The sequence below is a fragment of the Clostridium swellfunianum genome, assembly GCF_023656515.1.
Taxonomy (GTDB): Bacteria; Bacillota; Clostridia; order Clostridiales; family Clostridiaceae; genus Clostridium_AT; species Clostridium_AT swellfunianum.
In genome coordinates this window covers 350,343-581,028 of the sequence record NZ_JAMOFV010000006.1, presented here as the reverse complement: position 1 = coordinate 581,028, position 230,686 = coordinate 350,343, and the positions used below count along the sequence as shown (strand labels likewise).

Annotated in this window: 207 protein-coding genes, 4 pseudogenes, 3 riboswitches and 2 other annotated features (2 of these 216 only partly in view); of the genes and pseudogenes, 63 read left to right on the top strand and 148 right to left on the bottom strand. The window is 33.7% G+C overall.

Annotation, left to right across the window (positions count from 1 at the left end; translation table 11 throughout):
- The 4 genes from NBE98_RS02815 to NBE98_RS02800 all read right to left on the bottom strand — a co-directional run.
- A protein-coding gene (locus NBE98_RS02815) for a carbohydrate ABC transporter permease (protein ID WP_250812368.1) crosses the window boundary here: on the bottom strand, positions 1–834 show its 5' portion. The gene continues 63 nt to the left of window position 1, outside the view; only the first 834 of its 897 coding nucleotides appear in the window; the start codon lies at positions 832–834; its stop codon lies off the left edge, out of view.
- Positions 835–1,072: 238 nt separating this feature from the next.
- Positions 1,073–2,839: a class I mannose-6-phosphate isomerase gene (locus NBE98_RS02810; protein WP_250812367.1), complete on the bottom strand. Its 1,767-nt coding sequence runs from the start codon at positions 2,837–2,839 to the stop codon at positions 1,073–1,075.
- A 26-nt stretch (positions 2,840–2,865) separates the two neighbouring features.
- Positions 2,866–4,773, bottom strand: a complete 1,908-nt coding sequence (locus tag NBE98_RS02805; RefSeq protein ID WP_250812366.1) for a DUF5005 domain-containing protein — start codon at positions 4,771–4,773, stop codon at positions 2,866–2,868.
- Between the two features lie 161 nt (positions 4,774–4,934).
- Entirely contained in the window at positions 4,935–5,759 is an 825-nt protein-coding gene (locus NBE98_RS02800; protein WP_250812365.1) for an LPXTG cell wall anchor domain-containing protein, read from the bottom strand.
- A 342-nt stretch (positions 5,760–6,101) separates the two neighbouring features.
- On the opposite strand from NBE98_RS02800, the gene NBE98_RS02795 reads away from it, so the two are divergent.
- A complete protein-coding gene (locus tag NBE98_RS02795) occupies positions 6,102–7,064 on the top strand; it encodes an N-acetylglucosamine kinase (RefSeq protein WP_250812363.1) in 963 nt (320 codons plus the stop codon).
- The gene (gene srtB / locus NBE98_RS02790; protein WP_250812359.1) at positions 7,057–7,929 is read left to right on the top strand and encodes a class B sortase; all 873 of its coding nucleotides are present in this window, start codon (positions 7,057–7,059) and stop codon (positions 7,927–7,929) included. Before NBE98_RS02795 ends, srtB begins: the two co-directional genes overlap by 8 nt.
- Before the next feature lie 141 nt (positions 7,930–8,070).
- On the opposite strand, the gene nadE is transcribed toward srtB, so the two are convergent.
- The 18 genes from nadE to NBE98_RS02695 all read right to left on the bottom strand — a co-directional run bounded on the left by nadE (position 8,071) and on the right by NBE98_RS02695 (position 24,294).
- Positions 8,071–8,805: an NAD(+) synthase gene (nadE, locus tag NBE98_RS02785; RefSeq protein ID WP_250812356.1), complete on the bottom strand. Its 735-nt coding sequence runs from the start codon at positions 8,803–8,805 to the stop codon at positions 8,071–8,073.
- 14 nt (positions 8,806–8,819) lie between these two features.
- Positions 8,820–10,289: a nicotinate phosphoribosyltransferase gene (locus NBE98_RS02780; RefSeq protein WP_250812354.1), complete on the bottom strand. Its 1,470-nt coding sequence runs from the start codon at positions 10,287–10,289 to the stop codon at positions 8,820–8,822.
- 19 nt (positions 10,290–10,308) lie between these two features.
- Positions 10,309–10,854 carry a cysteine hydrolase family protein gene (locus tag NBE98_RS02775; RefSeq protein ID WP_250812352.1) on the bottom strand — a complete coding sequence of 182 codons (546 nt, stop codon included), beginning with the start codon at positions 10,852–10,854 and terminating at the stop codon, positions 10,309–10,311.
- On the bottom strand, positions 10,851–11,660 hold the full coding sequence (locus tag NBE98_RS02770) for a ribose-phosphate diphosphokinase (protein ID WP_250812351.1): 810 nt from the start codon (positions 11,658–11,660) through the stop codon (positions 10,851–10,853). The genes NBE98_RS02775 and NBE98_RS02770 overlap by 4 nt, the downstream gene beginning before the upstream one ends.
- A gap of 57 nt (positions 11,661–11,717) precedes the next feature.
- Positions 11,718–12,614, bottom strand: coding sequence for an NUDIX hydrolase (locus NBE98_RS02765; RefSeq protein WP_250812350.1), 897 nt, complete (start codon positions 12,612–12,614; stop codon positions 11,718–11,720).
- A gap of 171 nt (positions 12,615–12,785) precedes the next feature.
- The gene (locus NBE98_RS02760; protein WP_250812349.1) at positions 12,786–14,756 is read right to left on the bottom strand and encodes a hypothetical protein; all 1,971 of its coding nucleotides are present in this window, start codon (positions 14,754–14,756) and stop codon (positions 12,786–12,788) included.
- A 383-nt stretch (positions 14,757–15,139) separates the two neighbouring features.
- Positions 15,140–15,451 carry a hypothetical protein gene (locus NBE98_RS02755; RefSeq protein WP_250812348.1) on the bottom strand — a complete coding sequence of 104 codons (312 nt, stop codon included), beginning with the start codon at positions 15,449–15,451 and terminating at the stop codon, positions 15,140–15,142.
- Positions 15,452–15,757: 306 nt separating this feature from the next.
- Complete coding sequence (locus NBE98_RS02750; protein ID WP_250812347.1) at positions 15,758–15,985, bottom strand: thioredoxin family protein; 228 nt, start codon at positions 15,983–15,985, stop codon at positions 15,758–15,760.
- Positions 15,986–16,004: 19 nt separating this feature from the next.
- Positions 16,005–17,021 carry a permease gene (locus tag NBE98_RS02745; RefSeq protein ID WP_250812346.1) on the bottom strand — a complete coding sequence of 339 codons (1,017 nt, stop codon included), beginning with the start codon at positions 17,019–17,021 and terminating at the stop codon, positions 16,005–16,007.
- Between the two features lie 51 nt (positions 17,022–17,072).
- Complete coding sequence (locus tag NBE98_RS02740; protein WP_250812345.1) at positions 17,073–17,414, bottom strand: ArsR/SmtB family transcription factor; 342 nt, start codon at positions 17,412–17,414, stop codon at positions 17,073–17,075.
- A 362-nt stretch (positions 17,415–17,776) separates the two neighbouring features.
- The gene (gene arsB / locus NBE98_RS02735; RefSeq protein WP_250812344.1) at positions 17,777–18,850 is read right to left on the bottom strand and encodes an ACR3 family arsenite efflux transporter; all 1,074 of its coding nucleotides are present in this window, start codon (positions 18,848–18,850) and stop codon (positions 17,777–17,779) included.
- A gap of 24 nt (positions 18,851–18,874) precedes the next feature.
- Positions 18,875–19,306 carry an arsenate reductase/protein-tyrosine-phosphatase family protein gene (locus NBE98_RS02730; RefSeq protein WP_250812343.1) on the bottom strand — a complete coding sequence of 144 codons (432 nt, stop codon included), beginning with the start codon at positions 19,304–19,306 and terminating at the stop codon, positions 18,875–18,877.
- 416 nt (positions 19,307–19,722) lie between these two features.
- Entirely contained in the window at positions 19,723–21,468 is a 1,746-nt protein-coding gene (gene arsA / locus NBE98_RS02720; RefSeq protein WP_284703592.1) for an arsenical pump-driving ATPase, read from the bottom strand.
- 65 nt (positions 21,469–21,533) lie between these two features.
- Positions 21,534–21,905 (bottom strand): arsenite efflux transporter metallochaperone ArsD, encoded by a 372-nt coding sequence (gene arsD, locus NBE98_RS02715; RefSeq protein WP_250812342.1) that lies wholly within the window; start codon positions 21,903–21,905, stop codon positions 21,534–21,536.
- A 13-nt stretch (positions 21,906–21,918) separates the two neighbouring features.
- Complete coding sequence (locus NBE98_RS02710) at positions 21,919–22,248, bottom strand: ArsR/SmtB family transcription factor (RefSeq protein WP_250812341.1); 330 nt, start codon at positions 22,246–22,248, stop codon at positions 21,919–21,921.
- A gap of 267 nt (positions 22,249–22,515) precedes the next feature.
- Positions 22,516–23,010, bottom strand: a complete 495-nt coding sequence (locus NBE98_RS02705) for an arsinothricin resistance N-acetyltransferase ArsN1 family A (RefSeq protein WP_250812340.1) — start codon at positions 23,008–23,010, stop codon at positions 22,516–22,518.
- 12 nt (positions 23,011–23,022) lie between these two features.
- Positions 23,023–23,838: an arsenite methyltransferase gene (gene arsM, locus NBE98_RS02700; protein ID WP_250812339.1), complete on the bottom strand. Its 816-nt coding sequence runs from the start codon at positions 23,836–23,838 to the stop codon at positions 23,023–23,025.
- Between the two features lie 15 nt (positions 23,839–23,853).
- Complete coding sequence (locus NBE98_RS02695; protein ID WP_250812338.1) at positions 23,854–24,294, bottom strand: MarR family winged helix-turn-helix transcriptional regulator; 441 nt, start codon at positions 24,292–24,294, stop codon at positions 23,854–23,856.
- A 335-nt stretch (positions 24,295–24,629) separates the two neighbouring features.
- Between NBE98_RS02695 and NBE98_RS02690 the strand changes: the two genes are divergently transcribed.
- The 3 genes from NBE98_RS02690 (at position 24,630) to NBE98_RS02680 (ending at position 27,080) form a co-directional block, all read left to right on the top strand.
- Positions 24,630–24,881: an SHOCT domain-containing protein gene (locus tag NBE98_RS02690; RefSeq protein WP_250812337.1), complete on the top strand. Its 252-nt coding sequence runs from the start codon at positions 24,630–24,632 to the stop codon at positions 24,879–24,881.
- A gap of 75 nt (positions 24,882–24,956) precedes the next feature.
- Entirely contained in the window at positions 24,957–25,655 is a 699-nt protein-coding gene (locus tag NBE98_RS02685; RefSeq protein ID WP_250817444.1) for a response regulator transcription factor, read from the top strand.
- 33 nt (positions 25,656–25,688) lie between these two features.
- A complete protein-coding gene (locus NBE98_RS02680) occupies positions 25,689–27,080 on the top strand; it encodes a sensor histidine kinase (RefSeq protein ID WP_250812333.1) in 1,392 nt (463 codons plus the stop codon).
- 191 nt (positions 27,081–27,271) lie between these two features.
- Here NBE98_RS02680 and NBE98_RS02675 read toward each other — a convergent pair whose 3' ends face one another.
- The gene (locus tag NBE98_RS02675; RefSeq protein WP_250812331.1) at positions 27,272–27,484 is read right to left on the bottom strand and encodes an SHOCT domain-containing protein; all 213 of its coding nucleotides are present in this window, start codon (positions 27,482–27,484) and stop codon (positions 27,272–27,274) included.
- A gap of 48 nt (positions 27,485–27,532) precedes the next feature.
- On the opposite strand from NBE98_RS02675, the gene NBE98_RS22510 reads away from it, so the two are divergent.
- Complete coding sequence (locus NBE98_RS22510; protein ID WP_349305976.1) at positions 27,533–27,619, top strand: hypothetical protein; 87 nt, start codon at positions 27,533–27,535, stop codon at positions 27,617–27,619.
- A 43-nt stretch (positions 27,620–27,662) separates the two neighbouring features.
- On the opposite strand, the gene NBE98_RS02670 is transcribed toward NBE98_RS22510, so the two are convergent.
- The 6 genes from NBE98_RS02670 to NBE98_RS02645 all read right to left on the bottom strand — a co-directional run bounded on the left by NBE98_RS02670 (position 27,663) and on the right by NBE98_RS02645 (position 30,795).
- Positions 27,663–28,043: a hypothetical protein gene (locus tag NBE98_RS02670; protein ID WP_250812328.1), complete on the bottom strand. Its 381-nt coding sequence runs from the start codon at positions 28,041–28,043 to the stop codon at positions 27,663–27,665.
- Between the two features lie 332 nt (positions 28,044–28,375).
- Positions 28,376–28,777 (bottom strand): NusG domain II-containing protein, encoded by a 402-nt coding sequence (locus NBE98_RS02665; RefSeq protein WP_250812324.1) that lies wholly within the window; start codon positions 28,775–28,777, stop codon positions 28,376–28,378.
- A gap of 147 nt (positions 28,778–28,924) precedes the next feature.
- Complete coding sequence (locus NBE98_RS02660; RefSeq protein WP_250812322.1) at positions 28,925–29,122, bottom strand: DUF2383 domain-containing protein; 198 nt, start codon at positions 29,120–29,122, stop codon at positions 28,925–28,927.
- 9 nt (positions 29,123–29,131) lie between these two features.
- On the bottom strand, positions 29,132–29,335 hold the full coding sequence (locus NBE98_RS02655) for a hypothetical protein (RefSeq protein ID WP_250812320.1): 204 nt from the start codon (positions 29,333–29,335) through the stop codon (positions 29,132–29,134).
- A complete protein-coding gene (locus NBE98_RS02650; RefSeq protein WP_250812318.1) occupies positions 29,328–30,071 on the bottom strand; it encodes a DUF421 domain-containing protein in 744 nt (247 codons plus the stop codon). Before NBE98_RS02650 ends, NBE98_RS02655 begins: the two co-directional genes overlap by 8 nt.
- Before the next feature lie 25 nt (positions 30,072–30,096).
- On the bottom strand, positions 30,097–30,795 hold the full coding sequence (locus NBE98_RS02645; protein ID WP_250812316.1) for a YetF domain-containing protein: 699 nt from the start codon (positions 30,793–30,795) through the stop codon (positions 30,097–30,099).
- Positions 30,796–30,991: 196 nt separating this feature from the next.
- Between NBE98_RS02645 and NBE98_RS02640 the strand changes: the two genes are divergently transcribed.
- Positions 30,992–31,426, top strand: coding sequence for a hypothetical protein (locus NBE98_RS02640; protein ID WP_250812314.1), 435 nt, complete (start codon positions 30,992–30,994; stop codon positions 31,424–31,426).
- A gap of 69 nt (positions 31,427–31,495) precedes the next feature.
- Here the strand turns inward: NBE98_RS02640 and NBE98_RS02635 are convergent.
- The 4 genes and pseudogenes from NBE98_RS02635 to glmS all read right to left on the bottom strand — a co-directional run.
- Positions 31,496–31,864: pseudogene (locus tag NBE98_RS02635) on the bottom strand (cytochrome P450); the annotation flags it as partial.
- A 274-nt stretch (positions 31,865–32,138) separates the two neighbouring features.
- Complete coding sequence (locus tag NBE98_RS02630; RefSeq protein ID WP_250812311.1) at positions 32,139–32,510, bottom strand: four-helix bundle copper-binding protein; 372 nt, start codon at positions 32,508–32,510, stop codon at positions 32,139–32,141.
- Positions 32,511–32,653: 143 nt separating this feature from the next.
- On the bottom strand, positions 32,654–33,736 hold the full coding sequence (locus NBE98_RS02625; protein ID WP_250812306.1) for a YVTN family beta-propeller repeat protein: 1,083 nt from the start codon (positions 33,734–33,736) through the stop codon (positions 32,654–32,656).
- A gap of 390 nt (positions 33,737–34,126) precedes the next feature.
- Positions 34,127–35,953, bottom strand: coding sequence for a glutamine--fructose-6-phosphate transaminase (isomerizing) (glmS, locus tag NBE98_RS02620; protein WP_250812304.1), 1,827 nt, complete (start codon positions 35,951–35,953; stop codon positions 34,127–34,129).
- A 480-nt stretch (positions 35,954–36,433) separates the two neighbouring features.
- Between glmS and NBE98_RS02615 the strand changes: the two genes are divergently transcribed.
- Positions 36,434–37,453, top strand: coding sequence for an LCP family protein (locus tag NBE98_RS02615; RefSeq protein WP_250812302.1), 1,020 nt, complete (start codon positions 36,434–36,436; stop codon positions 37,451–37,453).
- Positions 37,454–37,568: 115 nt separating this feature from the next.
- On the opposite strand, the gene sufU is transcribed toward NBE98_RS02615, so the two are convergent.
- The 10 genes and pseudogenes from sufU to NBE98_RS02565 all read right to left on the bottom strand — a co-directional run bounded on the left by sufU (position 37,569) and on the right by NBE98_RS02565 (position 53,407).
- Positions 37,569–37,994 (bottom strand): Fe-S cluster assembly sulfur transfer protein SufU, encoded by a 426-nt coding sequence (gene sufU, locus NBE98_RS02610; protein WP_250812300.1) that lies wholly within the window; start codon positions 37,992–37,994, stop codon positions 37,569–37,571.
- Entirely contained in the window at positions 37,984–39,222 is a 1,239-nt protein-coding gene (locus tag NBE98_RS02605; RefSeq protein WP_250812296.1) for a cysteine desulfurase, read from the bottom strand. The genes sufU and NBE98_RS02605 overlap by 11 nt, the downstream gene beginning before the upstream one ends.
- The gene (gene sufD / locus NBE98_RS02600) at positions 39,215–40,333 is read right to left on the bottom strand and encodes a Fe-S cluster assembly protein SufD (protein ID WP_250812293.1); all 1,119 of its coding nucleotides are present in this window, start codon (positions 40,331–40,333) and stop codon (positions 39,215–39,217) included. Before sufD ends, NBE98_RS02605 begins: the two co-directional genes overlap by 8 nt.
- Positions 40,334–40,350: 17 nt before the next feature.
- Positions 40,351–41,766 carry a Fe-S cluster assembly protein SufB gene (gene sufB, locus NBE98_RS02595; RefSeq protein WP_250812291.1) on the bottom strand — a complete coding sequence of 472 codons (1,416 nt, stop codon included), beginning with the start codon at positions 41,764–41,766 and terminating at the stop codon, positions 40,351–40,353.
- Between the two features lie 15 nt (positions 41,767–41,781).
- Entirely contained in the window at positions 41,782–42,528 is a 747-nt protein-coding gene (sufC, locus tag NBE98_RS02590; RefSeq protein ID WP_250812289.1) for a Fe-S cluster assembly ATPase SufC, read from the bottom strand.
- A gap of 258 nt (positions 42,529–42,786) precedes the next feature.
- Positions 42,787–45,969, bottom strand: coding sequence for a DUF5050 domain-containing protein (locus NBE98_RS02585; RefSeq protein WP_250812287.1), 3,183 nt, complete (start codon positions 45,967–45,969; stop codon positions 42,787–42,789).
- Positions 45,970–46,171: 202 nt separating this feature from the next.
- Positions 46,172–46,519, bottom strand: coding sequence for a hypothetical protein (locus tag NBE98_RS02580; protein WP_250812285.1), 348 nt, complete (start codon positions 46,517–46,519; stop codon positions 46,172–46,174).
- A gap of 131 nt (positions 46,520–46,650) precedes the next feature.
- On the bottom strand, positions 46,651–47,328 hold the full coding sequence (locus NBE98_RS02575) for a hypothetical protein (RefSeq protein ID WP_250812280.1): 678 nt from the start codon (positions 47,326–47,328) through the stop codon (positions 46,651–46,653).
- 140 nt (positions 47,329–47,468) lie between these two features.
- Positions 47,469–49,418, bottom strand: a pseudogene (gene metG, locus NBE98_RS02570) (methionine--tRNA ligase); the annotation flags it as partial.
- 158 nt (positions 49,419–49,576) lie between these two features.
- Positions 49,577–49,922, bottom strand: a binding site (T-box leader).
- A gap of 200 nt (positions 49,923–50,122) precedes the next feature.
- Positions 50,123–53,407, bottom strand: coding sequence for a DEAD/DEAH box helicase (locus NBE98_RS02565; RefSeq protein WP_250812276.1), 3,285 nt, complete (start codon positions 53,405–53,407; stop codon positions 50,123–50,125).
- Positions 53,408–54,257: 850 nt separating this feature from the next.
- On the opposite strand from NBE98_RS02565, the gene NBE98_RS02560 reads away from it, so the two are divergent.
- Complete coding sequence (locus NBE98_RS02560; RefSeq protein ID WP_250812274.1) at positions 54,258–57,185, top strand: insulinase family protein; 2,928 nt, start codon at positions 54,258–54,260, stop codon at positions 57,183–57,185.
- Between the two features lie 52 nt (positions 57,186–57,237).
- Here NBE98_RS02560 and NBE98_RS02555 read toward each other — a convergent pair whose 3' ends face one another.
- Entirely contained in the window at positions 57,238–57,696 is a 459-nt protein-coding gene (locus NBE98_RS02555) for a chemotaxis protein CheX (protein ID WP_250812273.1), read from the bottom strand.
- Between the two features lie 336 nt (positions 57,697–58,032).
- Between NBE98_RS02555 and NBE98_RS02550 the strand changes: the two genes are divergently transcribed.
- Positions 58,033–59,382, top strand: a complete 1,350-nt coding sequence (locus NBE98_RS02550; RefSeq protein WP_250812271.1) for an MATE family efflux transporter — start codon at positions 58,033–58,035, stop codon at positions 59,380–59,382.
- Positions 59,383–59,678: 296 nt separating this feature from the next.
- Here the strand turns inward: NBE98_RS02550 and hcp are convergent, their stop codons facing one another.
- Positions 59,679–61,322 carry a hydroxylamine reductase gene (gene hcp, locus NBE98_RS02545; protein ID WP_250812266.1) on the bottom strand — a complete coding sequence of 548 codons (1,644 nt, stop codon included), beginning with the start codon at positions 61,320–61,322 and terminating at the stop codon, positions 59,679–59,681.
- A gap of 316 nt (positions 61,323–61,638) precedes the next feature.
- Here hcp and NBE98_RS02540 point away from each other — a divergent pair, with 316 nt between their 5' ends.
- Positions 61,639–61,797, top strand: a complete 159-nt coding sequence (locus tag NBE98_RS02540) for a hypothetical protein (RefSeq protein ID WP_250812264.1) — start codon at positions 61,639–61,641, stop codon at positions 61,795–61,797.
- Between the two features lie 200 nt (positions 61,798–61,997).
- Here the strand turns inward: NBE98_RS02540 and NBE98_RS22570 are convergent.
- Positions 61,998–62,213, bottom strand: a pseudogene (locus NBE98_RS22570) (NUDIX domain-containing protein); the annotation flags it as partial.
- Positions 62,214–62,845: 632 nt separating this feature from the next.
- Between NBE98_RS22570 and NBE98_RS02535 the strand changes: the two are divergent.
- Together NBE98_RS02535 and NBE98_RS02530 are read left to right on the top strand one after the other, a co-directional pair.
- Complete coding sequence (locus NBE98_RS02535; RefSeq protein WP_250812262.1) at positions 62,846–64,207, top strand: AAA family ATPase; 1,362 nt, start codon at positions 62,846–62,848, stop codon at positions 64,205–64,207.
- Between the two features lie 12 nt (positions 64,208–64,219).
- Entirely contained in the window at positions 64,220–65,137 is a 918-nt protein-coding gene (locus NBE98_RS02530; RefSeq protein ID WP_250812260.1) for a DUF4435 domain-containing protein, read from the top strand.
- On the opposite strand, the gene NBE98_RS02525 is transcribed toward NBE98_RS02530, so the two are convergent.
- The 7 genes and pseudogenes from NBE98_RS02525 to NBE98_RS02495 all read right to left on the bottom strand — a co-directional run bounded on the left by NBE98_RS02525 (position 65,121) and on the right by NBE98_RS02495 (position 75,585).
- The gene (locus NBE98_RS02525; RefSeq protein ID WP_250812258.1) at positions 65,121–65,315 is read right to left on the bottom strand and encodes a hypothetical protein; all 195 of its coding nucleotides are present in this window, start codon (positions 65,313–65,315) and stop codon (positions 65,121–65,123) included. The two genes, NBE98_RS02530 and NBE98_RS02525, sit on opposite strands and share 17 nt — an antisense overlap.
- A 473-nt stretch (positions 65,316–65,788) precedes the next feature.
- Positions 65,789–67,183: an LlaJI family restriction endonuclease gene (locus NBE98_RS02520; RefSeq protein WP_250812255.1), complete on the bottom strand. Its 1,395-nt coding sequence runs from the start codon at positions 67,181–67,183 to the stop codon at positions 65,789–65,791.
- A gap of 4 nt (positions 67,184–67,187) precedes the next feature.
- Positions 67,188–69,062 (bottom strand): McrB family protein, encoded by a 1,875-nt coding sequence (locus NBE98_RS02515; RefSeq protein WP_250812251.1) that lies wholly within the window; start codon positions 69,060–69,062, stop codon positions 67,188–67,190.
- A gap of 94 nt (positions 69,063–69,156) precedes the next feature.
- Positions 69,157–71,067 carry an Eco57I restriction-modification methylase domain-containing protein gene (locus tag NBE98_RS02510; RefSeq protein ID WP_250812248.1) on the bottom strand — a complete coding sequence of 637 codons (1,911 nt, stop codon included), beginning with the start codon at positions 71,065–71,067 and terminating at the stop codon, positions 69,157–69,159.
- Positions 71,068–71,416: 349 nt separating this feature from the next.
- A pseudogene (locus NBE98_RS02505) lies at positions 71,417–73,108 on the bottom strand (DUF3427 domain-containing protein); the annotation flags it as partial.
- A 312-nt stretch (positions 73,109–73,420) separates the two neighbouring features.
- Entirely contained in the window at positions 73,421–74,137 is a 717-nt protein-coding gene (locus NBE98_RS02500) for a hypothetical protein (RefSeq protein WP_250812241.1), read from the bottom strand.
- Between the two features lie 77 nt (positions 74,138–74,214).
- A complete protein-coding gene (locus NBE98_RS02495; protein WP_250812240.1) occupies positions 74,215–75,585 on the bottom strand; it encodes a Sau3AI family type II restriction endonuclease in 1,371 nt (456 codons plus the stop codon).
- 115 nt (positions 75,586–75,700) lie between these two features.
- Between NBE98_RS02495 and dcm the strand changes: the two genes are divergently transcribed.
- Positions 75,701–76,984: a DNA (cytosine-5-)-methyltransferase gene (gene dcm, locus NBE98_RS02490; RefSeq protein WP_250812239.1), complete on the top strand. Its 1,284-nt coding sequence runs from the start codon at positions 75,701–75,703 to the stop codon at positions 76,982–76,984.
- 40 nt (positions 76,985–77,024) lie between these two features.
- Here the strand turns inward: dcm and NBE98_RS02485 are convergent, their stop codons facing one another.
- The gene (locus NBE98_RS02485) at positions 77,025–77,513 is read right to left on the bottom strand and encodes an HhH-GDP family DNA glycosylase (RefSeq protein WP_250812238.1); all 489 of its coding nucleotides are present in this window, start codon (positions 77,511–77,513) and stop codon (positions 77,025–77,027) included.
- 229 nt (positions 77,514–77,742) lie between these two features.
- On the opposite strand from NBE98_RS02485, the gene NBE98_RS02480 reads away from it, so the two are divergent.
- Positions 77,743–78,093 carry a YciI family protein gene (locus NBE98_RS02480; RefSeq protein WP_250812237.1) on the top strand — a complete coding sequence of 117 codons (351 nt, stop codon included), beginning with the start codon at positions 77,743–77,745 and terminating at the stop codon, positions 78,091–78,093.
- A 114-nt stretch (positions 78,094–78,207) separates the two neighbouring features.
- On the opposite strand, the gene NBE98_RS02475 is transcribed toward NBE98_RS02480, so the two are convergent.
- A complete protein-coding gene (locus tag NBE98_RS02475) occupies positions 78,208–79,293 on the bottom strand; it encodes a threonine aldolase family protein (RefSeq protein ID WP_250812236.1) in 1,086 nt (361 codons plus the stop codon).
- Between the two features lie 426 nt (positions 79,294–79,719).
- On the opposite strand from NBE98_RS02475, the gene NBE98_RS02470 reads away from it, so the two are divergent.
- Positions 79,720–80,820, top strand: a complete 1,101-nt coding sequence (locus NBE98_RS02470; protein WP_250812235.1) for a serine hydrolase domain-containing protein — start codon at positions 79,720–79,722, stop codon at positions 80,818–80,820.
- 66 nt (positions 80,821–80,886) lie between these two features.
- On the top strand, positions 80,887–81,558 hold the full coding sequence (locus NBE98_RS02465) for a helix-turn-helix domain-containing protein (RefSeq protein WP_250812234.1): 672 nt from the start codon (positions 80,887–80,889) through the stop codon (positions 81,556–81,558).
- 127 nt (positions 81,559–81,685) lie between these two features.
- On the opposite strand, the gene NBE98_RS02460 is transcribed toward NBE98_RS02465, so the two are convergent.
- Both NBE98_RS02460 and NBE98_RS02455 read right to left on the bottom strand, forming a co-directional pair.
- A complete protein-coding gene (locus tag NBE98_RS02460; protein ID WP_250812233.1) occupies positions 81,686–82,411 on the bottom strand; it encodes an EAL domain-containing protein in 726 nt (241 codons plus the stop codon).
- Between the two features lie 137 nt (positions 82,412–82,548).
- Positions 82,549–82,635, bottom strand: a riboswitch (cyclic di-GMP riboswitch).
- Positions 82,636–82,791: 156 nt separating this feature from the next.
- Complete coding sequence (locus NBE98_RS02455) at positions 82,792–84,486, bottom strand: methyl-accepting chemotaxis protein (RefSeq protein WP_250812232.1); 1,695 nt, start codon at positions 84,484–84,486, stop codon at positions 82,792–82,794.
- Between the two features lie 342 nt (positions 84,487–84,828).
- Here NBE98_RS02455 and NBE98_RS02450 point away from each other — a divergent pair, with 342 nt between their 5' ends.
- From NBE98_RS02450 to NBE98_RS02425, 6 genes are all read left to right on the top strand, one after another.
- Positions 84,829–85,416 carry a TetR/AcrR family transcriptional regulator gene (locus NBE98_RS02450; RefSeq protein WP_250812230.1) on the top strand — a complete coding sequence of 196 codons (588 nt, stop codon included), beginning with the start codon at positions 84,829–84,831 and terminating at the stop codon, positions 85,414–85,416.
- Positions 85,417–85,574: 158 nt separating this feature from the next.
- Positions 85,575–86,861, top strand: a complete 1,287-nt coding sequence (locus NBE98_RS02445) for a hypothetical protein (protein WP_250812228.1) — start codon at positions 85,575–85,577, stop codon at positions 86,859–86,861.
- 19 nt (positions 86,862–86,880) lie between these two features.
- Entirely contained in the window at positions 86,881–87,543 is a 663-nt protein-coding gene (locus tag NBE98_RS02440; RefSeq protein WP_250812226.1) for a DUF6320 domain-containing protein, read from the top strand.
- A gap of 205 nt (positions 87,544–87,748) precedes the next feature.
- Positions 87,749–88,225 (top strand): RNA polymerase sigma factor, encoded by a 477-nt coding sequence (locus NBE98_RS02435; protein WP_250812225.1) that lies wholly within the window; start codon positions 87,749–87,751, stop codon positions 88,223–88,225.
- Positions 88,222–88,659, top strand: coding sequence for a DUF3955 domain-containing protein (locus NBE98_RS02430; RefSeq protein ID WP_250812224.1), 438 nt, complete (start codon positions 88,222–88,224; stop codon positions 88,657–88,659). The genes NBE98_RS02435 and NBE98_RS02430 overlap by 4 nt, the downstream gene beginning before the upstream one ends.
- Positions 88,660–88,895: 236 nt before the next feature.
- Positions 88,896–90,266: a DUF5050 domain-containing protein gene (locus tag NBE98_RS02425; protein WP_250812221.1), complete on the top strand. Its 1,371-nt coding sequence runs from the start codon at positions 88,896–88,898 to the stop codon at positions 90,264–90,266.
- A gap of 137 nt (positions 90,267–90,403) precedes the next feature.
- Here NBE98_RS02425 and NBE98_RS02420 read toward each other — a convergent pair whose 3' ends face one another.
- The 3 genes from NBE98_RS02420 to NBE98_RS02410 form a co-directional block, all read right to left on the bottom strand.
- The gene (locus NBE98_RS02420) at positions 90,404–90,667 is read right to left on the bottom strand and encodes a hypothetical protein (RefSeq protein ID WP_250812220.1); all 264 of its coding nucleotides are present in this window, start codon (positions 90,665–90,667) and stop codon (positions 90,404–90,406) included.
- A gap of 260 nt (positions 90,668–90,927) precedes the next feature.
- Positions 90,928–91,116, bottom strand: a complete 189-nt coding sequence (locus NBE98_RS02415; protein WP_250812217.1) for an alpha/beta-type small acid-soluble spore protein — start codon at positions 91,114–91,116, stop codon at positions 90,928–90,930.
- A 224-nt stretch (positions 91,117–91,340) separates the two neighbouring features.
- Entirely contained in the window at positions 91,341–93,344 is a 2,004-nt protein-coding gene (locus NBE98_RS02410) for a methyl-accepting chemotaxis protein (RefSeq protein ID WP_250812207.1), read from the bottom strand.
- Positions 93,345–93,562: 218 nt separating this feature from the next.
- On the opposite strand from NBE98_RS02410, the gene NBE98_RS02405 reads away from it, so the two are divergent.
- A complete protein-coding gene (locus NBE98_RS02405) occupies positions 93,563–94,327 on the top strand; it encodes a MerR family transcriptional regulator (protein WP_250812205.1) in 765 nt (254 codons plus the stop codon).
- A gap of 179 nt (positions 94,328–94,506) precedes the next feature.
- Here NBE98_RS02405 and NBE98_RS02400 read toward each other — a convergent pair whose 3' ends face one another.
- The 7 genes from NBE98_RS02400 to NBE98_RS02370 form a co-directional block, all read right to left on the bottom strand.
- Positions 94,507–95,406: a sensor histidine kinase gene (locus NBE98_RS02400; protein WP_250812203.1), complete on the bottom strand. Its 900-nt coding sequence runs from the start codon at positions 95,404–95,406 to the stop codon at positions 94,507–94,509.
- 18 nt (positions 95,407–95,424) lie between these two features.
- Complete coding sequence (locus NBE98_RS02395) at positions 95,425–96,171, bottom strand: DUF2705 family protein (RefSeq protein WP_250812200.1); 747 nt, start codon at positions 96,169–96,171, stop codon at positions 95,425–95,427.
- On the bottom strand, positions 96,164–97,087 hold the full coding sequence (locus tag NBE98_RS02390) for an ATP-binding cassette domain-containing protein (protein WP_250812195.1): 924 nt from the start codon (positions 97,085–97,087) through the stop codon (positions 96,164–96,166). Before NBE98_RS02390 ends, NBE98_RS02395 begins: the two co-directional genes overlap by 8 nt.
- Before the next feature lie 81 nt (positions 97,088–97,168).
- Positions 97,169–97,873, bottom strand: a complete 705-nt coding sequence (locus NBE98_RS02385) for a response regulator transcription factor (RefSeq protein WP_250817443.1) — start codon at positions 97,871–97,873, stop codon at positions 97,169–97,171.
- Positions 97,874–98,128: 255 nt separating this feature from the next.
- Positions 98,129–98,272, bottom strand: coding sequence for a hypothetical protein (locus NBE98_RS02380; protein WP_250812190.1), 144 nt, complete (start codon positions 98,270–98,272; stop codon positions 98,129–98,131).
- Between the two features lie 153 nt (positions 98,273–98,425).
- Positions 98,426–99,442 carry an aspartate--ammonia ligase gene (gene asnA / locus NBE98_RS02375; RefSeq protein WP_250812183.1) on the bottom strand — a complete coding sequence of 339 codons (1,017 nt, stop codon included), beginning with the start codon at positions 99,440–99,442 and terminating at the stop codon, positions 98,426–98,428.
- Positions 99,443–99,558: 116 nt separating this feature from the next.
- Positions 99,559–99,820 (bottom strand) — a binding site (T-box leader).
- A gap of 181 nt (positions 99,821–100,001) precedes the next feature.
- A complete protein-coding gene (locus NBE98_RS02370) occupies positions 100,002–100,547 on the bottom strand; it encodes a CBO0543 family protein (protein ID WP_250812174.1) in 546 nt (181 codons plus the stop codon).
- A gap of 235 nt (positions 100,548–100,782) precedes the next feature.
- Here NBE98_RS02370 and pelF point away from each other — a divergent pair, with 235 nt between their 5' ends.
- From pelF to NBE98_RS02315, 11 genes are read left to right on the top strand one after another with little or no spacing between them, the layout of a single operon-like run.
- A complete protein-coding gene (gene pelF, locus NBE98_RS02365; RefSeq protein ID WP_250812168.1) occupies positions 100,783–102,516 on the top strand; it encodes a GT4 family glycosyltransferase PelF in 1,734 nt (577 codons plus the stop codon).
- Positions 102,517–102,549: 33 nt separating this feature from the next.
- The gene (locus tag NBE98_RS02360; RefSeq protein ID WP_250812163.1) at positions 102,550–103,221 is read left to right on the top strand and encodes a hypothetical protein; all 672 of its coding nucleotides are present in this window, start codon (positions 102,550–102,552) and stop codon (positions 103,219–103,221) included.
- Positions 103,222–103,223: 2 nt separating this feature from the next.
- Positions 103,224–104,831 (top strand): hypothetical protein, encoded by a 1,608-nt coding sequence (locus NBE98_RS02355; RefSeq protein ID WP_250812154.1) that lies wholly within the window; start codon positions 103,224–103,226, stop codon positions 104,829–104,831.
- Positions 104,832–104,842: 11 nt separating this feature from the next.
- Positions 104,843–106,828, top strand: coding sequence for a hypothetical protein (locus NBE98_RS02350; RefSeq protein WP_250812150.1), 1,986 nt, complete (start codon positions 104,843–104,845; stop codon positions 106,826–106,828).
- Between the two features lie 17 nt (positions 106,829–106,845).
- On the top strand, positions 106,846–108,012 hold the full coding sequence (locus tag NBE98_RS02345) for a carboxylate--amine ligase (RefSeq protein WP_250812149.1): 1,167 nt from the start codon (positions 106,846–106,848) through the stop codon (positions 108,010–108,012).
- Positions 108,013–108,022: 10 nt separating this feature from the next.
- Positions 108,023–108,871: an XrtA system polysaccharide deacetylase gene (locus NBE98_RS02340; RefSeq protein ID WP_250812148.1), complete on the top strand. Its 849-nt coding sequence runs from the start codon at positions 108,023–108,025 to the stop codon at positions 108,869–108,871.
- A 21-nt stretch (positions 108,872–108,892) separates the two neighbouring features.
- A complete protein-coding gene (murJ, locus tag NBE98_RS02335; protein WP_250812140.1) occupies positions 108,893–110,443 on the top strand; it encodes a murein biosynthesis integral membrane protein MurJ in 1,551 nt (516 codons plus the stop codon).
- 14 nt (positions 110,444–110,457) lie between these two features.
- Positions 110,458–111,183, top strand: coding sequence for a glycosyltransferase family 2 protein (locus tag NBE98_RS02330; RefSeq protein ID WP_250812135.1), 726 nt, complete (start codon positions 110,458–110,460; stop codon positions 111,181–111,183).
- Positions 111,176–111,595 carry a DUF2304 domain-containing protein gene (locus NBE98_RS02325; protein WP_250812128.1) on the top strand — a complete coding sequence of 140 codons (420 nt, stop codon included), beginning with the start codon at positions 111,176–111,178 and terminating at the stop codon, positions 111,593–111,595. The genes NBE98_RS02330 and NBE98_RS02325 overlap by 8 nt, the downstream gene beginning before the upstream one ends.
- A complete protein-coding gene (locus NBE98_RS02320) occupies positions 111,582–113,423 on the top strand; it encodes an HD-GYP domain-containing protein (protein WP_250812125.1) in 1,842 nt (613 codons plus the stop codon). The genes NBE98_RS02325 and NBE98_RS02320 overlap by 14 nt, the downstream gene beginning before the upstream one ends.
- Positions 113,420–114,175, top strand: coding sequence for an endo alpha-1,4 polygalactosaminidase (locus NBE98_RS02315; protein WP_250812118.1), 756 nt, complete (start codon positions 113,420–113,422; stop codon positions 114,173–114,175). The genes NBE98_RS02320 and NBE98_RS02315 overlap by 4 nt, the downstream gene beginning before the upstream one ends.
- A 73-nt stretch (positions 114,176–114,248) precedes the next feature.
- On the opposite strand, the gene NBE98_RS02310 is transcribed toward NBE98_RS02315, so the two are convergent.
- Positions 114,249–115,538, bottom strand: a complete 1,290-nt coding sequence (locus tag NBE98_RS02310; RefSeq protein WP_250812112.1) for a hypothetical protein — start codon at positions 115,536–115,538, stop codon at positions 114,249–114,251.
- Positions 115,539–115,668: 130 nt separating this feature from the next.
- A riboswitch (cyclic di-GMP riboswitch) is annotated at positions 115,669–115,756 on the bottom strand.
- A gap of 87 nt (positions 115,757–115,843) precedes the next feature.
- Entirely contained in the window at positions 115,844–117,772 is a 1,929-nt protein-coding gene (gene abc-f, locus NBE98_RS02305) for a ribosomal protection-like ABC-F family protein (RefSeq protein ID WP_250812111.1), read from the bottom strand.
- Positions 117,773–118,531: 759 nt separating this feature from the next.
- On the opposite strand from abc-f, the gene sstT reads away from it, so the two are divergent.
- A complete protein-coding gene (gene sstT, locus NBE98_RS02300; RefSeq protein ID WP_250812107.1) occupies positions 118,532–119,770 on the top strand; it encodes a serine/threonine transporter SstT in 1,239 nt (412 codons plus the stop codon).
- A gap of 51 nt (positions 119,771–119,821) precedes the next feature.
- Here sstT and NBE98_RS02295 read toward each other — a convergent pair whose 3' ends face one another.
- The 11 genes from NBE98_RS02295 to NBE98_RS02245 all read right to left on the bottom strand — a co-directional run bounded on the left by NBE98_RS02295 (position 119,822) and on the right by NBE98_RS02245 (position 130,753).
- The gene (locus NBE98_RS02295) at positions 119,822–120,436 is read right to left on the bottom strand and encodes a hypothetical protein (RefSeq protein WP_250812093.1); all 615 of its coding nucleotides are present in this window, start codon (positions 120,434–120,436) and stop codon (positions 119,822–119,824) included.
- Between the two features lie 83 nt (positions 120,437–120,519).
- A complete protein-coding gene (locus NBE98_RS02290; RefSeq protein ID WP_250812080.1) occupies positions 120,520–121,161 on the bottom strand; it encodes a uracil-DNA glycosylase in 642 nt (213 codons plus the stop codon).
- A 191-nt stretch (positions 121,162–121,352) separates the two neighbouring features.
- Positions 121,353–122,144, bottom strand: coding sequence for a helix-turn-helix domain-containing protein (locus NBE98_RS02285; RefSeq protein WP_250812075.1), 792 nt, complete (start codon positions 122,142–122,144; stop codon positions 121,353–121,355).
- A 117-nt stretch (positions 122,145–122,261) separates the two neighbouring features.
- A riboswitch (cyclic di-GMP riboswitch) is annotated at positions 122,262–122,350 on the bottom strand.
- Positions 122,351–122,518: 168 nt separating this feature from the next.
- On the bottom strand, positions 122,519–123,730 hold the full coding sequence (locus tag NBE98_RS02280; RefSeq protein ID WP_250812066.1) for an MFS transporter: 1,212 nt from the start codon (positions 123,728–123,730) through the stop codon (positions 122,519–122,521).
- A gap of 13 nt (positions 123,731–123,743) precedes the next feature.
- Entirely contained in the window at positions 123,744–124,649 is a 906-nt protein-coding gene (locus tag NBE98_RS02275; RefSeq protein ID WP_250812060.1) for an AraC family transcriptional regulator, read from the bottom strand.
- Between the two features lie 133 nt (positions 124,650–124,782).
- Positions 124,783–125,727: an SHOCT domain-containing protein gene (locus NBE98_RS02270; protein ID WP_250812058.1), complete on the bottom strand. Its 945-nt coding sequence runs from the start codon at positions 125,725–125,727 to the stop codon at positions 124,783–124,785.
- A 116-nt stretch (positions 125,728–125,843) separates the two neighbouring features.
- On the bottom strand, positions 125,844–127,295 hold the full coding sequence (locus NBE98_RS02265) for an MDR family MFS transporter (protein WP_250812056.1): 1,452 nt from the start codon (positions 127,293–127,295) through the stop codon (positions 125,844–125,846).
- Between the two features lie 67 nt (positions 127,296–127,362).
- A complete protein-coding gene (locus tag NBE98_RS02260; RefSeq protein ID WP_250812053.1) occupies positions 127,363–128,358 on the bottom strand; it encodes a YhdH/YhfP family quinone oxidoreductase in 996 nt (331 codons plus the stop codon).
- Between the two features lie 88 nt (positions 128,359–128,446).
- Positions 128,447–128,875, bottom strand: coding sequence for a hypothetical protein (locus tag NBE98_RS02255; RefSeq protein WP_250812052.1), 429 nt, complete (start codon positions 128,873–128,875; stop codon positions 128,447–128,449).
- Positions 128,876–128,935: 60 nt separating this feature from the next.
- Entirely contained in the window at positions 128,936–129,748 is an 813-nt protein-coding gene (locus NBE98_RS02250; protein WP_250817441.1) for a purine-nucleoside phosphorylase, read from the bottom strand.
- 108 nt (positions 129,749–129,856) lie between these two features.
- A complete protein-coding gene (locus NBE98_RS02245) occupies positions 129,857–130,753 on the bottom strand; it encodes a helix-turn-helix domain-containing protein (protein ID WP_250812048.1) in 897 nt (298 codons plus the stop codon).
- Positions 130,754–130,940: 187 nt separating this feature from the next.
- On the opposite strand from NBE98_RS02245, the gene NBE98_RS02240 reads away from it, so the two are divergent.
- From NBE98_RS02240 to NBE98_RS02230, 3 genes are read left to right on the top strand one after another with little or no spacing between them, the layout of a single operon-like run.
- Positions 130,941–131,591, top strand: coding sequence for a cobalamin B12-binding domain-containing protein (locus tag NBE98_RS02240; RefSeq protein WP_250812045.1), 651 nt, complete (start codon positions 130,941–130,943; stop codon positions 131,589–131,591).
- Positions 131,588–132,745: an ABC transporter permease gene (locus tag NBE98_RS02235; RefSeq protein WP_250812031.1), complete on the top strand. Its 1,158-nt coding sequence runs from the start codon at positions 131,588–131,590 to the stop codon at positions 132,743–132,745. The genes NBE98_RS02240 and NBE98_RS02235 overlap by 4 nt, the downstream gene beginning before the upstream one ends.
- Positions 132,738–133,418 (top strand): ABC transporter ATP-binding protein, encoded by a 681-nt coding sequence (locus NBE98_RS02230; RefSeq protein ID WP_250812030.1) that lies wholly within the window; start codon positions 132,738–132,740, stop codon positions 133,416–133,418. The genes NBE98_RS02235 and NBE98_RS02230 overlap by 8 nt, the downstream gene beginning before the upstream one ends.
- 61 nt (positions 133,419–133,479) lie before the next feature.
- Here NBE98_RS02230 and NBE98_RS02225 read toward each other — a convergent pair whose 3' ends face one another.
- The 4 genes from NBE98_RS02225 to NBE98_RS02215 form a co-directional block, all read right to left on the bottom strand.
- Complete coding sequence (locus NBE98_RS02225) at positions 133,480–134,256, bottom strand: HAD family hydrolase (RefSeq protein WP_250812028.1); 777 nt, start codon at positions 134,254–134,256, stop codon at positions 133,480–133,482.
- 217 nt (positions 134,257–134,473) lie between these two features.
- Positions 134,474–134,608, bottom strand: coding sequence for a hypothetical protein (locus tag NBE98_RS22370; protein ID WP_284703590.1), 135 nt, complete (start codon positions 134,606–134,608; stop codon positions 134,474–134,476).
- A gap of 305 nt (positions 134,609–134,913) precedes the next feature.
- The gene (locus NBE98_RS02220; RefSeq protein ID WP_250812026.1) at positions 134,914–136,902 is read right to left on the bottom strand and encodes a methyl-accepting chemotaxis protein; all 1,989 of its coding nucleotides are present in this window, start codon (positions 136,900–136,902) and stop codon (positions 134,914–134,916) included.
- A 156-nt stretch (positions 136,903–137,058) separates the two neighbouring features.
- Complete coding sequence (locus tag NBE98_RS02215) at positions 137,059–139,059, bottom strand: alpha/beta hydrolase family protein (protein ID WP_250812024.1); 2,001 nt, start codon at positions 139,057–139,059, stop codon at positions 137,059–137,061.
- Positions 139,060–139,251: 192 nt separating this feature from the next.
- Here NBE98_RS02215 and NBE98_RS02210 point away from each other — a divergent pair, with 192 nt between their 5' ends.
- Positions 139,252–139,404, top strand: coding sequence for a hypothetical protein (locus tag NBE98_RS02210; RefSeq protein WP_250812019.1), 153 nt, complete (start codon positions 139,252–139,254; stop codon positions 139,402–139,404).
- Positions 139,405–139,442: 38 nt separating this feature from the next.
- Here the strand turns inward: NBE98_RS02210 and NBE98_RS02205 are convergent, their stop codons facing one another.
- The 6 genes from NBE98_RS02205 to NBE98_RS02180 all read right to left on the bottom strand — a co-directional run bounded on the left by NBE98_RS02205 (position 139,443) and on the right by NBE98_RS02180 (position 144,999).
- Positions 139,443–140,552, bottom strand: coding sequence for a ribose-phosphate pyrophosphokinase (locus tag NBE98_RS02205; protein ID WP_250812017.1), 1,110 nt, complete (start codon positions 140,550–140,552; stop codon positions 139,443–139,445).
- 243 nt (positions 140,553–140,795) lie between these two features.
- Positions 140,796–141,632 carry an SDR family oxidoreductase gene (locus NBE98_RS02200; RefSeq protein WP_250812014.1) on the bottom strand — a complete coding sequence of 279 codons (837 nt, stop codon included), beginning with the start codon at positions 141,630–141,632 and terminating at the stop codon, positions 140,796–140,798.
- A gap of 165 nt (positions 141,633–141,797) precedes the next feature.
- Positions 141,798–142,970, bottom strand: coding sequence for an NAD(P)-dependent malic enzyme (locus tag NBE98_RS02195; RefSeq protein ID WP_250812011.1), 1,173 nt, complete (start codon positions 142,968–142,970; stop codon positions 141,798–141,800).
- 115 nt (positions 142,971–143,085) lie between these two features.
- Entirely contained in the window at positions 143,086–143,943 is an 858-nt protein-coding gene (locus tag NBE98_RS02190; protein WP_250812010.1) for a nitroreductase family protein, read from the bottom strand.
- Positions 143,944–144,085: 142 nt separating this feature from the next.
- Positions 144,086–144,451, bottom strand: a complete 366-nt coding sequence (locus tag NBE98_RS02185; protein ID WP_250812008.1) for a phage holin family protein — start codon at positions 144,449–144,451, stop codon at positions 144,086–144,088.
- Between the two features lie 89 nt (positions 144,452–144,540).
- On the bottom strand, positions 144,541–144,999 hold the full coding sequence (locus NBE98_RS02180) for a DUF6241 domain-containing protein (protein ID WP_250812005.1): 459 nt from the start codon (positions 144,997–144,999) through the stop codon (positions 144,541–144,543).
- Positions 145,000–145,313: 314 nt separating this feature from the next.
- Here NBE98_RS02180 and NBE98_RS02175 point away from each other — a divergent pair, with 314 nt between their 5' ends.
- A complete protein-coding gene (locus NBE98_RS02175) occupies positions 145,314–146,441 on the top strand; it encodes a GerMN domain-containing protein (RefSeq protein WP_250811999.1) in 1,128 nt (375 codons plus the stop codon).
- Positions 146,442–146,517: 76 nt separating this feature from the next.
- Here the strand turns inward: NBE98_RS02175 and NBE98_RS02170 are convergent, their stop codons facing one another.
- A complete protein-coding gene (locus tag NBE98_RS02170; protein WP_250811998.1) occupies positions 146,518–147,027 on the bottom strand; it encodes an AAA family ATPase in 510 nt (169 codons plus the stop codon).
- Positions 147,028–147,200: 173 nt separating this feature from the next.
- Complete coding sequence (locus tag NBE98_RS02165) at positions 147,201–147,362, bottom strand: hypothetical protein (RefSeq protein ID WP_250811996.1); 162 nt, start codon at positions 147,360–147,362, stop codon at positions 147,201–147,203.
- Positions 147,363–147,597: 235 nt separating this feature from the next.
- Between NBE98_RS02165 and NBE98_RS02160 the strand changes: the two genes are divergently transcribed.
- Complete coding sequence (locus tag NBE98_RS02160) at positions 147,598–148,782, top strand: MFS transporter (protein WP_250811994.1); 1,185 nt, start codon at positions 147,598–147,600, stop codon at positions 148,780–148,782.
- Positions 148,783–148,830: 48 nt separating this feature from the next.
- On the opposite strand, the gene NBE98_RS02155 is transcribed toward NBE98_RS02160, so the two are convergent.
- Both NBE98_RS02155 and NBE98_RS02150 read right to left on the bottom strand, forming a co-directional pair.
- A complete protein-coding gene (locus NBE98_RS02155; protein ID WP_250811992.1) occupies positions 148,831–149,829 on the bottom strand; it encodes a M42 family metallopeptidase in 999 nt (332 codons plus the stop codon).
- A gap of 236 nt (positions 149,830–150,065) precedes the next feature.
- Complete coding sequence (locus NBE98_RS02150) at positions 150,066–150,779, bottom strand: DUF434 domain-containing protein (protein ID WP_250811987.1); 714 nt, start codon at positions 150,777–150,779, stop codon at positions 150,066–150,068.
- Positions 150,780–150,954: 175 nt separating this feature from the next.
- On the opposite strand from NBE98_RS02150, the gene NBE98_RS02145 reads away from it, so the two are divergent.
- Positions 150,955–151,554, top strand: a complete 600-nt coding sequence (locus NBE98_RS02145) for an HD domain-containing protein (protein WP_250811985.1) — start codon at positions 150,955–150,957, stop codon at positions 151,552–151,554.
- Between the two features lie 24 nt (positions 151,555–151,578).
- Positions 151,579–152,523, top strand: a complete 945-nt coding sequence (locus NBE98_RS02140) for a TRM11 family SAM-dependent methyltransferase (RefSeq protein WP_250811984.1) — start codon at positions 151,579–151,581, stop codon at positions 152,521–152,523.
- 63 nt (positions 152,524–152,586) lie between these two features.
- On the opposite strand, the gene NBE98_RS02135 is transcribed toward NBE98_RS02140, so the two are convergent.
- The 22 genes from NBE98_RS02135 to NBE98_RS02030 form a co-directional block, all read right to left on the bottom strand.
- Positions 152,587–153,012, bottom strand: coding sequence for an acyl-CoA thioesterase (locus tag NBE98_RS02135; RefSeq protein ID WP_250811982.1), 426 nt, complete (start codon positions 153,010–153,012; stop codon positions 152,587–152,589).
- A 23-nt stretch (positions 153,013–153,035) separates the two neighbouring features.
- Entirely contained in the window at positions 153,036–154,796 is a 1,761-nt protein-coding gene (locus NBE98_RS02130; protein ID WP_250811980.1) for a bifunctional 3'-5' exonuclease/DNA polymerase, read from the bottom strand.
- 143 nt (positions 154,797–154,939) lie between these two features.
- Positions 154,940–155,707 carry a hypothetical protein gene (locus NBE98_RS02125; protein ID WP_250811979.1) on the bottom strand — a complete coding sequence of 256 codons (768 nt, stop codon included), beginning with the start codon at positions 155,705–155,707 and terminating at the stop codon, positions 154,940–154,942.
- A gap of 11 nt (positions 155,708–155,718) precedes the next feature.
- Positions 155,719–156,594, bottom strand: a complete 876-nt coding sequence (locus NBE98_RS02120) for an ATP-binding cassette domain-containing protein (RefSeq protein ID WP_250811978.1) — start codon at positions 156,592–156,594, stop codon at positions 155,719–155,721.
- Positions 156,595–156,975, bottom strand: coding sequence for a GntR family transcriptional regulator (locus tag NBE98_RS02115; protein ID WP_349305885.1), 381 nt, complete (start codon positions 156,973–156,975; stop codon positions 156,595–156,597).
- A 161-nt stretch (positions 156,976–157,136) separates the two neighbouring features.
- Positions 157,137–158,147, bottom strand: coding sequence for a WG repeat-containing protein (locus NBE98_RS02110; protein WP_250811971.1), 1,011 nt, complete (start codon positions 158,145–158,147; stop codon positions 157,137–157,139).
- A 94-nt stretch (positions 158,148–158,241) separates the two neighbouring features.
- Positions 158,242–158,736 (bottom strand): hypothetical protein, encoded by a 495-nt coding sequence (locus NBE98_RS02105; RefSeq protein ID WP_250811969.1) that lies wholly within the window; start codon positions 158,734–158,736, stop codon positions 158,242–158,244.
- An 85-nt stretch (positions 158,737–158,821) separates the two neighbouring features.
- A complete protein-coding gene (locus NBE98_RS02100) occupies positions 158,822–161,290 on the bottom strand; it encodes a glutathionylspermidine synthase family protein (protein ID WP_250811965.1) in 2,469 nt (822 codons plus the stop codon).
- 14 nt (positions 161,291–161,304) lie between these two features.
- The gene (locus tag NBE98_RS02095) at positions 161,305–161,688 is read right to left on the bottom strand and encodes a hypothetical protein (RefSeq protein WP_250811957.1); all 384 of its coding nucleotides are present in this window, start codon (positions 161,686–161,688) and stop codon (positions 161,305–161,307) included.
- Positions 161,681–162,325, bottom strand: coding sequence for a hypothetical protein (locus NBE98_RS02090; RefSeq protein WP_250811953.1), 645 nt, complete (start codon positions 162,323–162,325; stop codon positions 161,681–161,683). The genes NBE98_RS02095 and NBE98_RS02090 overlap by 8 nt, the downstream gene beginning before the upstream one ends.
- Positions 162,312–162,707, bottom strand: coding sequence for a hypothetical protein (locus NBE98_RS02085; protein ID WP_250811951.1), 396 nt, complete (start codon positions 162,705–162,707; stop codon positions 162,312–162,314). Before NBE98_RS02085 ends, NBE98_RS02090 begins: the two co-directional genes overlap by 14 nt.
- Before the next feature lie 75 nt (positions 162,708–162,782).
- Complete coding sequence (locus NBE98_RS02080) at positions 162,783–164,258, bottom strand: flotillin family protein (protein WP_250811949.1); 1,476 nt, start codon at positions 164,256–164,258, stop codon at positions 162,783–162,785.
- Between the two features lie 83 nt (positions 164,259–164,341).
- Complete coding sequence (locus tag NBE98_RS02075) at positions 164,342–164,944, bottom strand: NfeD family protein (RefSeq protein ID WP_250811947.1); 603 nt, start codon at positions 164,942–164,944, stop codon at positions 164,342–164,344.
- A 338-nt stretch (positions 164,945–165,282) separates the two neighbouring features.
- Complete coding sequence (locus NBE98_RS02070; RefSeq protein WP_250811944.1) at positions 165,283–168,192, bottom strand: bifunctional diguanylate cyclase/phosphodiesterase; 2,910 nt, start codon at positions 168,190–168,192, stop codon at positions 165,283–165,285.
- 199 nt (positions 168,193–168,391) lie between these two features.
- Positions 168,392–169,735: an alanine/glycine:cation symporter family protein gene (locus NBE98_RS02065; RefSeq protein ID WP_250811941.1), complete on the bottom strand. Its 1,344-nt coding sequence runs from the start codon at positions 169,733–169,735 to the stop codon at positions 168,392–168,394.
- 475 nt (positions 169,736–170,210) lie between these two features.
- The gene (locus tag NBE98_RS02060; RefSeq protein ID WP_250811939.1) at positions 170,211–171,326 is read right to left on the bottom strand and encodes an amidase domain-containing protein; all 1,116 of its coding nucleotides are present in this window, start codon (positions 171,324–171,326) and stop codon (positions 170,211–170,213) included.
- Positions 171,327–171,474: 148 nt separating this feature from the next.
- Positions 171,475–172,380 carry a M15 family metallopeptidase gene (locus tag NBE98_RS02055; RefSeq protein ID WP_250811937.1) on the bottom strand — a complete coding sequence of 302 codons (906 nt, stop codon included), beginning with the start codon at positions 172,378–172,380 and terminating at the stop codon, positions 171,475–171,477.
- Between the two features lie 147 nt (positions 172,381–172,527).
- Positions 172,528–175,761, bottom strand: a complete 3,234-nt coding sequence (locus NBE98_RS02050) for an ABC transporter permease (protein WP_250811935.1) — start codon at positions 175,759–175,761, stop codon at positions 172,528–172,530.
- Positions 175,755–176,459, bottom strand: coding sequence for an ABC transporter ATP-binding protein (locus tag NBE98_RS02045; RefSeq protein WP_284703589.1), 705 nt, complete (start codon positions 176,457–176,459; stop codon positions 175,755–175,757). The genes NBE98_RS02050 and NBE98_RS02045 overlap by 7 nt, the downstream gene beginning before the upstream one ends.
- Positions 176,460–176,672: 213 nt before the next feature.
- The gene (locus NBE98_RS02040; protein ID WP_250811929.1) at positions 176,673–178,073 is read right to left on the bottom strand and encodes an MBL fold metallo-hydrolase; all 1,401 of its coding nucleotides are present in this window, start codon (positions 178,071–178,073) and stop codon (positions 176,673–176,675) included.
- Positions 178,074–178,173: 100 nt separating this feature from the next.
- A complete protein-coding gene (locus tag NBE98_RS02035) occupies positions 178,174–178,899 on the bottom strand; it encodes an SGNH/GDSL hydrolase family protein (RefSeq protein WP_250811928.1) in 726 nt (241 codons plus the stop codon).
- Positions 178,900–178,925: 26 nt separating this feature from the next.
- Positions 178,926–179,216: an Imm53 family immunity protein gene (locus NBE98_RS02030; protein WP_250811927.1), complete on the bottom strand. Its 291-nt coding sequence runs from the start codon at positions 179,214–179,216 to the stop codon at positions 178,926–178,928.
- Between the two features lie 208 nt (positions 179,217–179,424).
- Between NBE98_RS02030 and NBE98_RS02025 the strand changes: the two genes are divergently transcribed.
- Complete coding sequence (locus tag NBE98_RS02025) at positions 179,425–180,519, top strand: NADH:flavin oxidoreductase (protein WP_250811926.1); 1,095 nt, start codon at positions 179,425–179,427, stop codon at positions 180,517–180,519.
- A gap of 119 nt (positions 180,520–180,638) precedes the next feature.
- On the opposite strand, the gene NBE98_RS02020 is transcribed toward NBE98_RS02025, so the two are convergent.
- The 4 genes from NBE98_RS02020 to NBE98_RS02005 are packed head-to-tail and all read right to left on the bottom strand — an operon-like array spanning position 180,639 to position 184,280.
- Entirely contained in the window at positions 180,639–181,589 is a 951-nt protein-coding gene (locus NBE98_RS02020) for a siderophore ABC transporter substrate-binding protein (protein ID WP_250811923.1), read from the bottom strand.
- Between the two features lie 36 nt (positions 181,590–181,625).
- Positions 181,626–182,381 carry an iron ABC transporter ATP-binding protein gene (locus NBE98_RS02015; protein ID WP_250811921.1) on the bottom strand — a complete coding sequence of 252 codons (756 nt, stop codon included), beginning with the start codon at positions 182,379–182,381 and terminating at the stop codon, positions 181,626–181,628.
- Complete coding sequence (locus tag NBE98_RS02010) at positions 182,378–183,328, bottom strand: iron chelate uptake ABC transporter family permease subunit (RefSeq protein WP_250811920.1); 951 nt, start codon at positions 183,326–183,328, stop codon at positions 182,378–182,380. Before NBE98_RS02010 ends, NBE98_RS02015 begins: the two co-directional genes overlap by 4 nt.
- Complete coding sequence (locus NBE98_RS02005; protein ID WP_250811913.1) at positions 183,318–184,280, bottom strand: ABC transporter permease; 963 nt, start codon at positions 184,278–184,280, stop codon at positions 183,318–183,320. The genes NBE98_RS02010 and NBE98_RS02005 overlap by 11 nt, the downstream gene beginning before the upstream one ends.
- Positions 184,281–184,477: 197 nt before the next feature.
- Here NBE98_RS02005 and NBE98_RS02000 point away from each other — a divergent pair, with 197 nt between their 5' ends.
- From NBE98_RS02000 to ahpF, 3 genes are all read left to right on the top strand, one after another.
- Positions 184,478–185,224, top strand: a complete 747-nt coding sequence (locus NBE98_RS02000) for a helix-turn-helix transcriptional regulator (protein ID WP_250811911.1) — start codon at positions 184,478–184,480, stop codon at positions 185,222–185,224.
- A 228-nt stretch (positions 185,225–185,452) separates the two neighbouring features.
- Entirely contained in the window at positions 185,453–186,016 is a 564-nt protein-coding gene (gene ahpC, locus NBE98_RS01995; RefSeq protein WP_250811909.1) for an alkyl hydroperoxide reductase subunit C, read from the top strand.
- Between the two features lie 12 nt (positions 186,017–186,028).
- Positions 186,029–187,558 carry an alkyl hydroperoxide reductase subunit F gene (gene ahpF / locus NBE98_RS01990; protein ID WP_250811905.1) on the top strand — a complete coding sequence of 510 codons (1,530 nt, stop codon included), beginning with the start codon at positions 186,029–186,031 and terminating at the stop codon, positions 187,556–187,558.
- Between the two features lie 125 nt (positions 187,559–187,683).
- Here the strand turns inward: ahpF and NBE98_RS01985 are convergent, their stop codons facing one another.
- On the bottom strand, positions 187,684–188,103 hold the full coding sequence (locus tag NBE98_RS01985) for a 23S rRNA (pseudouridine(1915)-N(3))-methyltransferase RlmH (protein ID WP_250811900.1): 420 nt from the start codon (positions 188,101–188,103) through the stop codon (positions 187,684–187,686).
- A 171-nt stretch (positions 188,104–188,274) separates the two neighbouring features.
- Positions 188,275–188,730 (bottom strand): 23S rRNA (pseudouridine(1915)-N(3))-methyltransferase RlmH, encoded by a 456-nt coding sequence (gene rlmH / locus NBE98_RS01980; protein WP_250811898.1) that lies wholly within the window; start codon positions 188,728–188,730, stop codon positions 188,275–188,277.
- Positions 188,731–188,892: 162 nt separating this feature from the next.
- Between rlmH and NBE98_RS01975 the strand changes: the two genes are divergently transcribed.
- Together NBE98_RS01975 and NBE98_RS01970 are read left to right on the top strand one after the other, a co-directional pair.
- Complete coding sequence (locus tag NBE98_RS01975) at positions 188,893–190,680, top strand: thiamine pyrophosphate-dependent enzyme (protein WP_250811896.1); 1,788 nt, start codon at positions 188,893–188,895, stop codon at positions 190,678–190,680.
- 2 nt (positions 190,681–190,682) lie between these two features.
- Positions 190,683–191,255, top strand: coding sequence for an indolepyruvate oxidoreductase subunit beta (locus tag NBE98_RS01970; RefSeq protein WP_250811894.1), 573 nt, complete (start codon positions 190,683–190,685; stop codon positions 191,253–191,255).
- 47 nt (positions 191,256–191,302) lie between these two features.
- Here NBE98_RS01970 and NBE98_RS01965 read toward each other — a convergent pair whose 3' ends face one another.
- From NBE98_RS01965 to NBE98_RS01945, 5 genes are all read right to left on the bottom strand, one after another.
- Complete coding sequence (locus tag NBE98_RS01965) at positions 191,303–191,806, bottom strand: SEC-C metal-binding domain-containing protein (protein WP_250811892.1); 504 nt, start codon at positions 191,804–191,806, stop codon at positions 191,303–191,305.
- Positions 191,807–191,892: 86 nt separating this feature from the next.
- Complete coding sequence (locus tag NBE98_RS01960; RefSeq protein WP_250811883.1) at positions 191,893–192,465, bottom strand: GerMN domain-containing protein; 573 nt, start codon at positions 192,463–192,465, stop codon at positions 191,893–191,895.
- Between the two features lie 21 nt (positions 192,466–192,486).
- On the bottom strand, positions 192,487–193,275 hold the full coding sequence (locus tag NBE98_RS01955) for an MBL fold metallo-hydrolase (RefSeq protein WP_250811880.1): 789 nt from the start codon (positions 193,273–193,275) through the stop codon (positions 192,487–192,489).
- 41 nt (positions 193,276–193,316) lie between these two features.
- On the bottom strand, positions 193,317–194,582 hold the full coding sequence (gene murA / locus NBE98_RS01950; protein ID WP_250811875.1) for a UDP-N-acetylglucosamine 1-carboxyvinyltransferase: 1,266 nt from the start codon (positions 194,580–194,582) through the stop codon (positions 193,317–193,319).
- 369 nt (positions 194,583–194,951) lie between these two features.
- Positions 194,952–195,110, bottom strand: coding sequence for a DUF1540 domain-containing protein (locus tag NBE98_RS01945; RefSeq protein ID WP_250817437.1), 159 nt, complete (start codon positions 195,108–195,110; stop codon positions 194,952–194,954).
- Positions 195,111–195,323: 213 nt separating this feature from the next.
- Here NBE98_RS01945 and NBE98_RS01940 point away from each other — a divergent pair, with 213 nt between their 5' ends.
- From NBE98_RS01940 to NBE98_RS01930, 3 genes are all read left to right on the top strand, one after another.
- The gene (locus tag NBE98_RS01940) at positions 195,324–195,872 is read left to right on the top strand and encodes a 2'-5' RNA ligase family protein (RefSeq protein WP_250811871.1); all 549 of its coding nucleotides are present in this window, start codon (positions 195,324–195,326) and stop codon (positions 195,870–195,872) included.
- A gap of 147 nt (positions 195,873–196,019) precedes the next feature.
- On the top strand, positions 196,020–196,511 hold the full coding sequence (locus NBE98_RS01935; RefSeq protein ID WP_250811869.1) for a sigma-70 family RNA polymerase sigma factor: 492 nt from the start codon (positions 196,020–196,022) through the stop codon (positions 196,509–196,511).
- A complete protein-coding gene (locus NBE98_RS01930) occupies positions 196,511–198,514 on the top strand; it encodes a beta-propeller domain-containing protein (RefSeq protein WP_250811867.1) in 2,004 nt (667 codons plus the stop codon). Before NBE98_RS01935 ends, NBE98_RS01930 begins: the two co-directional genes overlap by 1 nt.
- Positions 198,515–198,540: 26 nt before the next feature.
- Here the strand turns inward: NBE98_RS01930 and NBE98_RS01925 are convergent, their stop codons facing one another.
- The 4 genes from NBE98_RS01925 to NBE98_RS01910 form a co-directional block, all read right to left on the bottom strand.
- Complete coding sequence (locus tag NBE98_RS01925) at positions 198,541–198,906, bottom strand: zinc-ribbon domain-containing protein (protein ID WP_250811866.1); 366 nt, start codon at positions 198,904–198,906, stop codon at positions 198,541–198,543.
- A 74-nt stretch (positions 198,907–198,980) separates the two neighbouring features.
- Complete coding sequence (locus NBE98_RS01920) at positions 198,981–200,525, bottom strand: DUF4179 domain-containing protein (RefSeq protein WP_250811865.1); 1,545 nt, start codon at positions 200,523–200,525, stop codon at positions 198,981–198,983.
- Positions 200,526–200,527: 2 nt separating this feature from the next.
- Positions 200,528–201,055 carry an RNA polymerase sigma factor gene (locus tag NBE98_RS01915; protein ID WP_250811861.1) on the bottom strand — a complete coding sequence of 176 codons (528 nt, stop codon included), beginning with the start codon at positions 201,053–201,055 and terminating at the stop codon, positions 200,528–200,530.
- Positions 201,056–201,240: 185 nt separating this feature from the next.
- Positions 201,241–203,139, bottom strand: coding sequence for a type I glutamate--ammonia ligase (locus NBE98_RS01910; RefSeq protein WP_250811859.1), 1,899 nt, complete (start codon positions 203,137–203,139; stop codon positions 201,241–201,243).
- A 346-nt stretch (positions 203,140–203,485) separates the two neighbouring features.
- On the opposite strand from NBE98_RS01910, the gene murI reads away from it, so the two are divergent.
- The 6 genes from murI to NBE98_RS01880 all read left to right on the top strand — a co-directional run bounded on the left by murI (position 203,486) and on the right by NBE98_RS01880 (position 207,177).
- Positions 203,486–204,244: a glutamate racemase gene (murI, locus tag NBE98_RS01905; protein ID WP_250817435.1), complete on the top strand. Its 759-nt coding sequence runs from the start codon at positions 203,486–203,488 to the stop codon at positions 204,242–204,244.
- 116 nt (positions 204,245–204,360) lie between these two features.
- The gene (locus tag NBE98_RS01900; protein ID WP_250811857.1) at positions 204,361–204,813 is read left to right on the top strand and encodes a hypothetical protein; all 453 of its coding nucleotides are present in this window, start codon (positions 204,361–204,363) and stop codon (positions 204,811–204,813) included.
- Positions 204,814–204,943: 130 nt separating this feature from the next.
- A complete protein-coding gene (locus NBE98_RS01895) occupies positions 204,944–205,462 on the top strand; it encodes a peptidylprolyl isomerase (protein WP_250811855.1) in 519 nt (172 codons plus the stop codon).
- A gap of 35 nt (positions 205,463–205,497) precedes the next feature.
- The gene (locus NBE98_RS01890) at positions 205,498–205,887 is read left to right on the top strand and encodes a DUF3783 domain-containing protein (protein ID WP_250811853.1); all 390 of its coding nucleotides are present in this window, start codon (positions 205,498–205,500) and stop codon (positions 205,885–205,887) included.
- Positions 205,888–206,138: 251 nt separating this feature from the next.
- A complete protein-coding gene (locus tag NBE98_RS01885; RefSeq protein WP_250811848.1) occupies positions 206,139–206,597 on the top strand; it encodes a dUTP diphosphatase in 459 nt (152 codons plus the stop codon).
- 148 nt (positions 206,598–206,745) lie between these two features.
- Positions 206,746–207,177 carry a DMT family transporter gene (locus tag NBE98_RS01880; protein ID WP_250811845.1) on the top strand — a complete coding sequence of 144 codons (432 nt, stop codon included), beginning with the start codon at positions 206,746–206,748 and terminating at the stop codon, positions 207,175–207,177.
- A 175-nt stretch (positions 207,178–207,352) separates the two neighbouring features.
- Here NBE98_RS01880 and NBE98_RS01875 read toward each other — a convergent pair whose 3' ends face one another.
- The 3 genes from NBE98_RS01875 to NBE98_RS01865 form a co-directional block, all read right to left on the bottom strand.
- Positions 207,353–209,632 carry an MASE3 domain-containing protein gene (locus tag NBE98_RS01875; RefSeq protein WP_250811838.1) on the bottom strand — a complete coding sequence of 760 codons (2,280 nt, stop codon included), beginning with the start codon at positions 209,630–209,632 and terminating at the stop codon, positions 207,353–207,355.
- 145 nt (positions 209,633–209,777) lie between these two features.
- Positions 209,778–210,704, bottom strand: coding sequence for a patatin-like phospholipase family protein (locus tag NBE98_RS01870; protein ID WP_250811836.1), 927 nt, complete (start codon positions 210,702–210,704; stop codon positions 209,778–209,780).
- A gap of 164 nt (positions 210,705–210,868) precedes the next feature.
- Complete coding sequence (locus NBE98_RS01865; RefSeq protein WP_250811830.1) at positions 210,869–211,942, bottom strand: permease; 1,074 nt, start codon at positions 211,940–211,942, stop codon at positions 210,869–210,871.
- Positions 211,943–212,226: 284 nt separating this feature from the next.
- Here NBE98_RS01865 and NBE98_RS01860 point away from each other — a divergent pair, with 284 nt between their 5' ends.
- Positions 212,227–213,123 (top strand): selenium metabolism-associated LysR family transcriptional regulator, encoded by an 897-nt coding sequence (locus NBE98_RS01860; RefSeq protein WP_250817433.1) that lies wholly within the window; start codon positions 212,227–212,229, stop codon positions 213,121–213,123.
- 451 nt (positions 213,124–213,574) lie between these two features.
- Here the strand turns inward: NBE98_RS01860 and NBE98_RS01855 are convergent, their stop codons facing one another.
- Complete coding sequence (locus tag NBE98_RS01855; RefSeq protein ID WP_250811828.1) at positions 213,575–214,984, bottom strand: tetratricopeptide repeat-containing diguanylate cyclase; 1,410 nt, start codon at positions 214,982–214,984, stop codon at positions 213,575–213,577.
- A gap of 539 nt (positions 214,985–215,523) precedes the next feature.
- On the opposite strand from NBE98_RS01855, the gene NBE98_RS01850 reads away from it, so the two are divergent.
- Entirely contained in the window at positions 215,524–217,413 is a 1,890-nt protein-coding gene (locus NBE98_RS01850) for an endonuclease MutS2 (protein ID WP_250811819.1), read from the top strand.
- Between the two features lie 167 nt (positions 217,414–217,580).
- Here NBE98_RS01850 and NBE98_RS01845 read toward each other — a convergent pair whose 3' ends face one another.
- On the bottom strand, positions 217,581–218,279 hold the full coding sequence (locus tag NBE98_RS01845) for a YesL family protein (RefSeq protein WP_250811817.1): 699 nt from the start codon (positions 218,277–218,279) through the stop codon (positions 217,581–217,583).
- Positions 218,280–218,783: 504 nt separating this feature from the next.
- On the opposite strand from NBE98_RS01845, the gene NBE98_RS01840 reads away from it, so the two are divergent.
- Complete coding sequence (locus tag NBE98_RS01840; protein WP_250811815.1) at positions 218,784–219,029, top strand: AbrB/MazE/SpoVT family DNA-binding domain-containing protein; 246 nt, start codon at positions 218,784–218,786, stop codon at positions 219,027–219,029.
- Positions 219,030–219,143: 114 nt separating this feature from the next.
- Here the strand turns inward: NBE98_RS01840 and NBE98_RS01835 are convergent, their stop codons facing one another.
- From NBE98_RS01835 to NBE98_RS01785, 12 genes are all read right to left on the bottom strand, one after another.
- Positions 219,144–220,259 carry a C40 family peptidase gene (locus NBE98_RS01835; protein WP_250811813.1) on the bottom strand — a complete coding sequence of 372 codons (1,116 nt, stop codon included), beginning with the start codon at positions 220,257–220,259 and terminating at the stop codon, positions 219,144–219,146.
- Between the two features lie 141 nt (positions 220,260–220,400).
- Positions 220,401–221,243, bottom strand: coding sequence for a 16S rRNA (cytidine(1402)-2'-O)-methyltransferase (gene rsmI, locus NBE98_RS01830; protein WP_250811812.1), 843 nt, complete (start codon positions 221,241–221,243; stop codon positions 220,401–220,403).
- A gap of 13 nt (positions 221,244–221,256) precedes the next feature.
- The gene (locus NBE98_RS01825) at positions 221,257–221,997 is read right to left on the bottom strand and encodes a tRNA1(Val) (adenine(37)-N6)-methyltransferase (RefSeq protein ID WP_250811807.1); all 741 of its coding nucleotides are present in this window, start codon (positions 221,995–221,997) and stop codon (positions 221,257–221,259) included.
- A gap of 124 nt (positions 221,998–222,121) precedes the next feature.
- Positions 222,122–222,244: a hypothetical protein gene (locus tag NBE98_RS22365; RefSeq protein WP_284703588.1), complete on the bottom strand. Its 123-nt coding sequence runs from the start codon at positions 222,242–222,244 to the stop codon at positions 222,122–222,124.
- A gap of 78 nt (positions 222,245–222,322) precedes the next feature.
- A complete protein-coding gene (locus NBE98_RS01820) occupies positions 222,323–222,760 on the bottom strand; it encodes a DUF3284 domain-containing protein (protein ID WP_250811805.1) in 438 nt (145 codons plus the stop codon).
- Between the two features lie 65 nt (positions 222,761–222,825).
- Entirely contained in the window at positions 222,826–223,773 is a 948-nt protein-coding gene (locus tag NBE98_RS01815; protein WP_250811803.1) for a GNAT family N-acetyltransferase, read from the bottom strand.
- 80 nt (positions 223,774–223,853) lie between these two features.
- Complete coding sequence (locus NBE98_RS01810) at positions 223,854–224,309, bottom strand: PTS sugar transporter subunit IIA (RefSeq protein ID WP_250811801.1); 456 nt, start codon at positions 224,307–224,309, stop codon at positions 223,854–223,856.
- Between the two features lie 15 nt (positions 224,310–224,324).
- Positions 224,325–225,167, bottom strand: coding sequence for a MurR/RpiR family transcriptional regulator (locus NBE98_RS01805; RefSeq protein ID WP_250811798.1), 843 nt, complete (start codon positions 225,165–225,167; stop codon positions 224,325–224,327).
- 26 nt (positions 225,168–225,193) lie between these two features.
- Positions 225,194–226,135, bottom strand: a complete 942-nt coding sequence (locus NBE98_RS01800) for a class I mannose-6-phosphate isomerase (protein ID WP_250811794.1) — start codon at positions 226,133–226,135, stop codon at positions 225,194–225,196.
- Positions 226,117–226,686, bottom strand: a complete 570-nt coding sequence (locus NBE98_RS01795; protein ID WP_250811791.1) for a glucose-6-phosphate isomerase family protein — start codon at positions 226,684–226,686, stop codon at positions 226,117–226,119. Before NBE98_RS01795 ends, NBE98_RS01800 begins: the two co-directional genes overlap by 19 nt.
- A 13-nt stretch (positions 226,687–226,699) precedes the next feature.
- Positions 226,700–228,562, bottom strand: coding sequence for a class I mannose-6-phosphate isomerase (locus NBE98_RS01790; RefSeq protein WP_250811789.1), 1,863 nt, complete (start codon positions 228,560–228,562; stop codon positions 226,700–226,702).
- A gap of 166 nt (positions 228,563–228,728) precedes the next feature.
- Positions 228,729–230,120, bottom strand: coding sequence for a PTS transporter subunit EIIC (locus tag NBE98_RS01785; RefSeq protein ID WP_250811787.1), 1,392 nt, complete (start codon positions 230,118–230,120; stop codon positions 228,729–228,731).
- A gap of 252 nt (positions 230,121–230,372) precedes the next feature.
- Here NBE98_RS01785 and NBE98_RS01780 point away from each other — a divergent pair, with 252 nt between their 5' ends.
- On the top strand, positions 230,373–230,686 hold the start of the coding sequence (locus tag NBE98_RS01780) for a glycoside hydrolase family protein (protein ID WP_250811785.1). The gene runs 1,054 nt beyond the window's last position; the window shows 314 of its 1,368 coding nt (coding positions 1–314); its start codon is at positions 230,373–230,375; the stop codon falls past the right edge of the window.

Below are 230,686 nucleotides of genomic sequence, written 5' to 3'. Positions count from 1 at the left end.
AATAATGGTAGGAGTCATTACAATTATTGATGCAGCCAGCATCAAATTATATTGACCTCCAAATTGTGACTGGAAGGCTCTCAGCCCCAAAGCCAAGGTTGATTTTTCCGGGCTGCTTATGAATATCAATGGTCCAAAGAAATCATTCCATACACTCATAAAAGTAAATAGTCCAACAGTAAGCACAGCAGGCTTTGATAGCGGCAGCATAATCTTTCGGAAAATAAGGAAGTGGTTTGCTCCATCTACTACAGCACTCTCTGTCAATTCATTTGGTACGCCTCTAAAGAACTGCCTTAGAAGGAAAATATAAAAGGCTTGGCCTCCACCAAAATACGCAGGCAGTACAAGAGGTAAATAGCTGTCCAGCCAACCGAACTTGGAGTACATTATAAACATTGGTATTAATATTACCTGCATCGGAATCATCATGGTAGCAAGCATTAAAGTAAACCAAATTTCTCTTCCCGGCCATTTAAGCTTTGCAAATGAGTATGCCGTTATAGTAGAAGAAAATAATGCACCTAAAATTGTTAAGATAGCTACTACAAGGCTGTTTTTCAGATACAACATAAATGGAATCGTTGTCACAGCGTCAATAAAATTAGACCACTGCGGTGTTTCTGGGAGCAGCTTTGGCGGCATTACTATAAGCTCCTGCGGTGTCTTCAGCGCAGTAGACAACATCCATAGGAATGGAAAGAAGAATAGAATACCTATTGCTATAAGCACTAAATGTAAAAGCACATTCTTACCGTTGACCTTGAATAATTTTACTTTACTTTTCTTTATGCTTTTGTTTTCTGCAGATTTATAAATTTCTTGAGTCGACATCCTGTGATCCCACCTAACTTGTTTCTACATTATATTTAATTGCGTTTAAACTTAAATTCAAATACAACAAGATATATTAATTTATACCGGTCATATTTCGACTTTTGTAATAATAATTATATCAAAATTATAATATATTTCTACTTTTATAGGTATTCAGGTCAAGATAGTATAATTTTCGAGCAATTTGATATACTTTTTATTAAACTATCTTGTCCCGCAAAATATTATAATTATATTAAGTTCTTACAAAGGCTTTAATAGTTGCTATAGTTTTGCCTTCACTATTCCCATAAGGTCTTATAGTGTACTCACCTACTGAAGCAGGTATTATAAAGGTTTCTGCATAATGAACCTCAAAAGGCTCAAAAACATTGCAAGGACTTTCAACTAAGGCGCATTCACCTTCAATTAAGTTCAATACATTTACGCCTCCATTGGTATTATTAAGTACTTTCTTGCTAAACCAATGTCTTCTTGTCTCAATAAATTCACGCTCATGGAGCCCGGTGCGCTCTTCTAACCATCCGTCTCCTTCATCTATTTTCTCTATTCTATTAATTAGATTTTTCTTTACCCACTGCGTATCTCTGTTCCATTGTATAACTTTTTCTCCATGACCTATATGCACTGGTCTTGGCAGTCCATCTAAGCCAACTCTATCCCAATCCCACAGCTTAAAGGTAAATATATATGGAGTGGCACTTATCTCAAGCACCATTGAATTTGTACCGGAGCAGTGTATCGTGCCTGCTGGAATAAGAAAATGATCATGTTTTTGGGCTGGAAATTTATTAATATATTTTTCATCTGGGAAGCTAATCTCTCCAGCTTCTGCTCTGCGCAGATCACTTATCATGTCCTCTTTATTGATTCCTTCTTTAGTACCTAGATATACACAGGTTTCCCCTTCAGTATCCAGAATATAATAACTCTCATCCTGAGTATAATTCATACCGAATTTCTCCTGAATATACTCTGTCAATGGGTGCACTTGAAGACTTAAGTTTTGTCCTCCTATGGTATCCAGAAAGTCAAATCTTATAGGAAATTCAGTTCCGAAACGTGCATGTACCTTATCTCCCAAAAGTTCAGTAGGCTGATAAAATACCAAATTAATTGATGGCACTTCAATCCTAACGCTTCCATACCTCAAGTAGATGCTGTTTTCTTCAGGGACTCCGTCAAAGCTCCAGGCAAAGTTGCTTTTATCTTTGTCTAAATTACACACTTCCTTCATCCATTGCCCTCCCCATACTCCGGGGTCAAAGTAAGGAACTAATCTGAAGGGCCTCAATGCAGCTCCCCTTAAGCCTTCTAAAAACGCTCTTCCAGTTATCATGTTTGGAGCATTTTTTTGATTTGTATCTATCAAATAATCAATCTTCTCATATAAGGATTTTTTGACTTTATCAGCTAATCTCCACTCTACGAAGAATCCTCTTTTATATTTTCTTAGTACATCTTCCTTATTATTATCACAGCGCCAGTTTCCTATTTCTCCGCTTCTGTACCTCTGCTGAATTTCCCATCGAGCTAGGTCGCAGTATAACAGAATATCTCCTTCGACTGCAAGCGTAGCCCCTACTCCGTAAACTACTACTAGCCCTTCTTGTACTTCCTCAACCCTATTTTTAATGTTTTCAAGCTTGTCTTGAATAAATAACTCCTTCAAATCCATGTGGCACATAAGTCCAAATACCCTGTCTTCGGTAAGGTTTTTATCTATCAGAGAAGTCAATTCATCCCCATATAAGGCAGCCTCATCAGAGTTCACTATAAGTTTAGCCCCCAAATGCGAAATAAACTCCTTATAAAGCTCTTCATATCTGACTCCTGGATAACATTCTATAGCCACAACAGTTTTTGCTTTATTATTTTTTTCAATTCTGATCTTTACTTCCTGGAGAATACTGTTGTAGCCACTCCATGCCTCGGTATCGAAGCCTTTTATCGAAATTTCGGGGTATTTATCATAGTTGCTCTCGTGTTGAATATACTTCATGCCTCCATCTCCTTCGTGCTGTGTTTTTAGTCCAAAGTGCTCTTGAATCTCAGACATCTTGGGCGGTATATGCCTCCATCCTTATCATTTAACTCATTGCTATAGGTGTTTACGTTATAGGTCACAAGCAATCCCTTATTATCAGACAAATGTGGATGAGCCTTTGCATTATAGGTGTAAATCTTATCATTAGTCTTAGGCTCTATGCAGCAATATACCTTTCTTGGTTCACTAAAGGGACCTACAGGAGAATCCCCAATGCTGTATGCAACATATCTTGAGTTCACATCATACTGAAATACAGCAATATATTTCCCTTTCAGACTTCCATCATATATTGGAGAAACACTCATTTCACAGGATATATGTTTTAAGAGGACACTGGACTTCATTATATCGAAGTTCCACTCTGTTCCATCCCAAAATCTCCATTCATTTAAGTTTTCAAATTTATCAGGTTCTACTCTTGCTGCAATTAGCCCCCGACAAACTGAAGTATCCTCAGTTACACTCCTGTATCCGTAAATATATATATATCCATCTCCGCTTAGAGGATTAGACTCTGGAGTATTAGACATAATGCCTGCTCCAAAGGTTAGTCCATTTTTATTGAGAAAGGTATCCTTTTGAGTAACGCTTTCAAAATCAGGTTTGTTATCTTTTAAAGTAAGACTAAGCATAGCAATACCATCAACTTTAAATTGCATACCTTCAGGCGCGGTTAAATCTTCTGAAATTATAAGAGGCATATAGTAAATCTTTTCTCCTATCCTAACTCCATCCTGCATCCAATACCAACTTTTTTGCATCTTGGAATAATACTCTGAAGAGACCTTAACTTTTACATCTAAAAGCTTTTGATCCTGCTCTGTTACAAACCTGACCTTTCTGAGGCCAAATAATGCTTCTTCTCCATTTATGCCACCAAAATTCCCTTCACTTATTACAGCAGTTCCTTCAAGCTTGATAAACCTTGCTTTTATGCCCAACTTTATTGATGTACTGTTTTCTCCATCAGCAGTTCTATCAGCTTTATCTACTGGTATCCAGTGATCCTTGCATAGTTCATCCCAAGTATATCCGTCACTGCTGTAGAAAAGCTTAACCTTACTCATACCTCTGTTTTCATACATTTCTTCTCTATCTCTTAAATAATAATTCCATATATCCACATACTTCAGTGAATACTCCTTATGAAAGTCAAATACTATCCATAATTCCTTAGGCTCATATTCTGATAACCAGCCTTCAGAATTCTCCTCGAAATTTTCGCAGCATAAATTGCTTCCCATAGTTCCCACTTTTGCACTGTCTGTTTGTGGTGATATGGCAGATATATAGCTAAGTTTTTCATCCTGCCTTATAATAAATTCCAACTTTTCTCTGTCAGCAACCTTTCCTTCCATGACAGCAAATGAATTATTAAGCATCAGATGAGGCTTAAGTCTCTCTCCCGTTAACTTATCTACAGAACCTACAAAAGTGTCTCCAAAAACAAATAAGGTTCTAGGATTATCACAATCTGGGCTATCACCTCCGGTTAAGTTTACGGAAAAAATCCCATCGGAGCCTGCCCATTTATGCCTTCTATGAAAAAGGTTAGTCCACTCCTTATCTTCCTCGCAGTAAAACCCTTCTCCTATTTCTAGCTTCACTTTTAACTCCCTGTTTAAAGGATTTTTAAATACTACTTTTATGTTTTTTAATGTATTATTGTTTAAATCTATAATAAAGCTGTTATCTTCTAATTTACCGATAGCGTCTATGTTATCCCATATTTCACCTTCATATGAATTTAAGAGCTTTAAACCCTCGGACTCAACACTATTAATTTCCTCAATGATTATTTTTGAAACCGGATATATTTTTTCAAGTTGGATGTTTATTTCTGATTCTATAAAGATTTCTTTTTCTAATATTACTTCTTCTAGCATTATTGCCACGTCCCTCCAAGCTGTTTTCCTTGTAATTCCGATGCTTACGCTTTAGGTAACTCCTCTCTTCAGCACAAATCTATGTATTATACAGATTTCATTATCTGAAGAGAAGAGTTGAACCATATATCTCAGAGAAGATTCATCAAGTCTATGTCGACTTAGTTAAGCCTTCTTTTTCTTGTAAATACAACTGTCATTCCAACTAAAGATAAAAATGTTAATATAACATATGTATTAATATTGTCTCCTGTTGAAGGATTGCTTGAATCAGGTTCTTCATTTCCAGGTGTTTCTGTTGGTGTCTGTGCTGCTGTTTTGCTTACAGTACCTGTAGCTGTAACTGTTACATTAGAATTTTTATCTAATTGAACAGTAGTTGCCTTTTCTCCAACCTTAACAGTTTCTGACATTACCTTGAATATAGTATCCTCAGTAACAGGCTCTGCATCTGGTTTTCCAGCTCTTGGGTCAAAGATTTGAGAATTTTTGAATATTCCATCTAATGCCCATTTAATGCTTGCTTCAGTAGTTTTTCCACTTTCCTTAAAGGTTACCTCATAACCCCCATCTTTTTCTGAAGCAGTTAAGGTAGCATCCTGAAGTGCATACTTTGCCCAATTTGCTCCTGCAAGTGCCTTTGTCTTAGCATTATAATCTGCAATATCATTGAAGCTGTACGAAAGAGTATAGAGATAATAGTCAGCCTTCTCAGCAAAAGTTATGTCAAATCCTGCAGGCACGTTACTCTTTAACCATGTAGTTACTGCGCCTATTCCTTTAGGAAAGTATTTTGAATTATCTTCTACAGTTCCGTTTCCATCAGGTTTTTTAACATGATCCTTTAAAATAGTAAAGCTTATAGTTTTGGATCCCTTTCCTTTTTCAGAGGTTATACTGGCATTAGATTTTGCTTCGCCATTCCAACATCCTGCAAACGTTAACAGAACAAGCATTAATATAGCTACAAAACTAAATTTTTTCATAGTACACTCCTTAATATTATTTAATTTTAATGAATTTAAGTGAACATAATTTAGTGTTTTTAAACTTGATCAAGTTCTTTATAGCTAAATTATAGTGTCTATATTTGTCCAAGTATATAGATTTGATTGTTGTAAAATAAACCTATCTTGCCATTAGAATCTCGTTTAATTTTATTAACGCCTCAGAAAGCCTTATATATAGCCATTTTACTCAAGTATATTTTTATAGTTTAGAGCAAATTAGTTTATTTTATCGTAAAATTATCCTATATTGCCATTGGCTTGATTATATGAACTTACAATATTATAATTTGTTTAGATTACAAAAGGAGGAGTACTTTTATGTATGTTGTAGGTATAGATGGCGGTGGTACTAAAACAAAAGCATGTCTCATGGATGAGCAAGGTAAAATAATAGGCATCGGCAACTCTGGTCCGTCCAGTATAGATACAGTTTCTTTGGAGGTTTCCATTAAAAATATTAAACAAGCAATTCTAGAAAGCTTTGGTACTAAGGAATATACAATTGAAGGTGCTTATGTAGGCCTTGGTGGAATAGTAACCAAACAGGATGGCTTAAATGTAAGCGCAGAGCTTAAGAAATTGGACTTTTTTAGCAAGGAAGCTTATATCCATTCAGAAAACGATACCCGTACTGCTTTAGCTGGTGGCTTAGCTACAAAAGAAGGTATTGCCATAATTATAGGTACAGGCTCAGTAGCCTTTGGCAGAAATGAAAAAGGAGACGAATGGCTTGCAGGCGGATTTGGTTACAAAGAAGGAGACTCAGGTAGTTCCTACGACTTAGGCAGACAATGTCTAAAGCATCTTGCCAGAGCTATAGATGGGCGTATTGAAGTTACCCCCTTTATCACAGCAATAAATAATGCTTTAAAAATAGACATGGACAGGTCTAAGCTTTTTGACAAGATAGATGAACTTTGGCATAATCGAACAACAACAGCGAGTTTAGCGCCATTTGTCACCAGCTATGCAAATAATGGAGATGTTCATGCAATAAATATTGTAGAAAAGGCAACCTCCGAGCTTTCCCTACTTATTGAAGCAATCTATAAAAGAGTTAGTTTTGTAAATCCTCAAGTGGCCATAATCGGCAGTCTTGGCAATGCGCCCGGAGTTTTCAGAAATAGTTTTATACAAAAGGTGAAATCCATTAACAGCTCAATCTCTGTTATCGCTCAACGATTAGATCCTGCTGTTGGAGCTGCACTGCAAGCTCTCAAACTAAATAATATTAATATAACTGAAGAGATGGTTGAGAGGTATGAATTGAAATATGAATAAATATTTCCATAAAATTTCTTTAACCTTATGCTTATCTATCTTTATTTTTTCTGCATATAAGATTTCAAGTTACTTATACACCAATTACAAAAGTAAAGCAGCCTACGAGGAGCTTAAAAGCATACATCAGCAGGCAAGTTTGCCTGCTGATAATAGCGAATCCACAAGCACTGAGCAAATCGGCCAAGAACTAAATGAAGATAACTTTATAGAATATCTAAAAGAACAAGCCAGATTAAAGATATATGCACAGCAGAAAAAACAGTTTCAGGAAGAACAAGAAAAAAAGCAGAGACAGCAGACCTTTGAAAATCTGCAGAAGAAAAACAAGGATATAGTTGCATGGATATATATTCCACTCACTAATATTGATTATCCTATTGTAAAAGGTTCAGACAATGAATTTTATTTAAACCACGACGCTTTAAAAAAATATAGTGACGCAGGTGCTATATTTCTCGATTATAATAATAAGCTTGGAAAAGATGCAAAAACTTCTGATAAGAATCTAACTATTTATGGTCACCATATGAAGAATGGTACTATGTTTAAAGACTTAAGCAAGTTTAGAAGCAAGGATTTTTTGAGTGATAATAAATTTATATACCTTGATACCAAGTATAGAAAGGAAACCTGGGAAATCTTCTCCGTATACATAACTCCTGCAGATTTCAATTACAGACAGCCAAACTTTACTAGCACAAAGGAGTATACTAATTTTCTAAAGAGCATAAAATCCAAATCTATATACTCCACAAATGTTCAAGTTTCAGCAAATGACAGTATTTTAACCTTATCAACCTGCAGCTATGAGTTTGAGGATGCCAGATTAGTTGTACAAGCTCGACTAGTTAAAGAGCAATAATTAAAACGGCTGGCAGATAACAACTATATCTATTATTTAAATTATTAAAACAAGACAGGTTTCCCGTTGGTTTTGATGAGAAGCCCTAAACATTCATTAGATGTTATATGGTTTGGCCAAAACTAAGGGGGAACCCAAACACTATCCTAATTTATACTTCGGTGGCAAAATACCCTTATGCTTATTATACTCATGCTTGAGTATAATCTTTTCATCAATTTCTGCATCTTTGGAGCTTCCATTTTCAATAAAATCATTAAGCTGTTTATAGGTAAAACCTAGTTTTTCCTCATCAGACTTTCCACTTAACCCGTCACTTGGAGTTTTATGAGTTAATTCATATGGCAAGTCTAAATAATCCCCTATGGCTACAACTTCTTCAGTAGTCAAATCTCCTATAGGATTAAAATCAGATGCATTGTCTCCCCATTTAGTTGTGTAACCAACAAAACCCTCAGATTTATTTCCTGTGCCGCACACTCTATAATGCAAAGCTGCTGCAATAGCGTACAAGGTGGTCATTCTTAGCCTTGGCGGAATATTGATTTTTGCATCTATTGATAATGTCTCTTCACCAATGCCCTCTAATAGACCCTTATAAGCCTTTTCAATATTAACTGTTTTATAGCTGATTCCAAGAATATCTACAACTCTCAGGCTGTCAGAAATATCTTTTTGTTCACCATTAGGCATTAAAACTCCAAATACTCTTTCCTTACCCAAAGCTTCTACTAAAAGCTTTGCAGCTATGGTACTATCCTTACCGGCACTTATTCCAATTACAGCACCCTTGGCACCAGGCTGAGCCTTAAAATAGTCTTTAATCCAGTTTAAAATATCTTTACTTATCTTTTCTGCACTAAAATTAGCCCTCATTATAAACACCTCCGTTAGAAATTTCCATGAAGCCTATTTCTTATTTCAGCTAAGGAAAAATCCTTAATTAACTTACCATCCTTAAATACCACTTCCAGCAAATTGTCCTTAAGCTCCTCTTGCTCTTTAATAGTTAATTCATCTTTATATAAAATATCTTGCCCCTCTTTATATACATAACACATTCCCTTTTGAGACTTTTTAAAATTACCGTCATCAGTTTTAGGATCTTTAAAGATAAACTTTTCTTTTCCATTTATAACAGCATGGGTAGCCTTTAGTGCAAAACCAAAGGTATCTCTGGTGTTGTACTGATAAGTGTATGAGCCAATTCCTAATATGCAATTGCTCACTGCAAAGCCGTTTTCTTCTAAGCCCTTGCAAATCTCTTCACATCTTTCTACAGTTATGCTGTCACCATAAATTGTTCCTATTTTACTGTTTAAAACCTTATAGCCTTTTGAATTAACCTCTCCACCAAAAATGTCCCATAGAAGCTCCACAGTGCCCTTGTACTCCTCACTGCCTTTTTCAGCATTTTTATCTCCGCAAATTATTTTTACTGGATCCCCACTATCTCCTCTTATAACAATTTTACCCTCTCTATTTAATATATCCTCTTTTAATTTTGGCAATATATCAGTTATTACCTTCCAATAATCATAAGTGTCAGATACTATGCTTAAAGCTCCACTTGGGAACACTTCTGTAATTAATCTTCTGTAAGCTTCAAATTCATTTTCTCCATAACTGCACATTACACTGTGCTCTGTAGAAGGCGTTCCAAGTCCTACTAACTCCTCTTCTACGTTACAATTGTAGTACTCTTCTAAATAGCTTATAGCAGGTATTGTTGCTGTTCCTAAAAAAGACAGAAGATGTGCTGCGCCGCTTAGTTCTGCACTCTCTATTGAACTAAAGCCTCTCATGCTAAAATCCCCACAAGCTCTTCTTATATCCCCATTATCAACAGTAAGAGCAAAATATTTTTCTAATATTTCTCTATATCTATAAGCTATAGTTGCACTAGTCATTGGCTGCCAAATATTACAGCTCATAAAGGTTTCTAAATAATTGACAAGCCATGGAAAATCCTCGTGAGTATTTGTAATTTCAATCATTGGAGTCTTTATATTTACTCTTGTTCCTTCTGCCACTGCTTTAATCTGTATAGGCAAGTAGCCTAAATCATGCAGCGCTTCAATATGTTTTGTATCTGCTGCTAGTGTTCCCATAGTTTTAGAAATAAGTTTTTTGTACTCAGAAACTACAGCTTCCTTAGGCCTATTAAAAAAGTTTTCATTAAAGTATTGTATTAAATACTTTTTTATAAAGGGCTGTAGTCCAAACATAACAACCTTATTCATGTCTTCTTTTCTAGACATCCTAGGGGTCCAATAGCTTACTAATTTAGTCATTCCCGGTGCATAGCACAAATGATGAATGGTTTTATAAAAATCAGTTAATAACATTGGATTTAACATAATTCTCACCCCATAACTTTTATTGTCTATTTATAACTTTACCCTGCAGTCCTTCAATTACATCTAATGCCTTATGATGTAACGAGTCATCAAAGCTTGCACATAGGCTTGCATCCACAATAATATCTGCTTCTCTATATTGTGATTGGAAGAGTACCACATTACTGATTACACATATATTTGTAACAACTCCAACTAGTTCAATTTCCTTAACATCTTCTCCTATTTCTTTTGATATTTTAATCATGTCCTCTGGTGAAATTCCAAAGCCCTTCTTTTCATTATGAAAAGTATTTTCTGCCCTTGAAAAATCCTTTAGCTTTCCATAGAGCTTATGCCCTTCAGTGTCTTTAACACAATGGATTACTGGAAGGTTTTTGCCCTCTCTAGTTTGAGGATATTGCTCAAAGTGAGTATCATAGGTGAAAAGTACCTTATCACCATTTTCAAGATATTTATTAACCTTATTATATATGCCTTGTTCTAAAGTTACCGCTTTTTCAAAACCAAGAGCTCCATCCACAAAATCCTTTTGGTAGTCAATAACAACTAATAACTTTTTCATAATACAATACCCCCATTATAAAGCTTAATCTTTTCATGATTTTTATCTAAAATACTATCTGTAGTATAAATTTCCTTAATTAAATCACTTTTTAATAGTTCGCCTTCAAAAATAGTATTCTCGCAATGAGTAACCACTAAATATATTTCGTTAGCTCCAATTTCTTTCAGCTTAGAAGCTGTAAGCATAAAGGTGCCGCCCTTTGAGCATAAATCATCCACTATAATAGCTTTAAAGTCTTTTACTTCTGCACTGCTTTTAATCTCTAAGTTTTTGATATAGCCTGTTTTAAAGTCTCTTTCTTTGCTTGCAGTTAAAACTTTTTCATAATTTATTAATTTTCTATATCTCTTTTCTGCCCCTGCATCTGGATAAACTAAATAAACCTCATCCTTTCCATTATCTAATTTTCTCAAAAGGTCTTCTGCCAATATTTTAGTCATGTTAACTACATTAACTCTATCTAATAATGCGCTAGAAACTTCAGAATGAGGTTCAAATATAGTTACGCTTTCAAAGCTTAAGTCATTTATTAATCTACAAAGATATTTCAAAGTAAACACCATTGTACCTTCGGTTCTATCCATTCGACTATAAGGCAAGTATGGTAGAATTAAATTACATTTTATTTTTTTCTCATCTAAATGACTTTTTAAAAATATTAAATGGGTTATATCCTGGTCACTTTCAAATTTTAATTTAATTTCATTTATTCCCGCTACTAAGTTTAATTTCTCAGCATTGATTAATGCTTCACCGTTTGGAAATTTCTTAATTTCAACTTTTTCTCCATTAAGATAAATCATTATAATCCCCTCACTAATTAATTTTTCGTTATAATCCTTATATCTTTTAAGCCATGACTAATCTCTTTTCCAACCTGAATTATATTTAAAAAGTTTAGAAGGTCTATGACCTGCATCTTTTGTAAATTCCTCTGTTTCAACAACCATGTTTGCAATCTTTCTTCTAAAGGCCGCAGCTAAAAGTTCCTTGCCTTGAATAACCTCATAAACCTGCTGAAGCTCAGTCAAAGTAAATAACTCCGACATAAGATTAAAAGCTAAACTTGTATACTCAATTTTTTTTCTAAGTCTATCGATGCCATATTCAATGAATTTGCCATGGTCAAAGGCCATTCCTATGGTTTCAATAAGCTCTCGGGTTACAGTTCCATTTATATTTTCAGTGATTTTAATCCTAGAGAATAATTCCTCACTACCATTCCAAAGTTTTATCTCAACTATTCTCTCGTATATATATCCTTTTTCAACTGCTACTTTCTTTTCCTCCAGCAAGTTATACTTTACATTAAACCATCTTGCATCCTCCTCATCACTTCCTACTTTAACATTTAAATTATTACTATCAACTAATGCCATATAGGATGAACTTATAACTCTGGTTCTTAGGTCCCTGCCTACTTCCCCCCAGGTATACAGCTGTTCCATATAAATATCATCAATATTTGTTTCAGTCTTTAGTACTCGTGCTGCGGCTTCATCTAGACTTTCATCAACTGAGATAAATCCACCTGGAAGCGCCCATTTTCCTATATAAGGATGATTTCCTCGCTTCACTAAAAGGATTTTTAATGACTTTTCAGGAAGCCTCCTGTAATTTTCTTTTTCCTCATCTGTAACAGTAAAAATGAGCATATCTACTGTAAAGGATGGCTTCTTGAATACATCGGCATCATATTTCTCTAAAAATTCTTCTTCAGTTAATCCTTGTTTGTTTTTAGTATTTATGTTTCCCATAGTTATAACCTCGATTTCTTTTTATCATTTTGTTAATAACACCTTGTTAATATCATAATATACTTTATGGTTTTATTTGTCAATACATCTAAAGGAAAATTTTGTCTAAAATTAAAAGGATAGTATCTGATCTAAAGATCTCGATAACTATCCTTTATTCTGCAAAAGAAATTAATTTCTTATTGAAAGGTCTTCTCTCTTTATTAATTTCAAACCAACAGCTATACAAGCTAAAGCTATAACCGCAAGTGTGAAACCATCAAAGGATGAACCTGTTTGTGGCAGCATTCCATCGGTATGCCCTAGTGTAAATTTACTAAAGTGATCTGTTTCAAAGGTAAAAGTCAGGTTGCTCTTATCGAGGCTTCCACCAATTTTCTCCCAGATTCCTTCACTTTCGTTGAAGTAATAGGCTGAAAGATTGTCACTGCTCAATGATTTAAGCTCTTCTTGGGTTAGCTTAACTGTTACCTTAACTTTTCCACTGTTGAACTTATGTATATCTTTTATCAGGCTTTGGTCGCTATTATTTGTAGACAGCGAAAAATCAAATAACTTTCCAATGCTTTTCAAACTGTTCAAGGAAGGATCATTCTTTTTTACTGTGTATTTAAAGTTTACAGTTGAACCTTGTCCTAAGTTTTCATAATCAACAATGCTAAAAGGCATTTCTATCTTAAGCAGGTTAGCATCAATACTTAAATTCCCGCTGCCGCCGTTTATTGCCGCTGCCTCCATACTTACACTGAAGGAAGTCACAGCATTATTAGCTGCAATGTTTATAAGATTTTTTCCGTCCTTTTGCAGTTGATTGGAATCGATTTTAACTGCTGCATTTGATTTGTCCTCGCTTATTACTACTTCATATTTTGGATTCTCTTTAACTTCTTTAGGACTTTCCTCCACAGGCTTCTCATCTGATGCAGGTTTACTAGATTTAGAAATTAAAGTATATCCTTCATCGCCATACACTAGCAGATTATTATCATCGTAAACATTTATACGCTCATTATGAAATTCCTTATAGGCCTGATATTTTGCAATCATTTGTCCATTTTCATATTTCATAATTGTACCATTAGATATGGCCCATAGATTTCCGTTAGCATCCCTAGTCATCTGGGTTATGTCCACTAAAGGCAGCTTTTCAAGAACTGTGACTGCACCATTATTAAATTTGAGTTTTAGTATATCTGTCTTCGATACATTGTCTACATAATCAGACGTCATAGCCCAAAAATTATTATCCTTATCAAAGAATGCATAGCTGAACACTCCAAACATATCTGTTAGGCTGTCAACATTATATTTTGTAACTTGATTATTAGAATCAAGCCTATATAAGAACTTTTCGTTCTTAAGCTGTCCGGACTTATAAGCACCCTCTAGAGCTTTAATTGCCTCTACAGTGCCCTCTTTCTTATCGTATTCCTTAAAAGCTTCTATCCATACATTTCCTTCATTATCAAATAGACAATCTGAAACCCATACTTGATTCATAAATTCAGGTATTTCAGATACATATCTTGTTTTTAGTACATATTCTTTATCAGCATTTATAAATACTAAGTAACTTTCCTGATCAAGACCTATTGATGCATATTCTCTTATAAATGAGAACCTCCCTGTCTTGTCCATAATTACTTTCTTAACATATGAATGTGCAAAATTGCTGGAATTAAGAGTTTTAGATTGTGGAACATCCATAACTTTGCTAATATCATTTGTATTGAAATTTAACTTACTAATATACTCTCTCCTAGTATTATTACTGAAATCAAAACACACATAGTATAGCTCCTCGTTATACACCCCAATAATGCTAGAAGCGCTAGAAGAACTAGGCATTAATTTGCTATCAATGGTGATAAGTTTTTCAATGCCATTTTCAATTACAACAAATTTAAGGTTATTAGGATACTGTCCTTGGCTTGTATTGGGCCTGCTGTCATCCTCCACAGCAAGAAAGGTTTTGTTTTTCCATTGATAAACAAAACGGTTATACGTTTTTTTATATTCCAGGTATTGTGGAATATTAGAGGTTTCTGCTTTAACTTTGCCTCCACTACTAATATTCATAGACAGTGCTGTAAGTAAAAATACCACAGCGGTAATAATTCCCAATGTCTTTTGTTTTTTCATTTTGTCTCCTCCACTCATGTAAAATTCATTAATACCTTAGCATAATATGTATCATCTTGACTACTTATGTTGAATAAGCGCTAATAATAAAAAACAGGGCTACAATCAATCTTATGAAGGTTACATAAGGAGCAATTACTGAAAGATTAGAATTTGATTAGAAGTGCAAAACATAGCAACCTGTCTCTTTAGAATTAGTCTAGGTTTAAGAATGGTGTTGAAGTATTAAGTGGAGTGTGGCGCTTTTCTCTAGCAGGACGAAAAGTTAACTTGTTAAATTTTTAAAAATATAACAAGTTAACTTTATTTGATAATCATGCCTTAGTAGCAAAAAAATCCTGCAATACCTTAAATATAGAGGCTTGCAGGACATGTATTTCCAATTACTTCTGAATCTGAGTTTTTTCTGCTGCTGATCTGGTTTGTTCTAATGATTCAGGACTAAGCGTTGTCAATCCTAGTGCAAATATAATCACAAAACTTAATCCTATAGTAGTTAATGTTTTTGCCAACTTCGACTTTTCTTTAAATTTTTGATTTTTTGCAAATAAGTAAACTCCAAATACAATAACTCCTATAATAGTTAAATATCCAGTAGTTCTAGGTAAAGCAAGCATAAGAAAACTATAGAGCACTATTAATATAGAAATTCTAATCCTTATATTATTGAACGTCTTACTTTCTTTTATATTCAACTTCATCCCTCCAAAAAAATAATATTTTAAATATGTTCTACATAAATACAAAAATACCTTCATTTTTCTACAAAATTTAATTGCTCTACCTCTTATACCCTTGACTAATCAGTAGTTTATACATTATGTACCCAATCATTTTTTGAGAATTACTGATTTAATTTGTTGACATTCCTTCTATTACAGATACTCCAGTAGCCTTGCCGGTTATTATAAATGCAAAAACAACTCCTTTGCAAGTCTATTGCTTTTACTAGAACATTTATTTTATGTTAAAAGGCCCTATTTCTAGGACCTTTTAATCTCTTATAAATACTTTTTAATTTCATCTGGCGTTAGAACTCTTCCAAAAGATTTTACCTTCTCATCCACCACTATTGCTGGAGTTCTCATTACACCGTACTTCATAATTTCTTTAATGTCTTCTACTTTTTCAACTGTTGCATTAATGCCTAATTCAGCAGCGGCCTTTCTTGCGTTTTCCTCTAATTGATGGCACTTGGCGCATCCAGTTCCTAATATTTTGATAACCATTAATTAACCCTCCCTTTAATTAAATAAATATATATGAAAAAGCATTAAATAGATAACCGATTATAATTATTCCTACAGCTACAATAGAAACAAATATGGTTAATAGTTTTGGCTTAACAACCTTGCTGAGCATGATTATTGATGGAAGTGAAAGAGCAGTTACAGCCATCATGAAGGATAATACTGTACCAATGCCTACCCCTTTGCTGAATAGAGCCTCTGCAATTGGTAGCGTTCCAAAGATGTCGGCATACATTGGTATTCCTACTGCTGTTGCTAAGAGTACTGCAAATCGATTATTACTTCCAACTACATTTTCTACAATATATTGAGGTATCCAGTTGTGAATTGCCGCTCCAATACCTACACCTATTAATACATACAGCCAAACTCTTTTTATAATATCTCTAACCTGTTCTTTAGAAAAAGAAATTCTCTCTTCGCGAGTCATATCCACATGTTCAGCGTCAACGTTTTCTATCTCACGAACATATCCTTGCACCTGATTCTCAAGTCCAAGCTTATCAATAACAGTTCCACCTATAACTGCAAGTATTAAGCCTACAACTACATAAGCTATAGCAATTTTAGTACCAAAGAAGGATGCTAAAATTAATAATGATGCTATATCTACAAGCGGTGAAGAAATTAAGAATGAAAAGGTTGTTCCAAGCGGCAGTCCTGCTGACGTAAATCCTATGAATATTGGAATACTTGAGCAACTGCAAAATGGAGTAATAGTTCCTAGTAACGCTCCAAGTATATTACCTTTAATACCTTTTATATTTCCAAGTATTTTTTTTGTTCTTTCAGGAGGAAAATAGCTTTGGATATAGGAAATCCCAAATATCAATATTGATAACAAAATAAAAATCTTTATAGTATCGTAAATAAAGAAATGTATGCTGCCTCCGAGCCTGTCATTTATAGATAACCCAAATACCTTTTCCGTAAGAAATCTTATCAGTTCTGAAAGCCATGTCATCTTTAATAATTGATCATTAAGAAAACCAAAAAAATTACCGATTATGCTCATTTTGTTCACCCATCCCAAATTTAATAATCATATTACATTAGCTAAAAAAAACTATCTCTTGCAAGTAGAAAGATACCCATCGGCACCACCTAATCGTTTAATATCATTTTTTATTGTATCGTAGTCATCTATATTGTCTAAAATGTTTTTTAGTACATCTTCAAACAGCTTATTGCTAAAGTTTAGATAGTAGTATATAAATTGTTCTTTTCTCTCGTCTTTTACAAAACCCATGTCCCTAAGCTTTGCCAGATGCTTTGAAATCTTAGGTTGAGTCTCTTCCATTATTCCGCACATCTGACAGACACATAATTTTTTATGATATAAAAGCACTAGAATTCTTACCCTCGTTTCGTCTGAAAGCATTTTAAAGAAATCTGTTAGTTTATCCAATGTTATTTATCCTCCTCTTCAGTAGTAATATTTTTAATAACCCTATATACGCATGTGAGTATATGTTCATATTATACCTCTAATTCATATCTGTCAACTACATATTTACATTTATAAGAAGATAATAGGGCAGTTTAGATTCTTATTGATTTTCTTGTCTATAATTATTTTTATGCCATTGGTCTCATATATACGCTCATCCTTTTTTTGCTCATTCAGAGCCACCCCTAAGGTTAATCCTGATCAGGTAACCCCTGTAACATAGACCCTGGCGCAAAGCTCTTTCTTTGATTGTAATATTCTCTCCTTTAAATTAAAAGTGAAAAGACCAGCAAAATGCTGATCCTTAAATTTTTCTTTTATTAACTATTTTTCACTACTTTCTCTGCTGGGAACCAATGCTTTGTCTTATTAACAAAACTAACAAGCATCAGCATGACAGGCACCTCAGTAAGTACTCCAACTGTGCAAACAAGCACTACTGGTGAGAGTGGACCGAAAATTGTTATAGCTACTGCTACTGATAATTCGAAAAAGTCAGAGGCACCAATTAGAGCTGCCGGTGCAGCTATATTATGAGGTTGTTTTGTCCATCTGCATACAAAATAAGCAAAGAAAGCAGTGATAACATTTTGAAGAATTAGTGGTACTGCAATTAAAAGAACATAGAATGGATTATCTAAAATAACATCTCCCTGGAAAGTAAATATTATTACTAGCGTTAAAAGCAATCCAGTAGTTGTAATATTATCAAACTTAGTAACGAATTTTTCGTTGAAGTAATCCAAACCTTTATTCTTTATCATGTAATTACGTGTAAGAAAACCAGCAACTAATGGAACTACAACAAACAGTACTATGGAGAATACAAGGGTATCCCATGGAATATATATATTATTAATACCAAGAAGGAATGAAACTATTGGCACAAATAGAATAATTATAAGCAAATCATTGATGGAAACCTGTACTAGTGTATGCGCAGGATCACCCTTTGTAAGGTTGCTCCATACAAAAACCATTGCAGTACAAGGAGCTGCGCCTAATAGAACCGCTCCTGTAACATAGCTTTGCGCCAATTCAGTTGGGATAAAAGCTTTAAAAACTACATAAAAGAATAATGATGCCAGACCAAACATAAGGAATGGTTTAATGGCCCAGCTGGTTCCGCTGGATATAACTATACCCAATGGACGCTTTCCTACATTCTTGATAGATTGAAAATCGATCTTCATCATCATTGGGTAAATCATAATCCAAATAAGGACTGCAATAGGAATATTCTGGTTGGCATACTTTATTTTTTCGAGGAAATTAGGAATTCCAGGTAAAAATTTTCCTATTAGAATTCCAGCTGCCATGCATAGAAGCACCCATACTGTAAGGTATTTCTCGAAAAATCCTATACCGTCATGTTTTTTATTCTCTTCTTTCATTTATAACCCCTCCATTTTTCAAAACTATATGATATCTCTTTCTACAGTTAAGTCAATCTCATTATTTTGAATTCTTTTAGCTAAGTCTTTTACTTTTTCCTCAATAGTTTTTGCAGTCCATATAAATTCTTCGTCACTCTTTCCAGACGGGTCATCCAACCCCCAATCTTCTTCATGTTTTGAAGGCAGAAATGGACAAACTACGTTGCAGCCCATCTTAACTACTATATCTACTTCCGGAATATCGTTAAGAAGTTTAGATTTTTGTGTTTCATTCATATCCACATTGTATAAGTCCTTTACAATTCTTACTGCATCTTGATTTATTTGAGGTCTTAACTCCGTTCCTGCAGAGTAAGATTCAAATACATCTGAAGCAAACATCTTTCCTAAGGCTTCTGCCATCTGCGATCTGCAGGAATTATGAACACATATAAATGCTACTTTGGGTTTCATAATATAATCTCCTCCTAATATTGATCATTTGTACATAATAATCATTAATGATTAAGCTGATACTGTAAAGTATAATAGCTAAAACTCAAAACAAACTTTACCTTCCTTTAAGTCATCGCTGCTTAGATTGCTGTCTCTGTATTTTTTTAATCTTTCATAATCAATACTGCACTGTTTTAACTTCATTGCATGTTCCTCAATAATCTCTTTTAAGAAAGGGAACTCTTTAATGGTATCCTCACTAATCTTGTAATATATTTAGAATTCTTATCCTATTTTCATCTCCTAGATCCTTGAGTATCTGAACTAATTCCATAATTTAACCTCCATTATGATTAAGTTGATCTATGCTCATTAATTATTCTCTATGAAAAAGCTCATAGGTTTATGCCAATGAGCTTTAAGCTATTAAATTTCTATTTTATTAATTCATTAAGCCGTTCACCTTTAACTTCCTCTGCAATCCATTCTATAACTGCAAAGTTTCCTCCTGATATTTCATTCACTTTATTTATCCACTGAACTTCATTGTTTGCCTTTGCTCTTAGGATAGTATTAGTAGTTTTAGCTGCGTAGAAACTTGAATTTATAACCCACCACTTACTGTGAATGCCTGCTCTTTTCAAGTCTTCTTGCAATCTCATAGCTTCATAAACTGGAGTAGTTTCAGCTAGAGTTACAATAATAACTTCTGTTTCTTCCACCTTTCTAAGCTTTGGTAAAAGCTTCTTAACGGAGTCTGGAACATCCCCTTGTGAACGCTGAATCTCCTTGTTGTAACTTTGAGTAGAATCTAAAAGAAGCAAAGTGTGCCCTGTTGGTGCAGTATCTATAACTACAACCTCATTTTCTGACCTCTCTACTATTTCAGCAAAGGCTCTGAACACTGCAATTTCCTGAGTACAAGGAGATCTTAAGTCTTCTTCAACATAGGCCAAATCATCCTCGCTCATGGTTTCTCTAGCTTTGCTTAATACTTCTTCTTTATACTTTTCAAGTTCTTTTTTCTCATCAATATTGCTTAAAGTAATACCATAGCTTTCATCAAGTACAAATTTCAAGTGCGCTGCAGGGTCAGTAGTCGTTAAGTGTACCTTCTTTCCCTTCTTAGCAAGTCCTAATGCAATTGCAGCTGCTATAGTTGTTTTGCCTACTCCACCTTTGCCCATTGTAAATATTACTTTTTTATTATTGTTATATAAGTAACCTATTACATCCTTTAGCTTAGGCATATGATTTGTTTTTAGGGTCTCACTGTTAAGTTTTATGCTGTTATCTTTTAAAAATGCCCTTACATTTTCAAGTCCAGTTATATTATATGGCCTTAGTGGTATTTTAAAGGTTTCAATACTTTTTATCCCCACAGGGATTTCCGACAATGCTTTTTGTTGTTTATGAAAAATAGCATTGGAAAGTTCATCATCATGTCCTTCCAAAACGCCATTGATAACTAAAATCTGATTATTTAACCCTATATCCTGAAGCTCATTAGACGCTCTTTCAGCTTCTTTTAGCGGTGAGACTTCAGGCCTTGACACAAGTATAAGTGTAGTTTTTTCTCCATCTGCCAGAGTATCTACTGCATTTTTGTAGACCTCTTTTTTATCCTCAAGTCCTGCAAGCTGTCCCAGGCATGATGCTCCGTGAGTGCTTTCACTTATAAAATCGCTCCAGGCTGATGGCAGTTGAAGCATTCTAAGGGTATGACCTGTTGGCGCTGTATCAAATATAATATGGTCATATTCCTTTGCAGCTTTTTCGTCAGTAATAAAACTTGAAAACTCATTAAAAGCAGCTATCTCAACTGTACAGGAACCAGAAAGTTGTTCCTCCATGTTCTTAATAACAACATCAGGAAGCTTCCCTCGGAAAGGTCCTACAACACTTTCCCTGTATTCTGCAGCTGCCTGCTCAGGATCAAAATTTGCAACCACTAGATTGGGGACTTCATTTATAGCTACACCTTTATTGTTTAGCTCAGTGCCAAAGACATCCTGAAGATTTGAGGCTGGGTCAGTGCTTATAAGCATTATTTTCTTACCTTCATCAGCTAAATTTACCGCCACTGCACAAGCTGTTGAAGTCTTTCCAACTCCACCTTTTCCTGTGAAGAATAAATATTTAGTCAGCTTTATATCTGATACTTTAAAGCTCTTAATCATTAATATCCCTCCTGTCTTCCTTATACTGCCTTTAAAGATTTTAATCTTTAAACCTCTTTTCTATTTTAGCAGCATCCATCCCCACAGTCGCAAGCCTTAGCTGGCCTTTTTATAGTAAGCTTTAAAAAATCCTCTGGCAAATCCAATAGCTGTAGGAATTCTTCATTTGTTGGATAAGCTTTAGTCTTAATAATTTCACCATCAACCATGGTAACTGGAAGTACTTCTATACCTTCTTTAAGAAGCATAGTGTTAATAACCTTAGTATCAACGAATATTTGTGGATTGTTAGTAAGGTTATGTCTTTCAACTACAATCCCTTTATTCTTTAAGTTGTTTAATAATGTAGCAACCCTTAACAGGTCCTTATCAACTGATGGGCCGCATACTCCAGTTGAGCAGCACATTGCTGGATCAAAAATAACCATCTTTTTCATATAATCCATCTCCTTATTCTTTCTTACAATTACAGTTTGATTTATCTTTACAGATACATTCTTCTGTATCTGTTACAAGATTCATAAGAAAAATTATTAGTTTATTACAGTTTGAGCTGTTAAGCCAATAATAGCTCCATAAGCCTTCTTTTCTGCAGTTGACTAAACCGCAGTCCATTAACACCTTCATATGATGTGAAAGAGTTGGCTGTGTAAAATCAAAATATTCCTGTATATCACAGGCGCATCTTTCTCCACAAGATAAAATGTCAATTATTTTCAACCTGTTTGGATCAGATAATGCTTTAATAACTTTAGAGTTTTCTTCATAGCTTAATTCCATCCAATCACCCCTATATATCTTACTAACCTCATAAAGATTATGAAGCTCCGCTTATCTTATATAGATATATATCTATATATAATATAGAACATCATCTATGTACTGTCAACATTCCCTCTAATAACTTAATAATTATTTTATCATTACATATATTATTTTCTATATATACGTTAATATACTCATACACTCCCTAGTTGTTATAACATCTTCACTCATATTACGCATCTAAAGCAAAGAGGATATAGATTTCTCTATATCCTCCAATTTCTAAAGTAATTTTTCCATGATAGTTATATTTACAAATTTACCATCTAATATTCCCTGATTTATATAGGTTCCTACCTCTCTAAATCCTAAAGATTTATATAATCTTTTGCTTCTTTCATTGTAGTCAAAGGTACTTAAAGTAAGCTTATGAAAATCATTTTCTCTCGCCACTTCTAATAAAGAACTTAGCAGAAGCTTCCCTAATCCTTTACCTCTCAAATCACGTTCAATATATATAGACAAGTCTCCAACACCACTATAACAGCATCTTGAGTTAAACACATTTAGTGAAGCCCATCCCTTAACATTTCCATTTATATCTTCAATCACAATGACCTTATGTCTTTTATCTCTACTAGAAAGCCATATACTCATCTCATCATCTTCTCTTAATCTTGTTTCAAGTGTAGCAATCCTGTCTTCTATACCTTGGTTATAAATATTAGTAATACAGGTGATGTCTTTAACATTTGCATTTCTTATTTTATATTCCATAACTGTACCTCGTTATTTATAAGCTTTTACGTGTGCACCTGCAAAAGCTCCATCTAATAGATCAGCATCTATTTGACTATATACATCACCTAAGTTCTTTTGCTTTGCAATATCATCTATGATATCCTTAGTGTATAAATTTACTGGTGTAATTTCTACTTCCTTAAAACCAACCTTATGAAGTATTTCTTTATATAAATCTATATCCAAAGCACCTGCAATACATCCTACCCACATTTCAACGCTATGCCTGATATCTTCTGTGACTTCCTTTAACTGCACTATATCTGCTATAGCAAGCCTTCCACCTGGTTTTAAAACCCTGTATGCTTCCCTTAAGGCAGCTTCTTTATCTTCACAAAGATTTATAACACAGTTTGAAGTAATGACATCTATTGTTTCATTGTCCAGTGGAATATCCTCAATATAGCCTTTTATGAATTCTACGTTGTTAACTCCCATTTTCTTCTTATTTTTATTTGCTAGTTCAAGCATTTCGTCTGTCATATCAAGGCCATAGACTTTTCCTTCTTCTCCTACATATTTTGAAGATATAAAGGCATCTATTCCTCCACCACTGCCTAAATCTAAAACTGTCTCACCTTTCTTAAATGCTGCTAAAGCTATAGGATTAGCACAACCTAGAGAAGCATTTACTGCCTCCTCTGGTAATCCCTCTAAATATTCTTTCGTGTAAATACTTGAGCTATCGCTGATGTCCCCACAGCATGCAGCGCCACAGCCACATGAAGCCTTGGAGTTACTGCTTACATTCTTTGCAATTCCTCCATAATAGGATTTAACTTTTCCTTTAATACTTTTATCCATAATAACACTCCTCCATTAACAACACTTATTATTTTTAGCAGCATCTATAATGAGCTGCAGACTTTCCAGCACCTGTTCTCTTTTATCTTCAGGGATTGATGAAAAAATACTGTTGTAATAATACTCCATACTACTTTCTATATTTTCAAATACTTTAATCCCTTCATTAGTTAATTTAATGGATACAAATCTCCTATCTTCAGCATGTAATTCTCTAATAGCCAATCCAGAGTCTACTAGGTTATTTATTGTCCTACTCATAGTACTTTTATCTAATGCTAATAACTCAGCAAGATCATTTAAGGATATTTGTTCTGCTCTTCCTATCTCGACAATGGCATGGCATTGAGATACTGTAACCCCGCAACATGTAGCTTCACCTTTTTCAAGTATTCCAAGATTTCTAACAAGAATCCTAATCAATTCTCTTAAGAAATGACTTTCATTTATAGTCATATTATCACCTCATGTTAATTGTAACATTAAACAGTTGTATATTGCAACTATATATCATGAACAAAAATCAACAATCTTTAATCAAACAATTGATATTTTCCTTTTACACGGATATATTTTAGTAAATAACCGGATAGGAAGGAATGTCTTGTCATTTATATCACACCTCTTTTATGATTAAATTCTATAGTATAGATATAAAGACTGTATGAAGAAAAGTAAAGTTTATTAAAGTTCATGTAACATTAACTACTTCATAATTCCTCCACAATTTGTTTATATAATTAAACACATAGAAAGCAATTAATTCAACTGTTGAAAAGGAGGATTGAAACATGTTGTGTGGTGGTATTGGAGGGTACGGCTTTAGTTCTGCTGGTCCCCTAAGTTATACCTGGATGTTCTTGACTATGGGATTTAGACTATTAGTATTCATAGGTTTGGCAGTTCTAGCTGTCAAATTATTTAAGAGCTACACTAATAAGTCTGAAGATAATATGAGAATACTTAACGAAAGGTTTGCTAAAGGTGAAATTAGCGAAGAAGAATATATGAGAAGAAAAACAATCCTTTCACAAAAAAACTAGAGAGCTAGCTCCCTAGTTTTTTTAATAAGTATAACCTATAATATAATGATAGCAATCTTAGATTGAGGTGATATGATGACTAATCAATTTAAAATATTAGTTGTAGATGATGAAAAAAACATAGTAGATGTAGTTAAAGCTTATCTTGAAAAAGAAAGTTATGAAGTAATTACAGCCATGGATGGCGAGGCAGCCTTAAGTATATTTAATGAAGAAGATATTCACCTTATAGTTTTAGATTTAATGCTTCCAAAGATAACTGGAGAAGAAGTATGCACTAAAATAAGAGCCACATCTTCTGTACCTATCATTATGCTTACTGCAAAAGCAGATGAGAATGAAAGAATAGAAGGAATTTCTATGGGTGCTGACGATTATTTAACTAAGCCTTTTAGTGCACGTGAACTTGTAGTGAGAGTTAGGGCTCTACTTAGAAGATCCTACAGAGATGCTTCCCCTATGGCAGATATTTTAATCTTTAATAATGGTGATTTAGAAGTCGATATAAAGAAAATGATTGTTAAAAAACAAGGCAAAGCTGTAAGCTTAACAACAAATGAATTTAAAGTTTTAACAATACTCCTAACAAATCCCGGTCAAGTATTTTCAAGAGACCAACTTGTAGAAAAAGCTTTTGGTATGGACTATGAAGGCTTTGATAGAACTGTGGATACTTATATCAAAAATATTCGTCATAAGATAGAAGATAATCCTAAGGAAGCAACATATATAACAACTATCTACGGAATGGGATATAAATTTATTTCAAGCTAGCTTTTGCAAAAGCATCTAATAAAGGAGGAAATAATGAAAGCATCTTTAATGAAGAAATTATCTTTAGGCTTTCTTATAGCAGTTTTAGGTTCAATCATTTTGGCAAGCTTTATATCCAATTATACTATAGAAAAAAAGTTTAAAAATTATTTAGTTGATGAACATAAATCAAAGGTAAGTAATATAGTAAAAATTATTGATGATATATATAGCAATAATAAAAACCTTTCTACGGCAAGTACTGACGAAATACAACGATATGCACTTATTCAAGAGATGTATATTGAAATTAAGGATTTATATAACAATACGCTTTATACTTCTGGAAATTCTCACCTACAGCATAACCCCATGATGGAAAATATGATGAGAGGTATGATGCATAATTCTTCCGAGATGAATATAGGTAAATATACTGAAGAAACACATCCCTTGCTGGTAAATAATCAAAAAATAGGAACTATAACTATTGGATATTTTGGAACCTCTTATTTATCTTCTGCCTCGGTCACGTTTATAAACACATTAAATCATTCTTTTATACTATCCGCTATTGTAGCATTAATTTTTGGTCTTATAATCAGTGTAATCATTTCCAAACAGCTTTCAAAGCCTCTTGTTAAAATTACTGATACTGCAAACAAGATGAGAACTGGAGACTTAGACGTAAGGGCTAATGTAGATGCAAACACTAAAGAAATAGACGAACTATCAAAGTCTATAAACTATTTAGCTGAAACCTTAAAGAATCAAGAAATGCTTAGAAAGAGGTTAACCTCAGATATGGCTCATGAACTTAGAACTCCATTAACCACTCTTAAGACTCATGTAGAAGCTTTTATCGATGGCATTTGGGAACCGACTATTGAAAGGTTTGAAGCCTTTTATGAAGAAATAGAAAGACTAACAAAAATGGTAGATAATCTTCGAAATTTAGCAAAGCTTGAACAGAGTAATCTTAACTTAAATAAAAGTAAGGTTAATTTATCCGAGCAGTTAGAAAAAATAATAGATACTTTTAAGCCTCTTTATATTAAAGAAAACTATGAATTAACCTGCAGCATAACTCCAGAAATAATGGCAATAGTAGATAACGATAAGTTCATACAAATAATGAATAATTTACTTTCAAATGCTCATAAATACTTAAAGCCTAATGGCAAAGTTCATTTAACATTAAAAAAAGCGAATCAAAATGTAGTAATCAAAGTAATTGATAATGGTATTGGAATTCCTGAAAAAGACCTTCCATATATATTTGAACGCTTTTATAGAAGTGATTTGTCCCGCAACAAAAATACAGGAGGCTCAGGTATAGGACTAACTATTACGAAAGCTTTTGTGGAAGTTCATGGTGGCAAGATATACGCTCATAGCAAAATTAATCAAGGTACTACTTTTATTGTAGAGTTACCTATTAAATAATCTGCACTAAAATTGTTCTTTAAAAATTTTTATTCTTTATATTCTCTTTATAATTTGGTGATACTATATGTATATAGGGTTAATAAGCTATATAACTTAACAATATCATATAGACCTCAGTTTGATTTAAGATTTATCTTCATAATAAAGAGAAGCTTGGTTTATCCCAAACCAAACTTCTCTTTATTATTTTATTTACTTTCTATTGTATCTCTCATTCTTTTGTACTGATTTTCATCAATTTCCCCTCTTGCAAATCTTTGTTTTAATATTTCTATAGAATTATCATTAATAGTTCTGTTTTGATTGTTTCTACCACTTGTAGTTATTTTATATACTGCTATAGAAATTATAACTATTATTGTTAACAGTAGAAACCAAAATAAACCTCCCCAAGCCATCATGAACGCTTTGATGGAGATAGCTACTCCTCAGGATTAAAAGGACATGGAATACCTTTAGAGGCTATAATAATTTCAGTTGCAGATTCTTATGATGCTCTCGTTGTAGATGCCTTTTTACAAACGCATAAAAGTTAAAGAAGAACCAGACAAAGTTACGCTAGTTCTTCTTTCAAGGAGTTTATCTTCCCATCATAGAGTTGTGTATATTAACCATTTCTTGTCTACTTACTGATCCCATCATTTTAGCCATGCCTTCATAACCATTGTTTTTCATTATGTCTATCATTTGATTATACTGATCATCAGTAATGTTATTCATAAAGTTATTCATAGAATTGAAATCTCTATTTTCCATAGCTTTTGCAGCATCTTCAAAATCATTTTTTCTCATCAAATTTGTCATTTGCTTATAAGTATCATTATTTATATTATCTTGATACATCGTCCCTCTGCCAAATCCAAGATTATTGGGATTGTTGTTTTCCTTTGCATATACAGCAGTAACTGCTCCTATAGTTAATATCGCTGTTGTCACGATAACTAAAACCTTTTTCTTCATCTATAATCTCTCCTCTTTTTATTTAATTTGTTTCTATGTTTACATTATATATATAAATTATGGAGGAATTATGGAGGTTATTTTATGTTTAAATATTTTATAAATGGTAGATGGTAATAAAATTTAGAAGGAAAAGTTATTTACCTTTCTCAACTGCTTGGATTTGGACAAAAGAATGATATTCACTTACCTTATGAATCTAGTGGAATTGTTAGACAATCAATCTCTATAGGTTCAGTTGAACTTGCTACTATAGCTTTGCTATAAGGTATTACAACTACTCGTAGTCACCGTTTAAGAATAGTAAAAACCTGACAAAACTTGCCAGGTCTTTATGATGCTTGTACATCTATAAATTCATTTTCACTGCTTTCAATTGTAACAACAATATTATTAGGTAGACACACAATACTTTGATATCCTTTATTTATCCATCCTGCATCTGAGCAAATGGCATTAGGACATATTTCTTTATCCATTTCAAGCATTCTGACTTTCCCATCTTTAACTTCAATATATCCAACATTATCATTAAACCCAAATTCATAAGTTTTGCTTTCGTTTATTTTGTTTAATGATACTCTTTTTTCTACTTTGTTTTCTACCTTAATAACTATAGTACTATTCTCCTTATTAGACTTTGCAAGCATTATAAGTCCTGTAGGTAAAATACTTATTATTAGGAGAACTACAATAACTACTTTATCAAAAATTTTTAATTTAAAAATTTTCATGGTAACTCCTTCAACTATCTTTATGCACTTATACATGCATTATTATATCAGTAAGACATGAAGAAAATATGATGTTAATCTTAGAAATTTAAACAATAAAATTATAACTTTCTTTAAATAATTTATTAATTTTCCAAATAAGATATTTTATTTATTAAGATTCTTATTTAAATTCTCAATCTCCTTCTGAAGCTGAGATATATTTCCCATCTTTTCATCTCTTAATTGTGTAAATAATTGTCTTATCTCAGGGCTTGTTATTTCCATCATATTTTTATTATAAAGTGCCTGCAAATCCATTTCTTGCTGTAAAACTTCATTTAATAAATTTATGTTATTATTCATGCTGCACCTCTAATTAGAGTTATTCTGATTACTGTACATTTCTGAAATTGTTGCGTAGTGTTTTCGTGATAATTGTTCCATGTTCTTCATTATACTTTGAAGTTTTGGTTCAGTAATTTGATTTGCCAAACTAGCATACTTCTCTGAAACCTTTTTTTCCTCATTTATCAAATTACTTAAAGCGTTATTTATTTTGTCTTGTTCCTCATTCATTACCTTTCCCTCTCTTGCCTTTAGTATAAACCGAATAATATAAATCGCCACTAGTTTCTATCATAGCAAAATATATATCTTTAATATTACTTACACCTTTTTCATATAGTTTGTTTTCCAGCCAATTTATATCATAACCTAGGCTCTTCAAACTTTCACTTATTACTTTTCCTTCATTTATGAGAGTAATAGGAATCCCTGACCCCACAGTGGACATATCTAAGTCTATCGGAGTAACCGGTTGATAATCAGATTTCTTTAGAACACTTATATGTCCGCTTGTTTCTAAAACTGCTGTTTCTATTTCATTAATATTAGAAGCATCTACAGTTCTTATTTCCGACAGTAGCACTTCGAGCGGTATAAGGTTCTTTTCCATATTATGTGTAAGTATTTTACCTCCTTCAACTAAATTAACTGCTTTTCCAAAAACAATTTCTGCAAACCTTCTATTCTTAACTGCTATAATTGATATAAAATAATGCATTAAATACATTACTACAATAACTATTACAGTATTAATTACACTTATTTTAGATTCGAAAAGAGGTGCAGCTGTAAGCCCTCCCATCATCCAAAAGAAAGTGAAATCATATCCTGCAAACTGCCCGCCTGCTCTTCTAGGCAGTATTTTCCCTTGAGCAAATAAAAGAATTCCTACCACAACACATCTTAAAGAAAATATTATAGGTCCAATTTTATCGGCAGACCCAAAAATATTTTTTAATAAACTCAATATCCTCACTACCTTTTAATAAAAGTTATACAGATACGTACAGACTGCCATCTGCTTCAAGCATAGCTAAAAATATACCTTCAACATCTGTGAAACCTCTTTCATAAATCTTTTTTAAAAGCCATTCAGTATTTAGTCCTTTTTCTTTCAATAAATTGTAATCTACATTCCCATTATAAATTAAGATAGATGGTAAAGTCGCATTTCTAATTGGAAGGTTCATCTGCTTCCTATTTAATGGTACTGCATGACTTCTCTTAATTACACTTATCTTTCCATTAGGTTCCAAAATAATAGTATGTATTTCTGAGAGATTATGAGCACCTTTTAGTCTAAGCTGTGCTAGCAAGTTATCTATAGTTATATGTGCATCTTTCATATTATTTTTTAGCAATATCCCATTTTGCATTAGTATTATAGACCCTCTATCTATTAATTTAGGTAGCTTGGAATCTATGAACGATAGCAATAAATTTATCCCAGAATATACAAATACTATTACTAGGCCTGATGTTAATGAACTCTCCGGATTAACCATTCTAACTGTGGCTAAACTTACAATTCCTGCAGCTACCAAGTAGTTGTGTCCTGACAAAATACCTACTTGTCTATGTCCCATAATACGAGTAGCAATAATTAATGATATATAAAGTATTATGGTTCTTAAAATCGTAAAAAATATTGATAAATCTTTACTTCCTTCAAAAAAAACACTTATATCCAACTAAAGCCCTCCTAACAAAACAATACATCCATATTTTGCACTTTAATTCCTCAGTTATTCATGGTATGCATTTTTGTAATAATGTTATGATCTAATTAAAATTAGTATAGGCATAATAACTTTCAAATTAAAAATACTAACAAGAGATAGCAGAAAAAACTTATAATTTCAATAACTTTTAAAGGAGATGTTATTTATGAAAAGAGGACTCTCTGGTTTAGTAGGTGGTTTTAGTGGAGGTGTAATAAAAATTATCATCGATCAATTATTGTTTACGTCAGGTATTTCACCTGTAAATACAGTAGGATCATATTCTAGATTATTTTTAGGTGCAGAAGGATCATCGACCATATTAGGTTGGATTATATATATAATAGCAACTTCTTTTTCAGGTTGGATTATATCTTTAATATTGTATAATAAAAGTATTTTTAACTACTTTACTTCAGGAATAATTGTGGGAGTTTCTTTTTGGATTATTATGAATGTTATTTTCTCAATATCAGGTACTGTAATACCAACTTGGTCATTGGGTGGTCCATCCATTATATCCGATTTGATTACTCATTCATTTTTAGGTGTAATAATAACCTATTTTATTTCTAGATCCCGCATAGAAGCTAGAGATTAACTTTTAAAATCTGCAAAAGATAGAATAATAAAATCTGAGTTATTATGCTCAGACTTTGTTTTAGTTAACTTATATAATCACAATTTTCATTTTACGTTTAATATTACTCATAATAAATCCACTTTCAGGCAATGTAGGCACTTTTGCAAAACTATAGCTTAAATCCTGATCCGGAACTTCAAAGTCAATCTTATTAACCAAAAACTCCATACTTGCTTTCATAATTTCAATATTAATACCTTCACCTGGACAACGGTGTGTATTAGAAGGATTTCCCCCACCTTGTGGGATAAAATCAAATAAGTTACCATTCCATTCTTTAAATCTCTCTGGAATAAATTCATCTGGGTTCTCCCATATTTGTGAATCATGGTTTGTTCCATATAAATCTAAAATAACAAGCATTCCTTTGTTAAAATTGCATTCATTGTCGTAAAATAACTTTGCTAATTTCTCTCCTGTCATGCAAATTACTTTCTGCCCCATCAAATGAGTTTCAAACAAGTCAGACTGATATTTACTACACCTTTTTGTATAAATAACCGTCTTGTAAAAAATCCAAAGTGTTGTCTAGACCTTTATCATGCTCTACAGGCTCCTTTGTTAACATACACTTCTATTCTCCTTTTATTGTATATTTTCCTTGTTAATCAAGCAAAAATTATAAAGCAGCCTAAATGAGTAACACTTACGCTGCTTTAACTAATGACTATTACATTTTAGCCATATTTCTGCATTCAGTTGCACATTGTCTGCAAGTGTCTGCACAAGTCTTACAATGTTGATCTTTAAACATATCACATTCAGTTGCACATTTCTCGCAGATTGTTGCACATATATTGCATATTTCTTTTATACTTCCACTATCTCTTGACATAAAACATGCTGCTGTAGAACAAATTTCAGCACAATCCTGAAGAGTCTTTATGCAACTTGTTCTTGCTTTTACATCTGCTTCTTGTAGGCACATATTAAAGCATTCTTCACAAATTTGAACACATTTCATACATGCGTCTATACAAGTTTGATGTGGGTTTCCTTTTGGCATAAGTGATACAGCAGGTATATCCATTGTTGCTTGCATAATTAATTCCTCCTAGTATTTTTACTTTTTATCACAAAACTTATTATCTCCCTAAAACTCTGAATTATCATATTAATATTTTTTCCTATAATATATTAAAGACCTGACAATTAAATTGCCAAGTCTTTAATATGACTAAATATCTACTTTTTAAAACTTATGCCATTTGGCTCTTCATCTACTGGTATGGTCGCAACCACTTTATTTGTTTCATTATCTATTACGCTGACTGTTGCTTCATACATATTAGTTACATAAACAAACTTATTATCAGGACTTACTACTACTCCATGAGCACCCTTGCCTGCTTCTATTGTAGCTACAACCTGTTTAGTTGTTAAATTAACTTTTGTGATAGTATTTGAAGGATCTTTCTCTGTTCCTTGATTTGCAACAAATGCATACTTATCATCTGTTGATAAATATACCTGTGCTGGTCCTACTCCTACAGCTATCTTTTCAATTTTATCTGTAGATAAGTCTACTACGGCTAGATAGTTTTCAGCATTAACTGTTGCTACTAGGGTCTTACCATCACTAGTTAATCCAGTAGTTACTGGAGTCTTACCTACTTTTATCTTTTTAACTTCTTTAATATTAGTGATGTCAACAATACTTACTGTATCTTCACCCATATTAGCTATATATGCGTATTGGCTGTCAGCAGAAATTCTAAAACCATGTGGTCCTTTTCCAACTATAACGTTATTAATTAACTTATAAGTCTTTGCATCAATTATAGATACGTTATTATCTTCGTTATTAGTAACTATTGCATACTTTCCATCCTCAGTAAACACTATATGGGCTGGATGCTTACCTACTTCAACTTTCCTAATTTGCTTTCCTGTTTCTACATCATAAAATACTGCTGACCCATTCATGCTCATAGCACCATGTTCTGTTTGACCTTTTGCCATCTTAACTGCAGATGTATAAGCAAAAACTTTACCATCTGGTGATACTTGAACATTATGTGGAGAGCCTTCGTCTTTAAAGGTTTCAACAACTTTATTGGTAGCTACATCTATTTTAGATATACTTCCACTTTCATTTGCTGTATATATATAAGCTGGAACCTTTTGCTCTACCTTAGTTTCAGCTTTATTCTGTTCTGATATTTTAGGTGCTTGAGTATTATTTTTTACAGTGCTGCTGCAGGCTGCAAGAGTCAAAGTTAACACCACAGAGCTTCCTATAAGTTTGAAATATTTCGAATTAAACATATGTTTCCTCCTTTTGATGTGCATCTTCATCTGATATTGATTATTATATTATACAGTTATGAAGATGATATGAAGAAGCTTTATTTTTTAATATGCATTATTAGCACTATAACGTTTTTTATTCACAAATTTACATTAAATTCAAATGTATCATTCTCTAACTTGTAGATTATTATATATCATAAGGTTTGTTGTTTCTGTAACTTTTATCACGCTCTAAAAATAAATAAGCTGAAACTCCCGTAAACACGGGAGTTTCAGCTTATTTTTCTTAAAATTTGGTGACATATTTTTTATCATAATTTGTTACAGGATTAAATATAATGTGTGACAATATTAATTATAATCCGCATAAACAATTTCAAAAAACTTACCAACTACCCAGCCTAACTATTCAACTGTAACGCTCTTGGCCAAATTCCTTGGCTTATCAACATCGCAGCCCTTCTGAACTGCCATGTAGTAAGCTAATAATTGAAGCGGTATTACTGAAAGTACTGGTGCAAGTACTGTTTCTGTTTTTGGTATATATAAAGCTGAATCTACAGTCTTTTCTATATCGTTATTTCCTTCAAAAGCAAAGGCTAGCACATTTGCGCCTCTTGTCTTAACTTCTTTTATATTGCTTACCATCTTTTCAAAGAGGTTATCTTGTGTTGCTAAAGCTATAACTACAGTTCCATTTTCAATAAGAGCTATAGTGCCGTGCTTTAACTCTCCTGCTGCATAGGCCTCTGAGTGAATATAGGAAATTTCCTTAAGCTTTAAGGAACCTTCCATAGCTACTGCATAATCCACACCTCTTCCTAGGAAGAACATATCTTTATGCATATAGGTTTTTGAAGCAAATCTTTGAAGCACATCCTTATGCTTTAAAGTTTCTTCTGCTTTCTCAGGAAGCTGAAGCATTTCTTTCTTAATTTCTTCTATTCTTTCGCTGCTTAATGTTCCTTTTTGCTCTGCAAAGTAAAGAGCCATTATATACATTGCTATTAACTGAGTTGTATAAGCCTTTGTTGATGCAACTGCAATTTCTGGTCCTGCCCAGGTATATAGAACATCATGAGCCTCTCTTGATGCTGAGCTTCCAACAACATTTGTTACAGCTATAACTCTTGCTCCATGCTTCTTGGCTTCTCTTAAAGCAGCTAGAGTATCCGCTGTCTCACCTGATTGGCTTACTACTATCATAAGAGTTTTTTCATTTATTATTGGATTTCTATATCTAAATTCTGAAGCAATATCTACCTCAACTGGTATTCTTGCAAGCTGCTCTATGGCATACTTGCCTACAACGCCTGCATGATAAGCTGTTCCGCAGGCAACTATATAAACTTTATCTATATTTTCAAGCTGCTCCTTAGTTAGGCTTATCTTATCTAAGGTTATTGGCTTTTCAAGAGCTATTCTAGAGGTCATTGTATCTCTTATAGCCTTTGGCTGCTCATGTATTTCCTTAATCATGAAGTGCTCATAACCGCCCTTTTCAGCAGCATCTGCATTCCAGGTTACATGGAAGATATCCTTGTTTATTATATCTCCTTCTTCTGTAAGAAGCTTAATTCCGTCTTGAGTTATAACAACAAATTCCTTATCATTTAGAAGATATACATCCCTTGTGTAATTTAATATTGCAGGGATATCTGAGGCTATAAAGAATTCATCCTTGCCTACTCCAACTATAAGCGGGCTGTCTTTTCTTACTGCTACAAGCTTTCCTGGCTCATGTGTTGAGACAACGCCTAAAGCATAGCTTCCATCCATTTTTGATATAGCCTTCATTACAGCATCTTCTAAGTTTCCCTGGTAATAATAGTCTACAAGGTGAGGTATAACCTCTGTATCTGTTTCAGACATGAACTTATAGCCCTTGCTTGTTAACCATTCTCTTAAATGAAGATAGTTTTCTATTATTCCATTATGAACAACGCTTATTGTTTCATCTTCGTTAGAATGTGGATGGGAATTTAAATCTGATGGCTCTCCATGTGTAGCCCATCTTGTATGACCTATTCCTACAGCTCCGTGAATAGGTTCTTGCTGAAGCTTTGCTTCAAGGTTTGCAAGTCTTCCCTTGCATTTTGAAATCTTTAATTTATTATTTTCAATGATTGCAACTCCTGCTGAGTCGTAACCTCTGTATTCAAGCTTTGATAGACCATTTATTAAAACTGGTGACGCTTCTTTCTTTCCAACATATCCTACTATTCCGCACATAATATTCTTCCTCTCTTATTCCTAATTTTTTAGACAACTTTAACAAATCTTAGATATAGTATGTTTTAAAATCTAAGACTCAATCTATTTATTAAGAAAGGCTTTAACACCAGACTGATGTTGTACTGAAAATCACTTTTCAGCTTTATCAGCCGTTAACGGTAGTGCGATACCGTGGGGCACCCGCCGAAGATTCGATACTCCCCAACCTCGTCAACTTAATTTTACTTCTTAAGTTCTGGCGCTTTAAGTTTACTTTTATATCTGCTGTCCTCCTTTAACTATTTCACCCTTCAAATTAATTTACTATACCATTATATTGGAGTATACTGCAATTGGTCAACATTTAAAGTTTATTTTATCCTTTTCAATATGTGCCGCAACTATGTTTCGTGCTTTTGAAAAATATTTCTGTGTTTTTTACACAAACTATTTTATAATGTATTTGTGCTGCATTAACACGTAAAAGGAGATTATTTTATGTCTAGAGCTAATAGAAAGAAAAGAAAATCTAAAATAATTATAATTATAACAGCTGTGTTTCTTGTGCTATTCCTAGGTGCTGGCTTTTTTGGCTACAGCAAGCTTGGGAAACTTAAAACAGCAAAATTAGATGAAAATTCACTGGGTATAGACGAGAACGGTTATAAACAATCAGCCAATGAAGCTTTGAAAAATGCATCAGGCAAAAATTCCCCAGACATTGAAAAGGACTATTCTAATATATTGGTTATGGGTATTGATGTAACAAAGGAGGTTAATAATGCCTTTAGTGCTGACAGTATTTTAATTGCAACTGTAGACAGGTATAATAAAAAATTAAAACTTACCTCTATCATGAGAGATAGCCTTGTTAATGTTGACGGAGTTGGTGATACAAAGCTTAAGTATGCTTATTCCTATGGCGGTCCTCAGCTTTTGGTTAAAACTGTAAACCAAAGCTTTAATATGAATATAAAAGATTATGTCAAAGTGGATTTTTCTGATGTGGAAAAAATAGTAGACTATCTAGGTGGAGTTGAAATTAATGTTAAAGCTGAAGAAATTGATCTTATAAATGGCTATCAAAAAGGTATGGCTAATTCTGGAGGAAAGAAATATACTACAATAAAAAAATCAGGTCTCCAAACCTTAAATGGAAAACAGGCAGTTGCTTATTCCAGAATACGATATGTTGGAAACTATGACTATGAAAGAACTGAAAGACAGCGAAGGGTAATTTCAGAGATTTTGAGGAAGTTTTCAGATAAAAACCCTATTGAATTAGTTAGTATTACAGATAAGCTTCTTCCACTTGTGGAAACTAATTTGGGAAAAGGTGAAATACTAAGTCTTGGATCTTATATAGTTACCAATAAGTTAACAAAACCTGTACAATTTAGAATACCGACAGACAGTACAGCTCATGATTATACAAATCCTAAGGACGGATTATACTATATGAAGTGGGATAAAAAGCCTACAATAGATGCTCTTCATGACTTTATATTTATTCAGTAATTGGTTATGATTAAAATTATAGCTGAAATATATAAAACCTGCTTAATGATAAGCTCATACAGCAGGTTTTATATATTTCAGCTTCTTTTTCTGCCTTTTGCATAATCTTTTACTGCTAATTATTTATTGCCTCTTTCAAGGTATGCCAAGCGAGTACCGCACATTTTACTCTAGCAGGCATATTTGATATATTTTTTAAAACAATAGCATCTTCAAGCACTTCAAGCTGTCCATCATCAGTAATTTCTCTTTTAATCATACCAATGAAGGTTTCAACCAATTCCAGCGCTTCCTCTTTGGATTTACCTGTTATAAGGTCAATCATCATGGATGTGGAAGCTTGGGATATAGCACAGCCGCTGCCTGTAAAGGCTGCTTCTTCTATAATATCTCCATTAAACTTAACCTCTAAAGCTATGTCATCACCGCAGCTAGGATTATGTCCTCTCTCACAAGCATCAGCATGATGTAGGTGTCTTTTGTTATGAGTACTTTGACTATGCTCCATTATAAGCTCTGTATATATTTGACTAAGATCCATAACCTAGCCACCCCCTTACATTTTTAATACTGTTTATGAACACATCAACTTCTTCCTTTGTGTTGTAGAAGTAAAAGCTTGCTCTTGAAGTTGCCGGCGCTCCTAAATGCTTCATTAAAGGCTGTGCACAGTGATGTCCTGCTCTTATTGCTACCCCATAAGTGTCAACTATGCTTGCAGTGTCATGAGGATGACAACCTTCTATACTGAAGGATATTACTCCACCCCTGTTTTCCATATCCCTTGGGCCATAAATTTTAATGTATGGTATTTTACTCATTTCCTCCAGAGCATAGGCAGTTAATTCAAGCTCATATTTATGAATATTTGAGAGGCCTAAGTTTTCTAGATAATCTATAGCTGCTGATAATCCTACTGCACCTTCTACATTTTGAGTTCCTGCTTCAAATTTAAAAGGTAAATCAGCATAGCTTGTTTTCTGTTCTTCTACATATTCAATCATGTCGCCGCCCATTAAAAATGGAGGCATTTTTTGAAGCAGTTCCTTTTTGCCATAAAGCACTCCAATGCCCATTGGCGCAAGCATTTTATGACCTGAGAATACAAAAAAGTCTGCATTTATATCTCTAACATCAACCTTCATGTGAGGTACGCTTTGAGCTCCATCAACTAAAACTACTGCACCCATTGAATGAGCATATTCAGCTATTTCTTTAACTGGATAAATAACTCCTAGAACGTTTGACATTTGAGCAATTCCAACTAATTTTGTTTTATCTGTTATCTTAGCTTTAACCTCGTCCATAGACAATCTAAAGTCAGAGTTTAAATACATAAATTTAAGCACTGCACCCTTAGCCTTTGCTACCTGCTGCCATGGAACTATATTGCTGTGGTGCTCTGATATGCAAAGTACTATTTCGTCACCCTCATTTATAAAGTTCATTCCATAGGAATAAGCAACAAGGTTTAAAGATTCTGTAGCATTTCTTGTAAAGATTATTTCCTTAGTAGACTTAGCATTTATAAACTTTCTAACCTTTTCTCGTGTGTTTTCATAAGCATCAGTTGCCATAACAGAAAGATAATGTGCCCCTCTGTGTGGATTTCCATTGTGCTGATGATGATAATTTCTCATAGCATCAAGCACAGCATTTGGCTTATGAGTTGTTGCAGCGTTATCAAGATATACTAATGGTTTGCCGTGTACATTTTGAGAAAGGATAGGAAAATCCTTTCTCAATTCTTCTACATTAAAGTTAGGCATTTACAATTCTCCTGTGAACTTCCTCTGCGATAGCTTCTCTTAAATCCTCCAGAGGAATTTTATCTATTATTGGTGTAAAGGAAGCTTCAACTATAAGCTTCTTTGCTTCTCTTTCATCTAATCCACGGCTCATCAGATAAAAAAGCTTATCAGCATCTATTTGCCCTGCACTTGCAGCATGCATACCTTCTACATCATCCTCTTCACAAAGTAAAAGTGGAATAGCATCTGATTTAACTGTCTTGTCTAGAAGGATTGCAAATTCCTCTTCGCTTCCCTTTGAGCGGCTTGCACCTCTCTTAAAATCAAGAGTACCTCTGAACACCTTCTTAGCCTTATCCTTTAAGGCTCCTCTAGTTTCAATGTTGCTTATGCTTCTTCTGCCTCTATGATTCATGAGATAGCTTAAGTCTATATTTCTCTCACCATCAGCTAAATAAACTGAGCTGATATTTGCTTCACTGCTTACTTCATTTAAGTTGTTTATAAAATTAGTTACGCTGTTTTTAGCTCCAAGCTCAACCTGAATCCAATTAACCTTTGCACCGTAGCCGCTGTAGGCTACGTGAGAATCAAAATGATAGGATTTATTATTCATTCTCTGAATTTTTATTATCTTAACCACTGCATTGTCTTTAGCATAAACCTTTGTTACACCATTGTGGAAAGCTTCAACCTCATCAGAAGTTGTGTAGTCGATAACTACTGTTACTTCGCTGTTTTCCTCGGCAATAATTATATTATTATCAATTACTGCAGAATTTTCTTCATCTAATTTATACTCAAGTCTTATTGGTGTATCTATTTTTGTATTTCTTGGGGCATGAACAAATACGCCTGCATTGTAATGTTTTTCGCCAAGTGCTACAAATTCTTCTGATACTCCATAGTGTTCTTCTTTATTTATAAAGTACTTTATATTTTCATAAACCTTTAAATTTGAGTTCATGTTTTTAACTATAACTTCCTCAAAGTTCTCAGAGCTAATATAAGGCTTAGTGTACGCTGGAATTTCTGAAACCTTGAAATCCTTAAGCTTTGCTTCGTTAACCTTTAGCCATCTCCAAGTTATAACTGGAAGGGTATTTAGAGCTTTGTTTCCTATATTCATTTATTTTCCCTCCCCTTCTATCCTATTGTACCTTCAAGCTCAAGCTTGATTAGGTTATTCATTTCAACTGCATATTCTAGTGGAAGCTCTTTAGCTATTGGTTCTACGAAACCTCTAACTATCATTGCCTTTGCTTCCTCTTCACTTATTCCTCTGCTCATTAGGTAGAAAATAGCCTCATCGCTAATTCTTCCTATTTTAGCTTCGTGTCCGATATCAACTTCATCGTTCATTAAATCTATAACTGGTACTGTATCTGATTTTGATTTGTTATCAAGCATTAAGGATTCACAGGTTACTGTGGATTTTGAGTGATGCGCATTTGGCGCTACTCTTAAAGCTCCTCTGTAAAGCGCTATTCCTCCATCCTTTGATATAGACTTTGAATTTATTGATGAAGTAGTATAAGGTGCTGCATGCACCATTTTAGCTCCTGTATCTAAATGCTGACCTTTTCCTGCAAAGGTTATGCCTGTAAATTCAGCTTTTGCTCTTTCACCTTTTAAAATTGTCATTGGATAAAGCATAGAAACCTTTGATCCAAAAGATCCTGATACCCATTCCATTAAACCATCTTTTTCAACTATAGCCCTCTTTGTATTTAGATTATACATATTCTTCGACCAGTTTTCTATTGTGCTGTAGCGAAGTCTTGCACCTTCCTTAACGAAAAGTTCTACACAACCAGCATGAAGGTTATTAACATTATACTTAGGTGCTGAACACCCTTCTATAAAGTGAAGCTTTGCACCCTTTTCTACTATTATTAGCGTATGCTCAAACTGTCCTGCTCCTGGAGCATTAAGTCTGAAATAGGATTGAAGCGGTATATCAACCTCTACACCTTCTGGCACATACACAAAAGATCCACCTGACCAAACTGCACCGTGAAGTGCCGCAAATTTATGATCGCTTGGAGGAACGCAAGTCATAAAGTACTCTTTAACTATATCCTCGTAGTCCTTTATTGCTGTTTCCATATCAGTATAAACTACACCTTTTTTAACTAGATCTTCTCTTATACTGTGATAAACAACCTCTGAATCGTACTGTGCTCCAACCCCTGCTAGTGAAGTTCTTTCAGCTTGTGGTATTCCAAGTAAATCAAAGGTCTTTTTTATATCCTCGGGTACTTCCTCCCAGGTTCCCTTCATATCAGTATTTGGCTTAACATAGGTTACGATATTATCCATATCAAGCTCTGATATATCTGGTCCCCAAGGCGGTACTGCAATGCTGTTGTATAATTCTAATGACTTTAACCTAAAATCAGTCATCCACTGCGGTTCGTTCTTTTCCATAGAAATTTGACGTACAATCTCTGGTGTTAAACCTTCATCTGCCTTATAGCTATATTTAAATTCATTCTTTACGTCGTATATGCCTCTGTCTAAGTCATCTATATGAGTTTTCTTTCTAAGCTTTTCTTCCATATTTAATCAGCCTCCTTACAGTGAGGACTTGAAGGCTTCATATCCGTTAGCTTCTATTTCCTTAGCTAATGAGAAGTCCCCTGTCTTAACTATTTTTCCGTCTACCATTATATGAACAAAGTCTGGCTTTAAATAATCTAATATCTTATTGTGGTGAGTTATTATTAATATTGAATTATCACTATTTTTTAAAGCATTAACCCCTTGAGCTACTATTTTTATAGCGTCAACATCAAGACCTGAATCTGTTTCGTCTAGTATTGCTAGCTTAGGCTCAAGTATAGCCATTTGAAGAATCTCGTTCTTTTTCTTTTCTCCACCAGAAAAGCCTTGATTTAAATACCTTTGAGCATATTCTTCCTTCATTTCAAGAAGCTCCATTTTTTCTTTTAATGCCTTTTTAAAAGCCATAACCTTTAAAGGCTTTCCTGTTACAGCTATCTTAGCAGTTCTTAAAAAGTTTTCTACTGTAACGCCAGGTATTTCTTCTGGATATTGAAAGGATAGGAATAACCCCTTCTTTGCTCTTTCGTTAGCTTTTAATTCATTTAGCATTTCACCTTCAAATATCATTTCTCCATCAACAATTTCATACTTTGGGTGCCCCATTAAAGTATTCGCTAATGTTGATTTACCTGCTCCGTTAGGCCCCATTATAGCGTGAACTTCACCTTTGCCAACTTCTAAATTTAATCCTTTTAAAATGTCCTTGCCTTCTATTTGAGTTTTTAGGTTTTCTATTTTTAATAACTTATTTTCCATGACCTTATATCTCCTTTTTCATTATCATATCCGACTATTTTACTCTACTTTTATTGTAAAATAGTATTAGAAATTTTTATGTGATTTAAATCAAATTTTACCACTTATCCTTATTATATCCGATTGTTCCACTCTGAATTCATTTTATATGTATATCCTACTATTTTACTCTGAATTAGTCAAGGGGGAATAGCTATAATTGCTTTGAATGATAAAAACCCGAAGCTTTTATCTGCTTCGGGAAAATTTAATCTATATTTATCTCCATGATTCATCACTTAGACCATAATCTCTGTCCAGGTAAAATTGTGTCCTGTGTACAATACCGCTGCCATTAACAATACATAACTTTCTTGATCGAACATCCTCAGTATATGCTGGATTTGCAGCGTCAGCTACAGCATTAGCAATTACAGTGAGAAGTTCTTTTTCAGTCATATTAGGCCTCTGCTGCTGCGCTTGACTTATAGTTGCTGCAGCTGTAGAGTTTACAGCACCATTTTGAGTTGCTATATCAAAGGCTAAAGCATAAGCTCTGGTGCTTTTAAGATTATAGGTATAAGTAATACTTGCAGCTTTGCTTGTATAAGTTGCCGTTGCATCCCTTTGTATCTGCTGATACTCCGGTGTACTGCAAAGATTATAAATCTGTGTACGCCAAGGTTCAATGATTTTATTTAATGAATTATTTATACTTACCGCCCAAGCCAATTGATCAGCTCGGCTTTTATCAAGCATTAAATGAATGCTGTCATAGTTAGTTCCAAATATATTTCTCATTATTTGATTGTATTCAGTATCCATTCTTCTTAAAAGAGGCTGAAGTGTACCAGTACCTATGTTCCATTGCAGTATACCTACAGATAAACCTTGTCCATCAAAATTACCTGCAATTGCTGTATAACCTTCCCCTTCAAATTTAGAAGTTATTCCAATGGCAATTTTAATTATATCTTGACGTCTTTGTGCAGCACCTATTTCAATATACGCAGCTGATACATAGCCTATGCCTGTTCCATATTTTATTTGATACCAGCCCGTTAACACATTTGTTATTTCAACCCCATTTAAGTAATTAAGTTTTCCAATTATGGAATTAGTAGTTCCTGCTCCGCTTCGCACATTTAAAGGTGTACTAACTGAGGTAACAAAGCCTTTTAGGCTATTGCTGGAATTCCATAAAGTTATACCCGCTGAATCTATCACTGTTCTATTACTGCTTTGCTGAGCAAAGATTAAACTATCATTTACACTATCAAAGGAATTTAATAAAACCTCATCGTTATATACATAGTATTTCTTTGATCTATTGCTCCAAGCTTCTACTGTAGGACTGCTAAAAATACTATCCTCTTTAAAGGCGGTAGAATTTGTTTTACTTGAAGCTGCTTGAATTGCTTCTGCTAAGGTCTTGTATTCTCCCGAAAACCTGCCGCTTTCATAAACCTTAAAGTCTGGGTAGTTATTCCACTTATTTTGACCATTCATATCAATAACTGCAGCATGGTCAATAGTAGAACCATAAGCTTTAGCATCATTTTCACTATCAAACAATTTCATCAATTCCTGATAGCGAAATACTCTGTATCTTCCTTTACTCCACAATAAATCTCCATCTCTAGCATCACTGGCAATTTTAATCACTCGTCCGCTTGTAAGCGTTCTCGCATACTCTATAACCTTGAAAAGATTATCCGAAGGAAATTCCTTACTTAGTACACCCCCATCATATACTTTGTACATAGGGTAGTTGTGCCAAACAACCTTTGCGTTTGCCCCTACAACCTTACTATGATCAAGCTGACTTGCATAATTTATCGCTTCACTCTGATTGTTAAATTCTTTAACCAGAGAGTTATTTTGATAAACCTTATAGTTGTCTACAGCTTGTTTTAAGGCTCCTTCAGAAGTTATTTTATATAGCTTTCCCCCATCAGCCCCATTACCATAATAAATCCAATTATTTATTATATTTAAAGGATTTGGTTGTCCATTTTGTGTCGCTATTTCGTAGCCTATTCTATATTTACTTTTACTTTGTAGATTTAATCTGTAAAGGCTTCCATCCTCTGCGCTGCTGTAATAAAGATATCCTTCCGATGTGTTTAGATTTAGCACACTTTCTGCCCAAAACTTTTGCTTGTTTTTCCCTGTTATATCCATTCTATATACGAAATTATTATCATCTTTGTTAATATAATATATTTTATCCTGCCATATTGTATATCTGAAAATAGAATCATCAGATAACCTAATTCTGTTTGTCCCGTCTACATTTACTTTATAAATCCTATTATTGTCAGAGGTATTCAAATAAAATAATTCTGTGCCAACTAGTCCCAAGAGACTTACGCTTTCATCTGTCAGCTTTTGTCTCTCAGCTCCATTTGTCTTAATCTTATAAGGTTTAAACCCATCGGAGCCATTAGAATAATAAATCCACTGACCTGATACTGTGAGACTTGTATATTTGTCGTCTGCAAGCCTAATTCTGTCTGTACCATCAGTTCTTATTTTATAAAGCTTTCCTTCATCAGAATCATTTCTATAATAAATCCAATTTCCAATTACATTTATGTGATAAATTGCATCATCGCTTAGCTTTGTTGAAAGTATACCTTGGAAATCTGTTTTATATAGCTTCCCTCCATCGCTATCGTTTCTATAATAAATATATTTATCATCCTTTGCTGCAATTCCCGAATTCATTGCATTACCGAAAGTATTCCCTATGGATATACTGTTATTTTCCTTGTAAAGAACGGATAACTTTTTTGATATTTTTACCAAGTCATATATATCTACTACTCCATCCTTATTAATATCATATATTTGCTCATTCCCATTATATCTTTTGGCAACTAATCCAAGGTCAAGTATATCTACTGCCCCATCCATATTAACATCTGCATTTTGAATGTCCCTTTGAGAGTCCCACTCAACTACAAATCCATTAGTTAGATTCGTTCCCTTTTCGTCATTCCAATGTCCACTGCTTTTTGAAAAAACCAGATGATTTTCACTATGCTTACCTAAAGCATTGTTAGGTTCTCCATAAGCCCAATTTGCAAAAGAAAAAGGTTCGCCAGTTATCCATTTCCATTCTTCCTCTTTTTCTTCATCTGATGCGCCAAGCCAATAGGAATTCAAAGTTCCCTGAGAAGCCGTTAATTCTTGTATAAACAACCTTTCTTCCTCTGAAGTAATAGTTGCCAGGTATCCACTTTTACTTTCGCTATATCTTTTAGCCTCTTCCCAGGTCATAATCTGATTGATAATCATGTACTCATGATTGTTTTCATTAAATACTTGTCCACCATTAATGCCTGTCAAATATGAACTATCCGAAGCATAAACTTTTTCTAAGTATAGAAAATTGCATGCTAGCATTGCAAAGATAATAGCAATTAAGCATGATTTAATTCTAAAAAAACCCTTCATTCACTCACCCCCCCTAAAACCAGCAATACTTGCTTTATTTTTTATGTATAACTGTTTTTTCAGCATTTTTCTTCTTTATTGGTTAATTATATTACAGAATAATTGAAAGTATCAAGGGTTTACTTGCCTAAGAAGAGGCAGGGAATTTATGATAAATAAAAAAGATAATTCATCATATTAATGAATTATCTTCTAATTAAGCTTATCTTTTTGTATTTGTATTTGTTTTAGTTTGAGTACTTGTCGAACCTGACTTTGTTGTTTGAGACTGAGTGTTTGTCTTACTGCTTGTACTTGTTTTATTGCCGGAAGTAGTTGAATTTGAGTTAGTACCATTGATCTTAGTTTCGGTAGTGCTTTTCTCTTCAATTTCAGCATCCTCTTTTGGTTTTTCTTCTACCTTTGGAACTGAAGTAGTTATGGATTCCTTTAATGTACTAAGCTCTTGTTGTGCCTTAGCATATTTTTTATTGCCTACTATAATTGTAAAAAAAAGCGCCACTGTTAGTAATAAAATAAAGCCTGACGTTGCGATTCGTTTGCTTTTCATAATATCCACTCTCCTGATAACATGTCTCTATATTAAATTATAACAGAATATAGAGATATTTCAACTTTTAAGAAGTTATTGCACTAAGGTTCCAATTATGTATCAAAGTTCTATTCTCTAATATTATGGGTTTACTGACTTACAACATTTCCCCCCGTAGTGCCTTCTTGTTTAACTTGTGAAGTTTCCGTAGGGTTTTGTGTGCTGCTTGCTGGCGGTGTAGTATTTGTTGGCGTCACATTTTCGGTTGGATTGCTACCACTTCCATCCACTGGCTTACCTGAGTTATCAGTTGGCGTCGTTGAAGGTGTTCCTGAATTTTCTTCTGGCTGCTTAGCTGGCGGTTGAGGTTCTGTAGGCTGCGCAGTTTGTTCATTTGAATTATCTGGTTTTGGTTCTGTATTCTGCACAGGAGCAGAGCTAGAATCAGATGTACTTGGAGTTTTTGCTGCGTTATCCTGCTGAGGATTATTTATTTCAGTTTTTTTCGTGGTTGTACTAGTTTTTTTCTTAGTGGTTTTTGTGTTATCAGTTTTCACAGTATTAGTTTCTACGCTTGTATTTTGTTTTGCTTCTTCAGCTTCTTTCTTATTTTCTTCACCCTGTTCAACAGCAGCATCAGTTGCTGTCTTTTCTTCAACTGATAACTTTTCTTCCTTAATCTTGTTTGATTTTGGCATTGACTCTAGATTTTCTCTTAATTCTGAAAGCACCTTGTGTCTTTTAGTAATTTGCATATTCCCATAGTAAACTGTGCCAATTAACGCAAGAGCTAATATTCCCGATAAAATTATTTTTAGATGTTTCATTAAGCATGCACCCCAAATTAGATATTTATTATATATATTATAACCAACTTGTCCAATTAATAACACTAGAATTGCCAATACTTATACCAAAATTATAAAAATAGACGCGAAATTTATTCGCGTCTAAAATACTTTGTTTATTATCTTACTTGGCTTCCAGTTGGAAGTTCACCTGGGATGCTTACAGTGAACAGCTTGCTGTCATCATCTGTTGAAGCTGCAAGTATCATACCCTGTGAGAGTTCCCCTCTTAATGTTACAGGCTTTAGGTTTGCAACTAATACTACATACTTTCCAACTAAGTCTTCTGGCTTGTAGTATTGAGCTATACCTGAAACCACCTGTCTTTCTTCGCCAGCTAAATCAACCTTAAGCTTTAGAAGCTTCTTTGCTCCCTTTATTGGCTCACAGGCTAATACCTTAACCACTCTTAAGTCAACTTTTTCAAAGTCATCTATAGTTATTTCTTCCTTAAGCGGCTGCATGCTCTGCTTTGGCTCTTCCTTAATTTCCTTTAAAGCTTCAAGCTCCTTAAGCTTAGCTTCCACATCTATTCTTGGGAATATAGCCTCTCCTTTTTTAACCTTAGCATTTGCTTCAGTACCATCAAAAGCCGATAAAGTATCCCAAGCTGTTAGGTTAACATTTAGCTGCTCATTAAGCTTCTCACTTGTTTGAGGTAAGAAAGAAGAAATTAATACCGAAGAGAATCTTAGTGTTTCAGCTAGGTTGTAAAGCACTGTTCCTAGTCTTTCCTTCTTGCTTTCATCCTTTGCAAGTATCCATGGTGTTGTTTCATCTATATACTTGTTAGCTCTTCTAATTAGTGTCCATATTTCTGCTAAAGCTTCTGGAATTCTTAAGTTATCTATATGAGCTTCAACCTTCTTTGGAGTTTCAAGTGCTAAGCCTATAAGCTCGTCATCTATTGCTTCCTTAGCTGTTGGTGCTGGTATAACTCCTTCAAAGTATTTTTCTATCATTGCTACAGTTCTTGATAGAAGATTTCCAAGGTCGTTAGCTAAATCTGAATTTATTTTCTTTATAAATATTTCATTGTTGAATAATCCATCTGAACCAAATGGTATTTCTCTTAATAAATAGTATCTTATTGCATCAACGCCAAAGTGCTCTGCGAGTACCACTGGGTCTACAACATTGCCCTTTGATTTTGACATCTTTCCGCCATCTACTAAAAGCCAGCCGTGTCCAAATACCTGCTTTGGAAGCGGAATATTTAAAGCCATCAGCATAATTGGCCAGTAAATTGTGTGGAATCTTAAGATATCCTTTCCTATTAGGTGAACATCTGCTGGCCAGAACTTGTCATAAAGCTCAACATCAACATTGTTGTTATAGCCAAGTGCTGTTATATAGTTTGATAATGCATCTACCCAAACATAAACTACATGACCTGGATCAAATTCTACTGGAATACCCCAATTAAAAGTAGTTCTTGATACGCAAAGATCTTGAAGTCCTGGTCTCAAGAAGTTATTCAGCATTTCATTCTTTCTTGATTCAGGCTGAATAAACTCTGGGTGAGTTTCTATATACTCAATAAGTCTGTCAGCGTATTTTGACATTTTAAAGAAATATGCTTCTTCTGTTTTCTTTTCAACTGGTCTTCCGCAGTCTGGGCAATTTCCATTTACAAGCTGAGTTTCAGTCCAGAAGGATTCGCATGGTATGCAGTAATGACCTTCGTAAGAGCTCTTGTAAATATCTCCTTGCTCATAAAGCTGATTAAATATTTTTTGTACTGCTTTTTCATGATAGTTATCAGTTGTTCTTATAAACTTGTCATAGCTTATGTTCATAAGCTTCCAAAGCTCTTTTATTCCTGCTACTATTTCGTCTACATAAGCCTTTGGTGTAACCCCTTTGCCTTCAGCTATTCTTTGTATCTTTTCACCGTGCTCATCTGTTCCAGTTAAGAAGAATACTTCATAGCCTGTAAGCCTTTTAAATCTAGCCAATGCATCAGCAGCTACTGTTGTGTAGGTGTTTCCTATGTGAAGATTTGCTGATGGATAGTATATTGGTGTTGTGATGTAATATGGTTTCTTTGTCATATTTTTTCCTCCTCTTAGTCGGAAGCACTGAGTAGTTTAAAACCACTCGCTCCGCTCGCAAACTACTCGTTAAAGTCCATTTAGGACTTTAACCTCCGTATAATATTTTAATCTTTTCCATTTTTGTTTTTGGTATGCAAGAAAAATAAAAAGCCTCTATGCGGAAGAATCCACATAGAGGCGCTATATACGCGTTACCACTCTAATTTATATCTATGTCGCCATAGATAACTCAATAAGTGACTCTGTTTGTATAAATTCAATTAGTAAATAGCTATATAATCAAGCAAAATATCGATGTTTCTACGATTTTTACGAAGATTAAATTGCCGATTTACTTTGATATTTATAAGAACTTTTATCACCCTGCAATATAACGGTTGCTGCCGTACTGCCCTACTTAACTTCAGACAATCTGCTCAAAGGCCATGTTCACAAGCTTCCGTGCCGCTGGCTTTCACCTTTCCCAGCTCTCTTTAAGAAACTTTCACTCGCTACTCTTCTTATCACTGCATTTATTTATATATTATAATATTCCAAACAGCTTATTATGTCAATATCGTTGATTTATTTTTTATATAAACTGCCTATTTTTAAAGCTGTCTGCGGAATTACACTACTTAACAATATAAGTTTTTATCTTGAAATCTAGATATCGCGATATCTTCTTATCATGATATCTTCTTTTCTTGATATCATGATAAGAAGATACGCCTTAATTAAAGCTTAAACAGCTCCTCAATTTCCTCTTGAGTCATTTGTGAAATCAAACTTTCTTCACTGCTTTCTTCACTCATAACCGATTTTATTATATCCTTCTTCTTTTCCTGAAGGTTATATATTTTTTCTTCTATTGTTCCCTGCGCAATAAGTTTTATAACCTCAACAGTTTTTTGCTGGCCAATTCTATGGGCTCTATCTGTAGCTTGATCCTCAACAGCTGGATTCCACCAAGGGTCAAAGTGTATAACCACATCAGCACCAATCAAATTAAGTCCTGTGCCTCCAGCCTTAAGAGAGATTAGAAATACATTTGACTTGCCTTCATTAAATTCCTTAACCATGGTTCCTCTAGCTTCAATCTTAGTCTGTCCATCCAAATACATGTAGTCAACATTGTTATTATCAAGTCTCTTTGCAATATTTTTAAGCACTGTAGTGAACTGTGAAAATAAAAGTATTCTATGACCTTCGTTTATAGTTTCCTCTAGTATATTATCAAGAGCCTCAAGCTTGCCGCTTTCACCCTGATAGTTTTCAACAAAAACAGATGGATCGCAGCAAATCTGTCTTAATCTTGTTAGAGTAGATAGTATTTTTATCTTGCTTTTGTTAAAGCCCTTCTCTCTTATCTCACTGTCAATTTCAGATTTTGCTTCAGCAATATAAGCTGCATAAAGCTTTTTCTGTTCTTCGGTCATCTCAACAATAAGCTTATGTTCTATTTTCGGTGGTAGCTCTTTTACAACATCCTTTTTAAGCCTTCTTAGTATAAAAGGCTTAACATGTTTATTAAGCTGCTCTAGTGCTATCATATCCTTATTTTTCACAATAGGAGTTTCATATTTTTTAAGAAACTTCCCATGAGAAAGCAAATAACCCGGCATTAAAAAATCAAAAATAGACCAAAGCTCTGTCAAAGTATTTTCTATAGGTGTACCAGTTAAAGCAAAATACCCTTCTGCCTTTATTTCTTTAACAGATTGAGCATTTATGGAAGTAGGATTTTTAATCTGTTGAGCTTCATCTAATATGCAGTATCTAAAGCTTATTTCCTTATATTCCTCTATATCCCTTCTTATTAAAGGGTAAGAAGTTATAACTACGTCAGCCTCTTCAATCTCTTTTCTTTTTTCTTCTCTTTCATCCTTCGAGCCTGACACAACTAAAGTTTTAAGGCTTGGTGCAAATTTTTCAATTTCGCTTTTCCAGTTGTAAACTAATGAGCTTGGTGCAACTACCATGGACGGTTTTTTATTACTTCCACTTTCAATAATATCAGCTTCAATAAAAGCTATAGTTTGAAGGGTTTTTCCAAGTCCCATTTCATCTGCTAATATGCCTCCAAAGCCGCAGCTTGCCAAGGTCTTAAGCCACTTAAAGCCAAACTTCTGATAGCCTCTCATGACATCTTCAAGATGCTCTGGAACTTTAAAATCAAGCTCCTGAACTTCCCTTATATTATTAACAAGCTCTCTAAATTTTTTATTTCTTTCAACATAAGTTATATTATTGCTCTTTAAATTTTGATCAATATATAGAGCATTATACTTAGATAATATTATTTGGTCCTTTTCTAAGTCGGATTCTTTAATATCGAGAAACTCCACCATGTTTCCAATATCCTGAAGCTCCTTGCTTTGAAGCGCAACAAACCCGCCTTTTCTAAGCTTAAAATACTTTTTCTTTTGTTTTATTGCACTTAAAACCTCTTTAAGTTCGCTTCTATCAATCCCTTCTATATTAAAAGAAAACTCCAGCAAATCCTCATCATTTAGTTTTATACTGGATTTTATATTAGCAGAGCTATATATCTTAATTCCTTTAAAACTTTCAGAATAATAAACATCAGCTAGTTCCTGAAGCTTGCCAATTCCCTCTGACATAAAATCCAATAACGCTTCTTCGCTTGTTAAAGTAAATTTAGGTCTATCTTCATAAAAGCCCATAGACTTAATAAGACCTATAAATTGCAGTTCCTTCTGCATATCCCTTATAAGAACCCTGCCATCCTCAATTGTATCCTTCTCGCTTACAGGATTTATTTGATGGTTTCCATACTCAAAAGCCACGCTGGCGGATATTCCTTCATTTTCTTTATCAAGGTACGCAACTATTTTTAAAGGTTCCTCTAAAAATCTGTCTTCAAGCTTTTTATCTAAATTTATCTTTTTACTTATAGCTTTCATGGTTGGTATTACATAAGAAGCTGCCTTATCAATATCCTGCTTTGAAAACACAATTGTTCTATTTTTAGACTTTATCAACTCATTATAGAAGGGTAAATAAAGCTTTGATTGCTGGCTGCTTGGATGATAAATATTGTTTCTGTAAAAAAAGTAGGCTCCATCATCAGTAATTGGCAGGGGTATCTCTTTCCCTGGCTCAATTACTAAAGTGTCTTTTTTAAGCTTCAAGTCAAACTCTAACGGCAGGTCTTGTTCTAGTATATATATTTCTCTTAGTGTTTCGCCTTTAATTTCTGCATCAAAGCTTCTATGCTTTACAATATCAAAAAATCTTTTTGCTTGTAATTCTGTTAAGTAAACCTTCTTACCTGAGAAAATACCGCTTGAGCTTCCATAATGAAAGCCAAAACCACCATTGTTAGCTGCTATACTTTTATCTATCTCATATATTTCCATAAGCAATTCTATAATTTTCTTATCAATCTCATTAAAATCGTGAAGCCTTGGGTCAAAGGCAAAATTCTTACCAAATTCAAGCTCTTCATCATTGGTTATAGACTGTAGAAAGCTTCTCATATTCTTAACTACATAGCTTCTTTCTTCACCTATTTTAAGCTCAATAGAGTGCTTTTTACCAAAGGTATCAAGCTCATACTTCACTTCCATATTGAGTTCTTTGTGATTGCTATGGCTATTAGCCATAATACTTTTCATGTACTCAATAAACTGATTGGTCCGTGCACTAGTGAAAAAATCATTCCTTCTCATAATGCTTTCTTTTTCTCTTTTCCACTTTAAAAGCACTGCAACTGTATGCTTGCACATTTGCTCCGAACTTTGAGCATATTCACAGTCGCAGGAGTACTTGATTCTTCTGGTCCTATCATTTATTTCAACCTCAACCTCGTAATTATCTCTGCCAAAAGAAGATTCAACCAAAGAATTCAGCGATAAAACATTGTCCGCACCTTCTCCATCACTTTCTATCTCTACATCTACCCTTCTCACCTTATTTCTAAGGTACATATCAAGTCCCCTTGCAAATATCACATTTCCACAGCTACCTTTAAGGTTCTGTTCATCTATTTCAAACATAAAATTTCATCCTTTCAGCTTTAAAGCAGAAAAATACCCGTAACTTATATTGTATACAAAAACTCAACACAATAAAACAATAATTTATTAAAGAAGTGTATATCTTTTAGGCTAAGTTAAAGAGTACTGCTCTAGTTACGCAGGTGCTGTGATACCTAGGAAAGCTTCAACTGCACATATAAGACTAAAACTTCTTTTATAGGAAGCTGCTAAATCCAATAAACTTGCTTCGCTTCTGTCGGGGCAGTTTAGCGCAGCCTGTTCCCACAGGCTAAACATGCCCGTGAAAAGTCATTTAGACTTTTCACCAATATGGATTCTTAACGCATCTTCCTATAAAAGAAGTTAAGTCTTATAAATGTTTGTTTCAATGCTTTCTACGGTATCACAGCACCTGCTTACTTCAGCAGTACTCTTAACATAGCCTTTTGCAAAACTTACGCCTGTTTTAAAATAGTGTTGATATAGAGGGGCAATTTCATCGTAGAAGTCATTGAGCGAAACTTAGAAAGTCTTAGCTTGACGACTTTTGAAGTCCGTTAAGACCACTCTATTGTTTAAGCGTAGCGAGTTTAGAGTACGTAACGATTAATAATCGTTACGCACAGTATAAGGAATTCAGAAGGGTTAGGACTTCAAAACAAAGGAAAGCTTAGACTTTCTTGTTGCAGCGAACGACTTCCTAGATGAAATTGCCCCTCTATAAATCAACACTATTTTAAAACATAGACTAATTTATTAGCAAAGATTAGAGGAATTTTTTACCGCAAATAGAATATATAATAATTGCCCCATAATTTGGACAATATAAATTTATGTGGTAATGCAATTTAGAAAGGAGCTATTTTATATGAAACTTGAAACATCGAAAGTTTATCATGGCTTCAAGCTTTTAGAGCAAAAGCATATTGATGAAATCAACTCTACTGCAAGTTTATTCGAGCATGAAAAAAGCGGGGCTAGATTATTTTATCTTCAAAATGAAGACGACAATAAAGTTTTCTCTATAAGCTTTAGAACACCTCCAGAGGACAGCACAGGACTTCCTCATATACTGGAGCACTCTGTGCTTTGCGGTTCAAGAAAATTTCCTTCTAAGGAGCCTTTTGTAGAGCTTATAAAGGGTTCGCTTAATACCTTCTTAAACGCAATGACTTTCTCAGACAAGACAATGTATCCTGTAGCCAGCAGAAACAATAAGGACTTTAGAAACCTTATGGACGTTTATCTGGATGCGGTTTTATATCCTAACATTTATAAGACTCCTGAAATATTAATGCAGGAGGGCTGGCATTATGAACTTGACGATAAAGATAGCGAATTAACCTATAAAGGCGTTGTATACAACGAGATGAAAGGTGCATTTTCTTCACCTGAATCTATACTTATGAGAAAGGTTCAGGAATCTTTGTTTCCTGATACGCCTTATGGTTTTGAATCTGGCGGAGATCCTGAGGTAATTCCAGATTTAACTCAAGAACAATTCCTGTCCTTCCATAAAAAATATTATCATCCATCAAACAGCTATATCTTCCTATATGGAGACATGGACATACTTGAGCAGTTAAGCTTTATAGATAGTGAATACTTAAAAGACTTTGACAGGATCCAGATTGAATCCGAAATACCTTATCAGAAGCCTTTTAATGAGGTAAGAAAAGTTGTTTTAGATTATCCTATTTCAGAAAATGAAAAGGAAGAGGATAAGGCCTTCCTAAGCCTAAACTTTATAGTGGGAGACGCAACAAACAACGAGCTTTACTATGCCTTTGACATACTAGAGCACTTGCTTCTTGAAACCCCTGCTGCACCGCTTAAAAAGGCTCTTATTGATGCTAACTTAGGTAAGGATGTGTTCGGTTCCTTTGACAACAGTGTACTGCAGCCAACCTTCAGCGTTGTAGTTAAGAACTCCAGTGAAAGCAAAATAGAAGAATTTAAAAAGGTAGTTTTTGATACTCTTAAAGGCTTAGTAGAAAAAGGAATTGATAAAAAGCTTGTAGAATCCTCTATAAACATTAAGGAATTCCAGCTTAGAGAATCTGAATTTGACGGCTATCCAAAGGGTCTAGTTTATGGAATCAAGTGCATGGACAGCTGGCTTTATGGAGAAAATCCAGTGCTTCACCTAGAGTATGAAGAAGCATTAGCAAAGGTTAAAACAGCCTTGACTTCAAATTATTTCGAAAAGCTAATTGAGCAGTATTTATTAAACAATACTCACAGCTCTCTAGTTGTAGTTAATCCTAAAAAAGGCTTAGGGGAGCAAAAGGCTGAAGAACTTAAAAAGAAGCTTGCTGACTACAAAGCTAGCTTATCAGAAGCTGAATTAAATAAGATAATAGATAACACCGCAAAGCTTAAGGTAAGACAAGAAACACCAGATTCTCAAGCAACCTTAGAAAAAATCCCTCTGCTTTCTTTAGAGGATATCGATCCTAAATCTGAGGAGCTTCCACTTGAGGAAAAATCTATAAAGGGATTAAAAACTCTTGTTCATCCTATATTCACTAGCGGTATAGCTTATGTAAATATGTATTTTGACAGCACAGTAGTGCCTCAAGACAAACTTCCGTACATCAGCCTTCTATCTTCTGTACTTGGAAAGATAGGTACAGAAAAATACGGCTATGAAGAACTTTCAAACATTATAAATATTAATACAGGTGGAATACGCTTCTCCGGAGAAGCTTTTGCAGAATGCGGAAGCAGCGAAATATTCTATCCAAAATTCTCTGTTAGAGCAAAAGCTTTAGTTAAAAAGCTTCCTGATTTAATGGAGATAATAGGCGAAATACTAAGCAGTACAGTTTATGAAGATAAAAAGCGCATAAAGGAAATACTTCAAGAAATGAAGTCTCGTATGGAAATGAGAATGCTACAAAGGGGTCATACTGTTGCTGCAAAACGTGCAAGTTCTTATTTCTCACCAATTGCTAAATATGAGGAAACTCTTATAGGCTTATCCTTCTATAAGTTTATTGCTGATTTAGATAATAATTTTGATGCTCGTTTTAACGAAATAGTTGAGAGCTTCAAACTTTTATCAAAGCTTATATTTAACAAAGAAATTGTTTTGCTAAGCTTTACCGGTGATGAGAAGGATTATAGAGACTTTGAGCAAAGCTTTACAGCTTTATATGATAGATTAGGCGACCAAAAGCCTGAGCAAAACAAGTACAGCTTTGAAGCTAAAGCTTTAAACGAAGGTCTAATGACCTCTTCAAAGGTTCAATATGTAGCAAAAGCCTTTAACTTTAGAGACTTAGGCTATAACTATACAGGAACTCTTCAAGTGTTAAAAACTATAGTTGGCTTTGATTATCTATGGAACAGAGTTAGAGTTCAAGGTGGTGCTTACGGTGCTTTCTCAAACTTCCAATGGGGTGGAAACACAGTATTTACTTCCTACCGCGATCCTAATCTTTCTGAAACTCTTGTTGCCTATGACAAGGCAGCAGATTTTGTTCAAAACTTTGATGCTGATACTCGTGAAATGACTAAATATATAATCGGAACAATAAGCGAGGTAGATTCTCCTTTAAGCCCTGCAATGAAGGGTATTGTATCTGATGAATACTATATTAGAAATATAAAGCATGAATCAGTACAGAAGGAAAGAAATGAAATTTTAAGCACTAATAAGGAAGCAATAAGAAAACTTGCACCGGTAATTTCGGAAGGTATGAAACAAAACTACTTCTGCGTGCTTGGAAGCGAAGAAAAAATCAAAGCCAGCAAAGATTTGTTTGGCAGCACAATGAATATATTTGAATAAACCAAAAGTCTGGAGCTTAAAACAGCTTCAGACTTTTTAATACAACAGCAAATTAATAAAGTGATATATCTATTTCTACAACTTGATCTTCAATTTTCATTGGTACACAAAGTGTCTTGCCTTTGTAAGCATACACAGTCATATTGCTGCCAGTATACATGCTTGGAGGGGTAATATTAATATTTTTTCCCATTTCCATGAAAAAGCCTGCTGAGTTACCTGCTATCATATTTCCAAGCTCAGAGATAGCACTCTTTGCCATATCATCAAGTTCTTTAACTTCCATTCCAAACATCATTTTTGAAGCGACAAACTTTGCTGCACACTCACTCATATTAAGTATTACACTTCCAGTTAAGTCACCCGTAACACCTATGTTTATAACTACCTCGCCCGATTTAACACTGCCCTCTTTTATAAAAAGGTTCCCTCTTTCAGCTTTTATATTTATAACTTGCTCTACTACATTATCAAAGGCTTTTAAGAAGGGATTCAAATATTCTGCTTTCATATTTTCTACCGTCCTTCACTATCTTATCTTTAATAGTCACTTAATTTATTTTTCCCAAACTAACTCCATTTATTAAAAAGCGCCTCATATTTCCTTTTCATGCTTTTTAAATCTTCCCAGAAGAAAGTTTTTTCTAGCTAAATAACTCATTTACCTTGAAATAAGTTTTTATATTTATATATTATCACAGTATTACACAAAATTTAAACAAATGTCGACAAATATTTTACTATATTATATTTAATGCAAAAGTTCCAATACACTATATATAGTTGTTTTATAACTTCACATAGGTTAATATTGTAAATATAAATTTATGATTGAAAGGATATTTTTATGCTTAGAAAAACAACAGTTAAAGAAGTGCTGTCTCTTGCTCTGCCCGCTGTTGGAGAGATGACACTATATATGATGATATGGGTTTTTGATACTATGATGGTTGGAAAATACGGAGGAAATGTTGCTGTCAGCACCGTAGGTCTAAGTTCTGAAATAACCTACACTTTGACAGGTATATTTATTTCAGTAGGTGTGTCCGTAGGTGTTACTTCGCTTGTTGCTAGAAATGTGGGAGCTAAGAGGTTTGCTCTTGCTGAAGAATATGCCACCTTGGGAGTTTCGATAGGTACTTTTGTCTCCTTTTTAATAGCCTTTGTTCTTTTTGCCTTCAGCAAAAACATATTAGCTTTAGCTGGTGCTACTGACGAGGTTATTCAATATGGAGTCATCTATATGCGAATAGTTTCTATTGGAGTTTTTTTCAATATGATTGCAAATATATTTAGCGCTGTTTTAAGAGGCTATGGAAACACAAAAACCCCTCTTTATGTTTCAGTAGTTGTAAATGTAATAAATATAGTTTGGGATTGGATACTAATCTTCGGCAGATTTGGTTTCCCTGAAATGGGTATAAGAGGCGCAGCTATAGCTACTGCTGCTTCTCAAATTGCAGGCTTTGTAATTCTGCTTATATATATCATTAAGAAATCAGAAATTAAACTTAGAATTAAGTACATACACAATTTTAACCTTAAGGAATTGACAGCACTATTAAAGCTTTCTATACCTTCGTCCCTGCAGGAAGCTTCCTTTAGTGTTAGCAGGCTGTTAAGCACTTTTTTTATAATGTATCTTGGAACCATAGCTTTTGCTGCAAATCAAATTACAACAACCATAGAGTCAATATCTTTTATGCCAGGCTGGGGCTTTGCTGTTGCAGCAACCACCTTGGTTGGACATAAGATAGGAGAAGAAAACTACAAAGCTGCTGAAGAATATGCATACACTTGTACTATTCTTGGAACTGGTATTATGACCCTTTGCTCATTATTATTTCTTCTGCTTCCAAACACCTTAATCAATCTTTTCATAAATAGCAATGAAGCAGAAGTTATACGCTTAGGAGCCTTGTGCCTAATGGTTGCCTCAATAGAGCAACCATTCATGGCCTTGTCAATGATATTTGGTGGAGCGCTTAAGGGTGCCGGAGACACAAAAACTCCTTTTAGTGTTTCTCTAATCTCAAGTTGGATTGTAAGGCTGCCTCTTATGTACTACCTTGTATTTATACTAAAGGTTTCCGTTGTATATGTGTGGTGGATAACTGCTGTACAGTGGATTTTTGATGGGACTCTTCTAATGTTCTTATTCAAGAAGAGATTCAAAAGGCTTGAACAAAAGGTTTAGAAATGTTTAAAAGGGGCTGCATCAAAATATAGTTTAGCATAAAATTACCACCGAAATATATAAAAGATGCTTAATGAGCTGACCGCTGTGCAAGAAGCTCTAAGCTCAGAAAAGCCACAAACCAAGTGTTTTCGTAAAACTCGTACCTCAAACAAACGAACAACACTAAGGTTTGTGGCTTTTCTTTCGCTAAGTCCTTCTAGGCTTCGCTAAATGCTCATACAGCATATTTTATATATTTCAGCTGCTTTTGTACCAACATATTTTGGGACATCCCCCATTAAAAGCTTATATACTTACCTTAGTGATTCCTCCAAGTCACTCTGTGCATTGCTTATTGGCTTTAAGTCAAAATTGTCTATCAAGTATTGAAGCACATTTGGAGAAAGGAAAGCCGGCAAGCTAGGTCCTAGATACATTCCTTTAATTCCTAAGGATAATAATGCAAGCAAATCTGCAACTGCCTTTTGCTCGTACCAGGATAGAACAATTGTAAGAGGCAGTGAATTCACATCAGTATTGAAGGCATCTGCAAGTGCAGTAGCTATTCTAACTGCTGAATAAGCATCATTGCATTGTCCAACGTCTAGAAGTCTTGGCAGGCCTGCAACTGTACCAAAGTTTAGTTTATTGAATCTATACTTTCCGCAGGCTAAAGTTAGAATCACACAATCCTCTGGAACAATTTCTGCAAACTCAGTATAATAATTTCTTCCAGGCTTTGCACCATCGCAGCCTCCTATTAAGAAGAAGTGTCTTATCTTTCCCTCCTTCACTGCATTTACTATAGCTTCTGCATTGGATAGAGTTGCATGATGACCAAAACCTACAAGTATCTCTTTCACTTCTTCGTCAGCTTCAAAACCACCAAGCTCAAGAGCTTTATTTATCATCTCAGAAAAATCTTTTGTTCCATCTTCTAATGTTTTGATATGCTGTACTCCATCCCAGCCTACCACATTGGTTGAGTATATCCTATCCTTATAAGAATCCTTTGGCTTCATCATACAATTTGTTGTCATTAATATACAACCTGGTATATTGGCAAATTCCTTTTGTTGATTTTGCCATGCTGAACCAAAGTTTCCAACAAGGTGCTTATACTTCTTAAGTTCAGGATAACCATGTGATGGGAGCATTTCTCCGTGGGTGTAGATGTTGATACCCTTGCCCTCTGTTTGCTGCAAAAGCATTTCTAAGTCTCTTAAGTCATGGCCTGATATTATAATAAAGGGTCCTTTTTTAACATTAACATTTACCTTTTGAGGCGATGGATTACTGTATGTAGTAGTATTTGCTTTATCTAAAGTTTGCATAACCTCCACGCTTGCATTTCCTACCTTCATAGTTACGTCTATTAACTGCTCAACAGATAAAGAATCATCTGTGGTTGCTTCTAATCCTAAAAAGTAGAAGTTATCAACCTTATCGCTTGAAAAGCCAATAAACCTCGCTTGGTGTCCATAGGCACTTACACCTTTTAAGCCATATAGTATGGTTGATCTTAAAGAACGGACGTCTTCGTTTAAGGTTTGGTCATACATAATACCTGCCTTAACTGCATCCCTTAACATCTCTTCCTTAGTCTCGCTTAAATTGTAAGTGGCTGCTTCCGGGTAATTTCCTTCAGGAGCCTGCTCTCTTAAAGCTTCCTTTACCTTTTGCGACTGCTTAAGTAAAGCTAAATGAACATCTGGATCAAAATTTACATTGGTTAAAGTTGTAAATAAGGAGTTCTCTACGAATTTAACAATTTCCTTATCAATTGTCTTTCCTTTCTCAATCAAAGCCTTAGCATAGCAGGAAATACCTTTTAATTGATAAATTAATAAGTCTTGAAGATTTGCAATTTCAGGTGTCTTTCCGCATACTCCAACTCTAGTGCAGCCTTTACCTCCTACAGTTTGCTCACATTGATAACAGAACATTAAATTTTCCATTTACCCAGCTCCTTTTAATATAAATTTTTATATAATATTCGATATTAATTAGCATTTTCCTTTAAATTTATGCAATATTCTAAAAAAATATTATAAATAGTGGTGTGAAAAAATATAAAGATACAGCTTTGAAAGAAATTTTCCATGAAATGTAAGATTCTTTTTTCTTTTTATATAGTCGAAGGAGCTTGGCAGGGATTTTATTTGCGATTGTCTTCCTAGACGGGTTGTCAAAAGAAGATAATCCTTATATAATCTGTGTTAGTGGTGTGACGCTTTCTGAAGGAATAAAATAAATATTAAAGGGTGAATATTGATGTCAGACAAAAATGTTGAGATGATGAAAAAGCTTATAGAAGAAAAGAAGAAAAAGGGTTCCTCCAAAGGTGGAAGGCTAATTCCAAGTACGAAGTCTGTAGGCGGCGGTGCCACCAAGGTTAAGAGCAATAAGAAAACTGGCGGGCTGTTTGGTTAGAGCTAATTCATATTATCAGAATATAAAAACTGTGAAGTCTAGTAGACCTCACAGTTTTTTGCTTCTATTTTTACTGAAGAAACAAATATTTTATTGTAAATAGTACTTATCCAGCATTTTCTTATGACTGTTTGGTATGTTTTCTGGCAGCTCTTCATAACTGAAAAATCTCAATTCTTTCGTTTCTACATTATCTATTTTCAGCTCACAGAATAGGTCTTAGTGTAATAACCTATTGTTATAAAGTAAGCCTTATCTCCGCTTGGAAATTCCATATAGCAGTCTTTGCCGGAAGTTGTTCCTAAGAAGGTTAGGTCTTCAATATTCAGGTTGGTTTCTTCTTTGGCTTCCCTTACTGCTGTGTCTTCAAGAGATTCTCCAAGCTCATTAATGCCTCCAATTAGCCCCCATTTAAATGGGAAAGTGCCTCTCTTTTAAAGGAGAACTTCATCCTTATCATTTATTATAAGTACATTAACTCCAGTTAAATTTATCGCATCAGTTCCTACTTTGTCTCTTATGTATTTTACATAGTCCATTTGATATGACAGCTCCTTCTACAGTGAAGTTTTTAATAATATTATATATTATTTTTTGCTTTGATGTATTGTTTACTATAGTGAAAAATCTTCGAGAGTTTAGAATTTTGCAGAATAAAAATGCTGTGAAGCTTTGGGCTTAACAGCATTTTTGCAACAAATTTAGACTAAACTCGGGTGGTTCCTGCCACCTTTGTGAGGAGTGGAGCGACGAGCTTTTTAAAATATATTTTAGTTATTATATTTTCACTCTCCTAAATAATGAGTGAATTTTGCATTTTACCACAAATCACCTAGATTTTACTGTTTACTAAAAAAACTGCTAATTTATGCTATATAACAACATATTATGAAGGAATTAGAAAAAAAATAGAGAATATTACTTAAGTAAATGAAGTTAATAGGATAATTATAAAGTTATATCCAAGTAATGACAATGATTTCTTAACATTAATAACTTGATGTTAAAAGTCATTAAAACATTTATAAATATTTTTAGGAGATTTGATATGAGGTTTGAACGAATAAAACTGTATGGATTTAAAGACAAGAATAGGATAATTGATGTTAGCTTTTCTGATGAGGCTGTTACCATTATTTATGGGGAAAATGGAAGTGGTAAGACATCCCTTTTAAAGGTTCTGCATGCTATATTAGTTAAAGATGAACAAACATTAATTAATGAAAATATTTCTGTAATTGAACTCTATGTATCAGAAAATGGTGAGTCTAGAAGAATTACCATTGAAAGGAATTATGATTATGAAGACCTTGATGGAGTTAGAAAAGAATATCTAGTTGAAGATGAGGATCCCTTTGCAAGAAAATATAAAATAATAAATAATGGTTTAATTCAAAAATACAATTGGAAAAACTATGATGATAGTAAAATAAAAGATGTCTCTTCAATCTTATTTGGAGTAAATAGAGGTATAACGAATACGGTTAATGTACTACCAGAGCAAATTGAAGACTTTTTCATGAATACAAGTTTAGGTAGAAGGTATAGAATTATGGAACGGCGTGAGTTGACTTCACTTTCTGAACAACTAGCTGATTTTCTAAATAGGCAGCATAAGTTTAGAATAGGTTCATATTCAAATAGAAAAAAAGTATCTAAACTATCTAGCAAAAATAGTATATTAGATAAATTAGACATGGAGACAATAGAAGAGCTAATATACAATAGATATAGGCTAGCTAATCTAAAGAAGATAGAAAGAGTACAAAACGCTCTATTTGAGACGTTATCATATGCCATTTATTCAGGAGAGTCAGAGAATAATAAAATCCATGATATCCCGCAAAATTTTCATGATTTACTTATCGAAAATAGGGACAAATTATTAGAGGCATTACGTGATACAGGAGATAATATGCTTCAAAAAAACATTATAGACATCCTTGAGAGGAACAATATACCTAGGATAATAAATGAATGTAAAAACAATGAGCTATTGCTTAGTTTACTAGTGAAAATGATCCAAGAGCTGAAGGAGGAAGAGGCGATTCTGGAGTCAATTAATACGCTGGAAACTATCTTTAATAGTCAAATAGTTAGTAAAAAGAAACTTGTTGTTAATAAGGATGGAGTAATAATAAAATTTAATAGCGAAGAAAATACACATGGTTTAAATGGGTTATCTAGTGGAGAAAAACATCTGTTATCATTCTTAACAATATTTTTAATTGAAGGTAATCATAGAGATATCCTAATGATAGATGAGCCTGAGTTATCGTTAAACATAAAGTGGCAAAGAGAAATACTGAATATACTTCAAAAAGTTGCTCCAGACTCGCAAATAATAGTCGCTTCCCATAGTGCAATCATAGGTAGAAACCACACTAACTACCTGGTGAAATTGGATTAGGAGGAAGTTAAAATGCATGAGAATATGGAAAGTACTATAGAAGAATTGCTAAATGAAGCTATAATGTCAGAAGTTCCTTTTATCATTGTGGAGGGAGCAGATGATATTTCCTTTTATCAAATGCTATCAGAACATATAAAAAAAGATACTGAAGTTATTGCAGTAGAAAATATTTATAGCTATTCTGAGGGCTGCGATAATGTGATAAAAGCTATTGAAGATATTCAAACAATTCTAAATCAGAAAGAAAGTAATAAGAATTATTTACTTGGAATTGTAGATAGAGACTCTAGGTTTTATAGAAATTGTATTCCAAATCTAACATCTCTATTTATTCTAAAGTATTACTCCTATGAGAGCCACTTGGCAAATAGACATGGTTTAACTAGTATATTACCAGCTATTACAAGTGTTAGTCAGAAAATGCTTGATGGAAGCGTTTTGGAATTTATTGAAAAAGACTTGCAAGCAGATTACTTAAATCTATTTTACTTTAGCCTTGAGGCTCTTAAATTTGCTTGTGATAAAAATTATAGAAGTGTAGTAAGGTATAAACAAAAACCCGGCAAGATATTCGCAAAAGATTATGTTAATATTTTAAAAGAAAATATATTTAAAAAAAAGACAGAGCTAGATACATTTGCTAGTGAATATAGTATAAGTATGGGAGACTTAAGATATATTGCTAAGGGTAAGTGGCTTCTCCACGTTTATGCGGATAGGATTTATAACAACATAAAAGAACTAAGTACTGCGTGTAAAGATAATAAAGTAACCCAGTGTCAGTATTGCAAGGTGGGAAAGCATGATAAATGTCTATATAAGATTAAAAGTAATTTTCAGTTAGGTCAAATTATAAGTATGCTTCTAAGTGAATATGATGAAAATGAAGTGAAGTATATTAAAGAAAGAATTAGTCTATTAGCATAATATTTTCTAGTGTGAGGCATATCAGTCTTGAATCAGCATAAATAGTTATGGGGTATGCCTTATAATAGTTAATATTTACAATAGTGTACTGTTGGCTGTAGTCTAAGTAATTATTAAATTCAAATGGCAGTAACCCAACAATAGATATTTTAGATCCGACCCTAATGTTCTTACTCATAATTTGTACCTCCTATTAGATTGTTGACATACTTAATTATACATATTCAGATTTCTGTGACTCTAAAAACAAGTTAGAGCCTTTTTAGTATTTGAAAGTTATCTTAAGCTTTTATTGTAATTACCAGAAATTATTAACTAGTAATATATGTAACCTTTACTCCAGGAACATATTTAAAATCCATCATACAAATTCATACAATTACTTAGATATGTATGATATTATAAATTTTATTAAAGTATAGGAATGCGGATTGATCTATATTTAAAGAACTTTAACCAGAACAAAATTATGGACTTGGAGCGTAAGTTGAGATTTTATGCTAGTCTCATTACGCTTCAAGTCAATAATATTCTGAATTTAATTTTCACTATATTTTCCTGCGGCACAATTAACAAATTTACATCTTATATCAATTGCTACTAATAACAATTGATATACCTATTTTCAGTACGTCGTGAGCTTATAATCTTTCATTTATTTCTACTAGCAATAATATAATCAACATCAAATCTTTTTAATGTTTCAATAAACTCATTAACACTATTCTCACTTAGCCTTTCCTTATTTATATACATATCCATCGCCTTAGCAGCGGAAACATAAACATTTGCAACATATTCCGTTTCTAAGCTCCATATAAAATCTAAGTTAACTCCACCAATAATTTGAAAAATATTATTATCATTAAACACCTTAGGATACAAAAATATATTATAAATTTTTTCGACTCCAATATCTAATTTTATTTTCTCAAATATCAGTTTGTACGCAATTTGTTTTAGTACTTCTTCTACTCCAGGATTGTTTAACATTTTATAATAAGTTTCCTTTTGAATAAAGTTGAAAACTTTTCCGTATTCTAAATTCCGATATTTTGCATCAAGAATTAACAAATTAGATTTATATCTTCTTAAAACATCAGGAATAAGAGTCTTCTCAGCGTAACATTTTGCATAAGGTGTTATTGTAAACCATATTGGTTTTTCAATATTATTTTTTAATGAATCCTCGCTACTAAGAATATGTTTACATACTTTTTCCCATACATTATAAAAGTTTCTAACACCATATAAACTAATCCTGCTTGAAATATTTTTGTTCTGTATATTTTTCCATAACATATACAGAACCTTAAGTAGCTGTTTCTCTCTCTCCTTGTATGTTAACAGCATCTTCTTTCTTAGTAAGTTCTCAATTTCTTTATCTTTAAGCTTTATGTTATTACAAATATCATCTTTAATATTTATATTATAGCCTAGAATTTTTGAGTACTTCTTATGACAGTATATTAATGCTTTTTTATGAATCCATATAAACACATCATTTTTTTTATGATGATAACTTATATTATCAATATAGATAGGCGTATTATCTGAAAATATTGGAGCTGTTTTTTCAACTGTTTTTGACCAATTAACTGTTGCATTTATATTTTTTGTTTCTTTTATATTTCTAATATTTATCAACCCATTTTTGATGAAATCAGTTAGAATATAATCAGCCAGTATAATTTCATTATTTGACTCCTCTATATTAAGATACTCTAAATCCTGCGCTTTACTTTCTCTGCTCTTAGAGTAAGCTCTTAATACTCTTATTGTTTGAACTAATTCTTTTTTAATTTCTTCAAGACTGATGTCTAACTTTATGTTAAGTTTGCTATAAAATTTGGGTAAAACAATAATAACATACTCTTTATAGGTTATTACCCCGACAAAACTAATCTTGTATTTTAATTTTGCTCGTTGATGAGTAGTTTCGACTAGTTCAAACTCTTTTAAAAAATCAATCAAACCATATAGAATTTTGCCATTTTCATCTTTTAATCTATCAAATTCATAATTCTCCCCATCTATCATTACCATAAAATTATTCTTCATCAACACTAATATCAGCGACTTCCTTTCCATTAAGACTAATTGCTACTTGTCTTTCCCTGTCTTCGTCATTACTATACTCATTTGTAGTGCTTTCCACTATATCGTTACTGCCACTTTTTATTACGTTAATACTCTCGTTAATCATTTTAACAAGTTCATCATCTGTAAAGTTAAACACTCTTTCCTTAGAATCATAGCCTTCCAATAAATCATTTACCGATTTATATTTTGTATCAAATACGCTGTCAGTTCCTCCATACCGTATCAACTCTTTATATAAATAGATTACCAATTTACTCTTAATCACATTATCAGAATTAAACTCATTTCCTCTTAGAAAAAATGGACCTAATAGTTTGTCTTCTTCTAGTTGACTGTCGCTGTTGATAAGCTTTCTATTTATTTCCCTTCTAAATGTATTCCATTTAATCTTTCTATCCGATTCTGATATTTTTTCCTTCTCAAATTTGGTATGTGATTTTAAGAATGGAAATGAAATATACCAATTGTCCGCTTCAGCTTCATTTTCATTTATGTCTATATACTCTAATGTCCATCTTCTCCTAAAAGCCGCATCAATTGGCTCAATATTCTCATCTGATGAATTCATTGTAGCCCAAATATAAAGATTTGATGGTAATTTGACAGTAGTGATATTTTTACTTTTTAAATAACCCATCAAAGTAGGGGATAGTTCTATAGAATATTCACTTTCTTCATTATCATCCCGGTCTAATAATTGAAATACATCACCAAATATTGCACTTGCATTGCCTCTATTTATTTCCTCAACAATTAAAACATAGTTTTTATCTTTATTATTTGTCGCTTTTATAAGTGTTTCTAAAAATGGTCCTGGTTCTACCCTATAATTAATATACGGTTTTAGTGGATTCTCTATTGAGCTTTTTCTACTTTCATCTAAAAATACATCTATATTTTCAAATTCATCTGAATAAATAGGTACAGGTTTATAAGAACCTACGAACTGTCCATATGAATATTCTGGATAAAATGTAACCCTTGTTATATAGTCTTTTTCATTTAGTGAACTACATTTACATAAATATCTTGCATCTCTTTTCAACCTACTACTTTTTCCTGTTCCAGGAGCACCATATATTAGTCTATTCCGATTAAACTCTGTCTCACCATTTCTTTTGATACTAGTTTGATAAAATAATTGATTATATAATTCAATATAATTACCGTAATACTCATTACATTTGTCAAGAAAAGTATAAAAATCAACGTATTCCTTTTTTACGTTTGAAAAAATGCTATTAATAGCATCTATCCCCATTATCTCACTAAGATTATCTCTATAAAAATAACTCTCACTAAATTTATTAACAGTAGTAGACTTCTTAGGCTTATCAGTGTATATAAACGCATTTAAAACTTTTATTACACATGAAGCCCATTCTTGTAGTTCTATTAATTCCTCATTTCTAGCAGCTTTTATTCTTTGAAATTTATTTTTAAATTCATTGCTACCGTTTCTAGTTTCTATGTATTCATCATGCAATTCTACTATCTTATGTTGATTATCTAAAATAAATTTGTAGATTTCATTATTCTTTACGTAACTTGACATTGTGTAAAGTTTATATCTATTATTGTTATAATCAAAGCTGATTCTAATTAAAGGAATCCCAAGATACTGCTCTTTGTTTAAGTTACCTATTCTCTCAATATCTTCGTTAGGAAACATATTAGCAACATATTCTTTATGCATTTTTGCATTTGTGCTTGCTGAATAATATACCAAAATTGGCTTACTAAGTTGTAATGATTTTCTTATAATTAAGTCTAATATAATCCACTCATTTGGCCCCATCTTTTGCGTATTTTTTTCTTCCATAAAAATCACCTTCCCATGTATATACTTGACACATATATATAAAGTATTCAAAAAATATAATTAGCTAGACCTTTGATAGTCTAGCCATAATAACTTAATAATAATTTTTTACTATATTTATTTCTTCCTCAGTTAATCCATACAGTTGGTATATTAGGTTGTCTATCTGCTGAATAATACTAATGTCCTTGCTATGCAGAAACTCTTTTATTTTGCTAGTAATATTTATTGATGAGATTTTATCATACACTACTGGTATCCCTTCAAGAATTTGTTTGGTTAAACTATATTCACCTTTAGATTGTGAAGCCTTATTCTTTAGCCAAAATCCAATTAACCTAGAATTTAATATTGCTAAAAAAAACTCAACATCAAAGTTTGTTGAAAAATCTATAGGATATAATACTATGATATTTGACTTCCAAACATATTTACTCGTATCTAAAGCAAAATTAAAATCTTTTACTCCTCTTCTTTTAACTACAATCTTTTTATCTAAGTAGTAAAACTTTGGAATACCCTCTATCTCATCATCTCTTGTAGCCTTATTAGTTACATCTTCCATATTGATTAAATACTTAATTATTGATTTATCGCTGCCCACCATTATAGAAGCACTTGTAATTGTATCTAGGCCCTGTTTTATTTCCAGGTACTTATTCAATTTATCTTTATAATTACTTTGCATCTTTGAAATAATTCTATCAATATTTTCAGGATAAAATCTTATCTCAAAATTATCCTTATATATATAATTTGACTTTAGATTTATTATCTTTAATGAATTATATATATCAGCAAGTGATCCATTATTAAGTTTTCTTTCAATAACACCATACTCTAACTCTTGTATTTTAGTTAGCGTTATAATAATTGGCTTTAAGTTTTTTTCAAAGTGATCTAATGGTAACTGTAACACTTCTGTAAATTTTGTATTTAAGTATATAGCCTCTCTTACTTTTTCGAAAGAATTTTCTGTTAATAGCGTATTTGGATTAAGGAATGAAAGTACTCCTTTTTCCTTGGCCATACTAATTCCAACAAGAAAAAAGTAACCGTATAAATTTAAGTGTTGATTATAGTATTCACATATCAACTTCCGTTCAGTGATTATCTTTTTATTAAAGTTCTTGCTTGATACATATGGAGGGTTACTAATAATAATATCATAAGTATTTCCTTTGTAGTTATCAACATCTAAAGCATCATTAAGTAATATGTTTGTTAAATCAATTGGCTTATTATTTTTAGTCCTTATATAGGAAAAAAATGATAATCTCAATTTTAAGATGCTAATTGCTAACTCATCAATATCTATGGCCGTGATGTTAGATTCAATAAAATCAATAATATCTATATCGCTGTCTACTATACCTATTAAATTATCAATATACTTTAGAAAAGATATTATTAATTGCCCACAACCAGAGCAAAGATCCAATACCTTAGTATTTTTGATACATTCTTTAATAATGTTTACTTGAGCATTTGTAATACTATTATTTACTCCACTCTTTTCCCCTTGGAACAACTTGAACCGAACGTTATCGCCTAAATTATTACATATTTCATTGAAATAGCTACGTAAGCTCTCTATAGCAATATACTCAGCAAGGTCTTTTGTAGTATAGTAAACACCTAGTTTGCTTTTCTCATTGTCATCTTCTAAACTAAGGTAATATAGCTTATAATATAAATCTTGAAATGCACTTGGTGTTACTTTACTTAAATATTCATCTTCATCAATAGAAAATTCATAATTCCTTAGCTCACTTAACACAGACTTATATTCTTCCAAAATATCTACTGTTAGCGCATCAACATCCTTTGTAGTGTAAAATAGAGTATTTTTAAAGGCAGGATTAAATGTAAATGAAGCATTCTCTTCAAATATACAAAGTATATCCTTTAAAAGTGTACTCACGAACATTTTCTTCATATTTGTTAGGTTACCAAATCCTTTAGCTTCTGCAATTCTCATAGCTTGTCTAAGCATCGTTTGCATTCGATTTACTAACCCCTCATCGAACATTAATTTGCTCCTTGTATTGCTACCTAATTAAATATATTCGATGTTAATATAATAAATTACCAAGAACTTGACCCTATTCCAATTTGATAGATACTAAGAATACCTCTTAAATCAAATTCGAGTAGGGCCAGTTTACTATTTCCTACAATATTCTATTAAATTTATTAATAGTATTATTGCTATTTCTTAGTTAATTTTCACTATCGAGTCATTTGATGGTTATGCAGCATAAATCAGAAATTAAATAGCGCTACCTCATTAACAAATAGTAAAAACATAAATTCAATGCAGAAACATCTAATCATGTTTCACTTATATAGCTTTACACTATACTCTTATTCGCCACCCCCATCATCCCAGCCGGCATCTCCTCCTTAAACCTCCAAACAAAACTAATCGGCATATTACCCTCATGCCTCACATACTCTACCTCACCCAAATAAATATAAGGCGAAGTCACACCATCCTGTTTCTTATTCTCCCTAACAAATAGAACAATCCTATTGTCAGTCTTCAAGTGATTAATATACCTCTGTCCAGTCTCACTCTCCACACTAGTCCTGCTCTGACTCTGCCAGTGAAATAACCTTTCGTTTATTGCATAATCCTCATAGAGGGTTGAAGGCGAATAATCCTTCTCAGATTTATTTAAAGTCACAAAGAAAGCATCCAGCTTCTTTTCCCTAAAGTACTTAACTCCCTCTCTAAAGGATGGCTTCTTGCTTTCCTCAAAATAGCCGAAGGCAGCCATAATCTGATCCACACTATAACTGCAGTGTAAATCTAGTGGGCACTCAACCCCCAAATCCACCTGCTTATCAACAAAATCAATATGCAAATAGTTATATTGAAGTATCTCCAAAGCCTCTTTCATTAGCTCCTTATTATTTACACAAAGCTCACTTAGTCCCTCTTCAAAAGTAGTAAATCCAAGCTTCTCTGGAGCCTCCAAATAAAAGCTGTAATAAATCATTCCAAGCATCAGCTTTTCCTTTTCGCTAAACACTTCAGCTTTTATGTTCTCGCCTAAAGACAGCACCCTTGTTGCAAACCCAATAAGCTCTCTAGAATTAATATGAAACAAATTCTTAAATCTCTTAGTTATTACTTCCTCTTCTTTATTATTAAAGCTCTCCATAAGCCCAGTTTCAACCTTCATTTTGCTAAAGCTTCTGTCTCCATTTTTCCCATAGACATCAATTAAGCTATAGCCATAATGCTCCATGAAATTAGCCAAGGTAAGCTTCTTATCCGTGTCAGCTTCAAAATATTTAATCTTGCTTATGAGACTAGCCTTTGTAAGCCTTGCATCCTTTATGTTTCTAAGTATATATTCCTTAGCCTGCTTTTCTAAATGTATATAGCAGCCCTTTGGAAGGTTTAAAAATCCATGGTTAATGCTGTATTCTACTGAGTGCTTTGATTTTCCTATTAAGGCTTTAAGCTTCTGCTCAAAGTCATAGTTTTTATGAGCCTGACCTACAAAGTCTAAAACTGTTAAGCATTCTTTTCCTTCGCTTAGTCTTAGTCCTCTACCAAGCTGCTGAAGGAATATGGTTAAGCTTTCTGTTGGTCTTAAAAACAGCACTGTATTTACTTCAGGTATATCCACCCCTTCATTATAAAGGTCTACTGTAAATATGAATTTTATCTCTCCGCTTACAAGTCTCTTTTTAGCAGTGCTTCTTTCTTCGTCGCTGCTCTCACCTGTTAAGGCTATTGATGCTATGCCATTTTTATTAAACCTGTCAGCCATGTAGTAAGCATGCTCAACACTAACACAAAAGCCTAGTCCAATAACCTCCTCCATATCCGTAACATACTTATGGAGGCTTGTTACAACTTGATTTACTCTAATATCATTGCTGGTATAAACCTTCTCAAGCTCCTGTTTGTCATAGCCCCCTCGAGTCCATTTAAGCGTTGACAAATCCACTAGATCAGAAACAGCAAAATATTGAAATGGGCTTAAAAGCTTTCTGTCTATAGCTTCAGGGAATCTAATTTCTGCTGAACTCTATCATCAAATACAAAATCATAATAATCAAAGGTTGCTATTATGGCCTTTTGAATTCTAGTTCTCACAACTAGGTATCTATTTAATTTGTTAAATAAAACCCTTTCATCTTTAATATTCCCTTGCATTTTTTTACTGGAAATAATGCCTTATAAAAATAGCAAATACTACATGCATCAGCTTACATTTAATTATACCTAAAAACAAAAAATTACTCAAAGACCCTCCCTTGAGCAATTTTTAACTATAGTTAAAGCTACCTATTAATTATTACAACAATCCTCGTGTATTCTCAAATGAAACAATTACTTATTCTTTTATGTTCTGTATTGCTCTTATTGCATCAACATACTTTTTAGGCAGACTCCCCATCAACTCAGGTACTCTTTGTCCATGGTTATGACTGCTACTAAGTACATTCCTAATCATAGAATCTCCTGAATCATATTCTCCGCAGTAGATAGCTTCAACAAATCTGGTAAAAGCTAACCTTCGCCCTTGGCATCCTTTCTCTATAGGATAGTTTAAATCTTCCTGCAGGGTAACCCAAAATAGTATGCTTCTTAATAAATTTATCTCACAAGTTTTAAAATTGAAATTCTTATTGTAATTCGGAACACACTCTGTGCCTATAATTTTGTAGTCTGTTCTTACAAGTTGGTTAGTTTTTAATTTATCAAGTCCAAACTGTTCCGGTTTATTCTCATCGCTTAATCCATTAATTGCAATATTAACGACAAAGTTTAATAAATTTTCAGCATAAGTACGATTGTACTTTATCTTAGTATACAGATCAATAATTATATTGGCATGAGTAAGAAAATAATTATATTTATCTACGCTTAACAACAATCTATAATCATATATGCCTTTATCTGTTTTTTTACCTGGTATCTGCAGTTTAATATTATCAATTTCCGTTTCTATCTCTTTTTCATGCAATTCCTCTTTACTATACTTTTTACATTCTAAGTTTTCTCTCGTATATGCCTCTTCTAACATTGTTTTAGCACTTATAAATTTCATTCCTATCCCCCTGTTTTATACAATGTGATGCTTATGTTTATCTATATGTTATATCCCGTCTTGTTAATAATTTATAGTCAGTCGATTAAGTTTTTTATTTGATTCAGTACATAACCGTTATTCAGCCAAAAACACTGCTTAGTCATCAACCTACCATCAGGCAATTCGTAAACATCCGCTGCATTCGCTCCATGAGGTCTGACATGGCAAACAGGATTGTCCTTCATGGATGGTAAATTATTTTTTCTAATAATACCTTTCTTAGTAACCTGTTCCTCTATCCTGACTCCTTCTTTGAGTATATCTACAGTTCTCTCATATACTTTCTTAACCTCAAGTAAATCTTGATATGGCATATTCCAGAACCTATAACCCTTGAATACAAGTTCATCATTTTCATCCTTCTTGAAAACTAAGAATAGATATTTTTGTTCACCAAGTATATTCTTAAGGTCAGATTCCTCCCAGGGTGTCTCAACTATCTCTTTAAACTTAAATGTAGGGAATGACATACTTTCTCTTATCTTGTTATCATTTTCTACCCTTATAGTCTTTATCTTTATATTAGCCTTTTCGAACTCTTCAATCTTAGATAAATCTGTGCCCTTTATACCAAAAACCTTAGACATAAGTAGCTGCACAACATTCTTAGCACTATCTACTTGTCCATATTCTTCGCAGAGTTCATTAAGTGTTCTTCCTATGATAGGGCTAAGCTTTTTATCAACATATCTTTGAATAGATGTTCTTTCATCCTTTATAAGTTTCTCTGTAGATTGGCCTAGCACACGTGTCCTAAGTATATGAGTCATATACGATTGCTTAAAAGCGTAGGCTCTCTGCATTGCTGGTATATCTGAATACGGCTGAGGTCTTACAGACGAACTATCCTTCCCTTTTGGACAGGCTCCGAGGTAGAAGGTATCCCCTTCTGATAACTCGTGTGCCTTTCCCTGTTTTATCTTTTCCACTATAAACTCCCAATCCTGTCTAACCGTAGGCAGATCTTCTTCGGGAACTTCAAATATAAGTGTATCCGTAACCCTGTAGTCCCCAACATCCAATCCTTCTTCATATCTATAAAAAACCAATAATAACTTATTATTCTTAAGCCAGAACGAACTAGTATAGAACCCTTTGTCCACTTCAGTCATATAGTCAATTATATTTAATACAAGTCTTTCCTTAGCAGAAACTGTCCCGTTCTTATTTAATTTATATGGGGTTACCTTGAGTTCTACATTAAGCTCCTTAAAATCGGCCTCTGCCCTTGAATTTATCTCATATCCAAAATGGCTTTCCTCGATTATCTGTCCCAATCTTCCTTTCGCCTTCTGGTTTGCAATTCTCCCTGTTTTATCGATATCCTTAAATTTCTTGCCCTTGAGTTTTTTAGCTTTCTCGATTAATTCCTCTTCAGTTGAGTAAATAGCTCCCTTTTCTCCCATTTTATCCTCCCATTTTGCCTATTGATCTTTACAATTATTTATATTATAATTATAATAGTAATTATCGTAATATGTATATAACTAAGGATGAGGAAAGTATTCACAGAGGTGTAAAATGAAGAAGACGGTATGCGAGCTATTTGCCGGAGTTGGTGGATTCAGGGTTGGTCTAAATGGAAGAAATGATAATAGAAATTGGGATTTTGTTTTCGCTAATCAATGGGAGCCTGGTAAAAAAAATCAGTATGCTTTTGATTGCTATGCATATCATTTTGGCAAGGGCCACAATCATGTAAACGAGGATATTGGAACTGTAGATGAAAATACCATACCCAACCATAATCTTCTTGTTGGAGGCTTCCCATGTCAAGATTATTCGGTGGCTAGAACACAAGCTCTAGGAATTCAAGGGCATAAAGGTGTATTATGGTGGGAAATAAATAGGATAGTCAAAGCAAAAAGACCTCCGTTCATACTTCTTGAGAATGTAGATAGACTCCTTAAGTCTCCAGCAAAGCAGCGTGGTAGAGATTTTGGTATAATCCTATATAGTCTATGGAAACTTGGCTATGCAGTTGAGTGGCGAGTGCTTAATGCAGCTGAATTTGGTTTTGCTCAGAAGAGAAGAAGAACTTTTATATTTGCTTTTCATAAGAATACTAAATACTATACTAAGCTATCAAAACTGGATAGCTTAGATAATTGGGTTTTGAGCAAAGGCTTCTTTCAAGCTGAATTTCCATCCAAGTTTTTAAAAGATCATTTGTCTACTGAGCTCATGGATTTTAATGATATGGTAGATATATCTGACCGTTTCAAGTTTGATTTTAAGAACTCAGGTATAATGCTTGATGGCCAAATAACCACAATGGAGTTAAAAGCAAAGGAGTTCACTCCGATAACATTAGGGCAGATAAGACAAACTGAAGTTGTAGACGAAAAATATTTTATTCATAAAGATGCTAATAAACTAGAAAAATTTAAATATCTAAAGGGATCAAAAAAAATACAACGGGTTGACAAGAATGGTTATGAATATTTCTACTCTGAGGGTGGAATGAGTTTCCCTGATGATCTTGATTCCCCAGGAAGAACCATGCTTACAAGTGAGGGCAGTGTGAATCGTAGTACTCACGTTATAGAGGATGCCATCACAGGAAACTATAGAATTTTAACCCCTATAGAATGTGAAAGATTAAATGGATTTCCTGATAATTGGACTGATACAGGCATGCCGGAAAACTTTAGATACTTCTGCATGGGTAATGCTTTGGTTGTTGGTCTGATTGAAAAGATGGGCCATCAACTTGATAAAATATTCAAAAGTGAGAAAGATATTAATATTATGGAATCCGAGGAAGCAGCAGTTACCTTTGAGCAGCTCAAGCTTGGTATATAAGACAATAGGCACTAGTTTTCTCAAGCTAGTGCCTATTGTTTTATCCCATATCCTTCTCTATTACTCTTGCTATATTTGTATCTACAGCCCAGCTCTGTTTTTCAAAGGAACACATAATCACCATTCCCGCTATATATTGACCCACTCCATTTATCTTTAGCAGTTCATTTCTATCTTCAGGAATCTTCCCATCGAACTTTGAACATATATACTTGGCCATACTAATAAATCTGTTAGCCCTAATGCTGAGGCCTAGCGGTTTTATTACTTTTTTAACGTTTGACTCTTTTGCCTCTGATAAGGAAAAAGCATCAGGGTATTCATTGAAAAAAGTACTAAATACTTCTGCCACCTTATCCGCTCTAGTTCTGTGGAGCATAATTTCAGTAGTTAAAATAATATAGGAATCGGCTGTATCTCTCCAAGGATAAATTCTGAGGTTTTTGCTCCCCCTTTCGTTGATGATATCTCTTAATAGTTGTACTTTAGTATAGTCATCCATATTAATCACCATATCTCTATAATTCATCGATTATTTCTCTATTAATATGATGCTACTAAACCTATTATTTTAGTTTTTGTTTTATCTCATTACTTATTTGTTGCCCGTAAACTCCTTCTCAGCATAAGCAGCCGCTAAGTTTTAAAACTCTATACATCTCAATTTAGAGTTATGAGTTTTCTCCAATGAATTTTCTATAAAAAATATGCTAAGATATATACATACAAAAATAACTCAAAACTAAGGAGGATCCCTCATGCTATTTATGTTAATAGCCAAAGCCTCAAAGAATTCGGAAGCAGGAAATCTCCCAAGTCCAGAGCTCATGGAAGCCATGACAAAGTACAATGAGGAATTAGTTAAGGCAGGAGTACGGGTTATGGCTAAAGGACTTCATCCAAGTTCAAATGCAATGCGCATTTCCTATCCAAAGCCAGGAGAAGAGCCAGTGGTTACATATGGTCCATTTACTGAATCAAAGGATTTAATTGCGGGATTCATTCTGATTGATGTAAATTCGAAGGAAGAAGCTATAGAGTGGGCCATGAGAATGCCGGACCCGCAAGGATATGGAGAAGGTCAGATTGAATTGCGTCAGGTATTTTAGCCGCCAAATCATCCTGCAGCCGTCCCGCTTTAAGCCTTGAAGCCATGACTGCACAATTCAAGGGCTAGCTCTCAGAATGATTTAGGTAATCATTTTGAGCTAGCCCCTTTATTTTTACAGCCTGTTAACTTCAGTTTCAAGTACCTCGAAAGCCTTGTCTAATGCTTCTCTAGGAATAAGACCATAGCAATCTCCAAAGGAAAGCTCTGTCTTACAGCTTGAAGGGCTTAGTTCTCTTAGGCCTTGAACTAAGGCTACATTGGTACTTTCCATCACGTTAATAAGTATCTTTTCAAGAGTCTCCTTTGGCTGGTCTATGTGCAGGTGGAACATGTTGCATACAGGAAGCTCTGGAACTGTCTTAATGCCTTTGATCTTATTGAAGTGTTGTGCTGCTTCCACAGCATGCTCCCAATATTCTTTCATCTTACCCATACGCTTATCCATATTGAATTTCGAACTTACTATGTATGGATAAAGGCTTATGAGGTCTCCGCCATGTCTTCTTTTCCACACCTTGGACTCCTCTATAAAATCAGAGCTTCCGGCAAGTACAGCTCCTGCAATACCTCCAAATCCCTTGTAGAAGGATACATACACACTGTCAAAGAGGCTGCAGATTTCGGCAGCTGTCTTGTTGTAGTAAGGCAGAGCTTCGAAGAGACGAGCACCATCTAAGTGAAGCTTTATTCCTTTAGCTTTGCAGTACTCAGCTATTTCCACAAGCTCATCAAAAGAAGGCAGCTGGCCACCGATTTCGCGCTGAGGAAGTTCGATTAAAAGAGTTGAAATAGGCTCGTTTATTGCTTTAATTTCTTCAAGTGTGAAAAGGCGGTTGCTTTCACCTAAAAGAACACTCCCTAAATTGTGAAGCACCTTTAAGCCGTCCTGTTCGTGGATTTCCAGATGGCATAGAGGATGGTAGGCTACCTGGTTTATATTTAATCTATCAGACCATATTCTAAGAGCAATTTGCTGGGCCATTGTTCCGCTTGGGAAAAAACCTGCTTTTTCCTTTCCTAATAGCTTTGCCATTTCTTCTTCGAAATCATTTATAACTGCTCCGGCTCCGTACATATCTGAAGCTGTGGAAGGATCAAGATTTTCAAAGGCTTCCATAAGTGCTCCAAAGTTTCTCGGGCCATTGCCAGTTAGCTTGTACTTTGTTGATTTAACAACGTCGATAAAGGATTTTTCCATGGTTATACCCCCTGAATTTATAAGTTCTCTATAGATTAATTATAGCACTATAAAACTTGTTAAAATATACTATAGTGTCACTTACATACATCCAGCTATTATCTTAACAAGTTAAATCATCTGGTCATAATTCATATAAGGCTTCATATCATTGTTTAGGCTGAAAAAAGTAAAAAGTTGAATTGACTGCCCACTCTTTAGGAAAGTAACATTAGGGGTATACATATCACTGTTGTCAATGCCTAACATTTTGTCAAAAAGCTCATTCCTGCTGCCAAAAATATATACCGTATCCTAACAATTTGTGGTAATATTAACTAAAATATACCACTTCCTTTCTTTATAGGAGGTATAGGAACTGAAAGCATCCCATAAAAGTTTTTGAATACAAATAAGGTTAATTTATTCTGGAAAGGCGGCAATATTATGAAAAGAATTATATCTATTATAACGGCCTCGCTGCTACTAGTAACGACAGCTGCTGGCTGTGGTGCAAAATCTGGTGTCAAAACCTCAAGCTCTCCTGTAGAAGATCCAAAGCTTGTAGAGCTTAAGACAAAGCTTGATAAGGAGTTTACTGATTTTTATGGAACGGATATCTTTAGCGGGTATGTGTATATATCTAAAAAGGGTACTGTACTTCTGGATAAAGGCTATGGCAAAGCTGACTTTGAAAAAGGTACTGCAGTCACAAAGCAAACCAAATTTGATATAGCCTCCTTAACAAAGCAAATAACCGCTGCTTCTATAATGCAGCTTGAGGAAAAGAAGCTTTTAGCTGTAACTGATACTATCGATAAGTATCTGCCTAGTTTTCCTTATGGAAACGAAATAACTATCCATCAATTATTAACCCATACTTCAGGCCTGCCTCAGCACTCTTTGGAGTTCGACATCAGAAAGTTCAGGCCCTCCTATAAAAACTTTGGCAAAGAAGGCAAGGATGAGAAGGTTAAGCTTCTTTCTAAGCCAGGAACAACCTTTGAATACAGCAATACAGGATATATTCTTCTGGGCTATATAATAGAAAAGCTTTCTAGTAAAACCCTCAATGAGTATTTCACTGAAGATATATTTAAGCCTCTTAATATGAATAATACTTCCTTCAGAGATGATACTGGACGGATAGAAAATCTAGCAACGGGATATTCCTCGGAGAAGAAAGAAAAGGTAGAAACGCCCTGGAACCTAACAAATATCGGCTACTCCCTTGGCTCAGTAGCTCTTTGCTCTACAGTGGAAGACCTCATCAAGTGGGAAAGTGCTTTAAAAGAGCAGAAATTGATAAGCAAAGAATCCTATGAAAAGATATATACTCCTAATAAAAACAGCTACGGTTATGGCTGGTATATACTTAAAGACTCAAAAGGAAACAAAAGCTATGAGCATTATGGAAACGCCTCAGGCTATAGAAGCTATATTCTAAGAGCGGTGGATGAAGATATAGTAGCAATAGTGGTAAGCAACTATCAGAACATCCCTCTAGAGGCTATGACAGCACAATTTAAGGGCTATCTTAAACAATAAATTTTTAAGGCTGTTTATATTTTATATATGAGCAGCTTTTTTGTCTTTCCTTAGAAGGATTGCGGTGTGAATGCTCACGTTATTTATTTTGATCCGACAGTTATTGATAGTTCCTTTACCCTAGAAAAAATATACGACATTTCAGAATTTAATAAGTTCACAAATATTCAGGACTATTTTTATCTGGAGCCCTTCCTCTTTAGGACTGAAAAAGCAAATGCATATATTGAAATTGGACTTGCTATGTATAAAAGAGTGTCCCAGCTTTATAAAATGCTATATGACGAGATAAATCCCTGCGATGGTCTTTACTGGGTGTGCCGTTCCCGCTCTTTCTTCCTGGAAATATTGTTTATAATACAATATGTGTATACCAATTTACAAACAGAGGAAAAACTCCACCTTCCCAATAGTTCTGCGGATTTAAATGAAGTGCTTCTATATTTGCATTCAAATTATCAGGACAAAATTACAATCGAGGATTTAACACAAATCTTCCATATAAACAGAACAACCTTGTCTGAAAAGTTTCGTGCCTCAACAGGAATGTCTATTAAAGATTACCTTATTAAGTTAAGGATTAAACTATCCGCTGTAATGCTAAGAGATACAATGCTTCCAATATCTGAAATAATGAATAGAGTAGGTTTTAATGAAGCACATCATTTTTCTAGAATGTTTAGTAAATGCATGGGCTGCTTGCCTTCAGACTATAGAAAAAAATCCTTTAATATATAAATAATTATATATCCTTAATAAGAAGGAGCGTTAATCATTTAAATTAACACTCCTTATCTTTCACTTCATGTTGTGAAAGTCCCTTTGATTTATTACTATAAAAATAGCATCCTCAAGGATTCTGCCTTTATAACAAAACTGATAAACTATTGTCAATTTTATTGATTGGAGATGGCATACCAAGTAAATATCCTTGAGCATAGCAAGCGCCTAATCCCTTTACTAATTCTAAGGTTTCTGCATCCTCAATACCTTCAATGATAATTTGCGCAGAGTCCCCAACCATTCTTATAAGGCTCTCAATGATCCGCTGCTTTTTCTTATCGTTTACCGCATTTAGAAGATAGTATTTATCTAACTTGATGTACTCCGGTTCTAGTTCTATCCAATACTGAGGTGATGTATATCCCATTCCCATATCGTCTACAGCAAATTTTACATTCCTTGCTCTCAATTGTTCTAAAGTTGATTTAAGCAATTGCCAGTCATCAATACGTTCGGTTTCTGACAGCTCTAATACGATATTAGGGATATTTTCTGAATGCTTATCCCACCAAGAAATAAAATCTCTTTGCAGCAATGTCGAAGGAAGGATATTTATAAACAAAGAATACTCCTTTAACTTCCCAAAAAGCTGCTGTGCCTTAATAATTAAATGTTTATCCAGTATATTGTGCTCCCCTAATAGCTGTGCATTCTGAAAAACTTCCATTGGATCTAATGTGATACGTTTTTTATCACGCATAAGAGCTTCATATCCAAGCAGTATATCGCTCTTCACGTCGTAAATAGGCTGATACCAACAGGTTAAGTCACAAAAGTTTATAGACTGTCTTATTGATTGTAATTTCATAAAGCATGCCCCCTATCATAGCTTCTTTAAAACGGTTTCCTATGTTTTTAACTAATATCAAAAAACAAAAAATGGATAGATAGCACAATAGCTACCTACCCACAATACAATTATTTTGCAAACAATTTTATAATGTGAACGGCAACCCGACTATCATGGCGAATCATCGCTTTAGACTCGTAGCTTTGCGTCACTACCTTTCAGTAGTTTTGCCCTTAGAATACAAAATAAATTCTACATTAATAGTAGTTTTTTGTCAATATTTGTTTAAATAAGCATTTAATATGTATTTAACGCGTATTATGTAAAATCATGTTATAATATGTAATCTCGCTAGATTTTTATAAAATTAAAAGGCGCCCCTAAGGACGCCTTTTCCCCTACAACTTAAACTTATTTACATTCTCCAGCATTTCTCTAGTCATATTGCATAAGTTTTGTGCAGCTCCCGCCACTTCTTCCGTTGATGCACTTACTTCTTCTGTGGATGCTGATATCTCCTCTGAGGATGCGGACATCTGAACGGCAACTGATGCAACTTCTTCTATCTTTTCCATTACTATATCTTTATCTTTATGCAGTGAAGTTGAAGAGTTATTTACTTCCTGTATTTTAGGAATTATAGCTCTTATGGCATTAACAATACTGTCAAAGGATTTTATAGCTGCATTCACTATCTCCATTTCGCTTGATAATTCATCGCTCATTTCCTTTGAGGTGCTAACCATACTGTTGCTGTTTTTTGATATATCACTTATTAGAGAATTAATAGTCTCGGATGAACTTTTACTTTCTTCAGCAAGCTTTCTTATTTCGTCAGCAACAACTGCAAAGCCCCTTCCTGCTTCACCTGCTCTGGCTGCTTCAATAGCCGCATTAAGTGCTAGAAGGTTCGTTTGACTTGCTATTCCGTTTATCAGGTTGGAAATATCATTTATTTTGTTAATTTTTGTTCCTAAGTTTGATATTTTATCTGAGAAATCATTGAATGCGCTTTTAACTGCATTAATTGATTGTGCCAGATTATCTATCTTGCTATTGCTGTCGTTTGCTATATTATCAATTTCATTTGCATTCTTATCAACTTCTTCGATGGCTTGTATTATGTTTTCTAACTGTGAACCAAATTTATTTGTTATATCTGAAACCTTCATCAAACGCTCTGTTTGATTCTCTGCACCCTTTGCTACATCTTGTATTGCTGATGTTACATTGCTTGAGGCTGCTGCCATTTCTTCAGATACTGCAGTTAAGGTTTCTGATTGAGTATCAATATTTTCAGAGCTTTGCTTTATGGATTTAATCATCTCTTTAATTGAATCCTGCGTAGACTTTATGGCATTTGTAATTTCACCAAATTCATCATCCCTCTTTAAGTATTCATTAGATATATCAAAGGATAAATCGCCGTTTGATAGCAATCCCAGATACTTCTTTGTATTGTTGAGAGGTTTTACTATAAATTTAGTAGCAAAGAACATCATTCCTACTATTGATGCTAGGATTAGTATAAGCGTAAATCTAGAAATTTTTATTAGTATTTCATTTACTTGACTGCCTATAACTTTCTTATCCATTCCAATAAAGAACATACCTATATTTGAACCATTTTTATCTTTTATAGGAAGGTATATTGCTTTATATGGTTCATTTAAAACAGTTGAAGTACCTACATACTCAGTTCCTTTAGCTATAACGGTATCTATAACCTTTTCTTCTGCTTTTGTTCCTGTTGCCCTGCCATTGTTATCAGGTATAGTTGTAGCAATTCTTGTGTCTTTTAGGAATATTGTGCACTCAACATTAGCTCTCTTTTTAATGCTGTCAAGCATCTCAGTATCATCGTTGATTAATTTGCTTCCCTTATATAGTTTGTCATTCACTATGCTCCAGTCGCCTTTATATTCCTGATTGATTAATTCCATGCTTAGGTTTGAACTTGTCCTAAGAGTACTGTTAGTTATGAAGCTGTTAAACTGAACATAAATAATCACGCTAACAACTATGCTAAAAATTAAAATTGTAGAAATAATCAATGAAAGTAACTTTCCTCTTGTTTTAAAACGAATATTCATTTTTCTCATCTCCCATATTCTTAAACACCTCACTTTACCAATATTACTATTACATTGTTACATTTTCCACAAAAAAAGACATTCTTCACAAAATCTTCAGAATACTGTATGATAATTACATTTTATGTTGTTAGTTGCCATTTCTATATAAGGTATTATCCTTAACGCTCAAAGTCTTAGCTCCATCAATAAAGAAATTAAATTAATATTTTAAGCTTCTTAAAATGAATATTCCCAGCTATTATTGACTATAAATAATTTACAAGCTATAATAATCACATGATTTAATCACTTGATTAAATCATGTGATTATTATTTTTTTGATGAAATTGAGGTGTAAGCATGGAGCTTTCTACAAAACAAAAGATAATACTAGCCACTATTGGGTGTATTGAAAAAGAAGGAATTAATGCTGTAACAATAAGAAGTATTGGAAAAGAAGCCAACGTAAACAGTGCAGCTATCAATTACCATTTTGGTTCAAAAGAAAAGCTTATTGAAGAAGCTTTTGATTATATACAAAAAGATTTCATGATGGACTTTACCGAAATTATTAACAAGGACATGGACTTAAGAAAAATAGTAGAAGAATTGCTTCTATATATTCTTCAAGGAACTATTAGATATCCCAATATTGTAAAGGCAGTACTATATGAGCCATTCTTTAATAATAATTATAATGGTGTCTTTATTAATAAATTAAATGCTTTATGTGAGGAGCTTTGCAGAAAAGTAAATAAGCAGCCTGCTTCTGATAAAGAGAAAAATAAAATTGCTGTCATTCAATTAACAGCCTCAAGCCTCTTCATGGGAATCTTTCCATGTATTTTTAAAGACTTTTCAAATATAGACCTTAGAGATGAAAATATGTTAAAAGAATATATAAAAACACTGTCAGATATTTTTGTAAATGCAATTATAGGGTTTTAACTATGAAACTAAACCTATACATGTCATAAAACAGGCAGCTTTAAGCCTTTTTAGGACATGTATAAGTTAATAGTTGAATTTAAAACCCTATATAGGGTTTTAACTATGAAACTAAACTTAAAATCCTTAGGGGATTCTATATAAAGGGAGTAAGCGTTATGGAAGGAAAATGGTACAAATTAGATAATGCCGCAAAAATATATCCTGCTATCAGAGAAAAAAATTGGGCACCAATGTTTCGAATTGATGCAGTTTTAAAAGAGGAAGTAAATCCAGAGGTTCTTCAAGCAGCACTTACAATGACTTACAAGAGGTTTCCAACCTTTTCTGTTAATATTGTGAAGGGTTTGTTCTGGTATTACTTTGAGCCAAATGAATCTGAACCTAAAGTAAGGCTTGAAGATACCTATCCCACCTCACCCTTTTCAGAGAAAAAGGATGGTGGCTATTTATTTAGAGTTCTACACTACAAGCATAGAATATCTCTAGAAATATTCCATTCTATTACTGATGGATTTGGAGCAACCATTTTTTTAAGAACGCTGCTTTTTAACTATTTTACTTTGTTAAATGGAAGAGAGCCTATTGATAATGCTTTTGAGCTAGAGAACTATGGCATTTTATATCATAAGGACTTGCCAACGCCTGAAGAAACAGCTGATTCCTTTCAATACTATGCGCTGGCTAACAATGAAATGAGCTTGAAGGAAAACTCAGCCTTTAAGATTCCTGGCACCAGAATAAAGGAAAATACCTTAAAAGCTCTTCATGTTTTAGTTGATGTGAAGGACTTACATAGGCTTTCCAAGGAATTTGATGCTACAATTACTGAGTTTTTAACGGCTCTTTTTATATATGCCATATTGGATGCTAAGGTTTATAACTCAACTGAAAAGAAGCCTATTAAAATATCAGTACCAATTAATCTTAGAAAGAGATTTCCCTCCAAAACCCTGCGCAACTTTTCTTCATATATAAATGTGGAATTTACTCCTGAAGGAAGTGCGGAAAGGATAAAGCTAAAGGATATATGTGAAGTTGTTAGCAAACAAATTCGAGATGGTGTGGATATAGATACTTTAAGAGGTAAATTCAGCGGCAACGTACAAACAGAAAAAAATATAGCCATGAGAATAGCTCCCCTTATGTTAAAAAACATAGTCTTAAAGACTGGATTTTCATTGTTTGGTGAGCGTATTACAACTTCTACCCTGTCTAATGTTGGAAACATTGAACTGCCAAAAGCTATGGCTGATATGGTAGAAAGGTTTGATTTTCTTATTGGTGCTCCGAAGCAAAATGCCTTTAACTGTGCAGTAATAAGCTTTAAAGATACAATCAGCATTTCCTTCTCCAGTATCATAGGAGAAAATACTGTACCTAAAAAGTTTGTTGATTTTTTAGTTGGGAAGGGTCTTAAGGTTAATATAGAAGCCAATTATTAATAGGAAAGAGGTGCGGGCTTTGAGGTGTGAGAGCTGCAAAATTGAGACTAATAATATAACCAACAATTGTCCCTTATGTGGAAAGCATCTATCTGAAAGTGATAGTGAACATAAAGATGTGTATCCAAACCTAGGTGAGAAGCCTTTAAAAGAGAGAGGTAAATTGTTTAAGTGGCTGTTATTTTCAACAATTATTTATACCCTATTTATGTTTGGCTTAAACTTAATTACTCCCCACAAATACTACTGGAGTATAATACCTATTTTTGCTGTCTGGATGCTGTGGATACTATTTGGAATACCAATAACAAAGGGCAAGCTAACCCCCTTAATGATGATTTTTGATAATGTTATTATAAGTATTTTACTAATAGCCATTGACACTACCTTCTCATTGAAAGGCTGGACTTTGAGCTACATTGGTCCCTTTGTTCCCTCTGCTACTGCTTTGGTAATTACAATAATAGTAGCAAGCTTAAAAACAACCCGAAAAGAATTCTACTATTTCCAAATGACAATTGCAGCTGTATGCTGCCTGCCTATTATTATTAAGCTATTCTACAACTTCAAGCTCTGGCCAAGTATAGTTTCTGCCCTATATGGAATAGTTACTATTTTAGCTATGCTGATATTTGGAGACAAGAGGTTTAGATATGAAGCTAAAAAGAGGCTGCATTTTTAGGATTTAAAGTGAAGGATTTAGGGGTTAATTTTTCACTCTAATTGAAAATAAGATTGTTTAAGTTTATTATCCACAGCTTTTGTAAAATGAAGTTTATATGATCTTTATTGAACTACTTGATTTTATAGGTAGCATAAAATTTTTTTGTGAAATGTTGTAACGAAATATAAATTTGATAGTCCTATATATGAAAGGCGGTGAGAATGTGACTGAATTTGAAGGAATATACTCCGAATATTTCAAGGATGTATATAGATATGTGTTATGCCTTACTAAAAATGAGAGTATTGCCGAGGATATAACACAAGAGACATTTTTTAAAGCGTTAAAAAGCATTGATAGCTTCAAAGGAACTTGTAAAATGAGTGTTTGGCTTTGCCAAATTGCTAAAAACTTATATTTTTCATATTTAAAGAAAGGACAAAATAATTTTGAAAGAGTTGAAGATATAGCCGATGTTTTTGACGTTGATTTTGAACGAAGAATAGTTGATGATGAAAGTACATTTGAAATTCATAAATTACTCCATAATTTAGAAGAACCGTATAAAGAAGTATTTACATTGCGTTTTTTTGGAGATTTATCATTTTTAAAAATAGCTGAATTGTTTGGTAAAACTGAAAGCTGGGCAAGGGTCACTTATCATCGTGCAAGAATAAAATTAAAGGAGAAGTTAATATGAGATTATCATGTGAAGTTATTAGAGATTTGCTACCATTGTATTATGATAAAGTTTGTAGTAAAGAAAGTTCTTTGTTAGTAGAAGAGCATTTAACTAACTGTCCTCAATGCTTAGATGAATTGGAAAAACTTAAAGTAAATTTAGAAAACCCAAATATTTCAGATGGGGGGATAAAAGTAATGGGAAATATTTCAGCAAAATGGAAAAGAGATAAGAAGGTTTCGTTCACAAAAGGTTCCATGTTGGTTTCGGGTTTAGCAGCTATGACTTGTTTCATTGCCTTTAATGTTATAGGGTCAAAAGTTTTGCCCGATGGGACATTAGTTGAGCCATTCGGATTAATACCAATCGGATATATATTTGTTTTAGTGTTTATCATTTCACTAATATGCAACTTTGTATTCTTGAAGAAGTACAAAAGTAATATTAAGTAAAATGAGCATATGCTAAGTTAGGTTAACTGACAATTTTCTTCTATGACAAGTCGAAGGCAACCTCAAGGTTGCCTTTTAATTTCAACATTATTCTTAAACACAGTCATAATTTTTTCATACCCCACTAAAAACTCCAAGAAAACTATCGATAATAAAAAGTGAGTTTTAGGATAATTTTGCATAAACCTAAAACAAGTCTTTCTAGACAATAGCAATCAGCAATGGGGGTATGACAATTGAAAAAAACTATAAAGATTCTCGTAGTACTGAACGTAATAATGCTAATAGTTGTTGGTGCTATAGCTATTAAGTACTTTAAGTCCAACTCTTCAAAAGATATGCAGGCTTCTATTTCTCCTGTCAAAACAGTTGAAGAGCCAAAAATCACTTCAGATAAAACAACTGAAACAATAAATGAAGAAAAAAAGCAAGGCTTTTTATTGCCTGCCAGTCATTTAAGAAAGATTACTGAGAAAGACGTAAAGGATTGGGATGTAAACACCTTAAAATTTGCACGCTTTGAGATATTTGCAAGGCATGGCTATGTTTTTAACGATAAAGACTTAGACAGCTATTTCAAGGAGACAACCTGGTATCATCCACAGGCTGAATACAAAGGAAGAGGCATGAATGATATAGAGCTTTATAACATTGACTTTCTTTACAAAACAGAACAGGAAACTATTAAAGAAAAATTTAAAACTAACGTGCTTTCTTCTGAGGGTGGAGCTAATCAGGCAAACCATGGACTAGCAGTAGAAAGAGACGGCTGGATTTATTATATGAACCTGGCTGATGACAATTCACTCTATAGAATGACTGCAGACGGATATTCAGACAAAGAAAAAATCAACGACCTTCATTCTCAGTACATTGAGGTAGACGACCAGTGGGTTTATTATCTTAACGTGTATAGCTCTTCAGATGTAAAACTCTACAGGGTTAAGAAAGACAATACAGAAAATACTCTTTTGTCAAAAGAAAACATATATTATTTTGATTTTGATGGCAATTATATTTATTATCTTGCTGCATCAGAGGATTCCAGCAAACGTGAAATTTATCAAATAAATAAGGATGGCTCTGACAAGAAGCTTGCTTCTTTCTACCTAGAACTCCAAAAGCTTAATGCAGACATATCTAATTTTGAAGTTAAAGATGGCTGGGTATACTATACGAGTGAAGGCAAGCCCTATAAAACAAGTGTAGATGGTAAAAAAACTGTAAAGCTTAGTGAGGATCAGGTTGGAAACTTAAATGTTACAGATAAGTATATTTATTATACTGCTTCATCAGTTTCACCAGATAATGGCGGGAACATCTTTAGAATAAACTTAGATGGCAGCTCTAAAACTTTAGTAAATGCAGCACTATCTGGAGGCAGCATGAATGTTTTTGGAGAGTATATCTATTTCTCAAACAACTCAGATTATAACAAGCTTTATAGAATGAAGACAGACGGTACCGACGTTAAAAAAATGAGTGATGATAAAAATGTCACCTTAATCAATCCAGCAGGACAATGGATATTTTACAAAGCTGGCAGCTCTTACTATAGAGTATCTTTTTATGGCAATGAAAAGGTTCATATAGTTAAAGATAAATAGTTAAAATACTAATTAAACACATAAAAACACACTATATTCGATTAAAAATATAGTGTGTTTTTTGCTGCAAAAATCTATAAAATCTTAAATTTTTCATATATACCCAATCTCCTATGTACACTAAAGCCATACCTAATTCACATCTTAAACAGCATCCATTTGCAAGTCCCAAGCTCGTATTTAAGTTCGAATATTCTAGCCACGTTGTTTATCACACTCTGGCATTTGAAAACCAGCATCTCATTGCCAGCCAGCCTTTCTTTATCTACAGTAATTATTCTGTCAATCTTAATTACAGTCTCGCTCTCATCCTCTTTAGATATTCTAAACCTGACAGGATGAGGCATACCTGTTTTTTCAAACCAACATACCATTTCGATTGGCTTAGCATAAACCTTCATAAACTACTCTCCATTCCTTAATACAAAATTATTAGCTATCAGACTCTCTTGCACAGCGAACGGTTTCCTAGAGGAAGTTCCCATTCAAAAATCAACACTGTTCTTAGACATTACCATTATTATAAATAAATTATATCTCGAACATACATTCGAGTCAAGAAGAAAACGAACCTACATTCGCAAAAATAAAAATCAGCCATCGTGAAATCATGATAAGAAGATATCACGATATCGCGATGACTGATTATTTTATATTAATACTATAGATTTTTTTCGTATGCTTCAACCATTCTCTTAACCATTTGGCCGCCTATTGATCCAGCTTCTCTTGAAGTTAAATCCCCATTGTAGCCTTCCTTAAGGTTAACTCCTACTTCTCTAGCTGCTTCCATCTTAAATCTGTCTAATCCTGCTTTTGCCTCGGGAACTAATACTCTATTTCTTGCCATATTAAAACCCTCCTTTAATGTATATATATTAGCTAAATTATTAGCTTGTATTAACAGTATGTACAATTTAAATAGTTATACTCTATAAAATTTAGGGTAAAAGAGTTCCTTTTTGCTATTAATGCTTTTTATATGATATATTGGCAGGAAAATCAAAATTAAAATAATATGAAAAGAGTACCTTACAATGCTTTGTAAGGTACCTTCTTATATAAAAAATCAAATTATAATTTAAATTTATTTATTTGCTGCTCTAGCTCACCAGATAATTCTTTAAGCTGTACTGATGAGTTTGCAAACTCATGCATAGCTGCAGTAACCTCTTGTGTAGTTGCAGAAACTTCTTCTGCACTTGCTGAGGATTCCTCAGATACAGCAGAAATATTTTGCATTCTGCTTACTATATCCTGTTTGCCTTTGTTGGTTTCTACAACAGAGCTTTGAATTAGTTCTATTTCTTTAACCATTTTCATAACAGACTCTAATATTTTATTGAATATATCCTTAGTGTTGGTTACAGCTTTATTTTGCTCTACTACTGTAGCTTTGGATTCCTCCATTGACCTAACTGCCATTGAGGATTTATTTTTTATAGCTTCTATTAGCACCTGAATTTGCTTAGTAGCAGAAGTGGATTGCTCAGCTAGTTTCCTAATTTCATCAGCTACCACAGAGAAGCCTCTTCCTGCCTCTCCAGCTCTAGCTGCTTCAATTGCAGCATTTAGTGCTAAAAGGTTTGTCTGAGCTGCAATATTATTAATAGTATCTGTTATCAAGCCAATTTGGCTAGTTGTGCTGTCCATGTCTGAAACTACCTCGCCTATTACTCCAGTTGACTTATTGGTTTTTTCCGTAGCTTCAGTTAATAGTCCCATAGCCTTTAATCCCTCTTGACCTAAGCCATTTGATTGCTCTGATAAGGCTATCATGTCTTTTGCAAGACTTTCTATTTCATCAATTTGGCTGGCAAGCACATCGAGTGAATCAACACCTGTTTGAATATCTTGCGAGGTTTCGGAAGCTCCTTGCGCCACCTGATCAATAGTTAAAGCAACTTCATTTATAGCAGAGCTTGTCTCTGTTGCCATTCTGTTTATAGTGTCTGAAGTTTTAAATATAACATCTGCTGAAGATTTAACGTTTAAAATTAACTCCCCAATCTTCATCATCATCATATTAAAATGGCTGCCTAACTCAGCGAATTCGTCCTTTGATTTAAAATCTACACCAACAGTTAAGTCTCCATCTGCCGCTTGTTCAAAGGTTTTCATAAGTACATTTAGCTTTTTAGAAATTGAGGTGCTTATTAGTATAGCAACAACAATAGCTATGATACCTACCACAACAGTAACTAGCAAAGTCATGTTAAGTATAACGCTTGTATTTTTAGTAAGCTCTGTCACAGGCAGTGCGGCCATTAGCTTCCACCCAGTTTGCTTGTTAGTGGTGTAGTTTATAAATTTCTCTTCACCATTGTATGAGTAGGTTTGATATCCTGACTCTTGCTTTTCAGCATTTTCCCAATATGAAAGAGTAGTAGCGGTATTGCCGCCTAAAAGGCTTTTATCCGGGTGAGCTATCATAATACCCTTTGAGCTTGCTATAAAGGCATAACCCTTATCAGATATTGTTATTTGACTTAAAAGGCCTGATAACTTGTCTAAGTCAATGTCCATAGTGAGTACACCTACTAGTGTCCCATCTCTCTCTACGGTCTTAGATACAGATATCATCATTTTTCCCGTGGATGCATCTTTATAGGGCTCGGTATACGCTATTTTCCCCTTATTGTTTAAGGCATTTTTATACCAATCTCTAATTGTGGGATCGAAATCACTGCCTAATTTTACTTCTGGATAAATTACCAGCTTTTTATTAGGTTGAGCCATATATACGCTTGCTACATCCTGCCTAGCGCTTTTGACATCTTTTAAAAATCCCAACGCAAAAGGCTCACGCTCAGAATGAATATCAATTTCCTTGAAATTAACATTATTTGATAGCATATCGATAGTACTTTCTAATCCCGAAAAATAATTATCAATACCTCTGCTGACTTCTTTCATTGTTTCTGATGTAGACCTGTGAAATTCTTTTGTCATAGTTCTATTTGCTGTTGTATAAGCAAATATGCCTAGTACGGTAATTGGTATTAATGCGATACTGATTGTGATGGCTAAAAGCTTAACTTTTAGGCTTCTGATATTGAGTTTATTAATCGGTTTCATCTTACGCCTCCCTAATTATAATTTTTCATTATATTATCGGTTTAACTCAGTAAAGCCTTTAGTAGAAAATTATACCAGTAAAAGTGCCTTATATAGGAAGATTATGTGTTGATTCTGGTGTTAATAATATTCTTTAACAGAATCAGATTTTTTTAAAAAAGTCGTTGACATTGACGCGGCGTAAAGGTGTATATTGAAACTGTAAGGAGGCGATACACATGGAATATACAGTGCAAAAGCTAGGAAAGTTAGCTGGTGTCAGTACTAGAACATTACGATATTATGATGAGATTGGCATTCTAAAGCCGGCAAGAATCAATTCTTCAGGATATCGAATATATGGTCAGGCAGAGGTTGACAGGCTTCAGCAAATATTATTTTACAGAGAATTAGGTGTAAACTTAGAAAGCATTAGAGATATAGTAACTGCACCGGACTTTGATGGAGCAGCTGCACTAAAAGAACATCGTGAGAAGCTCCTTGAAAAAAGAAAACAATTGGACGCGTTAATAGCTAATGTAGATAAAACTATAGCTCTAACCGAAGGGAGGATTACAATGAGTAATAAAGAAAAATTCGAAGGTTTTAAGAAAAATATGATTGAAGATAACGAAAAGAAGTATGGCAAGGAAGTAAGAGAAAAGTATGGCGAGGATACAGTAAATAAGTCAAATGCAAAGCTTATGAACATGACTGAAGAAGAGTACCAAGAGGTTACTAAGCTTTCAGAGGATTTAAGTAAAACTCTAGCTGAAGCTTTCAAAACTGGAGACCCAGCTGGAGAACTTGCTCAAAAGGCTGCTGAAATGCACAAGAAGTGGCTTACTTACTACTGGCATGATTACAGCAAGGAGGCTCATGCTGGTCTTGCTCAAATGTATGTGGATGATGAAAGATTTACTGCTTACTATGATAAGGAGCAGCCTGGAACTGCAGCTTTCTTAAGAGACGCAGTGTTCATATACACAGGCATGAACAAATAAATTTAACTTAGCCTGTTGTGCTAGTTCAGTCTCCAATCATCGCAAGAAGGTATAAAATATGCTGTATTAGCTGCTCGCTTCACATATTTTATACCTTCTTGCTGGGTTAGACTTTAACTAGCACAACAGGTTAAGGTATAAAAAAGTAGAAGGCGCCTAAAAAGTTGCCTTCTACTTTTTTATATTTTCCACCTAATCTCTATACTAAGGTTTCCATTTTCAAGCTTAGCCTCTATTTTATGGCCCATCTGTTCTACCAGCTGCTTAGCTATAGCAAGGCCAAGTCCTGTACTTTTCCCAGTACGCGCCCTATCTCCTGTAAAAAAGCGCTCAAACAGGTGAGCTGCATCCTTATCATTTAAATCTGGTGCATCATTTTTAAAAATGGTACTTATATATCCATTACTCTGCTTTAAAGAAATGGATACATTGTTTTTTCCATACTTAAGAATGTTTTGTATAAGGTTTGAAAAAATCCTGCGAACTGCATTTTCATCCCCAATTATAAGCTTTATATTTTCATCAAGGTTTATATCAGGTTCAATTCCGTTATTTACAAAATCATTATAGTAAGAGACAGTAATATCCCCTAGTATATTATATAAATTTAGGGTTTTAAGCTCAAATTTATACTCCTTTGCTTCAAGCCTTGACAAATCATAGAAGCCTCCAATAAGCATTTGAAGAGCTTTTGACCTTTTCTTTACAATATCTATATATTCTTTTCTTTCAGTTTGAGGCAGGCTTTCAGCTTCAATAAGCTGCATATATCCCATAATGGATGTAAGGGGTGTCCTTAGGTCATGGGATATGTTTGCAATAGCTTGCCTAAGCTCATGATCCATTCGCTTATATTTTTCCTCTGTATGACTTTTTTCCTCAAGACTTTTATTTATCTCCATAGCCAAGGCTCTTACTTCATTATCTGTTGAGGAAATTAGCACTTTAGAGTTTGTCTTAGTAGAGTTGATTTGCCTTAAACTATTAGTCACACCCTTAATATTCTTTCTAAGCGAAAAATAAAGGGCGACGACTAGGATTAAAATAACTATAAGCATAAAAATGATTAGTTTCTCCATATACATCACCCTTTCTTATTATTTAACTTCTTTTCTATTAAAATATAACATGCTTATGACTGCAAAAGCTACAGTGTAAGCTAACCCGATAAGCGCTGAAGTCCAAAGCTCATTGGAAGTCAAGTTTGGTGCTTTTAAGCCAGCTAGTCTGGTTGTTATAAGATACTTGTTAAGCTTCGCAAATTTTTCAGAAACAAAATATGAAAGCACAAAAATTATCTTTGAAGTTAAGAAAAATACTCCAGCATAAGCAAAGCCAAAAAGTGTATTGTTGGTTATGGCAATACCAAGGAAGGTTCCTATAGAGATAGCTCCAATCCACAGCGGTATAGCTGTAAGCAGTCTTATAGCTACCTTTGGAAGAATTGCTGCTACTCCCTCATCGATTCCAAATAAAATTGCCGTACTTCCGTAAAAAACTGTCATTATGATAAAAGCCGCTATAAAAGCAAGTATTACTGAAACAATCAGCTTTGATAGAATAAATTTATGTCTTGGAACTCCAAAGGTTATAACATTTCTCATGGTTTGGTGCTTGTTTTCTTCAGAAGTAACCATATCAATTATACCTGCCAACATGAAAACAGGCATTGAAAGCATAAGTAGAGTAGTATCAAGAAGCATAGAAAGATTCACTCCAGAAATACTGTTTACTTTGCTTACTATAATCAACAAAAGCGGCAAGGCTGCTATAATGCCTGTAAACATCCAAAAGTACATACGATTAAAGTTTCTGTATAATTCAGCTTTTATATAATTAAACATGCTTATTACCCCCAATCAAATCAATAAAGTAATTTTCAAGATTAGCTCCCAGCTGATTGAGAGAATAAAGCTTAACACCGCTATTTATAAGTGCTTCAGCTACAACCTCAGGTTTATCTATATGTTCAAAGATTCTTATCTCATTTCCGCTTAATACTTCATACCTGGTTGAGCCAAGCTTTTTCTCAATTATTGCTGAAGCTTTTTCTGTGCTGTCTACCTTTACTGAAATGGAGCTTCTGCACTTTTCCTGCAAATCACTGGCTGATATTTGCTCTATAAATCTTCCTTCATTAATAAAGCCGTAGCAGGTAGCAAGCTGAGCAAGCTCCGTTAATATATGGCTAGAGATAACAATGGTTATATTTTTTTCTCTGTTAAGTCTTAATAGAATATCTCTAAATTCCACTATTCCTGTTGGATCTAGTCCGTTTATTGGCTCATCTAAAATTAGCATGTCCGGACTTGCCATTACAGCAAGGGCTAAGCCTAAACGCTGCTTCATTCCTAAGGAAAAGTTCTTAAACTTTTTATTTCCTGTATCCTGAAGGCCTACAAGCCTTAAAGCTTCTTCAGGCACATTCTTTTCAACAATTCCTCTTTGTATTCTGTAATACTCTAAATTTTTTCTTGCTGACAGGTAAGGAAAAAAGCTTGGGGTTTCAATTATTGAGCCTGTTCTCATTCTTGATTTATTTAAGCCTTCACTTGAGGTTTCCTCAAAAAGCTCTATCTCACCACTTGTAGGCATTGTAAGCCCGCTTATCATTCTAAGCAGTGTTGTTTTGCCTGCCCCGTTTTTTCCTACGAGCCCAAATATGTCACCTTGTTTTATCTCTATAGAAGCATTGTCAACAGCAAGATGACTATTATATTTTTTAGTTAAGTTTTTAGTCTTAAGCACTGTATTATTCATTTATTTGAACCTCCTTTTCTTGTACAGTCTTATAATAAGACTTAATATACAAGAAAGCTTAAAGCAATCCTTAAGAAAGTATTAAGTTTTATCGCTTAGCTTAAAACCAATTCCCCACACAGTGCGAACATATTCAGTATCCTTATCTGCAGCAGATATTTTAGAACGCAGATTGCTCATATGTACATTTACAGTATTGTCATCTCCAAGGTAATTATCCTTCCACACATGCTCAAATAGGTTTGCTTTAGTAAACACCTTATTAGGATAGGAAAGCAGAAGCTCCAAAATTGAAAATTCTCTTGCTGTAAGGGAAATATGTATTCCTTTAACCGTAACCTCCATGGTTTCCTTATTAAGCATTAAATCCTTATGCCTAAGAATATTGCTATCCTCTTCCTTTGCCTTTGAAAACACCATGAACCGTCTCAGCTGCGCCAGTACTCTTGCTGTAACCTCTTCAACATCAAAAGGCTTTGCTACAAAATCATCTGCTCCAAGTTTTAATACATCTATTTTTGTTTCTTGAAAATCCTTGGCTGAGATAACTATAATAGGCATTGTCTTTACACTTCTTATATGGGCAATCAGCTCTTCACCTGAAACTCCAGGAAGCATCAAATCCAGCAAAATAAGCTGATAATCCTGCATTTCAAGGCACATTTTAGCTTCGGTGCCTGAGTATGCCCCTCTTACCTTGTACCCCTGCTTGCTCAATATCCTGCAAAGCAAACCATTTATATCAGCATCATCTTCTACTACCAAAATATTTATATCAGATTCCATCATATTTTAAACCCACCTCTATAAAAACAGTAACTGTCTATCCTTATTATTGATTTTTGTACACAAGATATATTCTTTATTAGAGGTAAAAATCCTTCTTATACTAGTGCAAAACAAAAAGGGTTATCTCAAAATACAATTTATGCTAGAAGTACCGCGGAAATATATAAGCTATGTTTCCGCTGCTTTAGTCATAATGTTTTGAGACAACCCTTTGCTTTAGGCAATTAAATATTATATGTAGCATTTCACCTGTTATCCGCATTTTTGCATTCTCTTAAGAACTTCAGAGAAGGATAACTGTTCTTCTTTCTCTTTTTTCCTTTTAGTTTCATAGGTATCTTTAATCTGTCTGTTTTCATTATATTTAGTAGGCTCTATTAATGCATTTATTTTCACAATCATCACTCCCTCATTATTCAATACGAGGAGCAGTGCGGTTTTTAAAGGGGTCAATTGGCAAAAAAACAAAATGAACCCTCTAGAATATGAGTTTTTGCATCCTAGAGGGTTTATTTTTAAGTAATATATTTTCTAAAAAATTTTACTCTATTATAAAAATCTAATATTTGAAGCTTCACATTTGCCAATCATTTCTTCATCCCAGATAGATGCCTGAACCTCTCCAATATGAGCCTTTCTTAGGAAGTGCATACATATTCTGGATTGACCTATTCCGCCTCCTACAGTATAAGGCAGCTGCCCTTCCATTAGCATGCTGTGAAACTGAAGCTTTAGTCTTTCTTCGAAGCCCTGCTGCTTTAACTGCTTTTCAAGTGCTTCTTCATCTACTCTTATACCCATAGATGACAGTTCTATAGCCCTCTCAAGCAGCGGATTCCAGAACAGGATATCTCCGTTTAGCTGCCAGTCGTCATAGTCTGGAGCTCTTCCATCATGCTTTTCACCAGATTCCAGTAAATCCCCTATCTTCATTATGAAAACTGCAGTCTTATCCCTGCATATAGCATCTTCTCTTTCCTTTGGAGTTAGCTCTGGATATCTATCCTCAAGCTCTTGAGTAGTTATGAAGAATATATCCTCTGGAAGAATTTTTTCGATAGACGGATACTCCCTGCATACATAATCTTCAGTAGCCTTAAACACTCTGTAAATGCTTCTAACTATTTCTTTTAGCTTTTCTTCAGTTCTTTCTTCTTTTTTTATAACCTTTTCCCAGTCCCATTGGTCTACATAAATTGAATGAAGGTTATCTAAATCCTCATCTCTTCTTATAGCATTCATGTCTGTGTATAAACCTTCTCCAACCTTAAAATCATATCTATACAGCGCCATTCTTTTCCACTTGGCTAAAGAATGAACAATCTCTGCTTTTCTATGGTTAACAGCTTTTATTTCAAAGGCTACAGCTCTTTCAACACCGTTTAAATCGTCGTTTAGTCCACTTTCAGGCACAACAAACAGCGGAGCAGACACTCTAGTAAGGTTTAATTCCTTTGCCAATGCGTCCTCAAAAAAGTCCTTTACCTTTTTAATAGCTACTTCTGTTTCCCTTAAATTTAATAAAGCTTTATATCCCTTTGGTATTATCAATCCATCTTTCATCATAATTATTCCTCCTATTATAAGCTTAAATATTCTCAATTAATCCTATAGACTTTTACTATAATAATATTTAACCCTGGCCAGTAGTTAAATAATAAAAAAAGCCCTTCATCCTATAAAAATAGGACGAAAGACTTATACTTCCGCGGTACCACCTAAATTAGCTAAAAAGCTCCCTTATATCAGTACGGAATCATGCTTGTAGAAAATAATTCGATACTGTCCAAGCTATAACGGTTTGGCTCCGTCCAAGACTACTCTTAAAAATTTCGTTTGGAAGCTCAAGGATGTTCTTCATTATAAGTTTCGTATCAGTCTTTCACTGCCACTGACTCGCTTTGACTACCTCATTATAACTACTCTTCCTATCAATGCTATTAATAATAGTATATCATTTTTATGCAATTCTATTAATAATTTATTTCATTTTAAACCATAATAAATAATTAATCAATATATTTTTGAAATATTTTTCAGAATATCTTTCATTATTAAAACAAATGCTACTTTTATATGAATTTAAATTTCCTCATAGAGGCTGACTATTACTTTTCCCTTCATATTATCTAAACAAAAGCTCTTTAATCAACAACATTCCTATAAAAAATTGAAGATTAAATCTAGACATTATAAAAAAAAGAAACATAAATGCAATAATCCAGGCTAAGAAAGGATTAATATAATGAAGCCTTAATAGTGGAAATTGAATAGAATTATGTAATAAAGACCACCATAAGTTCCAGCCATTATAATTTTTCTGCATTCCTATTGAAGTTGTAAATATTTCTATAACCATATAAATTGCTATCCATATCACTATGTATATAATTTGATGTGATAACTTTTTAGGGTATTTAGATAAAAATATCAACGTAGTAAAAAAAAACACGGTGAATATAACAAACAATTCATTCAAGGAGCCTACTAAAAAATCAGCCTCAAATGCCCATAAAAGCTTATTGCAAAATACTAGCTTGTAGATTAAATCGCCACAGGCAAAGAACAGCATTGTGGGATAATACTTTCTCCAATTTTTCCAATCAGATAATTTATACGCACCAATTCCCCATAATAAAGCCATTGTTGATCTAATTAATGTGAATTTCATATAGTAACTCTCCCGCATCTTCATCTTTTGTTAACTTTAGTATATGTATTAAAAAGCTATTCATTACAAAACTAAGCCTTATTATTAAAAATATTATAGTCATAATTTGTAGAATATTAAGGATTTAATATTTTTTTTGTTGAATCATATACTATTGTTAGCTATAATTATTGTATTATAATAAACACTTTTAACTAAAAAATAATAACTATTAAACATAAAGCAGGATAAAATTATGAGTGAAAAAATAAAGGTAATGATGACTACAGAAGGTACATATCCCTTTCATCACGGAGGTGTCAGCACTTGGTGTGATATGCTGCTTAGCAGCTTAAATAAGGATATGGATTTTGTTGTTTACAGCATTATTATGAATCCTTATGTTACACAAAAATTTAATCTGCCTGAAAACACGGAGCTTATTAAAGTTCCTTTATGGGGAACCGAAGAACCTCATGAACATTTGAATATACCATTTTCTAAAATTTATACTGCACAAAGAAATACTACAGAGCAAATTATAAAAGAAAAATTTATACCTTTATTTATCGACTTAATAGACGAGATTATAAGCTATGAAAAAAATCCAGTAAAATTTGCCAATACACTTCATCAATTATATAGATATTTCAAAGAGTATGACTATAAAAAAAGTTTCAAGTCTGAAATTACTTGGGAAACCTATAAGGACTTAATTGCGGAACGTTCCAAAGACGAAAGCTATAGGTTAGACAATGCAGGAAGCTACTCTCTTATTAATAGCCTCGGCTGGGTGTATAGGTTTATGACTGTCTTGAATACCCCAATACCAAAGGTAGATGTAACGCATTCTGCTGCGGCAGCTTTTTGCGGAATACCTTGTGTCCTAGCTAAGCTTGAATATAATACTCCCTTTATTTTGACAGAACATGGAGTTTATTTAAGGGAACAGTACTTGTCCTTATCAAGCAGAGGCTACAGTTCGTTCCTTAACACCTTTTTAATTAGGCTTATTCATTCAGTAGTAAATATAAATTACTATTACGCAGATCAAATTTCTCCTGTGTGCAGCTACAATACAAGATGGGAAAGACGATTCGGAGTAAAGCAGGATAAAATCAGGGTTATATACAACGGAGTAGGAAAAAACTTTTTAAACACCAACATGGAAGCATCAAAAAGAAATGCTCCTACAGTAGTATCAGTTGCTAGAATCGATCCCGTAAAAGATATTATAACTTTACTAAAGGCTGCTGCTATTGTAAAAAAAGAAATACCAGACGTAAAATTTGTAGTTTATGGTTCTGTTACAGTGCAAGACTACTACGAGGAATGTTTAAAGCTTAAGGACAAATTATCTCTTGGAGATAGTTTTATATTTGCCGGACATATAAGCGATGTTCCAAAAGCTTATATGTCGGGAGACATTGCTGTACTTTCAAGTATCTCAGAGGGCTTTCCCTATTCTGTGGTAGAGGCAATGATGTCTGGAAAACCAGTGGTTGCCACAGATGTTGGAGGCATTAAAGAAGCTTTAGACAACTGTGGTATAGTTGTTCCTCCTCGCAATAAAAAAAAGCTGGCTGATGGCATGATCAAACTGCTTTCAGATTCAAGACTAAGAGCTTCAATGAGTGAAGACGCTGTAGAAAGGGCTTTAAATTTTTTTACTACAAAAGCCTTCCAGGATTCCTACTACAAAAGCTATGTGCAGCTTTCATTAGAAGCCTACTCTAGCAAGCTGCCTGTTAAAGCTAAACATAAAAAAATGCAGCAGCATCTACTAATTGAAAGAGGTCTAGCTCTTTTTGAATACGGATTTTATAGAGATGCAGCTTATACCTTTAAAGAAGCCATTAATATAGATTGCAATTCTCCTTCAGTTCCCTTCCTGCTTGGTAAAATAGCAGAAGCATATAACAACTCAGGAGAATACGAGAAAGCAGCTAACGAATTATCAAAATTAGAGCTTATTGCTATGGGATTATAATAAATTTTTAGTATTTAGAAGGGAGGGGTGTATATGGTAGATAAAGCTATAAGTGTCAATGCTTCAAATGCTTCTATTAAGAATGAAGCTGATGCTATCAAACAAACCTTTTTGGTTTTAACTGACGAGAGCAATAAACTTGAGAAGGAATTAGAAAGACTTAGACAGCAAACTGAAACTGTGTTTAAGCAGCAGCAGCTTATGAAGGCTACACTTGAAAAACTGCAAAATAAATTTAACTTCGCATCAAGTGATTTACCAGAAGAAAATGAAACCATAGGCTCTCCGGTTTATGAAGAAAGCACTATAGAAAGCCTGATTATGGATGATAACGAGTTTTTCACTTCAAGGTTTTGGGGAGAAGATTTTGATGATTCTCTAGAGGAAATTTTAGAAGCTAGTTATGAAAAATATGAGCCTTCTAATTTTTACCCTAGCGCAGATACCGTTGAAAAAAATACAAAGCTTAAGCCTTTGGTGCAGCATAAACAAATAGAGGATAGTCAACAGCCAGACAAGGTTAAGGATATCCGTTTAAAATATGTGGTTGGGAAAATAGTTGGGGAGGATTTGATGGATAAAGAAGGGAAGCTTTTGGCTTCAAAAGATTCTGTTATAACTGAAGCCTTAGTTGAAGAAGCTACCAGAGAAGGCAAGCTGGCAGAGCTTATAATTAATATGCAGCTTCCTGAAACATCGGAATAATTATGGAACATAAGAATTTTAACATTATGCAGGAAGAAAACTCTATAACTCTTGAAATGCTTATGAAAACAGTTATGGAAAAGACAATATCCCCTCAGGACTATTATGAAATTGCTGCAATTTTAGAATCCCTAGGCTGGAATGATTCAAGAGCAGCAGAAAGCTTTGGAGCAGCAGATATTTTTGAGCTTTCACAAATAATCTGGGACAGGATTCATAACAATGCAAGCATTCATCCTTTTTCAGAAGATATAAAAGACAGCTTAAAGGTTAAAACAATGACTGTTATAAAAAGCTTTTTAAGAGGCTTAATATTCTCACTTCCAATGGCAATTTCAGTATTGGCCATGCTGACCTTAAGATTCTCCCTATGGTCCTATCAGTATTTAAGTACAGAGCTTTCCACAAGCATAGCTATAGGAACAATTTTAAGCTTTATGTCAGTTGGAGGTTTTACTCAAGTAATTGCCAGACGAGGTTTCTTTTATATAAACCAAGGCTTTTATAACATGGCAAAACGGACTACATATTACTTTGTAAGGTTAGGCTATATAGTTTGCATTATAGTAGCCTTATTATTTATTATTTTAAATTTGTTTTATGAATATATTCCTTTTCAAATGATGTTTTTTGCAGCAATTTATTATATATTCCTAAGCTCCAACTGGCTTTCTATAACAGTTACGTATCTTTTAAAAAGGGAGCTTACCTTTACAGGAATATTAAGCTTTGGAATCTTTTTAGTATACATCTTATTTAGAGTATTGAATCTAGATATAATTCTTTCTCAAATAATCGCACTTTTAATTATTTCTATTACAAGCCTTATATTAATAATTTACTTCTTTAATAAAGATGAAAAGCTTATGGAAAAAGGAATAGCACCACCTATGCCTAGGAAGTCCGTTATGCTTTATTCCTTAAAGCCTTTTTTCTATTATGGATTTTTATATTTTACTTTTTTATATATTGATAGAATTCTTGCTTGGTCTACAACCGGCGATTATATGCCGTATATAATTTGGTTTAGAGGCGACTATGAATTAGGCTTGGACTTTGCATTACTTATGCTGATGCTTCCTATGGGTATAAGCGAGGTTACAGTAAGCAGACTTATGGAAAGCTTAGAACTAGCGCAAAAAAACAGTTCCTCAAACGAAGCAAGCAATGTAAATCAAAAATATATAAGCTTTTATTTACGAAACCTGCTTTTAGTTTTTTTCTCTGCAATTATAAGCTCAGTTATTATATATCTGCTGGTTATGTATATCAACAATGGAAGCAGCTCTATATTTCAATCAAGCTATGCTTTTAGCAATATTACTTATTTTGTTTTTGTCTGTGCCTTAGTTGGCTATTCAATTTTAGCTGTAGCCTTATCAAATGTAGTAATTTTGTTTTCTTTATCTCAGTCCACTGTAGTAACAAAAGTAATGCTTTATTCTATTTTAGCCAACTTTTTAACAGGCTTTGTTTTAAGCAGATGGTTTGGTTTCTACTTTGCTGTTTTTGGGCTATTAGTTGGTTCAATAGTCTTTTGTCTAGGCACATTCTATTATGTAATTAAGGTTTTAAAGAAGCTTGATTATTATTTGTATTGTGCATTATAGGAGGTGATTAGTTGTATTCAAGCCTTCAAAATCATCTGTTTAATATAATCCACTATATATTAGCATTTTTAATACTGTTCATACTTTTTCCTAATGTTATATTGAAAAAATATTATGAGTCAGCTTTTGAAAATGTTATATCAAACTACATTATAATGGTCTTTCTTACCATTATAATGGGATATTTTTTAGTTATTATTAAATTATATGAATTCCTTGGAATTTTTCTATTTTTGCTCTGCTTATATGTATACCTGAAATTTTTTAGAGATAATCCTTCTGCCATATTGGATAAACAATTTAAACTGAAGCTTCTTGGCTATGATTATCTTGATCGTGTAAGGAGTCTTAAGGAGGATGCTAGAGGTTTAACAAAACGCTGGTGCAATAGTTTTAAGAAGCATGTATCTGAAGTTTGGAAAAACAAAATTGCTTTACTAAGCTCCCTTTTACTTATTGCTGTATTAGTGTTTTCAGCTTATTTAAGGTTTTATGATGCCTTTATTAATGCAGCACCTCCTATGTCAGATTCCTATGTAACTCTAAAGTGGATGAAGTCAATTATCAACAGAATTTTATTTGTAGACGGAATTTATCCACAAGGCTTCCACATTTATATGGCAACTCTTCAGAAATTTGCTTTTATTAATCCGCTTTACATTCTTAGATACTCAGGACCATTAAATGGGGTACTTACTGCAGTTGGAATGTATTTTGCAACCTCTAGAATTTGCAAAAACAAAACCGCTGGAATTGTAAGCGCTATATTATTTGGCATCCTAATAACTCCTCTTTTAGGTTCTGGGGGTGCAGAAAGACAAGCGGCAACAAATTCGCAGGAGTTTGCTTACGTGTTTGTTATTCCTTCTTTATATTTTTTCTTAAGATACTTAATAACAAACAGCAAAAGAGATTTTATCACAGCCTTTGCAGGGGTGGCGGTTACTGGTCTTGTTCATACTATATCCTTTGTTTTTATTGCAGCAGGAGTTTCAATAATACTTCTTACAGCAATGCTTATGGATTTTAAGAGATATTGGACAGCTATATATAAGGTTATGCTTATAGGTTTTTTAAGCGGTATAGTTTCTATTATACCTATTGGAATCGGTTTTCTGTTCGGCAATAAATTTCATTCTTCCTCAGAAAGTTTTTTGACTGAAAGCTCTAATGCAATAGTTATTCGCGAATTAAGCCTTATGGATAAAATAGGGCTAGCCTCTCTAGCCATTATATTTTTATATTTATTATTTAACTTTAAGCACCTAAAAGAAAAGCTTATGCATATATCTATGTTTTTTACGGCTATAACAGCTTTTCTAATCTACTATGTTGGAGGCTACTTAACAAAAAGCGTAGTTGTAGCCACTCGTTTGTCTGATTTTTGGCCTTTAACAGAACCAGTGATAATAGGCATGGCCTTTTATTCAGTAATAAGCATCTTTAAGAACTTAACAGCAAGAAATGTTATTTCCTTAATTGGAGCCGCAAGCTTTATGCTGTTTAGCATTTTCTATATAAAGCCTGCTCCAATTATTCCTTATAAGATGGAGCGCAACATCAATGTAGAGCAGTATTTTAAAATAACCAAAGCCTTCAAGCCCACAGAATGGATGATTGTATCACAGGATGAAGGTTATGCTGTTGTTTCAGGGCAAGGCTACCATCTGCTTATGGGAGACTTTTTAGAGAATTATGATCCTGAGTTTTATGATAGTGCCAATCCATATCTGTTTTTTAAAAAGGATGCAACCTTCACTAAAACTCCAGATATATTTCTTTTTCAGGAAAAAAAGGTTTTTACCACACAATTCACAGCTATTATAGATTATCCTCTGAGAGAAAAACAAAATGAAGAACTTCAGCAGTGGGTTGATAAATACAAGCTTAATCACTCAAATTTATCGATTTATTACGAGGACAACAATATAAGAATTTATAGAATTCACCAAGAGGTTCCCAGAGCTGAAACCCTGGGCAAAATATGGGGACAATAGAAGAAAGGTTTTAATATATGAAAACTGTACTATTGACAAATGGACAGCAAAGAAAAACTTTAGCTGCAGCACGTTCGCTAGGCAAAAGAGGAATTAATGTAATTGTAGCAGAGGAGACTAGATTTAATATTTCAGCTTTCTCTAAGTATTGCAGCAAGTCCTTAGTATACCCTAGTCCAAAAAAAGCTCCTGAAGAGTTTTACAAATGGCTAACAGCTTCTATAAAAAAATACGACTGCGATGTTGTTTTTCCAATGGACGATGATGTTTTGGAAGTGGTTATGAACCATTCACATGAGCTTTCAAAAATGTGTACTATACCTCTTCCAAGCAAGGAAAGCTACGAAACAGCTTGTGATAAAGGCAATGCAATTAAGCTAGTTCAAGGGTCAGGAGCACCTTGTCCTAAGACTATTTTTCCTGATAGCCTGAGCAGTTTAAAGGCTTTAGCTGCAACTATGAATTATCCCATGGTTATTAAGCCTAGAAAAAGCTCTGGCTCTCGAGGCATAAGAATAGCACATGATGAGGAGGAGCTTTTAGGGCTTTATGAAGAAGCTCATTCAGCTCAGCCCTTTCCAGTAGTTCAAGAATATATAGGACTTGGTGAAAGATATGACGTATGCCTTCTTTATGATAAAAATCATAAGCTAATAGCACACTTTATTCAAAAGGAAATAAGACATTTCCCAGTAGACATTGGGCCAAGTACAGTTCAAATGAGCGTTGAAATGCCTGAGCTTTTAGAAACTGCCTTAAGCATTATGAAACAGCTGCCTTGGTATGGTGTTGTGGAGCTTGAATTTATGATTGACCAAAGGGATAACAAGCTAAAATTCATGGAGATTAACCCAAGGTTTTGGGGTTCTCTTCAAATGGCTATAGCAGCTGGAGTGGACTTCCCCTGGCTTCTATACAAATTGGCAGCCGGGGAATTTGTAGAAAAGGTGCTTAAATATGAAACAGGGCTGATGTGCAAATGGCTTTTGCCCGGAGACATATTTCACTTTATAAGCAATAAAAGCAGAAGAAACATGAATCCTCCTCTTTTCTCCGGGAAAAGGCACAAGGTTATAGACGATACTATAGATATTAAAGATCCGCTACCTGTTTTAGGCTTTATACTCGCTTGCTTAAGATACGTGTTCGATATAAATATGTGGAAGTTTATTTTTAAAAGATAGGTGCACAATTATGAAAAATGTTTTTACTATTGATGTAGAAGATTGGTTTCACACTATGGACTTTAACTTTCCTGTGAGCTCTTGGAATAATTATGAAGACAGAGTTCATCATGGATTAAAAGATATCCTTGAGCTATTAGACAAATATAATGTGAAGGCTACCTTCTTTGTTCTAGGTTATGTGGCAAGAAAACATCCGGAGCTTGTTAGAGAACTGATAAACAAGGGACATGAAATTGGTTCTCACGGCGACATGCACAAAATGGTTACTACTCAAAATAGAGAAGAATTTAAAAAGGATGTAGCTGCCTCTAAGGAGATACTTGAAGACATGACGGGAAAGAAAATAAATATATACAGGTCTTCTTCCTGGTCTATAGTACCTAAAACCATGTGGGCTTTGGAGGTTTTAGAGGAGCTGGGCTTTAAGTACGACTCAAGCATTCAGCCCTTTACAACTCCGCTCTCAGGCTTTAGGAATGCTCCAAGGACTCCCTTTTACCCTGTGGTAAATGGCAAAAGGTTAAACCTTCTTGAGTTTCCACCATCGGTTATGCCTTTAGGAAAAGCTTGCCTGCCCTTCTGCGGCGGCTTATATCTCAGGGTTCTGCCAAAGAGCTTTATAAATTATGCCTTAAATAAGGTTAACAAAAATAATTCCGGAATGATTTATACCCACCCTTGGGAGCTTGATGTAAAGCAACCAAGGCTAAAGGTTCCGCCTCATATAAAGTTTACACATTACTATAATTTAAGTTCAACCAAAGATAAACTTGAATATCTTCTACAAAACTTTGAATTCGATACTTTATCAAAGGTTGTGGAGGATGGAGTTTATCCATATATAGAATTAAAATAATTTTCTTAAGGGGTTTTTTATTTGAAGCTAAACCTGAAACAAAAGTTGAAAATTAAGAATGATATTTCACAAAACCTGGTAGTAATCATTACTCTAATAAACATGTTATTAGCTGTTGCAGCACTAGGCAAGGATATTTTCATGGCTTCTTACCTAGGCACTACTGAAAAGTCTGATGCCTTTACCCTAGCCTTTTTTATTACGGACATGATAGGCAACAACCTAATTGCCAGCGCCGTTGGTGTAAGCTGCATACCCTTTTTCACAAGAGCACAGCTTAGTAAAGATAAAAATTTGTTATCTAAAAGGTTTAAGGATACAAACCTTGTTTTTTCTATTATAACCTTTGCTTTAGCCTTCATATTGTTTGTCTTTAGAAACAGTGTTATAAAACTTCTTGCTCAAGGCTTTACACCTGGTACAACAGCACTAAGCATAAAGCTATTTATAATACTTCTGCCTACTATAATACTCTATCCTTTAGTATCTACAGGAGTATCCTATATGCAGGTAGGTGGAAAATTTATAGTAAGCTCACTGGCACCTGTTATTTTTAACTTAATCTTTTTAATTGGAATTATATATTGTTATATTTTTAAAATACCAACAAGCAGTGGAGTATACATTATAAGTTTTTCTGTACTACTCTCGGTTATGTCAATGATATTGCTTATTTACTTTAATATAGTGGGAAAGACAGCAAATAAAGAGGATTATGTTAAAAGCAAAACAAATTTAAACCTCGGCTTGTTTAAGTTGTTTATGCCCTATTCATTGATTTTATTTATATCTCAAATTGTTTTGTATTATGAAAGGTATTTAGCTTCACAGCTTCAAGCTGGAAGCGTAGCAGCCTTAAGCTACACCTTTAGGCTGTCTCAATTTCCAATTTGGGTGTTTGTATCGGCTATAGGCACAGTAGTTTTTCCTCTCATGTCTAAGCACAGCAGCGAAGGAAACACCAAGGAATTAAGCTCTGTGTTTAAAAAAGCTTTATGGTGGGCATTAGTTTTAACTGTTCCTATAATAATAATGCTTTATGCCTTAAGGCTGCCAATAGTTGAGGTGTTATTCCTAAGAGGCGCTTTTGATATTAACTCCTTAAATATAACCACTGAAATTTTCTCTAGCTATGTGTTTGTAATACTAGGACAAAGTATAACCGCTATAAGTCTTAAGAGATTTCTTGCAGAGGAGAAAATTAAAAAACCTCTTATAATATATATTTTTTCCTCAAGCATCAATATAGTTTTAGATAATTATTTAGTTAAAACTCTAGGAATAAAGGGACTTGGCTATGGAGCAGCCATAAGCTCACTGGTGAACGCATTAATGATGATTTATATAAGCAAACTATCCTTAAGGCATAGTTTAAATAGAAGCATAAGCAGGATAACTAAGCTAGTTTTAGCTAATGTTTCTACAATTTTAATATGTTTTTTAGCAGATACTATATGGAATACATTTTTATCAAGTAGCAGCTTTTTAATAAAATTCATCTACTTATCATTTGTGGTTATAACTACTTTAGTTTCATACGCAATTAGTTTAAAAGCTTTGAAATTGCTTTAAGGGAAGGGGTTAACATGACAGATACACTAATAATTATTCCTGCTCATAATGAAGAAAAAAACATATTAAAAGTATTAGAAGATATAAAAACTCAAAGCCTAAATATGGATGTGCTTATAGTAGATGACGGCTCAAAAGACAAAACAAGGGACTTGGTTATGAGTGAAGAAGTTAAAATAATTTCTCATCCCTATAATTTGGGTTACGGAGCTGCTCTTCAAACAGGATTTAAATATGCAAAAAAACAAAATTATAAATATGTAATTTTGTTTGACGGAGATGGACAGCATAATGCTAAATATATAAAGGATTTCTATGAAGAAATCAGCAAAAATCATTGGGATATCGTATCTGGCTCTCGATTTCTTGTGCAAGATGAATCGGAGGTGGAGCTCTTAAAGAAAATAGTCATTAGAGCTTTAAGAAAAATTATCTTTATCTCTACAGGGGTTAAAATAACAGATCCTACCTGCGGCTTTAAGGCACTTTCGCAAAGAGCTTATGAATTTTATTCTAAAATGGGCAATTATCCTGCAGATTATCCTGACTCAGATATTATTATCCAAATGCTTAAGCTTGGCTATAAAATTAAGGAAATACCCATTTCGATAAACAAAAGAATTCACGGTACAAGCATGCACTCTGGTTTAAAGCCTATAATATATCTTTTTAAAATGTTTCTAAGTATAAATGTTGTACTGCTTAGACACAAGCTGCAAAGGAGGGAAGAGCTTGAATAACATACTACGAATTTTTATCTTGTTGCTAGGCATATCCTGCTTCTTAATTATACTTAAGCTTCTTGTGAAGAAAAAGATAGGTGAAAGAGCTTCTCTGCTCTGGCTTTTTGGAGCATTAGTAATTTTAATAGCTTCATTTGTTCCAGGATTGCTAGATGAAATATCCAGCTTAGTTGGAATAGATTACCCTCCTTCCTTGTTATTCTTGTTATCTACTTTAATATTGTTTATAATATGCTTCATGCATTCAGTACAAATATCGACTTTAAATGCACAGCTTAGAGAGCTCACTCAGCATGTAGCCGTTAAGGAAATATGCCAGGACAATATGATGAATATAAAACATAAGGAAATTATAGAAACTAGTAATGCTAAGGATGAGGAGGATATAAAAACTAATGATTATGTTTAACAGTTTAAGCTTATCAATATTGATATTGGTTTTAGTCTTAATAATAATTTTGATAAGCACAGTTAGTTTTATAAAGATAAAAAAGCTTAAGAGATTGAGAGCTTTAGACAGCAGTGTAGAAAAGCTGTTAAACAGTTTAAACTTTAATGACAGCCTTGAAGCAAACTTAACAGAAATGCTTTCTATACTGCCTTCGTTAATAGCTGCTCCCTCCTATGCTTTATATATTTATGACAGTAAAAACAATACCTACTTATTAAAGGCTATAAGGCAGTCTGTTAATGGCAATGCTCAAATAAGCCCTGCTTACAGTGGACTCTTGCCTTATAAAAAAGAAAGCTTTTTTATGCCTCATACTTTGCCTGTTGATATGCTTCCTAAGGAAATTGATAGCTTTAAATATGGCGAAGTCCCCTTAATTGGAGTGTCTTTTGAAAATAAAAAGTGCCTCCTTGCAATTGGGCCTGTTTCAAAGCTTTCCTCTAGTGATAAGGATAGATTGAATAATATTAGCAGCAAAATGAATCCTGTTTTAACAGCTTTAATAGAGACAGAGGATTTGAGAAGCAGAATGAAGCTAATTGTTTCTTCTAGAAAAGCAGTAAAAAATGTTTCTTCCTTCTTTACTGATATAAAAAGCATGCTTAATGTTATTTTAGAAGTAGCTATGAGGTCAATCAATGCCAATGGCTCCCTGTTTATTCTAGAGGAGAATGGACAGTATAAATTGGAAGAAATAATTGGCTTAGATGAAAACATAAAGACCCATTTAATAAACGATTCTAAAACTCATTCCTTGTTATTTGAGCTTGTTTCTAATAACCAATACGTATTTTTAAATAAGAGCAATAAAAATTATTTTAAAATACCACCTTACTTTGTAGCAGAAGAAATGGAAATGCTTCTGCTTGTAAGGGTAGCTTCCGAAAAAGGAAATGGTTTGGCTGCGTTTTGGTACAATGACAATATAGATATGAAGGATTATCAAATAGCAGCTCTTAAGGTTCTATCACAAAGAATAGTGGATATTTTAAACAACCACAAGAGCTTTGAAAAAATATCAGCTTCCTATATCCATGTCCTAAAGACTCTGGCTAAGCTGGTTGATAATTTAAGCAAACATACCATAGGCTATTCAGAGCTTATGTACCGATATGCTGTAATTATCTGCAGAGAGCTTAAGCTTTCAAAGGAAGCTACTAAAGAGATAGCTCTTGCTGCATACCTAAGCAATATAGGGGTTATAGGCTTGTCTGATAAGATACTAACCAAGCAGGGCAAGTATGACGAAATAGAATATGAAATGATGAAGCTTCACGCAGATGCAGGTGCATCAATAATTGAAGCTACAGTAGGAAATCCTAGAATTGCTTCCTACATAAGATACCACCATGAGCGCATAGATGGCTTTGGATATCCAGAACAGCTTAAGGGCGAGGAAATACCATTAGGCGCTAAAATTATAGCGGTTATTCAAACCTATCTAGCTAAAATATTAAGCCGTGAATATAGAAAGGCTCTTCCTTTTGATCAGGCATTAAATCAGCTTAAAACAGCAAGAGGCACTCAGTTAGATGCTCAGGTGGTTGATGCATTGATAAACTGGTTTAGAAGAAAACAACTAGAAAGCAAAGACAGCAAAGCCCCTCTGGGAAGATGCTTTGAAATGCGCTGTTCTTCAGAAAGCGTATGCGTTAAGTGTCCTGCCTATAAAAGCGAAAATCAAAACTGCTGGGAGCATAAGGATGTTAACTGCTCAGAGCACGGAGGCGAATGTGAAGACTGCTTTATATATACTGAATACAAGAGTAGGGCTAACCTAAAATGATTAGTAGAAGAGAGCAATTTAAAAACGCAAAGGATTATATTCTATATTACGGCATAGGCAAAGAAGAAGAACTTAGCAAGCATGATATAGCCATTGTAGAGCCCTTAGGTCAAACTAAAGAGACCTTAGACTTAATGCACAAGCAAGGCACCTTGGTGATAGCTTATGTAAGTGCAATAGAAATTTCTAAACATTTTCCAATGTTTAATCTTCTTAAGCAGGAAGATTTTATACATGTAAATGATAACCCTTTAAAAAATGAAGAATTTGAAACCTATCTTCTTAATATAGGGTCTAAAAGATGGAGTTCAATGCTAATCCAGCATATAGGCAACCTAATAGTAAATGAAAACTATGACGGCATATTTCTCGATACTTTGGGAGATATTGAATGGTCTGTTTTGCCAGAAGGGTTAAGAAACGATATGCTTCTTTCCGCAAGAAAGCTGTTAAATACTATTAGAGGTTTATTTGAGGATATAATAATAATTCAAAACAACGGAATGCACCAAGTACTCAACTATACCTTCGAATTTATTGATGGGCTGTGCTTAGAAAACCCTAAGCTTGAGCTTAGTGACACCTCAGATTGGGTTCAAGCTTCAATAGATAAATTAAAGGCTCTAAGAAAAGATTATGCTATAAAAGTACTATTGCTTTACGAGGAAAATTATTTTAACGAATCTTATATAAGTGCTGTTAAAGACGATGTTCTTTTCTATAAAACTAAAAGCTATACTTCTATAGAATAAAAAGGGGCTGTCTCAAAATATAGTTTAGAATAAAATTACCGCTGAAATAACATATTTTGAGACAGCCCCTTTTTTATTTCTTTGGAATTAATTTTAATGAAGGCACGCTGCCAGCATAATATTCGATTTTATATCTTTCCGTTTCTGCAGCATATAAATTATTTGTTTTAAGCTTTAGAGGGCTAATAATCCTTCCTAGATTTATGTTTGGATCTTTTCCATAAAGCAAATTATCGGCATTATCAGTTTTTCCATACCACCAGCCGTTAAAACCTAAAACCTGAGCTAAAATATAGGAATTTTTTATGTCTTCAGAAGCCCCCTGCCAGCTCACACTCTCTCTCTTATAAGACAGAGCAGCAACATTTATCTTCATTTTGTCTCTATACTGCTTAACCTTTAAATACTTTTCTATGTAAGAGGCGTCTGCTCTATAGGAATCTCCGTCACTAAAAAAGCTTTCTACTAGATACCAGTCATTAGAGTTAAGATGAGTCGGTAATCCCTTTGGGTTTGCAATCTTGTCCACTTTATTTCCTAGTGAATCATCCACAAACCAGGAATTTGCCATAACCTTCATACCTTTACTATGAATGTAATCAACTATTATATTTTGTCTCTCTCTAGTTTCATTCCAATCGTAGCCAAACTGATCTATAAAAACTCCGTACCAGCCTGCTGCTGCAATTGAATCTATTTCAGTTTTAACTTTATTTAAATCAGCTTGTCTCCATTCACTTCTAATTGCTGTTGGATTATCAGGACCAAGGTTTACATATCCAAACAGCTTGGTTTTCGCCTTAATATACTCAGCTACTCTTTTAGACTTGTAGGACATTTCATCCGGTCTCATTGTAATTATAAAAGGGAACTCCTTTAATACCTGCATTGAGTAAAAAGGATCCTTTGAATTATTTATATTGGATAAGCTTGAATAAATAAAGGCTGTAGGCATGAGCTTATTCTTGTCCAATACAAAACCTGAATTAAAAGGCTTGTTAGCTGTACTTTCAGCCAGAGCCATCAACTTGTCCAAGGCTGTAGAAGTGCAATAACTAAAGCCGTTATCCTTAAGAAATTTATTTAATGCACTTTGAGACTTGCCTCCAAAATATCCATCTGTGTCAAGCGCTATGTTGTCGTAGTCCTTATAGCCAAGCTTGTTCAAACAGTATTGATAATACTCAGCTTTTTCATCATAAACTGAGCCGTTAAATACAACTTGAGCTTCTTCTGCCGCAAGAACAGTATTGTTAGTATTTGCTTCCTTGTTTATAAAGGTTGTATTTAACATAGTAAAGCTAAATACGGTTGTAAAGCATAAAGCTTTTGCAATTGTGTTTTTAAGCTTAATAATATTCATATTTTAACCTCCTGATTAGACTATTAAATTAAAACCCTATGGCCTAGGTTAAAATATGAAGCTTAAAGAATAAAAAAATGCTCAGCAAAGGCTGAGCATTTTACACTTTAACACATCACAAGTGCTAACCTTCGGCAGCTGGCTGACGTAGTGCATTAAGCACCGTAGTCCCTATAGCTTTGTGTCATTAGCTTTCGCTAACTTTACTATTATCGAGTTATTCATTTATTTCATTTTACATTAATATAGTGTTCCAAGCAATAGTGCATAATTAACAGCCTGTCGTATTTGCTTGAAAATTATAATTAACTGCTAATTTTCAGCCAAGCCTCCATAACTACCTCCAGCTCCCTGCTCAGTTCTTCTTTTCTACTGTAAAGCTTGTTTAGCTCCTCATAATCTAATTCTGGAACAGCCATAGCCATATCAATGCTATTTATTTCGCTTTCAAGATTTTCAATTTTTGCTTCAGCCTTAGCTTTTTCAGCTTCCTTCTTTTTAGCTTCATCAATACTCTTAGGCTTCTTAACTTTCTCTACCTTTACTACGGGTTCCTTGACCTCCTGCTGCTTAAGCTCTTCCTTTAAGCCTTTATAGTAATCATAATTTCCAAGGTAGCTCTTAAAGCAATTATTCTCTACAGCAATAACCCTCTCACCAATCTTATTGATAAAATATCTATCGTGAGAAATGAAAAATATTGTTCCTTTGAAATCCTCCAAGGCTTCTTCAATAGTTTCAATAGAATCAATATCAAGGTGATTAGTAGGCTCATCCAGTATCAATAAATTTACCTCTTCATATAAAAGCTTAGCAAGCTTAAGTCTAATTTTTTCTCCTCCGGATAGGTGCTTTACTTTCTTAAACACACTGTTCCCAAAGAACATGAACTTAGACAAGTATTCTCTCGCTTTTCCATCTAGTATAAAAATATCCTCCCTAAAGCATTCAAGAACAGTAAGCTCTTCGTTTTTAAAGGTGATATTTTGAGGCAGATAAGCAGCCATCACACTAGCACCTAACTCAGCTGCGCCAGCATCAGGTATCTCTTCACCTAAAAGCATTCTTAAGAACGTAGTTTTTCCACATCCATTTGATCCAATTAGTCCGACTCTTTCGCCGTAATTAATTAATAAATCAGCATTCTTAAAAATCACCTTATCTTCGTAGCTTTTACATAGTCCTATGGCCTTGATAGTCTCATTTCCTGATCTCTGTGCAGCTTTTAAATTAAGCTTCATATTCTGCTTCTCAAAAGCAGGCTTATCTATTCTCTCCATTTTTTCGAGCTTTATCTGCATGCTTGCAGCTCTTCTAAAGAACTTGTTGTTGTCTGCCCTCATAGCCCAGTCTCTCAAATCCTTTATGGCTTTTTCCATGGAGTTTATCTTTTTTTGCTGCTCTCTAAACTGTTCAAACTGAATTCTTAAGTTTTCTTCCTTTTGAGCAACATACGAAGAATAGTTTCCCTTATAAGTTAGAGCCTCCATATCTTCTATTTCAACAATTTTATTCACTACATTATCTAAAAAATACCTGTCATGGGATACTATAATTACAATTCCTTTGTAACTTTTAAGATACCCTTCAAGCCACTCCATTGAGTCCATATCCAAATGATTTGTCGGTTCATCCAAAAGCAGTATATCAGGATTATCCATAAGAAGCCTTCCAAGCACTACTGTAGTTTTTTCCCCGCCACTTAGTAAGCTAAAATTCTTATTTAAAAAGCTGTCTTCAAACTTTAAACCCTTGCAAATTCTGCTTAGTTTTTCTTCTATATCATATCCGCCCTTAAGCTCATAGGCTTGGAGTAGCTTACTGTACTGCTCTAAGGCTTTCTCAAGTTCACCACCCTCTAAAGCCTTCATCTTGTCTTCTAACTTGCGCATTTCCTTTTCTATGCTGTGTGCTTCTTCAAAGGCCAAATTTAAAACATCAATAACCTTTTCACCATCAGGATACTGAGGTATTTGTTCAAGATAAGCGCAAGTTGCTTCTTTAGGCTTCATGATAAGTCCTTCATCATAGCCTGGGCTCGAGGTTTGAGGGTAACCAGGCCAGTAGTTCATAGGCTCTATCCCTGCAATTAACTTAAGAACTGTGGTCTTTCCGCTGCCATTTACCCCTACTATACCTACTTTCTCTCCTGAATATACCTGAAAGCTTATATTTTTAAGCACAAGGGTAGCATCCATATATTTTTTTACACCATTTAACGATAATTCAAACATAAATAATTCTCTCCTTTATCCATCTAATAACTCACTCATGGACAGGCATGAAAAGATATTAACTACTATTCTTTTTTAAGTAAAAAGACTGTAAGAAGATAGCTCTTCCTACAGTCTGAAAATACGAGTTATATTATAACTTAGTTATAAATAATATAGCCAAATCCAGTGCACCAAAAAACCTGCACTATGACCTGCATAATCTATAAATTATAATATTTAATTTCAGTAAAGTAAGTTACCTTCTAAATTGCCTTATTCCATAAAGAGTACAGCAAATAAACCTAAATAAATAGGCATTTTAACTCATTACAAAATACATATTAATTTATATCAAAATTAATATTAGCAATTAGCTGGTGTCATAACTTACTTTCCCCTTCCTTGTTCCTTTTAGTACATAGGCATTATCAACGTCTATGTATTTTAATACTTTCTCATTATAGCATCAATAGAATTATTTGTAAATAAATTCATATATTGTATTCTTTAAACCTTTTTAAATTTCATTTAATCAACCTATATTTCTAGTAAACTCAAGAGAATTCAAAAACTATTGCACAGCATGAAGCATTGATAACTTGTCATAAAATTCTAATATGATTTTCTATTCTAATAATTTCCTGTTCACACTGAATAACTTTCATGATAAACTAACATTACTCGCACTACTACTGTTACATTCTGTACTATAACAGTATGTAAAATCAGTTATGGTAGTTATAAGCGTTAAACTAACTAATAATAGGAGGAAAGGAAATGGGAAAACTACTGAACAAATGGAATCAAATGAGCCTTGTAAAACGAATACTCATAGGTATGATTATCGGTATTATCTTAGCAATTACAGTTCCACAGCAAGCAAAATCTGTTACTATTTTAGGCTCTTTATTCGTCGGCGCACTAAAATCTATCGCTCCTGTACTTGTATTATTCTTGGTTATGGGTGCAATTTCTCAACACAAAAGCGGTCAGCAAACCAACATGAAGTCGATTATAGTACTTTATCTTTTAGGAACCTTTCTAGCAGGACTTGTAGCGGTTATTACAAGTTTTATATTCCCTGTAAGCTTAACTCTTGCAGCAGGAGCTAAGGACGTTACCCCTCCAGGAGGCGTAGTTGAAGTTCTTAAAGCCTTACTTTTAAATCTTGTAGACAATCCTATTAAAGCACTTTTCAATGCCAATTATATAGGCATATTATCTTGGGCAGTACTTCTTGGGCTAGCACTAAAGAACGCTGCAGACTCAACAAAGTCAATGATTTCTAATTTTTCAGATGCCCTGTCACAAATGGTTATGTGGGTTATAAACCTTGCACCACTTGGAATTATGGGCCTAGTATTTGACAGTATCGTTACTAGCGGTATCGGCTCACTACTAAGCTATGGAAAACTAATACTCCTTCTAGTTGGTACTATGATTTTTGTAGCTGTAGTTGTAAATCCATTAATAGTTTACTTGACTATACGTCAAAATCCATTCCCACTAGTATTTAAATGTTTAAAGGAAAGCGGTATTACTGCCTTCTTTACAAGAAGCTCAGCAGCAAATATTCCCGTAAACATGAGATTATGTGAAAAACTAGGCTTAGACAAAGATACTTACTCAGTATCAATTCCTCTAGGCGCTACTATAAATATGGCTGGAGCAGCTGTAACAATTTCTATCTTATCCCTTGCGGCAGTTCACACCCTTGGCATCAAGGTGGATATTCCAACTGCAATTATACTAAGCGTACTTTCTGCTATAAGCGCTTGCGGTGCTTCAGGTGTAGCTGGTGGTTCACTGCTTCTTATTCCTCTAGCTTGCAGCTTATTTGGTATACAAAATGATGTTGCTATGCAGGTTGTTGGGGTAGGCTTTATAGTGGGTGTTATTCAAGATTCCTGCGAAACTGCTCTTAATTCCTCTACAGACGTTCTTTTCACAGCAGCAGCTGAATTTAGAAAATGGCGTAAAGAAGGAAAGAAAATTGATATTAAAAATGTAGCATAAAAATATAGTGCCTGACTCATGGCAAATTCACCATGAGGTCAGGCACTTTTATTAAAATTCAAATCTTCTTTTCATCTCATGAAGCCCCAGCAGCGGACCTTCAAAATATTCTTCATTCCTATAATCTCTTTTAAATTTATTAAAGTAATTGTATAGAAGCTCTATGTGCTCCTCACTGCCTATCTTTCCCAGTACATAACAAGCAACAGCCTGAGTATACGGGTATTTTATATGAGGAAGGATATTGGCAATTTCCTTCGAGTAATTGTCTTCAGCCTTTATAAGAATTCTTGCCGCAGACTCAATAAATAGATCATTGGCACTTCTTTTCAAATCCTCTAGCAATTTAGGCATCACTGTTTCCTTATGTTCCATTAACTTTCTATCTATAATAGCAACAGTTCTAGGTATAAGGGATTTTCTAAGCATATTGTAAAGCTTATTTATATCCTCTTCGTTTTCAACAACTCTATTTTCTTCTTCCATTTGCTTTTTCTTAGCATCTGGAAGCTGTCTGTAGAGCTCTTCATCCATTCCATTAACTGATACAGTAATATCTAGTATTCTAAAGGCAGACATCTGGCTTGGAATGTTATTTTTAAAAAACTCTTCACTTAGGTTATCATTTATGAATTGTTGCACATCTTTTGAACCTATTTTACTCATGCTTGCACCATCCTTTGTTGATTTCACTTTAAATTATATACAACATTTAAGTTTTAAACCATATTAAGCAATTCCTAATTAAATTACAAGTATAGTGCTTTAAAAGCCTTAACGCCTTCAATAAATTCATTTTTGCCGCCTTGAGCAGGATGCCTAACCTTATGACAGCTTATATTAAGCTTTCTAAGAGTCTGTTCTGCCTTATTGCCAACTGCAACAACATGCTTTATGTTAAACATTTCAATCATTCTTAAAAGCGGCTTTTCCCCAATAAGCAGCTCTTTGCTTAGAGGCGCTCTATTACTTTGTCCATGGCCTTCCTTGTGGGGATGAAACGGAAATGCGTTCCATGCAAGTGACATAATATCATGTTTTATAAGAGTATCCCATATTATAGTTGCTGTAGCTTCCTTAAGAAGCTTATCTTTTTCCTCTACAAGTTTGTATCCAGCCTCTCTGCCAAATAAGTCGAGTCCATTCATATTATTCATAAGCAAATGCTCACTTGTAAAAGGAACTCCTGTAAGCCTGCAGCCTCTGTAGCCTGGTGCCTCTCCTACAAGCATAACCTTTGGCTTTATCTTATTCATCTTATTTAGATAAATCAGTAAGTTCTTTCTTCTAATCTCATTATCCTTATACTCATAGGAGTACTGGTTGTACACATTAGGTGTAACTTCTGTCATAGCCAGCTCCTCTATGAAGCCTTCAAATTTGTTTCTCATCTAATCAATCCTTTATAGAATTAAGTTTACTAAATATTATTATATTAATAGTGAAGGTTTTATACAATGAGTGAAAATTTGGAAGGACTACTTTACTAGCAGGTTTGCTAATAAAATAGTCCTTTACATATGGGCATCTTCTTATATAACTATTTATTTAAATACTATATGTTATAAATCTATTTGATTGATTAAACTTGCAAAAAACCATTCATCCTGCTCGTTATCTTTCCTTGAACTGAATAAAAGCTTCTATTTAAAAGAGTAGCAATTTCTCTATAAGTTTTGCCGTTGTTAACCATAGACTTAAGAGTCATTTCTTCTTTGGTTGTCCACTTTTTTCGAGACGACATATCTTTCTTAAGCTTATCTGACTCTACCTTTGCTAAAAGCCATTCTGGAAGCTCACAGCTTCCTTTATCTCGTGAAGTTATGAAGCAGGTATTTATAAACTTAAGATCGCAACTTCTCGCATCCCATTTATCTTGATGTTCCTCTAAAAATATTTTAAAGTTATAGATAGTAATCTGATATTTCTTTACAGAATTAACCTTTAACCTTCTATATTTTACATAACCTCTGTTCATCCAATTATAAATAGTCCTCGTTCCAACTCCTAAAACAGAAGCAACATTTTTAGGAGTAAGGTATTCACCATTTGCAATAACCTGATCCCTAAGCCCTATTTTGTGTGCCTTAAGCAAAATTCCATTCTTTGTTCTTCCTAGCTTTTTTGCTATATTTTCTACAGGAATAACTCCCCACTTCTCCTCAAGGTATGATACTTCTTCTTCAGACCAGTGTTTATTTTCTGAGTTTAATCCAAGTCCTTTAGCTTTTTTTATAATACTCTCCCTGCTTCTATCAGGCAAAAGTCTTATTATTTCTTCCATAGGTTTTACATTATAAAAATCTTTTAATATTTGTACTTCTTCGTTTGTCCACTTTTTCTTTAAACATTTTTTTACTTCATTAGTATTCAATTCCCCACACACTCCTCAATTAATAAAACATTAGTTGTTTTTAGTTAACTTAATTATTAAAAAAAGACAAGCAAAAAAGGTGCCTGTCTAGTAAAGCTCAAAAAGTTAACCTATATCAACGGCAACCTGACAATCATGGCAATTAATCTTGCTTTAGACTCACGGCTTTGCGTCTCCACCTTTCGATGGGTTTGCTATTATACAAATATAAAATAATTGATTTATGAAGTTTTATTTCTATTATTTTACACTCATAATTATATTATATAAATTTGGCAAATTCAAGGTTTTTTATAATATAATTAAAATTACTTATTCTATTTTTGGAGACTTATATGTCTGAAAGCACTTATTCACTAGCAAATTCCATTTTCTTACTTTTTTCGCTCCATAATAAGCAATACTACTACAGGAGATAAGATGATTCCAGAAACTACTATAGCAGCAGAAATTGAGGTTTTTAAAGCTATAAACCCAATAATAGGTCCCCCAATAATCTGACCTAAGGCGTCTATCTGCCCATAGGTTGATATAACTGTAGCTCTTACCTCTGATTTTATATTTTTATTTCTCCAAGCACTGTATATTGGTCCATTGGTAGTTCTTAAAATATAGAATAAAAGGTACATGGATAATGCTAAAGTAAAATTTCCCGAAAACCCAAAGAAAATCACTGCTGCAACCATAAGTATATTAATTAGAGTTAGTATCCAAACCCTATCAAGCTCCCCTGTTTTCTCCATTCTTCGCTTTATATATTCAACTGCAAGTATGCTTATAAGCATCGCAGTGCCATCTATAATTCCAATCCAAACTATAGGCTTGATTCCTGCTATGTTTGGAAAGCCTATATCATTTTGAAGGTGCGCTGTCCATAATCTGTCAAAGCCTTCGCTATAAAGGCCATACAAAAGTGCTATAGACATCATTAAAACTAACACTTTGCTTCCTTTTATAAATTTAATCCCTTCCATGAAGGTATGTCTCATTTGCATCCAAGAATTTCTGTCTTCTGCAGGAGCGGGTTTGAAATTTTCCTCCTTCATAAAGAACATTAGAAAAACAGAAAGCATTATAAATAGAACTCCACCGATGATAATTGGCAAATTCATAAGCTTTACACCTATTACAGTACTTAAAAGTATGCCAATAAAGGAAGCCAACTGGCTCATTTGAGCTCCTTTTAAATAAACCCAATCTAAACTTTTGCCTTCCAGCTCATCTGCTATCCAAGCTTCATCTGCACCACTTGTAAAGGTATAGCCCAGTCCCCATAAAAACTGGCTTACTATGACTGCTGCAAATAACGGCACAGAGCCTTCTAATATAAATGCTGTTCCAATTAATAAAAGCCCTATAATAACCGAAAGCTTTCTGCTTTTCATGTCTGCAACAACACCTGTTGGTACCTCAAATACAAAACAGGAAGCTTCTAAAACTGTACCTACAAGTACAAGCTGAAGGGGATTTAAATGTAGAGTATCAATTCTATAAAGCTGACTCACTGTAAAAACCATAGAAAAGAAAAGTGCCGAAGCACCTGAATATATTAAATAAATTGTGGTTTGAGATAGTTTTTTGCTCATTTAATCAACCCCTTCACTGCTTTTTAACTATTGGAATATATATGTCCATAACAGAACTTAAAGGATTATGGCATCTTTCATCGTAGTATTCAAAATCAGGCTTGCCCGGTGCTATTTCATAGCCCGAATTAGGAAACCATTCATACATTATATAATTCCAGGTTCCTTGAATAGCCTTTGAAAACTCTCTATTTTCATAAGGTGCAGGAGGTGTTGTAAACACTGCATACAAAGCCTCAGGTATTTCTGTAATTATAATATTCTCGCTTGGCCTATCATAAGCTTCTGCGGTTACTCCAAGAAGATACTGAAACTTGCCTGTTTCCATGTTAGGTGGGAAGCATACAGCATATTCTCCATGAACCGAAGGTTTGACCTCTTCATATAATTTATCTTCCCAGTTTTCTATTTCAAAACGTTCCCAAAAGGCTGGAATTTCTCTTTCATTTCTCTGGCTTTCAAAGCTTGTTTCAAATTCATACCCCGCAATCCTAAAAGAAAGCTTGGTTGTAATTTTGGGTTCCATAACTATCCCTTTCAAAAGGTTATATTTTTTCAGCACCATAAGATCTATTTTCTTTGGTATGCTTCCATTTATATTCTCTATATACTGACTTGGCGAGCAGCCATATTCTTTATTAAAGGCCTTGCTAAAACCACTATGGGTATTAAAGCCATATTGCATGGCAACATCAATTATTTTCTTGCCTTTATTAACAACATCACTTATGCCATGAAGCATCCTTCGCCTTCTCACATATTGCATTACAGGCATTCCCACATAGGCATTGAACAAACGATAATAGTGGTAGGATGAAAAACCAGTTAGCTCAGAAAGCTTATCTACACTTAACTCTTCCTTTAAATTCTCTTCTATATAATCAATACTATTTTGAATAAGCTGTATATAATCCACCATATCCACCCTCTTATAATCTATGTATCATGATTATATCATTTAAGGCTCAATTTTACTGTTCCAAATTTGTCATGATTTTTAAAACATAAAAAGAGAATGCTCTTAAAGTTATTTAAGACACATTCTCTTTTCATTAAAGTCTAGAGTTTAACAAATTTGCTTTTAGTTTTTCAAACTCTTCAGAAGTTATTGCTCCAAGGTCTAAAAGTTGTTTTAGCTTCATTATTTCATCTGCCATGCTAGTAATGTTTGTTCTAGCCTCCTTTTGTTCTGAAGCTTCTTCATATTCTACATCTATGTAATTATCTAAATCTACTCCTACTTCACCTAAGTCTCTATTATAATCTGATTGGCTATAACTGCTTACTGATTCAATTAAGGTTTTTCTTAAACGCTCACCCATTGGTTTCATTGATGCATAGGTCATGCCAGCAGAAACAACTCCTCCAATTATAGGAATTGCCTTAGATAATCCTTTTGCGAAGGTATCCTTTGTAAGCTTAACCCCAAGAAGAGCTGCAATTTTTTTAATAATAGGGTAGGAAACTGTTTTTGTTAATGTCTTTTGAGGCAGCTTTTTAAGAATTTGCTTCGACATATTTGCAGATATTACCCTAAGTGCAGCAGCTGAACCGCTTACCCCAAACATAACACCTATAAAAATTATAAGTTCATTTCTAACTGCTTTATCATCTATAGCTCCATTTTCCCATAAATCCTTAAATCCATACAAATAAGCAAGCTCTTGAGCTATGCGTAGAGCTGTACCAAAAAACTGCATCGTATCAGCAGGTATAGAGGCAGCCATTGCAAAGCCTCCTGGCAGCCCTGCTGCGAAGGAAACCCCTGAACTTTGAAGAGTTCTTTTATCTATAAGCGCTTTTGCTTCACTATTAATAGTTTTAACATCAATACCTGCATTTACAGGCCCGAGTTCTATAATCTTGCCAAGTCGTGATGGCTCAGCATAATTACTAAAGGTTTTTGTTAAAAACTCTGTTCTATCTACTTTTACTCCTGGTATTCTAAGTGCATTTACTATTACTAGCTCTAAGGTACTATTTTGTCCACTAGCCATCAAGTTCATCTCCTATATATAGTGTATAACCAATTATATTCGACAAACAATATTTAAATCCTTCAATATAAAAAGGCCTGACCCCGCTACTTTTTTGCATTGGGATCAAGCTCCTTTTAAGCTTCTTCTTTTAAGTTATTAGATAACGTAAAGGACAACAGCAAACAAATCAAAGCGGCAGAAGCTAATATGAGAAACACTATATGAACTCCCGAAAATACAGAGCCTCTGATTTGTTCTAGGGATAAACTACTGCTTACAGCAGTTGAAGAATATAAATCATCCGGTTTAATCCCCTTTATGCCTATATCATTAAAGTATTTAACTATGCTTAAATTTATCACACTTCCTAAAATACTTACTCCTATAGTCTGTCCTATAGTTCTTACAAGCGCATTAGTTGCAGTAGCTGCTCCTCTTATACTGTAACCCACAGAGGATTGCACCACTATGGTTAACGTGGTAAAAGCTCCACCAAATCCAAAGCCCATGATAGAGGCGTAAACTATAACTAAGACTATAGATGAGCCTACTGACAATGTAACTAAAAGTACACAGCTTAATAAAGTAATGAAAACTGATAATCCAATTACCGTTTTTTCGCCGTATAACGGTATAGCCTTTGCTAAAATCACTCCAGATATTGTCCATGCTATAGACATAGGCGCCATTGAAAGCCCTGATATAGTTGGGCTAAAGCCTAAAACATTTTGCATATATAAAGGCATATATACATCTACGCCAATTAAAACCGCAGCAATAAAAAAGCTTATTATATTAACTATAATATTTATCCTTGTAAAAATTTCAACTGGAATTATTGGTTCTGAAGCTTTTTTCTCTATAAAATAAAAAATAATGAGCAGTATAAGTGCACCTATTGAGGCTCCTATAGTCTTAGGAGAAAATAGACTGCTGTCTTCTCCTTTTGACATTGTCCCATACAAAAATATTAGTATAGAGGCAGACAATACAATGGTTCCTGCAAAGTCAATTTTGACTTTTTTCTTTTCTGTATGCTCGTCTAAGTTTTTCTGTAAAAGCACTATTGATAATATTCCAAAAGGAAGGTTAATAAAGAAAATCCAATTCCAAGACAAGTGCTCTATTAAAAAACCTCCAAGGAAAGGACCAGCAAGACTTGCTACGCCCCATACCGTACTTAACCAACCCTGTACCTTTGCCCTTTCTGAAAGAGTAAAGATGTCTCCAACTATAGTATAGGTTACAGTAAATATTGCTCCTGCTCCAAGTCCTTGTATAGCACGGAAAATTATTAGCTGATACATATTTCCGGATATACCGCATAAAAAACTTCCTGTTAAGAATATTATTATTCCTATTGAAAGTATATTTTTTCTTCCAAATAAATCTGATAGTTTTCCATATATAGGAGTTGAAATAGCTGAGGTTAATAAGTATACAGAGAAAACCCAGCTTATAAGCTCAAACCCGCTTAAAGCTTTTACTATTGTAGGAATCGCAGTAGTTACAACAGTTCCCTCAACCGCTCCTAAAAACATTGCTACCATAAGTGAAATTACTATATTTCTTTTTCTTAAGTCCATTAATTAAACCTCTTCCTCAGTATATTCATATAATACCTGACCAAATTTATATGGTCAGGTATTAATCTTATAAACTAATATTTACAAGAGTTCTTCCTATGATTTTTCCTTCTAAGATCTCCTTAATTTTATCCTCTAAGCCTTCAAGGGCTACTTCCTCAACATTAAGTCCAAGATTTTCTGGCTTCCACTCAGAGGCCATCAAACCCCAAAGCTTTAACCTTAAGTCCATTGGACACTGAACAGAATCTACCCCTAAAAGATTAACTCCTCTAAGAATAAAAGGAAAAACTGTGGTAGAAAACTCATGTGATGCTGCATTACCACAGCTTGTTACACTACCGCCATAGTTAGTAGTTTTAAGAGCCGTAGCTAAAATATTTCCACCAACAGTATCTATAACTCCAGCCCATCTGGTTTTTAATAAAGCTTTTCCTAATTTATCATCAAGCTCTTCTCTTAAGATTATATCCCTGGCTCCTGTCTTTAAAAGCATATCCTTAGCCTCAGCTTTGCCTGTTCCGGCAACAACACTATAGCCAAGCTTATGAAGCATGCTTACAGCAAGGCTTCCTACTCCACCTGTTGCCCCAGTTACTAATACTTCTCCAGCTTCCTTTTTAACACCAGACTGTATTAGCTTATAAACAGATAAAGCTGCAGTAAACCCTGCAGTACCATATATCATGCTTTCCATAAGTGAAAGCCCCTTAGGCAGCTTCACAATCCACTCTTTAGGAACTCTAATATACTCGCTAAAACCTCCGGAAGTATTCATTCCTAAGTCATAGCCTGTTACTATAACCTCATCTCCAGCTTTAAACTCTTCGCAATTGCTCTCTTCCACTACTCCGGCAGCATCTATACCAGGGGTATGTGGATATTTTCTAGTAACCCCCTTGTTTCCTGTAGCTGAAAGAGCATCCTTATAATTTAAGGAAGAGTATTTAACATTTATCAGAACATCACCTTCAGGAAGCCCGGAAATTTCTCTTTCTTTAATCTCTCTTACATACTTGCCTTCAATTTCACTTACTACCATTGCTTTAAATTTATCTCTCATCTTATGCTGCATTCCTTTCTGCAATTTACCTTATAAAATGAAACAATGCCACTATGAGTTAGCACTATTTAAAATAAATCCGTTCTGCCTATTCGATTTGCTTTAAAAGTGTCTTCATAACATTTGAAAGCTTAGCCTCTCCTAGTTCTTCATGAGCTATTGCTATGACTAATTTTATATCATTATCAGATTTATCCCATTTGTAAGCTCTTATGTCAAATATAGCTTCATCAGGCAAAATCTCCTCAAAATCTGTTGCAAGCTCTTCTGCCACAGTAAGATACTCGTCAAAAAGATCATCTTCAGTAAGCTCTGCTTCAGCCATTTCATCTAAATCCTGATCTTCTTGAATGATTTCATATAAAACATCAACACTTATACTTAAATTATAAGCTAAAACATCTTCCCTCTTAGAGCCCTTGCTCATATCTTTAACAACTTTAAACTCAGATTCAGATTCGATCTTTTCCTTCATTTCCTTACTTTCCATTACTTCATTGCCAAAAACTATGTACATATATATCCTCCTATTTCAATTCTTCAGCTCTGTTAAACCTCTTTACCCTAAAACTATATTTTAAATAGTTTCTATAATTTTAGTAACCAAACTGCATAACTTTACAGAAGCTTTTTGTGCTATTTCTACTACTCTCTCATGAGAGTGCTTTACGGTTTGTATTCCTGTAGCCATATTAGTTATACATGCTATTCCAAGCACCTTCATACCTAAATAATTAGCTACTATGGTTTCCGGAACTGTAGACATACCTACTGCATCTGCTCCCATTCTCCCAATCATAACAATTTCTGAGGCAGTTTCGTAGTAGGGTCCCATAAAGCCTGCGTAAACACCTTCCTTGCAGTCAATTCCAAGCTCTGAAGCTGCATCTCTTGCCTTCTCTATTAACTTAAGGTCATAAGGCTCTGACATGTCAGGGAATCTTGGGCCAAATCTTTCGTCATTTTCACCTATCAAAGGATTAGTTCCCATAAGATTTATAAAGTCGTTAATAAGCATTAGAGTTCCAGGTTCGAAGCTTGTGTTTATTCCTCCACAGGCGTTAGTTACTATAAGATTTTTAATACCAAGCATTTTCATTACATATACAGGATAGGTAACTTCCTTCATACTATAACCTTCGTAATAGTGGAATCTGCCCTGCATAAAGAGTACCTTCACTCCATTTAAAAGTCCAAAAACAAGCCTTCCCTGGTGACCTTTTACTGTAGATTGCGGGAAGTTTGGTATATCCTTATAATCTAAGTATTGCTTGTTTTCAAGCGTATCTGTTAGATTGCCAAGTCCTGATCCAAGAATAACACCAATTTCAGGTTTTAAGTTAATCTTTTCCTCAATATATCTTACTGATTCCATTACTTTATCATACATATTGTTCATTTTTATCCTCTCACTTTCTTAGCAATACTGCACATAATATTTTCGTCTAAACCAATAATACAGTAAATTTATATTTTGGTCTACACATCTCAATTCTTACTACTTACTATCTTTTCTGACTGCAGCTTTAATATCTTCAAGATTTATTCCATAATAATTTGCCCCTGTTTCCTCACATACATTCCTGCAATTTGCAAATGCTGCCCCGCCAATTATTATATTGGGTGACTTTTGCCTAAAATAATTTTTAATCGCTGCTATAGTATGCTTTGCAGCTTCTATATGATAAGGTAAAGTGACCGAAATAGCAACCAAATCTGGTTCTTCTGCCTCTATAGCTTTAATAAGGCTTATAGCGGGAACACTGGAACCTAAATAAACCACATGCCACCCCTCAAGCTCCAGCATATCTGCAATCATCTTAAGTCCAATATTGTGCATCTCAGGTACTGGAGTCAAAGCAATCAGTGAATGGACTCTTCCATATATGCTCTTCTCCTTCACCCTAAGCTCTCTCATAATATCTAATATTGCCTCAGATATAAGATGCTCCTTCCAAACATCGATAACACCTTGTTCCCAAAGAGCTCCTACTTCTTTTAACGCTTTCTCCAATATATCAAAATATATCTGCCCAATGTTGATACCTTCTTCATAAAGATCAAGAATAGAACTTCTTGCTTCTTCTCGATATCCTTTCAAGAGGTTTTCTAGGAAAACTTTATAAACTTCATCAATAGATTTAAATGCCATACTATTTGGCTTAACTTCTTTATTTAAATTCTGCTTATTTTCATCTCTTCCCAAAAGATAATCTAAAGTGACCTGAAATAAATCTGCTATCTTATTTAATTTCTCAGCATCAGGAACCCTTAGCCCCTTCTCATAGTTTGCTATAGTAGTTTGCCCTACCTCAAGCAGCTCCGCAAGTTCTTTTTGTGTATATTTATTTTTCTTTCTAAGCTCCTTAATACGATTTGATAGTTCTTTGCTCATATTTTTACTCCTTTTGTATATATCTTGAAAACAAAATATCACATCTCGTGAATATTTTCAATATTTTTTAGAATAGATAGTTGATTTATTACAAAGAGTGATATATTATTATATTATAACTACATAATAATTATTATCCTATAAAAATATAAATTATCTAATTAAATTAGTTGAAAGGAGATTATTTATGCATCACTATTACAATGAATTTATGAAAACCATTGAAACTGAAAACAGAAACGCTTTATTAAATTTTATTTTACCAAAACTAAAGAATAACGAAATAGATATAATAACTCTTTACACAGAGATATTAGCTCCTTCTTTAAACAGCATGGTTCAAAATAAAACTGATAAAGCCTTTATATGGAGGGAGCATGTTAGAAGCTCTATTATAAGAACTATTATTGAAAACTGCTACCCTTATGTAATTAAGGAGAGAGATGAAAGCTATAAGCTCAACATTAATAAAAAGATAGCAGTGGTTTGCCCTTCAGAGGAATATCACGAAATAGGAGCAAGGATGATAACAGATTTTTTCACTCTTTTAGGTTATAATGCCACTTTTGTAGGAAGCAATACTCCTAAAGAAGAATTTTTAGAAGCTTTACAAAATATCAAGCTTGACTATATAGCTATAAGCGTTTCAAATCCTTACAGCTTAATTGCTGCTCGTAAGGCCATTGAAAAGATACGAGAGGCTGACCCGAAAATTAAAATATTAGTTGGAGGCAGCGCTTTTAAGCATAAGGAACATTCACACAAGGAAATTGGAGCAGATATGTATCTTCATTCCTTTGAGGATATAAAAAAGCTTGCGGAGGAGGATGGACAATGATATTACCATTTAAAATAGCAGTTCGTTTCTTAAAATCCAGCAAAGGACAAACTGCACTAATCGCACTTGGAATTGCTGTTGGGGTATCTGTGCAAATATTTATAGGCTCTCTTATACAAGGTCTTCAAAAAAGCCTAATAAATAAAACCATAGGGAACTCCTCTCAGATAACCATAAGTTCAAATACTAATGACAAAACTATCGAAAATTATAAAAACATTAAAGACAAAATAAACGCTTTAGACACTGGAATTATAAATCTTTCTATTACTGCTGACGGACCTGCACTTATAAAAGATGACAGCAAAACTTATTCAGTCTTAGTTAGAGGGATGGATCTAGATGCTTCAGATAAAATTTACAATATTAAAGATAGGCTTTATGAAGGCAGCGAGCCAAAAGAGATTAATGAAGTTATTATAGGCAAGGAGCTTCAAAAGGAACTTAACCTTAAGCTTGGTGATGAGCTTGAAATACTAGCAAACTCAGGACAGCCTAAAAAATTAACTGTAACAGGCTTTTATGACCTCAAGGTTGCCTCTATTAATAAGTCTTGGATGTTAACAACCCTCGAAACTTCCCAAGGATTATTCTCTCTAGACAATAAAGCTACTGGAGTAGAAATGCAGGTTAAGGATATTTTCAAGGCTGATATTATTGCAGATGAATTAGCAGCAGTAATGCCTGATAATGTTAAGGTGGATAACTGGAAGGCTCAAAATGCAGAACTTCTCAGCGGTCTGAATGGACAAAGTGTTTCCAGCATAATGATTCAAGTATTTGTATTAGTTGCTGTTGTGCTTGGAATAGCTAGCGTGCTTGCCATAACAGTAGTTCAAAAATCAAGACAAATTGGAATTCTTAAGGCTATGGGTATAAAGGATAGAACAGCAAGTTTGATTTTCCTCTTTGAAGGACTTCTGCTTGGAATTTTAGGTGCAGTACTTGGCGTATTACTTGGACTTTCTTTAAGCTTGATGTTTACAAAGTTTGCATTAAACCCAGACGGAACTCCAGTAGTTAGTTTATATATAGACTATAACTTTATTGCTCTTTCTGCATTGATTGCACTTGCTTCTGCAACCTTAGCAGCTTTGATTCCAGCAAGACGTTCTTCAAGACTGAATCCGATAGAGGTGATTAAAAATGGCTAATATAATAAGCTTAAAAAATATAAACAAGACCTATGGAACTTTAATAAAAACCCAAGTACTTCGCAATGTTAACCTATCCTTTGAAGAAGGTACCTTTAATTCTATAATAGGGGCCTCCGGAAGCGGTAAAAGCACACTTTTAAATATAATGGGAACTTTAGATAAGCCAACTGATGGAGAAATTTTTATAGCTGGCAAGAGAACTGATACTATGAAGAAAAACCAGCTTGCTGACCTTAGAAATCAGACTATAGGCTTCATATTTCAATTTCACTATCTTCTCCCTGAGTTCACTGCACTAGAAAATGTGTTGATGCCCAATAGAATTTATTCACCAAGACCATCAAAGGAGACCATAGATAGAGCTAATGAGCTTCTAGACCTTGTAGGTCTTGCGAAAGTAAAAAATAACCTTGCAACAAATATGTCTGGCGGTCAGCAGCAAAGAACAGCCATAGCGAGGGCATTAATGAATAATCCTAAAATAATCCTTGCAGATGAACCTACAGGAAACCTAGACTCTGAATCTACTGAAAATATTTATAATCTTATGAGAGATATAAATAAGAGATTTAATACAACCTTTGTGGTTATAACCCACGATAGAAGAATAGCTGAAAAAGCCGACAGAATTGTTGAGATAAAAGATGGAAGAATAAGCATGGATATATAAATAAAAAAGACATTTTGCCTGCTGCTATACAATGCAGCTTAGCAAAATGTCTTTTTTATTTTTATGAAGCATTCTCTAAAACATATTTTTCAATACATTCAGCTACAGAATCAACTATATATCTTGCTTTGGTTTTAAGCTCTTTCTCCACTTTATTAAAAGTAAATGAATGCTCAACAGAATCGAACATAGTGACATCATTCCAGGAATCTCCTATAGCAAAGGTATTTATCTGCTTTATTTCTTCCCTTTGCTTCACATATTCTACACCATCGCCTTTAGAGCAGCCCTTAGGTACTATGTCTATATAGTTAACATTTCTATAGGCAACTACATCATAGCCAAATTTACTATTTATTTCTCTGCATACATTATCTACATAAATAATATCATTCTTTTTGTAGCTAAAACCGAGCATTGATATTTTCTCATTTTCTATTTCCTCAACAGTAGCGATCTCTACGCCGTAAGGATTAGCTATTTTACCTTCATCTCCAAATCTAAAACTCTTAAAGCCAGTTCCAAGATGTATTTTCCAATCTTCATTATAAAACCCTTCAATAATGGCTTTTACAATTTTAAAAGATATAAATTCATGTTTAATTATCTTCCCATGCTTGTCTGCTATAAGAGCACCATTGTGCAATATAAAATAATCAACATCCATAGGATACTGTTTTATTATACCTTCAACAAGATCGTAGCCTCGTCCTGTAGCTATAGCAAAGCAATGCTTTGAAGCCTTAAGCTTTTCGATCTGCCTATAATTATCTTTTGTTATCGTCTTATTCTCTCCAAGCAGTGTTCCATCTAAGTCAGTTACAAATAATTTTCTCATTTATATCCCCCCAGTTATAAAGTTCTGCACATAATATTTCTTATAATATTGTAACATAATCTAAAGATATAAATAAGCAGCATATCGGTTGCTTCTGCCACCTTAACTTTATTATACTAGCTTTAAAAACGATAACATTGGAGATTTTCGTTTGATTTCTCCATTGAATGATAAAGGAGAGTTCTTCACTCTCCTTTATTACAGCAAATCTATCAAGTTATGCCTTATTACTTTTTTGTACTTCTGAATAAGCAGCCTCTTGACTATCCTGTTCCGAAACTAAACTCTCAGAAAATTTCTTTGAATATTCAAGCCTATAATCTTCGCTTAATAAAAATCTAAATATATTCACAATAAACCCTCCCATATTCTATTTAATTTTCAGTTTTGTATGCTTTTTCTTTGCATACCCCTTCTTAGTATAATATATTCTTCAAATTTATAAACGAAACCTTAATTAAAATATTAACAGGGTAGTTATTGATATAACAAGCCTTAGCTAGTTGCATATGTTATATTTTTAACGTTTATATCACAAGCTTACAATCTTGATTATACCCCCGTATTGTATATTTATGACACAAAAAAAGAGATAACTTCATGCATACTCAGCTTGAGTTATCTCTTTTTTATTATTTAAATATTAGGTTCTATAATTTAGGTGTTAAATTTAGTTATCATGCTATTTAAATCCTCTGCTAACTTTGATAAAGATTCTGCGGAGGAAGCAATCTCTTCTGTAGCACTTGATTGCTGACCAATACTCATCGAAATAGAATCTATCTCATTTGTAGTAGCCACTGAAGCTTGCTCAATTCGAGCAATAGCCTCGCTTATTTTTGTACTTCCATAGGATACATTATCTAGCAAAGTAAACATATTAGTTATGTTCTCAGCAGTTTGCTTTGTCTCAATAGATATACGCTTAAAGGTTTCCCCTGCATTATCTACTACAGATGCACCTTCATTTATCTTAACTAAAAAGCTGTTCATTTCATTTACTGCAGATAGAGTATCTTTTTGAGTTTCGTCTATCAGCTTGCTAATAAGTCTTGCTGAAGATTGAGACTTTTCAGCTAGCTTTCTAATTTCATCTGCAACCACGGAAAAGCCCCTACCAGACTCTCCTGCTCTTGCTGCTTCAATAGCAGCATTTAAAGCGAGTAGGTTTGTCTGCTCAGCTATTCCTGTAATACTTCCTGTTATAGATCCAATTTCATTTGATTTATAACTAAGTCTCTCAATAAAATCTTGAAGTTTTCTTGATGCATTAAGTATTTGATTCATTTGATTGACAGCATCCTGAATAGCTAATTGCCCTTCTCCTGCAACCTTAGCAGTACTTTCTACTGTTCCAACAATTTGTTTAGTATTTTGCGACAAGCTATTTATCATAGTGAGCCCTTCTTGAACCTCAGAGCTTGACTGTTCAATTGCTGTATTTTGTTCTAAGTTATTTTCTTGAACTTTTTCAACTGATGCAGAAACAAATTGAGCTGAAGCATAGAATTCTTCTGTAGTTGCGCTAAGTTCCTGTGAAGAAGCTGCCAATTGCTCTGCCTTGTTAATAATAGACCTTACTATTTCTCTTAGGCTGTTTGTCATTAAAGCTATACTATCAGAAAGCTGTCCGAGCTCATCCTTTTTACTGCTGGATATATTTCTTTCCCTTAAATCGCCTTCTGCAATGGCCTGAGTAATTTTATTCAGCTTGACTATAGGTGCAACAATTTTGCTGCTGTATATTATAGAAATCACCATAGCTAAAACTATGAAAGCACTAGAAACAATTATAAACGTTAAACTAAGTCTATTTACACTTTTAAAAATTTCCTTTGAGCTTACAGATAAAGCAAAATACCATATATCTTTATCGTTCATCTTCACAGGTATAACTAGAGCAGAAGTTTCCTGTCCTGATAATGTATATGCAATTTGCTTGCCACTTTCCTCTTTTCTCTTTTCCCAAACAGGTTTAAGATCATCTTTTGTATCTTCTTTTCCAAGCTGAAGCTTTCCAATAATCTCAGTATTTTTACCATGCGATAGAATCATACCGCTATCATCAAAAACAAACCCAAAGCCGCTTTCACCATGTTTAAGCTTCTCTGTCATCTCCTGAAGCTTTGCTAAGCTAAGAGTTGCATAAGCGATACCCTTTGCATTATTATCCTTATCTAGTATTGGAGCCGCAACAACTACAGATAGCTTTCCTGTAGTGTTTGAAACTAGAACGTCAGAAATTGCTGGCTTCTTTGTAGACATAGCATCAGCAAAATATTTTCTATCTGCAATAGTATCTTGCTCTCCCTTATAGTTCCATCTGGTTCCTTCTGCATTAGCAAAAGAAATGTTATCAAAGGTATTTTTATAATGAGGAAACACTCTTGAAAGTGTTTTAACTCCTTCATCAGGATTTACATTTTCTAATCCCTCTAAAAGAGCAATCCCCTGAACTTTTGTAACAGCATCATTAAGGAAGTTCTGTACTTCCTTTCCCCTGTTTTCTGCAACTTTAGTAATTAAATCATTATTTGTCTGCTCCACAGTCTTTTTAGATGAAACATAACCTATAGCGGAAACTGAGCCTAAACTTATAATTACTATCAAAGATACTATTAATGCTGTTTTAAATTTCACTCCCATCGCTATATTCCCCCCCTATTATCGTAATTTTAGTAAACATTCATTGATATCGTTGTCTTTTACTAAAACTTTATCAAAAAGACACAAAAAATACACAGAGTTTTAAATAAATAAAAAGCTATGGGTATTGTTTACTCATAGCTTTTACGTCGGATTCTATTTTAAATATTTATCAAACCAATCTGTTATCTCTTTAAGTCTTCTAACTCTGTGCTTAGGTTTTCCGCTCCTGCTAAGCTCGTGGTTTTCTCCTCTAAACATGCAAAGTCTCGACTCAACCCCATGATATTTTAAGGCAGTGAACATTTGAATGCCTTCTACCAGCCAGCATCTATAATCTTCCTCAGAGTGAAGGAATAAAGTTGGGGTTTTAACCCTATCTGCATACTTTAACGGTGAATGCTCCCAAAGCTTTTCTTGATTGTTCCAAGGAGTCGCTGCAATTTGGTCATCTACAAAAAAGTAACCTATATCAGTTGTATTGAATTTAGATATCCAATTGGATATGCTTCTTTGTGAAGCTGCAGCTCTAAATCTGTCTGTATGTCCAATTATCCAGTTTGTCATAAAACCGCCATAAGAACCTCCAGTTACCCCTATTCTATCAGCATCAATAAAATCATATGTTCTAAGAACTTCATCGGTAAATTTCATTATATCAACATAATCAATAGTTCCGTACTTTCCTCTTATATCAGCAAACTCATTTCCTCTGCCATCACTGCCCCTTGGATTGCAGTAGAATACTGCATAGCCTTCATTTGCCCAATACTGCATTTCGTGGAAGAATACAGTTCCATAAACTGTTTTTGGCCCTCCGTGTATATCTAATATTGCTGGATATTTCTTGCCCTCTTCAAAATCAACAGGCTTTATAACCCATCCTTCTATTATTACACCTGGCTCAGTCTCAACTTTTATTGCCTCCGGAGCAGATATCTTCTTTTCTTCATGAATCCATTCATTAAAATTAGTTAATTGTTTTTCAAAACCTTCCTTTTTAATATAAAGCTCCTGAAGCTTATTGGGCTTCATGCCAATATAAATAACACTGCCACTATTAACGCTTATTCCATCTACTGAACCTTCATCACAAATAACTCTTTCAAAATTTCCTTCCTTATCAATTCTGTTTAGATAAGAGCTATCTCCTTCCGTAGTTACAAAGTATAGATACCCTTCTTCAAGCTGTTTAGAATCAGAACCTCCATATCTACAGTCAGAGCCTACAGAATTATCCATGGCTGCATCAAAATCTGGAGTTATGCATTTTATTTCATTGGAATTAAGGTTTAGTGTATATAGCTTGCTGTTTTCATTTATCCCATACTCCTTCATATCTGTTCCAGCAAATATAAGGGCATCACTTGCTATAAATCCCGCATAGGAATAGCTTATTTCTATTCCTTTATTTAAGTTAGTAAAGCTTTTGTTTGATAAATCATAAATTTTTAAATCATTAACAAGAGGCATCTTATCCTTAAATTCATAGGAAACTATTACTACCTTAGTCCTATCCTCATTTAGATTAAAGCTTTCAACATTTGTGTATTCATCTGTTATAGCCTTAACCTCTCCTGAATTTACTTCATATATGTATAGCCTGTTTCTATTTTTGTTTGTAAAGCCTCCGCCGTTAGACCAAAAGGGGATTTCTTCTAAAACTTCATAGTCCTTCTCTTCTTTTCTAGCCTTAAATTCCTTTGCTTTTTCCTCTTCGCTCAAGGAGTTTAAATCTGGCTTACCTATGTTGTAATCTGAAGTGAATATGTAGCTTCCTTCAACTATAGGCTTTATTGAGTTTACACTTTTAGGAATTCTGATAAATTTTGCAGCTTCCCCACCGTTAATGCTGATTTTATAGTATTGTGTGAACTCTTCCCCATTTTCCTTTTTTTCTTTATCCTTTGAGTTTCTCACATCAGGAAACATTATATTTTCATTATCTAGCCACAGAAAGCTTCTTTCTGTATCACAAGCTGTAAGCTTGAAATATGCTTCCTTCTCAATATTATAAAGCCATAGATTTGAAAGATATTTATTCTCCTCCAAATCAGTTTCATGAAGCACAAAACAGACATTCTTTCCATCTGGTGAATGCTTTACTCCAGATAAAAACTTATACTTAATAAATTCATCAATTTTAACTTTTTCCATAATATCGCCCCCAATTTGCATAGAAATTTACATTGCATATACATTATATTCTTCAGCAGGCTGGCAATTCCTCCTACCAACTAATAAACTCTAAAGCTATTTTCACTAGCACCGATAATTTAAATATATAAAACTTTGAAAGATTAAAGACCTTAATTTTATATTGATCTAGACTCCTGAAAGGAGATTGATATGAGTGCAGAGCTTAAAATTTTAGTATCAAAGCTGTCAAGAGAAACTCAAATACCCTACAAAAGTCTTCTTTTAGCAGTTAGAAAGACTATTATATCTGGACGTATGTCTAAGCACGAGCTTATATCAGTACTCCGCAAGATGACTGATTAGGCAAAACAAAAAGCTCCTGAAAATTCAGGAGCTTTGTCTTATTCTCTTACAAGCTTTTTAATACTTTCTGTTGCATCAATTAATGGGCTTATAGACTTGTCTCTATTTATATAATCTATAACAGTAGCCAAGAACTCAGACATATCTACTTCTCTAAACCATTCAGCAGACTTTGCCTCAGGTGGAAGATATGTTAAATTTGTTGAGTAAACTCTATCGATCAATCCTTTTTCATAGAATTCATCAAACTTTTTAATTCCTTCAGTAAATAAAGCAAAAGTTGTTGCTGCAAATATTCTTTTAGCTTTTCTCTTTTTAAGCTCTGTAGCAATATCAAATATAGATTCTCCTGAAGCAATCATATCGTCAACTATAAGTACATCCATACCTTCAACATCTTTTCCTATATATTCATGCTGAACTATTGGATTTTTGCCCTTAACAACAGTTGTATAATCACGTCTCTTATAAAAAAGACCTATATCTAGTCCCATTACGCTTGAGTAGTAGATTGCTCTATCCATTGCTCCAGTATCAGGACTTATTGTTATCATTTTTGTTTTATCTATAACTAAATCCTCTTGCTTTATAAAGGACTTAACAATTTCATAAGTAGGATATAAATTCTCAAAAGTTGATAGAGGTATAGCATTATGCACATTAGGGTCGTGAACGTCAAAGGTATATATATCCTTTACTCCAAGTCTTTCAAGCTCTTGAAGGGCTAACGCACAGTCTAGGGATTCCCTTCCCTTTCTCTTGTGCTGTCTGCTCTCATAAAGCATAGGCATTATAACAGTAACTCTTCTAGCCTTGCCTCCTATCGCAGAAATAGTTCTTTTTATATCTTGAAAATGTTCATCTGGCCCCATAAAATGAGTCATTCCGAACATATCGTAAGTGCAACTGTAGTTTCCAACATCGCATAGGATATAAATATCCTTTCCTCTTGCAGTTTCCTCAAGCCTTACTTTTCCTTCTCCATTTGAAAATCTTATAGCATCAGTTGTAACTAAAAAAGACTCGCTCTCATCAACCTTAAGAAGCCTTTTTTGCTTAAGATGATAGTCGACTTTTTCACCCAGCTCTCTGCTGCTCTCTAAAGCTACTAATCCTAAAGGACCATAGGGCATTGCATTAAAACTCATATTTTCCTCCTTTTAGTTAGAAACACTAAGCAACTAAAGCTTAATTATAATTGCTTACTAATTGCTCTTTAAACATTATTTGGATCTCTATTCTCAGTACATTAGAAACCTTTTCACAATTAACTATTGTAAACAATATTCTCCTATAATACAACCAACATTCTTATATTTTTACAAAAAGTACGAAAAAAATACAGCTGAACTATAATTATATCCAATTCAACTGTTTGTACAAATAACATTTTAATAATAGTATCCGCGAATAATTTTTTCAAAAATTCTAGCAGGCAGTATTCTCTTTAATACTGCTGATAGTCTTTGATCAATCTTTCCTACAGTATATCTTAAATTAGGGTTTTTCTTCTGAGTTATCTTATATACCACTTCAGCAAGCTTTTCAGGGTAGCTTCCATTGTCTTCATCATGGGCAAATTTGCTTGTTACCTTTATGTATGTATCATAGTAAGCTGAAGTCTTTAAATCAGCTTTTTTAGCATGTGGTCTATAGTTTTTAGAACCAGATCTATGATCACTTGGCTCAATTAGAGTTACTTTTATGCCATAGTCCTGAACCTCTATGCTTAAAGCCTCTGTCATCCCTTCTATTGCAAACTTTGAAGCTGTATAAGCACTTTGAAACGGGGTTGCCATAAGCCCATTTATTGAGCTGAAATTTATTATTCTTCCTTCTTTTTGTTTCCTCATAATTGGAAGAACCTTTTGACACATCCTTACGGTGCCCAAAAAATTTGTTTCAAGCACTCCTTTATACTCATCTACTGATGTGTCTTCTACAGAACCTAAAACCAGGAAGGCTGCACAGTTTATAAGTATATCAAGCTTTCCTTCCTTATTTACTATCATATCTACAGCATGACTGGCACTTTCTTCATCTGTAACGTCTAAATATATTTTATTGTGATTTTCCACACTGCTTGTTGATATCTGGGCTTTATCTTTATCCTTAAAAGATCTTGCTCCAGCATAAACGGTGTATCCCATTTTTTCTAAATGTGTTGCAACCGCTAAACCTAATCCCGAAGATGCTCCAGTTACTAGAACCACCTTACTATCCTTCATTATTTTATCCCCCTATGTATAATGGATTAGTAAATTTCATCATTAATTATTGTAAAGAATTATTTAGGTTAATACAACGGTAAATAGAATATTTTTATAAAGACATGCACTTTAAAAGGCCTCCTAGTTGGAAGCCTTTTAAGTTTATCTGAAATTATAATTTCCTTATATTCTAGAAACCTTTGTCTTGATGGCTGCCTGTGAAACCGCTTCAGCAACTCTAGCTGCAACTCTCTCATCAAAAGCATCCGGAATTACATATTCTTCTTTTAATTCCTCATCAGATATGATGTCTGCTATAGCATAGGCTGCGGCAATCTTCATTTCTTCATTTATCTCCCTGGCTCTTACATCTAAAGCCCCTCTGAAGATTCCTGGGAAAGCTAAAACATTATTTATTTGATTTGGGAAATCTGAACGCCCTGAACCATAAATTCTTACTCCTGCTTCTGCTGCAAGCTCTGGCATAATTTCCGGAACAGGGTTAGCCATTGCAAACACCATCGCATCCTTGTTCATTCTCTTAGCCATTTCCACAGTTACCGAGTTTGGAGCCGATACCCCTATAAATACATCTGCACCAACTAACGCGTCTGCTAGTGTACCCTGCTTTCTTTCCTTGTTTGTAACTTGAGCAATCTTCTCTTTTTCAGGATTGTTGTTTGGTGAGCCAGCATAAACTATTCCTTTTCTGTCGCACATTATTACATTTCCTGCTCCCATGCTTATAAGCATTTTAGCAATAGCAACACCTGCTGCTCCAGCTCCATTTATAACTATTGTTATATCTTCTATTTTCTTGCTAACAAGCTTTAGCCCATTTACTAAGGCTGCAGAAGTAACTACAGCAGTTCCATGCTGGTCATCATGAAATACTGGTATGTCCAGTTCTTTCTTTAATCTTTCTTCAATTTCAAAACATCTTGGTGCACTTATATCCTCAAGATTTATTCCTCCAAAGGTTGGAGCTATCATCTTTACGGTTTGTACTATTTCATCAACATCCTTTGATGCCACGCATATAGGAAATGCATCTACATTAGCAAATTCCTTAAATAAAATTGATTTTCCTTCCATAACAGGCATTCCTGCCATTGGTCCGATATCTCCAAGACCTAAAACGGCTGTACCATCAGTCACAACAGCAACTAAATTTCCCTTGCTTGTGTATTTATAAACATCCTCTGGGTTTTCATTAATTTTTCTACAAGGTTCAGCTACTCCTGGTGTGTAAGCTAAGGTCAAGTCCTCTCTATTCTTTACAGGCACCCTTGAAGCAACGCTAATCTTACCTTGATTTTCTTCATGTAATTTTAAACTTCTTTCGTAAACATTCATTACTAAATCCTCCTTGTATGTGCTTATATAATATAATTATAAATTAATGAAAATTGTAAACAAATTTTTCAAACAAAAGTATTGGTATTTCTTTTACTTGTAGATTTCTCCGTGTTTATTTAACCCAGGTTATCATGTACTCGGTTAGATTATCTATAGGTTTTATTGAAGGATTACATCTCTCAAAGCGTCCCTCAATACCTGCTTCCTTTAAAGCTAAATCAAGGTGGCACATGGCAATACCTATATCTATTTTTTGCATATCGAAGCTAAGAGCAGCAGAATATCCCTTTGTATGCTGAAGATAGATATGAAGCTTGTCATTATCCTTAACAATTCTCCATGGCTGCTTATTAGAAGCCGAAGGAGCTAATCTTACCATTTCAAGAGCTTCCTTATAAGCTCCCGCTTCATCTATGTTTAAGCTTTTGCTAAAATCCTCATTGAAAAACAGCTGTTCCCAGGGCTTTCTATTATTTGAGCCTGCAACTTTTCTCATCATTGAACCAACAAAGCCTTCACTTTTTGCTGGATACCCTATAGGTACAACTATAGGAAGAAGTTCATCCTCCCTAACGCGCAAGGCTTTAGCAAACTCGCCCTTTTTAAAGGTACCTCCAAGCCAGCAGGTGCCAAGCCCTATTGAAGCTGCATAAAGCACAAAGCTTTCTAATCTATAGCCAAGGTCAAGCAAATTTTCATCGCCCTTTTCTGTTGCAGATACAGCAAAGGTTGATGCTCCTCTTATTATTCCGTATGTACCTAGTTTAATATTACTATTTAAAGCTGCACTGCTGTCTATTAGCTTAAAACGTACCTTTCCGTTAAAAGGCCCTTTACTATTCTCAAGATACTGCTTTAATTTATCTTTAGTATCCTCCTTAAACTGTATCGGTTCATAGGTTCTTACAGATACCCTGCTTCTTACAACTTCACTTATTGGTTTATTAAACACATATTTCTTTTTGTCCATTTAATTCTCTCCTTGTTTAGATAAAAGCTATCCTACCAATAGTATACTAGATATAGTAAAATATTAAAGCAGTAAATAAAAATAAAGGCCCAAATAATAAGTTCTCTATTACTTAGGCCTTTATTTTATATTTACTTATATACTATAAAACCTTTCTTCCTGGAAGTATAGCATTTATAACTCCAATTATTAAAGCTGCAATTATAGCACTGATTATACCTACATGGAAACCTCTAACAATATAGCCTGTAAGGTATATAATTGCTGCAGATACCACAAATCCTGATACACCTCTTCCAAAAGGACTTGCATCAAATCCAGTAACTTTTTGAATTAAGTAATCTATAACTGCTATAACCACTGCAGCTATTAGAAGAGGCCAAATGCCGTTTATAGTAAATCCAGGTGTCAAGAAAGCTACTATTGCTAGAACTATTGCCGAGACAATCACTCTTGCAATTATGCTTCCAATTCCCATTCCTGCATTATCATTTCTTTTCTCGTCCATAAAAGTCCCTCCTTTTATTCTTATATAATCTTATTATTGTTTAGGATAATAAATCTTATGTAATAAACCATTAGGTAATTTTTAGCTTTTTATGGTCTGCTTGTTCCCAAGCCTTCATTTAGCCTATTGTAAAAATAATTATGTTCATCATTTATAAGAGAAAAATCTCCTTTCTCCCATCTTGATAAAACTCCAAGTATATAACTATTGTCAGGATAATTCATCTGTTTAACAATAATTCTTACTGCTTCAATTTGAGTTTTTGTTATTTGAAGCATTCCACTCTTATCATTTTTTTCTGCAGCAATCTTACTGTTAGCCATTCTGTGCATAGCATCATAGATAATTATTTCATCTTTATAGTCTTGTGGATTTGTATAGGTGACTCTAAAAACTGATTTATCCATCTTATCAGCTTGACGTTTTACATAATACCTTTCACCTAAGTTATATGATATGGAAAATAAAGCAACAAAGGCTGATACAGTGCAAGCTATCAAACTTAATTTTTTTAATTTAAGCTTCTTAAAGAATTTTATTTTAAACATATTATCCACTCCATCTCGAATATACTATCCTTAATTCTGTCTAATTAGATAATAAATATTCAAAGCTTATAATAAAATTAATTTAAAACTCAAGAGGCTTTAGAAAAGTTTCAGTGTTTTGGATTAATTTTAGTTCTAACTGGGCATATTCAAGATACAAGTTCTTATAAAAAGGTAATTATTGCGTTTATAGAAACCAATATAATATTATTAAGTGTTAGCATCCAAGCAGCAACCACTTAATGTTATAATAAAAGTACAAGATTAAAAACAAGTCTGCATATTATAAATTAAAAGAAGGGGAGGCTAAGGATATGAAAAAATTTTTTACTATCATTTCTTTACTTGTTTGTTTAAATTTTCTTTCTGGTTGTGACAAAATAAAACAAACCATAGACAATAGCAATATTAAGGAGCCTGCAAATTCTCAAAATAATAATCAGACTAATAGCAATTCATCTGCTCCTAGCGAGCAAAATAGCAATCCGGGTGCAAACCAAACTACTACGTACACTATTAAAGATTTTTATCCCTTTAAAGAAAATATGAAATATACCTTTGAAGGCAAAGGAAACGAATATGCTTCCTATACAATCTACACTGACTATATTAAGGGTGATAGGATTCAACTAAGAAAAAATAACGGCGGTACAGAGGTTGTTAACGTTATTGAAAACAAAGGCGGAGAGCTTAAAATAATATTCTCAAAAGAAGAAGCCTACTTTAGAGAGGACTTCACCTCAAAAGCAAGCAATAAAGGTGAGATTCTATTAAAAGAACCTTTAGTAAAGGGAACAAGCTGGACTTTGTCTGATGGACGAAAAAGATATATTTCTAATGTAGATGTATCCGTTGATACTCCTGCGGGAAGCTTTAAAGCTTTAGAAATTACAACAGAAGGAAAAGACTTTAAGGATTTAGACTACTATGCACTTAATACAGGCTTAGTTAAAAGCATTTATAGCGCAAAAGGCATGGAAGTATCTTCAACTCTTAAGGAGGCAAAGGAAAACAGCCCCTTAACTCAAACAGTAAAATTCTATTATCCCAATATCAATGATGATAAAATTTACTACACTCAAAGAAAGCTTACCTTTAAAACAAATGACATAACAAAAGCTGTCTTTGAAAAATATTTTAAAGAAGCTCCAAGCAAAAGTGTGGGAAAATTGATAGGTCCTAATGTTAAGATAAAAAGCTTATATCTTAACGGAAATGTAGTTTATGTTGATTTTACAAAAGAGCTTATATCTGAAATGAATGCTGGTTCTGGCTACGAGGGTTTAATTTTACAGAGTATAACAAATACGCTGGGCGATTACTACAATGTTGACAAGGTTTATATAACTGTAGAAGGCAACCCCTATGAATCAGGACACGTTCTTATGAAAAAAGGTCAAACCTTTACCGTTAAGCTTAAAAATACTGTTCAACTTAAATAATAAATCAAAAATATAAGAAGATATCTTGATATCGCGATATCAAGATATCTTCTTATATTTATATATTCTTGTATTCTTATATTCTTACTATTTCTGCATCCTCCATTTCTTCCTGAGATTTAAATACGTATATATATTTAAAGCCTTCTGTTTCAAGCGTATCTAATGACTTTTTTAGTAGCCTTATGTGATTGCTAATAACTCTTTCACCAACACATCTATCTTTTCTAAGCTTATCTCTTTTCAAGCATATATCTTCAGAAAGGTTTAATGCAATAGCAGCTGCAGGGCAATTATTTCTGTTTGCTATTTTAATAAGCTCTTTTCTAGCATTCTCCTGAACATTTGTGGCATCTATAACAGTAAGTCTCCCTAGTATAAGTCTTTTCTCAACTATAAAATGAAGCAGGTCAAAAGCATGACCCGATACGAATTGATTATTTTCATCGTCACTCACTAAACCTCTGCAAAAGTCTGAAGAAACTATCTCCGTTGCAGTAAAATATTTCTTAGCAAAGGTGGACTTTCCGCTACCCGAGGAACCAATTAGTAAAACTAAACAAAATTTTGGAATATATATTTTCACTGTTTTCCTCTTACACTTAAATTAATTCCATTAATAGCTTATTCAGGTTCCTCAATTTATTAGAACACTAAATATTTCTCCTTCTTCTAATGATGCTTCATACTTTATGTTTAAAATTCTCCAAGTATAAAAAAGGATTATAAAGCATTTCTGCCCTATAATCCTAAAATACTTTATTGAAGCTTTTGGTCATTTGAATTTGTCTGACTGTTATCAGCAAACATTGAGGACAACATATTGGAAAGCTTATGTTTTGCCTCATCAGTCATATGCGTTGGTTCCATGGAATTAGTTAATGATGCATATGGATCAATACGTTCATCATATTTAGGCATAAGCAAAACCCTCCTTCTAGTATCTTTTTGCCTCAGTATTATTCTTTACATTTTCAAAGAAATTATTTGATTAAACATTTTGAATAATCTAGAATTAAATTATGTATTAATATTGAAAGGAGATAGATTTATGCCTCCTAATTAACTTTTAGCAAATAGCATTATAAGCTTCTATTCAAGGCCTCCGCCTTGTTTTCTAGAAAGCAATTCATTTTATAAAGTGGAGGTTTTATTAATGGATAGAAGATTAAATAAATACAAGCTAAATATATATCTAATGTATGGTTATTGGTTTTTTCATAATTTAATTTTTGCCTACGTTATCGAAAGACTGTATTGGGCTTCAAAAGGCATGAGTACTCAGCAAGTAGTATATACAGAAATTATATATGCTTCTGTAGTGATTATTCTTGAGGTTCCTACAGGTTCGCTAGCTGATAGATGGAGTAAAAAATGGCTTATGGTTATAAATTCCTTGTTTGTAATAGTTGAGTTTATCATACTCATAAACGCATCAAGCTTTTGGCATTTTGCCTTAGCGGTTTCTGTTTCTGGAATAGCAAAATCTTTAGCAAGCGGAACGAGCAATGCCTTGGTTTATGATTCTTTAAAAATGCTTAACAAAGAGCATAGCTTTGAAAAAATTTCTGGAAGGCTTGGTTTTTTCGATTACAGTGCTTCACTGCTTGCTGCACTTATTGGAAGTTATATAGCCTATAAGAGTGGATATGTTTCAGTCTATTTGCTGTCTCTTATTAGTGTTTCAATATGTTTTATGATCACACTTCTCTTAAGTGAGCCTAATTCAATCCCTATAGAGGATAAAACTCAAAGTTATGCTGAATGCATAAGAGAGTCCTTCAATTTTTTAAAGCTTCATTCTTCAATAAGGTTTGTTTTGCTGTTTGGTATTGTTATTTCTTCAGTATTCATCTATATAGATGAATTCTGGCAGATATATCTCAGTGAAATAAAAATTCCTGTTCTCTTATTTGGAGTCATAAGCTCTGCAAGAATGCTGTCTGCCAGCATTTCAGGAATATATGCTTATAAACTTAAGGATAGATTCTCTTACAAAAATATTTTTTCTATGCTTATAATAATATTTATAGTGTCCATTTTAAGCGCTAGCTTTATAAAATCTTACTTTGGATTAATTCCTCTTGTAATATGCTTTATAGCCTTTGGCCTTGTAGAACCTTTAGCACTTGGCTATCTCCATCACAGGACAGATTCTAGAATAAGAGCCACTGTTGAATCTTTTCAGTCTCTTGTTTTAAGAGCTGCTGCCATAGCTTGCGGTCTTCTATTTGGCTACTTCTCAACCAAGTTTAATATCTTCACAGGCTTTAGAGTATTAGGAATTATTCTTGCTGTCTATTCTATTTATTACTTTGCCTTTAAAAATAAGCACATATAAAAAAGATGACCTTCAGAGCTTGAAGGTCATCACTTTTTGATTAAGTTTTTATTCAAATTTAAATTCTCTGTTTACATACTTGCTTAAAAGCTCGATGCAAGCCTCTGTATCCTTCATGTTAACAAAGCAGTTAGGTCCATGTACATATCTTGTTGCAACTGATATTCCAGCTGACCTTACTCCATAGTGAGATCTATTTATAGCTCCAGCATCAGTTCCACCAGCATCTATTATATCTCTTTGATATTTAATGTTGTTTTCTTCAGCACACTTAATCATTTCTTCAACTAAGTACTCATCACAAAGTACAGAACCATCAGAAATTTTTATAGCAGCTCCTCCGCCTAAGGTATTGCTACCTTCTCCTGAATTAGGAAAATCATGAGCAACAGTAACGTCTAAGGCTATTCCAAGATCTGGCTTTACTCTTTCAGCAGCTACAACAGCTCCTCTTAAGCCAACCTCTTCTTGAACTGTAAATACGAAATATACATCATTATATGGATTTTCAAGCTTCCTCAAAGCTTCAATTGCCATATAGCAGCCTATTCTATCGTCTAGAGCCTTAGCTACTACGTTATTTTCCTTAAGCTCTAAATACTCCCCATCATAGCAAGCAACATCGCCAACTTGAACGTACTTTAAAGCTTCTTCCTTAGATTGAGCCCCAATATCTATGTAAAGCTTATGAATGTCATTTTTTATTTCATCAATTTTTACTGTACTTGATACAATACCTCTTGTACCATTTTTAAATATAACTCTGTTAAATACTGTTTGAGCAACTGGAATTCCACCAATTCCTCTAACCTTTACAAGACCTTTGTCATCAATTTTCATAACCTGAAAACCGATTTCATCCATATGCGCAGCTGCCATTATCTTAATCTTGTTTTCGCCAGCACCTTTTTTTAGAACGATAAGATTTCCAAGAGCATCTACAGTTACCTCATCAGCATAGCTCTTAACAGCTTCCTTTATAACCTCTCTAATCTGCCTCTCATAACCACTTACACCAAAGGCTTGAGTAAGTTCTTTTAGTAACATAGCTTATCCCCCTTTTATTCTTATTAGCCAGTTAAGATAATTTATCTATAGGGTTATAAATTCAACTATTAACTTATACATGTCCTAAAAAGGCTTAAAGCTGCCTGTTTTATGACATGTATAAGTTTAGTTTCATAGTTAAAACCCTATAACCGGCCATTAATTTGTGAAATTTACAAATAATACAATAATTGTATCATTAAATAACTTATGTTGTAAATATATATAAAATTACACTAATTCAAATCAACTACCCATGCATCTTTTATATATTCCTCAACTATTTGTCTTGATAAATTAAACCAGCTTTTACATTCATCAAGTATTATAGAATCGCTAGTCACTACCCTTTCTAACTTGGAAAGGAAGGTATCTGCATTTGGTACTAATTCAACCTCAACGGGTATATTCCATTCAGCACTATGCTCTAAAATTTTTGTTTTAAGTCTTCCCGAGTTTGAGACAGGTGAATCAAGAAAAAATTTAACCCTTGGTATATTAGCTTTATTAAAACTATTTCCTATTAGCTTTAAAGCTTGTTCGGTTTTATCAATAAGCCTATAAGTTCCTCTTAATCCCGCCAAATCTCTTAAAGCACCGTCTTTCCCTAATATTAAGACACTGCCTGATAGAGCGACTTCAAGGGTTATTATTAAATTAAATCCATCTATATAAATACAGCCTTCCCTATAAGCTTTTTCATATAGCATGGCTGACTTTCGCTTTTCATATTGTTCTTTAGAGCAAGTTGCTCTCTGAAGTGCCGTTCTTTGCCTTGCTGAAAGCTGATAATGACCTCCAATCATATCTATTATTGAATTCGTCTTATAACCTCTATTTAAAAGCCATTCGATCTCTTCCTGCGCTTTTTTAAGTGTTTGAATCGCCTCCTTTGAAAACCATCTATAGTCCTCTTCATCAAAGCCTCTTCTTGTTGTTTTTTCAGTCATATTGCTTCACCTTCAGGTTATTTAATTTTTATAAGCTTATTATTTTGCTATTGATGAGCAGGCTATACATTTAGCAAAATATAAAAGTATAGCTATTGTTTTGTTTCCGTTATAAAATAATTAATATAATGTAACTTTTATCCACTAACCTATAGGTCATATTTTATTGGAGGTTATGATGCATAATTTAGCTTTAAGCACCGCATGGAATGCTCATATAAATCAAAAAAGAAAAGGCAGCAGTATACCTTATATAATTCATCCAATTGAAGTTGCAGTTATACTTATAGAAAATAATGCTGAAGAGGATATAATTGCAGCAGGGCTTCTTCACGATACTTTAGAAGACACAAATGTCACCCTAGATTTTATAAAAGAAAACTTTGGAGAGCATGTAGCTATGCTGGTTACAGCTGCTTCTGAGCCTGATAAGATTGGGCTTACTGTTAAGCTTACTCCAGAAGAGGAAAAAGCCTCTTGGAAGGCTAGAAAAACACATACTATAGATTATTTATTAAATGCACCATTGGAAGTTAAGCTTTTGACATGTGCAGATAAATTAAGTAATATTAGAAGCATGATTAAAGATTACAACAACATAGGAAATGATCTTTGGAAAAAGTTCAATGCAGGCTGTAGTGAACAAAAGTGGTATTATGAAGGTCTTGTACTTAGTCTTAATGAACTGGCTAATTACAAGATGTATAAGGAATTTACCGCTCTAGTATCACAATTATTCAATTCTAAAGAAGTATTAGATTTTATAAACGGCTAATGAGCCAGACATGGAGGCCTACCAATGCAAAGTATTAATCAGGGCGAAGCTCTTTATTTCTATACAATTAAATACCCTACCTTTGAAGCTGAAATATGCAAGATGGAGATGAGGCATCTCTTTAATATAAATCCTGAGGAGAGATTTTTTTTCTCAAACATCTATGTAGCCCCATCTAGGAGCGCTTTTATTAAGCACTGTCTTCTAGTGATGCATACAGCTGATTCTCTTGAGGAGCTTGCACAATTAGTTATAGATAAAAACATAGCTTATGATGATTTTAAGGTTCGCTATATAAATCTTGACGACTGCAGCATTCCTTATGACGAGCGTAGAAGAATTGAATATAAGATAGGCTACAACATAAAAGGCGAGGCAGATGTGCATAACCCAAAGCATTTATTAGGGGTTGCCAATATTAATGGAAAATGGCACTTAGGATTACTTGAAGAGAATGAAGCTGAGTGGAATGCTCATTTTCTAAAGCCTTTTAACTATTCAAATGCTTTAAACGTTAGAGTTGGCAGAGCCTTAGTTAACATGGCAGCACGTAATAACTTTGCTTTAAAATTAGTTGATCCTTGCTGCGGAATTGGAACGGTTATTATAGAAGCCATGGATATGGGCTTTATTATAAAAGGTTGGGAGCTAAATCCCTACATTGCTGAAAATGCAAAACATAACCTTGAGTTCTTCGGATATGAGGACGTTATAACACATGGCAGCATGCATGATATTACAGAGAAATTTGACGCAGCAATTGTGGATCTCCCTTATGGAGTGTTTAATCCTACTACTTTAAAAGAACAGCTGGATATAATTAATACTACAAGAAGAATTGCCGATAGGGCAGTATTTATAACCTTCGAAAATATGGAGAATCACTTTATAGAGGCAGGGTTTGAAGTCTTAGATAGATGTCAAACAAACAAAGGTAATTTTGTTAGATATATAACTGTATGCAGCTAACTTCAATTTAAAGTGGCTGTCTCAAAATATGGTTTAGCATATTTTAAGGCAGCCACTTTAATTTTAATCCTCCTGCTTTAAGGCCTCTAGCTTCTCCCAAATATCAGGATACTTTTTCTTTATATTAATTATTCTAAAGCTTTTACTGTCAACAAAGGTTTGTATAGTCTTTCCTTTAGCTAAAACCTTGTTATCTGCTTCTCTTATTACACTATACTGAAGTGCTACCTTTGCTGGACTTAGTTCATCTATGTTAGTTTCTATAATAAGCTTATCAGCATATTTAGCTCCTTCCATATATCTGCATTGAGTTTCAACTAAAGGCATCATAATACCTTGCTCTTCCATATCCCTATAGCTTATGCCAGCTCCTTGTATAAAATCTTCTCTAGCTGCCTCAAAATAAACATAGTAATTTGAATGATGAACTATACCCATTTGATCAGTTTCAGCATATCTAACCTTTAAATTTGTGCTACCCTTATACATTATAAACCCTACCTTCGTCTACTCTATTTTTCAGCCCAGGAATCAGCAATTATAGTCTCAGCAACAACTGGAATCTGTTTTAAGTAATAAGCTCCTGCCTTTTCCATTGTTTCTTTAAGCTTGATTGCTGCTTCTTCAGCTCTTTCTTCAGGTACTTCGAGCAATATTTCATCATGAACAGTTGCAATAATATGCCCGTTCAAGCCTTTTGCCACCGGTACAAGCATTCCTAAAGCCTTCTTAGCTATATCTGCTGCCGTGCCTTGAACTGGAGTGTTTAATAACATTGTTATTCCTGCTTCACCTTCAAAGATGCAGCGCCTTCCACTTAAGGTTCTTATCTCCTTTATATTAGTAGCCTTTTTCATTTTTGCATGCCAGGCGGCTATACCGCTATAAGCTCTAAAAAATCTATCTCTAAAAAGCTCTGCTTCTTCAAGCTTCATATCCACACCGTAAACAGTTTTTGCATAGGCTTGGAGCCCCTTAGCGCCCATAGCATATATTAAACCGAAGTTTATAGCCTTTGCAGCCTGTCTTTCAGATTTTGTAACTTCTTCTATTTTTTTATTTGCTACTAAAGCTGCAGTTAAAGCATGCAAGTCCTGACCAGCTCTATAGGCTTCAATCATAGTTTTATCCCGCGCAATCTCAGCCGCAACTCTAAGCTCAATCTGAGAATAGTCTGCTATTATGAACTTATTTCCTTCTTCAGGTACAAAGCACTCTCTAAACTCCTTGCCCCTTGGTATCTGCTGAACATTTGGATTGCCGCAGGAAAATCGTCCTGAACCTGACCCTATTTGTCTGTAGCTTGAATGAATCCTTCCTGTCACAGAACTTACATACTGCCACATAGGTGATAAAAATCCCTGAATAGCCTTTGATACCCTTCTATATTCTATAAGCCATTCTATAGCCTGGTGCCTATCCTTATATTCAACTAATTCTGCATGGGTGGTAGATTGAAGTTCTATACCTTTTTTCTTAAGTGCTTTAATAACCTGAGCTTGGCTATCAAGGTTTATACCTACCCCTATCTCTTCGCCAAACATATTCATCTGCATGCCGCCTTCATCAAGCTCCCTTGTAAGTTTTCTAGTTAATTCCTTCTGCTCCTCCACATATTTATCATAAAGCTTCTGCCACTTTTCCTTATGAAGCTTTACCCCAGTAAGCTCCATATCAGCTACAGCAAGCACGCAATCAAACTCTAACTTGCAAACTTCAATTAATTTTCCAGCCTTAATTTCTTCAATAAGTCTCTCTCTAAGAGGAAGAAGTACAGCGGCATCCTTTGCTGCATATTCTATTTGGGCTTCTCTTAAGCTTCCACTAAAGTCACTCTTCTGCTCTTCTTTTGGAAGCTTAAGTCCAAGGTAATAGGAAACTAACGATTCAAGCCCAGCACTTCTAGGACCTGTTCCATCGTTAATTAGCTGTGCAGCAAGCATAGTATCAAATACAGGGCCTTTAATTTCAAAACCATTATTCATAAGAAACTTTAAGTCAAACTTTGCATTTTGAAAAACCTTAACACTATCTGTATTAAAAATACCTTTAAGTTTTTCCTTTGCTGCTTCACTTATTAAAAACATATCTATAACTAGTACGGGCTTATCAACTGCAGCTATTTGCAGCAGTCTTATTTTATTTGTTATTGGTTCTAAACCTGTAGTTTCCGTATCTACACCTAATATTTTGCTGCCACTTATTATATTTAAAGCTTCCTCAAGCCCTTCGTCTTTATCTATATATAAATATTTTATATTATCAATATCCATGGCTTTCTCCTATTCATTAGTTTTACAAATAATCTATTTTTTAAATTATATCACAAAACCCTTATATGTAATCTATATGAATGTTGAATTACAGTTACTGCATTGATATTTTTAACAATAGAAAAGGAGACGGTTTTCGTCTCCTATCTTCCTGTTCTCACAGCTCTTCGTCTTACAAAAATCCAACCTACAGCATACAATAATGCTGACACTAAGATAGTTTTTGCAGAAAAAGTCATTAGTCCATCAAATCTAAAAATAAAATCTGACACAGCTTTAAATGCCCTTACAGGTACTTCTACTCGTACATTTGCTAATATTATAAAGCCTGCTAAAAATACTAACCAAAATTTATATCCCCACTTATAAAGGATTGTTCCTAAAAGATTGAATAAAGCGCAAGGTAATATAAAAATCAAAAACAAGACAATAATTATATATACTATATTTACCGATTTCAAATCAAGCATTAAAAACTCATCTAATGCATTCTGACCCAAAGCCTTTATAATTACTCTATCAAGCTTTAATAGAACTCCTTCAATAACTGCCATTATAAGACAAAGAATGCTGTTGTGAATAATAGCACCTAAATAAAAATTCTTTCTTGTTGAGCTAAATCCAATAGCTGTTGGAAAAATCTCATAATACATTACCATATTGTAAACTATAATAAAAATCCATATAGCTATAACATTTGAACCAGCAACATTTAAATACCTTGTATTAACTAGCTGTCCATTAGAACTTTGTACAGTTATCATATGTCCCGTTCCATACATGCCATTGTTAGTTGTTGCATTAAGAAAATAAAACAATATATTTGAAGCTATTACAATTGCCCAAAATATAATAATAGCTCTTCTAGTATCTGCCAATTGAAATTTTATTTGTCTTTTTAAAGCTTCCATAACCTCTCCCCCTATCCTTCTGCTTCTTCGGTCAAATAAATAAATAATTTTTGAAGAGACATAGGACTAATTTCTATATTATTACTTTTTAAATCATCTATTTCTGCTCTGGTAAACTCATCGAGTACTCCTATAATTGCTGTAGTTCCGAAAAACTCCTTATGGATAATATTCTTTTTTGAAACCAAAGACATTATTGTTTCTTCCTTCCCACTTAAAAAGCATGCTTTTTCTAGAAGGCTTGCCATTTCACCTTGAATTAAAACCTCTCCATTCTTTAAAAGGATTATTTCTTCAAACAAACTGCTTACTTCATCAATTAGGTGAGTTGAAAGTATAAAGGTTCTTTGGCTTTTCTCATATTGCTCCAGGAGTAGATTATAAAACTTTTCTCTAACAGCAGCATCCAAGCCTAAAGAGGGTTCGTCAAATATTGTTATCTCTGCCCCAGAAGCAAGACCAATAATTACTCCAACAACTGATTTAAACCCTCTTGATAGATTTTTATATTTCTTTTTAGTATCTAGCTTGAACTCTTTAACTAGCTGCTCTTTATAATCTTCATCCCAATTTTTATATAGAATCCCTGCTATATTAAAAATTCTGCCCACCTTATAATCCTCAATCTTTAAATCTTTTTCTTTAACCAAGCAAAGCTTCTCAAGGGCTGTTTCATTTTCAAATACTTCTTGCCCAAATATATTTATTTCTCCACTATCTCTTATAATCTGAGTACAAAGCAGATTTACTAGAGTTGTTTTTCCTGACCCATTTCTTCCTAAGAGCCCATATATCTTGCCTGCCTCCAAACTTAAGCTCACATTCTTGATTGCTACAGCTCTGCCATAAGTCTTCGTTACATTTTTAAATTCTACTGCACAGGACATTTACTTCCCCACCTTTTTATAATTCTCAATCACTCTTATAATTTCTTCAATATTTAGCTCTAATCTTTCAGCTTCTCTAATAAGCTCTGGTACTCGTTCATCAAAAAAACTTTTCTGTCTCTTTTTTAAAATTTTATATTTTGCCCCTTCTGAAACAAACATGCCAATACCCCTTTTCTTAAACAGAATTTCTTCTTCCACTAAAATGTTCAAGCCTTTACCTGCTGTTGCAGGATTAATTTGATAAACCTTTGCAAACTGATTAGTCGAAGGAGCTTGTTCTCCTTCTTTTAAATTACCTAAAAGTATCTCATTTTCAATTGTTTCAGCTATTTGTATATAAATTGATTTATCTGAACCTAAGTCTAGCAATAATCTCACCTCCTGAAAGCCTGCCTCTTAATATATTATATTCAATACTGGTTAATTGGTTCGTTACTTATATAATTAACTATACAACTAATCGCACTCTTTGTAAATAGTTTCCATGAAAAATTACTTATAAAAAAAAGATGCCCTCTCAGGCACCCTAGATCTACAGGTTATTCAACCTTCCAAATATATTCTCCACTTTTATTTATATATCTAATTCTATTATCGAATACAACCTTTGCAATTCCATTATCAAATTTGGAAGCTTCATCAAAAATTGGCTCAATAACAAATTTCAAGTCCTCGTCTACATATCCCCATTTCTCATTAACCTCAACAGCAAGTAGTCCTTCACCGAAGAAATCAATATTATCATACTTTATAGGTACAACTTCATTGCCAGCTTTATCTATAAATCCATACTTATTTCCAATAGCTACTGTAACTATACCATCATAAAAATTATCAGCCCAATCATATTTAGCTGGAATTACCATTTCCCCTTTTACATTTATAAAGCCAAACTTATTATTTTGCTCAACTGATGCCAAACCTTCACTAAAGTCGTTAACCATCGAGTACTTAGCTGGAATTATCAATTCTCCTTTAGTATTTATATATCCAAAATTATCTTTTATCTCAACTGCAGCCATACCTTCGCAAAAACCATAAGCACTATCATATTGTGGTTCTATAACCATATTTCCTTCTTTGTCAATATAACCAAGCTTTCCTCCATCTTGAACTAGAGCTAAACCTTCGCTAAAATTATACGCTCCTAAATATTGAGGTTCTATCTTGAACTTTCCTGTCTTATCTATATATCCCCACTTATAGCCTACTTGAACAGCAGCAAGACCTTCATCAAAACCATTTGCATCGTCATAGATTGCTTCAATAGCTAACTTCCCTGTTTCATCTACATAGCCTTTCTTACCGTTAACATCTACAACCGTATACCCTTCTCTGCTTTCAAATACGTCATTAAATTCTTGAGTACTTAAGATATTTCCCGACTTATCTATAAATCCGAAATTATCCCCAATGCCAATAACAGCTATGTTATCAATAAATTCTTCTGCATATTCAAATTTCGGTTCAATTACGATACTCCCTGTATTATCTATGTACCCATATTTTCCATTGAGCTTTACAGGATATAATTTTTTTCCCACGTTCATAATTAATTCTCTCCTTTTGTTTATAAATTAATTTTATAGTTTTTATTTATTATCCTACATTAGCAATTGGAATATAACTCCCAAGGATTTTTTATTACTTTAACTTCCCTAAATCATTGACTTTATCCTTTGTAGTATAAATTACATAGTAGTAATGGGTCTTCTCATCGCTATTCTTCTTATAGGTTCTCTTATAAGCTTTTACTTTTCCCTCAAGATTTTTATTCTGCTCATTTCCGTATTCGTTTGTATAAATTATATTAAAGAATTTTTTTGTGACGTCAATAGTAGTAGATATCTGTCCATTCTTTTCTACTTGGAATCTTGCATGCGTTATTCCGTTCAGCAAACCTGTACCAACATGATATCCTTCTATATCAACTAAATTTGCTTCTTCAACAAATTCTTCTGCAGTTTGTGTATATCCCTCCAGCTCCTCCACATGTTTCACTCTCTCGCAGCTTGATAATGCACCTACTAGCACTATAATTGCTATTGCTAATGCAGATATTATATATCCAGTATAGGAGCTTCTTTCTCTGCTATATCTTTGAGTCATTCCTTTTTTTACATATTTCTTATTTGCCAACTTTATCCCCCCAGTATTCCTAACTTGCACATAAGAATTATTAATTCTTACGCCCCCGGTATTCTTAATTTGCATGCAAGGATTATTAATCCTTACACCCCAAGTATTCCTTACTTACAAATGTAGGTGTGTAAACGCATGCATTTCTCGTAACAAACTCCCCTAACCTTGTATAAACTCCTGCAAAGCTTGTTCCAGTTACATAACAACCTATTATGGGGTATAAAGCTTCAATGCTTTCTCCAATGTTGTAATGCACACGATAATCTAGGTTCAAGGTTTGTACTCTTTCTTGATATATATAATTTTCATCTGGTTGTTCCTGAAGCTCGCAAGCCAAAGCTATGCCATCACCTTCTCTAGATAAAATAGGTTTAACCATATAGTCATAGGTTTCTAGTTCCTCCACGTCAAAGGATGTTTTAGGAATATATTTTATAATTGCTTCCTTTTCTTCTTCTTCATAAAAACCTTGCTTTAACAGTTCATACATTACAGCAAAAAAGGCCTTCGATTGGGAAATAATTGTGTGAGTAGGGTTTATAGAAAGTGTATCCTTCAAAGCTTCCTTCTTATTCATCATTTCCTCTTTATCAAACCAATCCAAAGGGTAATATCTATAAACTGCATCTAATTCTTTTCCATATAATGTCCATTTTCCTGAGCTGCTTAATTTGCAATCATAGATGCTCCCTACTACAAATTCATAAGGTAAATCTTTCAAAATTTTGTATAGGGAATTTATTGTATACCAATCCTCGTAGTAGGTACTTGATAACAAACCTATGGTTTTAATATTTATAACCTTCGAATAATCACATATAATCTTGCTAAATTGAGATACAATTTTTTCTTTAAATGTATTATTAGGACTTTCTAAGCTAATATTAAGCTCTTCAGCAATTATACTATCAACAAACAGGCTCTCTGCTAAACCTGCTGGTGTTTCAGAATTTATCTCGAGAAGCTTTAGATTTCCTGAGCAATCCATAGCCCAGTCCATTCTACCTAGAAAAAGAAATTCATCTGTATACCTATGCTTTATAATTTCTTTCACATCGTTTACGCCAAGAATATCTGAAAAATACTCAAGGTTGTCAAATAATATATTTTGTGTTCTATGCATTATGTTAGCAAGCTGCTCTGTAGCGCCGACAAGTTCCTGATATTTATCCCTATTTATAGTTACATAATCTAGCGCTACATATTCAATACTTCTTGCATATCTTCCAGTAAAATCAACTTCAAACATAGCTCTCTCAGTTATTTTGTTCCATAAGTATTTCCTATGTTTTTCGCCTAATTGAAGCTTATTTATTTGAATTGTATCGCTTTTAACTCCTATAGGAGTTATCCAAGTGTATTCGTCTGTAGTAAGGTAATCGGTACTCCATCTTACACAACAGCCCGATAGTTTATCCTCCAACATAAAGCACCCCAGATTAGCAAACCCCTTTGTTGGAAATACAAAGTTTCCATCCAAGGTATAATAGACATCGCTTGACCTTATCTCACAAAACTCCTGAAGTATAAAGGGCTTCTTACTTTCTAACACATAGTTTATACTTTCCCCCCACTCTTTATCAGTTAGCAGCGCTCCAATAAAGACATCAATACTGTATCTTCCATAAACAGGTTTTAACACTAGTTTATTTTTGCTCCGTAATGCCTTTTCTAATTTATCGGAATCAAATTTTTCGGTATGGGGAAGCGCTTCCTTGACAGCTTTGATTTCTTCTTCAGTAAGCCTCTCATCCTTATCTTCTACAAGCAACCAAAGATAAGTATATAGACTTTTACATTGTCCTATTATAACCCTTGGATCATTTACAATATCAACCTTATACTCTTCAAAAGCCTTAAGGATTTTATCAAAATCATTTATTTCATGGGAAAACTCCGTTGGAAATAATCTTATTATAATGTCAACAGGCCTCTTAAAAGCATAAACTGTATCTTCAAGTACATATAGATTCTTAGGCCCAACAAGCACAAACTCTACATTCTCTAAACTTAATTCATTACGAAGTAAAAACATAAGATGCGTTTCCTCATAATGACATGGATCAGATAATAGAGCTATCCTGTAACTTTCTTTTTTGGTCTGTCTATCCAATAGCCTGTTAAATGCTAGCTTAAGCTTATTTTTATAATCAATATTTATATTATTGTGAACCTTCATATCTCCAGTGGCTATTATCTCTCTTTCAGCACAGGGTTTATCATAGTTAAACTCACTGTAAAACACTCCACCATTTGCTCTAATAAATCCATCATATCTTACCCAAAATACTGGTGACATAGGCCTTTTTAAATTTAGAATTTCATTCCTATATTTAAAGTCAGGAATATACTCCTGAAAGTCTTTAAAATTAGTAGTTATGCTGGACATAATTCTAAAAACCAGGGAATTCAATGTCTCCGAGCTATCTTTAAACAGTTTATGTTCTTCCTTAGAAATATAAAAAGGCACCGTACAGTATACATCTTCTTTTCTAGTGGAGTGCATCATAAAGTAGTCGAATAGAAGCTTGTGTGATAATTTATCATACATACTTAACCTCAATCCTAGCTTGAAAAGCTTGATGCTCTTACCCCAGAGTAGCTTCCACTTTTAATGGTTGTAGAAGAGGATGGTTTAGTCCAGCTTTTCCAGCCTACATAGGAAGATGAATCACCTGCATTTATTCCACTTGTTGTATTAGTTGTAGTACTATGAAATATGAAAGGTGAGGTATGACTTCTTCCTGTAAATATATAGCTGCTGCTTCCCCCTCCACCAGCTTGTTCCTGCTCCTGTTCTTCTTCAAACTGCTCCTGATCTACTACAATTTTGGGCTCTTTTCTTTCACATCCCGTGGTAAAAAGAGGATTTGCAACTACCATTGAAACTGCCATGGCAAGTGCAACAGCCTTAGATTTATTTTTGCTTTCTTTTTCCTTATCACTCATTCAGTAATTCCCCCAAATCAATAGCGCTTATCTTAATATCATTTTCTTTTAAAAACTCTAAATATGAAGCAATATCTTCCTTTACAGCCCCTTTATATAAAAGACTGACTTCTTTAATGTTTAATTTCCTTATAGTGCTAATATCAGGCATTTCTTCATCTGTAATCTCATACTGATTATTAAAAACCATTGGGTCATCTAAATTTATATCTTCAATATACCTGCTGCTGTCTATAATAAAAGCATAAGCTTTAGGCTGCTCAACAATACCTAACAGCTCTGAAGCTGCTACCAAATCTTCAATAAGTTCCTTGCTTCCAACTACTCCGTATGGATGGAATAAAAAATTATAAGCTAATATAGGAACTGTTTTAAACTCATTATTAAGATTTATTGCAATTTTGACCCCAAGGCTTACATCTACATCTACTAACAGAATTTTTTCAGCCTTTATATTATTCTTCAGAACTTCTCTTAAACCTTCTTTTATAGAAAAATCTTTATTTAAATTCAACTCAAAGTTCTCCATATATTTTGCAGTAACAAATGGTGAAGATTTAAAAAGATATTCAAATACACCCGAATTCATAGTCCACTTTTTATAGATTTTATACCAATCAACCTTATCTAACCTCATAATGAGTTCCACCCTCATGTACAAAGGATATTATTGGGAAAGTTGAAATTATATGAGTTACGCCTTGCTCTCCAGCAACCATTATATTATGCTCGTTTATAGCTTTAACCTCACCATTAAATTCAATTTCTGGTCTTGAACTATTATAGGCTTTTTCAGAGTAATAGAGATAGACAGGCTTAAGAGTATAATAGCTTGAAGTATATCCTCCATCATAAACAGCTGCTACTATATTATTCATTGGAATAATATGTTCGTAGCTTTCTTCATCTTTTATAACTAAGTTGTGACCAGTTGCCTTTATAATATCTCCTCTTAAAGTTACCTCAGGATTTTCATTATTATAGCTTTTAACAGAATAATAAATATAAATATTGCACATGACAAACTCTCCTTACCCATAGTTTCAAAAATCACCATGATATTTCATCATGGTGATTTTCACTTTTAGCTTCTATTACTTTTCTTCCTTCTTTGGCTCTTTGTTTTCAATCTTATTATTTAAAAGGTTCATTATATTAACACCAGTTAAAGCTTCAACAGTTGCAGGAAGCTGTGACATAATATCAGTAACGTAGCCTGTAACCTTTGCAGCACCTTTGCCTTCACCATTTCCACTGTCAACAATAACAATCTTTTCAGTCTTTGAAAGTGGCTCTGCAACAGACTTAGCTATTTCAGGAAGCTTTTCAATAATCATTTGAGTCATAGCAGCATCGTTATACAGCTTAAATGCTTCTGCCTTCTTAGCCATTGCCTCAGCTTCTGCCTTACCTCTTTCTCTTATAATATCAACTTCTGCCATACCTTGAAGTCTTAAAGCATCAGCCTTAGCCTTACCTTCTAATTCAATAGATTTTGCTCTTGCTTCTGCATCAGCAATCTCCTTATATCTAACTGAGTCAGCAACTTGAACTTGTCTATACTTGTCTGCTTCTGCTTGCTTTTTAACAGTAGCTTCAAGTTCTCTTTCTTTTCTTAACGCTTCTTTTTCAGCAAGTTCAATTTCTCTTTCCTTCTTTGTGATTTCAACTTGTACTGCAGCATCTGCAAGTTCTTTTTCTCTTTGCTTTCTAGTTATTTCAACCTGCATTTGGGTTTCAGTAACTTCTTTTTTAACCTTATTAGACTCAATTTCGTAAGCAAGGTCGGAGGTAGCCTTAGCTATTTCCTGATCTTTTCTATAAGCTTGAACCTTTAATTCTTTTTCCTTGTTCGATTCAGCGATTTGAGTTTCTGATAAAATCTTAGCAGCCTCTCCAAGTCTTACCGCCTCTGCTGTTTTAATCTTAGTTTCCTTAGCAGCTTCTGCTTCTGCTATTAAGGCATCTCTCTTAACTGCTGCAATTCTTGGCTTTCCGAGTGCTTCTAAATATCCGTTTCTATCTGATATGTCTTTTATAGTTAAAACCTTAAGCTCAAGTCCCATTTGTGCAAGGTCTAATGCAGCAACTTCTTGCACGTGAGAAGCAAATTTTTCTCTATCTTTATATATTTCTTCAACTGTCATCTTTGAAACAATTTCTCTTAGCTTACCTTCAAGCACGTTTTTAGTAGTGTGCTCAATAACTTGTATTGTATGCTGAAGACCATTAGAGGTATTAAATTGCTCTGCTGCTGACAAAATTGATTCTGTATCTGATTTTACCTTAACAATAGCAACACCATCTGCAACTATTCCAACACCTTGGCTAGTTAATGCGCCATCAATTCTAGTTTCAATTTGCATATTTTCAAGTGAAATTCTGTCTGTTCTTTCAAGTAGTGGAATAACAAATCCACCACCACCAGTGATAACCCTTTTTCTAAGTCCAGTAACAACTAAAGCTTTGTCCTGTGGAACTCTCTTCCACATTGAGAACACACTTAGGATCAATAATAAAATGACCCCCACAATAATCCCCGGAATAAATAATGAATTCAAGTCAAACATTTTTTAATCTCTCCTTTTTTTATTTTTATATTTAAATATTTTTATATTTACATATTCTTATGCTTTTATTTTTTTATATTTACTTAGTTTTTCTCATTTAGCGGTTGTACAAAGAAGGTGTTGTCTTTAATTTCATATATTATAACTTCTTCTCCCTGCGCTACTGCTTTCTTTCCAATGTGCTGAGCAGGTGCATTAAATTTTCTTCCGTTTACTATATAACCTATAGTTCCAAAACCATCTTCAAGTATTGGAGATATAACCTTAGCTTGCATTCCTATAAGGCTCTTGCGTGTAAATGCACTTGTGTTTTGAGCTTTGTAAAGAGGTACAACTATAAATTTATATAGTATAAAAGCTGTGATTAAGCCTGATGCTAATGCCATTACAAATAAAAGTACTACATTCATACCATTGTGAGTCCCAATCATTCCTATACCGCCAAATACAGTTAAGAAAGAAACAATGGTTATAGGTTTTAGAGGAAAAACTGTAAAGGTAGGAGAAATACCACCGCCATCCACATGAGCATCTATATGGGTATCCAGATGGGTATCAAAATGGGTGTCTACATGTGTATCAACATGTCCATCGAGATGCACTAATCCTAATAGACCTCCCATTAAAAAAGTCACCACAGTGTATATAACACCTACCCAGAAAACAATACTATACACTTGTTCCATAATATAACACCTCCCTATTTTAGTATAACATACTTAGTGCATCATTTTTATGTGTTTTCCAAATTCTATATAAAAAGTTTTCATGATATAATATATTGTTTTATATAGTTATTTATAACTTTTTATATGATATTATTAATTATACCATGTATTGGATTTTATTCAAGTTAAAGTTTTGTCAATATCTCTGAATAAAGACAAGATTTACTTAAAAACCCGATTTAATCTGCTTTATCTAATCCTTTCTCATTAAAGGTTTAATTATTGCTATGAGGCTAACAAATTAAAATATTTATAAAAAATAAAGGAGCTTTCCCCATTAGATAAGCTCCTTTAAGTTAAACAACATTATATTTTTCCACAAATATATTCTTTTTATTAAGTCTTTTCTTTTCTTTTAGCAGGTTTTCAAAATCTTCACTGCTTACTGGCCTACTAAAATAATATCCCTGCATTTCATCACAATTTTTTCCCAAAAGGAATCTGAGTTGCTCATTAGTTTCAACACCTTCTGCGACTACCTTTAAATTTAATTCATGGGCCATGCTTATTATAGCAGTAGTGATAGCCATATCATTTGCATCATTAGGTATGTCTTTAATAAAAGAAGAATCGATTTTTAATACATCAATATCAAACTGCTTAAGATAGCTTAAAGAAGAAAAACCCTTTCCAAAATCATCAACTGAAACATCAATTCCTAGAAGTTTTAATCTTTTTACAATTTCCATATTTCTCTCTGTGTTTTCCATTAAACAGCTTTCTGTTATCTCTAACTCTATGCAACTGCCTTCAATACAGGCTTCACTCAAAGCATTTTCAACAGCTTTTACCAAGTTATCTCTTAAAAATTGCTGAGGTGATATATTTATAGAAATTCTAATATCCTTAAGACCACTTTCCCTCCAAACCCTAATCTGGCGACACGCTTCATTTATCACCCAGTTTCCAATAGGAAGTATAAGCCCAGTTTCCTCAGCAATAGGTATAAAATCGACAGGAGAAACAACTCCTCTTTTGCTATGCCTCCATCTAACCAATGCTTCTGCACCGATAATTTTACCCGTATTTAAATCAACTTTAGGTTGATATACAATGAATAGTTCATTCTTATCCATGGCTTTTCTTAAATCATTTTCTAACTCAAGGCGTTCTAAGGCTTTTTCATTCATTTGAGTCTCATAGAACTCATAGTTGTTTCCACCTTTACCTTTAGCCCTATACATAGCAGTATCTGCATTTTTAACGAGAGCTTCTTTCTCAATTCCATTTTGAGGATACACGCTTATTCCTATACTAGCAGTTATAAAAAGTTCATGTTCTCCAACAGCAAGAGGCTTGCTAAAGGAGTTTAAAACCTTTTCGGCATAATCCTCTACTTGGACAATATCACTTATATTATAAAGAAGAATTATAAATTCATCTCCACCCATTCTTGAAATTAAAGTATCCTTGCAAGGTATATCTTTTAACCTTTCCGCAATTTTCTTAATCAACAAATCCCCTACAGCATGTCCTAAAGTATCGTTTATAACCTTAAACCTATCAAAATCAAGGAACAAAATTGCAAATTGATCTCTTTCTTGGCCGTCTCCTGAAATATATTGAGTCAGTGCTTCATTAAAAAGATATCTGTTTGGAAGCCCTGTAAGAGAATCAAAATACGCAAGACTTCTAATCTTATCCTCAGCTTTCTTCTGTTTAGTCACATCTATAGCAGAACCAACCAACTCTATCACAACATTTTCCTTATACATTGGAGTAAGAGTAACATAAAAGGTTGTCCTTGCAACAGTTAGTTCCAAATTTGTTATATTACCCTCAAAAGCTTTTTCACAGTTTTCACTTAAATAAGCTGCAGCCTTTTTATTAAAGATTTCTCTAAAACTTTTGCCTTGTACTGCATTGGTATTCAATCCTATTTTATGCCCATATTTACCTTCAATAAGACTAAATCCAAAATTATTATCCCCGACTCTTATAATCTTAAAAACTATATTCTGTAAATTTTGAACTATTTGCTTAAAGTCATCCTGTATAGCTCTTTTCAAGTCTTCCTCTGCTTTTATTCTTTTAAATAATCCACCTATATTCCCGGCTGCCACCATAAGTATATTTTTTTCTACCTCTGTCCATTCACGCTCATTACTATGGTCTTCAAGACCAATTATTCCCCAAAATACTCCATCAATAAATATAGGCATTAGTATAATCGATAAAACGCCCAACTTTTTAAAGTAGGGTTGTTCATCATTGTGTAACTCGCTAACTATTCCGCTAAATATATCCCCTGTTGAAAGAATTTCATACCATCTCGAAATTTTGGCTTCTTTCCAAGCTCTCTTCGTAAATTCTCCATATTCTCCTGTAAACTTTATATTTTTCTTGCTCCAAAAACCCTTTATATCTAGAGTTTTCTCGTCAGTATCAGGTTCTTCTTCATTCTTAAATACATAAATTAGATCAACGTTTGAAGCTTTTCCTAAAATCTCTAAGGCTTCATTTATCGCAGTTTCATAATTGGTAGTATGAAGCAGTACATTAGCAGATTGTGCAATTCCGCTTAATAGCTTATCCTTCTTGTCCAATTCAAACTCAATAAGTTTCCTTTGAGTTATATCCTTTAATATACCTGAAGTACCTGCTATATTACCATTAGTATCATAACTTACTCTCGAATGAACCTCCATCCAGCAGGTTCCGCCTTCTTTAGTTATATATCTTACCTCATGCCTGCATTCTTCCTTTTCACCTTTTATTATAGTCTCAAATAACTCTATTATTGCTTTTCTATCTAAGACATAAATAAATTCTAAAAAATTCTGTCCTAAGCTTTCCTCTAAAGTAAAACCTGTTATGTCAGTCCAAGCTGAATTCAGCAATATCCATTTTCCGTGTACATCAACTTGGAATAAAACCTCACCAATGTTATTTACAACCTGACTATATTTTTGTTCACTTATTTTATAGTTTTCCAAAATAGCCTTTCTTCTAACATGCTCATAAAGTATTGCGAGCAAACCTATAGAGATTATAAAAAGCAATAAAGCTGTTATACCATAGTCTCTATAACCTTTACTAGAATAATGAACCACAAAGCGTATACTTATATTAAAAATTCTTGTAGCCACAAGTACAGCTAACAGGAAAAGTAAAAACCCAAGAGTATTTCTATGAAATTGTTTTAATAACTGTTTATTTCTCTTCATTCTATCAATTCTTCTATGAAAGTTAAAAGTTTTTTTCATTATATTCACCTAGAAATCAAAATTCGCATTACATTTAACATTCTACCTAAATATATATAATCCTGCAATACACCCTACTGGACAAGTAAACAGGAACTAGAGAATAAAAAATGAAGGGTAAATAAATGAATGAAATTTTACAGTTCATTCTTACCCTCCATAAGTAATCTTTATACCATTTCTTTATTCTTACTTGCTTCTATTTTATTTTCTTACCCTCATACTCTTTTAAGGACTTCATAACAACCTTAGACAGTGCTAAAAGTGCAATTAGGTTTGGTATTACCATAAGCCCATTAAATAAATCTGCGAGTTCCCACACAAGCGGAACTTCAAGCGCTGTGCCTAAGGCTATAAAAAATAACACAAGCATTCTATATGGCGTTAAGCCCTTTTTACCAAATAAATATTTTATATTTGCCTCTCCAAAGAAATACCATCCTACTATAGTTGAAAAAGCAAAGAACAACAAACAAATTGCTATAAATACGCTGCCTATAGGCCCCATACCATTAATGAATGCTTTTTGTGTAAGCTCTATACCTGTAAGCTTTCCGTCTAGTGAACCAGTTGTTAATATAACTAATGCAGTCATAGTAAGAACTATAAAAGTATCTATAAATACGCTTATTATTCCTACTACACCTTGTTCAACTGGATGATTTACCTTTGCTACAGCGTGAGCATGTGGAGTTGAACCCATACCTGCTTCATTTGAAAACAACCCTCTAGCCACACCATATCTCATAGCTTCCTTGATTCCTACACCAATAAGTCCACCAGTTGCAGCTTTAGGATTAAAAGCACCAACAAAAATCATTTTAAAGGCAGGTAAAATATTTTCTGCATGTGTTATAAGAATTATTGCCCCACCAATTAAGTAAAATAACGCCATTATCGGAACTAACTTCTCTGTAACTGATGCTATTCTTCCTATTCCTCCAATGAATATGAAGCCAGCTATTACAGCTAACACAATTCCAACAACTATTGGCGGAATATTAAAAGCATGCTGAAAAGCTGTTCCTATTGAGTTTGATTGAACCATGTTTCCCATGAAACCCAAGGCTATGATTATAGATACAGAAAAAAATGCAGCTAGCCATTTGTTTCCTAAGCCTTTCCTGATGTAATAGGCAGGTCCACCTGTTACCTCTCCATCTACTTTTTCTTTATATATTTGGGCAAGAATTGCCTCAGAAAATAAAGTTCCCATTCCGAAAAATGCACTCAGCCACATCCAAAATATTGCTCCAGGTCCTCCTGCGACTATAGCAGTGGCTGCCCCCGCAAGATTTCCAGTACCAACCTGTGCAGCTATTGCAGTTGCCAGAGCTTGGAACGAAGACATTCCATCACTTCCAGCCTTACTTCCTTTTAAGCTTATACCACCGAAAGTTCTTTTAAACCCATCAGTAAACTTTCTTAATTGAACAAATCTTAAAATAATTGCATAGTATATTCCTGTTCCGCAAAGCAAAAATATTAATACATACCCCCAGAGTACACCATTTATACTCTTAATAAGTGACAATAAATCCATGATATGTCATCCCCTTTTGATAATATTTTATAGGTTTGTCCCACTTTATTATACTAAACTACAGTTAATATTTCAAATATTCAAAATGTTATCTTATCAATTTATCTCTGAATACGTTAACATTCTTCATTTTTACTTTTCTTTTCTTAATGATTTGTTAAAATTTTTTTATAATTACTTATCACTTTTGCAACTGAACTTTTTTAAAAAGGAAACTCCCATGCATATTGAAAGCATAGGAGTTTTGTTATATTTAACTAATCCACTAAAGCAACCGCTTTAATCTAAATTCTAGTGTCCTTAGAAAGCTTAGATATTTGAATACAAGAACGAGCTAGAAAATTAACTTAAAAATACTTTCTTTAAGTTTCATTAACTGCTGCAAAATCACACATATCACTTAAAAATGCTAAAGTTTTAACTACCTTTTTAAAATAATTTTCTACCTCTTTAAAATTTATCCACTACTTATATTTTAGTAATGCACCCTTACTAGCCAATACCTTATCTTTCTATTGCTCCATCCTAAATCCCAAGGAACTCTATGCCTATCAGAATTGTGGCAGCTTACTAAAGAATATCCTTTGGAATCTGCTCCTGTTACTACAGATATATGAGTTATATCTCCCTTATTCTCATAAGCTACAAAATCGCCCGGAAGTAACTTATAGGAGGCTTTATATACTTTTTCATAGCTTCCATATGCAATAACTGATGCTCTGCCACTACCTACCCAATAGTTTTTAAATTTATCTGCGTTAAGCCATGGTCCTGTAGCACCATTACCATCGTAATTCCATCCTCCAGTTTTTTTAAACTTACCTCCCTCAAACAATATTTGAGAAGCAAAGTTAGCACAGTCTCCGCCTTGAGGATTGTAATCTCTGTATTTCTTATTGTATTTAAACTCATGTTGCTCTTCACTAGCTGCACCACAATATTTATCAGCATAGGCAACAGCATTTTTTCTTCTTTCAGAAATACCTGATAGATCCCTTGCAGGCTGAGATAAAATATATTGCCTAATATCATCTGCCTTTATATTCTCAAGATTCAAAGAGTCACCGAATGGATCCTTATACCACTCTTTTGTTATTATCCAGCCTTCTTCCTTCTTGACTAAATTCAAGTTGTGATATGTTCCAATTCTAGAACTGTTAACAGTGTCAGAGTCACCTTCATACACATATTTATACTCTGTTGAGCATAGAAGATTTGCAGAATAACTTCCATTCCCTCCTTTAACCCTTCTAACAACAACCTTAGGATTAATTTCAACAAATCTAACTCCTTGTTTTTCAGCCCAATTATGAAGATATTTAACTTTTCTCTGTTCGTATTCAAAAGCCCAAGTTCCATACTTGGTGTTCATATCATAAATTGATTGTATAAATTCCATATCTCCATTTAATATTGCTTGATTCCTATTTATGAAAATTTCCTCTATAGCCTTTGTAACTTCTTCTTTCTCAGCTGGCTCAATTGCATGCACATTAGCTGGTATGTAAAACTGTGCAAGAAAGAATATACACGCAAAACTAAGAATTTTTTTTATTTTAGGCTTAAATTTTTTATTTACATAGAAATTCATAAGCATTGACTCCTTTTCTTAGTAATTTGGAAATCACTTGCAATAGGACTATTATTCTGTTTTTATTATCCCCATAATGAAACAAAACACAGCTGAGAATTTTGCCCAAAAACCCAATACATAAAGAATAGCTGCATATATTTAGCAGCTATCTTAAGGCATTTTCTATTAACTGAATTTTATTTTGTATATCAGTATTATCTGTTGCTACTCCATAATACCAAGGTTTATCAACTTCAACATTATTTCTGAAATATCTTGCCTTTAGAATTATCTCAGGTCTATACTCAAAATGCAAAATATCAAAATGCCCCCATTTTCCACCCCAAACAAAATTATGATTTTCGAACACTTCCACTACTTCCTTTGAGTAAGATAGTAATCTCTTTTCTCCTTCTTCCGGAGTTGCCCATTTCCAATAATCTCTTTTATCTCTAGATAAGTCTATTGCGGTTCCAAAGGAATGAGGGCTCAATCTTCCAGTTCCTGCTATGACTCTGTAATTATAAGTTCCACTACAGGGAGCAATAAAAGCACTTATTTTTTTATTTGTCTGAGCCATACTTCTAAGTTCTGTAAAAGCTGACCTAAGTTCTTGAGCAGCATTGTTTTGCTTGTTAAATTGAAAAACTCCGTAGCCTGTATTTACCATCATAAGATTCTTTTCCACCTGCTGTCTTGAAGTTCCATAAACTTCTCTTATTAATTCATAAACTCTAGCACGACCTGGATCAAAATTTTTATCCATAAGCTTTGTTACTGGTTCCAAAGGATACTTTTGTTCCAGCATATCCTGAAGGTCGGGGTTATTTAATTTTTCCTCAAAGTTTTTATTTCTTTTGTCATCATATAATATCCTTTTACCTGATTTCATGACTAAATAAACTTTTTCGTTACTTGCTTTCTCTACCCCAGCCACATGTTCTGGATAAGCAATCATTATAGCTAACAAGTCCTGTTTCATAACAGTATTATAATCATCTTCTGCTTTCACTAAATATCTAGGTGTAAAAAACAAAATTGCTGCTAATACCAGAAAAATATTTTTTTTCACTCTTATTCACCTGACTTTTTTACAAATTTCTTAATTAAGTTTTGATTTGAAATTATTCATTTCTTATCCTTCCACCAAGTTCATAATGTATGTACAAAAAATTAAAATACAAAAAGAGCCTTGAATAATCAAGACTCCAAATGTATTTTAATCAACCGACTTTAAAGACTCTACCATATTTATTTTTTTTAATTTAAAATGCATTACAAAGTTTACAAGCGCTGAAAACAAAATTGTTAATACTGCAGAATAAATATAGCTTAAAAATTTAATTTGTCTACCAAACATAACATAATCAATTTCTGTAGTTATAATAATAAATCTATGAAGGAAAATGCCTAATGCAAGCCCGAATATGGTTCCTATAATAGTAAGAAGTATGTTTTCTCTAAATACATAATTTGAAACCTCTTTATCATAAAAACCAAGAACCTTTATTGTGGCAATCTCACGAAGCCTTTCTGTTATATTTACATTTGTAAGATTATAAAGTACTACAAAAGCAAGTGCACCTGCAGAAATAATCAGTACTAAAATAACATAGTCAAGACTTCCTATCATCTCTTCAAAGTCCTTGCTTATTCCTGTTGTAAAGCTCACAGAGGAAACCCCTTCGTTTATTAATATTTCCCTGGAAAGTTTATCCTCAAAGGTTTCACTTGTATCAGTTGTTTTTATTAAAACTTCTTGATACTTAGGTGCCTCACCATATAATTTTTCATATAAAGCTGGCGTCATATAGACGTAGTGAGAAACATAATTTTCTGCTATTCCGTTTACTCTCACACTTAATCTTTTCGTTTCTCCGTCCTTAATATAAATTTCATCCCCTATTCCAGCTTTAAACATCTGAGAAAGTTTTTCAGTTATTATTACTCCTTCTTCTGTTAAACTTAGTGGCTCTTGTGATATGCGATTCCTTAAGGTAATAAAGCTATCAAGTTTTTTAGTTTTTTCAGGTACAAATAATGCTACACTTTTTTCAGTATTATCATAACCTATGTCTATACTTCTCTGTTTCACAAGCATATAGTCTTTAATCCCACTTCCTATATCAATAGGATTACTTTCCATTTCTTTTAAGTTTACTACTGCATCATATTGATACAGCTCATCAAACTGCTTTGAAGTTATTGACACTATTGAATCCTTTAGTCCGAAACCTGCCATTAAAAGAGCTGTACAGCCACCAATACCCAGTATAGTCATTATAAAACGTTTCTTATACCTAAATATATTTCTAGCTGTAACCTTCTGAGTAAAGTTTAATCGTGACCATATAAATTTTATTCTCTCTAATAAAATTCTTTTGCCTGCTTTAGGAGCTTTGGGTCTCATAAGTACAGCTGGTGCTGCCATAAGTTCCTTATTACAAGCGAACCAGGCTGCTGCAACAGTTGATAGAACAGCTAATGCAGTAGATAATACAGCATAAAATACATTAAATTCTGTAATAACAGGAGGCATTGTATACATTATTCCGTAAGCATTATAAATTACCGTCGGAAACACTCTAAATCCTACTAGCAGTCCAAAAAAACTCCCTCCCAAGCTTGCAAATAAAGCATAAAACAAATACTTTGATGCTATTTTAAGCTTGCTGTAACCAAGCGCTTTTAATGTTCCTATATATATTCTTTGTTCATCTACCATTCTAGCCATTGTAGTTAAGCAAACAAGAGCTGCTATTAGGAAGAAAAACACCGGAAATACCTGTGCAATTGCATCTATTCTATCTGCAGCCTGCTCATATCCAACAAAATCTGCATGCTTACTTCTATCAAGAACATACCAAACAGGTTTTTCTATTTCATTTATTTTATCTTCTGCCTGAACTATCTTGCTATAGCCTTCAGCAATCTTTTCATCAGATTCCTTCTTTCCCTGCTCATAATCCTGTTCTCCCTTTTGAAGCTCTAGCTTTGAATCTTCTATTTTCTTACGAGCCACCGCAAAATCTCTCTGCGCCTTCTTCTTGCCTTCCTCAAGCTTTTTCCTTTCATTATCAAGCTGACTTTTTGAGGCGTCTATAACAGCTTTACTGCTATCAAGCTTAGCCTCACTCTCATAAAGCTCCTTTTTCTTTTCTCCAAGCTTAGCTTTTGAATCCTCCAACTTAGCCTTTCCTTCAACAACTTGCTTTTCTCCAAGCTTTATTCCTGCTTCTATTTGTAATTTTTGTTCTACTGTTAAGTTAGGATTAGCTAAAGCTAACCTTGCATTATTTAGCTCAACTTCTTTCTTATCTAATTCTGCTTGAACAAGATCTAATTGCTTTTCTGCTTCAGTAAACTCTTTTTCCGCTTGGAATTTTATACTATTAAAATGCTGAAGCTGAGTACTATACTCTTTTTCCCCATTTTTCAGTTTCAAATATTCGTTAGCTATTTTAGCTTCCGCATCTTTGATAGTTTTATAAAATTTATTCTCTTCGTTCTTTAATTTACTTTCACCTTTAGAGATTTGCTTTCTTGCTTCTTCAAGCTTCTCAGAAGCATTTGCAAGCTCCGTCCTTTGCTTATCTTCTGCATCTCTAAGTTCTTTTTTCCTATCTTCAATTTTTGCATTAGCTTCAGCTAGTATTTCCTCGTATCTTTGCTGTTCTCGAGCCTTTCCTGTAGCTTTAAGAGCTTCTGTCACAGGGTCTACCAAATAGTCATATTTATCACTATAAGTCATCAGCTCTCTTGCGCCCTTTATGGTTAAAAACACGTCAGTATAGACTGAAAGCTTAAAATTTTCTTCCGGTATCATTATAAAACTATTTACTTTTCCACTACCTATTGAACTTGTGCCTCTATCGAAAGATATATAATAAGGAGTTTCAATAATACCTACTATAGTGAATTCATTCTCTTTAAGATTATCACTAATATCCTTATCTGTGCCTGATGAAAGCCTGAGCTTTGAACCAATTTCCATACCCTCGCCAAACATCTTACCCTTTTCTGCAACACATTCGTTAGGACTTTGAGGAAGTCTCCCTTTGGTAAGCTTAACTCTGTTAATATAAGAATTATCATCAGTATTAAGCTTATCCGTAGGCAAGGACATAACCTTCAGCACCATATCCTTTTCTTGTACATTAACTAATGCATCTAAAGAATAGCTAGGTAACATTCCTTCTATACTATCTACTTTTTTTATGGCCTCAATATCTTTATCGTCAAACCCCATGGTTGAAACAAGTCTTATATCCATAAGCCTGTAATCATCAAAATACTTGTCCCCAGTTATTTTCATATCTGGCGCAGTAGCCTTAACTCCTGCAAAAAAAGCTACTCCTATGGCAACAATAGCAAATATTGAAAGAAATCTGCTCAGCGTTCTTTTTATTTCTCTAAAGGTGTCCTTAACTAAAGCATTTTTCATGTCTACCATTCAATCCTTTCCACAGGCATCGGTTTTTCGTTGATTGATATGCTGCTAACCCTTCCATTCTTAAATTTTATAACTTTATCAGCCATCGGAGCAATAGCAAGGTTGTGAGTTATAATTACCACAGTCATTCCCATATTTCTACAGGTATCCTGCAGAAGCTTCAGTATAGCTTTACCCGTATTATAATCCAAAGCTCCAGTAGGCTCATCACATAAAAGAAGCTTAGGATTTTTTGCAAGTGCTCTTGCTATAGCAACTCTCTGCTGCTCACCTCCTGAAAGCTGTGCAGGAAAATTATTTTTTCTATCTCCAAGCCCAACTTGCTCTATAACTTTTTCAGGATCAAGGGGATTTTTGCAAATTTGAGTAGCAAGCTCAACATTTTCGACAGCAGTCAAGTTTTGAGCTAGATTATAAAATTGAAACACAAAGCCTATATCGTCTCTTCTATAGGTTGTGAGCTGCTTTTGATTGTATTTGCTTACTTCTTTTCCATCTACAAGTATCTGACCGCCGCTTGCTGAATCCATGCCACCTAGTATATTCAAAACAGTACTCTTTCCAGCACCGCTCGGACCAGCTACAACAACAAACTCTCCCTTATCTATAGAAAAAGAAACTCCATCTAAGGCTTTTATTTCTACTTCTCCCATATGGTAATATCTTTTTACATCCTTTAATTCTATATAATGCTGCAAATCTAACCCTCCAATATAACTAAAAATATCATATTATCTACATTACTCCTTTTTATATAGGTTTTCCATATGCCCCATAACTTTAATACTTTGTTAAAAATTTTTACTGAAATACCGAGTCTTCGTAATAATCACATTAAGGTTTCTAACTAAGTTTGAATAACAGAAATAAAGACTATAGTCTTTTGCTATAGTCCTTAGAATAACTTATAATCATTTAACCTTAAGTTTAATCATTTTTTTGTCCTTAAATATATATTCTATCCCATAGTTTGGGAGAAACTGAAGCTTGCTTTCGGGGTAAAGTTTTTCAGGATAAAGGCTATGAAGGGGAACTAAAATTTCTGGTTTGATAGTATCTATAATATATTTCAAATGTGAGTGAAAAGCATGACCAGGAGTTCCTATATACTCGTAATCTAGCTTTAGTTTTCTAACAAACTCCTGAAGCTTTTCATAGTCAGGATCGTAAGCTCCAAGAGGTACCGCATTTGAATGTATATAAACGCCTTTTTTTAAATTTAAATCCAAAAGCTCCATTAGGTTTTTAAAGGAATTTTGAACAACATAATTATATGGAGTTAAATTTACTTGCTCATATGATATTGTTCTACAATTTTCTAATAGCTCTGTTAACCATTCTTGCTTATAATTTTTTTCAAAAGTAGATTCTAATTCTTGTGACCTATATATAAGTGCATCTCTGACATTCATTAATTTGTCTAATAAATAGGCTGTTTCTGTCTCTAACACAATTTGTCTCCCTGTTGCCATTGCTGCTTCAACGATATCAGCAAATCTTTCAAGATTTCGTTCAGAAGCATTTACTATTACCAAACCTTTAGCCTTTTCAAATTTATTTATAAACATTTCCTTAACCTGATGCTCTGTATTTATCCCTTCGAGCTCATCAGAGGGCTTAGTATCCTTAGAATCCTTTTCACCATTTATCATTGTTCCTTCCATCATAAGTATATTTGGCTTAAAGCTATTAGCTTTTGAAGCAAAGTTTCTTGTGAATTCCGGATGTTTTCCATGAAGTCTTAGATCCCCAGAGTATACAATCCTGACATCAGGTGTCTCTATAAAAAAACCACAGGCACCAAGAACATCATGATCCAATTGAACAGCAGTAACTTTTATAGCTCCAACACTTAAGACTTCATTATATTTTATAGTTCTATAAGTCCTTTTGCCAGATACACCTTCTTCTATTTTTTCAAGCTCCTTATAGAGCTTCAGTGACTCTTCAGTTAAGTAAACAGGTATATTAGAAGAAATCATCCCCATTGCTCCAATATGATCTAAATGGAGATGAGATATGAATACCGCAGTATCTTTATCACTTTCTTCTGACGATATTATATTATCAATGTTTCTCAAGTCTTTTTTAGAATACAATCCATCTATAGGAGGTATCTTGTTAAGATTAATATAATCTTCAACTAAAGCATGAGGCCTAGTTTTAACAACCGCACTAAATTCATCAGCAGGGCTATAAGTCAATCCAAAGTCAAATATAATCCTGCTGCTTTCATATTCTATTGAAATGATAGTCCCACCAATAGTTTTAAGTCCACTCCAAAATCTTATCTTGGTATTAATCTCTGCCATAATCTATCAGTTCAGCTCCTTTTTATAAAATAAAAAGGAACTAGTTGAGACCTTCACTATAGTTCCTTTTATAGATTGCTTATTTTATTATTCCCTAAATTTAAATTCTATTTCCCTGAAGTAAAAATTTATAGTTATTCTCTATAAAATTAAGCATTACTTTTGCAATCAAAGAATGTCCTTCACTGTTAGGATGAATTCCATCTATACATAAGAACCTGCTGTAATCTCTATATTTAAGAAACTCTGACCTCACATCTACCATAAGGGTTTTTGTTCTGTTTGATACTTCAACAATTATTTCATTGTATGCTTTGTGCCAATTATATATCTCTATCTCCGAGCCTAACCAACTCAAAACATTCTGCTCAGACAATTCATCACCTTTTGTAATCCACTTAAAGTATCTTTTATAATCTAATGGGGGCAATGTCATAAGCACTGGAGTTATATTAGATTTTCTAAATGTATCTATCATGATAAGTAATGTATCACGGAAAGTTGACAAATCAGTATTAGGCTTATGTTCAATATCTGGCTTATGAGCAATTTCATCCCAATCAAAATCACAATCATTACCACCAAACTCAATAAGTACAATATCAGGAGTTTTTTTCAAAACATCATTATACATTTTGCTTATACCTCTTATAATGGTGCTTCCAAACCTTCCTGCATTATATACAGTCCCCTTTATACTGCTTCCAACCAAATTAACAAAGCAATCCTTTAAATTGGAATATCTAGACTTTTCACTGTCATAAACAACTCCCTTTGTTATAGAGTCACCAAAAACAACTAAGTTATAACTTTCCTTTAATTCCATAATACCCTCCTTATTAATATGTATATTTAAATATTCTCATTGACTATCCAATTATAGAAAATGCCCAAGATATCCTCTAGATTTTGCACTCCACCGTAGCCTTTGAACAATGCATTCTCCTTAGTGCATTTAATCCAACTCTTCTCACCCTTTTGAACACTTACAGCATCAAAGGTTTTAGCTTCGTATAAGGTATCAAATAAATCAATGCATACGTACCATCCACATTCACTTATAGTTTCTATTTGAATCCCTGTACTGCAGCTACTTTGAGCTATATTTTCATACCAATTCTGAAGTATACTTAATACTGACATATATTACTCCTTTTATGTAATACGTTAGCAATCAAACTTTATATAACCATTATACTACCCATATAGTCACAATTCAATACATAGTTATTAAAACTATGTATTGTTTTAATTGTATTATAACTAACTAGCTCTTTATTTGACTACCAAATCATATTTCAATATAATTTTCTGTGAAATAATATTTGGTATACATAGAAAGGATAAATGAATGAAAACATTATATGAGAAAGCTAAATTAGGAAATATAATTGCTTCGAACCGTTTTATTAGAAGCGCTACGTGGGAAAACATGGCTAGCGAAGAGGGACATATGACAAATGAGCTTTATGAGCTATATGAAGAACTTGCAAAAGGTGAAGTCGGAATTATAATAACAGGCTATGCTAATATAGTTAAGGAAGAGAAACCTAATGCTGGAATGATGGGTATGTACAACGATTCCTTTATAGATGAGTACAGAAAACTTACTAATATAGTTCATGCTCATGGTTCAAAAATAATTATGCAATTAGCTTATGGAGGAACAAAAACAACCTATAATGTTGAGGATAGAATTATCTTTGCACCGAGCGAAGTTCCTGATTTAACTACTAATGTTAAAGGAAAGCCAATGAGTAGAGAAGATATTGAGTATATAATAGAAGCTTTCGCCGAAGCTGGAAGAAGAGCTAAAGAATCAGGCTTTGACGGTGTCGAAGTCCATGGAGCTCATACTTATTTAATTAATCAATTCTTAAGTCCTTATTACAATAAGAGGACAGATGAATATGGTGGATGTCTTGAAAACAGAATGAGGTTTCTACTAGAAATTTATCAGAGAATTAGAGAGAAAGTAGGCACTAGCTTTCCTATACTAGTTAAGCTAACTGCAACAGAGTTTTTTGACGGAGGTCTAACTTTCCAAGAAACTATACAAATTTGCAAGGAACTTGAAAGAATTGGCTGTGATGGAATTGAGCTCTCAGGAAATATTCACGGAAAAGCAAAATCAATGGTTGGTAAGATTTTTGATGGTCATGAATTAGTGTCTGAAGGGTATTTTATCGAATACGCTAAAATTATAAGTAACGAAACCAATATCCCAATTATTACAGTCGGTGGATTCAGAGATATTACTATCATAGAAAGGATTCTCACAGAAACAAATATAGATTTTTTTGCTCTTTCAAGGCCTTTGCTTACTGAGCCACACTTAATAAAGCGCTGGAAAACAGGAGACAGAACTCCTGCAAAATGTATAAGATGTTCAAAATGCAGAACTCCTGAGGGCAACTATTGTGTAACTTTTAATAAGGTAAACTAAACAAAATGCAGCTGTGATCAAATTGTTCACAGCTGCATTTTGGGTCTGTAAATTATTAAAATATTTTAGAAAGAGTAGGCTTCTAAAACAATATTGCCTAAATAAACTAATGAATAGTATTACTTTACAGTTGCCTGAACTTCATCAACCATTTTTGCTGTAGAAGTAAATCCACCTGTTGATGTATACCAAACTTCTGGGTCAAGATATATTATATGATTATTTTTAAACGCTGAAGTACTCTTAATTAATTCATTTTCTAATGTCTTATTAGCAGTCGTACTTCCGCCTACAATAGCATTTCTATCTACTACAAATAAATAATCAGGGTTCTTTTCTACTATATACTCAAAGGATATACTTTGGCCGTGAGTAGAAACTTCTATATTTTTATCAACTGGAGGAAAACCAAAGGAATTGTGTATAACTCCAAATCTTGAAACTTGTCCATAAGCACTCATAGCACCTTCGTTAACTAAAACTACCAAAGCATTTTTAGAACTTGCAGTTGCTTTTTCATTTAAGACCTTAACTTTATTTTCAATAACCTTAAGCTCTTTGTCTACCACATCTTTTTTGTCAAAAATATTACCTAAAGTTATCATGTTGTTTTTAAAAGAGGCCATATAATCTTCATTATTTATAGCCATATAAACTGTAGGGGCAATCTTCTTAAATTCTTCATAAAGAGTCGCTTGTCTACCAGAAATTATTATTAAATCTGGCTTAACTTCAAATATTTTTTCAAAATTTGGTTCCTTTAGTGTCCCTACATCTGTATATTTATCATCTTTATATTTTTGTAGAAAAGTTGGCAGGCTTCCCTTTGGCAGCGCAGCTATTTCTACACCCATCTTATCAAGAGCATCCACTATACCATAATCAAACACTACTACTTTTTTGGGGTTCTTATTAAGACTCACTTCTCCTAGTTCATGTTTTATATTTATTTTTGTATTTGATTCAACATTTACTTGTGATTTGTTACTCTTTCCTGCCTGTGCATAAACAACAGTTGATACAATAGCAATTACTAGAATTGCAACTATTACTATTACCTTTTTCTTCATTTTCTTTTCCCCTTTATTATAAATTTATTTAAATATTTAAAAGTAAATACAAACTCTATAACTTTCCAAATCTTCTACTCTGAACTCCATTTCATATATGTCTTCTAACACCTCCTTATCAATAATTTCATGAGTAGGACCTTCTTTAGCAATCCTTCCATCCTTTAAGGCAACTATATAATCTGAATAACAAGATGCAAAATTAATATCATGAATAACTAAGATAATTGTTTTTCCTAAATTATCAGCCAAATCTCTTAAGGTTTTCATAATTTGAACCGAATGTTTCATATCCAAGTTATTAAGAGGTTCGTCTAACAGAATATATTCTGTATTTTGAGCAATAACCATAGCTATATAAGCTCTTTGCCTTTGTCCCCCGCTTAATTCATCAAGATACTTGTCTTGTATATCTATAAGCTTCATATATTCTAAGGCCTCATCAATATAACTAATATCATCTTTAGTAAGATTGCCTTGAGAATATGGGAATCTGCCAAAGCTTATTAGCTCTCTAATGGTTAGTCTTATGCTTATATGATTTGACTGCTTTAGTATTGATATTTTCTTTGCAAGTTCATCGCTTTTCCACTGGGAAAGCTCTTTGCCTTCAATAATCACGTCTCCTCCATCTCTCTTTAAAAGGCGACTTATTATAGATACTAAAGTACTTTTTCCCGCTCCATTTGGTCCAATAAAGCTAGTGATTTTACCTTTTGATATTTTTAAAGATACATTATCTACTACACTTTTGTTCCCATATTTTTTTGTTATGTTTTTAACCTCTATCATGCTTTATTCTCCTTTAACAGCAGATAAATAAAATACAATCCACCAATAAAATTAATAATAACGCTTAAAGTTGTACTAAAATTCATAAATCTTTCAATTACTAGTTGTCCGCCAATCAAGGCTACTATGCTTATAAGTATAGAGCCTATTATCAAATAACTATGTTTATAGGTTTTTAAGAACTCTCGAGATAGGTTAACTACAAGAAGCCCTAAGAAGGTTATTGGTCCTACTAAAGCTGTAGATATTGAAACAAGAATTGCTACAACAATAAGCATTCTTTTTACAACCTTGTCATAGTTAACTCCTAGATTAATAGCCTGTTCTCTTCCTAATGATAAAACGTCTAAAATTTTGATGTAGTCATAGGTATAAACAGCTATAATTGCTATGATAACGGTGGATACCCAAAGTATACCTGTATTAACGCTATTAAAGCTTGCAAACATCTTTCCTTGTATTATTGTAAATTCATTCGGATCTATTATCATTTGCATAAAAGAGGATAAGCTTTGAAATAAAGTTCCAAATATTAATCCTACTAACAATAGAAAATAAATGTTACTGTTTTCTTTTCTAAAAAGCACATTAAACAGCAGTACTGAAAAAAACATCATTAAACCAATTGATAAAGCAAAATTTACATTACTATTTATAGTTGTTATGTTTTTAGACCCAAGTACAAAAACAACAAAGGTTTGTATAAACATATATAAAGAATCTAAGCCTAAAACACTTGGAGTTAATATACGATTATTAGTTATTGTTTGAAATATCATTGATGAAAAAGCTATAGTTCCTCCGGTTAAAATGATTGCTAAAGTTTTCGGTATACGTCTCGAAAGCGCGTATTGATAGTTGCTGCTTGTTAACCCCAGGGTAATAAATAATATAATTAGTACTATTGATAATATTGAAATTAAAGCTATTTTCTTTCTATGTCCCATAAGACTTAGCCCCCCTTGATGAAAACAATAAATATAAGAACAAGACGCTGCCTATTACTCCTACAACAAGCCCAATGGAAACCTCATACGGATATAAAATTATTCTTCCTAAAATGTCACAAAACAGAACAAATACCGCTCCTAGCAGTGCTGTATGTGGGATACTCTTTTTCATGTTATCTCCTAGATACATAGTTACTATATTAGGAATTATTAGTCCTAAAAAAGGAACCTTCCCTATTGTTATAACAACTACTGAGGATACTAATGAAATAATGATAATTCCTATATTTACTACTCTGTTATAGTTGAGACCTAAATTAGCTGCAAAATCTTCTCCCATTCCTGCAACAGTAAACTTATTAGCATATAGATAAGCAATTATGAGTAAAGGAACACTAATATATAAAAGTTCATAATTTCCCTTTATAACCATTGAAAAATTTCCCTGAAGCCAAGAAGAAATGTTTTGCACAAGATCATATTTATATGAGAAAAAGGTTGTTATTGAATCAATGATGTTTCCAACCATTATTCCTACAAGGGGAATAAAAACTGCATTTTTAAATTTTATTCTTTTTAATATTTTCATAAACAAAAATGTGCCAGTTAATGCAAAAACAAAAGATATAAGCATTTTTTGTATCGAACTAGCATCTGTAAATATCATTAAAGATACGAGCATTCCCATTTTAGCACTATCCTCTGTTGCGGCGGTTGTTGGAGATACGAATCTATTTCTACTTATCTGCTGCATAATGAGTCCGCTTATGCTCATGCTCATTCCAACTACTATTATGCTGATAAGTCGAGGCACACGGCTTAGAGCTATTACTTTAATCTTATCTTCATTGAAGCGAACTATATCTAAAATAGATATATCTTTTACTCCTACGAAGATAGAAACCATTGATAAAATAATTAAGGCTACAACCAGATATATTTTCTTCATAATACCTCCCAAGCATAATTAACACCTTTTAATTTGACATTTCTATTTTTTATACGATATAATAAGGCAACACTTCATTGACATTGAAATTTATTCTCAACTAATATTAGCATTTTATATTTATGTATTCTTAAAATATATTGAGATTTTTTATAAATATATTGAGATACTTTTAAAGGATAGGTGAACAAGTAGAAATGGTTGTAAATAACTTATGTGCTTCAATGGATAACTTTTATCTCTGTACACATATACCAATGAAGTCTTATAAAACTTGCGGATCCCTAATTTACTCAGTAGGTTATGATGAAGCTTTAGATAAAGTATTTTGTGAAAACAATATTTTTGAAGCTGCAAAAATAAGACTTTTAAACAAGGGAAAAGTCCCTTACATAACAGTCACATGTGTAGATAATATTAATTTTACTGCCTTTAATATTTGTTCTTGCAGCATAAATGAAGGCTTTTTTATTTTTGGGCCATACAAAACTAATGCAGATTTATGTATTGGTAATATAGTGTACAAACCCTTAGACTGTATACCTCATATTGTCTCTTTGTTCTATAATATAAGAAACGATTCATACTTTTTAAAACCAGATAAATCTCAAGCAAATTCTATTGGCTCTTATACAGAAAAGGCTGTTACCTATATAAAAGATAATTTTCATAAACCTATAACTTTAGATGATATCTCTAACCATATAAAGATTAATAGATGTTATTTTTGCAATTTATTCAAAAAAGAGACTGGTAAAACCTATTCTCAGTTTTTAAATGATACAAGAATAGAAAAAAGCAAGGAACTTCTAATTAATACTTCTTTATCGGTACTAGAAGTTTCCCTTTCAGTTGGCTTTAACAATCAAAATTATTTTAATATGATTTTTAAGAAACTTACTAACAAGACTCCTCTTGAGTATAGAAGTAACAACATGGTTTAACTAATATACTACGCACAAAACAGCATGATATACCCATGCTGTTTTTATTTTATTGATGATATTTTATGCTTTACATAAAAATCTAATAAATTTCCATAGATTCCTTGACAGATATTTTTTATCATGTATAATAATAATTAGTTAATAGTTATTATTAATTATTAAAAATTAAAACTATTTATATAAATTAATTAAAATTTAAATTCAACTTTAGGAGGTAAATATATTATGTCATTAATCGGGAAAGAAATTCAGCCATTCAAGGCGCAGGCTTATCAAAACGGAAAATTTGTAGAAGTTACAGAAGGTGATTTTAAAGGAAAGTGGAGCATAGTTTGCTTCTACCCAGCAGATTTTACTTTTGTATGTCCAACAGAATTAGAAGACTTGCAAAATAACTACGAAGAACTAAAATCACTTGGTGCTGAAGTTTACTCAGTTTCAACAGATACTCACTACACACATAAAGCATGGCATGATAGCTCAGAAGCTATTAAGAAAATTACTTACACTATGATTGGTGACCCATCACATGCACTATCAAGAAACTTTGATGTATTAATAGAAGCTGATGGTCTTGCTGATCGTGGTACCTTTATAATAGATCCAGACGGTGTTATTCAAGCTGTTGAAATCAACGCTGGCGGAATTGGACGTGATGCAAGCACTCTAATCAACAAGATAAAGGCTGCTCAATATGTAAGAAACAATCCTGGCGAAGTTTGCCCAGCTAGATGGAAAGAAGGAGCTGCTACACTTAAGCCAAGTCTTGATTTAGTAGGAAAGATATAAAAGGAGAAAGATATGATACTGGACGCAGATATAAAATCCCAATTAGCTCAATATCTTCAACTGATGGAGGGCGACGTGGTCTTGAAGGTAAGTGCTGGGTCCGACGATATATCTAATGACATGCTAGCTCTAGTTAATGAGCTAGCTTTAATGTCATCTAGAATTATTGTAGAAAAAGTTGAACTTTCAAGAACACCAAGCTTTAGTGTGAATCGTGTTGGAGAGGAAACTGGAGTAACTTTTGCCGGTATTCCTTTAGGGCATGAATTTACTTCCCTAGTACTAGCTCTACTTCAAGTTAGCGGAAGACCTTCAAAGGTTGAGGCAAAAGTAATTGATCAAATTAAAAATATTAAAGGTGAATACCATTTTGAATCATATATTAGTTTAAGCTGCCACAACTGTCCTGATGTTGTTCAGGCATTAAACCTGATGAGTATTCTTAACTCAGGCATTACTCATACTATGATTGACGGTACTGCCTTCAAGAATGAGGTAGAAAATAAAAATATTATGGCAGTGCCTACTGTTTATCTAAATGGTGAGTTCTTTGGTAGTGGTCGTATGACAATCGAAGAAATACTTGCAAAGATCGGCGAAGGTTCAGATGCTTCAGAGTTTGATACTAAGGAGCCATTTGATGTGCTAGTTATTGGAGGGGGACCTTCAGGTGCTAGTGCAGCTATCTATTCAGCACGTAAGGGAATTCGTACAGGAATAGTAGCTGAACGCTTCGGTGGTCAAGTGCTTGAAACTGTTGGAATCGAAAACTTTATTAGTGTAAAATATACTGAAGGTTCTAAGCTTGCAGCAAGCCTTGAAGAACATGTTAAAGAATATAATATTGATATTATGAAGGCACAACGTGCTAAAAATATAGAAAAGAAAGAATTAATTGAAGTTGAACTTGAAAATGGCGCTGTTTTAAAGAGTAAGAGTGTAATTATTTCAACAGGTGCTCGCTGGCGTAACGTTGGCGTACCTGGAGAAGCAGAATTTAAGAACAATGGCGTAGCTTACTGTCCTCACTGTGATGGTCCATTATTTAAAGGAAAAGATGTAGCAGTTATTGGAGGTGGAAACTCCGGTATTGAAGCAGCAATCGATCTTGCAGGTATCGTAAAACATGTAACTGTTCTTGAATTTATGCCAGAGCTTAAAGCAGATGCAGTTCTCCAAGAGCGTCTGTATAGCCTTCCTAATGTAACAGTGCTAAAAAATGTTCAAACAAAGGAAATCACTGGAACTGACAAGGTAAATGGAATTACCTACATTGACCGTGCTACAGGTGAAGAATCTCATGTTGAACTTCAAGGTGTATTCGTCCAAATAGGACTTGTACCAAATACAGAATGGTTAGGTAATACAGTTGAACGTAATCGTATGGGTGAAATTATAGTTGATAATCGCGGTGCTACAAGTGTTTCCGGTATATTTGCTGCAGGTGATTGTACAAATAGTCCCTATAAACAGATTATTATATCTATGGGTTCAGGTGCAAGTGCAGCCTTAGGTGCATTTGATTATTTAATACGAAACTAATTTAAAAAGCCGCTTTGATGCCTAGTGATAGCAAAGCGGCTTTTTTATTATTTTACTTACATAATTATCAGTAAACATTTCTTATGAAAATAATGCACTATTACAATAATATTTGCATATCTATGTTATTTATGATACGGTTCATTAGAGTTAATTCTATAAGCTCTATAAATTTGTTCATGTAAGATTACAATCAAAACACTAAAATCTATATCCATTTTAGAAACGGCTAGAGCAATATTTATCTTTTCTTGAATTCGTTCATTTAATTCCTCTTGAGATATTAAAAAACTAATATCACTCTTGCCTGCTAATGCCAGGTCTGAAATTTTTTTTGCTAATTCTTCTGAAGATATCAGGTTTCCTTGTGTGCTTATATGCACTACAAAGCTCTTATCATCTAATTCTTTGAGAACCTGAGTGCAACTCTTACATTCTTTGTAAGATAGTTTACAATACTTTGAAAGTCTTTTAGTATACTCTGCAGTAGCCTCTTTCGCAAATTTATCTCTTATTTTATCCAAGGTTATTACTTTAATATTCATTGTAAAATCTCCACTTATAAATATTAGTACATTTTTTCTAGTAATCCCTTACTTGCATCCCTTTTAAAGAATTTTTCCTAATAGATTGTATTTACTCTTTACCATCTGGTTCTTTATATGTTTACTAGAAGGTGTACTATTTAATTTAGAATTGCTAATTATTATGCTCCACTAATTATTAATAATTTTATTTAATTGCTCCAATAGTATAACTCTCATAAGCTGATGAGGGAATGTCATCCTAGAAAAAGATAACTTATAGTTAGCTCTACTTAAAACTTCCTTTGAAAGTCCTAACGATCCCCCAATTATAAATACCACTTCTTTTCCTTCTCCATGGTCTAAACTCCTAATACTTTTTTTCAGTTCCTCTGTTGTGGCTATTTTTCCTTCAATAGCTAAAGCATAAACATATGCTGTGTCCTTTATGTGCTTTAAAATAGCCTCTCCTTCTTTTGCCTTGATTTGAAATTCTTCTTTTTCAGATGCATTATCAGGTGTCTTTTCATCAGAAACCTCGATTAATTGAAGCCTCACATGTTTACTAAGCTTCTTTGAGTAATCTTCTATTGCATCCCTTAGATACTTTTCTTTAATTTTTCCTACTGCAACTATTGTTATATTCATATCCTTCTCCTCTTTATCAAAACCATGAGAACTGTTATTACCTGGGAAATACCAAGCGTATGTGTTCTTAATTGTTGAGTAGCATCATAAACATATTTTAGCCCATTTTAAAAAAAATGAAAATATTAACGTGTTTATTAAAATTCAATTGGGGGTGTTATATTGGGAAACAAAACTGTATTAACTGGCAATGAAGCGGTAAGTCAAGGTTTTTGGGAGGCTGGTGGCTTCATTGTTTCAAGTTATCCTGGTTCTCCTACAGTAGATATTTTAGAATCTCTAAAAAAATATAAGGATGTAGACAGCGAGTGGGCTTCGAATGAAAAAGTTGCCTTTGAAATAGCTATGGGAGCAAGCTTTGCGGGGGCAAGGTCAATGGTGTCTATGAAACATGTAGGAGTTAACATAGCTGCGGATCCCTTCATGACCTTTACTCAGACAAAAATAAATGGAGGCTTTCTCCTAGTTGTCGGAGATGATCCTGGTCTTACAAGCTCTCAAAATGAGCAAGACAGCAGATTTTGGGGGAAATTTGCTAATATACCTGTATTTGATCCAGCTACACCTCAAGAGGCAAAAGATTATACCATAAAAGCTTTAGAGTTAAGCGAACAATTCGGCACTCCTGCTATGATTAGGCTCACAAGTAGACTTTGCCACAGTAGAGGTATTGTAGAACTAGGTGATAGGGAAAATCTCATGCCTTATGGTTTTAAAGAAGATCAATCAAGATACTGCATGCTGCCTCCTTATTCTAATGAGCAGCAAAAGTTTATGAACGAGAGAATGAATAAGCTTGAGGATTTTAATAATAGCTTCAATTTCAATATTTTAGAAGAAGTTGAAGGTACTGAAACTCTTATAATAACAAGCGGCATGCCTTATGAAGTACTGAAAGAAATTTCTCCAAAGGCATCCATATTGAAGCTTGCTATGGTTTGGCCTTTGCCAGTCGCCCAAATAAAAGAACTATCTAAAACCTATAAAAATTTAATAGTCGTTGAAGAACTTATGCCCTTAATAGAGGAAACACTTAAAGCAATTGGTATAGCAGTAGAGGGGAAAAAATATTTTCCTTATACAGGAGAACTCACAGTTGATACAATAAAAGCTGGTTTGCTTAAAGCCAAAGTAATTGAACTTCATGAAGGTCCAATAGTAGAAAAGACACCTACGGTTCCCCGTACACCTATGCTTTGCGCAGGCTGTCCTCATAGACCTATATACCATATTCTTAAAATGGCAAAAGCAACAGTAATGGGTGATATAGGATGTTACTCTCTCGGGGTCTTAGAACCTTTTGAAGTTCATAAGACTAATATAAGTATGGGAGCTTCTCTAGGATCAGCGCTAGGTATGGCAAAAGTATACAAAAGGCTAGGGGTAAATAAACCAATAGTTGCTACGATAGGTGACGGTACTTTCTTTCATTCAGGTATGACTGGCTTTGTGCAGCTGGCCCAGGCTAAGGAAAATATTACAGTAATTATATTAGATAACAGAACTACTGCAATGACCGGCGGGCAAGTAACTCCAACTACAGGAGATTATTTTAAAGAGGAAAATCTGTATAGTATAAATATACCTGAAGTATTGAGATCTTTCGGGATTGACGACATAACAGTAGTTGATCAATTTGAATATAAAAAAACTAAAGAAATTATACACGCAGCTATAAAAAGGGAAGGTTTATCAGTTATAGTAACTACAAGACCTTGTGCACTAAACTACAAGATTAAAGCTTATCATTATTATGTAGATGATTCCATTTGTATAAGCTGCAGAAGCTGTATACGAGTAAATTGCCCTCCAATATCAATGAAGCAATATGAAGGAAAAGATAAAAAGAATTCATATATAAATCCAGATATGTGTGTTGGCTGCTCTGTATGTTCACAGGTTTGCCCAGTAGGAGCAATTAAGATAAGTAATGCAGAGAGGAGAGATTGATTATGAATATAACTAATATCCTTTTGTGCGGCTGCGGAGGACAAGGGCTTGTTTTGACTACAAAAATTTTATCTGAGGCAGCCTTTGAAGACGGTTATGACTTAAAGACAAGCGATGTAATTGGACTTTCCCAAAGGGGCGGTATGGTATGGGGAAGTGTAAGATTTGGTGAAAAAGTTCACTCTGCTCTTATACCTGAAGGAGAAGTCGATGTACTTTTAGCTTTAGAGCAGCTTGAAGCGCTACGCTGGAGCTATAACTTAAAGCCTAACGCAACGGTTTTATTAAATAAGTTAAGTATCTTCCCAAACAGAGTTCTAATTGAAAAAGAAGAGTATCCTAAAAACATCACGGAACTACTTGCTGATAAAAAACTTCAAGTTATCTTAATTAGTGCTCAGGAGCTTGCAGATAGCCTCGGAAATTCTAAAGTTATGAATTTAGTTATGCTTGGCAGACTATCAACAATCCTTCCTCTAAGCATTGATGCTTGGGAGAGATCTATAGAAAAAAATGTACCTTCTAAAACCATAGAACTTAACAAGAAAGCTTTCTACCTTGGTAGAGAAGCATAACAAAAAACTGATATCTTGAAGCTCAAGATATCAGTTTTTATTATTAATTAAGCGTTAACTCCGCAACATTTCTTGTATTTCTTTCCGCTTCCACATGGACATGGATCATTTCTTCCTACTTTATTCTCATTAACTATTGTCTTTGTTTCTCTCCACTTAACTTGGATTTCTTTTCTCTTTTCCTTTGAGAATATACCTTCCCATTGTGGAAGTTCATAAAGATAGTCTGCTTTCGCATCAAGCATATTGAAATATAACTTTTCAAAGTCTATCTTTAATTCAATCTCTGTATTTTCATTTATGCTTTCAAGATCGATATTTTCTATAAGACTTTCATTTATTCCATCTAGAAATCCCATGAAGAATATGTTTGTTGTTCCAAATTCTTCTGATAAAGCATTGATAGTACCTTTTATTTCTCTTTTATGGTTAGCTAGTACCTTGCTATATATACTTCTTTCTATAGCTCCATACTCATTCCAGAAAGCTGCCTCTCCTCTAGTTTTTACATAATCTACAACCATGTCAGTCCATTGTTTATATAGGCTCATGTTAATTTCTCCTTTTGTTAAAAGTTTTATCTTTTACTATAGTTATTATAATAAAATTATTAACCGTTTTCAATATTTGTAAAAAGTTACTTCTTTAATATACCTTCTATGTCTTCTTTACCAAAAGGCTTAGAAGTATCATGGTTTCCACCTATACTTTGGATGTCTTTATTATCAACCATAATCTTAACCTTCGATACTGATGGAAGTTGTGTTAAAGAGTTCAATATAGACCTCAAGAGCGCTTCCTCTTTTGCTGGACTCATAGTAGTCCTAGCCTCGCCGCTTAAACTTACATAGGCTATTGCATCTTTTATAGAAAAGCTTAACAGCCTGGTTTCCTTAGGAAAAATAGGCTTAAGCCCACTGCCGGCAACATTAGCAGGTCCCTTTAAAAGTTCCTGCATAATAATTTCTCCAACAAGTTCTTCCTTGTTAACAAGCCTTTCTTCTTTCGCTACTTGTGCCTTTTCTTTATTTGATGAGGAATCAAAATACAAATCCAGATTTATATTTTGATCCTTCTCTTTTGGCAAGACAATATTTTTAAGCTTTTCATTATTATTGATACTTAATTTATCCTTCTTTTCGCAACCAGCAAAACTTAGGGTAGAAATAAAAACGGCGCTCGTTAAAATTAATATTTGCAGCCTTCTCATAATGACCCTCCTACCTGTACTCTAAAATTCAATATAGTTACTTGGCATGTCTCTTCTTGCAACAGTCAGACCTATATCTTTATTTAAATCAATGCCTTTTTCCCTTAATATATTAACCACAGTTTGATAAGCAAGCTCTGGATAGTTGTTTGTCTCGCTTAAATGGCCTAATATTACTCTCTTTCTCTTTGAGCCATTTATAAGCTCTGAAATAGCATTTCCACAAGCGTCATTTGAGAGATGTCCAAAATCACTTAAGACTCTCCTCTTTAAGGGATATGGATAAGGTCCAAACTTTAGCATCTCAACATCATGGTTGCTTTCAATAAGAATTACATCCGCATCCTCTATATTTTTCCTGACTATTTCAGAATAATGTCCTAAGTCGGTAGCAACAGCTACCTTCTTTTTCCCATGATATACGGCATAACCTTGAGCTGATGCAGAATCATGTGGTATTTCAAAACTAACTATATCCAAATCCTTAATAGAAACTTGGTTTTCAAGCATAACCCTGATATTATCTTCCTTAATATTTCCAATAGAACTAGGCATAGCCTTCCATGTAAGCTCATTAGCATATATAGGAAGATTGTATTTTCTAGATAAAACCCCTATTCCCTTAACATGGTCTGAATGTTCGTGGGTCACAAAAATTGCATCAAGTTCCGCTGGATTTTGATCTATATCTTTCAACGCTTTTTCAATGCTTTTACCTGGCAAACCCGCATCTATCAATATTTTTGCTTCACCGGAGGATATAAACATGCTGTTGCCGCTGCTGCCACTATATAATGAAGAAAATATCATAAATTATCCTCCTATTGTAAGATACACCTTATGTATATCAACTAACAGTCCTCAGTTCTTACTCTTCTAATGTCTGCTCCTAGCATCTTAAACTTCTCTTCTATGTGAGGGTACCCTCTATCTACATGATCAATACAAGTTACTTCTGTAATTCCCTCAGCCATAAGTCCTGCTATAACCATTGCGGCTCCAGCTCTTAGATCAGTTGCCTTAAGCATAGCTCCAGTAAGCTTGTCAACTCCATCGATTATTGCAGTTCTTCCTTCAACTTTTATATTTGCTCCCATTTTCTTAAGTTCATCTACAAATTTAAATCTGCTTTCCCAAATGCTTTCATTAACAATGCTTCTTCCACGAGAAACAGCTAACAGTGTAGTCATTGGCTGCTGAACATCTGTTGGGAATCCTGGATAAGGTAGTGTCTTAACATTAACTCCCTTTAGGCTTCTATTAGATCTAACCACTATAGAATCCTCATTTTCAATTACTTCAACGCCCATTTCAATAAGTTTTGCAGTAATTGATTCCATATGTTTTGGTATAATGTTGTTTACAACAACCTCTCCTCCACAAGCAGCTGCTGCTATCATGTAGGTTCCAGCTTCAATCTGGTCTGGAATTACACTGTAACTACATCCTTTAAGTTCTTTTACACCAACAATCCTAATAACATCGGTTCCTGCTCCCTTAATGTTAGCTCCCATTGTATTTAGGAAATTTGCAACGTCAACTACATGAGGCTCTTTAGCTACATTTTCTAATACTGTAGTTCCTTCAGCAAGAGCTGCTGCAAGCATAACATTAATAGTCGCTCCTACACTCACCACATCAAAAAATATATTCGCGCCAACAAGTCTGTCAGCCTTAATCTTAACAGTTCCATGTTCTATGGTAACAGTTGCTCCTAAAGCTTCAAATCCCTTTATATGCTGATCTATAGGTCTAACCCCTATAGGACAGCCTCCAGGCAAGTCAACATAAGCCTCTCTAAATCTCCCAAGAAGGGCTCCATTTAAATAATAAGAGGCTCTCATTCTTCTAACATCCTCAGTATTTGCATGAACACTGTTTATCTTTGTACTATCTATAGTTACTGTATTATTTCCTTTAATAATTTTACAATTAAGACTTTCTAATATTCTTTCTAAACACTGAACATCTTCAATGTCGGGAATGTTGTCTAAAACACAAACACCCTGACTTGCCATAATGGCCGCTGGTATTATAGCTACAGCAGCGTTTTTGGCTCCACTTACATCAATCTTTCCAAATAGTTCTTTTCCACCATTTATAACTAGCTTTTCCATGCCAGCACCCATCCTTACTAAATTTTTAATTATATGCCCATATCCCGAATATAATGCTACATTTTCAGCCTAAATATCAAAATTTATTATAACACATTATGAATACTTTAGCATAACTTTTTTTACAATTACTTCATATAGGAATATTTTCCCACAAATGCTTTAAAAAATACATATATAATTTTCTATATGATTATATAGTAATTATTTTATCATTTCTATGGGAAATAGGGAAATAAATTGTTAGTAATTCCTTTATAAGAAAAATAATGAAGAATAAAAAAATGAAGAACAGAGAATTCATTGACAAAATCCTTTATGGATTTAGACTCAAAAAATTCTTCATTCTTCATTCTTGGTTATTAGACCTTATCCTAATTCAAAGCTTCCGCAATCAGTGCACTCAGGAGTTTGTGCTCCATGCTCATGCTTAACAACTTGAATTTGCTCTAATGTACAGTAGTTGTCATCCTTACAGTGGAATTTACATTCAGAAACTGTACACCCTATACTTTGATTGTGTTCCATTGACTGTAATTTGTGTTTCATATTCTTATCCTCCCAAATACTAAAAATGTTTCCCTAACTATTGAGCCATAAATATATATGGCTCATACACAAATTTAGTATTAGTATAAATAAATCATATTATACTAAGTATAAATATGGTATAATAGCCTTATGTAAATCATATATGAATACGATTAATTGCTAATTTATTTTGACATATGGGGGATTATAATGAAGTATTATTTAGTTGCTTTATTCGATGCAGAGTCTTATAGCGCAATGGAAAAAATTCAAAAAAATATTTGCCAAAAATATAAAATTTATAAAAATATTCCTATGCTTCATATAACACTTGAGGTAGTTGAAGATCCAGACCTTGATAAGCTTTCACGTGTTATAGGTGAAATATTAAAGCCTTACAAAAAATTTAAAGTAGAAACCAATGGAGTAATTTGCTTTGATCCTCCGTATAAATCAGTTAACTTAAAGATTGAAAATAAAGGCTATATAATAAGACTTGCTAGAACTATGAATGATATGCTAAAGCTTCATGGTTTTAAAGTGCGTGAAAATATTGATGATTGGGATTTGCACGTTTCTCTTGCCAATACTAACTATGCTGTTAGAGAATGGAGTGGCAGAGAATATGTAGCTGCCTGTACTGATGCTAAGAGAGATGGATTCTATAGATTATCTAAAATTGATAGGATTGAACTTTGGAAGCCAATAAATAATAAAAGAGAAATGCTTGTTAAAAGCTTTCCGCTTAGGGATTATTAATTTTTTGAAGTCTGATTGTTTTAATCAGGCTTTTTAATTTTTTATTGTACCTTTTTCCAAAAACAAAAAACTATTTATAACTTTACATCGTCTAATAGGTGAATAAGAAAACAGGGCGGTGTAATTGATGTGGAGGAAAATATATTAATGTCTGAAAATTTAACTCGGACAACCTTTTGTACTCTTTTAAACGAGAAAAAAGAAAGTTTATATAGACTGGCATACATGTATGTAAAAAATCAACAAGATGCACTAGATATCGTTCATGAATCTATATACAAAGCCTACACTTCCTTTGAAAAATTGAAGGAGCCTAAATATTTTAATACATGGCTTACTCGAATTGTTATAAATTGTGCACTAGATCATATACGAAAGAACAACAAAATCGCTTTTTTAAAAGGAAACTCGCTTTTCGAACCGTCATGGGAAATAAATTCGGATGAGCATATAGATTTATACAACGCTATTGATAAACTAAATGGAAATCTAAAAACCGTAGTTATACTTAAATATTTTCAGGATATGACCATAGAATCAATAGCAGAACTTTTGGATTGCCCGGTAAGCACAGTAAAAAACAACCTGCATAAGGCTTTGAAATATTTACGACTTCAATTAATGGAGGATGAGTTTTAATGAAGGATTTGAAAAAAGATTTTAATAACATTCCTATACCCAAAGAGCTTGACAACGTAATTGAAGATGCATTGGATAAGGCTGAAAGAAAACTCGTGCTAAGATTCACTAAACCTATCGCAGCTGCTGCCTGCATTGGAGCATTAATTCTAACCTTAAACCCTTTTCTGACAAAGCACTTTGGCAATAGTCCTACTAAAGAGTTAGCCAACTCTCCTATAGAAGAACAGCCTGCTGCAGCTATAACCATATCTAGCCTTCCAACAATAGATTCTTATGACAATCTTAAAAGCTTACTGGCTTCTAACGGACTTATATTAGATCAAAGTATGATAAGGGAAGATGCACTAAATAAAAGCAGTGCAGATATATCCTCTCAAAAGGAGTCTGTTAACTACTCCACTACAAATACCCAAGTTACTGGTGTGGACGAGGCTGATATTGTTAAATCAGACGGAAATTATATTTATAGCATAAATTCAAATAAAATAAATATTACTAAAGCTTATCCGGCATCAGCTATGACCGTGGTAAAATCTATACAATTAGATGTTGATTTTAGGGTTAGAGAGTTGCTTTTGGATAAAAATCACCTTATTGCTATAGGACAGAAAAATCTTCCTATGCGTGTAACTTCTAAGGAGAATTCTAATGTACTAGAAGATAAAAGTATGCAGAAATCTGTAAAAGACAGTATAGGAATTTCAGACACTAAAGCAATAATTTATGATATTTCAGATAAAAGTCAAGCCAAAGAAGTTAAAACCGTTGAGCTTTCCGGTTATTATGTTTCTTCAAGGAAAATAGACTCAACTATTTTTCTTATAGCCAATCAACCTATAAGAGACACTGATAAACCTTATTATAAGGATAGCAGCCTAGGTGGAGGTTCATTAGGTATTGACTATGATAAAATAAAATATTGCCCTAATGCTTTAGCACCTAGCTATATCAATATAGCTTCTATAAATCTAGAAAAAACAATTGATGCGGTTAAAGTAGATTCTTACTTAGGTTCGGCATACACGCTCTATGTATCTTTAAATAACTTATATTTATCAGGCTACAGCAGAAATGATGTTTCTACTGTGTATAAATTTTCTTTAGATAATGGAAAAGTAAATTATACCGCTAAAGGTGAAGTAGCTGGAAATGTTCTTAATCAATTCTCTATGGATGAACATGGAGATTATTTTAGAATTACTACAACTCAAAACAGAAATGGAACGAAGCAAAGTAATAATCTATTTGTATTAGATAATAAAATGAATATAGTTGGTAAGCTTGAAAACCTAGCTCCTGGAGAGCAGATTTATTCTACAAGATTTATTGGTAACAGAGCTTATATAGTAACCTTTAAGACAACGGATCCACTCTTTGTAATTGATCTTAAAAATCCTAGCAACCCTATAGTTCTCGGAGAATTAAAGATTCCAGGCTTTAGCACTTACCTTCATCCTTATGATGAAAATCACATAGTAGGCTTTGGAAAAAATACCGAAGAAGTAGGAACGAGAGTATCCACTAAAGGCATTAAAATTTCTATGTTTGATATAACTGATATAAATAATCCAAAAGAGAAGTTTACAACAGTAGTAGGCAGCTTTGGAACTGAATCAGAACTTCTTTATAACCACAAAGCACTACTTTTTTCAAAAGAAAATAATATCTTTGCTTTTCCAGTTACTATTGGATATAATGCAGCCGAGTTGAAACTTGCAGAAGCAAAAAGACTGCCTAAAGATTACGGACTACCTGCTTTCGAGGGTGCTTATGTATTCAGTATTGATATGGATAAAGGTTTTATATTAAAAAGCACCTTAACCCATAATGAAAACAAAAAGTATGAACCAAAGTATTTCTCTACAGAGGAAGCTAGAACAAATAAAATTCAAAGAATTCTCCATATCAACAATACGTTATATACAATCTCAAACGGTATGATTAAAGCCAATGATATGTCTTCTATGAAAGAACTTGGCTCAGTAAAACTTCCAAAATAAATGAACCTGAAGCATATGCTTCAGGTTCATTGTTCTTTTCCGCATTTAGGGCAGAAGGAAGCCCCTCTATCCATTTCAGCACCACATTTCTTGCAAGCCTTTTTATCCTTAAGCTTCATAAGTTTTTTCTTGAGAGCATTAATATCCTTCTCAATAGCCTCTATCTCCTCGCACTTATTTATAAGGCTCTTATCCGTTACTTTCTTTTCTTTATAGTCGTTATATATTTTTTTACCTATTTTTCTGCATATATCATCAACCATCTTTTCTTCGGAGGATATAGCCATATTAAGCTTAGAAACCTCAATTAGATTCTCAGACTTGTAAGCAACATTAGATACTCCATCTTCTAAATACTTTCCTATCTTTGACAACCTGTCTTTTAAAGGCATTCAATTCAACTCCTAAAACCTGCTATAGTTTTAGTATATGAATAACTTCTGATTTTGCTGCGATAAAATCTTATTTATTTTAATTTTACCTTTACTGCTTCGTTAACGAATCTTGTTTTTGTGTACCCATTTATAAGCACTCTAAAAGTTTTCTCTTTCTTAATATCTAGCCCCTTAGAAGGTTCGAGCTTATACTTAGTATTTGCTATATAAAGTACAGGATCATTAATCCTTATTTTATCCCAATCAGATAAAGCATTCAAATACTCATGTTTTTTATTATATTTATCTATATAGTAAACTTCATTAGAGCCTCCTCCTGAACTAAAGCTTTTCTCTGCGCTATGATCATCGGCTGGCCAAAACTCTGTACTAAGCATTTCAAACTTATCACTGTATTCAGGCTGATTAAATTCAAAAGTTATATCTTCTCCAACCTTTAAATTGTTAACAAGAAGCTTTGTTCCAAGATACTCAAATTCCTGAGGCTTATCTTCATCAAGTTTTACAAATAACTCTACAGGCTTACTTTCAGAAATTTCTGTGCTTATCCTTGTTACCCTAATCTCAATCTCCTTAGGATTATCAAAGTACATAGAATCAAAGGTCATTTCATTATTTCCATAGCCTACAGCTGAGTATGCATTCCAATCTCCATGTCCAAAATTATAAGGCTTATATTCCTTTCCCTTTACAAATATCCTTACATCCTCAAGCCCCAATACTCTTTCATTTTTCTTACCTCCATTCCTGCAGTTAAAGCCTAGCCTAGTAAGGGTAGGGGATATAGTTATCTTATTAAACTCTATTGTGTAATTTTCAACCTTTATAGAAGCATTAATATCATAGCTTTTGCCTTCATGCTTGGTTATAGGAATCTCAAAACTCCAATTTCCTTCAACAACTTCCTCACTGTCTCCTGATTTTGTTATAAGCTTTTTAAATGTTAGATTTATAGTTTTATCATCCGTATCAATAGGGTATAACGTTAAAGTCCCAGTGCCTCCTGAATTAAATACAGCCGTATACATTTTTATATTTGTACCTTCAAGCTGCTTTACCCAGTTTTCTTTTATATCTATACCATCATTATACTTAATCCTGTACTCTTTTCCTTCCTTAATGTCCTCTATTTTATAAGAAATTAATGTCTGCATATCATCAGCCACTACATCCGTAACTGTTATTTTTATATTTTTATCTGTTCTCGATATATTTAGCTTATTTCCGTAACCTCTATCTATTAGTTTGTTCATCCGAGAATCTGGGTTAATTAGTTTTATAAGGTTCATAATTGGCTCTTTAGCTGCAAAAACTGTAGCCACAGACATAGTGAGAATTGCAGCAGCAATCAACATTGTTCTTAATGACTTTCTTAGCTTCCTTCCACCGTTTTTTGTACTGTCTACTTTATTTTTTACATTTAACATAAAATCCTTGGGAATGACTATGTCTTCTCTACTCTGTTCAATCTCACTTATCATTTTTTCCACTTCGTAAAGTTCTTGTCTGCATTCTTCACATTCTTCAAGGTGTTTTGATACCTTTATTTTTTCCTCTTCACTTAAATTTCCATCCAAGTAATCAATAAGGTATTCTTTTATAGCTTCACAATTCATAACTAAGCCTCCCTTCCTAATATATCTCTAAGCATTTTTAAGCCTCTAAATAGCTTTGTCTTAACCGTTCCAAGCGGTATATCTAAAATCTCAGCTATTTCTTTTTGAGAATAGCCGCTATAGTATTTCAAAATAATCATTTCTTTGTGTTTTTCATCAATTTTCTTTAAGCCATTAATAAGATCCATTCGTTCTTCCTGCTCTGCTAAAACATTAATCTCGCTTGAAACTTCTATTTCCTCTGAGATAAGGACCTTCTTTTTCTCTCTAAGAAGCTTTCTGCATTCATTTAACATTATAGAAATAACCCACTTCTCAAAAGCTTCTTCACTTTTAAGCTTCTGTATATTTTCAATAACCTTGATTGCAGTATTATGAAACACATCCTCAACATCCGCATTATTTTTCACATATGAAAAACACATCCTATATAACTTGTCTTTGTTCAAATCTAACCATTCTAAAAAAACTTCATATTTGCCTTTTTTAAGACTTTTTACTATAAAAGATATATCTTTTTTTACTTCCACCGTCTCACTTCCCTTCTATACCAATAAGATTCAATACCTATAACAAAAGTTTCAAAAACTAAAAATTTATTTTATTGCTAAAAACAATGCTCTAAAGCATTATTAATCTATAAATGATTATAGCTTATATAACTTTGTGTTGTTATGCGAAAATGAAAAAAGATGCAGCCCTGGCTGCATCTTTCCTATATATCCAACAAGTTTTTCTTATAATTAGCATATCTTTCTCTGAGCTCTTTCATCTTATCATCAAGCTCTAATTGAAGTGCTGAAACAAGTTCATAATTTTTATCTTCTATAGCTTCTTTAATTCTTGTAAACAAACTCTTTGATGTATAGCTATCCTTCATTATATAGTATCTTAGGTTGTTTATAGCCATCCAGTTAGATACATCTAAGTCTAGAGCCTTATCAAGAGAGTGAAGCATCTTGTAGCCTCTTATTTCGTCACTGTAGTTTGCAATTATTCTTCCGCTAATTTCAGTGAGCCATCTCTTAGTTGCAGTAAGTCTGAAGCTGTTTATAAGCCTATCGTTTAAGATATCTCCAGCCTTTAATGCACTTAGCTTTTCTGGGTACTTATCAAAAGCATGCAGATTTTCATAAACTGTGGCAGGAGCCTTTCCAAAAAACTCTTCTCTTTCCTCGCTAGTGAAATCCTCAAATACATCTTCTTCGCTTCTATAAGCTCTATCTTTCTCTAGATAGTCAGTTGTTTCTCCAGGCTTTTTAGAAAGCTCTGCAAGAAGTTCATCCTCATTTTTTCTATTTTCTATGGCATACTTAATTCCGTCCATCATAGCCATGTATAAAGTCGCTAAGCATAGATAGGTATTTGTATATGGATTTGGAGCTCTAAGCTCAAATCTAGTAGCAAGTGGATTCTCAACATCTCTAATAAGACCAATTAGTATAGTTCTATTTCTTGAAGGCAAATCTACGCTGTGACCTAATGAAGTAACTATACATACAGGCGCTTCAAAGCCTGGCTTTAATCTTCTTAAAGAATCATTTGTTGCAGATACAAATGGATTTATGACCTCATAGTTTTTTAGAATACCCATAACTGAAGCATATCCTACAGCACTCATAAAATGCTCTTTTGTTGCATTAAATAGATTTATTCTCTTTCCATTCTTAAGCTTCAGAGCCATACCTATATGTGTATGTTCTCCGCTTCCTGCCACTCCATCAATAGGTTTTGCTAAAAATGTTACATCAAGGCCATTTCTTCTAAAAGTTTCTTTAACTATAGTTCTAGCTAAAAGTTCATTGTCTGCTGCTTGTATTGAAGTAGAGTACTTCCAGTCAATTTCAAGCTGTTCCATTATATGAGTGAGCTTACCTGACTCATCCATTTTAGCCTTAACTCCACCCACTTCCTTATGACCCATTTCAGGCTCAAGTCCATATTGTTCCATAAGAATTAAGCTTTGTTCCATAGCTGTACGAACTGCGCCCTTTGTTCTTGTCCAGTATTGTTCTTGTAAAACTTGAGAAGTTGATAATTCTTCTACTACAGCCTTTTCATCAGGAGTTTTAACCCAAAACTCAAGCTCTGTAGCTGAGGTTGGCACTAAGTCTTCAATATCCTCATACTTAATTCCATATACAGCTAAACTTTCTGGGTATTTCTTAAATAAGTCTAATAGCGTTTCTTTAAAATAGTTTATGGAATTTTTTAAAATACATCTTGAATCTACTGCTTTTCCCTCGTAATATAAAAAGCTTGGTATTCTAAGAGTTCCTACTGGCTTTTGTGTTTCTTCATCTATAAATTCATAGTTATAATCAACGAACCAATTAACATCAAGGTCTGCGACTATATCTATCTTTGCGTTATTTAAGCTGGCTATTCCAGGCAGGGCAACTGAAGATCCATCAGTTTGAACTGCTCCAGTTAAAAATGTATACATATCTTCTAAGAAAAGTTTAACAGGTATCTTTTCATCCGTATCGTTTCCTGCTAGGTCTATACCTACTAAAGAAACAAATTTTATCTCAGGATGATTTGCTAGTAATGTTTTTAAATTTTCTTCTGAATGTTCTACTTTAGGAACGATATAAATTAAATCCTTATACATAATTTTTACGCCTCCATAATTCTCAAATACATACTCTCTTATTAATGTCATTATAGCGCTGACACTAAAATTCTGTATAATTCCAAAAAAATATTTCCGCTTTTTATTAATTTATTAATTAATAAATTATAAACAAGTGTATTTTTGATAATTTGTTAAATGTAAACATATGCATTTTAATTTTTTATGTGCATTTAAAATATCTTTTATTAACAATCACCTTAAAACCTAATTTAAATATTTTTTATACACAAACATTATGAAAAAGAGTATAATATTTTAATGAAGGATTCGACCTATACCTACGGAGGTGGAATTAGTGGGTGAAGTATTACAAAAAAACAGTATGCCAATAGGTTTTTTCGATTCAGGTGTTGGTGGCATAAGTGTTCTCAAAGAGGCTGTTAAGCTGCTTCCTTACGAAAACTATATATATTTTGGCGATTCCAAGAATGCACCTTATGGAACGAAAAAAGTTGATGAGGTTAAAGACCTCACCTTTAAAGCTGTAGACTTTTTGCTATCGAAAGGTGTTAAAGCTATTGTAATTGCTTGCAATACTGCAACAAGTGCAGCTATAGAGGATTTAAGAACTAATTATACAAACGTGCCTATTATAGGTATTGAGCCGGCATTAAAACCAGCAGTAGAGCTTAACAGAAAAGGTAAGATTATAATTATGGCTACTCCTATGACCTTGGCCGAAACAAAATTTAGCAATCTTATGAAGAGTTATAAAGATAGAGCAGACATAGTCCCTATGCCTTGCGCCGGTCTAGTTGAGCTTATTGAAAGCGGAATAATAGAGGGAGAAAGAGTAAATTCATACCTTAATGAAAAACTTAAGCCCTATTTAAATGGAGATTTGAGTTCTGTAGTGTTAGGCTGCACTCACTATCCATTTATTAAAAATGAGCTTTTAAGCGTTGTAACTAAAGATGCAGAAATAATAGATGGAAGCCTGGGAACAGTGAAGCAGCTAAGAAGACAGTTATCTAATATGGGTGCTTTAAACAAACAAGATAAAGGCGGCACTGTTGAAATAATTAATTCATCTAATGACGAAGAACTTTTAAAACTCAGTTATAGACTACTGGAATATTAAATACTCGAAAGCCCGTCTGGGCTTATTTTTTTAGCCAAAATTATATTCATTATGAACACATTTTATTCCATTAGAATACATTAAACTATAAAAACAATGGAAATAAGGTGATGCAGTTGAAGGTTTTTTGGCTAAAAAAGTACTCAGAGGAAAGAGAGATAAACATGTACAGAAGCTATAAGGAATCTAATAATAACTCTACCGTAAACATAAAGGATGATATTCTATATAGATACCTGACGCTGACAAACCCAATTGACAGTAAGTGTGTATACACACTACACGAATTAAATCTCAAACTTAAAGATAATAATGTTTTAAAGCTTCTATCAGCAGATAATTTAGATTCACCAGAACTTTCTAGGCAGGTTAGTTCTCTTCAAATAGCTCAGGAGCTTTCTATTAAACCTGATGCAGAGCATAGAGAGTTAGCTACAATTAAAAATAGCGAAAACTTATTTAAAAATAACTACGCAATACTACTTCCAGGTGGGAGCCTCGTGATAGAAGCTGAAAAAGCTATTAATGAAGCAGCATTAAGCATAGATTGGAGCGTAGAAGAATTTTAATTATAGGTTCCTTTATGGCCCTCTGATATGTTATCAGAGGGTTCTTCACCTTTTTGCCTAATTATTGTATAATTATATCCATCATGGTAATAACTACTAAAAGGTACTTACAAGTAAAGGAGAGAAATTTATGACAAATCCTATAGTTACATTCAAAATGAAAGATGGCGGAGTTATGAAAGCTGAACTATATCCAGAGATAGCTCCTAACACCGTTAAAAATTTTATAAGTCTAGTAAGCAAGGGTTTTTACAACGGATTAATATTCCATAGAGTAATTCCTGGTTTCATGATTCAAGGAGGAGACCCATCCGGAAACGGAACAGGGGGACCTGGCTACTCAATAAAGGGTGAATTCAGTTCAAACAAATTTAAAAATGACTTAACTCACACTACAGGCGTTTTATCAATGGCAAGATCTGCACATCCTAACTCTGCAGGAAGTCAATTCTTCATAATGGTAGCTGATGCTCCTCATTTAGATGGACAGTATGCTTCCTTTGGAAAGCTTATTGAGGGCGAAGATGTTGCTAAGCAAATAGTTAGCGTTAAGAGAGACTTTAGAGACAAACCTTATGAAGATCAAGTAATGGAAGAAGTTACAGTTGATACTTTTGGAGTAGAATACGGCGAACCTGAAAAAATGTAGTATGCCACTCCTAAAAGGAAGGGAGATGAATGGTTTTGGATAATAACAAAATGATGCTTATATATGGCCTTGAAGAAGATGAAAGAGCTTTTTTAGATACCATGATCGAAGAGCTTGAACTTCCTTCTTATAAAGTTATCAAAAAAAACATGGCTAGTATGAAGGTTAGAGACATAATCGATGGACCTATCCTTGATACATACGATAAGCAATTGCCTGACGAGAAAGTAATATTGTTTAATAATTTTACAGATTACGAACTAGATACGGCAATAAGAACAATACGTTCAAATAAAAATATAAAACCAATCCTTGCTGTTGTTACTCCAACCTCAACTGATTGGGAATTTCACTATCTTTTAGAGCATCTCATGGAAGAAAGAGAGCAAGCTAGAAGATATATGCAGCAAAGAGCACAAGGATAACCTTTAAGGAACTCATATGAGTTCCTTTTATTAATGCCATTTTTGAAACATATCTTTCATCAACTTACATCATTTGCATAAATTTATTCCAAATTAATGCACATATCTAAACATTTATGAAAGTTAAAAAAATATTTTTGCTGTAAACTTTTTCACAACTTTCAAAATTCAATGATTTTATGTAAAATAGATAGTAGAGATTTAAAATACTATTTGTACAACATCTGCTAAGAAGAAAGGCGGCTCTTTATATGAACTTAGAAAAATTATATGAGTTTCAAAGAAAGCTTGATAGTGGAATGCAGGATAGACTAGACGTACAAGGGAAACCTTTGCTTACACAAAAGATATTAGCCTTGCATGTTAAGATTGGTGAACTAGCAAATGAAACCCAGTGCTTTAAGTTTTGGGTATCTAAAAAATCATCAGTTGCAAGAAGAGTACTAGAAAAATACATAGACTGTCTATATATTTTATTTAGTATTGGTATTGAAAAAGGTTTTACAGAAACAGAATTTGATGTTAATGATATCGAATATGAACTAACAGATCAATTTTTAAATATGTTTATTGATTTAAACGACTTTATGGTATGTTCCTCAAGGGATAATTACATAACCTTGATGGAGGCTCTTCTAAGCCTTAGCTTAGCTTATGGCTTTACAGAAGATGACATACTAAACAGTAACAACAAATTATATACGGCATAACTAAATATGAAATAATTTTTTCACCTTCATAGAATATGTATCTAAGCTTTAAAAGTCAGCAAATAAAATCTTTAGTTTTGTATAAACTAAGATGACAGGCTGAAAATCTTTAAGCTTACTAAAATATATACTTGGAAGGTGATTTTTTATGCTAGGCGTAATTCTCTCTATTGTGGCAGGTGTAGCTATGAGCCTTCAAGGGGTCTTTAATACAAGGCTTGGAGATAAAATCGGCACCTGGGAAACCAACGTTATCGTTCAGGCTACAGGACTTATATTAAGTCTAATCGCTCTCTTTATAGTCGGAAATGGAAGCTTCAAAAACATAAAAGATGCAAACAAATTGTATCTATTAGGTGGAGCACTAGGGGTTGTTATAATTATTACTGTTATGATGGGAATTAAATCTCTCGGCCCAACCTGCGCTATAACTATAATACTTATTGCTCAACTTACAGCCGCCGCCTTGATTGATGCCTTTGGGCTATTCGATTCTGTCAAAGTAGCCTTCGGAACCAGCAAGATTATCGGTGTAGTTGTTATGATTGTTGGAATATTAATATTCAAATGGAAATGCTAATATATTATAATCTCTTAGTTATAATAAAAAGTACATATTCTTATATTTTTATATGGTTAAATTTTTAAATTTTTATATTGTTAACTTGTTAACTTTTTATATGTAAAGAAAAAAAGCTTAAAGGTTGTTTTATAAATAAATGTCCTTTAAGCTTCTCCTTATTAATGGCGACTTCTTATATTACGTCCTCTAGCTCTTCATCGTCAATACAAGGTATTACTACTGTAAATATTGTACCTTCGCCTAATTTGCTTTCTACCTCAATCCTTCCCTTATGCTCTTTTATTATTTGATAACATACATTCAACCCCAAGCCTGTTCCAGTCTTTTTAGTTGTATAAAACATTGTTCCTATTTTGTCAAGCTGTTCCTCAGTCATGCCTGCTCCGTTATCAGCAATTCTTATAAACATCTCATTGTTATCTTCATTATAACCAGTAACAATAGATAGTTTAGGACACTCCACTCCAGCCATAGCGTCTACAGCATTTTTACATATATTCAGTATAACCTGCTTTATTTGAACCTCATCGCACATTAGATATCTCTCTTCTCTAGATACCTCCATGCCTACATCTACACCTCTAACAAGAGAAGAAGTCTCAACTATGTTCTTAATAGATTGAACGATATCATACATAGATACTTCCTCTAACTCTGTTTCTCTTGGTTTAGATAAAAATAAAAATTCGCTAATAATTCTGTTTATTTCATCCATATCATTATTTATTTTTTTAGCATATTCCTTAAGTTTTGGTTCTTCAGCTAAAAATTCGACCAATTGACATCTGCCTTTTATTGTAGTTAAAAAATTTCTAGTTTCATGCACTATGCCTGCGCCTAGTTGTCCTAAAAGTGCAAGCTTTTCTTGCTGTTGTATTTTAAGCTGCTCTTTCTTTTGCTCGGTAACATCAGTTGAAACGCTAATTCCGCCTATTACTTCACCTTCAACATTTTTTATAGCAGAAAGATAAATTATTATTTCTTTTTTACTTCCTCCTGGAGTTATAAGTGAAGCCTCGTACACTTGCTCATCTGCATCTTCCTGAAGCATAATATCAGTTAAATATTGTGCATCAAAATTTATTATCTTATTAAGTTCATCAATATTCATTCCTATAAGCTTTGTTTTATCTATTCCCACAAGTTCTTCAAGCGCCTTATTACATAATACAATATTTTTATTATTATCAATCATCAACACGCAGTTGCTGACAGAGTTTAGTATAGCCTCTGTCTGGAGATTAAGATTTGACAACTCCTGCTCTTCCTTTGCCTCTCTAATAAGGGCTATTGCACCACCACTAATCTTTTGGGAGGTTATCGACAGCTTTTTATACTCCCCATATAAAGTTCTATATGTTTTTACAATCTTTGAAGCAGTAATGTCACCTTCCAAAACTCTATCTGTTAAAAGCCTTGGTTCATTCTCTTTAGGAATAATTATACTTAATGACCGCTCTGTTGTCATACCACAAATATCATTCTTACTGCAGCCAAACAATTCTTCAAATTTTTTATTTACATATTTAATCCTGCTATTTTCATCATACATATAAACTGCTGTAGGCAAAGAGTCAAGGATATCATTTAACGTGTCCGTCATCGCTTTGATTTCCTCATGAGCTCTTTCAACTTCTTCATGATGAGCTTCAAGTTTTATATATGAATAAATAATAGAACTTACATAAATCCCTTTAAACAAAAAATAATAAGATACTATCTTTAAGACATGTCCAATGGTCCATACAACTGAACTTACATCACTGTAAAGAGTAAAAAGTATCTCGGAAGGTATCATAGTAAGTAGTGATAAGAATATGTATTTATATTGAATATTTTCATCACTGTTGAGCTTTTTCTTTGTCATATACAAACTTATGGTACAGAGCAATATTACTAAATATTCTAAAACTACCTTTATAGGTGTTACTCCTTTATCAGTTAATAGAACAGGTAAATAATCATGATATACATTTAAAAAACAAATAGCTCCCAAGGTTATTATTAATGTAATGACCAAGGCCCACAGCTTGCCTACATTTGCCTTGAGGTTTATATCTCTAACAAGAATAAGTATAACTATGGCCTCTACAAGCCTTCCAATTATCCAATACCTGGTGGATAGGTCAAAATAACTTGAAGCTGTTAAGTCAAGTCTTAAAAAATAAAAGGTATGCAGTGCATCAAATACAGCAACTGTTAAAAATCCGAATCCTAGTATTTGTTTACTGAAAGAAATTCTTTGGTAGTTATACCAGCTGGACAAAAATATTGATAGAGCTATAAATACACAAAAAAGCTCCAAAATTGTATGATATACATTTATATACCTAATCCAAGAAGAATGCATAAAAAAAGACGTAACTATAGCTCCAGCTAAAGTTACAAAATAAGTAAGTATCAGGTTGTCTTTTTGTTTCACTGAGGTCTTTTCATCATAAGTCATTTCCATTGTAGACTCCTCCGTTTAGCTATAATTATAATTTTATATTAACACATAATTTTCTGACTTGGTATATTTTTCTACAAGATATAATAAATATTTATTAAAAGTTTATATCCATAGTAAAAACTGCCTCGAATTAAGGCAGTTTTTACTAGCTTCCACAATTATTTATCATTCTGCTATATTTTTTAAACTCCCAGCTTTTGATAAGTTTGGTTGTACTGTTATACCCATTATCATAAAAATCTTTTATAAAATTATTAGCTTCAGCAAATCCTGTAGCTCCCAACTTGCCATCATAGTCAATTATAACAGTTCTTACATAGTCTTTGTCCCTAATAAAATTCTCTTCATCCTGACTTATTGGTGCTGTTACTATGTCCTTTATATATGAGATTATATCAGTCTTACCTTGAGCTGTACTGCTGGATAAATTCTTTATCTTTATTCCAAAGGTTGGCCACTTAGGTATCTCACTAATATCAAAAATCCAAATAGGAAAACTGCTTAGTAATCCACCATCAACTATAAAGCTTCTTTTGTTTCTACAGTCTAATATATAGGGAGTAAAAAATAGGGGGATTGCGCAGCTCATTCTTACAGCCTTTGAAATATCAAATTCAAAAGGATTAATTCCGTATTCAGTTAAATCATCAGGTAGCACCAACATTTTTCTTCTAGTTATATCTGCTGCAATTATTTTTAACTTGCTTTTCCCTTCTTCCATTACATGTTTAAATTTTGTTTTTCCTTTTTTCGCAAGCAACTCACCAATCCAATTTTCAGTTATTTTGCTATCATATAAGCCTTTATCAAACATTAGAGATAAAGGTAACCCAACTAGTGGAACTTTACCTATACTTGTTTTCTTAAGAAACTTTCCAAAGTCTGTATTAAATAGTACTTCAGTTAGCTCTTTAGAGTTATACCCTGCAGCAATCAATGCTGCTATAACAGATCCTGCTGATGTTCCGGCACATCTGCAGGCTTTATAGCCACTTTCTTCTAACGCTTTAAAAGCTCCAACATAGCTTATTCCAGTAACCCCTCCACCCTCAAAAACCAAATCAATCTTCAAAAGTTATCTCCCTTATTAAATTCTAATTACAACTACATAAAATAATTGCAAACCAGTACTAATATATGAATTTATTCTATGCTTGGTGATACTTACTGAAAAAAACAGGTCAATCTTAAATAAAATAAAAAGACATGAATAAACCTCATGTCTTTTTGTATTTCTTACAATATTAACATTCCTAGAATACCGCTTATAACTCCTATAACAGCTACTCCAGCTCCTACAAACACTAGAACCTTTCTTGGAAATACACGTTTGACCAAAAGCAGTGATGGCAGACTTGTAGCTGGCAAAGTCATTAAAAGCGCAGCGGCAGGACCTGTTCCTAGTCCAAAGGACATTAATGTTTGAACTATTGGAATTTCTGCAGCGGTTGGTATAACAAATAGTGTTCCAGTGATAGCCAGCAATATAATAGCAAATATACTGTTAGCACTGTTTCCATTAAGTACTGGGAACAACCATGCTCTAGCTGCACCAAGTAATGTAACTACAATTAAATATGCTGGAATCGTATCTATAGATAACTGAAGTAAAGCTTTAAGCCATCTTACAAATAAATTTCCTTCTTCATCAGTTTCTTCTAACCTTTTTAAAGCACTCTCAGCAATAATGTCTTCTTTACCGTACTTTGATGCTAGAGTTGAAATACCAAAAACAAGCACTAGCCCCATTACTATTCTAAATATTGAAAACTTCCATCCAAGTACAAATCCCATAAATATTATTGTTGCCGGGTTTAATGTTGGGTTTCCAAGCAAGAACGCAAGTGTTGAGCTCATAGATGCTGAGCTCTTTCTAAGTCCCACTGCAACTGGAGATGCACAGCATGAACACATCATTCCTGGAAGCGATGCGCCTGCAGCAACTGCAGTATTGCTGAGGTTATTTCCACCAAGTGCTTTTTTTATCCACTTCTTAGGAATAGCAACCTGAATTAATGAACCTAGTAAAAGACCAAGCACAACTGCTTTCCACACAGCTGTGAAATATGCTGTAGTATATCCCCAAGCTGCTGTCCAAGATGGAGCCGGGGCTGCCTGAACCTTTCCCGACACTATAGAGTTTCCTATTGAGTGAGTACTTGCAGCTTTAAATGCCTTTGCATAATACGGATTCCACTTTACTATGTAAAGCCCAATTACCGCAACTGCTAAAAATAAAATAGGTAAAATTATTGATAACTTCTTACGCTGTACAGCTAACTTAGAATTAGTTGATAACTCTTGTGACATTTGGTTTCCCCCTGTATAGTTTAAATAGATTTAATTATTTCTATATTATTATGAAACATAATTGTGTTTTTAATAAACACTACTAATTATATTCTATATATACATAATTGTATAATTGGCATTTTAAATACTACTTATTTAAACTATTGGTTTTTTTTATAGCAAAAAGTGATACTTCATTAATAATTTGATGTTATATATTACTTTAATAGTTTTTAATGATTTTTAATATTATAATTTATTGTATAATGAAATCACTATATTATCGAAGGGATTTGCTGATGATGGATTTTAAACAAATTGAAGCCTTTATAACAGTTGCAAAATATAAAAGTTTTTCAAAAGCTGCTGATGCTATATTTTTATCTCAGCCTACAATAAGTGCCCAAGTATCTGCACTAGAAAAAGAACTTGCTGTACAACTTTTTGACAGAAGCTCAAAAGAAGTTAGGCTTACCTCTTATGGAGAAGCTTTTTTAGAATATGCCATAGACATTATTAATACAAGAAATGCTGCAGTATATCATATGTCAAGTTTCACTAATAACATACTTGGGAGATTCAGCTTAGCTGCAAGCAGCACCCCCTGTAATTCAATAGTACCTATGCTAGTTGACAGGTTTTCACAAAAGTATCCACAGGTTACTTTTAATATTACAGAAATGCCTTCTGGAGACATTATAGAAAATATATTAAAATTTGATTGTGAAATTGGGCTTGTTGGCAGCAAGGTTAGTGATGATAGAATTAATTCTTATAAACTTACAGAAGATGAATTGATACTTATTTCAAAACCCTCATTAAAAATACCCGACTATGTATCAATTGAAGCTTTATTAAAAGAACAGTTTATTTTTAGAGAAAGACATTCTGCAACCCGTAAGAGCTTTGAAAAAGCAATGTTAGAGACAGAGCTTGATATATCCAGATTAAACGTATGCTACGAAGTAAATAGTTTAGATACGCTTCTCCAGCTAGTAAAAAGAGGCCTTGGTGTATCTATTGTTTCAAAAGGAGTCTGTGAAGATTATATAAGTTCAGGGAATATAAAAGCCAGTAAAATTAACGACCTGGATCTTAGAAGATATATCTATCTCATAACGAGTTCAAGAAGAACCCTAACACCAACAGCTAGAGCTTTTTTTGATATATGCAAAGAAGTTTACAGTTTTAATGAATAGTTGTGTTATTATTCACAGCTATTCATATGTTCTTTTTTTCAGCTAGCTAATTTTATGTCTAAACTCCCAATACTTAAAATAAATTTTTGTATATATTTCGACATTCTCATATTTCAAAAAAATGATTTAATCCACACATTTTATTGCATATAGTATTTTTACTAACATTATTCATTAGTTGTCCACAGTTTTGTGGATTTTGTACACAGATTTTGTGGATAACTCTAAAACGTTGATTTTGTTAATTTCTTAATATAAGACATTTTTTTTATAAACATTATCCACAATTCATGTGTTGATAACTTGTACTTAAATCTGTGAAATTTATTCAAAGCTTCTTAAGCTTTACCTTCAATTTTTATTTTTTTCACTCCATTAGCATCCACTATTTGTAAATTGTTTTATAAATAATAAAGTCTGTATTGAAAAACAAAATGTACTCAAGCTTTTATTAACTTACAGCGCAAACTTGGTTTCTTCCATTCTGCTTAGCTTTGTAGAGTCTAATATCAGCAATATTAAATAACTCACTAAAATTTAGCGTTTTTAAAGACAAATTATCTGTAACTCCTATGCTAAGAGTAATAGGAATAAGTACCCCGTCTTTGGTTATCTCTAAATTTCTAACAATCTCCAGAAGCTGTTTGGCTTTTCTTTCTCCATCCTTAAGAGAGGCTCCTTTTAAAATAACAACAAATTCATCTCCGCCAAAACGACCAATAAAGTCATCTCCTCTAAGAATACTTGAACAAGCACTGCTAACTTTCTTTATAACCTCATCACCAAAAAGATGACCATACTTATCATTAATGGATTTAAATCTATCGATATCAAATACAATACAGATCAAGCTTTCGTGTTTCTCATAGGATTGCTTTAACAAATTAGCTGCAGTCACTTCAATATAATTGCGGTTATATACTCCAGTTAGGTTGTCAGTATTAACCATTTTTTCTAAAGAAGCAATGCCGCGTTTTATCTCAAGCTTTAGAGCTGTTTGCTCCAGCTCCTTTTTATTGATCTCATTTAAGAGAGCTATATATTCCTTCTGAACTTCATAACCCAGACTAATATCCTTCATCAACTCGCACAGCCTGCATCTTTCTTCCTGAATGGTTTTTAATAGGTAAAGATCATTGTAGCCTTCTACCAAAGTCTTTGCCCTGGTTAGAGCGCCAAAGGCTTCTATGTACAATCCCTGCTCACTGTACCAATGACCTTGTAAATCGAAGCACTGTGATTTTTCCCTAATAAAGGAGTCTAGAATAGGATTGTTGAGCATTTCATCAATCAGAGTTCTAGAAGTAGCATAATTCTTAAGCCCAATATATGCGCTAGCTATATTTAATTTTACCCTCAGCTCAAGGATTTCATAGTAAGGCTCCTGAAGCTTGGCAAATTTAAGCCCTTCGCGGGCAATTTCCAAGGCCATATCGTAATCTTTTTCCAAAATACATATATGACTGTAATTACTGCAGGCATTGCTTGCAATATTATATTTTTTAAACTTTTTCCCTAAATCTATAGTCTTTTTAAGAGTATCCCGTGCTTTAATAAAATCTTTCCTATATTCATACAGTAAAAATAAAATATTATAGAGATTTAATCTGTCGAGGTCATCTCCATGCTTGTCACAAATTTCTTCATAAGTTATAAGGGCATTGAAGGCTGATTCTATATCTCCAATGCAATAAAAGGAAGCTCCTAAGTTTATATAGGCAGTTAAAATTGATTTATAATTCTTAAGTTCTATTCCAGCTTCAAGAAGGGTATAACAATTCTCAATAGTTTCCTTATATCTACCTTCAACTCGCAGCATAGTAACCTTTTGCTGCAGCGATATCAATTCTTCTTTTGTCATAGTTGTACTCCCCATTTTAGTTATGTTTTTTACACATTTATTACCAGCTTGTGATTTCTATTTTATTACAGTGTTTGTTAAAGTTCAACAGATTAAGTAAATTAGTAAGTTTGATATTATGAAGTTTAAGAAACTGCACTATGTATCTTAATTGTGCTATACACATCACTTATAGTAGTTACGAATAACGATATAATAAGTAAATAAGGTTTTCAAATAGAGTTGATAAATTAGGTGTTTTTATATATAATGTGTTTATGTAGATAGATTTCAAATAAAGAGAGGTATTTTTGTGAGTGTTTAGTATCTAAAATAGTAATTTAATATTAATTCTAAAATTAAGGGGTTTAATACCTTTAATTGTCATGGAATTAATCACTATTTAGATACGAGTCCACGAAACTACTTTGGGGGTTATTACCCTTTATTAAAGTTGCAATTAAGCTGTGGATTATCCATAGCTTTTTTTATTTTAATAATTAACAATGAAATCTATCTAGGTTTCGTTGACTTGAATAAAGTTAAGGAAGGAATTAATAATGGATAATATAACGTTAGAAAAACTACACTATAACCAGTTAAAGGAGATAGTTAAATCATATTGCGCCAGTGGCTTAGGTAAATCCATGATAGATAAACTAGAACCAAGTACAAATATAAAGGTAGTAAATAGAAGACTGAATGAAACCTCTGAGGGAAGAACGCTTTTAGACGCTTCATACCACATCCCTTTTGATGGAATATTTAATATAAGTCCACTTATAGATAGAATGGAAAAGGGTGCTTCGTTATATCCAGAGGATTTAAGTATGATGGCAAACTTTTTAAGAGGATGCAGAAAACTTAAAGTATTTATGACGGATAAAGATGGCTATGCACCTACCTTAAGTTCATATAGCTATAATATAACAGATTTAAGCTATATAGAAGAAGAAATAAATACATCAATAACAGGGAATAGAATAGATTCTAATGCTTCAAAGGAATTAAAAAAAATAAGAAGGCACATTGATATATGTGAAGGTAATATAAAAGATAGGCTTGAAAAATTTCTGAAAAGTTCTGCAAATAAGCAATATATACAAGAGTTCTTTATAAGCCAAAGAAATGGAAGATATACTGTCCCTATAAAGGCTGCCTTTAAAAATCAGGTTGAAGGTGCAATTATTGAAACTTCATTAAAGGGCAATACAGTATTTATAGAGCCTAATGTAGTTGAGAAGTACACTTCTGAACTATCAACTTTAAAGGTTGAAGAGTCTATGGAGGAATATAAAATCTTAGCTACCTTAACAGAAATACTGTATGAAAGAATAAAAGAAATTAAAATTAATATTGATGTAATATCTGAGTACGATATGATTTGGGCAAAAGCAAAGTATAGTAGAGATATAGAAGGAATAAAGCCTAAGCTAAATGAGAATGGCTATATAAAAATAATTAAAGGAAGCTATCCTTTAATTAAGAATGGAGTACCATTAGATTTTGAAATAGGGGAGCATTACAGGTCACTAATTATTACAGGACCAAATGCAGGAGGAAAAACAGTGGTATTAAAAACCTTAGGAATGTTAACTCTTGCAACTCAATCAGGCTTTCATATAAAAGCTGAGGAAGGCACAGAAATCTCCATCTTTAACAAAATATTTGTAGATATAGGTGATAATCAAAGTATTGAAAATGCTCTGAGTACTTTTTCATCTCATGTGAAAAGTTTAGCTTATATAATAAAAGAAAGCAGTAAATCAACATTATTATTGTTTGATGAAATTGGTAGTGGAACAGAACCAAATGAAGGGGCTGCTTTAGCAATAGCGATCTTAGAGGAAGTGTATCATAAGGGATGCATAACAGTAGCAACAACTCACTATGGAGAAATTAAAAACTTTTCTCAGCAGCATCCAGACTTTGAAAATGCTGCTATGGAGTTTAGAAAGGAAACTTTAGAACCGTTATATAAGCTCAATATAGGAAAAACAGGGGATAGTAATGCTCTTTATATATCAAAGAAAATGGGGATTTCGGATAGTATAATCGAAAAAACTAGAAGATATATAGAAAGTAAGGATTATAATTATGAATTAATTAAGGAGAGCAAAATTAATAAGAAAAAAGATATTCGAGAAGGTAACCCAGAAATATATGAATTGGCCGTAGGGGATAAGGTGCTTTGGCTTGATAATAAAGAAAGTGCCATTGTTTATGAAGAAAAGAATAGGTACAACAATGTAACTATATTATTTAATAAAGAATTTATTGAGGTGAATTATAAGAGATTAAAATTAGAAATTAAAGCCACAGAATTATATCCAGAAGGATATGACTTAAATCAATTATTTGTTGATTATAAGGAAAGAAAACTTAATAGAGATATAGAGAGAGGGTCTAAAAAGGCTTTAAAGGAAATTAAAAAAGGTCATTTAAAGTAGATAGCATTATAGCACTCTAAAGATAGGCAATTAGATAAAATCTCATTCTTAAGTGGAATTTTACTGGTAAAGATACAAAAAGAAAAGGACATAAGGCAGTGAAGCATCAATTAAATGAGACCTTCACTGCCTTTTAAAATATTTTATTCTTCAATACAGACTTTTTATTATGCCTCAACTAATTGTTTTTCTTTAAGTTTTTCTTCCATATCTTTCAATACATCCTTTTGAAGGAACATAATAGAATAACAAGCTAAGCTCACTATAAACAAACTTCCAATAGATGCAAACTTATAAGCTATTCCATAACTTATAATAAAAACTGATATACATGAAATTGTAATCTTCCACTTAGAAACTAAAAAGTATAACGAGAGTTTTACTATATCTTTAGTTTTTAAATAAAATCTTGAAATAATCGAATAGACATATATGCTTGTAGCCAGTATTATTGCAATAAGCGAATACACTACCGGAATAGCAATTCTGCCATAACCCTTAGATGCGAAGAATCTCATATCAATTATAAGTATAATAATTAAAACAACTTGCAGTGTCCAAACGAACAAAGACTGTAAAAAATTTGTTTTATACGCCGAAAAATAATCCTTTGTTGTATTTATATCCTTTTCTCTTACAAGCTTACCCATTGTTGATAACAAAGCCGTATATGCTGGTCCAACCGGAAGAGCTGACAACACTAGTAGTACCAAATACTCATTAATAAACTCACCACTAAAGCTAAAGATAACAAATAATAACGGTATGTTACAAATTAAAAAATAAAAATTCCCTAAGAAAAACCACATTATATAGTTAGTAGCAGTATAAATAGGTCCTTCTCCAAACTCTCTCTTTTTACTCATAAAATTAGCTACTCAAAACGAGCAGCTTCACCCCCTAGCTGTAATTTTTATTCTCTGCTATTATATTTTTCATTAATTATTATATCATAATATTCTTAAGAATTTTATTAACTTTATAATAATTGTAATCTCTATGATATTTTATTGCTATATTAAATATGTACAAGCATTCGACATATTATTCAGAACAACCCACATATTTACTTTTTTATTAAAAACCCATATTTTTAAAGCATATCCGTAGATTTCCATGATAAGTTCTTTTGATTCTTGAATAGTTCTTGCAAACACAAGGCTAGGACATATAGTAAAATTTTGTATATTTTTATAGAAAATATATTGACTTTTGAATAATATGGTAGTATATTAACTATAGATGGAATTTAGTAAGAAATTTGTAAATAAATTCGAAATAATAATAAACAACCCTTGACTTTTTATGTCATATTTGTTATTATTTAATCAAACAATGTCGAACGATGTTAGCATTAGGAGGAAAATTTTATGAAATCAACAGGCGTAGTAAGAAGAGTAGACGAATTAGGAAGAATAGTTATTCCAATAGAACTTAGAAGAACTTTAGATATTGCAGAAAAAGATGCTTTAGAAATATACGTAGATGGCGAGCAAATAATACTTAAGAAGTATGAACCAGCTTGTATATTCTGCGGAGATGCAAGAGATGTTGTTAACTACAAAGGCAAGAATATCTGCAAAAACTGTATGGGCGAATTAAAGTCCGATAAATAATACTTTTACGATTAATTTCATATAAATACATTTAATTCCCAGCCACAGGTTAACTCTAACCTGTGGCTAACCTTTTTGTGTAAATAAAAGCTGCGGAACTCTTTCCGCAGCTTTTTATCTAACTCTTTTTGCAGTATAATAGTCGCCTCTAGTAAGCAGTGATATTTTTACGACATCGCCACTTTGAGGTGCATGTATATAAGAATTATTTCCTACATACATACCTACGTGATGTATAGCTCGTCCTGGTTTTTTAAAGAATACTAAGTCTCCAGGCTGAAGCTGTTCCCTAGGAACATAGGTTCCAACGTTAGCTTGATCAGCTGCAACTCTTGGAAGGCTAATGCCAAAGTGCTTGTACACATATTGCATATATCCAGAGCAATCAAAACCTGAAGGGCTTGTTCCTCCCCACCTATAAGGTGTTCCTAAAAAATTAGCCGCATATGCAACAACGGCATCTTGTGAATAACTTGAAGCTCCTCTTGAAGGAACATATGCAGGAACCCTATTTTTGACTTCCTGTATTTGTTTTAGAGTTTGGTTAATCAAAGCCTGTTCTTTAGCTATCTCGGCAGCGTATTTCTTTTCCTGAGCTCTTAAATCAGCTCTTAGCTTATCTTGTTCACTCTTACTTTTATTAAGCTTGGCTAATTTTTGGTCACTCTCTGCTTTAAGCGCTAAAAGCTTTTTGTTCTCAGCATCTAAAGCTTCTTTTTTCTTAACTACTTCCTGCTTTTTAGCGTTTATCTCTGCTATAATCTTTTTATCTGCCTCTGCAATTCTTTTAACAGCTTCAATTCTTGAGAAGAAATCATTTAACCCTTTTGATTCTAATATAATATTTAAGTAGCCATCAACACCGTTAACATACATGGCTCTAATTCTTTTGCCATATAGTTCTTTTTCTGCTTTCATATCTTCTTCAGCTTTTGTAATCTGTGCTTCTGCAGCTTTTATATCCTTCTGTTTCTGCTGTATCTGACTCTTAATACTATCAGTCTCTCTCATAAGCTCTTCTATGTCAAAATCAAGCATTTCTATGTTTTGTTCAATGTCTTCTCTTTTACTTCTTAACTCATCTAGAGCTTGTTTATCTTCTTGAAGTTCATTTTGCTGTTGTCTTAACTGGCCGTTTAGCTCAGTCTGGCTTGGATTAGCAAAGACAGGAATACTTGACGACATAACTATTCCTAAAGCCATTAATAGAGAAATAAATCTCTTTTTCAAAAGCAACACCCCTTCCCCTGTGTTCTATGTATTTAATCATACAAATCAATTATAACACTAATATTTAAAATTCAACAATGGAAATATGTGTTTTTTACATAATTTATCACAACATTTGCATTGTTTCCATGTTATTACATATTATAAATCAAATGAATATTTATAGACTTCAGATTTAGGAAGATTTCTGTCTTTTGATACCATTTTTAATGCTTCCTTTTTAGTTAAACCTTCGCTTATGTATTTTTTAATATGTTCTTCTATAGAAAGGTTTTCCCACTTGGCCTTTTCTTCTTGCTGTATCTCTTCTTCTTTTTTTCCTTCAACAACTAAAACATATTCACCTCTTGGCGAATTGTTTGTATAGTGCACAACAGCTTCCTCTAAGCTAAATCTAAGTATTTCTTCATGAAGCTTGGTAAGTTCTCTGCAAATAGCTATTGCTCGATTTCCCAGATTCTCTCTTAAGAAGCGAAGCGTATCTAAAAGCCTGTGTGGAGCTTCATAGAAGATAAGTGTTTCTGTTCTAGACTTCAAATCTTCTAAAATTGGTCTCCTATCTTTATTCTCTCTAGGCAAAAAACCTCTAAATAAAAATTTTGTGGTGTCGAGACCTGAATAAACCAAGGCAGTAGTTATAGCAGTTGCCCCTGGAAGCACCTCAAATGGAATTCCTTCTTCAATACATTTTACTGCTATAACACTTCCTGGGTCCGAAATACCTGGAGTACCTGCATCGCTAATAATCGCAACGCTCAGTCCCCCTTTAAGTTTTTCAATTATGTTTTCACTTCTTCCCTGTTCATTATGTTGATGATAGCTTATTAATGATTTTTTTATATTGAAGTGATTTAAAAGCTTTAAACTCTGTCTAGTATCTTCAGCAGCAATAATATCAACAGAATTCAATATCTCTAAAGCTCTCAGCGTTATATCCTTTAAATTTCCTATAGGAGTAGGTACTAAATATAACTTTCCTGACATTCGAACAACTCCTTTACTTTACTCTTCCGTAAATTTCATCAATTTCCTGAGTGTATCCTCCTTCATCCTTATAAACATATAAAGGTGGATCCCACTTTAAGAATGCTCCTCCATCCCTTTGCCCCTCAACAAGGACAATATTAGGAGCCTTCTTTGTATTAGGATGAATCATTCTAATAGTCTTTGGCTCTATCTTATGCTTTCTCATTGTACATAAAATATCTGCAAGTCTTTCTGGCCTATGAACCATAAACATTCTTCCATTATCCTTTAAAACAGTTCTACACGCTATTATAACATCCTCAAGAGTACAACATATCTCATGTCTTGCTATAGCATTTTTATCATCTGGGTTTACAAGTCCAGAGTTTTGAAGCTTATATGGTGGATTAACTGTCACTACATCAACCTTTGGTATAGTTTTTAAAAGCTTTAAGTCTTTTAAATCTCCATTTATAAATTCAACCTTATTTTCAATCTTGTTAAAGATAGTTGAACGCTTTGCCATCTCAACCATTTCAGTTTGTATTTCTATACCAGTAATATATGAAGCTTCAGTTTTTCCAGCTAATAAGAAAGGAATAATTCCTGTACCTGTACATAAATCCATTACTCTCATTCCTCTTTTAACTTTTGCAAAATTAGCTAAAAGTACAGCATCTACACCAAATCTAAAAGCTTCTTTTTTCTGTATAACAAATAAACCTCCAAGCTGAAGATCGTCTAATGTCTCATCATCCTTTAAAAAATTCATAACATCACTACTTTCATTCCATTATCTTTTATATTATATATTTCTAATTACTCATAAACAAGTAATAGCTTGTATCTAACGCAAAGATTGTTATTAAAATTAAAGTCATTCATGAAATCCACTTTTACACTGAACTTGGCTCAACTTGATCTTCTCTTGCTATTCCGCGTAATCCTTTTTTATTATTTAAAAAATTATCAAGAACTTTACATTTATCTTCAAATGATATCTTCGATTTTCTTACCATAAAAATATGCCCCTTCTTATGATAAACAGTTTTTATTTTATCTGTCTACCATAAGGGGAGCATACATATCACAGGTTCTTATCCCTCTATAATTATCTTTTCCATTTGTCTTAAGGAATTTGATATTTTCATTTCAATTGACTTTTGAGATAATTTCTTCTTAAACTGGTGAATCCAATTATTAAGACTTCCTTTAGCAGAGTTTTCTTCAAAATACGTTACATCAATAGAATTATCATCCATCTTTCTAATATCATAATAATATTTGTTTACAGCAGTTGGACTTTCATAGGATAATTCATAATACTTATCTTCAACTATTGGTCCTACAGTAATATTTAAGCTATAGGTTTTTCCATTGCTCATCTTTACTTTTTTTACATAATTGTACCCATCCATTATTTCTTCAGGTTTAAGCGCTTTTTTTGTGGACTTTTCTATATCCTTTAACACTTGGTCTATTAAGTACTGATAAAATTTATGATTGCTTACTTTAAGGTGCTCTGTAACTTTCACAGTTTTCTTCCCTCCACTTAGAATATTGGGTAGTGTGGATTACTTATTTCGCCAGCAAGCTACCCTTAAAGATCACTTATAGCTTTTACCATATCATAATGATAAAAAACTCTATCTACATGCATACCCTGCCTCTCATAAAAACGTCTTCCATTTTCTTCTGTGGATTTAAAGAACACATACGGAATTTTCTTTTCTTCCATTGACTTCCACATTTCATGGATTAAGATTGCTCCAAGCCCCTCATTTCGATATTTTTCAGCTACTCCAAAGGGTCCAAACCGGCTTGGATTTCCATCTATTGAACGCTGTACATATCCAACAATGCTGTCCTTAAACAAGCATAGTATAACGGTGTCTTCTGCCTGATTATTATTCATTGCTTCAATTATATGCTTGCGCCATCCTACACTAAAATTCTCCTTCATAAATTCAATTAAATCCAACCCATAATTCCAATTAAAAGATATAAAGCTGTATCCCACTGATTCTTTCTGCTTTTTTCTTTCATCTATGCTTAGCGGAATCTTATAGCCATTTAATGAACGACTCATCCAATAAGCAGCATCTCTCTTTTTAAAGCCCTTTGAGGTAAAGAATTCAGCTGCTTTCTTATAGCCCTCCCAAATACCTGAGAAAAAATAATTAGGGCTGTAGGTTCCTAGTGATATTTGATTTATCCCTTCTTTATACCAAATCTCGTCTATACGTCGGAGCAGTTCTCCGGCAATTCCTTGTCTTCTATAATAGGAATCCACAGCCATTGCCGTTATCCACGCCTTGTCTTCCTGTAATCCTTTTTCCCAATAAGGATATTTGCGTTTCATTCCTATTATGAACCCAACAACTTTATCTTCATCCAATGCGACCTGAAAGTACCTGGAATCATAGTTTTCATCGCAGAATACATACTTAACAAGCTGTGCCTTTTCAATATTGTCCTGAAAAATGCTGCTGTTCCAAATCTGTATTATATCATCAATATCCTTGCTTTGAACCTCTCTATATAACATGCTTAAACCTCCAAAATATCAACTAGAAGTCTATTATATATACTATACATAAAAGTAGATCGCACTTATTAACATTCACATTAATACATTACCTCTACAATTTCATTTTCCCCGGCATTAACTTCCTGGTTCTCCTTTAGAAGGTGAACGGTTTCCTGATTTAAAAACACAATGGGAGAAATAGATGATTTAGCTTTTTTACGTATCTTTTTATAATCTGCTTCTACAAGCAAATCTCCCTGTTTAACCTGTTGTCCCTTTTCTACTTTGATTTTATAAATGCTTGCAATACCATGTGTTTCTAGCCCAATATGAATTAATATCTGTATTTCATTATCTCCACTAATGCAAATTGCATGGCCTCCAGGAAACACCACACTTACGGTTCCATCTAGAGGCGCTAAAACTTCAGAGGAACTTATGTCAATGGCAAAACCATCTCCCATAACACGATCGCTGAATACTATATCTGGAACCTTAGAAATATCCAATAGCTTTCCACTCATAGGGGCAATAAAATCTGTACATTTTTTCATATATTACCACCTTATTTATTTCTCTCTTAATTCCTTTAATAAATCTTTGTATCCGCCAATCAAAGTCTCTGGTGAACTTGTTAGTCGTTTTGCTAATCCTATAAATATAACGTCAATAGCAAACAACTGACCATATCTTGAAAATATGGCTGCTAAACGAGACTCATTTAATTCCAGGCTTGGTACAGTTACGCAATAGTCACTCATGGAACGAAGCTTGTTCTTCATATTTCCTGTGATTACAACTAATTTAGCACCATGATTTTTAGCCCATTTTGCAGGAATGTTAACCTCTTTTGTATTACCGCTGAAGCTTATAGCTATAACCACATCATCTTTTGTACATAAGGCTGCATTCAATACTCCAAAATTACTGTCCATATTAAATACAGTTCTTTTTCCAAGCTTTACTAGCTTCTGCTGCAAATCCTGTGCAACAATGCCTGAGCTTCCAACACCGAATAAATAAATTGTATTTGCAGTTGCCAAGGCCTCTATCACTTCTTCTATAACTTTCAAATTATTAAAATGCAAAACATCATTACAAACGGACTCTATATGTGAAACAATTTTTTGAGGAGCTGCATTAAAATCCATAGCCCAGCTAAAAATCTCGTTAGTATTTTCCAAACTCAGGCTTTCAATGTTTTTAGCTAGTTCTATCTTCGCTTCCGAAAGGCTCATGCCCAAAACCTTTTTTACAAACCTTGAAACCGATGCAGTAGATGTGCCGATAGCTGCAGCCAGTTCTTGAATATTCATGCTGATTATGTCTTTGCCGCTTTGTAGAAAGAAATCAGCAATTATTTTATCGGATTTAGATAAGGATTCGTACACTATCCTGATTTTATTATTCATAAGTTCCCCCATACACAAATATTTATCTAACGAGGATAATAGCTTTTAAGCACCCGGCAGTAACCCTTTATTTTAACGTCCGCTGAACTGGCTGGAATCAGCAGAGTTTCTGTATATGATAATGAATGACTCTCGCCTTCACACTCAACACTGCAATTCCCTTTAACACAGGTTAACACATAATAATGCTCATCTGACTTTATTTCTATTTCCCCAGAAATATCTATTACCTCTACATGGAAAAGTTCATGTTCCACTCCCATTTTCAAAGTATTATTCGGAACTGAAGGAAGTGGAAAATGTCTAATGCTGCACTGAAGGGTTGGATCAAGAATTAAGAAGCTTTTATCTAAATCCAGTGGTCTCGGCCTTCCATAATCATAAATGCGATAGGTAACTCCCCCAAAGCTGCCAATTTCGATAACAAGCATATTTTTTCCACAGGCATGAAGCATTCCCGCAGGTATTAAGACAAAGTCCCCTTCTTTTACAGAAATCCTATTTATATATTTCTCCAGTGTTCCATTTTCTGCAGCCTGTCTTAGAAGTTTTTTATTATCTATAGCTGTTCCGGCTGTAATATAAGCACCTTCCTCTGCCTCTAGAATATACCAGGACTCAGATTTTTCGTAATCTTGCACTTTCTTAGCTTCTTCTTCCTTTGGATGCACCTGAATTGACAAGTCTTCTATTGCATCTATATAAGCCACACGGATTAACTGGTCGTTTGGATCATCCCCCATAAGCTCTTTATGGTTATTATCAATTAATTCTTTAATGCTTTTTCCAGTATATTCACCTTCAGCTATGATATTTTCAGAATTCTTGTAGGCACAAATTTCTCTGGAAATACCAATGCCTTCCTTAGGTAGATTTCTAATTCTTTGCAGCTTGTTTCCTGCCCATATGCTTTTTACATAAACTGGTTTTAATCTAATTGCCTTCATAACTACCTCTGTTTTTCCCATTGAATTTCACCGTTTCTCTTATAGCACCTATAAGGAAAACCGTAAACTTCTATGGATTTATGATCTTGCTTGCTGGAAGGAAGACTGCAGGCTGCTACAGCTAAAAACTCATCTCCTGAGTTAATAATTCTATGTGCATAGTGCCCATTTATATAATGAAGGGAGCCTGGAAAGATTTTCTCTGCGTAAAAGTCATCCTTGCCATCCCAGAATAGCAGAAATCCCTCTCCCTTAAGACCATAATAATATTCGTCGCAGTCTGTATCTCCATGGTAATGGCCGCTGGTCATAGCACATTCACCATCAACAGTAAAAGGGTTTATATACGTTATCCCCCATTGAAGATTTCCCTTAACATAGTTTTGTCTATTAAAATTCTGATTGCTCACCCAGTATGCCAAGTCCTCCCCATGCTCATATATGGCATCATTATTTTTATATACATTAACACATTCTCTAACCTTCTTTTGGCGATCTACAACATTTTGTCCTGTAAGCTTGCATTCTCCTAAGAACTCTTGAATGCCTTTTGGTTCTCTAACAAAATCCATTATATAGCCCTCCCTATAGATTTTTATAGTCCGGATTCTTATAGCGTGTATAATTTTCACGCAAGAATGTCTTGTGAATTACCACTGGCTGATAGCCTTTAGCCTCTATTATATAATCCTCAATTGTTGCTGGAATGGTTACAACGTCAAGGTACCTTTGGGTGAAGCGGAATTTAGGATTACTCTTTGAATACACTTCTATTTCCTCTCCATCTACCAAAGTCAGAACTGTAAATTGTCCATTATTATGGCCTTCATAGGTTCCATGGGTTTTTAGCTCTACACGGTTTGTTTGATAGTACATAAGATCCGTTTTGCCTACGATGTATTCCTTATACTCTGCGGTTTCTTCAAGTAAAACCGGTTCTATAGCAATGTTTTTATTTATCCATTCACTGTCTCTCTCAAAACGCAGCACCTGCTCAGCGTTCTTTGTATGGATAGGTCTTAATGCACCGAATTTATCCTTGCGGTTATAATCATAAACCTTGTAAGTATAAGAACCTATAGTCAGACTGCCCAGTTCCAGTATAAACTGATTTTGTCCTGAAGCATGAATTGTACCTGCAGGAATCATAATCTGACGGCCTGGAACTGAATCTACGGAATTGATATACTTTTTATAATCTACATCTCTTTGATCCTTTTCAGACTTTTTAGCCAGCTCAATAAACTCTCTTCCATCACCTTTAAATCCGCAGTAAGTCTTTGCTCCATACCCTGTTGCTATCACATAATAAGCTTCATCCTGGCGTCCAAACTCGTTGTAATTTTCTTTTACAAAGTCTTCGTCAGGATGAACTTGAACTGACATGTTTCCATCGCTGTGCCAAGTATCATCATAGTTAAAGCGTATAGGAAAGTAGCCCTCGAACTCTCCTATACATTTCTTTCCCATCATGGATAAGCCCTTTCTCTGAACAAAGGTATAGAAAGGAATATCTAAATAGGCTCCATCTATAAGAGCAACAATGCTGACTTCCATTGGAATAAACTCAAATATCCAGGCGATATTTGGAGAAATCTCTTTTGGTATCTGCCTGATTTTTCTTATATATTCACCACCCCAAATACCTTCAAGGTATACCGGTTTTGCTCTGAAGGGATAGTGCACCAATGTCTCCAGTACTTCCTCAAGACTCTTTCCGCTCAACATCATATATTTATTATCATCGCTTCCTAAAATGTAGAAATCGATTTTTTCTTCTTTAAGCAATTCACCACGCAGCTTTAATACCACTTCAAAATCAACATAATAGTTTCTTCTCATTAACAGATTAAACGGTCGAGGATTTTTGTCTCCTATATTCACGAAGCGTTTTTCTCTAGCGCGTATAGCAGCAATCTTAGGTGTTACATCGATATAGGCAACTCCATCACAATTTTCACGAATACATTTAACCGCACTGCCCAATCCATATACTACTGTAATTCCTTTTGCTCTTTCCTTTAAGGTGTCACAGAGCCTTGACAGCTTATCTTTATCAAGCAAATCCTCCATGCTTCCTTCAAATAACTTTCCAAACAATAAAACTGGGTCGTCTTCATAATTTAAAGGCAAACTTTCCTTTGTTATTTCGTTAATCTCTTCTTCTGTTTTATAGATATCCTTCATACTATAAGCGTTATAAGGAATGTTTTGCTGACTGCAATAATCCTTTATTCCTTTTAGCAGAACATCAAATTCAGCACCTACATACCCATCTGCAGCCAAAACATAGGCTCCATCACTCATTTTCTCACAGCACCGCTTGCCAACAGCCTTGCCAACCTCATCATTTCCAGCTGCAAGTGAAGCTTTAACACCATCTGAAATTTCAATTCTATTTACTGCATTTAAGTCGTCATACGCCAAGGGTTTAAACATAAAACTCATATCTTTTTTTCCTCCTTTCACTCGGAAACACTGGGTGGCTATGACACGCTCATTCCCATTCGCAAGCCACCCGTTAAAGCCCATTTAGTGCTTTAACCTCCTTCTGTTTTAAAAATCATGTGCCTTATATCTCAAAGGCACATGATTTTTAATAGCTAATATTCAATTATTCTTCGATTATAAAGGTTGCCAAGTTCTCTTTCTTTACTCCAACCAGCCATGTAATGACGAAACCGCCAGCTATAGCTGAGGCATATGCTAATAGGTAAGCCAAAGGCTTTGTATTAACAAGCATTCCTAAGATACCTGATACATTAATTGTCATAGCACCCATGCCTGGGAACAGACCGCAGACAAATCCTCCCACTGATGCACCAAGGCATGCGGTTACAAAGGCTCTTCCAAGAGGAAGGGTAACACCGAAGATCAATGGCTCACCTATTCCAAGAACTCCAGCAGGAAGTCCGCCAACTATAGCATTTTGAAGAGCCTTTTGCTTGCGATATTTAAAGTATAGAGCTATAGCAGCTCCTACCTGCCCGCCTCCTGCCATTGAATTGAAGGCATAAAGGGGAGTATATCCTAACTGTTGTATTAATGTTGTGTGTACTGGAGTAAGACCATGATGCATACCAGTCATAACAAGCGGCAGGAACAAACCTGAAATTACAGCTCCGCCTAATGGTCCAGCGTTGTTGAACAGCCATAGTAGTGCCTTTGTTATAATACTTGTAATAGCTCCAGCAACAGGTTGTAAGATATATAGGGTTACGAGTCCAACTACAACAACAGATACAAGAGCCGGAAAGTGTACCCTAAGTGCATCTGGTGTACGCTTTTTAATCCATTTTTCAACAACAGCAATCAGAGCACCTGCTGCTAATGCTGCCAAGGTTCCTCCACGTCCGCTTAAGAAAGTCAATCCTAGGAATCCCATTGCGGCACCATTAAGACCTGCAACGTTAGTTACTATACCACCAGCTACCAAGCCAAGGTAAGGGTTACCACCCATAACCTTTGCCGCTTGCATTGCTACTGCTATATTCAAATAAGTGAAGAAGGTGCTAGCTAGAACATTCATTGTAGCCATAAACATTGAGCCACCGTCAGCTATCGCAGCTGGGTTAAAAATTGGAACTTTTGTCATATTAAATATTAAAGTAAATAATTTCATTATCCCGAATATAAGACCTGTACCAGCGAAAACTGGAATCAATGGGGCAAAAACATGCGAGAAGAAACTAAACACGCCTGTAGCGCTCTTCTTTTGCATAACAGCACCATTATTAACTTCAGAGTACTTTAACCCTTCAACATTCTTTAGTTCTGCACTAACAGTTTCAGCAACTCCAGGCCCTAAAATAATTTGAGGTTCGCTTTCGGATCCTACAACCCTCAAAACACCTTTTACTTTTCCTAGAGCCTGCTTATCTACTTTAGCTGGGTCTTTGACAACCACACGCAAACGAGTCATGCAGTTTTCAAAATCACTAATGTTTTCAACTCCGCCTAAACCTGCTAGTATCTGCTTTGATAGTGATGAATTGTCGATACTCATAAATTCTCCTTCCCCCATAAAATTAATATTATAACTGCAGATGCTAAATGTAACTAATTTACATCTACATTATAATTTATATGTAAATTAATTACATATTATTACAATTAATCGAGTATAATTTAGTAAAGCTTTAATGTAGAGATTAATAGATGAAACCATGAAGTCAAAGATTTTATTATGTTTATTTCGTAATTCTTAGGGCGTGCGAGAGACCTAACTATCTAGTTTACCAGCAAAAGGAGGGAATTTATGAAAATCACCGTAGATTCAAAAAATGCCTATCGAAAGTGGCCTCATGTTGAAAGATATCAGAATACAACCCTGCGCTACACTCCGTCCGCTACCTTCCCAAAGGTTATGGAAGAAGTTATTGGTCGACCTGCAATCATACGACTTTTTGTAACTTTAGATGAGGTTTGGGATTACAGAACCAACACCTATTATTGGGACTATCCTATTGGAGTGAACAGATATGCAGATGATGATAATCACTATGTTTATGACTGGCCATTAACTGTTCCGTCGCCAGTTAATGCACATATTCAAGAATATTTGACTTCCCA

Coding starts and splice junctions, on each gene's coding strand:
- NBE98_RS01865 (WP_250811830.1), bottom strand. CDS start 211,942: ATGTCACAAGAGTTATCAACTAATTCTAAGTTAGCTGTACAGCGTAAG.
- NBE98_RS01940 (WP_250811871.1), top strand. CDS start 195,324: ATGAAGTATTATTTAGTTGCTTTATTCGATGCAGAGTCTTATAGCGCA.
- NBE98_RS02770 (WP_250812351.1), bottom strand. CDS start 11,660: ATGATTTATCTTAATGGAGAAAAAGTTGAAATTAAGAAATTTCCAAAC.
- NBE98_RS01935 (WP_250811869.1), top strand. CDS start 196,020: ATGTCTGAAAATTTAACTCGGACAACCTTTTGTACTCTTTTAAACGAG.
- NBE98_RS01985 (WP_250811900.1), bottom strand. CDS start 188,103: ATGAATATTAAAGTAATAACCTTGGATAAAATAAGAGATAAATTTGCG.
- NBE98_RS01955 (WP_250811880.1), bottom strand. CDS start 193,275: ATGATATTTTCTTCATTATATAGTGGCAGCAGCGGCAACAGCATGTTT.
- NBE98_RS02015 (WP_250811921.1), bottom strand. CDS start 182,381: ATGATAGAGGTTAAAAACATAACAAAAAAATATGGGAACAAAAGTGTA.
- NBE98_RS01800 (WP_250811794.1), bottom strand. CDS start 226,135: ATGGGAAAAACAGAGGTAGTTATGAAGGCAATTAGATTAAAACCAGTT.
- NBE98_RS01965 (WP_250811892.1), bottom strand. CDS start 191,806: ATGAGCCTATATAAACAATGGACTGACATGGTTGTAGATTATGTAAAA.
- NBE98_RS02705 (WP_250812340.1), bottom strand. CDS start 23,010: ATGGAATATAAAATAAGAAATGCAAATGTTAAAGACATCACCTGTATT.
- NBE98_RS02130 (WP_250811980.1), bottom strand. CDS start 154,796: ATGGATATTGATAATATAAAATATTTATATATAGATAAAGACGAAGGG.
- arsA (WP_284703592.1), bottom strand. CDS start 21,468: ATGATTAAGAGCTTTAAAGTATCAGATATAAAGCTGACTAAATATTTA.
- NBE98_RS02295 (WP_250812093.1), bottom strand. CDS start 120,436: ATGAGTAAAATAGGTTCAAAAGATGTGCAACAATTCATAAATGATAAC.
- NBE98_RS02210 (WP_250812019.1), top strand. CDS start 139,252: ATGAGTGCAGAGCTTAAAATTTTAGTATCAAAGCTGTCAAGAGAAACT.
- NBE98_RS02150 (WP_250811987.1), bottom strand. CDS start 150,779: ATGACTGAAAAAACAACAAGAAGAGGCTTTGATGAAGAGGACTATAGA.
- rlmH (WP_250811898.1), bottom strand. CDS start 188,730: ATGAATATAACAATAGTTGCAGTAGGAAAAATTAAAGAAAAGTATCTA.
- NBE98_RS01895 (WP_250811855.1), top strand. CDS start 204,944: ATGACAAATCCTATAGTTACATTCAAAATGAAAGATGGCGGAGTTATG.
- NBE98_RS02320 (WP_250812125.1), top strand. CDS start 111,582: ATGATTATGTTTAACAGTTTAAGCTTATCAATATTGATATTGGTTTTA.
- NBE98_RS02800 (WP_250812365.1), bottom strand. CDS start 5,759: ATGAAAAAATTTAGTTTTGTAGCTATATTAATGCTTGTTCTGTTAACG.
- NBE98_RS02585 (WP_250812287.1), bottom strand. CDS start 45,969: ATGAAGGGTTTTTTTAGAATTAAATCATGCTTAATTGCTATTATCTTT.
- NBE98_RS02180 (WP_250812005.1), bottom strand. CDS start 144,999: ATGTTTAAAATAAAATTCTTTAAGAAGCTTAAATTAAAAAAATTAAGT.
- NBE98_RS02125 (WP_250811979.1), bottom strand. CDS start 155,707: ATGGAAGCTTTAAAAAGACAAATAAAATTTCAATTGGCAGATACTAGA.
- NBE98_RS02205 (WP_250812017.1), bottom strand. CDS start 140,552: ATGAGTTTTAATGCAATGCCCTATGGTCCTTTAGGATTAGTAGCTTTA.
- nadE (WP_250812356.1), bottom strand. CDS start 8,805: ATGAGGGCTAATTTTAGTGCAGAAAAGATAAGTAAAGATATTTTAAAC.
- NBE98_RS02775 (WP_250812352.1), bottom strand. CDS start 10,854: ATGAAAAAGTTATTAGTTGTTATTGACTACCAAAAGGATTTTGTGGAT.
- NBE98_RS02310 (WP_250812112.1), bottom strand. CDS start 115,538: ATGAATATTATTAAGCTTAAAAACACAATTGCAAAAGCTTTATGCTTT.
- NBE98_RS02710 (WP_250812341.1), bottom strand. CDS start 22,248: ATGGAATTAAGCTATGAAGAAAACTCTAAAGTTATTAAAGCATTATCT.
- NBE98_RS02625 (WP_250812306.1), bottom strand. CDS start 33,736: ATGTTTAATTCGAAATATTTCAAACTTATAGGAAGCTCTGTGGTGTTA.
- NBE98_RS02065 (WP_250811941.1), bottom strand. CDS start 169,735: ATGGATTTATTGTCACTTATTAAGAGTATAAATGGTGTACTCTGGGGG.
- NBE98_RS02070 (WP_250811944.1), bottom strand. CDS start 168,192: ATGAAAAAAACTTTTAACTTTCATAGAAGAATTGATAGAATGAAGAGA.
- NBE98_RS02805 (WP_250812366.1), bottom strand. CDS start 4,773: ATGCTAGAAGAAGTAATATTAGAAAAAGAAATCTTTATAGAATCAGAA.
- NBE98_RS02540 (WP_250812264.1), top strand. CDS start 61,639: ATGTCAGACAAAAATGTTGAGATGATGAAAAAGCTTATAGAAGAAAAG.
- NBE98_RS02680 (WP_250812333.1), top strand. CDS start 25,689: ATGAAAGCATCTTTAATGAAGAAATTATCTTTAGGCTTTCTTATAGCA.
- murI (WP_250817435.1), top strand. CDS start 203,486: ATGCCAATAGGTTTTTTCGATTCAGGTGTTGGTGGCATAAGTGTTCTC.
- NBE98_RS02345 (WP_250812149.1), top strand. CDS start 106,846: ATGAAAACTGTACTATTGACAAATGGACAGCAAAGAAAAACTTTAGCT.
- NBE98_RS02605 (WP_250812296.1), bottom strand. CDS start 39,222: ATGCCTAACTTTAATGTAGAAGAATTGAGAAAGGATTTTCCTATCCTT.
- NBE98_RS02630 (WP_250812311.1), bottom strand. CDS start 32,510: ATGCAAGCAACAATGGATATACCTGCTGTATCACTTATGCCAAAAGGA.
- sufD (WP_250812293.1), bottom strand. CDS start 40,333: ATGAATATAGGAAACAAAGCTCTAAATACCCTTCCAGTTATAACTTGG.
- NBE98_RS02340 (WP_250812148.1), top strand. CDS start 108,023: ATGAAAAATGTTTTTACTATTGATGTAGAAGATTGGTTTCACACTATG.
- NBE98_RS01880 (WP_250811845.1), top strand. CDS start 206,746: ATGCTAGGCGTAATTCTCTCTATTGTGGCAGGTGTAGCTATGAGCCTT.
- dcm (WP_250812239.1), top strand. CDS start 75,701: ATGAAGAAGACGGTATGCGAGCTATTTGCCGGAGTTGGTGGATTCAGG.
- NBE98_RS01855 (WP_250811828.1), bottom strand. CDS start 214,984: ATGACAAAAGAAGAATTGATATCGCTGCAGCAAAAGGTTACTATGCTG.
- NBE98_RS02175 (WP_250811999.1), top strand. CDS start 145,314: ATGAAAAAATTTTTTACTATCATTTCTTTACTTGTTTGTTTAAATTTT.
- NBE98_RS02165 (WP_250811996.1), bottom strand. CDS start 147,362: ATGCCTAAATATGATGAACGTATTGATCCATATGCATCATTAACTAAT.
- glmS (WP_250812304.1), bottom strand. CDS start 35,953: ATGTGCGGAATAGTAGGATATGTTGGAAAGAAAGAAGCGTCACCAGTT.
- NBE98_RS02155 (WP_250811992.1), bottom strand. CDS start 149,829: ATGTTACTAAAAGAACTTACTCAAGCCTTTGGTGTAAGTGGTTATGAG.
- NBE98_RS02075 (WP_250811947.1), bottom strand. CDS start 164,944: ATGGAACAAGTGTATAGTATTGTTTTCTGGGTAGGTGTTATATACACT.
- sstT (WP_250812107.1), top strand. CDS start 118,532: ATGGGAAAACTACTGAACAAATGGAATCAAATGAGCCTTGTAAAACGA.
- NBE98_RS02260 (WP_250812053.1), bottom strand. CDS start 128,358: ATGAGAGATAAATTTAAAGCAATGGTAGTAAGTGAAATTGAAGGCAAG.
- NBE98_RS02745 (WP_250812346.1), bottom strand. CDS start 17,021: ATGAGCATAATCGGTAATTTTTTTGGTTTTCTTAATGATCAATTATTA.
- NBE98_RS02560 (WP_250812274.1), top strand. CDS start 54,258: ATGAAACTTGAAACATCGAAAGTTTATCATGGCTTCAAGCTTTTAGAG.
- NBE98_RS01850 (WP_250811819.1), top strand. CDS start 215,524: ATGGATAATATAACGTTAGAAAAACTACACTATAACCAGTTAAAGGAG.
- NBE98_RS02080 (WP_250811949.1), bottom strand. CDS start 164,258: ATGTTTGACTTGAATTCATTATTTATTCCGGGGATTATTGTGGGGGTC.
- NBE98_RS02480 (WP_250812237.1), top strand. CDS start 77,743: ATGCTATTTATGTTAATAGCCAAAGCCTCAAAGAATTCGGAAGCAGGA.
- NBE98_RS01840 (WP_250811815.1), top strand. CDS start 218,784: ATGAAATCAACAGGCGTAGTAAGAAGAGTAGACGAATTAGGAAGAATA.
- NBE98_RS02415 (WP_250812217.1), bottom strand. CDS start 91,116: ATGGCAAGAAATAGAGTATTAGTTCCCGAGGCAAAAGCAGGATTAGAC.
- asnA (WP_250812183.1), bottom strand. CDS start 99,442: ATGATGAAAGATGGATTGATAATACCAAAGGGATATAAAGCTTTATTA.
- sufC (WP_250812289.1), bottom strand. CDS start 42,528: ATGGAAAATAAGTTATTAAAAATAGAAAACCTAAAAACTCAAATAGAA.
- NBE98_RS02535 (WP_250812262.1), top strand. CDS start 62,846: ATGAGGTTTGAACGAATAAAACTGTATGGATTTAAAGACAAGAATAGG.
- NBE98_RS02475 (WP_250812236.1), bottom strand. CDS start 79,293: ATGGAAAAATCCTTTATCGACGTTGTTAAATCAACAAAGTACAAGCTA.
- sufB (WP_250812291.1), bottom strand. CDS start 41,766: ATGGAAGAAAAGCTTAGAAAGAAAACTCATATAGATGACTTAGACAGA.
- NBE98_RS02030 (WP_250811927.1), bottom strand. CDS start 179,216: ATGTCAGTATTAAGTATACTTCAGAATTGGTATGAAAATATAGCTCAA.
- abc-f (WP_250812111.1), bottom strand. CDS start 117,772: ATGTTTGAATTATCGTTAAATGGTGTAAAAAAATATATGGATGCTACC.
- rsmI (WP_250811812.1), bottom strand. CDS start 221,243: ATGTCAGGAAAGTTATATTTAGTACCTACTCCTATAGGAAATTTAAAG.
- NBE98_RS02085 (WP_250811951.1), bottom strand. CDS start 162,707: ATGTGCAATATTTATATTTATTATTCTGTTAAAAGCTATAATAATGAA.
- NBE98_RS01910 (WP_250811859.1), bottom strand. CDS start 203,139: ATGTATAAGGATTTAATTTATATCGTTCCTAAAGTAGAACATTCAGAA.
- NBE98_RS02675 (WP_250812331.1), bottom strand. CDS start 27,484: ATGATGGCTTGGGGAGGTTTATTTTGGTTTCTACTGTTAACAATAATA.
- NBE98_RS02225 (WP_250812028.1), bottom strand. CDS start 134,256: ATGAGAAAATTATTTGTAACTGACTTAGATGGAACACTGCTTGGAGAG.
- NBE98_RS02060 (WP_250811939.1), bottom strand. CDS start 171,326: ATGAATTTCTATGTAAATAAAAAATTTAAGCCTAAAATAAAAAAAATT.
- NBE98_RS01930 (WP_250811867.1), top strand. CDS start 196,511: ATGAAGGATTTGAAAAAAGATTTTAATAACATTCCTATACCCAAAGAG.
- NBE98_RS02460 (WP_250812233.1), bottom strand. CDS start 82,411: ATGAAATTACAATCAATAAGACAGTCTATAAACTTTTGTGACTTAACC.
- NBE98_RS02355 (WP_250812154.1), top strand. CDS start 103,224: ATGGAACATAAGAATTTTAACATTATGCAGGAAGAAAACTCTATAACT.
- arsM (WP_250812339.1), bottom strand. CDS start 23,838: ATGGATAAAAGTATTAAAGGAAAAGTTAAATCCTATTATGGAGGAATT.
- NBE98_RS02565 (WP_250812276.1), bottom strand. CDS start 53,407: ATGTTTGAAATAGATGAACAGAACCTTAAAGGTAGCTGTGGAAATGTG.
- NBE98_RS02685 (WP_250817444.1), top strand. CDS start 24,957: ATGACTAATCAATTTAAAATATTAGTTGTAGATGATGAAAAAAACATA.
- NBE98_RS02120 (WP_250811978.1), bottom strand. CDS start 156,594: ATGTCCTGTGCAGTAGAATTTAAAAATGTAACGAAGACTTATGGCAGA.
- NBE98_RS02450 (WP_250812230.1), top strand. CDS start 84,829: ATGGAGCTTTCTACAAAACAAAAGATAATACTAGCCACTATTGGGTGT.
- arsB (WP_250812344.1), bottom strand. CDS start 18,850: ATGAAAGAAGAGAATAAAAAACATGACGGTATAGGATTTTTCGAGAAA.
- NBE98_RS02730 (WP_250812343.1), bottom strand. CDS start 19,306: ATGAAACCCAAAGTAGCATTTATATGTGTTCATAATTCCTGCAGATCG.
- NBE98_RS01925 (WP_250811866.1), bottom strand. CDS start 198,906: ATGCCTTTAAAAGACAGGTTGTCAAAGATAGGAAAGTATTTAGAAGAT.
- NBE98_RS02470 (WP_250812235.1), top strand. CDS start 79,720: ATGAAAAGAATTATATCTATTATAACGGCCTCGCTGCTACTAGTAACG.
- NBE98_RS02385 (WP_250817443.1), bottom strand. CDS start 97,873: ATGGAATCTGATATAAATATTTTGGTAGTAGAAGATGATGCTGATATA.
- NBE98_RS02765 (WP_250812350.1), bottom strand. CDS start 12,614: ATGGGAAACATAAATACTAAAAACAAACAAGGATTAACTGAAGAAGAA.
- NBE98_RS02095 (WP_250811957.1), bottom strand. CDS start 161,688: ATGAGTGATAAGGAAAAAGAAAGCAAAAATAAATCTAAGGCTGTTGCA.
- NBE98_RS02455 (WP_250812232.1), bottom strand. CDS start 84,486: ATGAATATTCGTTTTAAAACAAGAGGAAAGTTACTTTCATTGATTATT.
- NBE98_RS02010 (WP_250811920.1), bottom strand. CDS start 183,328: ATGGGACATAGAAAGAAAATAGCTTTAATTTCAATATTATCAATAGTA.
- NBE98_RS02315 (WP_250812118.1), top strand. CDS start 113,420: ATGATTAGTAGAAGAGAGCAATTTAAAAACGCAAAGGATTATATTCTA.
- NBE98_RS01785 (WP_250811787.1), bottom strand. CDS start 230,120: ATGAGTATCGACAATTCATCACTATCAAAGCAGATACTAGCAGGTTTA.
- NBE98_RS02525 (WP_250812258.1), bottom strand. CDS start 65,315: ATGAGTAAGAACATTAGGGTCGGATCTAAAATATCTATTGTTGGGTTA.
- NBE98_RS02760 (WP_250812349.1), bottom strand. CDS start 14,756: ATGAAAAAACAAAAGACATTGGGAATTATTACCGCTGTGGTATTTTTA.
- NBE98_RS01810 (WP_250811801.1), bottom strand. CDS start 224,309: ATGAAAAAATGTACAGATTTTATTGCCCCTATGAGTGGAAAGCTATTG.
- NBE98_RS02140 (WP_250811984.1), top strand. CDS start 151,579: ATGCAAAGTATTAATCAGGGCGAAGCTCTTTATTTCTATACAATTAAA.
- NBE98_RS02400 (WP_250812203.1), bottom strand. CDS start 95,406: ATGGAGAAACTAATCATTTTTATGCTTATAGTTATTTTAATCCTAGTC.
- NBE98_RS02370 (WP_250812174.1), bottom strand. CDS start 100,547: ATGAAATTCACATTAATTAGATCAACAATGGCTTTATTATGGGGAATT.
- NBE98_RS02750 (WP_250812347.1), bottom strand. CDS start 15,985: ATGGTTATCAAAATATTAGGAACTGGATGCGCCAAGTGCCATCAATTA.
- NBE98_RS02580 (WP_250812285.1), bottom strand. CDS start 46,519: ATGAAAAGCAAACGAATCGCAACGTCAGGCTTTATTTTATTACTAACA.
- NBE98_RS01875 (WP_250811838.1), bottom strand. CDS start 209,632: ATGGAAATGACTTATGATGAAAAGACCTCAGTGAAACAAAAAGACAAC.
- NBE98_RS02270 (WP_250812058.1), bottom strand. CDS start 125,727: ATGGCTAGTGGACAAAATAGTACCTTAGAGCTAGTAATAGTAAATGCA.
- NBE98_RS02500 (WP_250812241.1), bottom strand. CDS start 74,137: ATGAAATTTATAAGTGCTAAAACAATGTTAGAAGAGGCATATACGAGA.
- NBE98_RS02145 (WP_250811985.1), top strand. CDS start 150,955: ATGATGCATAATTTAGCTTTAAGCACCGCATGGAATGCTCATATAAAT.
- NBE98_RS02235 (WP_250812031.1), top strand. CDS start 131,588: ATGATATTACCATTTAAAATAGCAGTTCGTTTCTTAAAATCCAGCAAA.
- NBE98_RS02040 (WP_250811929.1), bottom strand. CDS start 178,073: ATGGCAGAGATTAATACCAAGATAAGATTTTGGAGTGGACTTAAAACT.
- NBE98_RS02160 (WP_250811994.1), top strand. CDS start 147,598: ATGGATAGAAGATTAAATAAATACAAGCTAAATATATATCTAATGTAT.
- NBE98_RS02575 (WP_250812280.1), bottom strand. CDS start 47,328: ATGAAACATCTAAAAATAATTTTATCGGGAATATTAGCTCTTGCGTTA.
- NBE98_RS01960 (WP_250811883.1), bottom strand. CDS start 192,465: ATGAGAAGGCTGCAAATATTAATTTTAACGAGCGCCGTTTTTATTTCT.
- NBE98_RS02810 (WP_250812367.1), bottom strand. CDS start 2,839: ATGAAGTATATTCAACACGAGAGCAACTATGATAAATACCCCGAAATT.
- NBE98_RS02005 (WP_250811913.1), bottom strand. CDS start 184,280: ATGAAGAAAATATATCTGGTTGTAGCCTTAATTATTTTATCAATGGTT.
- NBE98_RS02000 (WP_250811911.1), top strand. CDS start 184,478: ATGGTTGTAAATAACTTATGTGCTTCAATGGATAACTTTTATCTCTGT.
- NBE98_RS02250 (WP_250817441.1), bottom strand. CDS start 129,748: ATGTATGATAAAGTAATGGAATCAGTAAGATATATTGAGGAAAAGATT.
- NBE98_RS02025 (WP_250811926.1), top strand. CDS start 179,425: ATGAAAACATTATATGAGAAAGCTAAATTAGGAAATATAATTGCTTCG.
- NBE98_RS02100 (WP_250811965.1), bottom strand. CDS start 161,290: ATGTATGATAAATTATCACACAAGCTTCTATTCGACTACTTTATGATG.
- NBE98_RS02660 (WP_250812322.1), bottom strand. CDS start 29,122: ATGAATAATAACATAAATTTATTAAATGAAGTTTTACAGCAAGAAATG.
- NBE98_RS02240 (WP_250812045.1), top strand. CDS start 130,941: ATGCATCACTATTACAATGAATTTATGAAAACCATTGAAACTGAAAAC.
- NBE98_RS02220 (WP_250812026.1), bottom strand. CDS start 136,902: ATGGGAGTGAAATTTAAAACAGCATTAATAGTATCTTTGATAGTAATT.
- NBE98_RS02495 (WP_250812240.1), bottom strand. CDS start 75,585: ATGGGAGAAAAGGGAGCTATTTACTCAACTGAAGAGGAATTAATCGAG.
- NBE98_RS02485 (WP_250812238.1), bottom strand. CDS start 77,513: ATGAATTATAGAGATATGGTGATTAATATGGATGACTATACTAAAGTA.
- NBE98_RS02090 (WP_250811953.1), bottom strand. CDS start 162,325: ATGAGGTTAGATAAGGTTGATTGGTATAAAATCTATAAAAAGTGGACT.
- NBE98_RS01920 (WP_250811865.1), bottom strand. CDS start 200,525: ATGAATTGTGAAGCTATAAAAGAATACCTTATTGATTACTTGGATGGA.
- NBE98_RS02110 (WP_250811971.1), bottom strand. CDS start 158,147: ATGAACGTGGGAAAAAAATTATATCCTGTAAAGCTCAATGGAAAATAT.
- NBE98_RS01860 (WP_250817433.1), top strand. CDS start 212,227: ATGGATTTTAAACAAATTGAAGCCTTTATAACAGTTGCAAAATATAAA.
- NBE98_RS02795 (WP_250812363.1), top strand. CDS start 6,102: ATGTATGTTGTAGGTATAGATGGCGGTGGTACTAAAACAAAAGCATGT.
- NBE98_RS02410 (WP_250812207.1), bottom strand. CDS start 93,344: ATGAAACCGATTAATAAACTCAATATCAGAAGCCTAAAAGTTAAGCTT.
- ahpC (WP_250811909.1), top strand. CDS start 185,453: ATGTCATTAATCGGGAAAGAAATTCAGCCATTCAAGGCGCAGGCTTAT.
- NBE98_RS02550 (WP_250812271.1), top strand. CDS start 58,033: ATGCTTAGAAAAACAACAGTTAAAGAAGTGCTGTCTCTTGCTCTGCCC.
- NBE98_RS01795 (WP_250811791.1), bottom strand. CDS start 226,686: ATGGATTTTGTTAGAGAACCAAAAGGCATTCAAGAGTTCTTAGGAGAA.
- NBE98_RS02445 (WP_250812228.1), top strand. CDS start 85,575: ATGGAAGGAAAATGGTACAAATTAGATAATGCCGCAAAAATATATCCT.
- NBE98_RS02430 (WP_250812224.1), top strand. CDS start 88,222: ATGAGATTATCATGTGAAGTTATTAGAGATTTGCTACCATTGTATTAT.
- NBE98_RS02020 (WP_250811923.1), bottom strand. CDS start 181,589: ATGAAGAAAAAGGTAATAGTAATAGTTGCAATTCTAGTAATTGCTATT.
- NBE98_RS02190 (WP_250812010.1), bottom strand. CDS start 143,943: ATGGACAAAAAGAAATATGTGTTTAATAAACCAATAAGTGAAGTTGTA.
- NBE98_RS22365 (WP_284703588.1), bottom strand. CDS start 222,244: ATGGTAAGAAAATCGAAGATATCATTTGAAGATAAATGTAAAGTTCTT.
- NBE98_RS02530 (WP_250812260.1), top strand. CDS start 64,220: ATGCATGAGAATATGGAAAGTACTATAGAAGAATTGCTAAATGAAGCT.
- NBE98_RS01970 (WP_250811894.1), top strand. CDS start 190,683: ATGAATATAACTAATATCCTTTTGTGCGGCTGCGGAGGACAAGGGCTT.
- NBE98_RS02405 (WP_250812205.1), top strand. CDS start 93,563: ATGGAATATACAGTGCAAAAGCTAGGAAAGTTAGCTGGTGTCAGTACT.
- ahpF (WP_250811905.1), top strand. CDS start 186,029: ATGATACTGGACGCAGATATAAAATCCCAATTAGCTCAATATCTTCAA.
- arsD (WP_250812342.1), bottom strand. CDS start 21,905: ATGAAAAAGATGGTTATTTTTGATCCAGCAATGTGCTGCTCAACTGGA.
- NBE98_RS02135 (WP_250811982.1), bottom strand. CDS start 153,012: ATGTATAAGGGTAGCACAAATTTAAAGGTTAGATATGCTGAAACTGAT.
- NBE98_RS02290 (WP_250812080.1), bottom strand. CDS start 121,161: ATGAGAAACAAATTTGAAGGCTTCATAGAGGAGCTGGCTATGACAGAA.
- NBE98_RS01805 (WP_250811798.1), bottom strand. CDS start 225,167: ATGAATAATAAAATCAGGATAGTGTACGAATCCTTATCTAAATCCGAT.
- NBE98_RS02035 (WP_250811928.1), bottom strand. CDS start 178,899: ATGGAATTAAAGGAAAGTTATAACTTAGTTGTTTTTGGTGACTCTATA.
- srtB (WP_250812359.1), top strand. CDS start 7,057: ATGAATAAATATTTCCATAAAATTTCTTTAACCTTATGCTTATCTATC.
- NBE98_RS01885 (WP_250811848.1), top strand. CDS start 206,139: ATGAACTTAGAAAAATTATATGAGTTTCAAAGAAAGCTTGATAGTGGA.
- NBE98_RS02520 (WP_250812255.1), bottom strand. CDS start 67,183: ATGGTAATGATAGATGGGGAGAATTATGAATTTGATAGATTAAAAGAT.
- NBE98_RS02615 (WP_250812302.1), top strand. CDS start 36,434: ATGTCTAGAGCTAATAGAAAGAAAAGAAAATCTAAAATAATTATAATT.
- NBE98_RS02230 (WP_250812030.1), top strand. CDS start 132,738: ATGGCTAATATAATAAGCTTAAAAAATATAAACAAGACCTATGGAACT.
- sufU (WP_250812300.1), bottom strand. CDS start 37,994: ATGGATCTTAGTCAAATATATACAGAGCTTATAATGGAGCATAGTCAA.
- NBE98_RS02360 (WP_250812163.1), top strand. CDS start 102,550: ATGGTAGATAAAGCTATAAGTGTCAATGCTTCAAATGCTTCTATTAAG.
- NBE98_RS01815 (WP_250811803.1), bottom strand. CDS start 223,773: ATGTTATATAGAGAGGTTCAAAGCAAGGATATTGATGATATAATACAG.
- NBE98_RS02185 (WP_250812008.1), bottom strand. CDS start 144,451: ATGGACGAGAAAAGAAATGATAATGCAGGAATGGGAATTGGAAGCATA.
- NBE98_RS02655 (WP_250812320.1), bottom strand. CDS start 29,335: ATGAATGAGGAACAAGACAAAATAAATAACGCTTTAAGTAATTTGATA.
- NBE98_RS02390 (WP_250812195.1), bottom strand. CDS start 97,087: ATGAATAATACAGTGCTTAAGACTAAAAACTTAACTAAAAAATATAAT.
- NBE98_RS02515 (WP_250812251.1), bottom strand. CDS start 69,062: ATGGAAGAAAAAAATACGCAAAAGATGGGGCCAAATGAGTGGATTATA.
- murA (WP_250811875.1), bottom strand. CDS start 194,582: ATGGAAAAGCTAGTTATAAATGGTGGAAAAGAACTATTTGGAAAGATT.
- NBE98_RS02510 (WP_250812248.1), bottom strand. CDS start 71,067: ATGCAAACGATGCTTAGACAAGCTATGAGAATTGCAGAAGCTAAAGGA.
- NBE98_RS02670 (WP_250812328.1), bottom strand. CDS start 28,043: ATGAAGAAAAAGGTTTTAGTTATCGTGACAACAGCGATATTAACTATA.
- NBE98_RS02280 (WP_250812066.1), bottom strand. CDS start 123,730: ATGAGCAAAAAACTATCTCAAACCACAATTTATTTAATATATTCAGGT.
- NBE98_RS02245 (WP_250812048.1), bottom strand. CDS start 130,753: ATGAGCAAAGAACTATCAAATCGTATTAAGGAGCTTAGAAAGAAAAAT.
- NBE98_RS01945 (WP_250817437.1), bottom strand. CDS start 195,110: ATGGAACACAATCAAAGTATAGGGTGTACAGTTTCTGAATGTAAATTC.
- NBE98_RS02275 (WP_250812060.1), bottom strand. CDS start 124,649: ATGGTGGATTATATACAGCTTATTCAAAATAGTATTGATTATATAGAA.
- NBE98_RS02395 (WP_250812200.1), bottom strand. CDS start 96,171: ATGTTTAATTATATAAAAGCTGAATTATACAGAAACTTTAATCGTATG.
- NBE98_RS02050 (WP_250811935.1), bottom strand. CDS start 175,761: ATGGTAGACATGAAAAATGCTTTAGTTAAGGACACCTTTAGAGAAATA.
- NBE98_RS01790 (WP_250811789.1), bottom strand. CDS start 228,562: ATGAGTTTTATGTTTAAACCCTTGGCGTATGACGACTTAAATGCAGTA.
- NBE98_RS02690 (WP_250812337.1), top strand. CDS start 24,630: ATGTTGTGTGGTGGTATTGGAGGGTACGGCTTTAGTTCTGCTGGTCCC.
- NBE98_RS02695 (WP_250812338.1), bottom strand. CDS start 24,294: ATGACTATAAATGAAAGTCATTTCTTAAGAGAATTGATTAGGATTCTT.
- hcp (WP_250812266.1), bottom strand. CDS start 61,322: ATGGAAAATTTAATGTTCTGTTATCAATGTGAGCAAACTGTAGGAGGT.
- NBE98_RS02200 (WP_250812014.1), bottom strand. CDS start 141,632: ATGAAGGATAGTAAGGTGGTTCTAGTAACTGGAGCATCTTCGGGATTA.
- NBE98_RS02255 (WP_250812052.1), bottom strand. CDS start 128,875: ATGTACATAGTTTTTGGCAATGAAGTAATGGAAAGTAAGGAAATGAAG.
- NBE98_RS02195 (WP_250812011.1), bottom strand. CDS start 142,970: ATGAATGTTTACGAAAGAAGTTTAAAATTACATGAAGAAAATCAAGGT.
- NBE98_RS01825 (WP_250811807.1), bottom strand. CDS start 221,997: ATGAATTTTTTAAAGGATGATGAGACATTAGACGATCTTCAGCTTGGA.
- NBE98_RS02420 (WP_250812220.1), bottom strand. CDS start 90,667: ATGAAGGTTTATGCTAAGCCAATCGAAATGGTATGTTGGTTTGAAAAA.
- NBE98_RS02665 (WP_250812324.1), bottom strand. CDS start 28,777: ATGAAAATTTTTAAATTAAAAATTTTTGATAAAGTAGTTATTGTAGTT.
- NBE98_RS02780 (WP_250812354.1), bottom strand. CDS start 10,289: ATGTTAAATCCAATGTTATTAACTGATTTTTATAAAACCATTCATCAT.
- pelF (WP_250812168.1), top strand. CDS start 100,783: ATGAGTGAAAAAATAAAGGTAATGATGACTACAGAAGGTACATATCCC.
- NBE98_RS02265 (WP_250812056.1), bottom strand. CDS start 127,295: ATGGACTTAAGAAAAAGAAATATAGTAATTTCACTTATGGTAGCAATG.
- NBE98_RS02215 (WP_250812024.1), bottom strand. CDS start 139,059: ATGGAAAAAGTTAAAATTGATGAATTTATTAAGTATAAGTTTTTATCT.
- NBE98_RS02330 (WP_250812135.1), top strand. CDS start 110,458: ATGACAGATACACTAATAATTATTCCTGCTCATAATGAAGAAAAAAAC.
- NBE98_RS02640 (WP_250812314.1), top strand. CDS start 30,992: ATGAAAAGAGGACTCTCTGGTTTAGTAGGTGGTTTTAGTGGAGGTGTA.
- NBE98_RS01845 (WP_250811817.1), bottom strand. CDS start 218,279: ATGAGTAAAAAGAGAGAGTTTGGAGAAGGACCTATTTATACTGCTACT.
- NBE98_RS02555 (WP_250812273.1), bottom strand. CDS start 57,696: ATGAAAGCAGAATATTTGAATCCCTTCTTAAAAGCCTTTGATAATGTA.